The sequence below is a fragment of the Streptomyces olivaceoviridis genome (genome assembly GCF_014650115.1).
GTDB lineage: Bacteria > Actinomycetota > Actinomycetes > Streptomycetales > Streptomycetaceae > Streptomyces > Streptomyces olivaceoviridis.
The window spans coordinates 55,295-281,315 of sequence record NZ_BMUI01000006.1; the positions used below are offsets into that span (position 1 = coordinate 55,295).

Here is a 226,021-nt window from a genome sequence, read left to right on the forward strand (position 1 = left end):
GGGCGGCGGCGAGCGCGACCAGGACCTGCACGGTGCGCGGGTGACCGACGGCGCGGACCTCGTCGAGCAGCTGGGGGACGGTGGGCTGCACCGCGGACTCCAGGTGCCGGACCAGCATCGGCGCCTCGCCGTGGTCGGCGACGGCGGCGGCGGTGTCCACCCACAGCCAGGTGGCCTCGTCCCGGGTGAGCACCTCGTGGGCGTCCTCCGGGTCGACGCCGTCGTGCTCGGCCAGCCACAGCAGGGCGTACGGCCGCAGGGCCGGCTCGTCCACGACGGACCGTACGTCGGGCTCGGCGGGGGCGCCGACGACGCGCAGCGCCTCGAAGGCCAGGCCGCGCAGCAGGGCGTCGTCGCCGCGGGCGGCGGCGATCAGCTCGGTGACGGCGCTGCCGACGGGGCGGGCGGCGAGCCAGGCGCGGTACTCGGCGCGGGCCGCGTTGGGCCGAAGCTGGGCACAGCCGCGCAGCATGTCCTCGGCGGACTGCTCGATGTTGCCGGCGGGGCTCTGCGCGGCCACGCAGATCTGCTCCAGCTTGACCCAGACCGCCCAGTTGCCGAGCGGGGTGAGCGTGGCCTGGCCGTCGCCGTAGGTGAGCGCGCCGACGGAGGCAAGGGCCCGCAGCGCCCAGTCGAGCAGGGGGGCGAGCGGGGCGTCCGCGGCGGGGGCGGGGTCCGCCGGGCCCGGGGCTTCGGCGGGCTGTCCGGTGCCGGGCTCGTAGGCGACCTCGCAGCGTTCGGTGCGCAGTTCGGTGACCCGCTGCTGGAGCAGGTCGAGCAGCTGCTCGACGGGGACCGGTCCGGCGGACAGCTGGAGGAAGGAGAGCACCTGGGGCATGGCCGAGACGACCTCGGCGACGGCGGCCGGCTCGTGCCCGTCGGGTTCGGGGCAGGCGAGCGACCAGGCGTCGAAGAGGGCGACCCAGCCGCGCAGCACGGCGCTGTCGTCGCGGTCCCAGGCGCGCAGCCGCCAGCCGGGGCGCGCGCTGTCGCCGTGCACCTCGACGAGTCCGGCGAGGCGGGCGGTGTCCCACTCGGCGCGGACCTGAGCGGCGCTCAGGCCGAGGTCGGCGGCGGCGCGTTCGGCGGTGGCGGCGGAGAGGGTGGCCTTGCCGTCGGTGGTGGCACCGGCGCGGCCGGGGCCGAGTGCGGCGTCGGCCCAGCGGGCGACACGGACCGCGCCGGCCAGACCGGCGCGGGCCATTCCGGCCAGTTCGGCAGGGGCGGGGGTGCCCTCCGGCGGCCGGGGTGCGGGGCGGCGTGGGCGCCGCTGGTTCACAGCTCTGGGGGCGGCGGCCAGGGGTCGCGGTCGGACGAGTCGAAGCCTGGAGTCGCGCGGGATACGGGACGTCACGGGTGCAGTCTTCCGGTTGACGGTCCGAAAACCCAAACGGAATGTCACGGCGGGCGACGGGGCTGGCCAACGCACCGGGCGCGGAAGGGGCCGAGGAGGCACGATCACGCCAGCCCTACGCCCTTAAACGGAATGTTTCGCGCCGGTGACGGCGGGCCCGGGCGCGCGGGCGTCACGCCGGCCCGGAAGCCCGCGGAGTCACAGCGGTCCCTGCTGTCACATCAGCGGGGTCAGGAACCGCCGCAGCCGCTCCTCGTACTCCTCGGGGTCCGCGTTCCACATCGCCGCGTGCGGGGCGTGCGCGACGGTGTGCAGGGCGACCAGGTCGGTGCGGCGCCGGGCGAGCCTGCGGGAGAACTCCCAGGGGGCGACCCGGTCGTCCGGGCCGTGGATGATCAGGGTGGGGACCCGGAGCCGGTCGGGGTCGGCGGTCTCGGCCACCCGGTCGGCGTGCAGTCCGGCCCGGCCCTGCGCGGCCCGCACGGCGAGCGGCAGCAGCGGTTGCGGGGTGTGGCGGGCCCTGGCCAGGGCCCGCAGGGTGGCCTCCCAGCTGAGCACCGGCGAGTCCAGGACGAGTCCGGCGATGCGGTCCCGGACCGCGGAGTGCTCGGCGGCGCGCAGGGCCATGGTGGCGCCGGTGGACCAGCCGAGCAGGACGACCCGGCGGGCGCCGTGGCGGACGGCGTGGAGGATCGCCGCCTCGACGTCCCGCCACTCGGTGTCGCCGAGGTGGTTCAGGCCGTCGGGCGGGCGCGGGGCGCCGAGGTCGCCGCGGTAGGCGAGGGCGAGGACGGGCAGCCGGCGGCCGTGCAGGAAGCCCATCACGTTCATGGCGTGCTCCCGGGTGGTGCCGAGGCCGTGCACGGCGATCACCCAGGTGTCCCGCCGGCCGGGCACGAACCAGGCGGGCAGGGCGCCCAGCTCGCCGGGCACGGCGACGTCGGCGTGGTCCAGGCCGAGGGCGGTGCCGGGGTCGCCGACGTACAGATTCGGGGTGAGCCAGACCGCGTCGCCGGGGGCGAAGGTGCCGTGGGTGACGCGTTCCAGACGACGTACGACCGTGTCGGCGGTGTGCTGGGCCGCCTCCAGGACGGGGCCGACGACCGCGTGGGTCCCGTCGCCGGCGAGGCCGTAGGTGCCGGGGCGCAGGGCCGCCAGGTCGCGGGTGAGCGTGATCTGGCCGGCGGCCGTGCCGTGCACGGTGAGGCGGGGCTCGGTGGGCAGCGGGCGGCCCGCCGGGGCCTTCAGCGCGGCGTCGCTGGCGAGCCGGCCGGCGGCGACGGACGCCATCCCGGCGGCCAGGACCGCGGTGAGCCCGGCGACGGTGGCTTTGACGGTGCGCACGGCTCCAGTGTCGGCGGGGCCGCGGCCACCGGCCAGCGGAAGGGAGGACCGTCGGGGCACGGGCGGGCGGGGCACCACCGGGTGCGGACGTCGTGGCTGGGCGCCGTTGCGGCGCGTCGAGGACAGCAAGGGGTCACCTCCGTTGGCCGTATCCCTTCAAGCGTTCCCCGACCTCGGTCAGTTGTGCCTCCGTCAGCAGGGACGGGGTCAGGCCCGGCACGGAGGACGCCGTGAGCCACAGGCGGCACATCCACTCCAGTTGGGCGGTGCGGTCGTATGCCTGGTCGAGGGTGGCGCCGTAGGTGATCGTGCCGTGGTTCTGGAGGAGGCAGCCGGAGCGGCCGGCGAGGGCGCGGAGCATGTTCTCGGCCAGCTCGCCGGTGCCGTAGGTGGCGTAGGGGGCGACCCGGACGGGGCCGCCGAGGGCGGCGGTCATGTAGTGGACCGGCGGCAGTTCGGGCACGAGCGTGGAGACCGCGGTCGCGTGCACGGCGTGGGTGTGGACGACGGCGCGGGCGTCGGTGGTGCGGTAGACGGCGAGGTGCATGGGCAGCTCGCTGGTCGGCGCGAGCGTGCCGAGCACCTGGCGTCCGGTGAGGTCGACGCCGGTGATGTCGTCCGGGGTGAGCCGGTCGTAGGGGACTCCGGACGGGGTCACCAGGACGAGGTCCCCGACGCGGACGGAGACGTTGCCGGAGGTGCCGACCACCAGTCCGTCGGCGACGGTCCGGCGTGCCGTCACGACCAGTTCCGCCCAGAGCCGCGCCTGGTCCTGACGCGCGCCCCCTTGCCGCACGTCCCGTTGTCCGCCGTCCTGTCGCGCGTCCTGCCGCCCGCCCTGGTGCCCGTCGTCCGTGTTCCGCAGCGCTTCAGCCATGCCGTGATCCTGCCAGCCGGACCGGCAGCGGAGCGGCCGGTCCGGTGGTTCCCGTGCGGAAACGATACGGCCGAACGGGCGGACCTCACTACGAAACACCATGGATCGACACAGATGCGGTGATCGGCGGGCCTTCAATGATCCCTCTTGCCGACTGGACGTCCACTCCGGGGGAGCCGTATGGCCCGTGAACGCACCCTTGTCCGCCGCCGCGCCGGTGTCCTCACGGCGGCCACGGCGGCCCTCGCCCTCGCGACCGCCACGACCGCGTCCGCCGGACCCCTGGGGCCGACCGGCGCGCCGGAGACGGCCGCACCCCCGGCCCCGGGCGCGCTGCCGGGGCTGCCCGCGCTGCCGCTCCTGACCGGAAACCCGCCCAGGGGCCACGACGTGTCGTCCCACCAGAGGCGGGTCGACTGGACGGCCGCCCGGGCCAAGGGCGCGCGGTTCGTCTACGTCAAGGCGACCGAGTCCACGGGCTACCGCAACCCCTACTTCTCCGGGCAGTACTCCGGCGCCCGCGAGGCGGGGCTGATCCGGGGCGCGTACCACTTCGCCCGGCCGGACCGGTCCTCCGGCGCCGAGCAGGCCGCGTACTTCGTGCGGCACGGCGGCGACTGGCGGGCGGACGGCTGGACGCTGCCGCCCGCGCTGGACATCGAATACAACCCGTACGACGCGAAGCACAAGTGCTACGGAGTGGGCAAGGCCCGGATGGTCCGCTGGATCCGGTCGTTCAGCGACGAGATCAAGGAGGAGACCGGCCGCCGCCCGGTGATCTACACCACCACCCAGTGGTGGAAGCTGTGCACCGGGAACAGCCGCGCCTTCTCCTCCTCCCACGCCCTGTGGATCGCCCGCCACGGCACCTCGCGGCCGGGCGCGCTGCCGGGCGGTTGGCGCTACTGGACGTTCTGGCAGCACGACGTCAAGGGCAGGCTGCCGGGTGACCAGAATCTCTTCAACGGCTCCCTGAGCCGGCTGCGGATCTTCGCGCGCGGTCACTAGCCAAGGCGCACTTGGGCCGGCGGCACGGAAGCGGAACCCCGTACGCGCGTTACTGACACCCCGAAGCCCGCCTCAGTTCATCTTCCGTTCACCCAGGTTGCCTACGTTCATCCAGCCAATGACCTCGAACGATTGCCTGGGTAAATGGAAAGCTTCTCGCTGATCCTCGCGATTGTGGTAGTGACCGCTCTCGCGTTCGATTTCACGAACGGTTTCCACGACACCGCGAACGCGATGGCCACCACCATCTCCACAGGCGCCCTGAAGCCGAAGATCGCGGTTGCCATGTCCGCCGCCCTCAACCTCGTGGGCGCCTTCCTCTCCGTGGAGGTCGCGAACACGATCTCCAAGGGTCTCGTCGACGAGACCGGCATCCGTCCCGAGGTCATCTTCGCCGCCCTGGTCGGCGCGATCCTCTGGAACCTGCTGACCTGGCTGGTGGGCCTGCCCTCCAGTTCCTCGCACGCCCTGACGGGCGGCCTGGTCGGCGCCACCGTCGCCTCCGCCGGCTTCGGCGCCGTCCACGGTGACGCCCTGGTCACCAAGGTGCTGCTCCCGGCCGTCGCCGCGCCGGTCGTCGCGGGCCTCGCCTCGCTGCTGGCCACCCGCTTCTCCTACGGCGTCGGCACCGCCGACGGCGAGGCCACCCGCAAGGGCTACCGCGCCGGCCAGATCGCCTCCGCCGGCCTGGTCTCCCTCGCGCACGGCACCAACGACGCCCAGAAGACGATGGGCATCATCACCCTCGCCCTCGTCGCGGGCGGCTCCATCGCCCCCGGCTCCAACCCTCCCACCTGGGTGATCCTCTCGGCGGGCATGGCCATCGCGCTCGGCACCTACATCGGCGGCTGGCGCATCATCCGCACCATGGGCAAGGGCCTGACCGACCTGGAGCCGCGCCAGGGCTTCGCCGCCCAGACCAGCGCCGCGACCGCCATCCTGGCCTCCTCCCACCTCGGCTTCTCCCTCTCCACCACGCACGTCGTCTCCGGCTCGGTGATGGGCGCGGGCCTCGGCCGCAAGGGCGGCGTGGTCCGCTGGTCGACCGCGACCCGCATGTTCGTCGCCTGGGCGCTGACCCTCCCGGCCGCCGCGCTGGTCGGCGCGGGCGCCGAGTCCGTCACCGACCTGGGTGACTGGGGCACCGCCGGCGTCGCCGTCTTCCTGGTCGCCGCGAGCGCCGCGATCTGGAAGATCTCCCGCCGCGAGGTCGTCGACCACACCAACGTGGTCGCGGAGAGCGGCGAGCCGGCCGGTGTGGTCACCGCCGCCATCGCCGCCGTGACCCCGCCCCCGGCGGGCTTGGTCACCGAGGACCTGACGGCCACGATCCCCGCCCCGGTCACCGAGCCCTCCCCCGCCGCCCCGGCCGCCCCGCCGGCCGCCGCGGTCTGACCCCGCGCACACGGTTACTGAAGGAAGCATCCCCATGAAGATCGACTGGGCGGCCCTCGGCTCCGTCTTCGGCGTCAGCCTCGCGTTCACGGTGGGCCTGGTGGTCCTGTTCACCCTCGGCATCAACGGCCTGTCGCGCCGTGAGAAGGCCGCGGCCCGGGGCGGGTCCGCCGCCCTCGCCGTCACCGGCGCCTACGTGTGCTTCGCGGCCTGTGCGGCGGCGGTGGCGTACGGGATCTACCTGATCGTCGTCAAGCCCTGACGGTCCGACACCCGACACCGGCCCCGTCGGCCTCCGCTTCGGCGGGACCGGCGGGGCCGACGCATGTCGTCCGGCAGACCGGCGATGTGGGCCTCAGCACAGTCCGGCGTCCCAGGTCAAAGGCAAGTTGACGGCCGTTCCGGGCACGTGGTGGACTGCCCAGGCCATGTACGGCGGCAAGAGAGGAAGCCGGTGCGAATCCGGCGCGGTCCCGCCACTGTCACCGGGGAAGAACCCCGGGAGCCAGGAACTCTCACCGCCGATTTCACGTCGAACCAGGGCGCGGACACCCTGAGTGAGGACACATATCGCCATGCTCGGCTGCCGATCGAGGACCCGTACCAGGACCGTTCCTGTTCCCACGGCCGGCTGAGCCGATGGGTGCCGATCGCACATACGCGTACGGCGCCGCCGCCGGCGTCCTCGGTGACCTGCTCCTCGGCGATCCGCGCCGCGGGCATCCGGTCGCCGCGTTCGGCCGGGCGGCCGGGGCCGTGGAACGCGCCCTGTGGCACGACCACCGTGGCTGGGGCGCGCTGCACACCGCCGTGTGCGCCGGTGGCGCCGTCGCCCTCGGCGCGCTGACCGCACGCGCCGTACGCCCCTCCCGTACCGCTTCCGCCGCGCTGACCGCCGCCGCCACCTGGGCCGTCGTCGGCGGCACCTCGCTCGCCCGGGAGGCCCGCGCCGTCGGGCGTGCCCTCCAGGCCGGGGACGTCGAGGCCGCCCGCGCCCGGCTGCCGCACCTGTGCGGCCGGGACCCGCAGGCGCTGGACGCCGACGGCATCGCCCGCGCCGTGGTCGAGTCGGTCGCCGAGAACACCTCCGACGCCGTGGTCGGCGCGCTCGTCTGGGGCGCCGTGGCCGGGGTCCCGGGGCTGCTCGGGTTCCGGGCGGTCAACACCCTGGACGCGATGGTGGGTCACAAGTCGGTCCGCCACCGGCGCTACGGCTGGGCCTCCGCCCGCCTGGACGACGTCGCCGGCTGGCCGGGGGCCCGGCTGACCGCCGTACTCGCCGCCGTGGCCGGACCCGATCCGCGCGGCGCCGTACGCGCCTGGAGGGCGGACGCGCGGCGGCATCCGAGCCCCAACGCCGGGCCCGTGGAGGCCTCCTTCGCGGGCGCCCTCGGCGTGCGCCTGGGCGGGACGCTCTCCTACGGCGGCCGGGTCGAACACCGCCCGGTGCTGAACGGCGCCACCGGACGGCCGGTCCGCGTCACCGACATCGACCGGGCCGTACGGCTCTCGCGCCGCGTCGGCCTGCTCGCGCTCGGCACCACGCTGGCCGCGCGCGCCCTGACGAAAGGACGTGGGAAGTGAACGGTGGGCTCCTCGTCGCCGGCACCACCTCCGACGCGGGCAAGAGCGTCGTGACGGCGGGCATCTGCCGCTGGCTGGTGCGCCAGGGCGTGAAGGTCGCGCCGTTCAAGGCGCAGAACATGTCCCTGAACTCGTTCGTCACGCGCGAGGGCGCGGAGATCGGCCGGGCGCAGGCCATGCAGGCCCAGGCCTGCCGGGTGGAGCCGACCGCGCTGATGAACCCGGTGCTGCTCAAGCCCGGCGGCGAGCAGAGCAGCCAGGTGGTGCTGCTGGGCAAGCCGGTGGGCGAGCTGAGCGCGCGCGGGTACCACGGCGGGCGCCAGCAACGGCTGCTGGGCACGGTGCTGGACTGCCTGGCTGAATTGCGGGGCACGTATGACGCGGTGATCTGTGAGGGGGCGGGGAGCCCGGCCGAGATCAACCTGCGGCGGACCGACATCGTCAACATGGGGATCGCGCGGAACGCGCGGCTGCCGGTGCTCGTCGTCGGCGACATCGACCGCGGGGGCGTGTTCGCCTCCTTCTTCGGCACCGTCGCCCTGCTCTCACCGCAGGACCAGGAGCTGGTCGCCGGGTTCCTGGTGAACAAGTTCCGGGGCGATGTCAGCCTGCTGGAGCCCGGGCTGGACATGCTCCGGGACCTCACCGGGCGGCGCACGTACGGCGTGCTGCCCTTCCGGCACGGACTCGGCATCGACGAGGAGGACGGGATGGGGGTGTCCCTGCGGGGCACCGTACGGGAGTCCACGGTCGCTCCCCCGTTCGGCGAGGACGTGCTGCGGGTCGCCGTGTGCGCGATCCCGCTGATGTCCAACTTCACCGACGTGGACGCGCTGGCCGCCGAACCGGGCGTCGTGGTGCGGTTCGTGGACCGGCCGGAGGAGCTCGCGGACGCCGATCTCGTCGTCGTCCCGGGCACGCGCGGGACCGTACGGGCGCTGGAGTGGCTGCGGGAGCGGGGGCTGGCCGACGCCCTCGTCCGCCGGGCCGCACAGGGACGCCCGGTCCTCGGTGTCTGCGGCGGCTTCCAGATCCTCGGCGAACACATCGAGGACGACGTCGAGTCCCGCGCCGGAGCCGTCCCCGGGCTCGGCGTCCTGCCCGTCCGGGTGCGGTTCGCCCGCGAGAAGACCCTCACCCGGCCCAGCGGCGAAGCCCTCGGCGAGCGGGTCGACGGCTACGAGATCCACCACGGGGTGGCCTCGGTCGAGGGCGGCGAACCCTTCCTGGACGGCTGCCGGGTGGGCCAGACCTGGGGCACCCACTGGCACGGCTCGCTGGAGTCGGACGGCTTCCGGCGGGCCTTCCTGCGCGAGGTGGCCGCCGCCGCGGGCCGCCGCTTCGTGCCCGCGCCGGACACCTCCTTCGCCGCGCTGCGCGAGGAGCAGCTCGACCGGCTCGGCGACCTGATCGAACAGCACGCGGACACGGACGCGCTGTGGCGGCTCATCGAGTCCGGCGCGCCGCAAGGACTGCCTTTCATTCCACCGGGAGCGCCCGCATGAGCACAGTGTTGTTGTTGTCGACCGCCGACACGGATCTGCTGGCCGCCCGGGCGTCCGGCGCCGGCTACCGCATCGGCAACCCCACCCGCGTCGACGTCGCCGGGGAGCTGCCGGGCCTGGTCGAGGGCGCGGACCTCGCCGTCGTACGGCTGCTGGGCGGCAAGCGGGCCTGGGAGGACGGGCTGGCCGCGCTGAAGGCGTCCGGCGTCCCGACCGTGCTGCTGGGCGGCGAGGCCGTGCCGGACGCCGAGCTGATGGCGGAGTCGTCGGTGCCGGCCGGTGTGGTCGCGGAGGCGCTGAAGTACCTGGTCGAGGGCGGCCCCGCGAACCTGCTGGAGCTGTCCCGGTTCCTGTCGGACACCGTGCTGCTGACCGGCGAGGGCTTCGAGGAGCCGCGCCGGATGCCGGAGTTCGGCGTGCACGGCGCGTACGAGGTCCAAGACGGCCGGCCGACCGTGGGCGTGCTCTTCTACCGGGCGCACGAACTGAGCGGCAACACCGCCTTCGTGGACACCCTGTGCGAGGCGATCGAGGCGCGGGGCGCCAACGCCCTGCCGGTGTACTGCGGTTCGCTGCGCGGCGCGGACCCCGCCCTGTACGAGCTGCTGGGACGGGCCGACGCGCTGGTCGCCACCGTGCTCGCGGCCGGCGGCACGCACGCCTCCCAGGCGTCGGCGGGCGGTGACGAGGAGTCCTGGGACATCGGCGCGCTCGCCGACCTGGACGTCCCGGTGCTCCAAGGGCTGTGCCTCACCTCCTCGCGGGCCGCGTGGGAGGAGTCCGACGCGGCCCTGTCCCCCATGGACGCGGCGATGCAGGTCGCGATCCCGGAGTTCGACGGCCGGTTGATCACCGTGCCGTTCTCCTTCAAGGAGCAGGGCCCCGACGAGGTCCCGGTGTACGTCGCCGATCCCGAGCGGGCCGCCCGCGTGGCCGGGATCGCCGTCAGGCACGCCCGGCTGAAGCACAAGCCGAACGCGGAGAAGAAGATCGCGCTGGTCTTCACGGCGTACCCGACCAAGCACTCCCGGGTCGGCAACGCGGTCGGCCTGGACACGCCCGCGTCGGCGGTCCGGGTGCTGGACGCGCTGCGGGACGCCGGGTACGGGGTCACGGAGTACCCCTCGGGCGGCGACGAGCTGATCCACCGGCTGATCGAGGCCGGCGGGCACGACGTGGAGTGGCTGACCGAAGAGCAGCTGGCCGCCGCGCCCGCGCGGGTGCCGCTGGCCGACTACCGGGCGTGGTTCGAGAAGCTGGACCCCGGGCTGCGGGACGCGATGACCGAGGCGTGGGGCGAGCCGCCGGGCGGCCTCTACGTGGACGGCGACGACATCGTGCTGGCCAGCCTCCGGTTCGGGAACGTCGTCGTCATGATCCAGCCGCCGCGCGGCTTCGGCGAGAACCCGATCGCGATCTACCACGACCCCGACATGCCGCCCTCCCACCACTACATGGCGGCCTACCGGTGGCTGGAGGCCGCTGCGGCGGAGGGGGGCTTCGGCGCGGACGCGATCGTGCACATGGGCAAGCACGGCACGATGGAGTGGCTGCCGGGCAAGGGACTGGGCCTGTCGCGGGGGTGTGCGCCGGACGCCGTACTCGGCGAGCTGCCACTGATCTACCCGTTCATCGTCAACGACCCCGGTGAGGGCACCCAGGCCAAGCGGCGCGGGCACGCCACCGTGGTCGACCACCTGGTGCCGCCGATGGCCCGCGCGGACACCTACGGCGACCTGGCCAAGCTGGAGCAGCTGCTGGACGAGTACGCCCTCGTCTCCGACCTGGACCCGGCGAAGGCCCCGGCCGTCCGCGCCCAGATCTGGACGCTGGTCAAGGCGGCGGAGCTGCACCACGACCTGCACGTGGACGAGCAGCCGGACGACGAGGCGTTCGACGAGTTCGTCATGCACATCGACGGATACCTGTGCGAGATCAAGGACGTGCAGATCCGCGACGGCCTGCACATCCTGGGCGGCGGCCCGGTCGGCGAACCGCGCGTGAACCTCGTGCTGGCCGTGCTGCGCGCTTCCCAGGTGTGGGGCGGCCGGGCCGACGCGCTGCCCGGTCTGCGGGCCGCGCTGGCGGCGCACTTCGGCCTGGTGGAGAAGGAGCTGCTGGCCGAGCCGGGCGCCCCGGTGAAGGTGCCGGTGGAGCTGACGGACCTGGTCGACGGGCCGTCCCGGACCGCCGCCGACACCATCGACCTGCTGGAGCAGCTGTGCCGGCGGATCGCGGAGGGCATGGAGGCGCGGGCGTGGGACCGTACGGTCGTCCCCGCCGTCCTGCGGGGCGTGCTCGGCGCCGACCTCCCCGCCGCGGTCGCGGTGCTTCTGTTCGCGTGCGACGAGGTCGTACCGCGACTGGCGCGGACCACCGACGAGATCGGGCACATCCTGCGGGCGCTGGACGGCGGTTACGTCCCGGCGGGCCCGTCGGGCTCCCCGACCCGGGGCCTGGTCAACGTCCTGCCGACGGGCCGCAACTTCTACTCGGTCGACCCCAAGGCGATCCCGTCCCGGCTGAGCTGGGAGGTCGGCCAGTCGCTTGCGGACTCGCTGGTGCAGCGGTACCTGAGCGACACCGGGGAGTACCCCCGGTCGGTGGGCCTCACGGTGTGGGGCACGTCCGCGATGCGCACCCAGGGCGACGACATCGCCGAGATCCTGGCGCTGCTGGGCTGCCGCCCGGTGTGGGACGACGCCTCGCGCCGGGTCACCGGCTTCGAGGTGATCCCGCTCGCGGAGCTGGGGCGCCCGCGCATCGACGTCACCGTCCGCATCTCCGGGTTCTTCCGGGACGCGTTCCCGCACGTGGTCGGGCTGATCGACGACGCGGTGCGGGCGGTGGCCGAGCTGGCGGAGCCGGCCGAGTCCAACTACGTGCGGGCGCACGTGGAGGAGGACGCGGCCGGGCACGGCGACCGGCGCCGGGCCACGGCCCGGATCTTCGGCTCGAAGCCGGGGGCGTACGGCGCCGGTCTGCTGCCGCTGATCGACGCGCGGAACTGGCGCAGCGACGCCGACCTGGCCGAGGTGTACGCCGTCTGGGGCGGCTACGCCTACGGGCGCGGGCTCGACGGACGGGCGGCGCGCGGGGACATGGAGACGGCGTTCCGGCGGATCGCGGTGGCGGCGAAGAACGTCGACACCCGTGAGCACGACCTCGTCGACGCCGACGACTACTTCCAGTACCACGGCGGCATGGTCGCCATGGTCCGGCACCTGACGGGCGCCAACCCCGAGGCGTACGTGGGCGATTCGGCCGTACCCGACCAGGTGAGGACCCGGACGCTGGGCGAGGAGACGCACCGCGTGTTCCGGGCGCGGGTGGTGAACCCGCGCTGGATGGCGGCCATGCGCCGGCACGGCTACAAGGGCGCCTTCGAGATGGCGGCGACCGTGGACTACCTGTTCGGCTACGACGCGACGGCGGGCGTGGTCGACGACTGGATGTACGAGAAGCTCAGCGCCGAGTACGTCTTCGACCCGGAGAACCGGGACTTCATGAAGAAGTCCAACCCGTGGGCGCTGCGCGGGATCACCGAGCGGCTGCTGGAGGCGGCGGACCGGGGCCTGTGGGCGGAGCCGGACGCGGACACGCTGGAGCGGCTGCGCGCCACGTATCTGGAGCTGGAAGGCGACTTGGAGGGCGACCAGTGACCACCCCGTTCCCCTTTACGGCCGTCGTCGGCCAGGACGATCTGCGGCTCGCGCTGCTGCTGAACGCCGTGTCTCCGGCGGTCGGCGGTGTGCTGGTGCGCGGCGAGAAGGGCACCGCGAAGTCCACGGCGGTACGGGCGCTCTCGGCGCTGCTGCCGGAGGTGGCCGTCGTCCCCGGGTGCCGGTTCTCGTGTGACCCGGCCTCCCCCGATCCCGCCTGCCCGGACGGGCCGCACGAGTCCGGCGACGGCGTCGAGCGCCCCGCGCGGATGGTCGAGCTGCCCGTCGGCGCCTCCGAGGACCGGCTCGTCGGCGCCCTCGACATCGAGCGGGCGCTGGCCGAGGGCGTGAAGGCCTTCGAGCCGGGCCTGCTGGCCGACGCGCACCGGGGCATCCTCTACGTCGACGAGGTGAACCTGCTCCACGACCACCTGGTCGACCTGCTGCTGGACGCGGCGGCGATGGGTGCCTCGTACGTGGAGCGCGAGGGTGTGTCCGTGCGGCACGCGGCCCGGTTCCTGCTCGTCGGCACCATGAACCCCGAAGAGGGCGAGCTGCGCCCGCAGTTGCTGGACCGGTTCGGGCTGACCGTGGAGGTGGCCGCCTCGCGGGAGCCGGAGCAGCGGGTGGAGGTCGTGCGGCGCCGGCTGGCGTACGACGACGATCCGGCCGCCTTCGCCGCGCGCTGGGCCGGCGAGGAGGCCGCCGTACGGCAGCGGATCGTGGCGGCGCGGGAGTTGGTGCCGCGGGTGCGGCTGGGCGACGGGGCGCTGCGGCAGATCGCGGCGACCTGCGCGGCCTTCGAGGTGGACGGCATGCGCGCCGACATCGTGATGGCCCGGACGGCGACCGCGCTGGCCGCGTGGGCCGGGCGGACCGATGTGCTCGCGGAGGATGTGCGGCAGGCCGCGCTGCTGGCGCTCCCCCACCGCAGGCGGCGCAACCCGTTCGACGCGCCGGGTCTGGACGAGGACAAGCTGGACGAGACGCTGGAGCAGTTCTCCGGCGAGTCCCCCGACGACGATCCGGACCCCGACGGCCCCGGTGGGGGCGGCGGGCAGCCGGCGCCCGACAGCGGTCCGCGGGACGACGCCGGCGGCGGCGCGCGGCCCGAGGCCGGCGAGGGCGGGCAGCCGCAGGCGTCCGGCGGGCAGGAGCAGTCGGCCGTACGGGCCGCCGAACCCTTCCGTGCCAAGGCGCTGACCGTCCCGGGCGTCGGCGAGGGTGCCGCCGGGCGGCGGTCGCGGGCGCGGACCGAGCACGGGCGGACCACCGGGGCCCGGCGGCCCCGGGGTGCGCTGACCAAGCTGCACCTGGCGGCGACCGTACAGGCCGCCGCGCCGCACCAGCGGGCGCGGGGCAGGTCCGGGCCGGGGCTGGTCGTGCGGCGGGACGATCTGCGGCAGGCGGTCCGGGAGGGGCGTGAGGGGAACCTCGTGCTGTTCGTGGTGGACGCCTCGGGGTCGATGGCGGCACGGCAGCGGATGAGTGCGGTGAAGGGGGCCGTGCTGTCGCTGCTGCTGGACGCCTACCAGCGGCGGGACAAGGTGGGGCTCGTGACCTTCCGGGGGGCGGCGGCCGAGGTCGCGCTGCCGCCGACGTCCTCCGTCGACGCCGCCGCCGCGCGGCTGGAGTCGCTGCCCACCGGGGGGCGTACGCCGCTCGCCGCCGGGCTGCTGAAGGCGCACGAGGTGCTGCGGGTGGAGCGGCTGCGGGACCCGGCACGCCGGGCCCTGGTGGTCGTGGTGACCGACGGCCGGGCCACCGGCGGCCCGGAACCGGTCGTCCTCGCGGGGCGGGCGGCGCGGCTGTTCGCGGCCGAGCAGGTCGCCTCGGTGGTCGTGGACTGCGAGTCGGGGCCGGTGCGGCTCGGGCTCGCCGGGGAGCTGGCCGGTCAGCTGGGCGGTACGGCCGTCACGCTGGACGAGCTGCGGGCCGACTCGATCGCCGGGCTGGTCAGGGATGTGCAGGGGACGAAGAGGAGGGCCGCGTAGTGCCGCAGGGACAGCCGAGTGTCGTACCGGACGACGGACTGACGACCCGTCAGCGCAGGAACCGTCCGCTGGTCGTCGTGCACACGGGCGTCGGCAAGGGCAAGTCCACCGCCGCGTTCGGGCTCGCGCTGCGCGCCTGGAACCAGGGGTGGCCCATCGGGGTGTTCCAGTTCGTCAAGTCGGCGAAGTGGAAGGTCGGCGAGGAGAACGCGCTCAGGGTGCTCGGCGCCTCCGGCGAGGGCGGGACCGTCGACTGGCACAAGATGGGCGAGGGCTGGTCGTGGGTCCAGCGCGACGCACAGATGGACAACGAGGAGAAGGCCCGCGAGGGCTGGGAGCAGGTCAAGCGGGACCTGGCCGCCGAGACGTACCGGCTGTACGTGCTGGACGAGTTCGCGTACCCGATGCACTGGGGCTGGGTCGACACCGACGAGGTCGTCGACGTGCTGCGCGGCCGTCCCGGCACCCAGCACGTGGTGATCACCGGGCGGAACGCCCCGGAGAAGCTGGTGGACCTCGCCGACCTCGTCACCGACATGTCCAAGGTCAAGCACCCCATGGACGTGGGGCAGAAGGGCCAGAAGGGCATCGAGTGGTGATGTCCGTCCCCCGGCTGGTCATCGCCGCGCCCTCCTCGGGCAGCGGCAAGACCACCGTCGCCACGGGGCTGATGGCCGCGTTCGCCGCGCGGGGGCTCGCCGTGTCCCCGCACAAGGTCGGGCCGGACTACATCGACCCCGGGTACCACGCCCTGGCGACCGGGCGGGTGGGGCGCAACCTGGACGCGTACCTGTGCGGGCCGGAGCTGGTCGCTCCGCTGTTCCTGCACGGGTCGCGCGGGTGTGACCTCGCCGTGGTCGAGGGCGTGATGGGGCTGTACGACGGGGCCGCCGGCGAAGGTGAGCTGGCGTCCACCGCGCACGTCGCCAAGCTGCTCCGGGCGCCGGTGGTGCTCGTCGTGGACGCGTCGTCGCAGTCGCGGTCGGTGGCGGCCCTGGTGCACGGGTTCGCGTCCTGGGATCCGCAGGTGCGGGTCGGGGGCGTGATCCTGAACAAGGTCGGCTCGGACCGGCATGAGGAGTCGCTGCGGGAGGCGCTGGACTCGTCGGGTGTGCCGGTCCTGGGTGCCTTGCGGCGGGTCGCTCAGGTGGACACGCCCTCCCGGCACCTCGGGCTGGTGCCGGTCGCCGAGCGGCAGGCCGCGGCGGTGGACGCCGTCCAGGCCATGGCCGCGCAGGTGGCTCGGGGATGTGACCTGGACGCGCTGGAGGCACTCGCCCGTACTGCGGGTGCCCTCCCAGGGGGCCCCGCCCCGTGGACCCCCGCCTCGCCCGCCCACCACCGGACTCGGTCCGACGGCAAGCACGCCCCTGTCGTCGCCGTCGCCGGCGGGCCCGCGTTCACCTTCTCCTACGCCGAGCACACCGAACTGCTCACCGCCGCCGGAGCCGAAGTGGTCACCTTCGATCCGCTCCGTGACGAGCGACTGCCCGAAGGAACCGCCGGGCTGGTCATCGGGGGCGGCTTCCCCGAGGTGTACGCCGCCGAGCTGTCCGCCAACGAGCCGCTGCGCGAGGCCGTGGCCGAACTGGCCCTCTCCAATGCCCCCGTGGCCGCCGAGTGCGCCGGGCTGCTCTACCTCTGCCGCGAACTGGACGGGCAGCCCATGTGCGGTGTGCTCGACGCCACCGCGCGGATGACCGACCGGCTGACCCTCGGCTACCGGGACGCCGTGGCCGTCGGCGACAGTGTGCTGGCGCCGGCCGGGACGCGGATGCGGGGCCACGAGTTCCACCGCACCGTCGTCGAGCCGGGCGCCGGTGCCGCTCCCGCCTGGGGCGTACGCGCCCCGGCCCGGCGGGTCGAAGGTTTCGTACAGCAGGGCGTGCACGCGAGTTATCTGCACACGCACTGGGCGTCCGAGCCCGGTGTCGCCCGTCGGTTCGTGGAGAGGTGCCGGACGTCATGAGCAGCAGGCTGGTCGGAGTCGGGGTCGGTCCCGGTGATCCGGAGCTGGTGACCGTGAAGGGGGTCAACGCGCTGCGGGCCGCCGATGTCGTCGTCGTACCCGTCATGGCCGCGCCCGACGGAACGGATGGCGGGGAGCGCGGGCGGGCCGAGGCGACCGTGTCGCACTACGTGCCCGCGGAGAAGGTCGTCCGCGTGGTGTTCGCGCTGAACGAGCGCACCGACCGGGCCCGGCGCGAGGCGGCCTGGGACGCGGCCGGGCAGCGGGTCGCCGAGCTGCTGGAAGCGCACGGGTCGGTCGCGTTCGCCACCATCGGGGACCCGAACGTGTACTCGACGTTCACCTATCTCGCGCAGACCATCGTGGAGCTGGTGCCGGGTGTCACCGTGGAGACCGTGCCCGGGATCACCGCCATGCAGGATCTCGCGGCGCGCTCCGGGGCCGTGCTGACCGAGGGCACCGAGCCGCTGACCCTCGTGCCGGTGACGGCGGGCTCGGCGGTGCTGAAGGAGGCGCTGGCCGGGCCGGGGACGGTCGTGGCGTACAAGTTCGGGCGGCAGGCCACCGAGGTCGCGCAGGCGCTGCGGGAGACCGGGCGGCTCGGGGGCGCGGTGTGGGGCTCGGCGCTGGGGCTGCCGGAGGAGTCGGTCCGCCCGGCCGCCGAGCTGGACGGGACGCCGCTGCCGTACCTGTCGACGCTGATCGCGCCGCCGCGCCGGGACGACGGCCGGGGCGGAAAGCTGTGACCCGGCCCGGGTCACCCCGTGACGCCCACCACCAGCCAGATGAAGGCCGCGCCCGCGACCGTGCACAGCAGGGTCGAACGGGCGGGGTGCTCATGGTGGGCCTCAGGGAGGATCTCCGCCGCGGCGAGGTACAGCAGTGCGCCGCCGAACAGGCCGAGGTAGCCGCCGAGGACGCCCGCCGGGACGGTGAGGAACGTGGACGCGGCGGCTCCGGCGACGGGTGCGACGGCGTCCGCGAAGAGCATGGCGAGGGCCTTGCGGCGGGCGTTGCCGTACAGGCTGGTCAAAGTGAAGGTGTTGAAGCCGTCCGCGAAGTCGTGGGCGATGACGGCGAGCGCGACCGCGGTGCCCATGCCGCCGCCCACCTGGAAGGACGCGCCGATCGCCACGCCGTCCATCAGGCTGTGGCCCACCATCGCCCCGGCCGCCGTCAGGCCCACCTCGGGGGCTCTGTGGTGGTGTTCGTCGGCGCCGTGGGCGGCGCGGCGGGCCGCCAGCAGGCGTTCCACCAGATGGGCGAGGAGGAAGCCGGCCAGGAACAGCAGGAGCGCGGCCGGGACGCCGTGGACCTCGGTGCCCGCCGTCCGGAGCGCCTCCGGCAGCAGGTCCAGGCCGGCCACGCCGAGCATCAGCCCGCCGGCCAGGCCCAGCACCAGATGGCGACGGTCGGTCACGCGCTGTGCCGTCCAGCCGCCGGCCAGCGTCATCAGGAACGCGCCGAGCGCGACGAAGACCGCCATAGGCCCTTGCTATCGGATCGACCCGCGTTCCCGCACATCCGACAGCCACAACCGCAGTACTCGTAGGAGAGGACCGATTCCCATGGCCGATGCCCCCACCGGCAAGGTGACCTTCGTCGGTGCCGGCCCCGGCGCCGCCGATCTGCTGACGTTCCGTGCCGCGCGGGCCATCGCCGAGGCCGACGTCGTGATCTGGGCCGCGAGCCTGGTCCAGGCGGAGGTCCTCGAACACGCCGGCGAGGACGCCGAGATCCTGGACTCGGCGACCATGTCGCTGGAGGACGTCGTCGCGGTGTACCGACGCGCGTTCGAGGAGGGGCTCGCGGTGGCCCGTATCCACTCCGGCGACCCGGCCCTGTGGGGCGGCACGCAGGAGCAGCTGGACCGCTGCCAGGAGATCGGCATCGCGACCGAGGTAGTCCCGGGCGTGTCCTCCTTCTCCGCCGTGGCCGCGCTGGCGCAGCGCGAGCTGACGATTCCCGAGGTCGCGCAGTCCGTGGTGCTGACCCGGCTGGGCGGGGGCAAGACGCCGATGCCGCCCGGTGAGGAGGTGCGCGAGTTCGCCCGCCACGGCACCACCATGGCGATCTTCCTGTCGGCGGCGCGCAGTGGGCAGCTGGTGCGGGAGCTGCTGGAGGGCGGCTACCCGACGAGCACCCCGGTGGTGATCGCGTACCAGGCGACCTGGCCCGAGGAGCTGGTCGTCAGGTGCACGATCGGCACGCTGGAGGAGACGGTCAAGGAGCACAGGCTCTGGAAGCACACGCTGTTCCTGGTCGGCCCGGCGCTGGACGCGCACGGGACGCGTTCGCACCTGTACCACCCGGGTCACTTCCACGGCTACCGGAAGGCCGACCCCGAGGCGCGGCGGGCGCTGCGCGAGCAGCGGGCGAAGAGTTGATCACCGTCGTCGGTACGGGGACCGGGGCGCCGGTGCCCGTGGACGTCCTGGCCGGGGCCGCGCTGGTCGTCGGCGGGCGGCGGCACCTGGACTCCGTACGGCTGCCCGAGGGGGCGGAGCGGGTGGTGCTCGGCCCGCTGGCGCCCGCCCTGGAGAGCATCGCCGGGTACCTCGGCAAGGAACTGCCGGTGGTCGTGCTGGCGTCCGGGGACCCGGGGTTCTTCGGGATCGTGCGGGCGCTGGCCGAGCGGTTCGGGTCCGGGCTGCTGGACGTGCGTCCGGCGGTGTCCTCCGTGGCCACCGCCTTCGCCCGGATCGGGCTGCCCTGGGACGACGCGGTCGTGGTCAGCGCGCACGGCCGGGAGCTGCGGACGGCGGTGAACGTGTGCCGGGCGCGGCCGAAGGTGGCCGTGCTGACCGGACCCGGCGCCGGGCCGGCCGAGCTGGGGGCCGCGCTCCCCGGTGACCGGACCCTGGTCGTGGCGAGCGCGCTCGGCGATCCGCGGCGGGAGCGCGTGGAGCGGGTGACGGCCGCCGAGGCGGCGGCCCGGGACTGGGGTACGGCGGTGAGCGTGGTGCTGTGCCTGGACGAGGCGCGGGCGCTCGGTGCGGTGCGGACGGTGGCCGGGGTGCCCGGGGCTCCGGCCCGCTGGGCCCTGGAGGAGGACGCGTTCGCGCACCGGGACTCGATGATCACCAAGTTCGAGGTGCGGGCGCTGGCCCTGGCCCGGCTGGGGCCGCGCCTGGGCGACCTGGTGTGGGACGTGGGCGCCGGGTCGGGCTCGGTCGCGGTGGAGTGCGCGCGGCTCGGTGCCGCGGTCGTCGCCGTCGAGAAGACCCCGGACGGGGTGGCGCGCATCCGGGCCAACGCGGACGCCCACGGCGTCGACGTGGACGTGGTGCACGGCTCGGCGCCGGACGCCCTGGCGGGGCTGGCCGGCGATCCCGACGCGGTGTTCGTCGGCGGCGGGGGCCGGGAGCTGCCCGCCGTGGTGACCGCGTGCGCGCGGCGGGCCCGGCGGACGGTCGTCGTGGCCATGGCCGCGCTGGACCGGGTGCCGGCGGCCCGGCAGGCGCTGACGGACGCCGGGTTCACCTGCGACGGGGTGCTGTTGCAGTCCTCGCGCCTCGCGCCGCTGCCGGGGGACGTGACCCGGCTGGCGGCCACCAATCCTGTGTTCCTGCTGTGGGGCGTGAGAACCCCGGCGTCTAGTGAAGGAGTAGTCCAGTGATCGGCCTCATTTCCGCCACCGCGGCGGGGGCGGCGGCGCGGGACCGGCTGGCCGCGGCCTGGCCGGAGCGTACGCGCGTCTACGAGGGTCCTGTCGGTGAGGCCGTGCGGGCCGCGTTCGCGGAGTGCGAGCAGCTGGTGTGCTTCCTGGCGACCGGGGCGGTGGTACGGCTGCTCGCGCCGCTGCTCGCCGGCAAGGCGGCCGACCCGGGCGTGGTGTGCGTGGACGAGGGCGGCCGGTTCGCGGTGTCGCTGCTCGGCGGGCACGCGGGCGACGCCAACGCGCTCGCCCGCGAGGTGGGTGCGGTGCTGGGCGCCGAGCCGGTGGTGACGACCGCGACGGACGCCGCCGGGCTGCCGGGCCTGGACACGCTCGGCCTGCCGTACGAGGGGTCGGTCGCCGCGGTCTCCCGGGCGCTGCTGGACGGCGAACCGGTCGCGCTGGAGGCCGAGGTGGTCTGGCCGCTGCCACCGCTGCCGGTCGCGCCCCAGGGGACGTACACGATCCGGGTGACCGACCGGGCCGTCGCGGCGGGCGAGCGGGAGGTGCTGCTCAGGCCGCCGTCGCTGGTGGTCGGGGTCGGCGCGTCGAAGGGCGCGCCGGCCGAGGAGGTCCTCGGTCTGGTCGAGGAGGCGCTGCGGGAGGCGGGTCTCTCGCCGCGGTCGGTCGCCGAGCTGGCCACCGTGGACGCCAAGGCGGAGGAGCCGGGCATCGTGGCCGCCGCCGAACGGCTCGGGGTGCCCCTGGTGACGTACTCCGCCGGGGAACTGGCGGCGGTCGAGGTGCCCAACCCGTCCGACGCGCCCCTCGCGGCCGTCGGCACCCCGTCGGTCGCGGAGGCCGCCGCCCTGGTCCGGGGCGGGGAACTCCTCGTCCCCAAGCGGAAGTCGGCCGCGCGGCCCGCGATGGCGACCTGTGCGGTCGTACGGCGTCCGGGGCGCGGGCGGCTCGCGGTCGTCGGCCTCGGGCCGGGCGCCCGGGACCTGCTCACCCCACGCGCGGCGGCCGAGCTGCGGCGGGCGTCGGTGCTGGTCGGTCTCGACCAGTACGTGGACCAGATCCGCGATCTGCTGCGGCCCGGCACCCGGGTGCTGGAGTCGGGGCTCGGCGCGGAGGAGGAGCGGGCCCGGACGGCGGTCGCCGAGGCCCGCGCGGGGCACGCGGTGGCGCTGATCGGCAGCGGGGACGCGGGCGTGTACGCCATGGCCTCGCCGGCGCTCGCCGAGGCCTCCGACGACATCGACGTGGTCGGGGTGCCCGGGGTGACGGCCGCGCTGGCCGCCGGGGCGGTCCTGGGCGCGCCGCTGGGCCACGACCACGTGTCCATCAGCCTGTCCGACCTGCACACGCCGTGGGAGGTCATCGAGCGCCGGGTGCGCGCGGCGGCCGAGTCGGACCTCGTCGTCACCTTCTACAACCCGCGCTCCCGGGGCCGCGACTGGCAGTTGCCCAAGGCGCTCGCGATCCTCGCCGGACACCGGGAGCCGACGACGCCCGTCGGTGTCGTCCGCAACGCCTCCCGGCCGGACGAGGCCGCCCGGGTCACCACGCTCGCCGCGCTGGACCCGGCGACGGTCGACATGATGACGGTCGTCACCGTGGGCAACACGGCGACCCGTCGGATCGCGGGGCGCATGGTGACGCCGCGCGGCTACCGCTGGCAGGCGTCCCAGGAGGGGGCGGAGTGAACCGCGTCGTCCACCCGATCGAGCAGGAGTCCTACCGGCGGCTGCGCGCCCGCCTGGACACCTCGCACTTCCCGCCGCTGACCCGGGCGGTGGTGGAGCGGGTCATCCACTCCGCCGCCGACCTGGAGTACGCGAACGACCTCGTCATGGACGAGGGCGAGCTGGTGACGGCGCACGCGGCGCTGCACGCCGGGGCGCCGGTGGTCGTGGACGTCGAGATGGTGGCCGCCGGGATCACCCGGCGGGAGACCGTCTGCCGGCTGAGGGACGCGGTGGCCGGGCCGGGTCTGACCCGGTCGGCGCACGCGATCCGGCTCGCGTACGAGCAGGTAGGTCCCGGTGCCCTCTGGGTGATCGGCAACGCGCCGACCGCGCTGGAGGAGCTGCTGACCCTGGACGCCGACCCGGCGCTCGTCATCGGACTGCCCGTCGGCTTCGTCGGCGCGGTCGAGTCCAAGGCCGCGTTGCGCGAGAGCGGGCTGCCCGCCGTGAGCAACGTGTCCGAGAAGGGCGGGTCGGCGGTCGCGTCCGCCGCGCTCAACGCCCTGCTGTACCACCCCGCTTCACACTCCGAGGAGAACGCGTGACCACCCCGCCCGCCCTGCTCATCGCCGGCCACGGCACCCGTGACGACGCCGGAGCCGAGGCGTTCCGCGACTTCGTCCGGGAGCTGGGGCGCCGCCACCCCGGGCTGCCCGTCGCCGGCGGCTTCATCGAACTGTCCCCGCCGCCGCTGGGCGAGGCCGTCGCCGAGCTGGTCGAACAGGGCGTACGCCGGTTCGCCGCCGTGCCGCTGATGCTGGTGTCCGCCGGGCACGCCAAGGGCGACATCCCGGCCGCGCTGGCCCGTGAGAAGGAGCGGCACCCGGGCATCTCGTACACCTACGGCCGTCCGCTGGGCCCCCACCCGGCGCTGCTGAACGTGCTGGAGCGGCGGCTGGACGAGGCGCTCGGCTCGTCCGCCCGCACCCCGGAGGACCGGGCCGACGTCACCGTGCTGCTGGTCGGGCGCGGCTCCACCGACCCCGACGCCAACGCCGAGGTGTTCAAGGCGGCGCGGCTGCTGTGGGAGGGCCGGGGGTACGCCGGGGTCGAGACGGCGTTCGTGTCGCTCGCGGCGCCGGACGTGCCGAGCGGGCTGGACCGGTGCGCGGCGCTGGGGGCGCGGAGGATCGTCGTACTCCCCTACTTCCTCTTCACCGGCATCCTGCCGGACCGGGTGCGGCAGCAGACCGAGGGGTGGGCCGCGGCGCACCCGGAGGTCGAGGTGCGCTCGGCCGATGTCATCGGGCCCGAGCCGGAGCTGCTGGACCTGGTGATGGAGCGGTACGAGGAGGCCGTCAAGGGTGATCTGCGCATGAACTGCGACTCGTGCGTGTACCGGATCGCGCTGCCGGGCTTCGAGGACAAGGTCGGGCTGCCGCAGCAGCCGCACTTCCACCCGGACGACGACGACCACCACGGGCACGGACACGGGCATGGGCACGGGCATGGGCACGGGCATCACGGGGGGCACTCGCACAGCCATGCGCACTGAAGCGGCCGGCGGGTCCGGTGACGATCTGCGGCACCACGGGGACGCCGAGGTGCGGGACGACGGGGCCGGCCTGGTCGACCTCGCCGTCAACGTCCGCGCGGACACGCCTCCGTCGTGGCTGCGGGAGGAGATCGCCGGTTCGCTGTCGTCCCTCGCGGCCTACCCGGACGGGCGGGCCGCGCGGGCGGCGGTGGCGGCGCGGCACCAGCTGCCGGTGGAGCGGGTGCTGCTGACGGCGGGGGCGGCGGAGGCGTTCGTGCTGCTCGCCCGAGCACTGAAGGTCCGCCGGCCGGTCGTCGTGCACCCGCAGTTCACCGAGCCGGAGGCCGCGCTGCGGGACGCCGGGCACACCGTGGCCCGGGTGCTGCTGCGGGAGGAGGACGGGTTCCGGCTGGACCCGGCGGCCGTGCCGGAGGAAGCCGACCTGGTGGTGATCGGCAACCCCACGAATCCGACGTCGGTGCTGCATCCGGCGGAGACGGTCGTCCGGCTCGCCCGCCCGGGGCGGACGTTGGTGGTGGACGAGGCGTTCATGGACGCGGTGCCGGGTGAGCGGGAGGCACTGGCCGGGCGGACCGATGTGCCGGGGCTCGTCGTGCTGCGCAGCCTCACCAAGACCTGGGGGCTGGCCGGGCTGCGCATCGGGTACGTCCTGGCCGCGCCCGAGGTGATCGCCGAGTTGGAGCGGGCCCAGCCGTTGTGGCCGGTGTCGACACCCGCGCTGGCGGCGGCGGAGGCGTGTGTGGCGCCGAGGGCACTGGCGGAGGCGGGGCACGCGGCGCATCGCATCGCCGGGGACCGGGCGCACCTGGTGGCCGGGCTGGCCGCGTTCGCCGCCCGCGGAGTGCGGGTGGTGGGGCCGGCGGAAGGACCGTTCGTGCTGGTCCGTATGCCGGGGGCGGCCGGGGTACGGCGGCGGTTGCGGGAGCTCGGTCATGCGGTGCGGCGGGGTGACACGTTTCCGGGGCTCGGTCAGGAGTGGGTGCGGGTCGCCGTGCGGGACCGGGGGACGGTGAACGGGTTCTTGCGGGCGCTGTCGGCCGCACTGGATTCGTCCGGCTGACAGACTGAATCACCAACCGCCGCCCCGGCTCGCCGCGTTGAGCTGCTCCGTCAGCTCTTCCGGCGTCGAGCCACCGCCACCGCTCCTCCGCCCGCCAGCAGCAGGGTCAGTGCGCCGCCCGCGATGTACGGGGTCGCCGAGCTGCCGCCGGTCTCCGCGAGGTCCGCTTCGGCGGGGGTGCCCTGGGGGCGGGGGCCGGCGGCCGGGTCGTGGCTCGGCACCGGGGTCGTGGCGGGCGGGGCCATCGGGGACTCGCAGGTGGCCTTGGCCAGGGTGACCGTGCCCTCGACGTCGGCCACGTTGAGCTTCAACGGGTTGACGGAGACCCTGAGTTCGAGGGCGGTCGCGGCGGCCGTACGGGTCGTGGTGCTCCGCTGGGAGAGGTCGAGGCGGACCTCGCCGACGCCGGGCACCTTCACCTCGGACGGGCCGCCGGCGGTGAGGGTGACGCGCTTGCCGAGGACGGTGACGGCACCGAGGACGTTCGCGGAGGCGACCGGCGCCTTGCCGACCTCACAGGTCGCCTTGGCGGTGATCGTGTCGGCCTCGATCAGGGACAGCAGGGGCAGACCGGGGACGTGCAGCTTGGCGTGGGCGACCCGGACCGAGCCCTCGGCGCGCCGCGCGGTCACCGTGGCCCCGGCCTGGGCGACGTCCGCGCCGAGGACGGTGAACGGCTTGCCGCCGTTCACGCCGTCGAGCCGGGCGGACAGCGCGGTGCGGTCGGCGCTCCGGGGTGCCTGGACCTCGTTGAGGGAGACCGCGAGCGGGACGTCCACGGTCTTGTTGAGCAGGGACACGTCGAGCCCGGTGCGCAGGACGACGGCGGAGGCGCGACCGTGGTCACCGGTCGCGTGCGCGGCGCCCGCGCCCCCCAGGACCACGGGCGCCGAGGCGAGGGCCGTGGCCGTCGCGAGGACGGTGAGACGGCGTACGGGCATGCGGAAGTTGTTGCTGTTCAAGGCGGTGGGACCCCCCAGACGGAACCTGCTTGGGACCCGTCAACCTTGTCCCCGGTGTGGGTGAACGGTCAGCGATCCGGGGCTACTTCACTCCAACGTGGAGTTTCCGCACGCCGATTCGATTCCAGGGCGAAATCGGCGGGCTCAGGGGAACGCCTACTCGACCACGCGTCCGTTCAGCACCACCCGCCGGGGCGCCGCCAGCACCCGTACGTCCGCCCGGGGATCGGTCTCGTACACCACGAGGTCGGCCGGGGCGCCCTCCTCCAGCCCCGGTCGGCCGAGCCAGGCGCGGGCGGCCCAGCTGGTGGCGGCGAGCGCGTCGGTCGGCGGGATGCCGGCGGCGACCAGTTCGGCGACCTCCTCCGCGACCAGCCCGTGCGGCAGTGTGCCGCCGGCGTCCGTACCGACGAAGACCGGGATGCCGGCGTCGTAGGCGGCGCGTACGGTGTCGTAGCGCCGCTCGTGCAGCCGGCGCATATGGGCGGACCAGCGCGGGAACTTCTTCTCGCCGCCGTCCGCGAGCCGGGGGAAGGTGGCGATGTTGACGAGGGTCGGGACGATCGCGACGCCCCGCTCGGCGAACAGCGGGATCAGGTCCTCGGTGAGGCCGGTGGCGTGCTCGATGCAGTCGATGCCCGCCTCGACCAGGTCGCGCAGGGAGTTCTCGGCGAAGCAGTGGGCGGTGACCCGGGCGCCGAGCCGGTGGGCCTCGGCGATGGCCGCCTCCACGGCCTCGCGGGGCCAGCAGGGGGCCAGGTCGCCGAGGTCGCGGTCGATCCAGTCGCCGACGAGCTTGACCCAGCCGTCGCCGCGCCGGGCCTCCCGGGCGACGTGGGCGACGAGGTCGTCCGGTTCGATCTCCCAGGCGTAGTTGCGGAGGTAGCGGCGGGTGCGGGCGATGTGCCGGCCCGCCCGGATGATCTTCGGGAGGTCGTCACGGTCGTCGATCCAGCGGGTGTCGGAGGGCGAGCCCGCGTCACGGATCAGCAGGGTGCCCGTCTCGCGGTCGGTGAGCGCCTGCTTCTCGGCGGTGTCCGTGTCCACCGGGCCCTCGGCGCCCAGGCCCACGTGGCAGTGGGCGTCGACCAGGCCGGGCAGCGCCCAGCCCTCGACGGTGGTGATGTCGCGGGCCCCGGCGGGGCGGTCGTAGCAGACGCGGCCCCCGACCACCCACAGCTCGTCACGGACGTCGTCCGGCCCCGCCAGGACCCGGCCCTTCACGTGCAGCACCGCACCATCGCTCATGCCCGCACCCTAACGACCTACGGCTCGGACTTCCCCACCTGGTCGGAGGTCTCCTCCTCGACCTCGGCCATCGCCGGGTCGAGCAGCCGGGAGAGGAAGTGCCGGGTGCGCTCGTGCTGCGGGTCGCCGATCACCCGGTCGGGGCTGCCGTCCTCGACGATCACGCCGCCGTCCATGAAGACGACCCGGTCGGCGACCTCGCGGGCGAAGGTCATCTCGTGGGTGACGACCATCATCGTCATGCCCTCCCGCGCGAGCCTGCGCATGACGGCGAGGACGTCGCCGACCAGCTCGGGGTCGAGCGCGGAGGTCGGCTCGTCGAAGAGCATCACCTCGGGGCCCATGGCGAGCGCCCGGGCGATGGCGACGCGCTGCTGCTGGCCGCCGGAGAGGGAGGACGGGTAGGCGTCCGCCTTCTCCGAGAGGCCGACGCGGGCGAGGTTCTCGGCGGCGACGCGCGCGGCCGTCTCCTTGTCCCGCCCGAGGACGCGGCGCTGCGGCAGCGTGAGGTTCTCGGTGACGTTCAGGTGCGGGAAGAGGTTGAACTGCTGGAAGACCATGCCGATGCGGCGGCGTACGGCGTCGATGTCGACGTCTGGGTCGGTCACCTCGGTGCCGCCGACGAAGACCTGGCCCTTGGTGGGCTCCTCCAGCAGGTTCACGCAGCGCAGCAGCGTGGACTTGCCGGAGCCGGAGGGGCCGATGACGCAGACGACCTCGCCCTGGCCGATCTCCAGGTCGATGCCGCGCAGCACCTCGTTGTCGCCGAAGGACTTGTGCAGTCCTCGGACCTCGATCTCCGGGCGGCTCACCGGATCGCCTCCTGGGCCTTGGATTCCATACGGCGGACGACGAAGCTGAGCGGGATGGTGACCAGCAGGTAGCACAGGCCCGCGACCAGGATCGGCGTGGAGTTGGCGGTCGTACTGGCGAGGTCGCGGCCGAACTTGGACAGTTCCCGCTCCTCCAGGGTGACACCGAGGAACAGCACCAGCGAGGAGTCCTTGAAGAGCAGGACGAGTTCGTTGGTGAGCGGCGGCAGGATGATCCGGAAGGCCTGCGGGATGATGATGGAGACCATGGCCTTCGCGGGCGAGAAGCCGAGCGAACGGGCCGCCTCCATCTGCCCCTTGGGCACGGCCTGGATGCCGGCCCGAATGGTCTCCGCCATGTACGCGGCCGAGACCAGGCCGAGCGCGAGGGCGACCTTGCCGTACGTACCGCCCGGGATCTCCGTGCCGGGGAAGGCGAGGGGCACGGCCACGCCGACGAAGATGAAGATCAGCAGGGCGGGCAGCCCGCGGAAGATCTCGATGTAGACGCCCGCCAGCCAGCGGTAGGGGCCCACGGAGGACAGCCGCATCAGCGCGATGACCATGCCGAGGACGAGTCCGACGACGAAGCCGGACAGCGTGTAGAGCACGGTGTTCTTCAGCGCCAGCGTGATGACGTCGGGGAACATCTGCTTCGCGATGTCCGCCTGGGCGAACTGGTTCTGGAGCCGGCCCCAGTCGGCCGTGACCGCGAAGGCGATCACGGCGGCGGCGAAGACGGCGTACTGGACGCCGCGCGACAGGCCGCGCTTCTGACGCCGGGTCAGTCCCTTCCTCTTCGGCTGGAGGGCTGTGTCCGTGTCGGTCATGAGGCGGCGGGAGAGGCGACGGAGGCCTCGTACGGGCCGATCCACTGCTCGTAGATCTTCTTGTAGGTGCCGTCGGCCTTGGCGGTCTTGAGCGCCTTGTTGATGGCGTCGAGCAGCGCCTTGTTGCCCTTCTTGACGGTGAAACCGTACTGCTCACCGGTCTTGAGGTTGTCCACGACCTTGAACTTGTCCGCGTTGGCCTTGTCCTTCAGCCAGCCCTGGACGACCGGGTAGTCGATGACGACGGCCTGGACCTGGCCGGTGCGCAGGCCGTTGAGGACGGCGTCGGAGGACTCGAAGGAGATCGGGTCGTAGCCCTTGCTCTTGACGTAGTCCTCGCCGGTGGTCTGCGCCTGGGCGCCGAGCTTCTTGCCCTTGGCCTTGACGTCGGCGAGCGAGTTGATCCCGCTGTTCTTGTCGACGAGGACGGCCTGGGTGGCCTCGAAGTACGGGTCGGAGAAGTCGACGTTCTTCTTGCGCTCGGCGGTGATGGTCATGCCGGCGGCGGCCAGGTCGCACTCGCCCGAGTTCAGGAAGGCACCCGTCTTGAAGTTCTCGAAGGGCGTGTCGAGGATCTGCTGCTTGACGCCGAGGTCCTTGGCGACGAGGTCGATGAGGGAGACGTCGAAGCCCTGCACCTTGCCGTTCACCTCCGACTGGAACGGCGGGTACGGCAGGTGGGTGCAGGTGGTCAGCTGACCGGCCTTGGCCAGGTGGACACCCTTGACCGTGGTCTTGCCGCTCCCCGAGTCGCTGGAGGAGCAGCCGGCCGCGACGAGCACGAGTGCGGCGGTCGCGGTGGTGGCGGCCAGAAGGCGGGTCCGGCGCCCGACGAGCGTTTTCATGGGGAGGTCTCCTGTCGGGGAACTAAGAGTTCCGATTATAAGGAAGTGTTTGAGTCTCTCAAATCAAACCCATGGCCAGGCAGCCCCTCGACCTAAGATCGAGGGAGTCGGCCCCCGAGAGACGAAGAGAGCACCGCCGTGACCCACCCCTTCCTCGACCTGCCCCCGCTGACTGCCGAGCGTTTCGCCGCCATCGAGGACGGGGTGGCCCGGCTGCTGGACACCCGCCAGGACGTCCTGATCACCCAGGGCGAGGCACTGCTGCCGCTGGAGGGCGCGATCCGCTCGGCGGCCGGTCCGGGCACGGTGGCCCTGAACGTGATCACGGGTCCTTACGGGCAGACCTTCGGCAACTGGCTGCGCGACGCCGGCGCCACGGTGCACGACCTCTCCGTCCCCTTCCACACGGCGGTGACCGCCGGGCAGGTCCGGGAGGCGTTCGCCGAGCACCCGGAGATCGACTTCGTGTCGCTGGTGCACGCCGAGGCGGCGACCGGCAACACCAACCCGGTCGCGGAGATCGGCGAGGTGGTGCGGGAGCAGGGCGCCCTCTTCTACCTGGACGCGGTGGCCTCGGTCGGCGCGGAGCCGGTGCTGCCGGACGCGTGGGGCGTGGACCTGTGCGTGATCGGCGCGCAGAAGGCGATGGGCGGCCCGGCGGGCGTGTCGGCGATCTCGGTGAGCGCGCGGGCGTGGGCCCGGATGACCGCCAACCCGAACGCCCCGCGCCGCTCGTACCTGTCCCTGCTGGACTGGAAGGACCGCTGGATCGACGCCGGCCGCAAGGCGCTGCCGCACGCGCCGGCGCAGCTGGAGATGCTGGCGCTGGAGGCGTGCCTGGAGCGGATCGAGTCGGCGGGTCTGGAGTCGGTGATGGCCCGGCACCGGCGCGCGGCGCTGGCCTCGCGGGCCGGCGCGGTGGCACTGGGCGGGGGCCTGGAACCGTATGTGTACGAGGAGGGGGACGCGGCGCCGGTCGCCACGACCCTCCGGGTGCCGTCCGGCGTGGTGGCCTCCGACCTGGTGGCCCGCGCTCTGGCGACCGACCCCGCCCTGCCGCTGGCGGCCGGCGGCGGCGCCCTGGCCCGGGAGATGATCCGCGTCAACCACTACGGTCCCGACGCGACGCGGGGCGCGGTCCAGAACTCCCTGGCGGCACTGGGCGCGGCGCTCGCCGAGCGGGGCCTGCCGGTGGACCCGGCCGCCGCCCGCGGGGCCGTGGAGAACGCCTGGCGCTGATCCGCAAGGGGTCATCACCCCGGAACGCAACGAAAACGGCTCGCGCACACCGCGCGGGCTGTTTTCACATCTTGAATTCCAATTACTTTCACAAACTCCGCCAATTCTCCGGACGATAGCTTCCCGTCTTCTTCTGCCCGCTTTTTGCAGAGCTAAACAAGGGACTTTGCCGACAGGTTTCCCGCGCTTTCCGGGCTGTGACACACTCCACAACAGGTGAGATTTGCCCTGATTTGTAGCGGCGCATCTCGGACATTTCACCGGCCGGGCAAGAACCCTCCACACTCGCTCCCGTGCATTCTCGAATTCGCTTCGCTAAATTCCTGCCGTATGACTGCCGCACCCGCAGACCTGCTCATCGAACGGCCGGCGACGACCGACGGAGCCGCGCTCTGGCGTCTCGCCAAGGAATCGAAAACCCTCGATCTGAACTCCTCCTACAGCTATCTGCTGTGGTGCCGGGACTTCGCCGGCACCTCGGCGGTGGCACGCGGCGCGGGCGGGGAGCCGGTCGGCTTCGTCACCGGATACCTGCGGCCGGACCGCCCGCGCACGCTGCTCGTCTGGCAGGTGGCCGTCGACCCCGCCCACCGGGGCCACGGCATCGCCGCCAAGCTGCTGGACGGGCTGACCGCCCGGCTCGTCGCCGAGCGGGGGATCACCGGGATCGAGACCACCATCACGCCCGGCAACACCGCCTCCGAGCGGCTGTTCACCTCCTTCGCCGAGCGGCACGGCGCACAGGTGACCCACGAGGTGCTGTTCCCCGCCGAACTGTTCACGGACGGCCCGCACGACCCCGAAGTCCTGTACCGCATCGGCCCGTTGACCGACTCCACCGCCCACTGAGGAGCGATTCACCGTGACCATCACCCAGCCCGACCTCAGCGTCTTCGAGACCCTGGAGTCCGAGGTGCGCAGCTACTGCCGCGGCTGGCCCACCGTCTTCGACCGCGCGCGGGGCAGCCGGATGTACGACGAGGACGGGCACGCGTACCTCGACTTCTTCGCCGGTGCCGGCTCACTCAACTACGGCCACAACAACCCCGTCCTCAAACGGGCGTTGATCGACTATCTGGAACGGGACGGCGTCACCCACGGCCTGGACATGTCGACCACGGCCAAACGCACCTTCCTCCATGCCTTCCAGGACCTGGTCCTGCGCCCGCGCGACCTGCCGTACAAGGTCATGTTCCCGGGGCCGACCGGCACCAACGCCGTGGAGTCGGCGCTGAAGCTGGCGCGGAAGGTGAAGGGCCGCGAGGCGATCGTGTCGTTCACCAACGCCTTCCACGGCATGTCGCTGGGCTCCCTCGCCGTGACGGGCAACGCCTTCAAGCGGGCCGGCGCGGGCATTCCGCTGGTGCACGGCACGCCGATGCCGTTCGACAACTACTTCGACGGCACGGTCCCGGACTTCCTGTGGTTCGAGCGGCTGCTGGAGGACCAGGGCTCCGGGCTGAACAAGCCCGCCGCCGTGATCGTGGAGACCGTGCAGGGCGAGGGCGGCATCAACGTCGCCCGGCCCGAATGGCTGCGCGCGCTGAAGGAGCTGTGCGAGCGGCAGGACATGCTGCTGATCGTCGACGACATCCAGATGGGCTGCGGCCGTACCGGCGCGTTCTTCTCCTTCGAGGAGGCCGGCATCACGCCGGACATCGTCACCGTGTCGAAGTCGATCAGCGGCTACGGGCTGCCCATGTCGCTGTGCCTGTTCAAGCCCGAGCTGGACGTGTGGGAGCCGGGCGAGCACAACGGCACCTTCCGCGGCAACAACCCGGCCTTCGTGACCGCCACCGCCGCGCTGGAGACGTACTGGACCGACGGCTCGGCCATGGAGAAGCAGACCCGCGCCCGTGGCGAACAGGTCGAGCGGGCCCTCGTCTCCATCACCGAGGAGAACCTGGCCGACGTGAGGGAGTACCGCGGCCGTGGGCTCGTGTGGGGCCTGGAGTTCCACGACAAGTCCCGGGCCTCCCGGGTCGCCCGCCGCGCCTTCGAGCTCGGACTGCTGATCGAGACGTCCGGCCCGGAGGGCGAGGTCGTCAAACTGCTGCCGGCCCTGACCATCACGCGCGAGGAACTGGACGAAGGACTCAGCGTCCTCGCCCGCGCCGCCCGCGAAACCGCCTAGCCACACCCGGCAAGCCAGCAAGTCAGCAAGGAGGCAGTGCACCCCCATGATCGTCCGTTCGTTCAAGGACATCGAAGGCACCGACCGGCACATCAGGGCGAAGTCCGGCACCTGGGAGAGCAAGCGGATCGTCCTCGCCAAGGAGCGCGTCGGCTTCTCCCTGCACGAGACCATCCTGTACGCCGGGACGGAGACGTCGATGTGGTACGCCAACCACATCGAGGCCGTCGTCTGCACCAAGGGCGAGGCCGAACTCACCGACCAGGAGACCGGGAAGACGTACACCATCACCCCCGGCACCATGTACCTCCTCGACGGGCACGAGCGGCACACGCTGCGCGTCAAGGAGGACTTCCACTGCGTCTGCGTGTTCAACCCGCCGGTCACCGGCCGGGAGGACCACGACGAGAACGGTGTCTACCCCCTGCTCACCGAGCCCGAGGAGGTGTGAGAGCCCATGACCACCGCCACCGTGAGGGACCTCTACCCGACCCGCGGCACCACCGAGGTGACCGTCCCCCGCCAGGACCCCGTCGTCTGGGGCGCCCCGGACACCCCGGGCCCGATCGAGACGGCCGACCTCCAGGCGTACGAGCGGGACGGCTTCCTCGCCGTCGACCAGCTGATCGGTCCGGACGAGGTCGAGGTCTACAAGCGTGAGCTGGACCGGCTGGTCGCCGACCCGGCGATCCGCGCCGACGAGCGCTCGATCGTGGAGCCGAAGTCCAAGGAGATCCGCTCGGTCTTCGAGGTGCACCGGATCAGCGAGGTGTTCGCGAACCTGGTGCGCGATCCGCGCGTGGTCGGCCGCGCCCGGCAGATCCTCGGCTCGGACGTGTACGTCCACCAGTCCCGGATCAACGTCAAGCCGGGCTTCGGCGCGAGCGGCTTCTACTGGCACTCGGACTTCGAGACCTGGCACGCCGAGGACGGCCTGCCGAACATGCGCACGGTGTCCGTCTCGATCGCGCTGACCGAGAACCACGACACCAACGGCGGCCTGATGATCATGCCGGGTTCGCACAGGACGTTCCTGGGCTGCGCCGGTGCCACGCCGGAGGACAACTACAAGAAGTCCCTTCAGATGCAGGACGCGGGCACGCCGTCGGACGAGGCGCTGACCGCGCTGGCGGGCGAGTACGGCATCCGGCTGTTCACCGGCAAGGCCGGCTCGGCGACCTGGTTCGACTGCAACTGCATGCACGGCTCCGGCGACAACATCACGCCGTTCCCGCGCAGCAACGTCTTCATCGTGTTCAACAGCGTGGAGAACACGGCGGTGGAGCCGTTCGCGGCGCCGGTGCGGCGGCCGGAGTTCATCGGGGCGAGGGATTTCACCCCGGTGCGGTAGCCGCTCCCGATCACCGGGCCGGGACCTCCTCGTGTGGGACAGGAGGCCCCGGCCCGGTCGTGTCAGCCGGACAGCGCCTCCAGCAGCCGGTCCACGTCGGCGGTCGTGTTGTAGAGGTGGAAGGCCGCGCGCAGGTTGCCCGCGCGGTTGGATACCTCGATGCCCGCCTCGCTCAACTCGGGCTGCCGGGAGCCGAGTCCGGGGACCGAGACGATCGCCGAGCCGGGAGCGGGCACCGGCGCGTGGCCGAGGCCGGCGAGACCCGCGCGGAACCGGTCGGCGAGGGCGGTGTCATGGGCGTGCACGGCGTCCACGCCGAGTTCCTCGATCAGCTCCAGCGAGCGCCGCAGGCCCGCGAAGGTGAACAGGGCGTGGGTGAGGTCGAACCGCCGGGCGGAGCGGGCGAGCTCGGCGACCGGGCCGTAACAGCTGTCCCACGGCCGCTCGGCCGCGACCCAGCCGGCGAGCAGCGGCGTCAGCCCGCCGAAGTCCTCGGGGACGGTGAGGAAGGCGGCGCCGTGCGGGCCCAGCAGCCACTTGAAGGAGACGCTCGCGGTGAAGTCGTAGGCGTCCGCCTCCACCGGCAGCCAGCCGGCGGCCTGGGAGAAGTCGACGTAGGTGCGGGCGCCGTGGGCGCGGGCGGCCTCGCGCAGGGCGGGCAGGTCGGCGACCCGGCCGTCGGCGGACTGCGCGGCGCTGACCGCGACGAGCGCGGTCCCCGGCCGGACGGACTCGGCGATCCGCTCCAGCGGGACCGTGCGGACCTTGAGGTCGCCGCGGACGTGGAAGGGGTTGAGCACGGAGGTGAAGTCGTCCTCGGCGGTGAGGACTTCGGCGCCCGCCGGGAGCGAGGCGGCGATCACACCGGTGTGCGCGGCGACCGAGGCGCCGGCCGCGACGCGGGTGGCCGGGACGCCGGTGAGCCGGGCGAACGCGGCCCGGCTCGCCTCCACGTCCTCGTACAGGGAGGTCAGCGGCCGGCCCTCGGCCCGCAGCAGCGCCGCCTCCTGGAGGGCGGCGACGGTACGGGCCGGCAGCAGGCCGTTGCTCGCGGTGTTGAGGTAGATGCTCTTCGGGGTGAACTCGGCGCGGACGAGGCTCTCGAACGTCTCCGTGGTCTCCATGGGTCCACTCTGCGGCCCAGGCACCTACGCGTCCATCGCGAATTCCTACGCGGTTCCTCTTAGCGGCACTTGTACGAGCGCCCCGACCTGTGCTTTCAGCCCTGCTGCGGCACCGCGCACCCGTCCGGTCCGCACGCCTGGGCGTCATCCTGCTCGACGAGCTTCAGCGGCGAGCGCTCGCCCCAGGCCTGGGTGAGCGCCTGGGTGAAGACCTCGGCGGGCTGGGCACCGGAGACGCCGTACGTCCGGTCGAGGACGAAGAACGGCACACCGGTCGCGCCGAGCTGGGCGGCCTCGCGCTCGTCGGCGCGGACCTCGTCGGCGTAGCGGGACGGGTCGGCGAGCACCGCGCGGGCGGCGTCGGCGTCCAGTCCCGCCTGCGCGGCCAGCTCCACCAGACGTTCGTCGCCCTCGGTGAAGACGGACCGCTCCTCGGCGAAGTTCGCCCGGTAGAGGATCTGGATCAGCTCGTCCTGCCGGCCCTGCTCCTTGGCGAAGTGCAGCAGGCGGTGCATGTCGAAGGTGTTGCCGTGGTCGCGGTCCCGGGTGCGGTAGTCCAGGCCCTCGGCGGCGGCCTGGGCGGCCAGGTTGTCCTCGCCGGCCTGGGCCTGCGCCTCGCTCATGCCGTACTTCCTGGTCAGCATGGTGATCACCGGCTGGACGTCGCCCTTGGCGCGGCCCGGGTCCAGCTCGAAGGAGCGGTGCACCACCTCGACCTGGTCGCGGTGCGGGAAGGCAGCCAGCGCCTTCTCGAAGCGGGCCTTGCCCACGTAGCACCAGGGGCAGGCGATGTCGCTCCAGATCTCGACGCGCATGTCTTCGGCTCTCTCCAGGTCGTACGGGCTCGGGGGCTCTCCCCGGGCCGGTACATGAACGTTCAAGCAGCCGGTTTCATTCCCGGGGAGGCACGCGGAAGTGCAGGAAGAGGTGGTGGTCGCCGTCGGCGGGCGGGTGGGCGGGGTCCGGGAGCCAGCCCTGGCGGGCGTAGAAGGCGCGGGCGCGCCGGTTGTCCACGTGGACGTCGAGGACGGCCCGGCTCCTGCCCCCGGCGCGCCACCGCTCGACGCAGGCCGCGTGCAGGGCCGTACCGATGCCGCGGCGCCAGCGGTCGGGGTCGACGTGGAACTGGTACAGCTTGACCGTGCCGGCGGGGCCGTCCTGCGGGGGCCGGAAGGAGGCGACACCGGTGATCGCGCCCTCCTCCACGACGCGGAGCACCTGCCCGTCGGGGCGCTCGACGGCGCCGCGCCAGGCGGCGGCCCAGTCGATGCCGTCGTCCGGGAGGCCGTCGGGGTAGTACGTCGAACGGGCCCTGCGGTGCAGTGCGGCGATCCGCTCGGCCTCGGCGGGCAGGGCGGTGCGGATCACGCGGATGCCCCTGACACGGTCATGATCATGCAGGAGAGGACGCGGCCGGCCGCTGTCCGGTTCCGCGGCGGCTCGGCCGGAGTCCGGCAGGCGGTCTTGTCAGCCGCCGTCCCGCAGGTCGCTCGGTCCGCCGGGCCTGAACGCTATGTGGTCGTAGGTCACCGCACACCCCTCCCCCACCGGCGACTGCGCCATGAACCCGACCAGCGCGGCACCGGTCTCCTTCTCCTCACCCAGGGTGAAGAACCGGACGAAGGTCCAGCGCGCGCCGTCCCGGGAGGCGTGGAAGGCGAAGGCCCGCCCCGTCCGGCTGACCCGCAGCCACACCGAGTCCCCGTCCACCGTGAAGGAGTTGGCGTCGTCGGAGTGCCCCCGGGTGACCACCGTGCACACGGTGGGCACGTCCGGGGAGTACTCCAGACAGAGCTTGGCCCAGGCCCGCTCGCCGACATGGACGTACAGCACCCCGGCGTCGAACGCGTCACGGAACCCCACGCGGACCCGGGCGACCAGCTGGAAGTCCCCTTCGAGCGGGGCCCCCAGCAGCCGGGGCGCGTCGGAGGCGGGTTCCCGTGCGTCGCCGTCGGGCGGCACGAACCGGTCCTGACGCGGCCCGGCCCGCCCGGTGAGCACACCGTCCTCGTAGGACCAGTCACCGTCCGGCCCGTAGGCCTTCAGGGAGAAGGGCACCTCGGGAATGTCCACGTCCGTCAACCTCTCCTCACCCCCCTACGGCGCTACCGCTCCAGCACCCCGTTGAACCGCCGAGGAAGCCCCAGGGGGTTGTCGTCCTTCAACTCGTCCGGCAGCAACGCCTCGGGCGCGTTCTGATAGACGACCGGCCGCAACCACCGCTCGATGGCCGTACCGCCCACGGAGGTGGACGTGGACGTCGTGGCCGGGTAAGGCCCGCCGTGATGCTGCGCGGGCGCCACCGCGACGCCTGTCGGCCAGCCGTTGACCAGCACACGCCCGGCGAGCGGCGTCAGCTCGGCCAGCAGCTCCGGCCCCCGGCCCCGCCCGGCGGCCTCGTCCGAGGACACCTGGACGGTCGCCGTGAGGTTGCCCGGCAGCCGCGACAGCACAGCCGTGGCCTCGGCCTCGTCCGCGTAGCGGGCCACCACGGTGACCGGCCCGAAGCACTCCTCCAGCAGCAGGTCGTACGCCCCCTCCTCGGCCAGCTTCTCCGCCGGCACCGTGAGGAACCCGGCACTGACCGCGTGTTCGCCGCCCGCGCCCGGGGTGACCGGCGACTCCACGTCCGGCAGCTCCACGCGCTCGGCGACCCCGGCGACGAAGTTGTCCCGCATACGGTGGTCGAGCAGCACCCCGGCGTCGGTGTCGCTGACGGCGTCGGTCAGGGACTTCACCAGCCGGTCGCCGGACGCGCCGGACGGCACCAGCACCAGGCCGGGCTTGACACAGAACTGGCCCACGCCGAGGGTCATCGACCCGGCGAGCCCGCCGCCGATCTCCTCGGCCCGCTCGGCCGCGGCGGCCTCGGTGACCAGGACCGGGTTCAGCGAGCCGAGTTCGCCGTGGAACGGGATCGGCACCGGGCGGGCGGCGGCGGCGTCGAACAGCGCCCGTCCGCCCCGTACCGAACCGGTGAAGCCGGCCGCGGCGACCAGCGGGTGCTTGATCAGTTCGACGCCCGCCTCGAAGCCGTGCACGAGTCCGACGACGCCCTCGGGGATGCCGTGTTCGGCGGCGGCCCGGCGCAGCACCTTGGCGACCAGCTCGGACAGGGCCGGGTGGTCGGGGTGGGCCTTGACGACGACCGGGCAGCCCGCGGCCAGCGCGCTCGCGGTGTCACCGCCGGCGACGGAGAAGGCGAAGGGGAAGTTCGAGGCGGAGTAGACCGCGACGACACCCAGCGGCACCTTGTAGCGGCGCAGGTCCGGGACGGGCGGGGTGGCGGTGTCGTCGGGGTGGTTGATGATGACGTCGAGGAAGGCCCCCTCGTCGACGATGTCGGCGAAGGCCCGCAGCTGGTAGCAGGTGCGGGCGAGTTCGCCGGTCAGCCGGGCGGGGCCGAGCGCGGTCTCGGCGTCGGCGGTCTCGACGAGGCCGTCCTTGGCCGCGTCCAGGCCCGCGGCTGCCGAGCGCAGGAACGCGGCGCGGACCGTGCGGTCGGTGAGGGCGTCGCGCGCGGCGTGGGCCGCCCGGACGGCCGCGTCCACCTCCTGGGCTGTGGCCTCCACCGCAACCTGTTCACGCTGCTTCCCGGTGCGCGGGTCGACACTCCAGACTGGTGCTGCTGCCACCGCGGGTCCCTCCCAGTAAAGGCCGCATTGTCTACGACGATCAGGCTCAGCCATCAGCCGCGTTCGATATACTGAACGCTGTCTCTGATGATGAATATGCTGCTCGGAGACTATATAACTCAGTCCTCGTCGAACGAAGGGGTCAAGGGCGATGGCGGCAGGCGACACAGGGGGCGGGGCGCAGGTCAAGTCCGCGGTACGGACCGTTGAGCTGCTCGAATACTTCGCCGGCCGGCCCGGTATGCACTCCCTCGCGGCCGTCCAGGAAGCCGTGGGGTATCCCAAGTCCAGCCTGTACATGCTGCTGCGCACGCTCGTGGAGCTGGGCTGGGTGGAGACGGACGCGACGGGCACGCGGTACGGCATCGGGGTGCGGGCGCTGCTGGTCGGTACGTCGTACATCGACGGCGACGAGGTGGTGGCCGCCGCCCGCCCGACCCTGGACCGGCTCTCCGACGACACCACGGAGACCATCCACCTGGCCCGGCTCGACGGCACCAACGTGGTCTACCTGGCCACCCGTCAGTCCCAGCACTACCTGCGGCCCTTCACCCGCGTCGGCCGCCGGCTCCCGGCCCACTCCACCTCCCTCGGCAAGGCGATCCTCGCCAGCTACACCGACGAGCAGGTGCGCAAGCTGCTGCCGGAGACGCTGCCCGCGCTCACCGAGCACACCATCACCGACCGGGAGAAGCTCATCGAGGAGCTGCACCAGGTCCGGGAGCAGGGCTTCGCGGTCGACCGCGAGGAGAACACGCTGGGCCTGCGCTGCTTCGGCGTCGTGATCCCGTACCGCACGCCCGCGCGGGACGCCATCAGCTGCTCGGTGCCGGTGGCCCGGCTGACCCCCGCGCACGAGCAGATGATCAAGGACGCGCTGTTCGACGCGCGGGACCGGCTGACGCTGGCGACCCGCAGGCTCTGACCCCGGCAGCCGCGGTCCCGCGGGCGGGGGCCGTAGGCTCGGTCGCATGGAGATCGCGCTGCGGGCCGTACGGGACAGCGACCTGCCGGTGTTCTACCGGCAGATGACCGACCCGGAGGCCGTCCGGATGGCCGCGTTCGGCCCGGAGGACCCGTACGACCGGGAGGCCCTCGCGGCCTACTGGCAGCGCATACGGAACTCCTCCGACGTGCTGCGCACGGTCCTGGCCGACGGTGAGGTGGCCGGCAACACGGCCGTCTACGGCGTGGCCGGCGAGCGCGAGGTGACGTACTGGATCGACCGCGCGTACTGGGGCAGGGGCGTGGCGACGGCCGCGCTGCGAGCCCTGCTCGCCGAGGTTCCCGAACGGCCGCTGTACGCGCGCGCGGCGGCCGACAACCACGCGTCGCTGCGCGTCCTGGAGAAGTGCGGCTTCCGCGAGGCGGCCCGTGCCCGGGGGTACGCGAACGCGCGGGGCCGGGAGATCGAGGAGGTCGTGCTGATCCTGGAGGCTGCCTGAACGCGGGCCGCGGGACGCCGCACGACATGAACGCCGGATGAGAAAACCGGTCGTACGGGAACGATCGCCCCCGTCTCGAGCGTCTTCCCAGCGGGATGAACAAGACGATCAGGCGGGCGTCCGTCTTCGCGCTGCTGCTCGTGCTCGCCCTGCTGGTCAGGGCCACGTGGTTGCAGTTCTACGACGGCAAGGCCCTCGCGGACGACAACGACAACCGGCGGAACGCGATCGCGACCTACTCGCGGCCCCTCGGGAACATCATCGTGGCCGGGAACGCGATCACCGGCTCGACGCGGACGAAGGGAAGCGACCTCGCGTACAAGCGGACGTACACGGACGGCAAGCTGTACGCGGCCGTGACGGGCTACGCCTCACAGGCCTACGCCCCCACCCAGCTGGAGGGCGTCTACAAGGATCTGCTCAACGGCACGGACAACCGGCTGAAGACCGTGATGGACACCGTCACCGGCGAGCGCTCCGAACCGGGCGACGTGCTGACGACGATCGACCCGGCGGTGCAGAAGGCGGCCTACCGCGCGCTCGGCGACAAGAAGGGCGGGGCCGTCGCGATCGACCCGAAGACCGGCAAGATCCTCGCCGTGGCGTCGACGCCGTCGTACGACCCCTCCGCGCTCACCGACGCGAACACCGCCGGCCAGGCCTGGAAGTCGCTCAACGCGGACAAGGACAAGCCGCTCACCAACCGCGCGCTGCGCCAGCCGCTGCCCCCGGGCTCGACGTTCAAGCTGGTCGTCGCGGCGGCGGCGCTGGAGGACGGGCTGTACAAGAACGTGGACGAGCCGACCGACAGCCCCGATCCGTACCGGCTGCCGGGCACGGTGCGCGACCTGGCGAACGAGAACAAGTCAGCGCCCTGTGAGAACGCTTCGATCCGCGTGGCCCTGCGGTACTCGTGCAACAACGTCTTCGGTCACATGGCCGTCCAGCTCGGCCAGGACAAGGTCAGGGCCATGGCCGAGAAGTTCGGCTTCGACGACGACGCGCAGGACGTGCCGGTGCGGGCCTACACCAGCGTGTACCCGTCCGGCATGGACCAGGCGCAGACCGCCCTGTCCGGCATCGGCCAGTTCGACGTCACCGCGACCCCGCTCCAGATGGCCATGGTGTCCGCGGCCATCGCCAACGGCGGCAAGCTGGTCTCGCCGCACATGGTCTCGCAGATCACCGACAGCGGCGGTGATCTGCTGAAGGACTTCGACGACAGCGCCGGCACCGAGGAGATCATCAGCTCCACCACCGCCGAGCAGCTCCAGTCGGCGATGCAGACGGTGGTGAAGGACGGCACCGGTACGAACGCGCTGATCGACGGGGTGACCGTCGGCGGCAAGACCGGTACCGCCCAGCACGGCGAGAACAACAGCAAGACGCCGTACGCCTGGTTCACCTCCTACGGCAAGTCCGACAGCAACGGCAAGGAGGTCGCCGTCGCGGTGATGGTGGAGCAGTCGGACGCGGCCCGCTCGGAAGTGAGCGGCAACGGCCTGGCGGCGCCGGTGGCCAGGGCGATGATGCAGGCGGCCCTGAAGTAGCCCCTCACCTCACCCCGAGGATCTGCTCCACCGGGTCGATCGCGAAGTACACCAGGAACAGCGCCGAGACCGCCCACAGCAGCCAGTTGACCTCGTGTGCCTTCCCCACCACCGCCTTGATGACGACGTAGGCCAGGAACCCGGCGCCGATCCCGTCGGTGATGGAGTACGTGAACGGCATCGCGGCGATGGTGAGGAACGCCGGGACGGCGATCTCGTAGCTGTCCCAGTCGATGTGTTTGACGTGGGTCATCATCAGGAAGCCCACGGCGATCAGCGCGGGCGCCGCCGCCTGGAGCGGGACGATGGTGAGCAGCGGGGTGAGGAAGAGGGCGAGCCCGAACAGGCCGCCGGTGACCAGGTTGGCGAAGCCGGTGCGGGCGCCCTCGCCGACGCCGGCCGCCGACTCGATGTAGGCGGTGTTGGAGGAGGCGGAGCCGACACCGCCGGCGACGGCCGCGGCGCCGTCGATGAACAGCACGCGGCCGATGCCGGGCACCTGGCCCCGCTCGTCCAGCAGCCCGGCCTCCGCGGTGATGCCGACGATCGTGCCCATGGCGTCGAAGAAGTCCGACAGGATGAGGGTGAAGACCAGCAGGACGGCGGTGAGGACACCGGCCTCGGCGAAGCCGCCGAACAGGCTGAAGTGACCGACCAGCCCGAAGTCCGGGGCGGCGACGAGCTTGTCGGGGACCTCGGGCGTGGTCAGGCCCCAGCTCTTGATGTCGGCGACGGCGTTGAGGACGATCGCGACGACGGTCATCGTCACGATGCTGATGAGGATCGCGCCCTTCACCCTGCGGGCGAGCAGCGCGACGGTGAGCAGCACGCCGAGGCAGAAGACCAGCACCGGCCAGCCGGTGAGCCGGCCGACGGCGCCGAGCTGGACCGGGACCGTGGTGTGGGCGGCGTCCGGGATGCGGCTGACGAACCCGGCGTCCACGAAGCCGATGAAGGCGATGAACAGGCCGATGCCGACGCCGATGGCCTGCTTCAGCTGCTGCGGGATCGCGTTCATGATCGCTTCCCGGAGTCCGGTGAGCACCAGCACGCAGATGACGATGCCTTCCAGGACGACCAGGCCCATGGCGTCCGCCCAGCTCATCAGCGGGGCGAGCTGGAAGGCGACGACGGCGTTGAGGCCGAGTCCGGCGGCGATGGCGAGAGGCAGATTGCCGCCGACGCCCATCACGACCGTCATCACACAGGCCACCAGGGCGGTGGCGGTGACGAGTTGGCCGGTGTCCAGGGTGTGGCCGAACTTGTCCTTGGCGCTGCCCAGGACGATCGGATTCAGGACAAGGATGTAGGCCATGGTGAAGAACGTGGCGAAGCCGCCGCGTATCTCGCGCCCGAGCGTGGATCCCCGTTCGGAGATCCTGAAGTACCGGTCGACGAACATGGTCCCACTCCTCGTCACCTGAAGATCGGTCGGCGGATGCTGGCTGGATTGTTCCCCCGTCGCACCCGTTTCAGGTTTTCTCCGTGTTACGTCATCGAGTTCGGCATGCCCGACGCCGCCTCCGCGGAGTTCCACGCCTTCTTCTCACGGCGCTACGCCGAACTCGCCCGGCTGGCATACCTGTTGACCGGCGCCAGACGTCCAAGGCCATGGCCGGACTCCAGCGGCTGCTCGGCCCGCAGGGCGGCGACCCGCGGCGGGTGCACGCGGCGATGGCGGCCCGGGGCGGCGAGAGCGGAGGAACGAAGCGATGAGGCGGCAGGACGTGCACGACGAGCTGCGCGCCCGGCTGCACGAGGCGGCCGGGGCCCACGAGCCCGACCGCGCGCATCCTGGCCCGCGCGGCCCGGGTCCGGGCACCGGGCCGTACGCCCGCCGGTGTCCGGCTGGTTGCGGGTGTGCGCGGCGACGGCCACGGTGGCCGGTGTGCTCGCGCTCGGCGGGTACGCGGTGGCGTCGGCGGCGAAGGACGACCCTCCGCGTCGGCAGACGGTGGCGAGCAGGCCGGTCCCCCGGGGTCGGACGGCTCGGTGGACCCGCACAGCAACGACTTCTGGGCGCAGAGCAACCTCACGCTGAAGACGTCCGGGCGGCTTTCCTCCCTGACCGTGGAGTTGAGGATCGCGCGGACCGGCGGAGTGAGGTCGACGGGTGCGTGGCGTTCGCTGCCGGAGGGGGACTTCGGCCAGAGCGAGCGGACGGTACCGGCGGGCGAGTGGGTGTTCGCGGGGCAGTACGACCATGAGCGGGGCGGGCGCGACGCGGGCGACGACAGCTATGTCATGACCGGGGTGGCCGGGGGCCGCGCCTGCGCGGTGACCGGCGACTTCGCCCCGCACGACGGCGCATAGGCCGCTGCTCGAAGACAACCCCGCGCACTCAGCGCGGCGAGGGCCCTGCCGGCCTCCGCCACGGCACGGTGCTGCCGGTGACGGAGGCCGAGTACGAGCGGCTGCTCAGGACGTACGGATGGGCTCAGCTGACGAAGTACGTCGGGTTCGGCAGCTTGTACGTCCGGTCGGCGTGGCCGCCGTCCAGGTCCGAGTACTGGTCGCCGAAGTTGGCGATGATCTCGTAGCCCAGGTCCTCGATGTGCTCGCGCGTCCCGGACTTGTACTGCACGGTCGTGCAGTTCCAGGTGCCCGGGGTGGCGCAGTCCTTCAGGTAGGCCGGCGGGTTGGCCTTGTCCTTGAGGAACATGTGGCCGGCGTCGAGGTTCACGTCGGCGCCGACCTTCTTCAGGTTCTCCACGGCGGCGGCGCGCTGGGCCTCGCTGAGGCCGGAGTTGTAGAAGACCTCGACGCCCTCGGCCGCGGCGTAGCGCACGAGCTCCGGGCTGCCGAAGACGGCGGGCCGGTCGGCGCGGTTCACGTAGTCGTTCCAGGTGCCGGAGTTGTACGTGTAGTTGTACCGCTTCTCGTAGTCCAGGCTGAGCAGCAGCGTGTCGTCGATGTCGAAGACGACGGCCGGCTTCTCGCCCTTGTGGTGCGCCTTGCGGGCAGCCTTGTCGATGTAGCTCTTGGCGTCGGCGTCGATGCGCGCCAGGTCCTTGGCGTACGGGCTGTCCTTGGACGCCTGGTAGACGCCGTCGCTGTCGGCGGTGGTGCCGTAGTAGGTGTCGATGTCCTTCACCAGGACCCCGATGTTGTACGGCTCGTGGGTGGAGTTGGCCGTCGACTGACCGGCGCCGGCCGCGCCCGCGCCGTACAGCGCCGCACCGGCGACGACACAGGCGGCACCGGCCGCGACCGCCTTGAGGGACTTCCGCATGAATTCTCCGGATCTGGTGGATGAGAGTGACATACCAGGTCGGAGACTGTCTACGCGCATCACGCGAACAGGGCGAGCCCCGTTACCCGATCGATACGCAGCCTTGTTCCGCTCCCACCTGGAGCATTACCTTCCGATTGCCTCGATCGGGGGTTGCAGGCGACCGCCTCTGGCCGCGGAAGGTCGCGCATGAAGGACGTCACGGCCGTTTGGGACGACGGCGGGTTCCGCGTGGACCCGAGGGCCTACCTGGCCGAATTGCCGCGTCCGCGGGCCGACCTGCCCCCGGGCGCCCGGTCCTTCGCCACCGACCCCGACCACAACGACATCGCGGGCGCCACCCGATGTGTGAAGGATTTGGAACCGGCCGGGGTCCACCTCGCCACCGACAAGAGCGGCGGGCTGGTCTTGGACTTCGCGCCCGACAAGTTCAAGCACGACTCCGGCCCGCGCATCAGCTACTCGGGCGTGCGGCACTTCTCGGTCGACTACGAACACTCCATCGACTGGATGAGCGTCGACACCGTGCTCCTCGACGACATACTTCCCGCGAGAACGGCGGCTGCCTGCACGAGATCGCCACGTCGGCGCTCGAACGTCACGCTGCTCATCTCTGGCCTTCTGCTGGGCGGGGCTCGGGGAACGCCCGGCGCACGAGGCCGGAGACGGCGGCGACACGGGCGGCGCCCTCCGGCGTCAGGTGCACGTGTGCGGAGTGTTCGCTCCCGTGATGCGCGTCGGTGTCCGCCTCGCACAGGAACGGGTCGGCGCGGGCGGCGAGTCCGGTGAGCTCGGCGCGGGGCCCGCTGTCCCCTCGGTACGCGGACACGCTCCCCTGGCACGCGGCGCGCGAGCCCGTGGCCATCGGTGTCGTGCGCGACGGCGCGCGCGGTCAGCCGGAAGACGCCCTTCAGGACGTCGGCGTCCGGCCGGTCGGCGGGTGCGGCCCAGATCGCGGTGAGCCGCGCCGGATCCGTGTGCCGTCGCGACGTGGCGAACGTGCCGGACCCGGCGTCCACCCACAGCTGTCGGGAGGGGGCGCCGGCCGGCATGGCGGGAGGGCACGACGCCTGCTCCCCCGCTTCGGCTCACGGCACCGGTCAGACCTCCATCACCGCGTCGCAGTCCGGGCACACCAGGGACGCGTACGCGGCGGGGTACCACGGCTCCCCGGGGCGCCGGGAAGGGCTCCGGGGAGCCTTCGTCATGGCGAAGGTGTCCTTGCCGCACAGGGTCCGCGGGCCGGCGGCGTCGGGCCTGTCGGGAGCGACGGGCGCCGCGTGCACCCTGCGGGGGAGCCGTTCCGCGTCGGGCGGTCCGGCCGCGGGGGCGCGTGCGGCCACGGGCTGTTCGAGCTCGTACACGACGACGATCTCGCTCATGTCTCCACCGTAGGCGCGACGGCCCGGCGCGGCCCGTTCACCCGCCGGCGGCGCCGGGCAGGCCGAGTTCGCGGCCTCGGTAGAAGCCCTCGCGTTCCTCGGCGACGAAGGGGGCCATGGCCGCCCGCCGCCGGGCCTCCGCCTCGGAGGTCCGCCACGCGTCGCACGCCTCGCGGGAGTCCCAGAACGACACCCCGGTGATCTCCTGTCCGTCCTCGGACCAGTACGCGTAGGCCCGGTGCAGCCCCTGCGGTGCGGGCTCCGGGCGCCACGCCCTCTCGAAGTCGTCCAGCGTGCCCGGCTGAAGGCGGCGCGTCGTCACCCACACGTAGTGCTCCCGCATGGCGGCTCCCTCCGTACCCGTTCGGCTCGCCCCCTCTCAGGGTCACCGTAGGCCCGATGCGCCGCTTCCGCCGCCCGGCCACCGCCGGCCGGCCCGCGCCCGCTGGCGTCAGGCCCGGTGCGGCCACCCCGGGTCCCGGCCGCTGAGGCCGACGGCCCGGTCCAGCGGGGTTGCGTCCGCGGGGACCGGGACGACCGGGCCGAAGAGGCCGTCGCCGCGGTCGGGGCGGTCGGCCGCGGCGCGGAGGAAGGTGAGGGCCGAGTCCAGGGCGGCCGGGTCCGGGGCGTAGTCCTGGCCGGTGGCGCGGGCCAGGTCCCAGCCGTGGATCACCAGCTCGTCGGCGACGACGGCGCCCGCGACCGCGCCGGGCAGGTCCACCCCGCCGACGCGGGTGTCGCCGGTCCAGGCGGCCGGGTCGCGCCAGGCGTCGGCCAGCGCGTCCAGCGCCTTCGGCAGCTCCTCGCGCCAGCCGGGGCCGAGGTCCGGGAAGGCGGCGTCCGGGTGGGTGTCGGTGGTCGTGCCGAGGTCCTTGCGGGCGGCGTCCCGAAAGGCCACGGACAGCATCAGCAGGTGGCCCAGCAGGTTGCGCACCGCGTGGTCCGGGCAGGGTGTGGCGGCGGTCAGCCGCTCGTCGGTCACCGACTCGGCGAGCCGGGCCACGATCCTGGTCTGGGGGCCGAGGTCCACCATGGTCATGCTCACTCCTTCAGGGTCGCGCTCTCCGTACGAAGGGCTGACCGGCGGGCCCCCGGAAACTCATCGGTGCGGCGCAGCGGCTCCCACGGCGCGCGACCGCCGGCGAGGCACCAGACGGCGATCACCGGGTCGCACAGCGCGCAGCCGAACGACGAGTCGTGCGCGAAGGGGATGATCGGGTGGCCCTTGAGGTGGTGGACGACGTCCCACGCGGTGTGCAGCAGCCAGCCGACGCCGATGAACGCCCAGGAGTCCAGGCCCTTGTAGGCGACGCAGGTGGCGAGCGCCGTGAACGCGAACTCCCAGCCGCCAAGGCCGCCGCCGCTGAGGTAGGCGGCTCCGGCACCGGCCACGACGACCGCGTTGAGGCGGCGCCGGTGGGGTTCCGGGACGAGGGACATGAGGGTGACGTAGAGCAGGCCGATGAGAAGGGGGGCGAGGTAGCGCATGCGGCCGACGGTAGGTGCGCGGGCGCGGGTGCCCCAGGGGCTCCAGTGCCAGGTTGCGACGGATTGTCGCCGTCACGTCAGGAGGTGGCCGTTTCCGCCGTACCTAGGTCACCTGCCCGATCCGCGGCCCCCGCCTTAGGCCCACGATGACCGGGCATGACGACTTCCTGGACCGTGTCCCGCGTGCTGCGGGACCGCAACGCGGGGCTGTGTCTCACCGGCCTGGTGGTGTCCGCCTTCGGCACCTCCTCGCTGTGGCTGGCGTCGGGTGTGTGGGTGAAGGAGCTGACCGGGTCGGACGGACTGGCCGCCCTGTGCCTGCTCGCGATGTGGGCGCCCACCCTGGCCGGCCCGGCGCTCGGCACGCTCGCCGACCGGTTCCGCCGCAAGCCCCTGCTCATCACGGTGAACCTGGGCCTCGCGGCGCTGCTGCCCGCCCTGTTCGCCGTCGACTCCCGCGGCCGTCTGTGGCTGCTGTTCGCCGTCCTGGTGGTGTACGGCGCCGCCGGTGCCGTCCATGACGCCGCCGAGTCGGCGCTGATGACGGCGGCGGTCGGCCCGGACCTGCTCGGTGACGTCAACGGGCTGCGGATGACGCTCACCGAGGGCATGAAGCTCGTCGCCCCGCTGACCGGTGCGGGCCTCTACACGGCGTGGGGCGGCCCTGCCGTGGCCTGCCTGGACGCCGTCACCTTCCTGCTCGCCGCCGGGCTGTGCGGCCTGCTGCGGGTGCGCGAGGAACCGCCCGTGCGGTCCGGCGAGGGCTGGCGGAGGCAGACGGCGGAGGGGGTCCGGCACCTGTGGGGCCACCCCGGGCTGCGCCCGCTGGTCCGGGCGGGGGGTACGACGATGCTGCTGACGGCGCTGAGCGGCACCACGGTGTACGCCGTGGTCGACCGCCTCGGCCACTCCCCCGCCTACACGGGCGTGCTGTACGCCGCCCAGGGCGCCGGTTCGGTGGCGGCGGGGCTGCTCGCCGGGCCGGCGCTGCGCAGGCTGGGCGGGCGGCGGTTCGCGGCGGCCGGGATCGCGCTGACCGGGGCCGCGGTGGTGGCGCGGGCGGTGCCGTGGGACCCGGTGGCCCTGGCCACCAGCGTGGCCTGCGGGCTGGGCCTGCCCTGTGTGCTGGTCGCCGCGCTGACGGCGGTGCAGCGGGAGACCCCCGGCCCGCTGCTGGGCCGGGCGACGGCCACCGCCGGCACGCTGCTCTTCACCCCGAACGTGCTCGGCCTCGCCCTGGGCGCCGGCCTGGTCGAACTGGCCGGCCCCGGCCTGCTGCTGCCCCTCTACGGCCTGGCACTGCTCCTGACGGCGCTGCCACTGGCTCAACGCACCGCGAGTGCCCCCCGAACCGCCGCCAAGTCCCCGTCCGACGCCAACCCCGCGTGATACAACCGCAACTCCGTCGCACCGTCGCCACGCACGCGTGCAACGACTGACCAACCCCCGGGCCGCCGCTGCCGCCCACCGCCTGACACCGCTCCTGACGACGCTGCCACCGGCTCAACGCACCGCGAGTGCCCCCCGAACCGCCGCCAAGTCCCCGTCCGACGCCAACCCCGCGTGGTACAACCGCAACTCCGTCGCGCCTTCGGCACGCGCGCGTGCCGCGTCCGCCGCGAGGGTGGCGGGGCTGCCGCCCATCCCCGTGACGACCGTGAAGTTGGCGGCCAGCACGGTGCCCTCGCGGGCCTGCCCGGCGAAGGGCGCCAGCAGGGCCGTACCGCCGGTGCAGGGCACCACCACGCCGTCGGCCACGGACAGGATGTGGGCGGGGTCGACACCGACGTTGGCGCCGCAGTGGTACGGGACCGGGTCGGCGTGCAACAGGACCTGGAAGCCGTCCGGCGCGGCGGCGCGCACGGCGGTGACGGCCTCCTCCTGGAGGGTGCGGGCGGTGGTGTCGCGCCACGCGCGCGTGGCTGCCGCCGCGTCCTCGCCGAGCAGCTTCTCCACCGTCGGCCAGCCCCCGTCGTCCGCCGCGCCCCGCCACAGCGGCTCCAGCGCCTCGCGTACGGCCCCCGCCAGCGCGTCGGCGTCCAGTCCCCGCTCGCCGTAGCCGGTGCGGCAGGACGGGCAGAAGCACAGGGACATCAGGTACTGCCCGGCGTCCCCGAGGCCGACGCCGGCGGTCTTGTCGTGGGCGTGCAGGTGCTGGAGCCCGTACCAGCCGAGGGACTCCAGTTCGGTGCCGTGCGCGCCGGGGCGTACGGCGGCCTCGGCGGCCAGGTCGACCAGGTACGCGCGCGTGGCGGGCTGGGCGACGCAGGGGGCCCACGGGTAGCGGTCGCCGTAGGCGTTGACGACCGAGGTGTCCGGATGTTCGGCGCCCAGGCGGGAGTTGTGGGCGAGGACGACCCAGGTGTGCACCTCCAGGCCGGCCGCGGCCAGGGCTTCGGCGGCCTCGCCGTAGGCGTTGCCGGGGGCCCAGCGGCCGGCGGGGTAGGGCCGCAGACCGCGGCCCGCCCAGCGGTCGCCCGGCGGGTAGAGCACGGCCGCGTACTCGGCGGTGACGATGCGGTGGCGGGGGTGGCGGGGGGTGAGGGCACGCGTGGAGTGGTAGGCGGAGGCCAGGGTCACCTGCTCCACGCCGAGTCCGGCGATCCGCTCCGGGGCGGCGGGGTCCCCGTTGACGTCCCAGGGGTAGACGAACGCCGACGCCTTCACGCGTCCTCCCCCGGCAGGGCGTGGCCGTGCTCGCTCACGCGTCCTCCTCCAGCAGTTCGTAACCTCGTTCGATGAGTCGGGCGAGTTGTTTGACATGCTCCTCGGCCGGCTCGTGCAGCGGGGGCCGGACCTCGCCCACGTCCAGGCCGCGCAGCCGTACCCCGGCCTTGACGAGGGAGACGGCGTATCCGCGGCCCTGGGCGCGCAGTTCCACGAAGGGGCGGTAGAAGCCGTCCAGGAGGCGGTGGGCGGTGGCCTGGTCGCCCGTCTCCAGCGCGCGGTGGAAGGCGAGGGCGATCTCCGGCGCGAAGCAGAACACCGCCGACGAATACAGGGTGATGCCGAGGGCGCGGTAGGCGAGCTGGGTCTGCTCGGCGGTGGGCAGGCCGTTGAAGTACAGGAAGTCGCCGGGGACCTCGGTGCGGACCGCGCTGACGATCCGCTGCATGAGGTCCAGGTCGCCAAGGCCGTCCTTGAGGCCGATGACGCCGTCGGTGCGGGCCAGTTCGACCACGGTCGCCGGAGTGAAGAGGGCGTTGTCGCGCTGGTAGACGATGACGGGCAGGTCGGTGGCGGCGGCGACCTCCCGGTAGTGCCGCAGCAGACCCTCCTGGTCGGCGAGCACGAGGTACGGCGGCATGGCGAGGAGCCCGTCGGCGCCCGCACCGGCGGCGAGACCCGCGTAGCGGACGGCGAGGGCGGTACCGTAACCGGCGCCCGCGACGACCGGGACGCGTCCTTCGGCCGCCTCGACGGCCACCCGGACGCAGGCCTCGAACTCCTCCGGCAGCAGCGCGTGGAACTCCCCGGTGCCGCAGCAGGCGAAGACGGCGGCGGCACCGGCCGCGACACCGCGGCGCACATGGGTGCGGTAGGTGTCCAGGTCGAGTGAGCCGCCGGGGCCGTAGGCCGTGACGGGGAAGAACAGCGGCCCGCGCGGATCGCTGAGCCGTTCGGTCAGAGGGGCTGGCGTCACGGACTCTCCCTTGAGACACGCCGGTGCATGTTTCTGATCCATGTCCATATTTCTGAACGTGACCACGCTAAAGGGCCTTCTTGCGGCGGGTCAAGCAGGCGAACTCGCACGACGGGAGCGAATTCCCCGTCGTCACGCAAGACTTGACGGTGCCCGGTGGACTCTCTAGCGTGTCCACGTATGTGAATATCGGCCACAAGGAGAACCGAGGATGCCCGCTCCCCGCACCATCCTGCTCACCGGCGCCGCCGGCGGGCTCGGCACCCTGATGCGGTCCCTGCTGCCGGAGTACGGCTACACGCTGCGCCTGTTCGACGTGCGCCCCGTCGAGGGCGAGCCGGACGCGATCACCGCGGACCTCGGCGACAAGGAGGCGCTGCGCGAGGCGGTGCGGGGCGTGGACGCGATCCTGCACCTCGCGGGGATCTCCCTGGAGGCCCCCTTCGAGAAGATCCTCAGGTCGAACGTCGAGGGCACCTACAACCTGTACGAGGCCGCCCGCCTCGAAGGCGTGCCGCGGATCGTCTTCGCCTCCTCCAACCACGCCGTCGGCTTCACCCCGGCCCCGCGCGCGGGCGAGCCGCTGATCCCGATCGACACCCCGCGCCGCCCGGACACCTTCTACGGCCTGTCGAAGTCCTTCGGCGAGGACCTGGCCCAGCTCTACTGGGACAAGCACGGCCTGGAGACCGTCTCCGTGCGCATCGGCTCCTGCTTCCCGGAGCCCACCAGCGTCCGCATGCTCTCGGTGTGGATGAGCCCGGCCGACGGCGCCCGCCTCTTCCACGCAGCCCTGACCGCCGAGGAGGTCGGCCACACGGTCGTCTACGGCTCCTCCGCCAACACCCGCCTGTGGTGGGACCTGACCACCGCGCGGGCGCTCGGCTACGACCCCCAGGACGACTCCGAGCCGTACGCCGAGAAGCTCATCGCCGAACAGGGCGAGCTGGACCCGGAGAACCCGGCCCACGGCCACCTGGGCGGCCACTTCGTGAACGACCCGCCGATCTGGCCGTACTGACCCCCTCCGCCGGCCCCGGGTGGCTCCCGGCGGCCGGAAACGATCGTCCACGCGCGCGGGCGGGCACCGAACGGGCCCGCCCGCCGCCGTGTCCGGGCATCCGCCGTGCCCGATCCCACGCCGCTCCGGACAGCCGCGCAGGTCCGCGACGGGCACGGCCCGTGCGAAGCGGGCACAAGCGGGCAGTATCGGGCCCGCAACAGACCTGGTCAGCGCCGCGCACCGGCGGTAGAACTTCCCCCATGGGCCCGAACGGGCAGGTCCACAGGGAAGTGGGTGACGACATGACCACCAGGACGGCGGAAGAACGCCAGCGCGAGATCGTGCGGGCCGCCCGCGCCACCGGCTCGGTGGACGTCACCGCGCTCGCCGCCGACCTGGGCGTGGCCAAGGAGACCATCCGGCGCGATCTGCGCGCCCTGGAGGACCACGGCCTGGTCCGCCGCACCCACGGCGGCGCCTATCCGGTGGAGAGCGCCGGGTTCGAGACGACCCTCGCCTTCCGCGCCACCAGCCATGTGCCCGAGAAGCGCCGGATCGCCGCCGCGGCGGCCGAACTGCTCGGGGACGCCGAGACCGTCTTCGTCGACGAGGGCTTCACCCCCCAGCTCATCGCCGAGGCGCTGCCCAGGGACCGGCCGCTGACCGTGGTCACCGCGTCCCTGCCGGTCGCGGGCGCCCTCGCGGAGGCCGACCACATCTCCGTGCTGCTGCTCGGCGGCCGGGTCCGCCCGGGCACGCTGGCCACCGTCGACCACTGGACGACGAAGATGCTGGCCGGCTTCGTGCTCGACCTCGCCTACATCGGGGCCAACGGCATCTCCCGGGAACACGGCCTGACCACCCCCGACCCGGCGGTCAGCGAGGTGAAGGCGCAGGCCGTCCGGGCCGCCCGGCGCACGGTCTTCGCGGGCGTGCACGCCAAGTTCGGCGCGGTCAGTTTCTGCCGGTTCGCGGAGATCGGCGCGCTGGAGGCGGTCGTGACCAGCACCCTGCTCCCGGCCGCCGAGGCCCACCGCTACTCCCTGCTGGGCCCGCAGGTCATCCGGGTCTGATGCGGCACCTCGTCCCCCGTCCAGCGGTGTTCCGCACCACCGAACGCCCCTTATGTCCCTCTTTCCTCACTTTCCCCACTTTCAGGAGCGATCCATGCGCACCCCGAGCCGACGGAGGCCGCGAGCCACGCTCGCCCTGGCCGCCGCAGGGACGCTGCTCGCCCCGCTGCTCTCCGGCTGCTGGGCCGGTGCCGGCGGGACCGGTTCCGGCGGCGACTCCATCAACGTCCTGATGGTCAACAACCCGCAGATGACCGAGTTGCAGAAGCTGACCGCCGCCCACTTCACCAAGGACACCGGCATCAAGGTCAACTTCACGGTCCTGCCCGAGAACGACGTCCGCGACAAGATCAGCCAGGACTTCGCCAACCAGGCCGGCCAGTACGACGTGGCCACCCTGTCCAACTACGAGATACCGATCTACGCCCGCAACGGCTGGCTGCACGAGATGGACTCCTACGTCGGGAAGGACCCGTCGTACGACGAGCGGGACGTGCTCAAGCCGATGCGCCAGTCCCTCACCGGCGACGACGGCAAGCTCTACGGACAGCCCTTCTACGGCGAGTCGTCCTTCCTCATGTACCGCAAGGACGTGTTCGCGGCGAAGGGTCTGACCATGCCCGACCGTCCCACCTGGCGGCAGGTCGCCGACCTGGCCGCGAAGGCGGACGGCGCCCGGCCGGGCATGCGGGGCATCTGCCTGCGCGGGCTGCCCGGCTGGGGCGAGCTGATGGCACCGCTGACCACGGTCGTGAACACCTTCGGCGGCACCTGGTTCGACAAGGACTGGAAGGCGCGGCTGGACTCCCCTGCCTTCGAGAAGGCGACGAGGTTCTACGTCGACCTCGTCCGCGAGCACGGCGAGTCCGGCGCCGCCCAGTCCGGCTTCGCCGAATGCCTGAACAACATGACCCAGGGCAAGGTCGCCATGTGGTACGACGCCACCTCCGCGGCCGGACTGCTGGAGGCGGCCGGCTCCCCGGTCAAGGGGAAGCTCGGCTACGCCCCCGCCCCCGTCGAGCGCACCGCGTCCTCCGGCTGGCTCTACACCTGGGCCTGGGGCATCCAGCAGGCCTCCCGGAACCCCGACAAGGCCTGGAAGTTCGTCTCCTGGGCGTCGGGCAAGGGGTACGAGCGACTGGTCGGCGAGACCAGTGGCTGGTCGAACGTCCCGGCGGGCAAGCGGGCGTCGACCTACACCGACGCCGACTACCGGAAGTCAGCCGCCGCGTTCCAGGAGATGACCAAGGAGGCCATCGAGAGCGCCCGGCCGAACGACCCCGGCGTGCAGCCGCGGCCCGCGCCCGGCATCCAGTTCGTCGGCATCCCCGAGTTCACCGACCTCGGCACCAAGGTCTCCCAGGAGATCAGCGCGGCCATCGCCGGACGCCAGTCCGTCGGCGCGGCCCTGAAGAAGTCGCAAGCGCTCGCCGAGAAGATCTCCAAGGAGTACGAGGGACGATGACAGCGACGACCACGGCCCCCCTCGCGGCCACACCCGCACGGACGGTCAGGCAGCCCTCGGCCCGGCTGCGCGCCTGGGCCACCCGCGCCCCGCTCCTGCCGGCCCTCGTGTTCATGATCGTGGTGACCCAGCTGCCCTTCGTGGCCACGCTGGTGATCTCCTTCTTCGACTGGAACGCCCTCTACCCCAAGGCCCGCCGCTTCACCGGCCTGGACAACTACCGCCAGGTGCTCACCGACGCCGACCTGCGCCACTCGGTGTGGACGACCGCGCTGCTCACGGCGGCCGTGGTGCTGGCCAGCCTGGTCATCGGGCTGGCGCTGGCACTGCTGCTGGACCGGCGGTTCCGCGGCCGGGGCATCGTCCGCACCCTGCTCATCGCCCCGTTCCTGGTGGTGCCGGTGGCCGCCGCCCTGCTCTGGAAACATGTGCTCTACAACCCTGAGTACGGCTTGCTCAACGGGTTGCTGCACTATGTGGGCGGCCCACAGCCGGACTGGGTCTCCCGCACCCCGCTGCTCGCGGTCGAGGCCTCCCTGGTGTGGCAGTGGACGCCGTTCATGATGCTGATCCTGCTGGCCGGGTTGCAGAGCCGGGACCAGCAGCAGATCGAGGCCGCGCGGGTCGACGGCGCGAGCGACTGGCAGATCTTCCGCCATCTGACCCTGCCCCACCTGCGCCGCTACCTGGAACTGGGCGCGCTGCTCGGATCGATCTACATCGTCCAGAACTTCGACGCGGTCTTCACGATCACCTCCGGCGGCCTGGGCACCGCCAACCTGCCCTACACCGTCTACCAGAGCTTCTACCAGGCCCACGAGAACGGCCTGGCCTCGGCCGCCGGCGTCCTGGTGGTCATCGGCTCGATCGTCATCGCGACCTTCGCCCTGCGCGTGGTGTCGTCCCTGTTCCGCGAGGAGGTGTCCCGCGCATGACCGCCGTACTGCGCCGGGGTGGTCTCGGCCTGGTGGCCTGGCTGGCCGGTATCGTCTTCTTCCTGCCCATCGCGTGGATGGCCCTGACGTCCCTCCACTCCGAGGCGGACGCGGCGACCAACCCGCCGTCCTTCACCGCCTCGTTGACGCTCGACGGCTACCGCGAGTTCTTCGGCAGCGGCGGCGGGGCGAGCCCGTGGCCCGCGCTGGTCAACTCCACCGTGGCATCGCTCGCCTCCACGCTCCTGGTCCTGCTGCTGGCCCTCCCGGCGGCCTACGCGCTGTCGATCCGGCCGGTGAAGAAGTGGACCGACGTCCTGTTCTTCTTCCTGTCCACCAAGATGCTGCCGGCCGTGGCGGGCCTGCTGCCGATCTACCTCTTCGCCAAGAACGCCGGGATGCTCGACAACATCTGGCTCCTGGTCGTCCTGTACACCTCCATGAACCTGCCGATCGCGGTGTGGATGATGCAGTCCTTCCTCGCCGAGGTGCCGGTCGCGGTCATCGAGGCGGCGCGGGTGGACGGCGCCCGGCTTCCGGTGATCCTCGCGCGCGTGGTGGCCCCGATCGCCCTGCCCGGCATCGCCGCCACCGCCCTGATCTGCTTCATCTTCAGCTGGAACGAACTGCTCTTCGCCCGAGTCCTGACGGGCGTGGTCGCCGAGACCGCCCCCGTCTTCCTGACCGGCTTCATCACCAGCCAGGGCCTGTTCCTGGCCAAGGTGTGCGCCGCGTCGCTCGTCATCTCCCTGCCGGTGCTCGCCGCGGGGTTCGCCGCCCAGGACAAGCTGGTCCAGGGCCTGTCGTTGGGAGCCGTGAAATGAAGGCCGCCGTCATCGAGTCCGTGGGCCGCGCCGTCGTCACCGAGGTGCCCGACCCGACGCCGGGCCCCCGCGAGGTGGTCGTCGAGGTCGCGGCCTGCGGTCTGTGCGGCACCGACCTGCACATCCTCCAGGGCGAGTTCGCGCCCAAGCTGCCGATCGTCCCCGGGCACGAGTTCGCGGGCGAGGTCGTCGGCGTCGGCACCCAGGTCACCGAGGTGGCCGTCGGCGACCGGGTGGCCGTGGACCCCTCGCTGTACTGCTACGAGTGCCGGTACTGCCGCACCGGACACAACAACCTGTGCGAGCGGTGGGCGGCGATCGGCGTGACGACGGCGGGCGGCGCGGCACGGTACGCGGTGGCCCCGGTCGCCAACTGCGTGAAGCTGCCCGACCACGTCCGCACCGAGGACGCGGCCCTGGTGGAGCCCCTGTCCTGCGCGGTCCGCGGCTACGACGTCCTGCGCTCCCGGCTCGGCGCCCACGTCCTCATCTACGGCTCCGGCACCATGGGCCTGATGATGCTGGAGCTGGCCAAGCGGACCGGTGCGGCGAGCGTGGACGTGGTCGACGTCAACCCGGCCCGCCTGGAGACGGCCCGCCGGCTCGGTGTCTCGGCGTCCGCGGCGAACGCCGACGAACTGGACCGCCCGCGCGGCTGGGACGTGGTGATCGACGCGACCGGCAACGCGGCGGCGATCCAGGACGGCCTGGACCGGGTCGCCAAGGCGGGAACGTTCCTCCAGTTCGGGGTGGCGGACTACGCGACCCGCGTGACGATCGACCCGTACCGGATCTACAACCAGGAGATCACCATCACCGGCTCCATGGCGGTGCTGCACAGCTTCGAGCGGGCGGCCGAGCTGTTCGCGAACGGCGTGCTGGACCCGGAGGTCTTCATCAGCGACCGGATCCCGCTGGAGCGGTACCCGCAGGCGCTGGAGCAGTTCGCGGCGGGGGTGGGGCGGAAGATCGTGGTGGTGCCCTGAGCCGATCGGGGGGTGGGTAAGGGAACGGTAAAGCGGTGTCGTTCGTTCTCCCGGCATGACAGCTATGACCCCTGGCTCGAACATCCCCCTGACGGCCGCGCGCGTGACGGTGGACGTCTCCGCTCCGGTGCGGCTCGACGTGTCGGGCCTGCTGCTCACCGGTGACGGCAAGGTGCGCTCCGACGACGACTTCATCTTCTACAACCAGCCCACCGGGCCGGGCGTGACATACCGGTCGGGCGGCGGTACGGCGCCGGACGCGGTCGCGGTCGACACGGCCGCCGTACCGCCGGAGATCGAGAAGATCGTCGTCACGGCCAGCCCGGACGCGGCCGGCCAGACCTTCCAGGGCATCGAGCCGACGGCCACGATCCGGGACGCCGACGGCGGCGCCGTGCTGGCGACGTTCACCCCGCCGCAGCTCGGCAGCGAGACCGCGCTGGTGGTCGTGGAGATCTACCGCCGGGGCGGCCAGTGGAAGGCGCGGGCCGTCGGACAGGGGTACGCCAACGGGCTCGCGGGCATCGCGACCGACTTCGGCGTGACGGTGGAGGAGCCGGCCGCGGCTCCGGCCGCCCCGCCGCAGCCGGCCGCCGCCCCCGTGGCTCCGCCGCAGCCGGCCGCCACCCCCGCCGCTCCGCCGCAGCCGGTGGCCCCGCCGCCCGCTCCCGCTCCGGGCGCCGGGAAGATCAACCTGGACAAGGGCCGGGTCAGCCTCCAGAAGAACCAGACCGTGTCCCTCGTCAAGGGCGGTCGGCCGCTGCTCTCCCAGGTGCGGATGGGCCTCGGCTGGGAGCCGGCGTTCCGCGGCAAGGACATCGACCTGGACGCCTCGGTCATCGCCTACGGCCCGCAGCGCAACCACATCGACAGCTGCTACTTCGGGAAGCTGACGATCCTGAACGGCGCGATCCGGCACTCCGGGGACAACCTGACCGGCGAGGGCGGGGGCGACGACGAGGTCATCACGGTCGACCTGGGCCGGCTGCCCCAGGAGGTCACCGGGCTGGTCTTCACCGTCAACTCCTTCTCCGGCCAGAAGTTCACGGAGGTCGCCAAGGCGTACTGCCGTCTGGTCGACGCCTTCTCGGGCGAGGAGCTCGTCCGTTTCGACCTCACCGGCGCGGAGCCCCGGACCGGCGTCATGATGGCCAAGCTCATCCGCCAGTTCTCCGGCGAGTGGGACATGACGGCGATGGGCGAGTTCGTGAAGGCCCGCACCGTACGGAACATGGTGGAGCCGGGGGCGAGGGCCCTGTGACGCGGTGACCGCCGCTGCGGGCAAGCCGTGGGTCCCCCAGTGCCTCAGGGGCCTGGGGGACCCCCAGCGCGCTCAGCCGGCCCGCAGCCCCTCCGTCAGCAGCCCCAGGTAGCGCCGGATCTCCCGCTCCCCCACCCCCGCCAGTTCCGCCGCCGAAGCCACTCCGTGGGCCAGGCGCAGCACCTCGATCGGCTCCACGTCCCCCCGCAGCGCGCCCGCCGCCTGTGCCGCCTCCACCAGCCGGGTCGTCGCCCCCTTCACCACGGTCCCGCACGCCGTCAGCGCCGCCGCGCTGCCGGGCTCCGTCACCGCCGAGCTGAGCAGGGCCTTCATCCCCCGCACCTGAAGGGTGCGGACCGCCAGCTCGTACAGCCACTCCATGAGCGCCTCGCCCGGCGGCCGTTCCGCCGCCAGCTCGTCGGCGCGCGCGCCGAGCGCCTCGATCCGGTCGACGTACGCCGCCTCCAGCAGCGCCTGCCGGGTCGGGAAGTGCCGGTAGAGCGTGCCCGAGCCGACGCCCGCCCGCTTGGCGATGTCATCGAGTGACGCGTTCTCCCCATGCTCGGCGAAGGCCTCGGCCGCCACCTTCAGCAGCCGCTCGTAGTTGCGCCGAGCATCCGCGCGCATGGGCCTGCCCTGCGTCATCCACTCACTCCTTGCAAACCGGGGACCCTCTCCGTATCTTATCGAGCACTAAACGGAGACAGTCCCCGTTTACCGCCGCGATGCTCCGTGGGCAGCTCATCCCTGCCCGGACATCCGCGTGCCCGGGGACGCCCAGACCGGGAGACCGTCATGTCCACCCCGTCCACCCCACCGGCCTCGTCCGCACCATCCACGCCGTCGGCCTCGCCGACCACCGAACCCTCCGCCAGTCCCGCGCCACCGGCGCGGCTCGGCACCACGCTCCTCGTCATCGTCACCGCCTACCTGATGGTCGGCGTCGACTCCACCGTCGTCAACGTGGCGCTGCCGGACATCCAGCGCGGCCTGCACTTCAGCCGCACCGGCCTGTCCTGGGTCCTCAACGCCTACACCCTCGCCTTCGGCGGCCTGCTGCTGCTCGGCGGACGCGTCGGCGACCTCCTCGGCCGCCGCCGTACCCTGACCGCGGGCGTCCTGCTGTTCGCCCTGTCCTCCCTGCTCGGCGGCCTCGCCGCCGACAGCGGCCAACTGCTCGTCGCCCGCGCCTTACAGGGTCTGGGCGCCGCCCTGATCGCCCCGAGCACCCTGGCCCTGATCACCACCAGCTTCCCCGAGGGCCCGCGCCGGCACCGCGCGCTGAGCGTCTACTCCTCCATGGCCGGCGTCGGTGGCTCCGTCGGCCTGGTCCTCGGCGGCCTGCTCACCTCATGGGCCTCGTGGCGCTGGGCGCTGCTCGTCAACGTCCCCATCGGCCTCGCCCTGGCCCTCGCCCTGCCCCGCTTCGCCCCCGAGACCCCGCGCCACACGGGCCGGTTCGACCTGCCGGGCGCGCTGACCGGGACGGCCGGCACGACCTCGCTGGTGTACGCGTTCATCCGGGTCTCGGAGGGCGGCTGGGGCGACACCCGCGCGCTGCTCGGCTTCGCCGCGGCGGCCGTCCTGCTCGCCGGCTTCCTGCTGGTGGAGTCCCGCGCGGACCAACCGGTGCTGCCGCTGCGCCTGTTCGCCGACCGCGACCGGGCCGGCGGGTACGCGAGCATCCTGCTGCTGCCCGCGGGGATGTTCGGCGCCTTCTACTTCCTCACCCTGTTCGGCCAGCAGGTGCTGGGCTACAGCCCGTTGCGCGCGGGCTTCGCGTTCCTGCCGATGACCCTGGTGATGTTCACGACCGTGCGGCTGGTGCCCCGGCTGCTGGCCCGGTTCGGCACCAAGCCGGTACTGCTGACCGGCATGTCCCTGGCCGCGCTCGGCACCGGCTGGCTGGCCCGCCTGGAGCCCGGGGACGGCTACGCGGCCGGGCTGCTCGGGCCACTTCTCCTGGTGGGCCTGGGTCTCGGCCTGAGCTTCATGCCGCTCAACGCCACGATCCTGTCCGCCGTCACCCCGGCGGACGCGGGCGCGGCCTCCGGACTGCTCCAGACCTCGCAGTGGCTGGGCGGCACGGTCGGCCTGTCGGTCCTGGTCACGGTGTACGGCACGGCCACCCGGCACACCACCGGCTCCCCCGGCGCCGTCCTCACCCACGGCGCCGCCCAGGCCTTCGCCGCCGGTGCCCTGATCACCCTGGCCGGTCTGCTGCCGGCGGCGACGGTCCTGACCGGCCGACGCGAGCGGGTGAGGTGACCGCGGCCCGCGCGCCGGGAGGTGCCTGACGTCTTCCGCCGCCCTCCGCCGCCCGAAGACGCATGGCTCGTTCCCACGGCCACCCCTCCGAGGATCACTCGCGAAGGCAACTGCGTGAACGAGCCGGCGCGTCAGTCACCGAGCAGGGCTCAGTCGCTCTTCTGGCGCTTCCAGGGGCCGGTGATGGCGAGCATGATGCCGGGCGTCTGGATGTTGGCGAAGAGGGTCTTGCCGTCGGGCGAGAAGGTGACGCCGGTGAACTCGCTGTACTCCGGCGCCTCGGCGGTGCCGATGTTGAGCTCGTTGCGGGCGATCGGGTAGGTCCGGCCGCTGTCGGTGGCGCCGAACAGGTGCTGGACGCCCTCGCCGTCCTCGGCGATGACCAGGCCGCCGTACGGGGAGACGGTGATGTTGTCGGGGCCGTCGAAGGCGCCGTCCTTCGCCGGGTCCGGGTTCACGCCGAGCAGCACCTTCAGCGTCAGCGTGCGGCGCTTGGGGTCGTAGAACCAGACCTGGCCGTCGTGCTGGACCGGGCTCTCCTGGCGGGCGTAGGAGGAGACGACGTAGACGCCGCCGTCGCCCCACCACATGCCCTCCAGCTTGCGGGCGCGGGTGACCTGGCCTTCGGTGAACTGCTTGCGCACCGAGACGGTCTTGGCGTCACGGTCGGGGACGTCCACCCAGTCGACGCCGTACACGGTGCCGATCCTGGTGGCGCGGGACAGGTCGTCCACGAACTTGCCGCCGGAGTCGAAGCACTTGAACGCCTGGAGCACGCCCGCGTCGTCGGCGAGGGTGCGCAGCTTGCCGCGGCCGTGGCGGAAGCCCTCCGGCGGGGTCCAGCGGTAGAACAGGCCGTTGGGGCCGGAGGCGTCCTCGGTGAGGTAGACGTGGCCGCGCTTGGGGTCGACCACGACGGCCTCGTGGGCGTAGCGGCCCAGCGCCTTGACCGGCTTGGGGCCGCGGTTGGCCCGGCGGTCCTCCGGGTCGACCTCGAAGACGTAGCCGTGGTCCTTGGTGAAGCCGTTCTTGCCGGCCTTGTCCTCGGTCTCCTCGCAGGTCAGCCAGGTGCCCCAGGGGGTGCTGCCGCCGGCGCAGTTGGTGGCGGTGCCGGCGATGCCCACCCACTCGGCGACCTCGCCGCCGCGGCGGACCTCGACGACGGTGCAGCCACCGGCCGCCGCCGGGTCGTAGACCAGGCCCTCGGTGAGCGGCACCGGGTACGGCCACTGGGCGCGGGCACCGGCCAGCTCGTGGTTGTTGACGAGGAGGGTGGTGCCGCGGGGGCCCTCGAAGGTGGCCGTGCCGTCGTGATTGGACGGGGTGAACTCGCCGGACTCCAGCTTGGTCCTGCCGCTGTACGTGACGATCTTGTACGAGAAGCCGGCGGGCAGGGCGAGGATGCCCTTGGGGTCGGCGATCAGCGGGCCGTAGCCGACGCCGTGGTGGTGGCCCCCGTGCGCGGACTCGGCCTCGGCGCTCTCGGTGTCCGTGGCGGCGAGGGCGTTCGGCGCGGTGGCGAGGGCGCCGACGCTGCCCGCCAGGGCGACCCCGGCACCGGTGATCGCGGATGTTCTGGCGAAGTCCCTGCGGGTGAGCGACATGGTGTCTCCTGTGACGACGGTGGTAGTGCCGTGGAGGGTGGGGGCCTCGGTTCGGCGCACACGCTCCCGCCCACTTGTGAACGCGAGTTGAACGCCGGGCTACTTCACCGGTCCTTGTTCAAGAATCCGTACGCACTACCCCATCGCCAGCAAAAGGGCACGGGCCGGGCTCGCGCCCGGCCGGGCCTCAACTCCCTTGCTGGGAGCGAGCCTTGAACGCCGCCTTCCGCGCCTGCTTGGCCACCTTCTTGTCCGGGTGCAGCCGCCCCATCGCGTCCAGGACCTCGGCGGTGGCGGGGTGCTCCACCCGCCAGGCCGCCGCGAAGAACCCGCTGTGCTGGGCGGCCAGCCCCTCCACGAGGGCCTGGAGCTCCTCGGAGTTGCCCTCGGCCGCCAGCTGTGCGGCCAGCGTGTCGACGGTCAGCCAGAACACCATGTCCTCGGACGGCGCCGGCACCCCGGCGGCGCCCCGCTCGCTCAGCCACACCCGGGCGAGCCCGCCCAGCTCGGGGTCGTCCAGCACCTCGCGCAGCGCGGGTTCGGCCTCGGCGCCGACCAGCGACAGCGCCTGCTGGCAGCGGAGCCTGCGCAGCGGGGCCCCGGCGTCCGCGCCGCGCGCCGCCACGAGCAACTCCCGTGCCGCCGCGAGCGGTTCGCGGCGGGCCAGCCACTGCTCGGTCTCGGTACGGGCGGCGGACTGGCCGAACCGGGCGGTGCCGTCGAGCAGGACGTCCGCGCCCTTGTCGGCGAGGTCACCGACGGCCGGCGCCTCGAACCCGGCCTCCAGCAGCCGCGCCCGCAGCCCGTACACGCCGAGCGGGGTGAGACGGACCATGCCGTAGCGGGCGACGTCGGTGTCGTCCACGGTCGCGGCGGGTTCCTCGTCGGTGTCGGCCATCAGCGCCTCGTCCACCGGCCGGTAGTCCACGAGTCCGACCGGCTCCAGCACCCGGAACTGGTCGTCCAGCCGCATCATCGCGTCGGAGACCTGCTCCAGGACGTCGTTGGTGGGCTCGCCCATGCCGTCGGGCACGATCATGGAGGCGGCGAGGGCGGGCAGCGGGACGGTGCCGTCGCCGGGGCCGTCCTCACTGACGGTCAGCAGGTAGAGGTTGCCGAGGACGCCGTCGAGGAACTCCGCCTCGGCCTCCGGGTCCCAGTCGAGTGACGAGAAATCGACCTCGCCGCCCTGGTCCAGGGCGGCGACCAGGTCGTCCAGGTCGGGGACGGTCGCGTCGGCGACGACGGTCTCCAGCGCGGCCAGCCACACGGTGAGCACGTCGCGCGGGGAGCCGCCGGTGAGCAGCTTCAGCTCCTCCCCGGCCCGGACGGTGCCGGCCTCCTCGTCCACGATCTCGACCAGACCGGCGTCCACGGCGACCCGCCAGGCCTCGCCGACGTACGCGGCGGCGTCGTCACCGGTCAGCCCGAGCAGTTCGGCGGCGGCCGGCACCTGCTCCTCGACCAGCCCGCCGCCGGCGTCGACACGGGTGCCGGGCCCGGCCCAGCGCGCGAGGCGGGCCGCCCGGGACAGCAACGGCGTGGACAGCGCGGCGCGCGCCAGCTCCGCTTCGGGATGCAGCCGTACGGGCGGCAGGGGGGAGCTGTCTGACATCGGCTGGTTCTCCTCGGACCGTGAACGGACTCAGCCGCTCAGCCTAGACGGATTTCCACCCATGCCGCCCGGTTCATCTCACCGTAAGCAGCCGGACATGGCCGAAACCTTGACAACTCCCCGGGCCAGGCAGGAGATTGACGCGCGTAGAAGTTGGGGGGACAACTGTTCACTCGGCTCTACGCGTGTCACAGAGGGCTACGACCTCCACACGCTCCCGTTCCACCCTCGTCCCGGCGCATCGTCACGTCCCCGGAGGGATCCCCTTGCCGAGCAGGTCTTCCGCGCGCCTCGCCGCGCTCACCGTCGCCGCCGTATGCAGCGCGGCGTCCGCCGTCGTCCTCACCTCCCCCGCGCACGCCGACTCGGTGCGCGTCCACGACATCCAGGGCACGACCCGGACGTCCCCGTTCGCCGGGCAGAAGGTGACGGACGTACCCGGCATCGTCACGGCCACGCGCACGTACGGCTCCTCCAAGGGCTTCTGGATCCAGGATCCGACCCCGGACGACAACCCGGCCACCAGCGAGGGCGTGTTCGTCTTCACCAGCTCCACGCCGAAGGTCGCGGTCGGTGACGCGGTGAAGGTGACCGGCACGGTCTCCGAGTACGTCCCGGGCGGCACCTCCTCCGGCAACCAGTCGCTGACGGAGATCACCAAGCCGGTGGTCACCACCGTCTCCACGGGCAACGCGGTCCCCGCGCCGGTCGTCGTCGACGAGGACGCGGTGCCGGACGCGTACGCGCCCACCGGCGACGCCGCCGCGGCCAACTCGGTCAACGGCCTCCCCCTGGACCCGTCCGCGTACGCACTGGACTACTACGAGTCCCTGGAGGGCATGAACGTCCAGGTCGCCGACGTCCGTGTGGTCACCGCGACCGACCCGTACAGCGAGCTGTGGGTCACCGTGAAGCCGTGGGAGCACCGCAGCCGCCGCGGCGGCACGGTGTACGGCTCCTACGACTCCCAGAACACCGGCCGACTCCAGATCCAGTCGCTGGGCTCGACCGCCGACTTCCCGAAGGCGAACGTCGGCGACACCCTGGAGGGCACCACCACCGGCCCGCTGGACTTCAACCAGTACGGCGGCTACACCCTGGTCGCGAGCGAGCTCGGCACGCTGAAGAGCGCCGGCCTGGAGCGGGAGACGACGCGCGAGCAGTCGGGCCGCGAGCTGGCGGTGGCGACCTACAACGTCGAGAACCTCGACCCGTCGGACGCCACCTTCGGCCGGCACGCCTCCGCGATCGTGCACAACCTCCAGTCGCCGGACATCGTGTCCCTGGAGGAGATCCAGGACAACAACGGCGCCAAGGACGACGGCACGGTCGACGCGGACCAGACCGTGACCAAGCTGATCGACGCCATCGTCGCGGCCGGCGGCCCGCGGTACGACTGGCGGTCGGTCAACCCGGTCAACGACCAGGACGGCGGCGAGCCCGGCGGCAACATCCGCCAGGTGTTCCTGTTCAACCCGGAGCGGGTGTCCTTCGTGGACCGCGCGGGCGGCGACCCGACCACCGCCGTCGGCGTCACCAAGGTGCACGGCAAGGCGCAGCTGACGGTCTCCCCGGGCCGGATAGACCCGGCGAACGCCACCTGGAGCAACAGCCGCAAGCCGCTCGCGGGCGAGTTCGTCTTCCGCGGCAAGACCGTCTTCGTGATCGCCAACCACCTCAACTCCAAGGGCGGCGACCAGGGCCTGACCTCGCAGTACCAGCCGCCGGTGCGCAGCTCGGAGATCCAGCGGCACGCCCAGGCGACCGAGGTGAACGCGTTCGTCAAGGACATCCTGTCCGCGCAGAAGAACGCGGACGTCATCGCGCTCGGCGACATGAACGACTTCGAGTTCTCCGAGACCGCGCGGATCCTGGAGGGTGACGGCGAGCTGTGGTCGGCGATCAAGTCGCTGCCGAAGAACGAGCGTTACACCTACGACTACCAGGGCAACCAGCAGGTCCTGGACCAGATCCTGATCAGCCCGGCGATCCGCCGCGGCGGCGACTTCGAGTACGACAGCGTGCACATCAACTCGGAGTTCAACGACCAGATCAGCGACCACGACCCGCAGGTGCTGCGCTTTCGTCCGTGACACGAGGGCGGGACCGGCCCGGCTTCGCGCCCGGCCCGTCCCGCCGTCCCGTGCTCACCGACCGCCGCTCACCGGCAGCGGCTCACCACCGGCGGCGGTTCGGCGGCGGGGGCTCACCGGCAGCGGTCGACGCGGCGCCAGATCACGGCCGCGCCGACGACGGCGGCGCCCGCCGCGCCGATGATCAGCACCGGCCGGGGGTGCCGCATCGCGGCGCTCACAGCGGACCGCACCGGGCGCGGCACCCGCGCGTCGTGCTCCATGGTCTGACCGGCGTGGGTCGCCCGGTCCCGCAGGGCGTGCCGGCTGTGTCCGGCCTGTTCCTGCACCAGGTGCCCGGCCTTGGTCATCCGTTCCTGTGCGGTGTGGCCGGCCCGCGCGGCGCGGTCCTGGAACAGGTGGCCCGCCCTGGCCGCCCGGTCCTGCACGCCGTGCCCCGCCTGGGCGGCGCCGGCGCGCAGCTGGACGGTCATGGCGCCGGCCTTGTCCCTCAGGTCGGCGGCGCGCGCCCGGGCCCGGCCCTTCACATCGGCCCGGTCCACCAGCTGGGCGACGGTGTCGCCGAGCTGGCTCCGGGTGTGTTCGATCTGCCGCCGCAGCTCATCGGGGCCCTTGGCGCCCGAGCCGTGCGGGTTCCTGTGCGTCATCGGTGTGCCCTTTCCCTGATCGCGTCGACGTCCGCCCTGACACTGCCGAGGGTCTTCTCGGGCGTGGGCGGGGCGGCGCGGCGCAGCTGGGCGCGGCCGGTCGCGGCCAGCAGGCCGGCGACGGCGAAGAACGCCGCTGCCACGATCAGCGCCGCCGCCCACACGGGCAGTGCCAGGGAGAGGGCGGCGGTGGCCGCTCCGGCCAGGGTGATCAGCCCGACGTAGCCGACGGCGCCGGCGGCGCCCAGCAGGCCGCCGCCGCATCCGGCCCGGCGTCCTTTCTCGGTCAGCTCCTCCTTGGCGAGGGCGACCTCCTGCCGCAGCAGCCGGGAGAGCTGTTCGGTGGCCCGGCCGACGAGTTCGCCCGTGGAGGGGTGCCCGTCGGCCGCGGGCCGGGTGTGCGAGGTCACGGTCACGGCGTTCCGCCTCCTCTCAGTGCGGAACCTCCGGGTACCCGGGCCGAAGGTCGTTAGCCCTGCCCGGTGCCGCCGGGCCCGCGTTCGCCGAGCCGCGCGAGTTGGGACTGGAACCAGTCCAGGCGGGCCTGCAACAGAGCCGCCTCGGCGACGAGTTCGGGTACGCCCGGCTCACCGTCCGCTGTCAACCCGGCGGCTGCGGGGCCCGTACCGCCGACGGTCGCGATCACCCGGAGCCCGTGCCCGGCCAGCCGGGCGAACTCCGCGAGCGAGACCGGCGCGCGCCCGCGCACGCAGCCCCCGCAGACGGGTGCGAGGACCCGCCAGCCCGGCCGGCCCCAGCCGGCGTCGGCCAGCGCGACGGCACCGGCGCCGCAGCCACACGGCCCGGCCGTGGCCGTGCGCACCCGCTGCCGGGCGTAGCGGAAGCCTCGCTCGAAGCGGATGTAGGAGCCGAGGACGGAGACCTCCAGCAGGACGGCCGCGCGGTGGTCGGCGGTGCACAGCAGGGCCTCGGCCGCCGCCCGGTCGTGCACGCAGTGGAAACCGCAGTCGCACCGGCGTGCGGGCGGGCGGTGCCGGAAGCCGTAGACGCAGGAGGCGTCGTCCAGGACGCCGTACGGCAGGGCGCCGCCGAGCGACACACCCGTGAACCCGGCCCGGGTGCCGTCCTGGGACAGCACCGGGCGGGCGATCTTGTAGCCGGTCGGCGGCTCCGTCGGGCGTTCCGCCGGGAGCCGCAGCCTCATCGGGCGGCCGGGACCTCTTCGCGGGCCGGCCCGACCGGTTCGACCGCGTCCGTGCGGACGGTCTCCTCGGGGACCTGCGGCTTCTCCTCCCGGACGAGCGGCTGCTCCTCCGCGACTCCGGTGGCCAGTGCCTTGCCGAGCTTCATGGTGCCTCCATGACAGACGTCGGTGACCCTACGGCCATAGTGACCCATGAGGTGCCGAGTTGGACATAGGGCCTCCGTCCGCACGGGCAAGGCGTTAGCAAGTCTTACCGATATCTCGTAGGAGAATTAAGTGGAGCTTCACGAAGGTGCTGCCGACACTACTCCCATGACGAGTCCCCGTAGGCCCGCTCCCTTCGGCCGCACCCTCTGCGCCATGATCACGCCGTTCACCGAGGAGGGCGCCCTCGACCTGGACGGCGCCCAGCGGCTGGCCGCGCACCTGGTGGCGCGGGGCTGTGACGGCCTGGTCCTGGGCGGCACCACCGGCGAGTCGCCGACCACCACCGACGAGGAGAAGGCACGGCTGGTCGCGGCCGTGCGGGAGGCGGTCGGCGACCGGGCCGCGCTGGTCGCGGGCGTGGGCACGTCCGACACCCGGCACACGGTGGAGCTGGCGCTGGCGGCCGGGAAGGCGGGCGCCGACGGTGTGCTGGTGGTGACGCCGTACTACAGCCGGCCCCCGCAGGAGGCCGTGGCCGCCCACTTCCGCCAGGTCGCCGACGCGAGCGACCTTCCGGTGATGCTCTACGACATCCCGGGCCGCACGGGCACCCGGATCGAGCCGGACACGATGATCCGCCTCGCGGACCACCCGCGGATCGTGGCCGTCAAGGACTGCTCCTACGACTTCCTCGGCACCCTGAAGGTGCTCCAGCGCACGGAGTTGGCGTACTACGCCGGCTGCGACGAGCACGTACTGGCGCTGTACGCGGTCGGCGCGGCGGGGTGCGTGAGCACGGTCGCGAACGCCGTGCCGGACCGGGTCGCCGCGATCCTGGCCGCGTTCGACGCCGGCGACACCGCCCGCGCGGCCGGACTCCAGCGGGCCGTGACCCCGTTGACCGAGGCGATGATGGGCGCGGGCCTGCCCGGCACGGTCACCGCGAAGGCCCTCCTCGGCCGCCTCGGCCTGCCCGCGGGCCCGGTCCGCGCCCCCCTGCTGTCCGCCGACCCGGAGACGGCCGACGGGCTGCTGACGGCGTACCGGGCACTCACCGCGGGCTGATCCGCGCGGTGCGCCCCGAAGACGCGGGGAACCGCGCGACCAGCAGTCGGACGCGGTGCGTCAGTTGTGGCTGTGCAGGATGTCGTTCAGGCCGCCCCAGACCGCGTTGTTCGGGCGGGCCTCGACCGTGCCGGTGACCGAGTTGCGGCGGAACAAAATGTTGGAGGCGCCGTTCAGCTCCCGGGCCTTGACGATCTGGCCGTCGGGCATGGTGACGCGGGTGCCCGCGGTGATGTACAGGCCGGCCTCGACCACGCACTCGTCGCCGAGCGCGATGCCGACGCCCGCCTCGGCGCCGACCAGGCACCGCTCGCCGATGGAGATGATCACGTTGCCGCCGCCGGACAGGGTGCCCATGGTGGAGGCGCCGCCGCCGATGTCCGAGCCGTCGCCGACCACGACACCCGCGGAGATCCGGCCCTCGACCATGGAGGTGCCGAGGGTGCCGGCGTTGAAGTTGACGAAGCCCTCGTGCATGACCGTGGTGCCCGCCGCGAGGTGCGCGCCGAGGCGGACCCGGTCGGCGTCGGCGATGCGCACGCCCTTCGGGGCGACGTAGTCCGTCATGCGCGGGAACTTGTCGATCGAGGTCACCTGGAGGTGCAGGCCCTCGGCGCGGGCGTTCAGGCGCACCTTCTCGATGTCGTCCACGGCGACCGGGCCGAGCGAGGTCCAGGCGACGTTGGCGAGGTGGCCGAAGATGCCGTCCAGGTTCTGGCCGTGCGGCTTGACCAGGCGGTGCGAGAGCAGGTGCAGGCGCAGGTAGACGTCGTGGGCGTCGACCGGCTTCTCGTCCAGCGAGGCGATGACCGTGCGGACCGCGACCACCTCGACGCCCCGGCGGGCGTCCGGGCCGGTCGCCGCGGTCGCGCCGCCGCCCAGCAGCTCGGCCGCCTGCTCGGCGGTCAGCCGCTCGGTGCCGGCCGGGCCCGGCTCCTCGACCAGCTCGGGGGCCGGGAACCAGGTGTCGAGAACGGTGCCGTCGGAGGCGATCGTGGCGAGGCCGGCGGCGACGGCGCCGGTGGTGCGGGTTGCAGACTCGGTCATGGGAGAAAACCTAACGTGGGCGGGGTGGTGAGGGCGAACCGCGTCTCACGTGCCGGGCGCGGGTTCAGGGGATCAGCCGAGCCAGCGTGGCGCGCGCGTACTCCTCGTCGTAGGAGCCGCCCGTCAGCAGCACCTGGAGGCAGATGCCGTCCATCAGCGCGAGCAGGGCCCGCGCCGTGACCGGGTCGGTGCGGCGGGCCAGCAGCGCGGCCCCCTGCTCGGTCCACTCGGCGGCGACGGGACGCAGTGCGGGGCGGCGCAGCGCGGCCAGGTACAGCTCGTACTCCAGTTCCACCCCGGTGCGCCCGCCCGCCAGCCACTGGCCGAGCGCACGGGCGAGATCCGCGGCGAGGTCGCCGTCGCCGCCCTCCGGCAACAGCTCGGCCAGCACCCGGCCGAACCCCTCGTTCGCCTGCCGCAGCGCGGCCACCAGCAGCTCTTCGAGGGTGGCGAAGTGGTACGTCGTGGAGCCGAGCGGTACGTCCGCCTCGACGGCGACCGTACGGTGGCTCAGCCCCGCGATGCCGTCCCGGCCGACCACGCGGATCGCCGCGTCGATGATCCGCTGCCGGCGCTCGGGGTCGTAGCGGCGCGGCATCAGTGCGTCGCCCCGCCCAGGTTCAGCACCACCACTCCGCCGATGATCAGCACGATCCCGGCGACCTTGGTCAGGCTGAGCCCCTCGCCGAACAGCAGCAGACCGAGGACGGCGATGGTCGCGGTGCCCACGCCCGACCAGATCGCGTACGCCGTACCGATCTGGACGGTCTTCAGCGTCCGGGCGAGCAGCGCGAACGAGACGACGTACCCCACAGCGGTCACGAGCGAGGGCCAGAGCCGGCTGAATCCCTCGCTGTACTTCATCGCCGTCGTGGCGGCGACCTCGGCGGCGATGGCACCGGAGAGCAGCAGATACCCCATGTGTACGAGCGTACACAACGACGCGTACGGCCGTACCGGAGAGCCATCACCGCGCCCGTCACCCCGCCGGACGACGGCCCCGGCCTGCCCTCCTTCGCCTACTGGCACGTCAGCGGCGGCCTGGTGAAGCCCGGCCCCGTCAGCTCGGCCGCGGACCGCAGCGCCGCCACCTTCACCCGCGTCAACAGCCTCGCCGACACCCGCTGTCGGTCCTTCACCACGGCCGGCGGCGGCTACCTCCGCCACCGCGACTCCCTGCTCCGCGCCGAACCCGCCGACGGCTCGCCCCTGTTCAGGCAGGACGCCGCGTTCTGCCCGCGTTCCGCTCGGCGGACGGGCTCGCCCGAGCATGCGACAGGGGCCGTGGCGCATGGCCACGGCCCCTGTCACAGGCGGTGTGTCAGACGTTGAACCCGAGCGCCCGGAGCTGCTCGCGGCCGTCGTCCGTGATCTTGTCGGGACCCCACGGCGGCATCCAGACCCAGTTGATGCGGAGTTCGTTGACGAGGCCGTCCGTGGCGGACTTGGCCTGGTCCTCGATGACGTCCGTCAGCGGGCAGGCCGCCGAGGTCAAGGTCATGTCGATGGTGGCCACGTTGGAGTCGTCGACGTGGATGCCGTAGATCAGGCCGAGGTTGACGACGTCGATGCCCAGTTCGGGGTCGACCACGTCCATCAGGGCCTCGCGGAGTTCTTCCTCCGAGACCGGCTTCATCTCTGCGGTGTCGGTCATGCCGTCTTCCTTTCGGCGTCGGCGCCACCCAGTGCCTGGGCCGTCGCGTCCTTCCACGCCATCCAGCTCAGGAGGGCGCACTTGACCCGCGCGGGGTACTTGGAGACACCGGCGAACGCGACCGCGTCCTCCAGGACCTCCTCCATCGCGTCGTCGGGCTCGATCCTGCCCTTGGACTGCATCAGCTCCAGGAAGGTCTCCTGGATCTTCTGCGCCTCGGCCAGGTCCTTGCCGACGAGGAGCTCGTTGAGCACGGAGGCGCTCGCCTGACTGATCGAGCAGCCCTGGCCCTCGTACGAGACGTCCTCGATCTTCGTGCCGTCGTACCTCACGCGCAGGGTGATCTCGTCGCCGCAGGTCGGGTTCACATGGTGTACCTCGGCGTCGCCATCCCTCAGACCACGCCCGTGCGGGTTCTTGTAGTGGTCCAGGATGACGTCCTGGTACATCGAGTCCAGCTTCACGGTGTCAGCTCACGCCTCTCAGCCGAAGAAGTTCCGTACGTGCTCCAGGCCGTCGACCAGAGCGTCGATCTCGGCCGGCGAGGAGTACAGGTAGAACGACGCTCGCGTGGTCGCGGGAATTCCGTAGCGGAGGCAGACCGGACGGGCGCAGTGGTGGCCGACCCGGACCGCGATGCCCTGCTCGTCCAGGACCTGGCCCACGTCGTGCGGGTGGATGTCCCCGAGCGTGAAGGAGATCGCCGCCCCGCGGTCCTCGGCCGTCGTCGGGCCGATGATCCGCAGGTCGGGAACCTCCGCCAGGCGCCGCACCGCGTACTCCGTCAGCGCGTGCTCATGGGCGAGGATCTTGTCCATGCCGATCGACTGGAGGTAGTCGATCGCCGCGCCGAGGCCGACCGCCTGGGCGATCGGGGGCGTGCCCGCCTCGAACTTGTGCGGGGCGGGGGCGTACGTCGAGGAGTGCATCGAGACCGTCTCGATCATCTCGCCGCCGCCGAGGAACGGAGGCAGGTCCTCCAGCAGTTCCTGGCGGCCCCAGAGGACGCCGATGCCGGTCGGGCCGCACATCTTGTGGCCGGTGAAGGCCACGAAGTCGGCCTGGAGGGCCTGCACGTCCAGCGGCATGTGCGGGGCGGCCTGGGAGGCGTCGATGCAGACGAGCGCGCCGACCTCCTGGGCGCGGCGGATTATCGCCTCGACCGGGTTGACCGTGCCCAGGATGTTGGACACCAGCACGAAGGAGACGATCTTCGTCTTCTCGGTGATGATCTCGTCGATGTTCGACAGGTCGAGCCGGCCGTCGTCCGTGAGGCCGAACCACTTCAGCTTCGCGCCCGTGCGCTGCGCGAGCAGCTGCCACGGCACGATGTTGGAGTGGTGCTCCATCTCCGTGATGACGATCTCGGTCTCGTGGTCCACCCGGTAGGGCTCGTCGGCCCAGCCCAGCATGTTCGCCACGAGGTTCAGCGACTCGGAGGCGTTCTTGGTGAAGATCACCTCGTCGCGGCTCGGCGCGTTGATGAACGCGGCGACCTTGTCGCGCGCGCCCTCGTACAGCGCCGTGGCCTCCTCGGCGAGCACATGCACACCGCGGTGGACGTTGGCGTTGTAGCGCTCGTAGTACTCGCTCAGGGCGTCCAGTACCTGGCGCGGCTTCTGCGAGGTCGCCGCGTTGTCCAGGTACACGAGCTTCTTGCCGTCGTGGACGACTCGGTCCAGAACGGGGAAGTCCTTGCGGATCGCCTCGACGTCGAGGAGGCCCGGCAGCTGTGTCACGCGGATGCGCCACCCTTCACGTATGCCTCGTAGCCCTCGTTCTCCAGCTTGTCCGCGAGCTCCGGGCCGCCGGACTCGACGATGCGGCCGCCGGCGAACACGTGGACGTGGTCGGGCTTGATGTAGCGCAGGATGCGCGTGTAGTGCGTGATCAGCAGGGTGCCGACCTCGCCGGACTCGCGGACGCGGTTGACGCCCTCGGAGACGATGCGCAGCGCGTCGACGTCCAGGCCGGAGTCGGTCTCGTCCAGGATCGCGACCTTCGGCTTGAGCAGCTCCAGCTGGAGGATCTCGTGGCGCTTCTTCTCACCGCCGGAGAAGCCCTCGTTGACGTTGCGCTCGGCGAAGGACGGGTCCATGTTGAGGCGCTCCATGGCCTCCTTGACCTCCTTCACCCAGGTGCGCAGCTTGGGGGCCTCGCCGCGGATGGCGGTGGCGGAGGTGCGCAGGAAGTTGGAGACGGAGACGCCGGGGACCTCGACCGGGTACTGCATCGCCAGGAACAGGCCCGCGCGGGCGCGCTCGTCGACGGACATCTCCAGGACGTCCTCGCCGTCCAGGGTGACGGTGCCGCCGGTGATCGTGTACTTCGGGTGACCCGCGAGGGAGTAGGCGAGGGTCGACTTGCCGGAGCCGTTGGGGCCCATGATGGCGTGCGTCTCGCCCTGCTTCACGGTGAGGTCGACGCCCTTGAGGATCTCCTTCGTGGCGTTGTCGGCCTCGACGGTGACGTGCAGGTCTCGGATTTCAAGCGTTGCCATGGGTGCCTCAGGACTCCTGGGTGAGGGAGACGAGAACGTCGTCCCCTTCGATCTTTACGGGGTATACGGGGACGGGGCGCGTCGCGGGGAGGCCGGACGGCTTGCCGGTGCGCAGGTCGAAGGCGGAGCCGTGCAGCCAGCACTCGATCTGGCAGTCCTCCACCTCGCCCTCGGAGAGGGAGACGTTCGCGTGGGAGCAGATGTCGTAGATCGCGAACACCTCGCCCTCGGTCTTCACGACCGAGACCGGCGTGCCGTCGAGTTCCACCCGCTTCGGGGTGTCCTCCTCCAGCTCGCTCAGCCCACAGGCGCGTACGAACGACGTCATGCGACCGAAGCCTCCAGCTCTTCCTCGATCTTGGCGAGCAGGCGCTCCTCGATGTCGGCGACACCGATCTGCTGGACCAGCTCGGCGAAGAAGCCGCGGACCACCAGGCGGCGGGCCTCGTGCTCCGGGATGCCGCGGGCCATCAGGTAGAAGAGCTGCTCGTCGTCGAAGCGGCCGGTGGCGGAGGCGTGCCCGGCGCCGACGATCTCGCCGGTCTCGATCTCCAGGTTCGGCACCGAGTCGACGCGCGCGCCGTCCGTGAGGACCAGGTTGCGGTTCATCTCGTAGGTGTCCGTGCCCTCGGCCTTGGCCTCGATGAGCACGTCACCGATCCAGACCGCGTGCGCGTCGTCGCCCTGGAGGGCGCCCTTGTAGACGACGTTCGACTTGCAGTGCGGGGTGTTGTGGGTGACCAGCAGGCGGTGCTCCTGGTGCTGCCCGGCGTCGGTGAAGTACAGGCCGAACAGCTCGGCCTCGCCGCCGGGGCCGGCGTACTCCACGCGCGGGTGCAGGCGGACCACGTCACCGCCGAAGGTCACGACCACGGACTTGAAGGAGGCGTCCCGGCCGACCAGCGCGTTGTGCTGGGCGACGTGGACGGCCTTGTCGTCCCAGTCCTGGACGGAGACGACGGTCAGCTTGGCGCCGTCCCCGAGGACGTAGTCGACGTTGGCGGCGAGCACCGCGTCACCGGTGTGGTCGATGACCACGACGGCCTCGGCGAAGGCGCCCAGCTCGATCACCTGGTGGCCGAAGGCGGTGCCGCCCCGGCCGTGCACGGCGATGCGGATCGGCTCGGTGAGGACGGTCTCCTTGGGGACGGTCACGACCGAGGCCTTCTCGAAGGCGGAGTACGCCTGGGCCGCGACGCGGTCCACCGGGGTGCCCGCCTTGCCGAGGCGCGCGTCGTCGCGGCCGACGGTCTCGACGGTGACGCCCTCGGGGGCCTGGACGTCGACCTTCACGCCGTCGCCGTTCGCGACGGCGGTGCCGTCGTGCAGGCCGCGCAGGCGCTCCAGCGGGGTGAACCGCCACTCCTCCTCACGGCCGTGCGGGACCGGGAAGTCCGCGACGTCGAAGGACGGGGGCGCGCTCATGCGCGAGACGACGGTCGACTCCGCGGCGACCGCGATCGAGCCGGCGGTGGTGGAACCCACCGGGATGTTCTGGGCCTCAGCCATGGCTGTCGTAATGCTCGCTTTCTTACGTGTGGGCTTGACGGGGGTTGCGGACCGGTGGTTAACCGACCGCGCCCTCCATCTGCAGCTCGATCAGCCGGTTGAGCTCCAGCGCGTACTCCATGGGCAGTTCCTTGGCGATCGGCTCGACGAAGCCGCGCACGATCATCGCCATGGCCTCGTCCTCGGAGAGACCGCGGCTCATCAGGTAGAAGAGCTGGTCCTCGGAGACCTTGGAGACGGTGGCCTCGTGACCCATGGACACGTCGTCCTCGCGGACGTCGACGTACGGGTATGTGTCCGACCGGGAGATGGTGTCGACCAGCAGGGCGTCGCACAGCACGTTCGACTTCGACCCGGCGGCGCCCTCGCCGATCTCGATCAGACCGCGGTAGGACGTACGGCCGCCACCGCGCGCGACCGACTTCGAGACGATGTTGGACGACGTGTTCGGCGCCATGTGGACCATCTTGGCGCCCGCGTCCTGGTGCTGGCCCTCGCCCGCGAAGGCGATGGACAGGGTCTCGCCCTTGGCGTGCTCGCCCATCAGGTAGACGGCCGGGTACTTCATCGTCACCTTGGAGCCGATGTTGCCGTCGATCCACTCCATGGTCGCGCCCTCGTAGGCCACGGCGCGCTTGGTGACCAGGTTGTAGACGTTGTTCGACCAGTTCTGGATGGTCGTGTAGCGGCAGCGGGCGTTCTTCTTGACGATGATCTCGACCACCGCGGAGTGCAGCGAGTCCGACTTGTAGATCGGCGCGGTGCAGCCCTCGACGTAGTGGACGTAGGCACCCTCGTCGACGATGATCAAGGTCCGCTCGAACTGGCCCATGTTCTCCGTGTTGATACGGAAGTAGGCCTGGAGCGGGATCTCGACGTGGACGCCCTTCGGCACGTAGATGAAGGAGCCGCCGGACCACACGGCGGTGTTCAGCGCGGCGAACTTGTTGTCGCCGGCCGGGATGACCGTGCCGAAGTACTCCTTGAAGAGCTCCGGGTGCTCCTTCAGCGCGGTGTCGGTGTCGAGGAAGATGACGCCCTGCTCCTCCAGGTCCTCGCGGATCTGGTGGTAGACGACCTCCGACTCGTACTGGGCGGCGACACCGGCGACGAGGCGCTGCTTCTCGGCCTCCGGGATGCCCAGCTTGTCGTAGGTGTTCTTGATGTCCTCGGGCAGGTCCTCCCAGGACTCCGCCTGCTTCTCCGTGGAGCGCACGAAGTACTTGATGTTGTCGAAGTCGATGCCCGAGAGGTCGGAGCCCCAGTTCGGCATCGGCTTCTTCTCGAAGAGCTTCAGGCCCTTCAGGCGCAGCTTCGTCATCCACTCCGGCTCGGACTTCTTGCCCGAGATGTCGCGGACGACGTCCTCGTTGAGGCCGCGCCTGGCGGAGGCACCGGCCACGTCGGAGTCGGCCCAGCCGTATTCGTACTTGCCCAGGCCCTCCAGCTCAGGGTGGGCAGTCTCCGTGGGGAGAGTCATGCGGGGTTCCTCCCGGCCGTGCTTGCAGGTGCGTCAGTGGAAATCTTGGGGATGAACGTCGTGCAGACGCCGTCGCCGTGCGCGATGGTCGCCAGTCGTTGGACGTGGGTACCCAGCAGCTCGGCGAAGATCTCGGTCTCCGCCTCGCACAGCTGCGGGAACTGTTCCGCGGCGTGGGCGACCGGGCAGTGGTGCTGGCAGAGCTGCTCGCCGACCGGTGCGCTGCGCGCCGTAGCAGCGTACCCGTCGGCGCTCAGGGCCTTGGCCAGCGCTTCGGCGCGTTTTTCGGGGGTCACGGACTCGACCGCCTCGCGGTACGCGCCCGCCTGGGCGGCGATCCGGGCGCGGGCGAAGGCGGCGACCGCCTCGGGGCCGCCCCCCTGCTCGGCGATCCAGCGCAGCGCGTCCACGGCGAGCTTGTCGTACGACTGGTCGAAGGCGTCCCGGCCGCAGTCGGTGAGCGCGAAGACCTTCGCGGGGCGCCCGCGCGTGCGCGTGCCGTACACCCGCTGCTCGCGGGCCTCGACGACGTCGTCGGCGACCAGCGCGTCCAGGTGGCGCCGGACGGCCGCCTGGGTCAGTCCCAGCCGGCCTGCGAGTTCGGCGACGGTCGACGGCCCGTGGTCCAGGATGGAGCGCGCGACCCGGTTGCGCGTCGAGCGCTCACCGGTCGCTAGCTCCTCCTGAGGGGCCCCCGTGGGGGTTTCCCGAGCCTCGCCGACGTTTTTCACAACGCCATTGTTGCGTAATTCCGCGGAGCCTGACAAGCGGCGTCCGGATCACCCGACGGTGCCCTGCGTCACTTAGGCATACCTAATCTGACCTGCGGAAACGATCATCCGGTCGATCGCCCCGGCCGCCGGCGGGGACAATTCGGTGGCGCCCCGCGCGCCCGTCCGGGAGACTCCCGGACCATGCCCACACCCGCTCCGACCGGCCCTCTTGTCACCCGGGACGACATCGCCGCACAGCTGGGACTGCTCGGCGTCGAGACGGTGAGACCCTTCTGGCGCACTCCTCGCTCAGCTCCCTCGGCTGGGTCAACGGAGGCGCGGTCGCGGTCGTCCAAGGGCTCCTGGACGCGCTCGGCCCTTCGGGCACGCTCGTCGTCCCCACCCAGACGGGCGGCCACTCCGATCCGGCCGTCTGGGCGAACCCTCCCGTTCCCGAGGAGTGGTGGGACCGCATCCGCGCCACCATGCCGCCGTACGACCCCCTGATCACCCCCTCCCTCGGGGTCGGCGTCGTCCCGGAGACCGTGCGCACCTGGCCGGGCGCCCGCCGCAGCGCCCACCCGCAGACCTCCTTCGCCGCCGTCGGCCCCCGCGCGCGGGAGATCACCGACGGCCACGCCCCCGACTGCCGGCTCGGCGAGCACAGCCCCCTCGCCCGGCTGGAGGGGCTGGGCGCCCGGGTGCTGCTGCTGGGCGCGGGCTACGACTCCTGCACCGCCTTCCACCTCGCCGAGTACCGGATATCCGCGCCCCGCGTGCGGGTCGGCCGGCCCGCTCCCGGCGGCGGCTGGGAGACGGTGACCGAGGTCTCGATCACCTCCGACCGGTTCGACGAGCTGGGGCACGACTTCGAGCGGGACCGGCCGGTCGTCCGGGGAAGGGTGGGTGCGGCGGACGTCCGGCTGTTCCCGGTGGCGGACGCCGTGGCCTACGCCGAACGGTGGCTGCCGCTGCACCGGCCCCGTGCGGAGGACTTCGGCCACCCCCGCGCCTGAGCACCGGACGGCGTACCTAGACTCTGGACCCATGCGAAGTGAGCCGGTGGTCCAGGTCCAGGCCTTGGTGAAGCGGTACGGCACGAAGACCGCGGTGGACGGCCTCGACCTGGTGGCCCAGCCGGGCGTGACCGCCGTACTCGGCCCCAACGGGGCGGGGAAGACGACCACGGTCGAGACCTGCGAGGGCTACCGGAAACCGGATTCCGGCACGGTGCGCGTCCTGGGCCTCGACCCGGTACGGCAGTCCGCCGAGCTGCGTCCCCGCGTCGGCGTGATGCTCCAGTCCGGAGGCGTGTACTCCGGTGCCCGGGCGGAGGAGATGCTGCGCCACATGGCGAAGCTGCACGCCCACCCGCTGGACGTCGACGCCCTCGTCGAACGCCTCGGCCTGGGCTCCTGCGGCCGGACCGGCTACCGCCGGCTCTCCGGCGGCCAGCAGCAGCGGCTCGCGCTCGCCATGGCCGTCGTGGGCCGCCCGGAGCTGGTGTTCCTGGACGAGCCCACCGCCGGCCTCGACCCACAGGCCCGCCGGGCCACCTGGGACCTGGTGAGGGACCTGCGCGCCGACGGCGTCTCGGTGATCCTCACCACGCACCACATGGACGAGGCCGAGCAGCTCGCCGACGACGTCGCGATCATCGACGGCGGCCGGGTCATCGCCCAGGGCTCCCCGGAGGAGCTGTGCAAGGGCGGCGCCGAGAACACCCTGCGCTTCACCGGCCGGCCCGGCCTCGACGTCGGCTCCCTGCTCAAGGCGCTGCCGGCCGACTGCACGGCCGCCGAGCTGACCCCGGGCTCCTACCGGGTCGTCGGCAAGGTCGACCCCCAGCTGCTGGCCACGGTGACGTCCTGGTGCGCCCAGCACGGGGTGATGCCCGACCGGATCTCGGTGGAGCGGCACACGCTGGAGGACGTCTTTCTTGAGCTGACCGGCAAGGAGCTGCGCTCATGACCACGGCGGGTACGTACACCCCGAAGCCCGGAGCCGCACCGCTCCCCCGCATGATCGCGGCGCAGGCGGCGCTGGAGACGAGGATGCTGCTGCGCAACGGCGAGCAGCTGCTGCTGACGGTGGTCATCCCGACCCTGCTGCTGGTGCTCTTCAGCTCGGTCGACATCGTGGACACCGGCAGGGGCGAGGCCGTCGACTTCCTCGCCCCCGGCGTCCTGGCCCTGGCCGTGATGTCGACGGCGTTCACCGGCCAGGCCATCGCCACCGGCTTCGAGCGCCGCTACGGCGTCCTGAAGCGGCTCGCCTCCTCGCCGCTGCCCCGCTGGGCCCTGATGACCGCGAAGACGGCGTCCGTGCTGGTCACGGAGGTCCTCCAGGTCGTCCTGCTGACCGTCATCGCCTTCGCGCTGGGCTGGTCCCCGCACGGCGACCCTGCCGCCGTCCTGCTGCTGCTCGTCGTCGGCACCGCCGCCTTCTCCGGGCTCGGCCTGCTGATGGCGGGCACGCTGAAGGCGGAGGCGACGCTGGCCGCCGCCAACCTGGTCTTCCTGCTGCTGCTCGTCGGCGGCGGGGTCATCGTGCCGCTGGAGAAGTTCGGCTCGACGGGTGAACAGGTCCTCGGTCTGCTGCCGATCTCCGCCCTGTCGGACGGCCTGCGGGACGTGCTCCAGCACGGCGCCGGCATGCCCTGGGGCGACCTGGGGATTCTCGCCGTCTGGGCGGTGGCCGGCCTCGCCGCGGCCGGGAAGTTCTTCCGCTGGGAGTGACCCATGCCGCACGCGTCGGGGCGGACCCTCGTGAACGCGTGCACAAGCGGCGGCCTACGATGGTGCGCGTGCCAAAGCTGAACCGCGCCGACGTCGAAGCCGCCCTGCGCAACCCGCTCGCCTTCATCGCCGACCGCTGGACCCCGGACCCCCGGACCGTCCGGCGGGCGGCGCTCGCCGCGCTCGTGATGTCGGTGGTGATCGTCGTGACCGGCGGCGCCGTCCGCCTGACCGGCTCGGGCCTCGGCTGCCCGACCTGGCCCACCTGCACCGACGACTCCCTGACCACCACCCGGGCCATGGGCTTCCACGGGGTCATCGAGTTCGGCAACCGCATGCTGACGTACGTGCTGTGCGCGGCCGTCGGCTGGGCGATCATCGCCGCCCGGGCCCAGAAGCCGTGGCGGCGCGGCCTGACCCGGCTGGGCTGGGCCCAGTTCTGGGTGGTCATGGGCAATGCCGTGCTCGGCGGCATCGTCGTCCTGGTCGGCCTCAACCCGTACACCGTCGCCGCGCACTTCCTGCTCTCCACCGCCCTGATCGCCATCGCCACGGTGATGTGGGAGCGCGCGCGGGAGGGCGACGGGGCGCCGCGTCCGCTGGTCGGCCAGGCGGTGCGGCAGCTCGTGTGGTTCCTGGTACTGGCGTCCGTGCTGCTCATCGCGGTCGGCACGGTGGTGACCGGGGCCGGGCCGCACGCCGGCGACTCCAGCGAGGTCGCCCGCATCCCGATCGACTGGGAGACGGTCGCCAAACTGCACGCGGTGCTCGCGTGGATCGTGGTGACGCTGACGTTCGCCCTGTGGTTCGTCCTGAAGGCGGTCGACGCGCCGAAGGGCCCCCTGGCCCGGACCCGCGAGCTGTTCGTCGTGCTGCTGGCCCAGGGCGTGATCGGTTACGTGCAGTACTTCACGCACCTGCCCGAGGTCCTCGTCGCCCTGCACATGCTCGGCTCGTGCCTGATCTGGATCGCCACCCTGCGCGTCCTGCTGTCGCTGCGCGAGCGCCCGGAGGCCGCCCTGGACCTGCCGGGCCCGGCGGCCGAGGTGCCGGTCGGCACCCGCGCCTGAGTCATCCGTACGTGGTGACGAGGGCGTCGATCGCCGGCCCCAGATAGGCGCGGGTCAGCCCGGCCCGGCGGGTGGGCCAGTCGGCCGGGGCCGGGGCGGGGGCCGGGACGGCGTAGCGGCGGCGGATGACATCCTCGACGACCTCCGCCGGAGCGCCCAGCGCCGCGAGCTCCGCCAGGGCCTCCCGCTTGGAGATCAGCCGGCCCTCGCGCAGGGTCACGGTCGCCCGGGCGAAGGTCAGCAGGCCCAGGTCGACCCAGATGTCCTGCCGCCACAGCCGGGCCTTGTCCACCGCCGGCCGCCAGTAGTCGCGCTGGTCGCGTACGACGAAGTCGGCCAGCTGCCCGTCCGGCACCGGCGGGAGCAGCGCCGCCGGGGCCTCGCCGTACAGCACGCGTCCGAAGGCGTGCAGCTCGCGCCGGGTGACGGGGGTGACCGGGCGGCGCGTCACCCGTTCGTGTGCCCAGGTGAGGTGCGAGCGGTCCGCGTCGTGCAGGGTGGCCGGTGTGAGGTAGCTGCAATGGAGCTTCGCCGCGAGGGGTTCCCCGCGCCGCCCGCGGTGCAGGGCCACGAGCCGTCGTACGGTCCCCAGGGTCAGCGGGCCCGGCAGGACGGCGATCAGGTCGAGGTCGCTGCGGCCCTCCTGGTAGTCGCCGCCGGCCAGTGAGCCGTGCGCCCAGACGGCGCGGGGCCGCAGGGGCAGCAGGGCGTGCAGGAACCCGTCGAGCAGGGACGCGGTCGTCATCCGCTCAGTCTGGACGGCTCACCCCAGTCCGTACACCCGTCGCGCGTTGCCCGCCGCGATCATCTTCGCCACCCGCCGGGCGTCCTCCGGGGACCAGGCGCCTTCGGCGACCCAGTTGCCGAGCACGCGGCCCAGCGCCTCCCGGAAGAGGCGGGCGCCGACGACGTGCAGTTCCGGCAGGCCCCGCGCGCCGGTGGAGAAGAGGATCTTGCCGAAGGGGGCCAGTTCCAGGATCTCGGCGAGGACCGTGGCCGCCCGGGCGCCGGTGCGGACCAGCGCGGCGCCGGAGTCGGCGTAGACGTGCGGGAAGACACCGGCCAGGTGGGCGGCGTGGCGGTGGTACGGATAGCCGTGCAGCAGGATCAGGTCGGTGCCGAGGCCGGCGGTGGCCCGGACGAAGTCGGTGAGCAGCACCGGGTCCGTGCGGTCGATGCGGGAGCCGGGCTCGCCGAGGCCCGCGTGCAGTTGCAGGGGCAGGCCCGAGGCGACGGCGATCCACAGCAGGTGCCGGAGCAGGACGGGGTCGGTGAGCGCCCCGCCGACGCGCCGTCCGGCCAGCCAGCGGCCCGCCGCGCCCCGCACCTCCCCCGGTCCCGGCGGCTCGGGCGCGAGGGCCAGGCCGTGTCTGAGGCCCGCGACGGAGGCGAAGGCGACGGCGGTGGCCGCGGCTCCGTGCACCGACTCGGCGAGGTTGGCGAGGAAGCACTCGACGGTGCCGGAGGTGTCGGCGACCTGCTCCGCGAGCGGTTCGAGCCGGATGATCTCGCGGGCCTGGGCCGCCGCCGCGGAGGCCAGTTCGGCGGGGCCGGTGAGGTCGCCGGGCAGCCCCGTGTCGACCAGGTACGTCGTGATGCCGCTGCCGCGCAGCAGTCTGCGGCCCGACTCCAGGACGCCCAGTTCGCGGCGCCGGGCCAGGTAGCGGGCGGGCGGGCAGTGCGGTTCGAGGCCGAGCAGGGGCGGGCACCAGCGCCGTACGGCGAAGCCGGTCTGCGTGTCGAAGAGGGTGGTGCCCGGGGCCGGGGGTCCCTCGGTGCGGGACAGCTGGGCCTCGAAGGTGCCGAGGCCCAGTTCCGTCCGCAGTACGCCGTGGCAGTACTGGTCCACGAGGGACGGCGTTTCGATCATTCCGGCTCCCCGTGGGACGTGGGCGCGCTGTGCTGCCTCACACGTCCTAACGGGTGATCCGGGGTTCAGGTGGCGGCAGCCGACCCGCAGGAACGCGGCGCCGCGTCTGTGTGCGGCTCCGCCACGGGCGCCACCGGCGCTAGCTGTACAGCTAGCCGCCGATCTGGATACCGGCCATCCGCTTCCACTCGTACGGGCCCGTCCGCACCTTCGCGGCGAACTCGCCGTCGAAGGACTCGTGGACCGTGATGCCCGCCTTCTCGACGGCCTTCTCGGCGATCTCGTACGTGGGAGCCACCAGGTCGCCCCAGCCGCCGTCCTCGCCGACGAGGACGATGCGGGCGCCGCGTTCACCGATGTGGGCCACCTGGCCCTCGGCGCCGCCGTGGGCCTTGGAGAAGGCGCTGATCTCCCGGGCGAGCCTGGCCACCTTGCGCTCGGCCCTCGCGTCAACCTGCTGCGTGTCTGCCATGACCAGGATGCTACCGACGGGTAGGTCAGCTGGCGAGGTCAGGGCTCTGTGACCTGCGCCCGCCGTGTCTCAGCGCAGGAACGGGTCCACCGCGATCGCCACGAACAGCAGCGACACATAGGTGATCGACCAGTGGAACAGCCGCATCTCCTTCAGCTTCGCGCCCGTGACCTCGGCCTTGGCCCGGTTCTGGAGCGCGTGCGCCTCCCACAGCCACCAGCCGCCGGCGGCCAGCGCGACGGCCGTGTAGAACCAGCCGGTGTAGCCGAGGGGGGTGAGGAGCAGGGAGACGGCGACCATGACCCAGCTGTAGATGACGATCTGCCGGGCCACGACCTTGTTGGAGGCGACGACCGGCAGCATCGGCACGCCCACGCGGGCGTAGTCGTCCTTCACCTTCATGGACAGCGGCCAGTAGTGCGGCGGGGTCCAGAAGAAGATGACCAGGAACAGGATGACCGGCGCCCAGGAGAGCGAGTTCGTCACGGCCGACCAGCCGATGAGCACGGGCATGCAGCCCGCGATGCCGCCCCACACGATGTTCTGCGCCGTACGCCGCTTGAGGAGCATCGTGTAGACGACGACGTAGAAGAGGAGCGCCCCGAGCGAGAGCCAGGCGCTCAGCCAGTTGACGGTGAGGCCGAACAGCAGCGTCGAGACCACCGCGAGGGTGATGCCGAAGACCAGGCACTCGGGCGGGCTGACCATGCCCGTCACCAGGGGCCGCTGCGAGGTGCGGTCCATCAGGGCGTCGATGTCCCGGTCGATGTACATGTTCAGCGCGTTGGCGCCGCCCGCCGACAGATAGCCGCCGACGCAGGTGAGCAGGACCAGCTTGAGGTCGGGCACGCCCTGCTGCGCCAGGAACATCACCGGAACGGTGGTGATGAGCAGCAGCTCGATGATCCGCGGCTTGGTCAGCGCCACGAAAGCCTTGACACGGGCTCCGAACGGCCGATGAACCGGGCCTTGGCTCGCAGCCCCGAGCGCACCCTCCCCCAGCGCCTTAAGGGCCTGGGAGGTGCCCCCAGGACGGGATTCGACGGCCGTCACGCACACCCCTGACAGAGACATCCCAGCAAGCCCCCCGTATGAAGTCCCGGTAAAGGCTCGCGCGTACCACGCCACTTTAGACGTTGCCCATACCCCGCCCTTCGCGGGGGTGGGGTCGTGTTGACGCACGTCCCATAAGAGGGGTCCCCGCACTCGATTGAGCGCTCAGATGACCGGCGCCGTATTCATGTGCCAAATGCCGTTCCCGGCCGGTCGGGAGGCGGATCGCACGGACTCCCGGCAGTCTGGAAACACTCGAAAAAACGCACGTCCTTACGGGGGTAGGCTCGACAGCGGCCGGCGGGCGACAAGCCCGTCGGCGGCCGGGTGGGCGCATGCCCCGACGACCGGCGACCGACATGTGGAGAGGAGCCCTGACCCAGGGTGAGCACCAAGCCGACCACCACAGACCTTGAGTGGACCGAGCTGGACCAGCGGGCCGTGGACACCGCCCGTGTCCTGGCCGCAGACGCCGTACAGAAGGTCGGCAACGGCCATCCCGGTACGGCGATGAGCCTGGCCCCGGCCGCCTACACCCTCTTCCAGAAGGTGATGCGGCACGACCCCGCGGACCCGGAGTGGGTCGGTCGCGACCGCTTCGTGCTGTCCGCCGGACACTCGTCCCTGACCCTCTACACCCAGCTCTACCTGGCCGGCTTCGGCCTGGAGCTGGACGATCTGAAGTCGTTCAGGACGTGGGGCTCCAAGACCCCCGGCCATCCGGAGTACGGGCACACCAAGGGCGTCGAGACCACCACGGGCCCGCTGGGCCAGGGTGTCGCCAACGCGGTGGGCATGGCGATGGCCGCCCGCTACGAGCGCGGTCTGTTCGACCCGGAGGCCCCGGCCGGCGAGTCCCCCTTCGACCACTTCATCTACTGCATCGCCGGTGACGGCTGCCTCCAGGAGGGCATCTCCGCCGAGGCGTCCTCGCTGGCCGGCCACCAGAAGCTCGGCAACCTGATCCTGCTGTGGGACGACAACCACATCTCGATCGAGGGCGACACCGAGACGGCCGTCTCCGAGGACACCGTCAAGCGGTACGAGGCCTACGGCTGGCACGTGCAGCGCGTGGAGGCCAAGGAGACCGGCGACCTGGACCCGCAGGCGATCTTCGCCGCGATCCAGGAGGCGAAGCGGGTCACGGACCGGCCGTCCTTCATCGCGATGCGCTCCATCATCGCCTGGCCGGCCCCGAACGCCCAGAACACCGAGGCCGCGCACGGCTCGGCGCTGGGCGAGGACGAGGTCGCGGCCACCAAGCGCGTCCTCGGCTTCGACCCGGAGAAGTCGTTCGAGGTCACCGACGAGGTCATCGCCCACACCCGCAAGGCGCTGGAGCGCGGCGCCGAGGCGAAGTCCGGGTGGGAGAAGTCCCTCCAGGAGTGGCGCGAGGCCAACCCGGAGCGGGCCGCCGAGTTCGACCGGATCAGCAAGGGCGAGCTGCCCACCGGCTGGGAGGAGAAGCTCCCGGTCTTCGAGCCCGGCAAGGGCGTCGCGACGCGTGCCGCGTCCGGCAAGGTGCTCCAGGCGCTCGGCGCGGTGATCCCCGAGCTGTGGGGCGGCTCCGCCGACCTCGCCGGGTCGAACAACACCACCATCGACAAGGACAGCTCGTTCCTGCCCGAGGGCAACCCGCTGCCCGAGGCCAACCCGTACGGCCGCACGATCCACTTCGGCATCCGCGAGCACTCGATGGGCGCGGAGCTGAACGGCATCACGCTGCACGGCAACACCCGGGTCTACGGCGGTACCTTCCTCGTCTTCTCCGACTACATGCGCAACGCGGTGCGCCTGTCGGCCCTGATGCACCTGCCGGTGACGTTCGTGTGGACGCACGACTCCATCGGCCTCGGCGAGGACGGCCCCACCCACCAGCCGGTCGAGCACCTGGCCTCGCTGCGCGCGATCCCGGGTCTGAACATCGTGCGCCCGGCGGACGCCAACGAGACCGCCATCGCCTGGCGCGAGATCCTCAGGCGCTGGACCAAGGAGTTCGGCAAGGGCCAGCCGCACGGCCTCGCGCTCACCCGTCAGGGCGTGCCGGTGTACGAGCCGAACGAGGACGCGGCCAAGGGCGGCTACGTGCTGTTCGAGGCCGACGGCGGCGAGCCGCAGGTCATCCTGATCGCCACCGGTTCCGAGGTGCACGTGGCCGTCGAGGCACGTGAGCAGCTCCAGGCCGAGGGCGTACCCACGCGTGTCGTCTCGATGCCGTCCGTCGAGTGGTTCGAGCAGCAGGACCAGGGGTACCGGGACTCCGTGCTGCCGCCGTCCGTGAAGGCCCGGGTGTCGGTCGAGGCGGGCATCGGTCTCACCTGGCACAAGTACGTGGGGGATGCCGGCCGCATCGTTTCCCTGGAGCACTTCGGTGCTTCCGCCGACGGCAAGGTGCTCTTCCGGGAGTTCGGCTTCACCGCCGAGAACGTGGCCGCGAAGGCGCGGGAATCCCTCGCCGACGCTCAGCGCTGACGCTCATATACGACACGTAGGAGATGTAATTCCATGACAGACGCACTCAAGCGCCTCTCCGACGAAGGCGTCGCGATCTGGCTGGACGACCTGTCGCGCAAGCGGATCACCTCCGGCAATCTCGCCGAGCTGATCGACCAGCAGCACGTCGTGGGCGTCACCACCAACCCGACGATCTTCCAGAAGGCGATCTCCCAGGGCGACGGCTACGACCAGCAGCTGTCGGACCTCGCCGCCCGCAAGGTCACCGTCGAAGAGGCCATCCGCATGATCACGACGGCGGACGTCCGCGACGCCGCCGACATCCTGCGGCCGGTCTTCGACGCGACGAACGGCCAGGACGGCCGGGTCTCCATCGAGGTCGACCCGCGCCTGGCGCACAACACCAAGGCGACCGTCGCCGAGGCCAAGCAGCTGGCCTGGCTGGTGGACCGCCCCAACACCCTGATCAAGATCCCGGCCACCCAGGCGGGTCTGCCGGCGATCGCCGAGACGATCGGCCTCGGCATCAGCGTCAACGTCACGCTGATCTTCTCCCTGGAGCGCTACCGCAAGGTCATGGACGCGTACCTGACCGGCCTGGAGAAGGCGAAGGAGCGGGGTCTCGACCTGTCGAAGATCCACTCCGTGGCGTCCTTCTTCGTGTCCCGCGTGGACACCGAGATCGACAAGCGGCTGGACGGCATCGGCACCGACGAGGCCAAGGCGCTGCGCGGCAAGGCCGCCGTCGCCAACGCGCGTCTCGCCTACCAGGCGTACGAGGAGGTCTTCTCCTCGGACCGGTGGAGCGCGCTGGAGAACGCGGGCGCCAACAAGCAGCGTCCGCTGTGGGCGTCGACCGGCGTGAAGGACCCGGCGTACCAGGACACCCTGTACGTCACCGAGCTGGTCGCCCCGAACACGGTCAACACCATGCCGGAGGCCACGCTGGAGGCCACCGAGGACCACGGTGAGATCACCGGCGACGCCATCTCCGGGACCTACGAGCAGGCGCGTGCCGACCTCGACGCGCTGGAGAAGCTCGGCATCTCGTACGACGACGTCGTGCAGGTGCTGGAGGACGAGGGCGTCGAGAAGTTCGAGGCGTCCTGGACCGACCTGCTGAAGTCCACCCAGGCGGAGCTTGAGCGCCTCGCCCCTTCGGAGGACTGACTTGTCACCCGTTTCCGGTTCCGGAGCGAACCCGCTTCGTGACCCGGCCGACCGACGGCTCCCGCGTATCGCGGGGCCGTCGGGCCTGGTCATCTTCGGCGTCACCGGCGACCTGTCGCGCAAGAAGCTGATGCCCGCGGTGTACGACCTCGCCAACCGGGGTCTGCTGCCGCCGGGCTTCTCGCTGGTGGGCTTCGCCCGCCGCGACTGGGAGCACGAGGACTTCGCCGAGGTCGTCCACGACGCGGTCAAGGAGCACTCGCGTACTCCGTTCCGCGAGGAGGTCTGGCAGCAGCTCATCCAGGGGATGCGCTTCGTCCAGGGCACCTTCGACGACGACGAGGCATTCGAGCGGCTGCGCGCCACCATCGACGAGCTGGACAAGGCACAGGGCACGGGCGGCAACTTCGCCTTCTACCTGTCCGTGCCGCCGCGCTCCTTCCCGGTGGTCATCCAGCAGCTGAAGAAGCACGGTCTGGCCGACCAGACCGGCGGTTCCTGGCGGCGAGCGGTCATCGAGAAGCCGTTCGGGCACGACCTGGAGTCGGCCGAGGAGCTGAACAAGGTCGTGCACGAGGTGTTCGAGCCGGAGCAGGTCTTCCGGATCGACCACTACCTCGGCAAGGAGACCGTCCAGAACATCCTGGCCCTGCGCTTCGCCAACCAGATGTTCGAGCCGATCTGGAACCGGTCCTTCGTGGACCACGTCCAGATCACCATGGCCGAGGACATCGGCATCGGCGGCCGGGCCGGCTACTACGACGGCATCGGCGCCGCCCGGGACGTCATCCAGAACCATCTGCTCCAGCTCATGGCCCTCACGGCCATGGAGGAGCCCGCCTCCTTCGGCGCGGACGCGCTGGCCGCGGAGAAGGAGAAGGTGCTCGGCGCCGTCCGGCTGCCGAAGGACCTGGGCGCCGACACCGTGCGCGGGCAGTACGCGGCGGGCTGGCAGGGCGGTGAGAAGGTCATCGGCTACCTCGAAGAGGAGGGCATCGACCCGAAGTCGAAGACCGACACCTACGCCGCGGTCAAGCTGGAGATCGACAACCGCCGCTGGGCGGGCGTCCCCTTCTACCTGCGCACCGGCAAGCGCCTCGGCCGCCGGGTCACCGAGATCGCGGTCGTCTTCCAGCGGGCCCCGCACTCGCCGTTCGACACGACGGCGACCGAGGAGCTGGGCCAGAACGCGATCGTCATCCGCGTCCAGCCCGACGAGGGCGTCACCGTCCGCTTCGGCTCCAAGGTGCCGGGCACCTCGATGGAGATCCGGGACGTCTCCATGGACTTCGCCTACGGCGAGTCGTTCACGGAGTCCAGCCCGGAGGCGTACGAGCGGCTCATCCTGGACGTGCTGCTCGGCGACGCCAACCTCTTCCCGCGCACGGAGGAGGTCGAGCTGTCCTGGAAGATCCTCGACCCGGTCGAGGAGTACTGGGACACGCACGGCAGGCCCGCGCAGTACAAGTCGGGCACCTGGGGTCCCGTGGAGGCGGACGAGATGCTCGCACGAGACGGACGGAGCTGGCGCCGGCCATGAAGATAGACCTGACCGACACCACCGCCGGAGCGATCAACAAGGCGCTCGTGCGGGGCCGCCGCGCCATCGGCACGCCCGCCGTCGGCATGGTGCTGACCCTCGTCCTCGTCACCGACGAGGAGAACGCCTACGACGCCCTGAAGGCCGCCAACGACGCCTCGCGCGAGCACCCCTCGCGCACGCTGGTGGTCATCAAGCGGGTCTCCCGCTCCCTGCGCGACCGCACGTCCTCGCGTCTGGACGCCGAGGTGCGGGTGGGCGCGGAGGCGGGCACCGGCGAGACGGTCGTCCTGCGTCTGTACGGCGAGGCCGCGGACCACGCCGACTCGGTGGTCCTGCCGCTGCTGCTGCCGGACGCGCCCGTCGTCGTGTGGTGGCCGGTGAACGCCCCGCTCGACCCGGCGAAGGACCCGCTCGGCGCGCTCGCCCAGCGCCGGGTCACCGACACCTACACGGCCGAGGAGCCGGTGCGGGAGCTGTCGGCCCGCGCCGAGGCCTACACGCCGGGCGACACCGACCTGTCCTGGACGAGGATCACGCCGTGGCGCTCCATGCTCGCGGCGGCGCTCGACCAGGTCACCTGCGAGGTGAAGGCCGTCGAGGTGGAGGGCGAGGAGTTCAACCCGAGCTGCGAGCTGCTGGCGATGTGGCTCGCGGACCGGCTGGACGTACCGGTGAAGCGCTCGCTGTCGTCCGGTCCGGGGCTCACGGCCGTCCGCATGGACACCGACTGCGGCCCGATCGTGCTGGACCGGGCCGACGGCTCGCTGGCCACGCTGTCCATCGAGGGCCAGCCGGCCCGCGCGGTGGCGCTGAAGCGACGGGACACCGCCGAGCTGATCGCGGAGGAGCTGCGCCGGCTGGACCCGGACGACACCTACGCGTCGGCGCTGCGCTACGGCGTGGACCGGCTGAACACGGTGCCGCGGCAGGCGTCCGAGGCGCCGGCCGGGGATGCGGGCGCCGGGTCCGCCGCCGAGCCGGTCGCCGTACCGGAACCGGTCGAGGAAGCGGCCAAGGCCCCCGCGAAGAAGGCGGCGGCCAAGACCGCGAAGAAGGCACCGGCGAAGAAGGCACCGGCGAGGAAGGCGACGGCGAAGTGAGCACTCCGCAGCTGGTCGTCCACCACGACAAGGAACTGATGGCGCAGGCCGCCGCGGCCCGCCTGATCACGAAGATCGTGGACGCGCAGGCCTCCCGGGGCACCGCGTCCGTGGTCCTCACCGGCGGGCGCAACGGCAACGGTCTGCTGGCCGCGTTGGCGGCGGCTCCCGCCCGGGACGCCATCGACTGGGGCCGCCTCGACCTGTGGTGGGGCGACGAGCGCTACCTCCCCGAGGGCGACCCCGAGCGCAATGTCACGCAGGCCCGCGAGGCGCTGCTGGACTCCGTGCCGGTGGACCCGGAGCGCGTGCACGCCATGCCCGCCTCCGACGGCCCGCACGGCGCGGACGTGGAGGCGGCGGCGGAGGCGTACGCGGCGGAGCTGGCGAAGGCGGCCGGTCCGGAGAACCACGGCGCGGTGCCCACCTTCGACGTCCTGATGCTGGGCGTCGGCCCGGACACCCACGTGGCGTCGCTCTTCCCGGAGCTGCCCGCGGTCCGGGAGACCGAGCGCACGGTGGTCGGCGTCCACGGCGCCCCCAAGCCGCCGCCCACCCGGATCTCCCTCACCCTCCCGGCGATCCGCGCGGCCCGCGAGGTCTGGCTCCTCGCGGCCGGCGAGGACAAGGCGGAGGCCGTGGCCATCGCCCTGTCCGGCGCGGGCGAGATCCAGGCGCCGGCGGCGGGCGCGTACGGCCGTTCGCGCACGCTGTGGCTGCTGGACTCGGCGGCGGCTTCGCAGCTGCCGAGGTCGCTGTATCCGCCGGCGTCCGCCTGACGCACATGCCGGTGTAGCCGCGGCGGGGGTTCCGGCCCCCGCCGCCGCTATTTCACCGACCCGGCCATCACGCCCTGCACGAAGTGCCGCTGGAACGCGAAGAACACCACCACCGGCACGATCAGGGACAGGAACGCGCCCGGGGCGAGCACGTCGATGTTGCTGCCGAACTGGCGGATCTGCGACTGGAGTTCCACGGTCAGCGGCTGTGACGAGCTGTCCGCGAACAGCAGGGCGACCAGCATGTCGTTCCAGACCCACAGGAACTGGAAGATGGCGAGCGAGGCGATGGCCGGGCGGCCCACCGGCAGGACCAGACGCGTGAAGATGCGCCATTCGCCGCCGCCGTCCATCCGTGCCGCCTCCAGCATCTCCTTCGGCATCTCCGCGAAGTAGTTCCGCAGCAGGAAGACGGCGAAGGGCAGACCGTAGGCGACGTGGAAGAGGACGACGCCGGGGATCGTGCCGAACAGGCCCAGCGCGCCGAAGAGTTTGGCGACGGGCAGCAGGCCGATCTGCACCGGCACCACCAACAGGGCCACCACCAGCAGGAAGAGGGGCTCCCGCAGCGGGAAGTCCAGCCAGGCGAAGGCGTATCCGGCGAGGGCCGCGATCACGACGACCAGCGTGGTGGCCGGCACCGAGATCAGCACGGTGTTCCAGAAGGCCTGGCTGATGCCCGCGTTCTTCAGCAGCGCCGAGTAGTTGTCGAAGGACAGCTGGCCGGGGCCGGCCAGCGCCGTCCACCAGCCGCCCTTCGCCGTGTCCTGGGCCGAGCGCAGGGAGGACAGGAACAGGCCGGCCAGCGGGGTCAGCCAGACCAGGCCGATGACCACCAGGAAGGCCTGCACCAGGCCACTGCCCAGGCCGCGCCTGATCGCGTTCATCGCTGACTCCTCATCGTTGACTGTTGCGGAAGCGGCGGACGTTGAAGACCATCGCGGGGATCACCAGGAGCAGCAGGAGCACGCCGAGGGCGCTGCCGAGACCCTGGTCGTTGCCGCCACCGAAGGACACCAGCCACATCTGGGTGGCGAGGACGGTGGCGTCCTCCTGCACCGGGCCGGGCGCGATGATGTAGACGAGGTCGAAGACCTTCATCACGTTGATCACCAGGGTCACGAAGACCACGGTGAGCACGGGCGCGAGCAGCGGGACGGTGATCCGGCGGAAGATCTGCCACTCGTTGGCCCCGTCCATCCGGGCGGCCTCCAGCGCGTCCCGCGGGAGCGTGGAGAGGCCCGCGCCGATCAGGACCATCGCGAAACCGGTCCAGATCCACAGGTAGGCGCCGATGATCGCGGGGGTGACGAGGGTCGGGCCGAGCCAGGAGACGCCCTGGTAGGGCGGGGCGAAGTTCGACTCGGGGAGCTTCACCGTGTACGGGCCCGCCGTGAGCCCGGAGAAGCGGAAGGAGCCGTCGGCGGCGGTGGTCGCGCTCGCGACCGTCTCGCCGTCGCGCACCGCCTCCACCTTCATCCCGGGCAGGCCGCTCTCCTTGGCGTCGACCTTGCCCTGCCTACCTCCCCCGCCGGGGGTGAAGTCCAGGTAGACGACACCGCGCAGTTCGCCGGGCGCGGCCTTCCGCGCCGCCGCCGTACGGGCGGGCGAGGCGTCGCCGGGCAGGTCCTTGGGCAGCACGCCCACCATCGGCAGCGTCACGGTGTCGCCCGCCGAGGCGGTCGTACGGTAGGAGCCGTCCCGGTCCTGGGTGAGCACTCCGGTGCGGCCACGGGCCGTCGGGTAGGTCGACGTGCCCTGGAAGGCGTCGTGGACGGAGACGACGCCCGCGTTGAGCACGCCCTTGTCCGGGTCCTCGTCGTAGGCGAGGCGGAAGATGATGCCGGCGGCGAGGAAGGACACCGCCATCGGCATGAAGAGGAGCAGCTTGAAGGCCGTCGCCCAGCGGACCTTCTCCACCAGGACGGCGAGGATCAGGCCGAGGCCGGTGAGCAGGGCGGGGGCGACGACGACCCAGATGGTGGTGTTGCGGATGGCCTTCAGCGTGGCCGGGTCGCGGAACATCTCGGTGTAGTTGTCGCCGCCGACGAACCGGGTGCCGGAGGCGTCGAAGAAGCTGCGGCCGACGGAGAACAGCACCGGATAGACGACGAGCGCGCCGAGCAGGAGCAGCGCGGGGAGGACGAAGAGCAGGGCGATCAGCCGGGTGCGGCGCCGGCCGCGGCGCGCGGGCGCCGGGCCGGCGGCGGGACGCGGGTCCGCCTGCTGTTTCACGACGGTGGGGGCGGTCATGGTGTGCCGCTCAGCCCTGGTAGGCCTTGGCCGCGGCGGCTTCGAGCTTCGCCGCCGTGCCCTTCGGGTCCGACGGGTCGCGCAGGAAGTCCTGGAGGAGCTTCCACTCGCCGGTGCCCTTGGTGCCGCCGAAGGCCGCCGGTGCCTGGTCGGACATGTCGAAGCGGACCGAGTCCCCGGCGCCCACGAGGGACTTGGCGGTGGCGCGGGTGACGTCGTCGCCGTACGCGGAGAGGTTCAGCTTCTTGTTCGGGGACAGGAAGCCGCCCGCCTGTGCCCACACGGCCGCGGCCTCGGGGGTGGCCAGGTACTCCAGGAGCTTCATGCCGGCCTTGGCGTTCTTGCCGTCCTTGAGGACGACGGCCGCGTCACCGCCGCTGACGACGGGTGCCGTGCCGGCGCCGACCGCCGGGAAGGGGAAGAAGTCGGCCTCCTTGCCGATGGCCTTGCCGTACTGGTCGTGGGCGACGCCGGCGACGAAGTCGCCCTCGTAGACCATGCCGGCCTCGGGCTTGGGGCCGAACACCTTCTCCACCGAGCCGGGGAAGTCGGTGTTCAGGGCCCCGTTGTGGCCGCCGGCGATGAGCTGCTTGTCCTTGAAGAGCTTGCCGAGGGTGGTGAGCGCCTTGACGACGGACGCGTCCGTCCACTTCAGCTGGTGCGCGGCGAGGGCGTCGTACTTCTCGGGGCCCGCCTGGGAGAGGTAGATGTTCTCGAACCAGTCGGTGAGGGTCCAGCCGTCCTGTCCGGCGACCGCGAAGGCGGCGAGGCCGGAGTCGGATACGGTGTGCCCGGCCTTGAGCAGCTCGTCGTACGTCTTCGGCGGCTTGACCCCGGCCTGGGCGAGGGCGTCGGGGCTGTACCAGACGGTGGACTTGTGGGCGGCCTTGAAGTAGAGGCCGTAGAGGGTGCCGTCGACGCTGCCGTACTTCTTCCACACCGGCGCGTAGTCGGCGTCGATGGTCTGCTGGGCGGTCGGCGAGAGCGGCCTGAGCCAGCCCTTCTGCGCGAACTGCTTCAGGACGCCGACCTGCGGGACCATGACGACGTCGGGCGCGTTGCCGCCCTCGATCTTGCTGCCGACGACCGTGGAGACGTTGTCGCCGGTCGACACGAACTGGGTCTTCGCGCCGGTCTTCTCGGTGAAGGCGTCCAGCACCTTCTGGAAGTTCTTCTGCTCGCTGCCGGACCAGACACCGGCCACGGTGACGGTCTGGCCGCTGAGCGCCTTGTCGCCGCCGCCCGCCGAGACGGGGCCGCCGCCGCAGGCGGTGGCGCCGAGGGCGAGGGCGAGGGCGGTGCAGCCGGTGAGCAGGGTCGTGCGTCGTCGCATCATCGTTGACGGACCTTTCATCAGGGACGGGGGATCACAGGTCGTTCAGCCACCAGGCCGCCGTGGCGCCGGGCAGGACGCCGGGCGGGCAGGGGCCGCTGGAGAGCAGGGGGGTGCCGGGGGCCGGCGCGGGGGCGGGGGCCGTACCGAAGTTGACGGCGCAGACCAGGCCGTCGCCGCGGACGAAGGCGAGGACGTCCGGCGGGGTGTCCAGCCAGCGCAGCGTGCCCTCGCCCAACTGGGGCAGGGACGCGCGCAGTTGGAGACCGTCCCGGTACAGGTGCCAGAAGGATCGGGTGTCGGCGAGGGCGCGGTCGGTGGCGTACTCGGCGAAGTACGACGGCTGCGGCAGCCAGGGCTTGGCGCCCTCCACGCCGGAGGTGAAGCCGAACGGGGAGGCCTGTCCGGACCAGGGCAGCGGCACCCGGCAGCCGTCGCGGATGCGGGCGCGGCTGCCGGTGCGCCGGAAGATCGGGTCGGTGAGCACGTCGTCGGGCAGGTCGACGACCTCGGGCAGGCCCAGTTCCTCGCCCTGGTAGATGTACGCGGCTCCGGGCAGCGCCAGCATCAGCAGCGCGGCGGCGCGGGCGCGGGCGGCGCCGAGACCGCTGCCCCCGGTGGCCGGTTCTCCGTAGCGGGTGACGGTGCGGACCTGGTCGTGGTTGTTGAGGACCCAGGTGACCGTGGAGCCGGTGCCGGCGATGTCCTGCATGGCCTCGGAGATGACCTTGCGGAAGGCGTCGGCGTCCCAGGGGGCGCCGAGCAGGTCGAAGAAGAAGGCCTGGTGGAGCTCGTCCGGGCGGACGTACAGGGCGTGTTCGCGGGCGGTGGGGACGGAGACCTCGCCGACGAGCAGGCGTTCCAGGCCGTCCCGGTCGGCGTACTCCTCGCACAGGGAGCGCCAGCGGCGCCACACCTCGTGCACCTCGGGCTGGTTCCAGGCGAGCGGGTTGACCGAGTCGCGGGTGCGGGCGTCGGCCTCCGGGTCGTCGGAGTCGGGCAGTCCGGGGTGCTTGAACAGACCGGCGGCGACGTCGATGCGGAAGCCGTCGACGCCCCGGTCGAGCCAGAACCGCAGGGTCCGGTCGAACTCGTCGGCGATCTCGGGGTTGCGCCAGTTCCAGTCGGGCTGTTCGGGCGTGAACATGTGCAGGTACCACTGGCCGTCGGGGACCCGGGTCCAGGCGGGGCCGCCGAACATGGCGTGCCAGTTGTTGGGCGGCTCGCTGCCGTCGGGGCCGCGGCCGTCGGCGAAGTGGAAGCGGGCGCGGGCCGGGCTGCCGGGCTCGCCGGCCAGGGCCTCGCGGAACCACGGGTGCTCGCTGGAGCAGTGGTTGGGGACGATGTCGAGCAGCACCTTGATGCCGAGCCGCCGGGCGGCGGCCATCAGCGAGTCGAACTCGGCGAGGTCGCCGAAGAGCGGGTCGACGCCGCGGTAGTCGGCCACGTCGTAGCCGTGGTCGTGCTGCGGCGAGGGGTAGAAGGGGCTCAGCCAGATCCCGTCGACGCCGAGCTTCTTCAGGTACGGCAGCCCGGCCCGGACGCCGGCCAGATCGCCGATGCCGTCACCGGTGCTGTCCAGGAAGCTGCGGACGTACACCTGGTAGATCACGGCGTCCCGCCACCAGTGATACTTACTCAACATGCATGCATGTTAGGTAGGCGTGTCGTGGCGATGTCAACGAAAAGAACAGAGGCTACCGGGGAGTTGGGGAGGCAAATGCGGACTTACCAGGATACTTGGAAGCCAGTTGAGATGTCCGCGTTACTTAACAAGTAACTAGCGGTTGGTCCGCGACCGGCTAGCGGCTGGCGATGGCGTCGAGTTCGCGCGCCAGCCGGCGCACGGCCTGCCCGGGCGTCTGCCGCCCGGTGAGCGCGTCCTGCACGACCGCCTGCACGGCCAGGCTCACCTGGTCGTAGTGGGGGCTCTTGGGACGCGGCCGGGCGGTGAGCACGGCGGTGCGCAGGGTCGGCAGATAGGGGAAGCGCCGGATGAGCGCGGGGTCTTCGTAGAGCCCGGCGCGCACGGGCGGCAGCGCGCCCCGCGTGAGCACCTGGCGCTGCACGGGCGCGCTGGTGAGGTAGGCGATCAGGCGCGCGGCGGAGTCCGGGTGCCGGGCGTGGGTGTTGACCGCGAGGTTGGAGCCGCCGAGGACGCTCGTCCCCGGACCGTCGGGCCCGGGCAGCGGTACGGCGCCGATCTTCCCGGCGACCCGGGAACCCGGGGCGGACGCCACGGCGTAGGCGTAGGGCCAGTTGCGCAGGAAGAGCAGTCTGCCGTCCTGGAAGGCCCGTTTGGACTCCTCCTCCTTGTACGTCAGCGCCTGCCTCGGGATCCAGCCCTCGCGGATGCCGCGGGCGAGGAAGCCGATGCCCTCGCGGGCGGCGGCCGAGTCGACGGTGACGCGGGTGCCCTCGCCGCCGAGGATGGTGCCGCCCGCCGAGTACACCGCCTCGGCCGCGTTCACGGTCAGGCCCTCGTAGGGCAGGAACTGGCCCGCGTAGCCGCCGAGTCCGTACTTCGGCGCGATGGTCCTCGCGTCGTGCTCCAGCTCGGCCCAGGTGCGCGGCGGGGACACCCCCTCCTGGTCGAGGATGTCCTTGCGGTACAGCAGGAGTCCGGCGTTCGTGACGTACGGGACCGCGTACAGCCGTCCGTCGTAGGTCGCCGTGTCCACGACCGGAGGCAGGAAGCTGTCCAGCGGGAAGCGGTCGCGGGGCAGCGGGCGGATCCAGCCGGCCGCCGCGAACTCGGAGGTCCAGTCGACGTCGATGTTGAGGACGTCGAACCGGCCCCGGTCGCCGCCGCGCAGGTCGGTCGTCATCTGCGCGTGCGTCTCGTCGGCGGCGTCCGGCAGCTCGACCAGGGTGACCTTCTCGCCGGGGTGGGTGCGGTTCCAGCCCTGGAGCAGCGGGCCGAGATAGCCGGTGAGGTCACCGGCGGTGGCCAGCGTGAGCGGGCCTCGGCCGCCTCCCGCGCCCTCGTCGGCGCGGGCGCCCGAGGCCCCGTAGCCGGCCATGACCACGACGAGAACGAGAAGGCCCCTACCGGCGGCGCGTATCCACCGCATAGGTTCCTCCCTGTACACCCGGCACCACGGGCACCCTCGCCCGGGGACAGAGGCCATGTATACCTGTTAGGTATGCGCGATACTAGGGCCTGGAGCACATGAACCAGACAGGAGGACAGCACGAGTGCGCCTGCCCCTCCTGGCACTCCTCGCCCGCGGCCCGGCCCACGGCTACGAGCTGAAGCAGGACCTTGAGCAACTGCTGGGCGCCGCGTACCCTCAGCCGAACGTCGGCCAGATCTACGTCACCCTCGGCCGCCTGGAGAAGTCCGGGCTGATCGAGGGCGAGGACGTCGAGCAGTCCAGCCGACCCAACAAGAAGGTCTACCACCTCACCGACGCCGGGCGCGAGGCGCTGCACGCCTGGTTCGAGGAGACCGAGGACGAGCCGCGGGTGCGGGACGAGTTCTTCATGAAGCTCGCCCTCGCCCCGCAGACCGGTCTCGCCGACCAGATCGCCCTCATCAACCGGCAGCGGCGCCAGTACCTCAACACCATGCGCAACCTGTCGAAACTGGCCGCGGCCGAGAGCCGGGACAACCGAATCGCCCACCTGCTGATCGAGGGCGCGATGCTGCACCTCCAGGCGGACCTCGACTGGCTGGAGCGGTGCCAGGAGGAACTGGAGGATCTGGAGTGAGTGACGGCCACGCTCCGGTGCTGCGGGCCGAGGGGCTGGTGAAGACCCACTACGGCGAGGGCGCGCCCGCGCACGCCGTGCGCGGGGTCGACCTCGGCGTGGCGCGCGGCGAGTTCGTCGCGATCACCGGGCCGTCCGGCGCGGGCAAGTCCACGCTGCTGCACCTGCTCGGCGGGCTCCAGCGGCCGGACGAGGGCAGCGTCTGGCTCGACGGCCGGTGCACGGACTCCTTCAGCGAGGCCCGCTGGGCGGTGGAGCGCAGGAAGGCCATCGGGATCGTGTTCCAGTTCTTCAACCTGGTCTCGAACCTGTCGGTCGCCGACAACGTGGAGCTGCCCGCGCTGCTGGCCGGGGTCCCGCCGAAGAAGGCCCGCGCCGAACGGGAGGCGCTGCTCGCCGAGCTGGGTCTGGAGGGCAAGGAGCGCAGCATGCCGGGTGAGCTGTCCGGCGGTGAGCAGCAGCGGGTCGCGCTCGCCCGGGCGCTGGTCAACCATCCGCCGCTGCTGCTCGCGGACGAGCCGGCCGGCAGCCTGGACAGCAAGGGCACGCGCGAGGTGATGCGGCTGCTGTCCCGCTTCCACGGGCGCGGCCAGACCATCGTGCTGGTCACGCACGACGCCCGGCTGGCCAGCGCCGCCGACCGCGTGATCAGCTTCTTCGACGGCCGCATCGCCGACGACGCGACCCTGGACGGCGCGCCGCCGCCCCGGCGGAGCGGCATCACCGGCGTGCTGGAGCTGAGGGACTGACCGTGCCGGACCTGAGGGACGTGCGGGCCACCCTGCGCTGGGCCCACTCCGACCTGCGCACCCACCGCGGCGAGGCGCTGTTCCTGGTGCTGGCCACCGCGGGCATCGTCGCCTCGCTGCTGCTCGCCGCCGCCCTGTTCGGCTACGCCACGAACCCCTGGCAGCGGACCTTCGCCGAGGCGCGCGGCGCCCACGTCTGGCTGCACACCGTGCCGTCCGCCGACGCCCGCGCGCTGGCCCGGCTGGACGGCGTCACCTCCGTCGCCGGTCCCTACCGCGCCGAGTCCGCCACCGTCGCCGCCCGCGGCACCCGCGCCTCCGTCGAACTGCGCGCCACCCCGGAACCGCCCTCCGTCGGCCGGCCCCTGCTCACCGCCGGGCACTGGCTGGACCCGGCCGCGCCGGACGGCGTGGTGCTGGAGAGCAGCCTGGCCCGCGCCCTGCTGGCCGAGCCCGGCGACACCCTGACGCTGCCCGGCACGGCCCGCACCCTCACCGTCGAGGGCATCGCGGACAGCGCCGAACCCCCGTACCGCCCCGGCGAGCAGTCCGGTCTGGTGTGGGCGCTGCCGTCCGCCGTGCGGGCCCCGGCCGGCCAGGTCATCGGGCTGCGGCTCGGCGATCCGTCCGACACCGACTACGCCGTCCAGCGGGCCGTCACCGTGCTGGGCGCCGGCGCGGTCGGCGAGGTCTCCACCTGGCAGCAGGCCCGCGCCGAGGCACAGGGCGACAACCGGCTGCTCGGCCAGGTGCTCGGGCTGTTCGGTCTGGGCGCCCTCGTCGCCGCCGGGTTCGCGGTGCACGGCGCCATCGCGACCCGCATCCGCGGGCACCTGCGGGACCTGTCGGTGCTGAAGGCGATCGGCTTCACGCCCGGCCAGGTCGTACGGATCTTCCTGCTCCAGCACCTGGCGTACGCGCTGCTCGGCGCGGTGGCCGCGGCCACGCTCACCGAGGGGCTGGGCAACCGGGTCCCGGGGCGGCTCGGGGACGCGGTCGGTGTGTGGCAGGGGCTGCAAGGGCACACGCTCGCGCTGTGTGCGGTGCCGGCGGGCGCGGTGCTGTTCATCGGTCTGACCACGGGGCTCGCGGCCTGGCGGGCGGGGCGGGTGCCACCGGTCCCGGTGCCGCGTCCGGCCGCGTCGACGGGCGGGCGGCTGAGCGGGGCGGCCCGGCGGGCGCTCGGGCTGCGGCTGCCGGCTTCGCTGGTCCTCGGCTGCCACAAGGCGTTCGCGGGGCGCGGCCGGTCACTGGCGACCGTGGCCCGGCTCACTCTGCCGCTGCTGCTCATCGTGGTGGCCCTCAGCGCCTGGACCACGATCGACCGTTTGCACAGCAGCCCCGAGCGGGTGGGCCTGCCGACGGCGCTCACGGTCCGCTCGGACGGCGCCCTGGACGCGTCCGGGGTACGGGCCGTGCTGGCCCGCGACTCCCGGGTCGCCGCCGCCTACCCCGGCGTCGAGGTGGCCGCGCTGGTCCCCGGCCAGAACGCGACCATCGCCCTGCGCGGCGTCGGCACCCGCGCCGAGCCCTACCCCTACGCCCTCGCCGAGGGCCGCGCCGCACGCGGACCGGACGAGGCGGTGGCCGGGCAGGGCCTGCTCGACCTGCTGGACGCGCGGGTCGGCGACTGGGTGCGGATGACGGTGGGCGACCGGCCGCAGATCCTGCACATCGTGGGCCGCACCCTCGAACCGCGCAACGCGGGCCGGGTCGTCACCACCTCCCTGGACGCCCTCAGGGAGAACGACCCGGAGCTGTCCCCGGCCTTCTACGAGCTGCGGCTGCGGCCGGGCGCGGACCCGCACCGCGTGGCCGCCGCCCTCGCCTCGGCCGGCCACGGCCACCTGGAGGTGCATCCCGTGACGAACCCCGCCGACGGGCTGTCCCCGCTGCGCGGTGTCGTCGCCGGGCTGATCGCCGTCCTGGCGCTGATCGGGCTGGTGGAACTGCTCACCGCGATCGGCGGCAGCGTCCGCGAGGGCGAGCGGGACGTGCTGGCGCTCCGGGCGATCGGCATGTCGCCACGGCAGATCACCGCGTTCACCGTCACGGCGACAAGCTGTACGGCCCTGGTGGCGGTCGTCGCCGGTACGGCGCTGGGGCTGCCGCTGGCCCGCCGGCTGATCGACGCCCAGGGCGGCTCCAGCGGCATCGGCGCCGGAATCGCCCAGTCCCCCTCCCCCGGCCTGCTGCTCCTGCTGGGCTCGGCCGCCGTTCTGGGGGCGGCGGCCCTGGCTGCCCTGCCCGCGTCCCGCGCGGCCCGCCGACGCCTCGCGGACACGCTGAGCGCGGTGGCCTGAGCCGGCTCAGGGACGCGAACCGGTCCGGGAGCCGGCAGGCACCGAGAACGCGTACGTCTTGGATCCCGGCGGTGGGGGCACCGGGGCCCCCGCGGTCCCGCGGCCTGCCCTCCTGCTCGTACGCGTCCTCGGTGTGGGTCACGACCGTCCGCGCCGGCGTCAGCAGGCAGGCGTCGGTGAGCCCCTCCGCCCCGGACGGGGCCCGCTCCGGCCGCGGATCAGCTCCGGCCGCGCAGTTCCCGGTACGTGGCGACCAGTGCCTTCGTCGACGCGTCCAGGCCGGGTACGTCGGCGCCCTCGGTGAGCGCGGGCTCGACACGCTTGGCGAGCACCTTGCCCAGCTCCACGCCCCACTGGTCGAAGGAGTCGATGTTCCACACCGCGCCCTGCACGAACACCTTGTGCTCGTAGAGGGCGACGAGCTGGCCGAGGACGGACGGGGTCAGCTCACGGGCGAGGATCGTCGTGGTCGGCCGGTTGCCCTGGAAGGTCTTGTGCGGGACCAGTTCCTCGGGGACCCCCTCCGCGCGGACCTCCTCGGCGGTCTTGCCGAAGGCGAGCGCCTGGGTCTGGGCGAAGAAGTTGGCCATCAACAGGTCGTGCTGGGCCTTCAGTTCCTCGCTCAGCTCGGCGACCGGCCGGGCGAAGCCGATGAAGTCGGCCGGGATCAGCTTGGTGCCCTGGTGGATCAACTGGTAGTAGGCGTGCTGCCCGTTGGTGCCGGGCGTGCCCCACACGATGGGCCCGGTCTGCCAGTCCACCTGCTTGCCGTCGCGGGCGACGTACTTGCCGTTGGACTCCATGTCGAGCTGCTGGAGATAGGCGGTGAACTTGGAGAGGTAGTGGCTGTACGGCAGCACGGCGTGCGACTGGGCGTCGTGGAAGTTGTCGTACCAGATGCCCAGCAGGCCCAGCAGCAGCGGGACGTTGTCCTCGGCCGGTGCGGTGCGGAAGTGGTCGTCGACGATCCGGAAGCCGTCCAGCATCTCCCGGAAGCGGTCCGGGCCGATCGCGATCATCAAGGAGAGACCGATCGCGGAGTCGTACGAGTACCGGCCGCCGACCCAGTCCCAGAACTCGAACATGTTGGCCGTGTCGATGCCGAACTCGGCGACCTTCTCGGCGTTCGTGGACAGCGCGACGAAGTGCTTGGCCACGGCGGCCTCGTCGCCGAGCGCGGCCAGCAGCCACTTGCGCGCCGAGGTGGCGTTGGTGATGGTCTCGATGGTGGTGAAGGTCTTGGAGGCGATGACGAACAGCGTCTCCGCCGGGTCGAGGTCCCGGGTGGCCTCGTGCAGGTCCGCGCCGTCCACGTTGGAGACGAAGCGGACCGTGAGGTCGCGGTCGGTGAAGCAGCGCAGCACCTCGTAGGCCATCGCGGGCCCGAGGTCCGAGCCGCCGATGCCGATGTTGATCACGTTCCTGATGCGCTTGCCGGTGTGGCCGGTCCAGGCGCCGGAGCGGACGCGGTCGGCGAAGCCGGCCATCTTGTCGAGCACGGCGTGCACCGCCGGGACCACGTTCTCGCCGTCGACCTCGACGGCCGCGTCGCGCCGGGCGCGCAGCGCGGTGTGCAGCACGGCCCGGTTCTCGGTGACGTTGATCTTCTCGCCGCGGAACATGGCGTCCCTGAGGCCGAAGACGTCCGTCGCCGCGGCCAGCTCGCGCAGCAGGCGCAGGGTCTCGTCGGTGACCAGGTGCTTCGAGTAGTCGATGTACAGGTCGCCGACCTGGAGCGTGTACCCGGTGCCGCGCGCCGGATCGGCGTCGAACAGGTCCCTGAGATGGGTGTCCGCCAGCTCCTCCCGGTGCTTGGCCAGAGCGGTCCACTCGGGCGTCTGGTTGAGCCTGGTACGGCCGTCTGCGTTCATGTCCGACTTCCGCCTTCTTTCGTGCCTGTCCCAGCCGTTCCAACCTAATTGATCAGCGCGCGGGACGAGCGGTGGAGACGCTGTCCGCACGGGCGGCCACGGGTGCGCCGGGCTCGCGTGCCGGTATCAGCGCGATGACGGCCGAGGCGAACAGGCCGGCCGCGAGCAGGGCGGGCGCGTTGAGGTCGTACAGCCCGGCCACGGCCCCGCCGAGGAACGCGCCGAGCGGGGCACCGGAGGTGGAGGACGTACGGAAGGCCGAGGCGATGCGGCCCACCATGGACTCGGGGCTGCGCTGCTGCATCAGGGTGACCTGGTTGACGTTCCAGACCATGTTCATCGCGCCGAGCAGCAGCATCCCGGCGACCAGCGCGGGCACGTGCCGCACGGAGCCGATGAGCAGCAGCGCGCCCGTCTGGAGTGTGCCGCCGAGCAGCAGGGCCCGCACCCGACCGGTGCGGCGCGCGATCCGCTGGGCGACGAGACCGCCGGCCAGGCTGCCGGCCGAGTACGCCGTCATGGCGGCGACGTAGCCGGTGTCGCCCGCGTGCAGCCAGCGGGTGACGTGCAGCGCCAGCGTGGCGATCAGGGCGCCCATGCCGATGTTGCACAGCAGTGTGGCCACGCACACCGCGCGGAGCACCCGGTCGCGCCACAGCGCGCGCAGGCCCTCCCCGATCTCCGTGCGCAGGGTGCTGCCGACCGGGCGGGGCTCCCGCTCCGGCGGCCGTATCCGCAGGGACGCCACGAGCGCGGCGGCCAGCAGGTACGTGCCCGCGTCCGCCGCGAACGGCATGAACGCCCCGGCCGCCAGCAGCAGCGGCACGAACGGGCCCGCCAGCAGTCCGCCCGCGAGCTGCTGACCGGTCATCAGCCGGGCGTTCGCACTGCCCAGGGCCTCCTGGTCCACCAGGGACGGCAACAGGGCCGTGGAGGCGTTGTCGAAGAGCGTCTGGAGCGCGGTGAGGGAGAAGGCGAGGGCGATCAGCAGGGGTACGGAGGCGTACCCGAGGCCCACGGCGAGGGCGAAACCGGCGACGAGCAGACCCCGTGCCGTGTCCACGAGCCACATCGCCCGCCGCTGGTCGACACGGTCCGCCACAGCACCGCCGAACAGCCCGAACAGCAGCCAGGGCAGATAGCCGCAGGCGGTGACGGAGGCGACGACGAGGGGCTCGTCGGTGAGGCTCACGGCGAGCAACGGCAGCGCGGACGTGCGCAACGCGTCGCCGAACCGGGAGACCACGGCGGCCGTCCACAGCCGGCCGAATCCCCCGCGCCAGGCAGGTGTCCCGCCCCCGCTCGCCGTCCCGACCACAGCCACGCTCGCCCCCTCACGCTGCGCCGATGCACACACCGTAGAGGGCACCACTGACAACGGGCCGTCCGCAGCGGGGGGAAACGGCTCCGGCCAGGCACCCGCGGGCACCCGGCCGGTCACAACTCCTAGATCTCGCCTCGCAGTTTGGCGAGCGCCTCGGCGAGGATCGCCTCGCCGTCCGCGTCGCTGCGCCGCTCCCGTACGTACGCCAGGTGCGTCTTGTACGGCTCGGTGCGCGGCGGGTCCGGCGGGTTGTCCCGGTCCTGGCCGGCCGGGAAGCCGCAGCGCGGGCAGTCCCAGGTCTCGGGAACCTGCGCGTCGCTGGCGAAGCTGGGCTGCGTCTCGTGCCCGTTGGAGCACCAGAAGGAGATGCGCAGACGCGGCGCGGACTCGCCGCGCTCGGCCTCGCCCATCGGCCCCGCCCCGACCCGGCTTCCTCGGATCGCGTTGCCACTTGCCACGGTCGTAACTCCCTGCGTGATGGTGCCGCGAAGCGAGTCGGCGTTTCGCTTCGCCGCGAGCGCCTCAGTCTACGTAAGGCCCAACGCGCGTCCAGTGATTGGAGTTACCGGCCCCCACACCCAGACGCAAGCCCCATGATAGGCCGCGCTCAGGAGCGCGTACCGAACATGGGGCTTTACGTGTGGAATGTACTGCTCGCGTGTTCAGCTGTTCGTCTTGATCAGCATGCCGAGGACGATGATGCACGCGAACCACAGCAGGCCGACCACGATGGTGATCCGGTCGAGGTTGCGCTCGGCGACCGAGGAGCCGCCGACGGAGGACTGCATGCCGCCACCGAACATGTCGGAGAGGCCGCCGCCCTTTCCCTTGTGCATCAGCACCAGCAGCATCAGCAGCAGGCTGAAGATGATCAGGGCGATCGAGAACCCCAAAACCACGGCTGGACCAACTTCCTCGGATTCGGATGGACGACGGGGGCACAGCACCCGGCTGTGCCCCCGCAAGGGTACGACGTATCGCCGCTACCGCCTACTCACGGACATGGTCACTGATCGCGGAAGCGCACGATCTTGACGAACTCGTCGGCGTCCAGCGAAGCACCGCCGACCAGGGCGCCGTCGATGTCGGCCTTGGACATGATCTCGGCGACGTTGCCCGACTTCACGGAGCCGCCGTACTGGATGCGGACCTGGTCGGCCACGTCCTGGGAGTACAGCTCGGCGATCTTGGCGCGGATCGCGGCGCAGACCTCCTGGGCGTCCTCGGCGCCGCAGACCTTGCCGGTGCCGATGGCCCACACCGGCTCGTAGGCGATCACGATGGTCTCGGCCTGCTCGGCCGGCAGGTCCTTGAGACCGCCCTCGACCTGGGTGAGGGTGTGGCTGACGTGGTCGCCCGCCTCACGGACGTCCAGCTCCTCGCCGACGCACAGGATCGGGGTGAGGCCGTGCTTGTAGGCGGCCTTGACCTTGGCGTTGACCAGCTCGTCGGTCTCGTTGTGGTACTGGCGCCGCTCGGAATGGCCGATCACCACGTAGGTGCACTTCAGCTTGGCCAGCATCGGTCCGGAGATCTCGCCCGTGTAGGCGCCGGAGTCGTGCTGGGAGATGTCCTGGGCGCCGTACTTGATCTTGAGCTTGTCGCCGTCGACCAGGGTCTGCACGGAGCGCAGGTCGGTGAAGGGCGGCAGGACGGCGACCTCGACGGCCTCGTAGTCCTTGTCGGCCAGGGCGAACGCGAGCTTCTGGACGTGTGCGATGGCCTCCAGGTGGTTGAGGTTCATCTTCCAGTTGCCCGCCATCAGCGGCGTGCGCGTGCTCAAGGGTCAGTCCTCCAGTGCGGCGAGGCCGGGGAGCGTCTTGCCCTCAAGGTATTCGAGGGAGGCGCCGCCACCGGTCGAGATGTGGCCGAATGCCTTGTCGTCGAAGCCGAGCGTGCGCACGGCCGCGGCGGAGTCACCGCCGCCGACGACGGTGAAACCGTTCGTGTCGACGAGTGCCTGGGCGACCGCCTTGGTGCCCTCGGCGTAGTCGGGGTGCTCGAAGACGCCCATGGGACCGTTCCAGAAGACGGTCTCGGCGTCGGCGAGCTTCGAGGCGTAGAGCTCTCGGGTCCTGGGGCCGATGTCCAGGCCCTCCTGGTCGGCGGGGATCTTGTCCGCGTCGACCACGGTGTTCTCGGTGGGCGCCTTGGTCTTCAGGTCCGGGAAGGTCCGGGAGACCACGACGTCGACGGGGAGCAGCAGCTCGACGCCCTGCTTCTCGGCGCGCTCCATGTACTCCGTGACGGCCGGGACCTGGTCCTCCTGGAGGAGGGAGATGCCGACCTCGTAGCCCTTGGCCTTGAGGAAGGTGTAGGCCATGCCGCCGCCGATGAGGAGCCGGTCGGCCTTGCCGAGCAGCTGGTCGATGACGGCGAGCTTGTCGGAGACCTTGGCGCCGCCGAGCGCGACGACGTAGGGGCGCTTGACGTCCTCGGTGAGCTTCTTCAGGACGCCGACCTCGGTGGTGATCAGGTAACCGGCGTAGTGCGGCAGCCGGGCCGGGAGGTCGTAGACCGAGGCGTGCCCCCGGTGCACGGCGCCGAAGCCGTCACCGACGTAGACGTCGGCGAGAGCGGCCAGCCGGTCGGCGAACTCACCGCGCTCGGTGTCGTCCTTGGACGTCTCGCCGGGGTTGAAGCGCAGGTTCTCGATGACCGCGACCTGGCCGGGCTGGAGGCCGTCGACGGCGTCGTGGGCGGCGGGGCCGACGGTGTCCTGGGCGAAGGCGACCGGGGCGCCGAGCAGTTCACCGAGGCGCTCGGCGGCGGGCAGCAGCGAGAAGGCGAGGTCCGGGGCACCCTTGGGGCGGCCCAGGTGCGAGGCGACGACCACCTTGGCGCCCGCGTCCGCGAGGGCCTTGACGGTGGGCAGGACGGCGCGGATGCGGCCGTCGTCGGTGATCGTCCCGTCGGCCAGCGGCACGTTGAGGTCGGCGCGGACGAAGACCCGCTTGCCGCTCACGCCGTCGGCGAGAAGTTCGTCGATCGTCTTCATGGGAGTGGACTCCTACAGGAGGGCTCGTGGTGCACCTGATCGTAAAAGGACGTGGTCAGTACGTGGGACAGGGCCCGGACAGCGCGACGGTGCGCTGCACGGGCCCTGCTCCCACTTCGGGGTCCTGCTTCGGCGATCAGAGCTGGTTGCCGACGAAGACCGTGAGGTCGACGAGGCGGTTGGAGTAGCCCCACTCGTTGTCGTACCAGCCGATGACCTTCACGTTCTTGCCCTCCTGGACCATGGTCAGGGAGGAGTCGAAGGTGCAGGAGGCCGGGGCGTTGACGATGTCGGAGGAGACGATCGGGTCCTCGGTGTAGTCGAGCAGGCCCTTGAGCTCACCCTCGGCGGCCTTCTGGAAGGCGGCGTTGACCTCTTCCTTGGTGACCTCGCGGCCCAGCTCCACGACCAGGTCGGTGACGGAGCCGGTCGGGACCGGGACGCGCATGGCGATGCCGTCCAGCTTGCCCTTGAGCTGCGGCAGGACCAGGGCGGTGGCCTTGGCGGCACCGGTGGTGGTCGGGATGATGTTCTCGGCGGCGGCACGGGCGCGGCGCAGGTCCTTGTGCGGGAAGTCCAGGATGCGCTGGTCGTTCGTGTACGCGTGCACCGTGGTCATCAGACCCCTGACGATGCCGAAGTTCTCGTCGAGGACCTTCGCCATCGGCGCCACACAGTTGGTGGTGCAGGAGGCGTTGGAGATGACGTGGTGGTTCGCCGGGTCGTACTTGTCCTGGTTGACGCCCATCACGATGGTGATGTCCTCGTCCTTGGCCGGAGCCGAGATGAGGACCTTCTTCGCGCCACCGGCGATGTGCTTCGCGGCGTCTTCCTTCTTGGTGAAGATGCCGGTCGACTCGATGACGATGTCGACACCCAGCTCGCCCCACGGGATGTCGGCCGGGTTGCGCTCGGACAGCACCTTGATGGTGTGGCCGTCGACGGTGATCGTGTCGGCGGTGTGGGAGACCTCCTGCTTGAGGCGGCCCAGGATCGTGTCGTACTTGAGCAGGTGCGCGGTGGTCGCCGTGTCACCCAGGTCGTTGACAGCCACAACCTCGATGTCCGCTCCCTGCTCCAGCAGCGCGCGGAAGTAGTTACGACCGATGCGGCCGAAGCCGTTGATGCCTACGCGGATCGTCACGAACCGATCTCCTCGTTGGTACGCCGGCTATGCGGTGCCGGCGAGCTCTGTTTGGGATGTCCCCGACCACCACCGACCCTACCTCTCTGCGGGCCCCGAGGTGACATCGAGATGGCCCATACACGGGCAGGCGGTCCGTACCAGTCAGTAGAGGTACGGACCGCCTCGGATCGACAGCGGATTCACCCGTATTTAGTACGGAACGCGGGGCGCTTCCGACGTCGTTTTCACTCGTTCGTGAGCGGGTCGGCTCACTTGATGCACCCCCTCTACGCGCACCGTTGAGAGGGGGTACCGCTCACCTGTCGAGCGAGTCGAACGCCTTCCGCAGCAGAGCCGTCCGATCGGCCGCCGACGGCACCTGTTCCAGACCGAAACCGAGCAGCACGGTGTCGTCCGTGGTGACCGCTCCGTACGTCTGGAACAGCGTCCCGGTGCGCGTCCAGTCCTTCAGCACCGCCGGGCTGCCGACGGGTGGTCCGGCCGCCTTCCAGGCGCCGAGGTCCGACTCGAAGCCCTCGGTCTCCCGCGCCGTGCCGCCGACGACCAGCGAGGCGTCGTCGGCGAGGACACCGTGCCCGCCGCTGCCGGGGTCGGTGATGTAACTGATCGAGATCTCGACGGACCTCCCGGCGTACGCGCTCAGGTCGAAGCCCGCCTGCTGCCAGCCGCCGGAGCTGCCGGTGAGGCTGTGCCACGCACCGGTGGTGCCGGTCGCGGCGCAGGTGTTGCCGGTGAGCGTCAGGTAGTGCTTCAGCCACGGGTGCTCACCGATCAGGAAGCCTGCCCCGCACTCGTCCGGCACGGCCGCCTTCGTGGCCCCTCCGGCCTCCGGCAGCGTCGTCCAGTCGTCGGCGCCGACGGTGTGCGCCTCGACCACCGCGTGGTCGTAGCCGCGCTCGGTGTCCCACAGCAGCCGGGTGCTCAGGGCGGGCTGGTCGGCGGCGGCGACCCCGGTGAGGTCGATGGTGCGGGTGAGGCGCTTGTAGGCGTCGTCGGTGTGCACGGCGGCGGCCATCGAGGCACCCGTGTACGGCCCGTACGGGTTGACGGTGCCGGCGAAGGTGCCCGCGCCCGCGCTCTTGAACTGCGGGTAGGTGGCGACCGGCAGCTCGTCGGAGGTGACGCCGTAGGTGCCGGCCTTGTCGAGCGGGTTGCCGGGCGCGTCGCCGAGGGCGCCGCTGAAGCCGTCGAGCGCGCCGGAGCCGGTGAAACCGTTGGCCCCCTTGGTCGACGTACGGCTGTAGGCGCCGAGGTAGTACTGGCTGAAGTCGTCGGACAGGGTGCCGTCGCCGAGGTCGACGCTGCCACCGGCCAGCTCGCCGGCCTCGATCAGCCTGCCGCCCTCGTTGAGGTAGGCACGCAGCCGGAGCTGGGTGGCGTTGGCGGGGCCGCCCGCGCCGGAGTAGTGCACGACCGTCCGGAAGTGCTTCAGCACGCCGAGCGCGTCCGGGGCGCCCTGCGTGGCCACGTCCCACACCAGCGCCCGGTGCCCGGCGCCCTTCAGCGCGTCCACGTACGTCCGCGCCTGTGCGGCGGCCGTGCCCTCCTCGGCGACCACCAGGGTGTCGGCCGCCGGCCGCTTCGCGATCGTGTAGGTGAAGTGGGTGCTGGAGACCTTCTTCCCGCCCCTGGTCCGGCCGGTGAACCACACCTCGACCTTGTCGCCCGGCTCGCCGTCCCGCACCTTCGCGCGGTACTCGTCGAAGTAGAGGTTGTCCTCACCGCCGTACGTCCGCCCGCCCCTCCAGTGCTTCAGCGCCTGGTCGCGCGTACGGCCGCCGTTGACGCGGTACTTGAGCTCCTTGTCCCGGACCGCCCTGCGGACGACGACCGAGACCTCCTGGTCCGCGCCCCGGGAGTACGACGTCGAGAACGCGGCCGGGGTGAAGTCGGCGGCGCTCAGACCGACCGAGGAGACCGGCTTGTCGGGGTGTACGGCGGTCTCGGCGACGGAGAGCGCGAACGGGATGTTCTTGGCGAACTCCTGCTGGACCAGCTTCTCGTCGTCGGGGAAGTTGAAGACGGACTGGCAGTCCTGGCTCTTCCAGGCGTCGTCCGGGTCGAGGTCCGACGCGGTCTGACAGGTCGACATCTCCGGGGTGAACATCGCCATCCCGTTGACGTTCGACGCGTGGCCGTCCGCCTCGCCGTTGGTGGTGTACAGCTCCGAGGAGACCTGCGGGTGGTAGCCCGGGACGGCGGAGTCGCCGGGGGTGCCGGCGAGCGCCTTGTAGAGGACGTCGTCGGGGGTCGGGGTGGCCACCTGCCAGCCGACGCCGTAGAGGAGGAGTTCGGCGGCGGAGTGGTAGTTGATGCCGTACCGGAAGCCGACGCGCTTCTCGAAGGCGTCGAGGGCCTTGGTCTCGGGCTCGGAGCCGGGGCTCGCGCCGCGGTAGGTCTGGCTGGTGGGGTTGGGGGACGAACCCTCGTCGTCGTAACCCCACTTGTAGGGGAAGTTGCGGTTGAGGTCGACGCCGTCGCCCGTACTGATGACGCCGTCGCCGTTGACGTCCCGCAGGTTCTTGCGCCACAGGCGGGTGCCGGAGTCCTTGAACGTGTAGTCGTAGCCGTCCGGGTTGGCCGAGAGGACGAACCACAGCTCCGTCGAGTCGACGATCTTCTTGACGCGCCGGTCGGTCGTGTAGCGGTCCAGGTAGTAGTGCATCAGGCGCCGGGTCATCTCCGGCGTGATCCACTCGCGCGCGTGCTGGTTGGACATGTAGAGCACGGCGGGCCTGGAGCCGTCCTTCGACTTCTTCGCGTTCCTGGTCAGTTTGAGCGCGAGGATGTCCTGGCCGCCGAGGGTCTGGCCGATGGACTCGACCTTGGTGAGGCCGGGGTGGGCCCGGGCGGTCCGGAGGATCTCCTCCTTGAGCCCGCCGCTTCCGCTGTACGGGCGGAACACGCCCTGGGCGGCGTCCTCGACCCTGGCCTCCGCCTTGGCCGAGAGCGCGTGCTCGGTGAGGTCGACGCCCTGCTCGCGCAGTCGCGCGGCCTGCTTGCCGGTGAGGTAGACCTCGACCTCGGTCCTGCCGCCTGCGCCCACCCGCTCACCGAGTTCATGGCCGTCCTGACCGGCCTTGAGCAGCAGGGGTACCTGCTGCCCGGTGACCTCGGCGCGGTAGACCTTGACCTCTTCCGGCCCGGACGGCGCCGGACTTCCGTTCTGTGCCTGGGCGATGGGCGCGAGGCTCGCTCCGCCGATCAGAAACGCGCCGACAGCGAGGACCGATCTCGCTCTGTGTCTCATGAACCCCCCTAGCGGTGGTCCGCCACAGCGACGAACAGGTTGCCAGGCTCATGCCACTTGATGATCGAGTCAAGAGCACCACAAGGACACGCAAAAGCCGGTGCCGAGCACCCGAACGGCCGTCGGCACCGGCTAATTGACGCGTCGTCCGGTCAGCCGGCGAGGTTGTCCGCCAGCTCCTCGGTGAGGTTGGCCTCCGTGCCCGGGATGCCCAGGTCGGTGGCGCGCTTGTCGGCCATCGCCAGCAGCCGGCGGATACGGCCCGCGACCGCGTCCTTCGTCAGCGGCGGATCGGCGAGCGCGCCCAGCTCCTCCAGGGAGGCCTGCTTGTGCTCCATGCGCAGCCGCCCTGCCGCGGCCAGGTGCTCGGGCACCTCGTCGCCCAGGATCTCCAGGGCGCGCTGGACCCGGGCCCCGGCGGCCACGGCGGCACGGGCCGAACGGCGCAGATTGGCGTCGTCGAAGTTGGCGAGCCGGTTGGCCGTGGCCCGCACCTCGCGGCGCATCCGGCGCTCCTCCCAGGCCAGCACGGACTCATGGGCGCCCAGCCGGGTGAGCAGGGCACCGATCGCGTCACCGTCCCGGACGACCACCCGGTCCACCCCGCGCACCTCGCGGGCCTTCGCGGCGATCGACAGTCTGCGCGCGGCACCGACCAGCGCGAGCGCCGCCTCCGGGCCCGGGCAGGTCACCTCCAGCGACGAGGAACGGCCGGGCTCGGTCAGCGAGCCGTGCGCCAGGAAGGCACCGCGCCAGGCCGCCTCCGCGTCGCAGGTGGCCCCCGAGACCACCTGCGGGGGCAGACCGCGGATCGGGCGGCCCCGGCCGTCCACGAGACCCGTCTGCCGGGCCAGCTGGTCACCGCCCGCGACGACCCGTACGACATACCGCGAGCCGCGGCGCAGCCCGCCGGGCGCCATCACGATCAGCTCGGAGCTGTGCCCGAAGATCTCCAGGATGTCCCGCTTGAGCCGGCGCGCCGCCATCGCGGTGTCCAGCTCCGCCTCGATCACGATGCGCCCGCTCACCAGGTGGAGGCCTCCGGCGAACCGCAGAATGGCGGAGACCTCCGCCTTCCTGCAGCAGGTCCGGGTGACGGGTAGCCGGGAGATCTCGTCCTTCACCGCTGCCGTCATCGCCATGGGCCGATCCTTCCATGCATCCGAAAAATACGGTCGTACGCGGCGGCCAACAGCTCCGGATCGTGCCGGGGTGATCCGTCGGTCCGGGCCACCGGGGCCAGCTCGACCGCGGCTCCCAGCCGCTTGGCGGCCTCGGTGAGCGAGTCGCGGTCGGGCACGGCGGCCACGTCGGCCAGCACCACGTCCAGGGCGAGTTTAGGGGCGTGTCGCCCCAAAACCTCCAAATGACGCTGCGGGGAGAAGCCCTCGGTTTCTCCCGGCTGCGGCGCCAGGTTCAGCGAGAGCACCCGGCGCGCCTTGGTCTCGGTGAGGGCGTCCAGCAGCTCGGGGACGAGCAGGTGCGGGATGACCGAGGAGAACCAGGAACCGGGGCCGAGCACCACCCAGTCGGCGTCCAGGACCGCCGCCACGGCCTCGGGGACGGCGGGCGGGTCGTTGGGCACGAGGTGCACCGACTGCACCTCGCCGGGCGTCAGGGCCACGGTCGCCTGCCCGCGCACCGTGTCCACGTCGTCCGGGCGCTCCGGGTCGTGCCCCTTGACCAGGGCCTGGAGCTCCAGCGGCACGGCCGACATGGGCAGCACCCGCCCATGTGCGCCGAGCAGCTTGCCGACCAGGTCGAGGGCCTGCACATGGTCGCCGAGCTGCTCCCACAGGGCGACGATCAGCAGGTTGCCGACCGCGTGCTCGTGCAGCTCGCCCTGGGACTGGAAGCGGTGCTGGATGACCCGGGCCCAGGTCTGGCCCCAGTCGTCGTCCCCGCACAGCGCGGCCAGCGCCTTGCGCAGGTCGCCGGGCGGCAGCACGCCCAGCTCGTCCCGGAGTCGCCCGCTGGAGCCGCCGTCGTCGGCCACGGTGACGACGGCGGTGAGATCACCGGTGATCCGGCGCAGCGCGGCGAGCGAGGCGGACAGACCCATGCCGCCGCCGAGCGCGACCACCTTGGGCTGGGCGCCGCGCCGGCGGGGCCGCGCCCCGCGGGCCTCGGCCGAGCGGCCGGCGCGCGCCTCGGGCACCATCCGGCGCAGCCTGCTCAGCCGCGGTGTACGTTCCGTCATTCCCGTCCCATGTCCCGGTGCACGACCACCGTCTCCACGCCCTCGGCCGCGAGACGCGCGGCGAGCTTCTCCGACATCGCGACCGAGCGGTGCTTGCCGCCGGTACAGCCGATGGCGATGGTCACATACCGCTTGCCCTCGCGCCGGTAGCCGGCCGCGATGAGCCGCAGCAGTTCGGCGTACCGGTCGAGGAACTCCTTCGCACCGGGCTGGTTGAAGACATAGGCGGCGACCTCCTCGTTGAGGCCGGTGTAGGGACGCAGCTCCGGGACCCAGTGCGGGTTGGGCAGGAACCGCATGTCCGCGACCAGATCGGCGTCGACCGGAAGGCCGTACTTGAAGCCGAACGACATCACGGTGGCCCGCAGCTCGGGCTCCTCCTCGCCGGCGAACTGGGCGTCCATCTTGGCGCGCAGCTCGTGCACGTTGAGGCTGGAGGTGTCGATCACCAGGTCGGCGTCGCCGCGCAGCTCGCGCAGCAGCTCCCGCTCGGCGGCGATGCCGTCCACGATGCGTCCGTCGCCCTGGAGCGGGTGCGGGCGGCGCACCGACTCGAAGCGGCGGACCAGGGCCTCGTCGGAGGACTCCAGGAAGACGATCCGCCGGGTGACGCCCCGGGTGTCCAGGTCGGCGAGGGACTCGCGCAGGTTGTCGAAGAAGCGCCGGCCGCGCACGTCCACGACCACCGCGATCCGCGCCACGTTGCCCTGGGAGCGGGCTCCCAGCTCCACCATGGTGGGGATGAGGGCGGGCGGGAGGTTGTCGACGACGAACCAGCCGAGGTCCTCCAGACACTTCGCCGCCGTGGACCGGCCGGCCCCGGACATGCCGGAGATGATCACCAGCTCGGGGATGGCCGCCTCGGGGACCCCGGCTGTTTCGCTGCCCGTACTCACCTGTGCTCCGTTGTCCTGACCGGTGTCCTGACCGGTGTCCTGGTCGGTGCCGGGCCGGGCGGTGTCCCGGCCGGTGTCGTGCCGGGCGACATCGTCGCCCGTGCCGCTGTGCGCCTGATCTCGCTGTGCTGTGGGCTCTGCGTCGTACTCGGTCATGTCTCCTGCCCCCGTCGTTCGTCCGGGACGCCCGCGGTCACGGGCTCCCCCGAGGAACCCCCCGTCGTATCGGGTTCCTCGTCCTCAATGATCTCTCCGGTCGCCGTGTTCACGGCGGGAGCGGCCGGGGCCGCCTGGGCGAGAGCCACGGCGATGGTCTCGGCCGTCTTCCGGCCTATCCCGGGCACTTCCTGGATCTGCTCGATTGTGGCGGACCGCAGCTTCTTCACCGAGCCGAAATGCTTGATGAGCGCCTGTTTGCGGGTCTCGCCGAGGCCGGGGACGTCGTCCAGCGGGCCCGCGCGGAAACGCTTGGCACGCTTGGTCCGCTGGTAGGTGATCGCGAACCGGTGCGCCTCGTCGCGAACGCGCTGGAGCAGATAGAGACCCTCGCTGGTGCGGGGCAGCACCACCGGGTCGTCCTCGCCGGGCACCCAGACCTCCTCCAGGCGCTTGGCGAGGCCGCACACGGCGATGTCGTCGATGCCCAGCTCGTCCAGCGCGCGCCGGGCCGCCGCGACCTGCGGCTGACCACCGTCGACCACGACGAGCTGGGGCGGGTAGGCGAACTTCTTGGGACGGCCGTCGTCGTCCTTGAGGGAATCGGCGATCACCTCGGCGTCGGCGAGCACGGCACCGTCGTCGGGGAGGGAGCCGTTGGCGCCGGGGCCTCCGGCAAGGGGGGCGGGGGTGCCGGAGCCTCCGGTCAGGGGGGCGGGGGTGCCGGAGCCTCCGGTCAGGGGGGCGGGGGTGCCGGAGCCTCCGGTCAGGGGGGCGGGGGTGCCGGAGCCTGCGGCGAGGGAGCCGGGGGTGCCGGAGCCTCCGGTCAGGGGGGTGTCGGTACCGGAGCCTTGGGCTGGGGAGTCGTCGGTGCCGGAGCCTTCGGCCCACTCCCCCGTCCGCTCCTTCTCGGCGAGGTAGCGCTTGAAGCGGCGGGTGATCACCTCGTGCATGGAGCGGACGTCGTCCTGCCCGGCGAAGCCCTTGATCTGGAACCGCCGGTACTCGCTCTTGCGCTGCAAGCCGTCCTCGAAGACGACCATGGAGGCGACCACGTCGTCACCCTGGAGATGCGAGATGTCGTAGCACTCGATCCGCAGCGGGGCGCTGTCCAGGTCGAGGGCCTCGGCGATCTCCTCCAGCGCACGCGAGCGCGTGGTCAGGTCGGAGGCGCGCTTGGTCTTGTGCAGCGCGAGGGCCTGCTGGGCGTTGCGCTCCACGGTCTCCATGAGCGCCTTCTTGTCGCCGCGCTGCGGGATGCGCAGCGACACGTTCGACCCGCGACGGCCGGTCAGCCAATCCTGGACCGGCTCGACCGGCTCGGGCAGGGCCGGGACCAGCACCTCCTTGGGGACCGCGTCCCCGCTCTCCTCGCCGTACAGCTGCTGCAAGGCGTGCTCGACCAGGGCGCCGGTGGTGACCTCCTCGACCTTGTCGGTCACCCAGCCACGCTGACCGCGGACCCGGCCGCCACGCACATGGAAGATCTGCACAGCCGCCTCCAGCTCGTCCTCGGCGACGGCGATGAGGTCGGCGTCGGTCGCGTCGGCGAGTACGACCGCGTTCTTCTCCATGGCCTTCTTCAAGGCCCCGATGTCGTCCCGCAGGCGGGCCGCCCGCTCGTACTCCATCTCCTCGGCCGCCTCCATCATCTGCTTCTCCAGACGGCGGAGGTAGGTGCCGGTGCGGCCGGCCATGAAGTCGCAGAACTCCTCGGCCAGCTCCTGGTGGTCCTCGGGGGTGATCCGGCCGACACAGGGGGCGGAACACTTGCCGATGTAGCCGAGCAGGCAGGGCCGGCCGGTGCGGGCGGCGTTCTTGAAGACGCCGGCCGAGCAGGTGCGCACCGGGAAGACCCGCAGCAGCAGATCGACGGTGTCCCGGATGGCCCACGCGTGCGCGTAGGGCCCGAAGTAGCGGACGCCCTTCTTTTTGTGACCGCGCATCACCTGGACCCGCGGGAACTGCTCGTTCATCGTGACCGCGAGGTACGGGTAGCTCTTGTCGTCCCGGTACTTGACGTTGAACCGGGGGTCGTACTCCTTGATCCAGGAGTACTCCAGCTGGAGCGCCTCGACCTCCGTGGACACCACCGTCCACTCCACGGACGCTGCTGTGGTCACCATCGTCCGGGTGCGCGGGTGCAGGTTCGCCAGGTCCTGGAAGTAGTTCGCCAGGCGCTGGCGCAGGCTCTTCGCCTTTCCGACGTAGATCACCCGGCGGTGCTCGTCACGGAACCTGTACACCCCCGGAGAGTCCGGGATGTCTCCCGGCCTGGGGCGGTAGCTGGAGGGGTCGGCCATGTCTCACACCCTACTGGCGAGCACCGACACCGCGTCGGGCCTGTGGACAACGCCCACACCCGGACGGCGTCCGCGCGGCGGCCCCGCGGCACCCCTTCCGGCCTGCGGCCGGCCGGCGGTCTCTCTCGGGGGCTTGCGGGGTCTCCTGGCCATGGGGCACGCGCTGGGGTGAGCGGTACGAGGGTGGTAGGGCCGTAGGGCGGTAGGAGAGGAGACGGGGCACGGTCCGGGTCAAGAGGAGCGGACCGGAGACCGGGGCACGGACGCCCTCTCCTGACGTCCTCCACACCGCTCCTTCTGGCGACCTCCACGCCCCTCGGCCCGGCCGTCAGTCACCTTCCCGCCATGCCGGTGACGTCCCTCCCGGCGTCGTCCCTCCGGCCAAGCCCTGGATGAGGCAGGCGGCCACTCCCCCCGCCCCCGCCCACCTACCCCGCCCACCGGCAGCGGAACGACAGGAGCCGGCCAGTCGTCCGGAACGGCCGGGTCCCAGGTGTTGTCGGGTTCTGGTCAACACGCTTCAATGCGGGGGAACTCGGGGCCCTGCACACATGCGTACGGGCCGGCGCGGCATGCCCAGCCAGGCACGCCCGCGGTGCCCACGGGGGTGGCCCCGCACACCCGCACAGACGGTCTGACCAGCCGTAGCGACACCTCACAGAAAGGCCCCTCGGCATGCGGCATGCCACAGAGCACGCGGACGTCCCCACCGCGGAACTGGACACGGCCCTGCGCGGCGGCCCCTTCCATGTGGCGCTGCGCGCCGCGATCGCCGCACGCGGACTGCCGCTCCAGCGCGTCCAGCACCATCTGTCACGCCACGGGGTCAAGGTCGGCGTCACCAGCCTGAGTTACTGGCAGCAAGGTGCTCGCCGCCCGCAGCGCCCGGAGTCGCTGCGGGCCGTACGCGCGCTGGAGGAGATCCTCCAGCTACCGGACGAGTCGCTGATCCGGCTGCTCGCCGAGTCCGACGAGCGGGCGACGGCCGACCGTCCGGCGGGCCGCTCCTACCGCTCCCTGATCGAGGCCTCGGGCGTCGTGGACCGGCTCACCGCCGACCTCGGCTGGTCCCTGGACGGCGGGCTGCACACCGTGGGGCACCACGAGCGCGTCCGGATCGGCGCCCGCCGCGAGCTGGTGAGCCGCGAAGCCCACCACATCGTGCGGGCCCACCGCGACGGCGTCGACCGCTTCGTCGCCCTCCACCACGGCGACCTCGGCTGCGACCCGCGCCGTGTCACCGTGCACGCCCTGGAGAACTGCCGCACCGGTCGCCTCCGCTGGGACCAGGACACCGGCGTCCTCGTCGCCGAGTTGCTCTTCGGCACCCGGCTGCGCGCCGGCGACACCTTCCTCTTCCGGTACGGCATCGAGGACGGCACGGCCGGGACGTCCCGCGAGTATCTCCAGCGGTTCGGCTTCCCCGGCGGCCAGTACGCGCTCCAGGTGCGCTTCGACACGGCCGCGCTGCCGGTGCGCTGCCACCGCTTCGCCCAGCACTCGGCCGCGGCCCCGCGCAGCGGCCGGCAGGAGCTGCCCGTGACCAGTCCGCACCACTGTGCCCACCTGGTCGAGCCCCGGATCCGGCCGGGTGTCCTGGGGATCGCCTGGGACTGGGAGTGAGCTCACCCCCACGTCCGCACGCTGAGCCGGCCGTCCGCCCCCCGCTCCCGTCGGCCCGCGGCTCTTCGGTCAGTCCGCGGGACCGGCGACGATCCTGCCCTTCGCGGCCTTCACCGACAGCTCGGTCAGGGGCTCGGTGGCCGGCGCCTGGACCACCTTGCCCGTCACGGCATCGAACTCGCTGCCGTGACAGGGGCAGATCAGGGTCGTCCCCCGCAGCTTGTTGATGGGGCACCCGGCGTGCGTGCAGATCGTGCTGTACGCCTTCAGGGTGCCGTCCTCGGCACGGCTGACCACCACGTTGTGATCCCGGTAGAGCTTGGCCCCGCCCTTCGCGACCTCGTTCTCGGCGCCGAGGTCGACCGGTGTGGTGGGGGCGGCAGCGGCGGAACCACTGCCGTCCGGGGCCGAGCACGCGGCCAGGCCGAGCCCGGCGACCGGGGCCGCGGCGGCCCCTCGAAGGACAGTACGGCGGGTCGCGGAGGAGCGGGCGGGCATCTGGAACTCCACTGGTCAAGGGGTGTGCAGGGCGACGATACCCGGGCAGGGGGGCGGTCTGGCGGCGGGGGCCGCCCTGACAGACGGCGGTCCGGGAGCGGGGCCGCTCTGGCAGGGGGCGGGGCCGGATGTCCGCCCGAAGGGCGTCGAGGTCAGTCCAGCGGTGTGGAGGGAGGAGGCACCCAGGAACGTAAACGCTTACGTAAGCGTTTACGGGAGGCGGGCGCATGAGGTAGCGTCCGGCCGGAAGCTGAGAAGACCGGGGGCCGACGCCGACCGAACGGCAGCCTCGGGGAAGGGAGCGCGCATGGCCACCATGGCGGATGTCGCCCGTAGTGCCGGGGTCTCCGTGGCGACCGTTTCCCACGTGCTCAACGGCACGCGTCCGGTGCTCCCCCACACCCGCCAGGCCGTGCTCGACGCCGTGGACGCCCTCGGCTACACCCCGAACACCCTGGCCCGTTCCCTGGTGACCTCGCGCACCCGTTCCATCGGGCTTGCGGTGTCGGCCATCAGCAACCCGTACTTCACGGAGATCTTGCAAGGCGTCGAGACGGCTGCCCTGGAGGCGGGCTACAGCCTGCTCATCGCCGATCCGCATGACGACCCCCGGCACGAGCGCAAGGTCGTGCAGCTCCTCCATGAGCGCCGGGTGGACGGCATGATCGTCGCCCCGTCCGCCGAGCCGAGCGACCTCGTCGGCTACCTGCGCCGCCACGCCGTACCGACGGTATTCCTGGACCGGCTGGTCGACGCCCGCGCGACGGAGGACAGTTCACCGGGCGACGGTGCGGATGGTGCCGCCGCTTCGCCGAGCACCCCGTGCTTCGACCAGGTCTGTGCCGAGAGCGCCGCGCCGACGGCCCTGCTCGTGACCCATCTCGCCGGGCTGGGGCACCGCCGGATCGCCCTGGTCGCGGGCCTGCCCGGGCTCAGTACCACCAGCGAGCGCGTCTCCGGCTACCGGGAGGGCCTCATCGCGGCCGGTCTGGCATACGACGAGCGTCTCCTCGTGTCCGGCAACTCCGAGTCCGCCGGGGCCGAACGGGCCACGGCCGACCTGCTCGCCCTGCCCGATCCGCCCACCGCACTCGTCACCGCCAACAACGCGATGACCATCGGCGCGCTGCGCGCGCTGCGCCGGCACGGCCGGTCCGTTCCGGACGACCTCGCTCTGTGCTGCTTCGACGACTTCGCCTGGGCCGACCTGTTCTCGCCCCGGCTGACCGCCATCGCCCAGCCCAGCCGGGAGTTGGGCGCCCGTGCCGTCCGGGTGCTCCTGGACCGTCTGGCCGAGCCGGACCGGCCGGCCCGGACGGTCCGGCTGCCGTGTGCGTTCGTCCACCGCACGTCCTGCGGCTGCCCGGAGGAGCCGGGCAGCCGCGCTGGGGTCACCGCATCATCCACGCTTGCCGAGAAGGGAACCGCCTCGTGATCGTCGTCGCCGGTGAGGCACTGATCGACCTGGTTCCGCAGGGCCCCGGTGCCCTCGCGGACCTGAAGCCGGCGCTCGGCGGCGGCCCGTACAACACCGCCGTGGCGCTGGGCCGGCTCGGCTCCCGCACCGCCTTCCACTCCCGGACGTCGGACGACGCTTTCGGCGAGGCCCTGCTCGACGGGCTGCGGCGGGCCGGCGTCGATGTGTCCGGCGTCCAGCGGGGACCGGAACCGACGACCCTCGCCGTGGCCACGCTCGACGCCGCCGGTTCGGCCGCCTACTCCTTCTATGTCGACGGCACCGCCGACCGACTGTTCACGGCCTCGGCCGCGCTCCCCGCCGGTACGCGCGCGGTGTCCTTCGGCACCTGTTCGCTCGTCCTGGAACCGGGGGCGAGCGCCTACGAGGAGCTGATGCGGACCGCGGCCGGGCAGGGGCTGTTCACCGCCCTGGATCCCAACATCCGGGCGGGACTCATCCCGGACGCGGACGCCTACCGGGCACGCTTCAAGAGCTGGCTGCCCTCGGTGACGCTGCTGAAGCTGTCCGCGGAGGACGCGGCGTGGCTCGGCGGCACCCCGAGCGAGTGGCTGGCCGCGGGACCGGCGGCCGTGGTGGTCACGCGGGGCGGCGACGGTCTGACCGTGTTCACCCGGGACGGTGGGGAGCATTCCGTGCCGGGTGAGAAGGTCGATGTCGTGGACACCATCGGCGCCGGTGACACGGTGAACGCGGCCTTGCTGCACGGGCTGGCCGCCCGGGACGCGCTGTCCGCGGAAGCGCTCGCCGCCCTCGGGACGGAGGGCTGGACACGGCTGCTGCGCTTCGCGGCACGGGCGGCGGCGATCACCTGCTCGCGGGCGGGGGCCGAGCCGCCGTACGCGGCGGAGCTGGGCGGTTCGGCCGCGCTGTGAGCGGTCTGCTTTCCCTGTGCTGTTGACAAGGTACGGCCGGGCCTGCGGTGTGGCGGGGACCTGTCGGACCGCCGGACCGGGCTGGCTGATGGTGGAACGAACGGCGCCCCGCGGGAAGTTCCCGCGGGGCGCCGTATTTTCGATGGTGTGTCAGACGGCTCAGGCCTTACGGGCCCGCGTCGTCTTCTTCGCGGGCGTCGCCGTCTTCGTGGCCGTGGCCGCCTTCTTGGTCGCGGTGTTGTTGGCCTTGGCCGTCACCGTCTTCCTCGTCGACGACTTGGCCGCGGCCGTCTTCCGTGCCGTGCCGCCCCGCTGTGCCTTGACCGGCTCGGCGTCACTGATGCGGTCGGCGCCGAGGATCTCGCGCAGGAACTTGCCCGTGTGGCTCGCCGGAACCCCGGCGACCTCCTCCGGCGTGCCCTCGGCGACCACCAGGCCACCGCCGGCGCCGCCCTCCGGACCCATGTCCACGACCCAGTCGGCGGTCTTGATCACGTCGAGGTTGTGCTCGATGACGATGACCGTGTTGCCCTTGTCGACCAGTCCGCCGAGCACCGTCAGCAGCTTGCTGATGTCCTCGAAGTGCAGACCCGTGGTCGGCTCGTCCAGAACGTAGACCGTGCGTCCGGTGGACCGCTTCTGCAGTTCGCTGGCGAGCTTGACGCGCTGCGCCTCACCACCGGAGAGGGTGGTGGCGGACTGGCCGAGGCGGACGTAACCGAGGCCGACGTCGTTCAGCGTCCTGAGGTGACGGGAGATCGCCGGGACCGCCTCGAAGAAGTGCATGGCCTCCTCGATCGGCATGTTCAGCACCTCGGCGATGGACTTGCCCTTGTAGTGGACCTCCAGGGTCTCCCGGTTGTACCGGGCGCCGTGGCAGACCTCGCACGGGACGTAGACGTCCGGGAGGAAGTTCATCTCGATCTTGATGGTGCCGTCGCCCGCGCAGTTCTCGCAGCGGCCGCCCTTGACGTTGAAGGAGAAGCGTCCGGGCTGGTAGCCACGGACCTTCGCCTCGGTGGTCTCGGCGAACAGCTTGCGGATGTGGTCGAAGACACCGGTGTACGTCGCCGGGTTGGACCGCGGGGTGCGGCCGATCGGTGACTGGTCGACGTGCACGACCTTGTCGACCAGGTCGTCGCCGTCCACGCGCGTGTGCCGTCCGGGGACGGTCCGCGCGCCGTTCAGCTCGCGCGCCAGGTGCGTGTAGAGGATGTCGTTGACCAGGGTCGACTTGCCGGACCCGGAGACGCCGGTGACGGCCGTGAAGACACCCAGCGGGAAGGACACGTCGATGTCCTGGAGGTTGTTCTCACGGGCGCCGTGCACGGTGAGCCGCCGGGAGGGGTCGCGGGGGCGCCGTACGTCCGGGAGCGGGATCGACTTGCGGCCCGAGAGGTACGCGCCGGTCTGCGACTCGGTGTTGGCGAGCAGTTCCTTCACGGAGCCGCTGTGCACGACCTTGCCGCCGTGCTCACCGGCGCCGGGGCCGATGTCCACGATCCAGTCGGCGACCTTGATGGTGTCCTCGTCGTGCTCCACCACGATGAGCGTGTTGCCCATGTCGCGCAAGCGGACCAGGGTCTCGATCAGACGGTGGTTGTCCCGCTGGTGCAGGCCGATGGACGGCTCGTCCAGGACGTACAGCACGCCGACGAGGCCGGAGCCGATCTGGGTGGCGAGGCGGATGCGCTGGGCCTCGCCGCCGGAGAGGGTGCCGGCCGCGCGGTTGAGGGAGAGGTAGTCCAGGCCGACGTCGACCAGGAAGCGGAGCCGCTCGTTGACCTCCTTCAGAACCCGCTCGGCGATCTTCTTGTCGCGGGCGTTCAGCTTCAGCTCGCCCAGGAAGTCCGCGCAGTCGCTGATCGACATCGCGGAGACCTCGGCGATCGACTTCCCCATGATCGTGACCGCGAGGACGATCGGCTTCAGACGCGTGCCCTCGCAGGAGGGGCAGGGCACCTCGCGCATGTAGCCCTCGAAGCGCTCGCGGCTGGCGTCGCTCTCGGCCTCGCTGTGGCGGCGCTTGACGAAGGGCACCGCGCCCTCGAAGGGGGTGGTGTAGACCCGCTCACGGCCGTACCGGTTGCGGTAGCGCACCTCGATCTGGGTCTTGTGGCCGTAGAGCAGGGCCTTCTTGGCCCGCTGGGGCAGGCCCGCGAAGGGGATGTCCGTGCGGAAGCCGAGGGCGTCGGCCAGGGCGCCGATCAGGCGGCCGAAGTAGTCCTTGGTGTGGCCGTGCGACCACGGGTGGATGGCGCCCTCGTCCAGGGACTTGTCCTCGTCCGGGACGATCAGCTCCGGGTCGACCTCCATGCGCGTGCCGATGCCGGTGCACTCCGGACAGGCGCCGAAGGGCGAGTTGAAGGAGAAGGAGCGGGGCTCCAGCTCCTCGAAGGACAGGTCGTCGTACGGGCAGTACAGGTGCTCCGAGTACATGCGCTCGCGCTCGGGGTCGTCCTCGGGGAGGTCCACGAAGTCGAGCACGACCATGCCGCCGGACAGGCCGAGGGCGGTCTCCACGGAGTCGGTGAGGCGGCGCTTGGCGGAGTCCTTCACGGTGAGGCGGTCCACGACCACCTCGATGGTGTGCTTCTCCTGCTTCTTCAGGACCGGCGCCTCGGACAGCTGGACGGTCTGGCCGTCCACGCGCGCGCGGGAGTAGCCCTTGGTCTGGAGGTCTGCGAAGAGGTCGACGAACTCGCCCTTGCGCTCGCGCACCAGCGGGGACAGTACCTGGAAGCGGCTCCCCTCGGGCAGCTCCAGGACCTTGTCCACGATGGCCTGCGGCGACTGGCGCGAGATCGGGCGGCCGCACTCGGGGCAGTGCGGCTTGCCGATGCGCGCGAAGAGCAGACGCAGGTAGTCGTAGACCTCGGTGATCGTGCCGACCGTCGAGCGCGGGTTGCGCGAGGTCGACTTCTGGTCGATGGAGACCGCCGGGGAGAGGCCCTCGATGAAGTCGACGTCGGGCTTGTCCATCTGGCCGAGGAACTGCCGTGCGTACGAGGAGAGCGACTCCACGTAACGGCGCTGGCCCTCCGCGAAGATCGTGTCGAAGGCCAGGGAGGACTTGCCCGACCCGGACAGGCCCGTGAAGACGATGAGCGAGTCACGTGGCAGGTCGAGCGAGACATTCTTCAGGTTGTGCTCGCGCGCGCCACGGACGATGAGACGGTCGGCCACGCCGGTCCGCACCTTTCTTGAGAGAAGTGACAGGGGCGGGGCCCCTGTGCTTCTTCAGACTAGGGGGAGCCACTGACAACGCCGGTCGGGTTGCCCGGTTGCATAACAACCCCCGGCCATCCAGCATGCCCGACGCCGCCCCCGACCTTATAGCACGTGCATTCGATTTTCGGGCGGGGTTCGTCACCTTCACCCGAAGGAGTGGCCGGACTAGGGTCGGCGTCATGATGGATCACGCTCATGACCTGGCCTGTGTACGGGAAGCGACGGATCGGCTCCTCAGCGCGGTCACCGCCATGGACAACGCATCGCTCGCCGAGCCGTCACGGCTTCCGGGCTGGAGCCGCGGACACGTCCTGGCCCATCTCGCCCGCAACGCGGACGCGCTCGTGAACGTCCTCCAGGGCCGTCCCATGTACGCGAGCGCCGAGGCGCGGGACGCCGACATCGAGCGGGACGCCCCGCGCCCCGTGGAGGTCCAGGTCACCGACGTCCGGGAGAGCGCGGCCCGCTTCCAGACGGCCGGGGAGGCCCCTGCGGACTGGACGCGCACGGTGGAGCTGCGCAACGGAGTCACCGACTCCGCGTCCCGGGTGCCGTTCCGCCGGTGGGTGGAGGTGGAGCTGCACCACGTCGACCTCGGGACCGGGTACGAGCTGGAGGATCTTCCGGCGGAGTTCCTCGAGCGGGAGACCGGCTTCCTCACCGAGCGGTTCTCCGGGCACCCGGACGTCCCGGCGACCCGGGTCACGGACGGCACGCGCGCGTGGACGACCGGGCGCGCGGCGGACGAGCCCGGGATCACGGTCACCGGCCGGCCGGCGGACCTGGTGGGCTGGCTCGCCGGGCGCCGCGACGGGGCGGCGCTGGAGGTGCGGGGCGGGGCGCTGCCGGAACTGCCCCCGCTGTAGGGCGGACCGTGCGCGGCCCGACCCGGCCGTCCACCAGGGCTCCCGCGCTATAGGCTGACCTTCATGACGTACTCAGGAGAGGTCAGGGTCGGCGGACCGGCGGATGTGCACGAGCTGAAAGACCTGATGATCACCAAGATCGCGGTCGGCCCGATGGACAACAACGCCTATCTGCTGCGCTGCCGTGCCACCGACGAGCAGCTCCTGATCGACGCCGCCAACGAGGCGGAGACGCTCCTCGGCATGATCGGTGACGACGGCATCGCGTCCGTCGTCACCACGCACCAGCACGGCGACCACTGGCAGGCGCTGGCCGAGGTGGTCGCGGGCACGGGCGCGCGTACGTACGCCGGCCGCGACGACGCCCCCGGCATCCCGGTGCCCACCGACGTCCTCGTCGACGACGGCGACGTCATCAGGGTGGGCCGCGTGGAGCTCACCGCGCGCCATCTGGTCGGGCACACGCCCGGATCGATCGCCCTGGTCTACGACGACCCGCACGGCCACCCGCACGTCTTCACCGGCGACTGCCTCTTCCCCGGCGGTGTCGGCAACACGCGCAAGGACCCGAAGGCGTTCGCCAGCCTGATCCACGACGTGGAGACGAAGCTCTTCGACGTGCTGCCGGACGAGACGTGGGTCTACCCGGGGCACGGCAACGACACCACGCTGGGCGCGGAACGGCCGCATCTGCCGGAGTGGCACGCGCGCGGGTGGTGAGCGGGGCGCCGACCTCGCGCCCGACCAGCTCGCGCGTCCGACCGGCTCGCAGCCCGCATCCCCGATCAGCCCGCATCCCTGGTCGGCTCACGTCCCAGGGCGCGCTCCGGCGCACAGGCCGTACGCGCGCCCCACGCATGGCAGTTGTGCGTGAGCCCAGCGTGCGCCGCGCACGCACCCGGTATGCACGCCCCTCCGCGCGCCCCGTGTGAACCTTTCGCACGCACCGGGCCTCCGTGCGCACTCCCGGAAACCGGGCGACCGCAGTCAACTGGTAGCAGCCCCGCGCAGGATGACGGCTCCTGAGCGGTAGGGGCCGCCGGTCTCCAACCCCGCCCTCGGCCGGCGGCCCAGGCTCGGGCCACGCGCGCGTGGGCCGCGCGCAGCCGCGTTCACACGGCCGCAACACCCCTTCCCAGCATGCGGACAACCACCGTTGTGACCTGGACAGACGCCGCGTTCACTGCCAGTCTCCCGCCATGCATGCTGCCCCTCTCGCCGTGCGCCGCGCGGTCGCCGCCGTCACCGTAGCCCTGCTCGCCACCGCCGTCGGCTGCGCTCCGCAGCCCGAGGAGAAGGCGTCGGCCGCCCCGTCCGGGTCTGCCGCGAAGAGCTGCGCCAAGGGCGAACTCGCCACCAAGACGGCCGGAAAACTGACGATCGCGACGGACGAACCGGCGTACGAGCCCTGGTTCAAGGACGACAAGCCCGCGAACAGCAAGGGCTTCGAGTCCGCCGTCGCCTATGCCGTGGCGAAGCAACTGGGGTACGACAAGAACGCGGTCGTCTGGCAGAGCGTGCCCTTCAACAAGGCGTTCGCCCCCGGGGTGAAGACGTTCGACTTCGACATCAACCAGGTGTCGATCAGCGCCGAGCGCAAGAAGGCCGTGGACTTCTCCTCCGGTTACTACGACGTGCGTCAGGCGGTCATCGCCCTGAAGGGCGGCAAGGCCGCCGAGGCGAAGAGCATCGCGGACCTCAAGAAGCTGAAGCTGGGCGCGCAGGTCGGCACCACGAGCCTCGACTACATCACCGACGTCGTGAAGCCGGAACAGGACGCTGCCGTCTACGCCAAGAACGACCAGGCGAAGTCCGCGCTGAAGAACGGCCAGGTCGACGCCGTCATCACGGACCTGCCGACCGCGTTCTACATCACGGCCGCCGAGGTGACGAACGCCAGGATCGTCGGCCAGTTCGAGAACCAGGCCGGCACAGCCGAGCAGTTCGGGCTCGTGCTGGACAAGGGCAGTGCGCTGACCACGTGCGTGAGCGGCGCCGTCGACGCCCTCCGCAAGGACGGCACGCTGGCCGCGATCGAGAAGCAGTGGCTCTCGGACGCCGTCGACGCCCCGGTGCTCAAGTGACGGTCACCAAGGGAGAGTCGGCCCGGGAGGGGGCGGACGACAAGGGGGACATGTCCGGCGGCACCGGCGGCGGTGTCCCGGACGACGGCTACGTGCCCTCCGAGCGGCGTCTGGCGCGCGAGCGCTACCGACGCGCGCGTGCCCGCCGCGCCACCGCCGTCGCGGCCCTCTCCACGCTCGTCACGGTCGCCCTGCTCTACCTGGTCGTCGTCAGCGCACCGGGCTGGCCGCGCACCAAGGAGACGTTCTTCAGCGCGCACTACGCGCGCGAGGCGTTCCCGAAGGTCCTCGAAGGGCTGTGGCTGAACGTCCGCCTGCTGCTGATCTGCGGTGTCGCCGTCCTGGTCCTGGGCATGCTGATCGCCGTCGCGCGGACCCTGCGCGGCCCGGTCTTCTTCCCGCTGCGGGTGCTGGCGGCGGCGTACACCGACTTCTTCCGCGGACTGCCGCTGATCATCAACCTGATGATCGTGGTCCTGGGGGTGCCGGCGCTGCGGCTCCAGGGCGTGACGGTCGATCCGGTGCTGCTCGGCGGTACGGCGCTGACGCTGACGTACTCGGCGTACGTGGCGGAGGTGTTCCGGGCCGGCATCGAGTCGATCCACCCCTCGCAGCGTGCCGCGGCGCGCTCGCTGGGTCTCACCAACCGGCAGGCCCTGCGTCACGTCGTCCTGCCGCAGGCGGTGCGCCGCCAGGTGCCGCCGCTGCTCAACGACCTGGTGTCGTTGCAGAAGGACACCGGCCTGGTGTCCATCGGGGGTGCGGTGGACGCGGTACGGGCGGCCGACATCATCGTGGGCCGCAGTCTGAACTACACGCCGTACATCGTCGCGGGGCTGGTGTTCGTGGCGCTGACCATCCCGATGACCCGGTTCACCGACTGGGTGACGGCCCGGATGGACCGGCGGCGGGCCCAGGGAGGGTCCCTGTGAGCGCCTGGGGAGGAGCCCTGTGAGCACGCCCGAGAACACGCCCGTGAGCAACGCGCCGGTGCTGCGGATGGAGTCCGTCCGCAAGACCTTCGGCGGCTCGGTCGTCCTGCGGGACGTCGGTCTGGAGGTCGCCCCGCACACGGTGACCGCGCTGATCGGCGCCTCCGGCTCGGGCAAGTCCACGCTGCTGCGCTGCGCCAACCTCCTGGAGGAGATCGACGACGGCGCCATCTGGCTGGACGGCGAGGAGATCACCGACCCGCGCGTGGACCAGGACGCGGTACGGCGCCGGATCGGCGTCGTCTTCCAGGCGTACAACCTCTTCCCGCACATGACGGTGCTGGACAACATCACGCTCGCTCCGCGTCGGGTGCACGGCGTCTCCCGCACGGAGGCCGAGGAGCGGGCCAGGGGGCTGCTGGAGCGCCTCGGGCTGGGCGGCAAGGCCGATGCCTACCCGGACCGGCTCAGCGGCGGTCAGCAGCAGCGTGTGGCGATCGTCCGGGCCCTCGCGGTGCGGCCCCGGCTGTTGCTGCTGGACGAGATCACGGCCGCGCTCGACCCCGAGCTGGTGGGCGAGGTGCTGGAGGTGGTGCGTGGCCTCAAGGACGAGGGCATGACCATGGTGCTGGCCACGCACGAGATGGGCTTCGCGCGGGATGTCGCCGATCAGGTCTGCTTCCTGGACGGCGGGGTCGTGCTGGAGCGCGGCACCGCCGAGCAGGTCTTCGGTGACCCGCAGCAGGAGCGCACGCGGCGCTTCCTGCGGCGGATCGTGGAGGCGGGCCGGCTGTAGTCCCGCGCGCGGGTCACGCGTCCGCTCGCGCCGCTCCGGCCAGTGCCGCGACCCGCTCCACGCCGAACACATAGCCCTGCACTCCGCATCCCGCGATCACGCCGTCGGCGCGCAGCGAGACGTAGGAGTGGTGCCGGAACGATTCGCGCCGGTGGATGTTGGAGATGTGCACCTCCAGCACGGGCATGCCGTCACAGGTGTTGAGCGCGTCCAGGATGGCGACCGACGTGTGCGAGTAGGCGCCGGGATTGATGACGATCCCGCAGTGGCTCAGCCGCGCCTCGTGGATCCAGTCGACCAGCTCCCCCTCGTGGTTGGACTGGCGGAAGTCGACCGTGCCGCCGTGCGCGGCCGCCGCCTCGGCGCACAGCGCCTCGACGTCGGCCAGCGTCTCGTTGCCGTAGATCTCGGGCTGGCGCTGACCGAGGAGGTTCAGGTTGGGCCCGTTGAGGATCATGATCGGGGCGTTGGCCAGGGTGCGGGGCACGGTTCCTCCGGTCCGTTCGGGGCGGTCCGTCCACGACCGCTGCTCGCACCCGGTCTATCACGCCGGTCGGCGCCGGCAGCGGGCCCCGTACGCCGGTCGCCACGGCGCGCACCCACGTCCCGTGATCACCTCCGCGCGCCCCCGTAACCCTTGATCACGGTGGGTAGTTGACGCGGCATGCACGATGTACGCGCCGTAAACGCCCCGTCCATGCCGCGGCTCGCCGCCGCCTCGCTCGCCGGGACAGCGATCGAGTTCTACGACTTCTTCGTCTTCGGGACCGCGGCGGCTCTGGTCCTGGGGCCGCTGTTCTTCCCGACGTTCTCGCCGGTCGCCGGGACGCTCGCGGCGTTCGGGACGTTCGGGGTGGGGTTCGTGGCCCGGCCGCTGGGCTCAGTGATCTTCGGGCACCTCGGGGACCGGCGCGGCCGGCGTCCGGTGCTCATCATCTCGCTGCTGCTCACCGGCGCCTCGACGGTCGCGGTCGGCTGTGTGCCGTCCTACGGGACCATCGGCGTGGCCGCGCCCGTGCTGCTGCTCGTGCTGCGTTTCCTCCAGGGGCTGGGGCTCGGCGGTGAGTGGGGCGGAGCGGTGCTGCTGACCGCCGAACACGCTCCCGCCGGGCGGCGTGCCCTGTGGTCGAGCTTCCCCCAGATCGGGCCGGCGCTCGGCTTCGTCCTGGCCAACGGGGTGGTGCTCGCGCTGTCGGCAGGGCTGTCCGACGCGGAGTTCGCCCGGTGGGGCTGGCGCGTACCGTTCTGGGCGGCCGGCGTCCTCGCGCTGGCCGGTCTGTGGCTGCGCTCCTCCCTCAGGGAGAGTCCCCGCTTCCTGGAGATCGACGACCACGCGCGCGTGCCGCTCGTGGAGGTGGTACGGCACCACGGGCGGCTGGTGCTTCTGACGGCCGGAGCTCTCGCGGTCGGTTACGCGGTGTTCTACGCGGTGACGACCTGGTCGCTGGCGTACGCGACGGAACGGCTCGGCGTGAGCCGTACGGTCATGCTGATGTGCGTCATGTGCGCGGTGCTGGTGAAGGGCGCGCTCACGCCCGTCGTGGCACTGTTCGGCGACCGGTACGGACGTCGGCCGCTGTGTCTGACGGGGTGTACGGCCTGCGTCCTGTGGATGTTGCCGATGGTCGCCCTCCTCGCGACCGGCGAGCCGCTGCTGATGTTCCTGGCCATCCTGGGCGCCCTGATCGCCTTCATCACCATGTTCGCGGTGATCGCCGCGTACCTGCCGGAACTGTACGAGGCCCGGGTGCGCTGCACCGGCGCCGCCGTGGGCTACAACCTCGGCGGGGTCTTCGGCGGCGCCCTCACCCCGATCGTCGCCACGGCGCTCGCGGAGCAGGGCGGACGGGTCCCCTGGGGCGTGGGGGCGTACCTCACGGGCATCGCGCTGATCAGCCTGGTCTGTTTCGCACTACTGCCGGAGACGCGGCCGGTGCCCGTGCCGGCGGTCGAGCCGGTCACGGGCTGACCGGACGCATCGCGGGCTTCCCGCCCGCTACGGGTTGATCGCCAGTTCCAGGTAGGCGGCGAACAGCACCAGGTGGACACCCCCTTGGAGGGGCGTGGCCCGGCCCGGCACGACGGTCAGGGAACTGACCACCACGGTCAGCGCGAGCAGCAGCATGTGGGTCGCGCCGAGGCCTAGGACGAGCGGCCCGGACAGCCATACGGACGCGAGCGCCACGGCCGGGATGGTCAGGCCGATGCTGGCCATCGCGGAGCCGAGCGCCAGGTTGAGGCTGGTCTGCACCCGGTCGCGGCGAGCGGAGCGCAGGGCGGCGATGGTCTCGGGCAGCAGGACGAGCAGGGCGATGATCACGCCGACGACGGCCTGGTGCAGGCCCGCCGCCGCCACGCCCGACTCGATCGTGGGCGACACGCCCTTGGCCAGGCCGACCACGCCGATCAGCGCCAGCCCGAGCAGGCCGAGGCTGGTCCAGGCGGTACGCGCGGACGGGGGCCGGGCGTGGTCGTCGGCCGTGATGACCTCTCCCTGCCGGGTGATCGGCAGGAAGTAGTCGCGGTGGCGCACGGTCTGGGTGGCCACGAACAGCCCGTACAGGATCAGTGAGGACAGCGCCGCGAAGGTCAGCTGGATGGTGGAGAACTCGGGTCCGGGCTTGCTGGTGGTGAAGGTCGGCAGCACCAGGCTGAGCGTGGCCAGCGTCGCCACGGTCGCCAGGGCCGCGCCGGTGCCCTCGGGGTTGAAGACGGCCGTGCCGTGCCGCAGGGATGCGACGAGCAGGCAGATCCCGACGACGCCGTTGCAGGTGATCATCACCGCGGCGAAGACGGTGTCCCGGGCCAGCGTGGCACTCTTGTCGCCGCCGTCGGCCATGAGGGTGACGATCAAGGCCACCTCGATGATCGTGACGGCGATGGCGAGCACCAGGGAACCGAAGGGCTCGCCGACTCGGTGGGCGACCACCTCGGCGTGGTGCACGGCTGCCAGGACGGCACCGGCGAGAACGAGGGTCATCAGGCCGACGACCGCGCCGGGCATGCCCCGGCCCCAGGTGAAGACCAGCAGGACGACCGCGAGCACCGGCACGAGGATCGTCCATTGGCGGGTGAGCGACCGGAGCCGAGTGATCATGCGGCGATGGTCGCAGAGGCGTACAGAGTTCGCATTCCGTTCTTTCCGGATACCTCTCATCCTTTCCGGTGCGGGGCCCGGCGCCGGTGGGGCCGGGCACCCGCGTCGCTACGAGACGCCGCCGAGGGGCGATGACCTCGCTGAGGGCCCACGCACCCACGGCGAGGGCCGATACCCCCCGTTCACTGTGCGGCTACGTGGAACCGCGGGCTCCCGCTGCGCCCCGGTCAGACATCGACGCTGCTCTTGCGAGCGTCCTCGCCGTCGGCGTGCGCCTCCTCGTCGGCCGCCTGCTTCTTGGAGGCCAGCAAGCTGGTGACCGTGGTCACGGCCAGGACCGCGCAGATCACGCCGAGCGAGACCGGGATACTGATCTCGGGCACGTGGACACCGGACTCGTGCAGGGCGTGCAGCACCAGCTTGACGCCGATGAAGCCGAGGATGATCGACAGCCCGTACGACAGGTGGACCAGCTTCCTGAGCAACCCGCCGATGAGGAAGTACAGCTGACGCAGACCCATCAGGGCGAACGCGTTGGCGGTGAAGACGATGTACGGGTCCTGGGTCAGGCCGAAGATCGCGGGGATGGAGTCCAGGGCGAACAGCACGTCCGTGGTGCCGATGGCGAGCATCACGACCAGCATCGGGGTCATGACGCGCTTGCCGTTCTGCTGGATCCACAGCTTGGTGCCGTGGTACCGGTCGGCCACGCCGAACTTGCGCTCCACGGCCTTCAGCAGCTTGTTCCCCTCGTACTCCTCGTCGGCCTCGTCCGTGCGGGCCTCCTGGATGAGCTTCCAGGCGGTCCAGATCAGGAAGGCCCCGAAGAGGTAGAACACCCAGGAGAAGCTGGCGAGGATCGCGGCTCCGGCGGCTATGAAGACGGCCCGCAGGACCAGGGCTATGAGGACGCCGACGAGCAGGACGCGCTGCTGGTACTGCGCGGGCACCGCAAACTTCGCCATGATCAGGACGAAGACGAAGAGATTGTCGACGCTCAGGGACTTCTCGGTGATGAAGCCCGCGAAGAACTCACCGGCCGGCTGCCCGCCACCGAAGACGAGGAGGCCGAGACCGAAGAGACCGGCCAGGGCGATCCAGACGACCGTCCAGATGCCCGCTTCCTTGATCGACACCTCGTGCGGCTTGCGGCCGATGAAGAAGTCGACCGCGATCAGAGCGGCGAGACCCGCGATGGTGAGGACCCATAGGGTCATGGAGACTTCCACTGCACCTCCGGCATTACGTGACGGCAAACACATCAGCGTTGTCGCTGCCGGAGGTCTCTTCCACCCGTGATGGGCCGACGCCCCGGGACCGGACCGGTCCGTACTGACGGGTGCGCCGCAGTCAAGGAGTACTCCCCTCCGCACGGAAGACAGTACCCCAATCACCAAGGAAAGGTAAAGTGAGAAGTAAAGTAACTTCCAAGTTACCTGGTCAGGCGGCTTTTACTATCGCTTGGTGCGGGCTCCGGCCACCTCGGTGAGCACGTCGTGCACGATCCGGTCGGCGGCCGGGGGCAGTGAGGGTTCGTATGTCCAGGCGTGGCCGATCCACGGATCGGCGAGGTGGTCGTCGGGCAGCGGGGTGAGTCGCAGCAGCGAACGCCACAGTGGATCGAGCAGGGGGCCGTAGGCGGTGGCCTCCCCACGGTCGGCGACGAGAAGGAGGTGTACGCCGACGGCCGGACCCTCGTCGGCGAGGTAACGGAGCCGGGTCACCGACCGGTCGTCGAACCCGTGCGGGAAGTCGTTGACGATCAGAAGCTGCTGGGCGGTGTCCACATCGGCAGGCAGCGACTCGGCCGCGCCGCCGCGCACCGCCATCTGCACCAGGTCGACCCGCCGGGTGAGCCGCTCCAGCGTCTGCGAGACACCCGCCGCCCCGGTCGCGGGCGGCGACACGAGAACCCCGGCCCGCGTCAGCGGCAGCAGCGCGCGGTTCCCGGCCCCGGCAGGGTCGACCACCTGTACGGCGAACTCCCCGGCCGGGTGTACGGCGAGCAGGCGCGCCGCGAGGGCGACGGCCACGGACATGGCCAGGTGCCGCGGCTCGGTGGGGTCCGTCAGGGGAGCGGCGCCGGCCGCCGACGGACCGCTGTCGATCCACAACCCCCTCTCCAGGGGCAGCCTGACCAGCAGGGGGATGTGCAGGGGCGCGCTTTCGGGCAGGTGGACATCACCGAGCCGCAGCGCCATCGGCGGCTCGGCAGGGACGCGGTAGGCGTGCCAGACGGGGCTGTCCCAGCGGGCGTAGGCGGGCGGGAGCGCGGGCTCGACCACCTCGGCCTCGGCGATGAGCTGGGCGAGGTCGCGATCGAAGGCTGCCCGCGCTCGGCCGGCCAACTGGGTCCGGCGAGCGTGGGCAGCCTCGCGCGCGGCACCGCCCGCCGTGCCGAGCCGCGTGCGGGGGTCGGCGAGGGCCTGGTCCAGTTCCTTCTCCAGGCGGGAGTCGGCGAAGTCGATGGCGCTCCGGTAGGCCGCCGTGGTGCGGGCCAGGTCCTCGAACATGCCCCAGACCTGGTTGTACAGCCGTTCCTCCATCGACCAGCCCACGGCGTCTCCGGCAACGGGCCGAGCGGGCTGGCCGTCGGCGACCGAGGGGGGCGGGGACGGACGGCCGCGGGTGCGGCGCGGGTGTGTGTAGTCGACGGGGCCGCCCGGCTGGTGAGGATCGGGGCCGCCATCCTCGTCAGGGCTCCGCGGGCCGTACGAACGCGGCGGCTCCGCCGGCCCGGAAGCGGACGACTGGGACGCGGTGGCGGGCCGAGGAGCCGACGCCGGTGGGGAAGGTGGTGAAGTGGTGGCGGGCTGAGAAGCCGACGCGGGCGGGGACGCGGTGGCGGGTTGAGAAGTGGGCACCGCTTGATGGGTGGGCGTGGCCTGCGGTGCCGGAGCGGGGGTGGGCCGGGTATCACGATCGGTCGGCGGTACGGGTGTCGTACCGGGCAGGCCCTGGACCACCGCCTCCTGGATGGCCGTCGCGAGGTCGTCCGCGTCGGGCAGCCCCTGGTCGGCGAGGAGGGCGGGGAGGCCGTTCGCATAGCCATGGCCCATCGCGCGCACTTTCCAGGCGCCCTGTCTGCGGTACAGCTCCAGGGCGATCACGGCCGTCTCGGTGTCCAGGCCGGTGAGGGTGTAACAGGCCAGTTCGGTGCCGTCGTGGCCGCTCACCGTGGTGTGCGGGGCCGGGACGGCGCCAAAACCGAGCGGGCCTGCCGTGCCGGTGGGCAGGGCGATGAAGACGTCGACGCGGTGCACGGCCTCGGGCAGGGCGGCCAGGTCGACGGCCAGGCGGTGCTCGGCGGCCACCTGCCGGGGCACCTGGACGCCGGGCAGGTGGGAGGCGCCGGGGTGGGCCACCCACTGGCGGCCGTGCACCGTGCCGTGCTCGTCGCCGAGCGTGGCTCCGGCGAGGACCGGCACTCCGGCCGAGATCCGGATCTCCAGCCGGACCTGGGACAGCGGGTGGTTCTGCCCCCGCACCAGCTCGGTCCCCATCGCCGTCCCCCCTGTGTCGTTCGCTCGTGCGTGCCGCGCCGGGTGAGCGGGCGGTCCGGTGCCAGGGCCCTGTCGCCACATTCCCGTCGTCGCCCGCAGGACGGCCCCGCGGCGTCTGGTGCGTGCTCTGGGGTTCCCCCCCGGCCGAAGGCCGGGGAAGTGCCGGGCTCAGGCCCTCGTGCTGGACGCACTCGGGTCTGGGCCGGCGCGGCGACACCAGGTGCGCGGCGTCGCGCGGCGGACGCGCACTGTCGGACAGGCCCTAGAGGTGCGGCAGGATCGCCGGCATCAGGTCCTGGAAGGTACGGCCCCTGGCCGGGGCGCCGATGGCCGTCATCGTCCAGCCGGAGCCCGCCCGCTGCACCTTGGCCATGATCTGGGCGGTGTACTCGCCGCCGCCGGCCAGGGTGTAACGGGCGAGTTCCTGGCCGTTGGTCTCGTCCACGAGCCGGCAGAAGGCGTTCTGCACCTCCTGGAAGGTCTGGCCGGTGAAGGAGTTGACCGTGAAGACGATCTGGTCGATGTGGACCGGGACGCGTTGCAGGTCCACCAGGATGGCCTCGTCGTCGCCGCCCTGGCCGGCACCGCCGACGAGGTTGTCACCAGTGTGGCGCACGGAACCGTCGTCGCTGACCAGGTGGCGGAAGAAGACGACGTCCTTGGGCTCCGCACCGGCGAAGAGGACCGCCGAGGCGTCCAGGTCGATCTCGCGGGTGCGGGAGCCGAACAGGCCGCGCCGCTTGGCCGCCTGCCAGCCGAGGCCCATGCGGACCGCTGTCAGGGTGGCCCCGTCCTTCTTCTCCAGGCTGATGGCCTGACCCTTGGACAAGTTGACGGACACGGCTGAATCCCCTCTCGACGGTCCCCTGTTGCCGCGCCGAGCCGTTGCTGCGCACCGCGCGGTTGATCAGAACACTACGCAGGGCCGCGGACAGTGCCGACCCCCGGACCGGGCTTTGTGTCGGGGTTGCAACACTTGGCGTGCGGGCCGGGGGCCGGTACCGGGCGGACACTCAGGCGAGGCCGGCCTCCCGCATCTGGCGCAGCTCCTTCTTCATCTCGGAGACCTCGTCGCGCAGCCGGGCCGCGATCTCGAACTGCAGCTCCGCGGCGGCGGCACGCATGCGCTCGGTCATCTCCTCGATCTGCTCCGCCAGTTCGGCCGCGGGACGGTCCGTGGGCACCGCCTTGTCCTTGGCCGTCCTGGCGGCCTTTCCGGCCTTCGCGCCCTTGGCCGCCTTGTCGCCGAGCGACGGGACGGGGGCCTTCGCTCCCTTGCCGTCCTTCGTCTTGCGGTACCCGGAGCCGAGGAGCTGTTCCGTGTCGACCTCCTCGCGGGCGATCTGGGCGACGATGTCGTTGATCTTCTTGCGCAGGGGCTGCGGGTCGATGCCGTTCGCCTTGTTGTAGGCGACCTGCTTCTCCCGGCGGCGGTTGGTCTCCTCGATGGCCTTCTCCATCGCCGGGGTGATCTTGTCGGCGTACATGTGGACCTGACCGGAGACGTTGCGCGCCGCGCGGCCGATCGTCTGGATCAGCGAGGTGCCCGAGCGGAGGAAGCCCTCCTTGTCGGCGTCCAGGATCGCCACCAGGGACACCTCGGGCAGGTCGAGGCCCTCACGGAGCAGGTTGATGCCGACCAGGACGTCGTACTCACCGGAGCGCAGTTCGCGCAGCAGCTCGACGCGGCGCAGGGTGTCGACGTCACTGTGCAGGTAACGCACCTGGATGCCGAGTTCCAGGAAGTAGTCGGTGAGGTCCTCGGCCATCTTCTTGGTCAGCGTGGTGACGAGGACCCGCTCGTCCTTCTCGGTGCGCTTGCGGATCTCGTGCACCAGGTCGTCGATCTGGCCCTCGGTGGGCTTGACCACGACCTCCGGGTCGATCAGGCCGGTCGGGCGGATGATCTGCTCCACGAAGCCGTCCGAGCGCGACAGCTCGTAGGGGCCCGGGGTGGCCGACAGGTAGACGGTCTGCCCGATGCGCTCCTGGAACTCCTCCCACTTCAGCGGCCGGTTGTCGAGGGCGGAGGGCAGGCGGAAGCCGTGGTCCACGAGGGTGCGCTTGCGGGAGGCGTCGCCCTCGTACATCGCGCCGATCTGCGGGACGGTGACGTGCGACTCGTCGATGACGAGCAGGAAGTCGTCCGGGAAGTAGTCCAGCAGCGTGTTGGGCGGGGAGCCCGGCGAGCGGCCGTCGAAGTGCATCGAGTAGTTCTCCACGCCGGAGCAGGTGCCGATCTGGCGGAGCATCTCGATGTCGTAGGTGGTGCGCATCCGCAGGCGCTGGGCCTCCAGGAGCTTGCCCTGCTTCTCCAGCTCGGCCAGGCGCTCCCCCAGCTCCTTCTCGATGTCGTTGACGGCCCGCTCCATGCGCTCGGGGCCGGCGACGTAGTGGGAGGCGGGGAAGATGTAGAGCTGCTGGTCGTCGCTGATGATCTCGCCGGTGAGCGGGTGCAGCGTGGACAGTGCCTCGATCTCGTCGCCGAACATCTCGATGCGGACGGCCAGCTCCTCGTAGACCGGGAAGATCTCGATGGTGTCTCCGCGGACCCGGAAGGTGCCGCGGGTGAAGGCCATGTCGTTGCGCGTGTACTGGATGTCGACGAAGCGGCGCAGCAGCTCGTCCCGGTCGATCTCGTCGCCGACCCTGAGGGGGACCATGCGGTCCACGTACTCCTGCGGAGTACCGAGGCCGTAGATGCAGGACACCGAGGCGACCACGACGACGTCGCGGCGGGTGAGCAGCGAGTTGGTGGCCGAGTGGCGCAGGCGCTCGACCTCCTCGTTGATCGAGGAGTCCTTCTCGATGTAGGTGTCCGACTGCGGGACGTACGCCTCGGGCTGGTAGTAGTCGTAGTACGAGACGAAGTACTCGACGGCGTTGTTCGGCAGCAGCTCGCGGAACTCGTTGGCCAGCTGGGCGGCCAGCGTCTTGTTCGGCGCCATCACGAGCGTGGGGCGCTGGAGCTTCTCGATCATCCACGCGGTGGTGGCGGACTTGCCGGTGCCGGTCGCGCCCAGGAGGACGACGTCCTTCTCGCCGGTCTCGATGCGCTTGGCCAGCTCGGCGATGGCCGCCGGCTGGTCGCCGCTGGGCTGGTAGGGGCTGACGACCTCGAAGGGCGCCACCGTGCGTTCGATGTGGGAAACGGGCCGCATGACATCAACCGTACGACCCCGCACTGACAACCAGTTCCGATCAGCGGTTCTGCGGGGTGCGGGAGGCGTGGTGCTCGGTTCGGCGCGCGGGCCGGCGCCCGTCGTGATCGGTGGGGCGGCGTTCGGTGTGGGAGGCGACGGCGGTGGCCGGGACGCCCGGTTTCTGCTCGACGGGCCGCCAGTCGGGGCGGCCCACGACCATCAGTGGGTCGAAGACCACGACGGCGCCCGCGAGGAGTAGGAAGGCGAGCGGGCCGATCAGCATGGGCGCCAGCAGGGATGCGGCGGGCACACCCCCGGCGGCGTGGGAGGGGCCGTCGAGGTGGACGCTCAGGGCGGCCATGCCGGTGTAGTGCATGCCGCTGACCGCGAGCCCCATGACGAGGCTCGCGCCGACGCTCCACAGGAAGCCCCGCACCTGTCCGGCGGCCCACAGGGCGGTGGTGGCGGCCACGACCGCTATGACGACGGAGGCGGCGACGGTGAGCGTGTTGTAGGTGAACCGTCCGTGGAAGCGGACGCCCGCCATACCGAGGTAGTGCATCGAGGCGACGCCCAGACCGGTGATCGTGCCGCCGGTGAACAGGGGGATGCCGGTGGCGCCCTGGTAGCCGACGATGAAGATCCCGACACCGACCATGACGATGGCGAGGCCGAGGCTCGCATAGGTGATCGGCTTGTCGTAGTGGAGCGGTGCCTCCTTGATGCTGAAGCCCATCATGGCGACGAAGTGCATGGTCCAGATGCCGGAGCCGATCGCCGCCGAGCCGAGGGCCAGCCAGGCGGGCCGTCGTGCGTGCGTGACCAGCAGGGATCGTGTGGTGCAGCGCAGGCCGAGGGCGCCACCGAGGCACGCCATCAGGTAGGCCACCAATGGGGTGACGGCCCCGTAGCTGAATCCGTCGACCGTGCCTTGCATCCGCGGCTGCCCTTCCCGCCTTCTTCTGTCCCGGAAAAACCCGAATACGTCCCGTCCCAGGACCGCACGGGCGGTCAGGGGTGTCGCAGAGAGTATGACCCCCACCGGAAGGGTCGAACGATTTTCCGGCAAAGAAACACGGCCTTGCCGCAGTTGTGCGGCACCGGTGTGCGGACTTGGACAACTCCAGTCAATGTGTGGCCGCCGTGCGCCGAGTGGCGTTGACTCGATGCTGTCAGTCTGTTGCTGTCCGTATCCGCTCGATGCGAGGAGTACGCATGCACGCGCGCGTAGTCGCCGCCCCGGTCGCCGCGGCCCTGGGGACGGTGATCGCCCTGCTGAGCCCCACGTCCGATGCCCGGGCGGGCGAGCACGGCATGCCCATGGTGATCGCCCACCGGGGCGCCTCCACCTACGCACCCGAGAACACGCTGGCTGCCGTCGACAAGGCCGCCGAACTGGGCTTCTCCTGGGTCGAGAACGACGTCCAGCGCACCAAGGACGGCGAGCTGGTCGTCCTGCACGACGACACCTTGCAGCGCACCACCGACGTCGAGGAGGTCTTCCCCGATCGGGCGCCGTGGAAGGTTCGGGACTTCACCGCTGCCGAGATCGCCCGACTGGACGCGGGCAGCTGGTTCTCCCCCGCGTACGCGGGCGCGCGTGTGCCGACACTGAAGGAGTACATGCGCCGGATCGAACACAATCACGAGAAACTCCTCCTTGAGATCAAGAATCCGGAGCTGTATCCGGGCATCGAGCAGCAGACGCTGAAGCTCCTCGACAACGAGGGCTGGCTGGACGGCGGGCACCTGGGGCGGCTGATCGTGCAGAGCTTCAGCGCCGACAGCGTGCGGACCGTGCACGAACTGAAGCCGGCGGTCATCACCGGCTACCTCGGTACGCCCACCGTGGCGGAGCTGCACCGGTTCACGCGCTTCACCGACCTGATCAATCCCTCGTACGGGTCCCTCTCCCCGGAGTACGTCGCCTCCGTGCACGCCTTGGACGGACCGCACGGCCGGTCGCTGGAACTCTTCGCCTGGACGGTGGACGACGCGGCCACCGCCCGCGAAGTCGCCGGTTACGGGGTCGACGGGATCATCAGCAACAAGCCGGACGTGGTGCGGGCGGCGCTGGGTTCGGACTGAGCCGGGCGGGCGTTGTCAGTGGTGCGTCGTACGGTAGGCGCATGGACAGCCATGGGCAGGATGAGCAACGGGTCGTGTGGGCCGTCGTCGCGACGGACATCGGCCCGCTGATGCTGGCGGCGACCCGCGACGGCCTGGTCAACGTCGTCTTCCACGCCTCGGACGCGGTGCGCGACCGGGCGCTGGAGCGGCTGGCCGCACGGCTGGGTTCCGAGCCCGTGGAAGATCCGGACTCGCCGCTGCTGGCCGAGGCGATACGCCAGCTGCGGGCGTACTTCGCGGGGCGGCGGCACGACTTCGACCTGCCGCTGGACTGGTCGCTGATCTCCGGTTTCAACCGGCAGGTCCTGCGTGAACTGGCCTCCGGTGTGCCGTACGGCACCGTGGTGGGGTACGGCGATCTGGCGGGCCGGGTCGGCCAGCCCGGCGGGGCGCAGGCGGTCGGCGCGGCGATGGGCGCCAATCCGCTGCCGGTGGTCGTGCCCTGCCACCGGGTGGTGGAGAGCGGTGGCGGCATCGGCGGTTTCGGGGGCGGGCTGGAGACCAAGCGGAAGCTGCTCGCCCTGGAGGGTGTGCTGCCGGAGCCGCTGTTCTGACCGGTCCGGGGTGCGGCTAGTCGTCGTAGTGCCGGGCCTCGAAGATGTTGCCGTCCGGGTCGCGGAAGTAGAAGCTGCGCGTGGCATTGCCGCGGGCCCCGGACAGGCCGTGGTCGATTCCCGACACGGGGACGCCGTGTTCCTCCAGGCGGGCGCGCAGGGCGTCGAAGGCCTCAGCCGGCAGCGACAGGCAGACATGGTTGACGGGGTGGCCCGCACTGTCGGCGGAACCGGGCAGCATCCTCATCTGATCGGCGAAGCTGTGCGGGGCGAGGTCGAGGATGGTGTCCTCGTTGACGCGTACGGAGGGGAAGGCCACCTCGCCCTCCGCGAACTCGGCGACCCTGACCGGCGCCAGGCCGACGGCCGTCTCGTAGAAGGCTGCCGCGGCGACCGGGTCGGCCACCCACAGGACGACGTGGTCGAGGCGCGTGGTGTTGTTCCTCATGGGCACCAGGCTGGTGGCCTCCACGACGGGTCACAAGCGTTTATCCGGGGCCGGCGCCCGCCAGAGACTAGGAAGGACCGACGGACGGGAGGCGGGCACGTGGTGCTGGTGGTGTCGGAAGAAGTCCGGGAGGCGATCGACGCGCGGCGGCCGGTGGTGGCTCTGGAGTCCACGATCATCGCGCACGGCCTGCCTCGTCCGCGCAACATGCAGGTGGCGCTGGAGCTGGAGGAAGCGGTGCGGCGGGAGGGTGCCGTGCCGGCGACCATCGCCCTGCTCGACGGGCGGCCCCGGGTCGGCCTGGACAAGGACCAGCTGGAGCGGGTCGCGAACGAGGACGGCATCCGCAAGCTGGGCCATCGTGACCTGCCGCTCGCCGTGGCGGCGGGGGCGAGCGGGGCGACCACCGTGTCGGCGACGGCGCAGCTGGCCTCCCTCGCGGGGGTACGGGTGTTCGCCACCGGTGGGCTGGGCGGGGTGCACCGGGAGTGGACCGTGACCCAGGACGAGTCGGCCGACCTGGGGCTGCTGGCGCGGACCAGGATCACGGTGGTGTGCGCGGGCGTGAAGTCGATCCTGGACGTACCGGCGACACTGCAACGGCTGGAGACGCTGGGCGTGGCCGTCGCCGGGTACGGCACGGACCGGTTCCCCGGCTTCTATCTGTCGGACTCGGGGCATCCGGTCGACTGGACGCTGGACACCCCGGAGCAAGTCGCCGCCGTCATGCGCGCCCAGGACGCGCTGGACGCGCCGGAGTCGGCGCTGATCGTCGCCCAACCCGTCCCGGAGGCGGAACAGCTCGATCCCGAGTTGCACGCGCGTGTGCTCGCCGACGCGCTGCGCGCCTGCGCGGAGCAGGGTGTCACCGGGCAGGCGGTGACCCCGTTCCTGCTTGACTACCTGGTCCGGCACACGGAGGGTGCCTCGCTGAGCGCCAACCTGGCGGCGGTGCGCGGCAACGTCCGGCTCGCGGCGCGGATCGCCACGGCGTGGGCCAGGGAGTGACCGCGGGCCGCAGCGGCGCGCTGTTGGTCGTCGGCGACGTGGTCACGGACGTCGTCGCCCGGCATCGGGGGCCGCTCGCGGCCGGCACCGACACGGCCGCCGTGATCCGGAGGCTGCCGGGCGGCGCGGGCGCCAATGTGGCCTGCTGGGCCGCCCACACGGGCTGCGCGGACGTACGGCTGCTGGGGCGGGTGGGCGCCGACACCGCCGCGTGGCACGAGCGCGAGCTGGTCGCGGCCGGGGTGCGGCCCCGGCTCGTGGTGGACCGGGAGGCGGCGACCGGGACCGTGATCTGCCTCGTCGACACGGGTGCGGCGGCCGAGCGGACGTTCCTGACGGACAGCGGGGCATCCCTGCGGCTCGGCCCCGCAGACTGGTCGGACGCGCTGCTCGACGGGGTGGCCCGGTTGCATCTGTCGGGCTATCTGCTGTTCACGGAGTCGAGCCGGGCGCTCGCGGAAATCGCGCTCGCGGCGGCACGCGCGCGGGGTGTGCCGGTCAGCCTGGACCCTGCCTCGGCCGGCTTCCTGGTCGAGCTGGGGGTGGACCGCTTCCTGGCGTTCGCGGAGGCGCTGGACGTGCTGCTGCCCAGCCGGGACGAGGCATGTCTGCTGACGGGGCTGCCGGATCCGGCCGACGCGGCGGCGAAGCTGAGCCGTCTCGTGCCGCTGGTGGTGGCCAAGGCGGGTGCGGACGGGGCGCTCGTGGCCCGTTCCGGCGCCGCGCCGGCCCGGGTTCCGGCCGTGCCGGCGGAGCCCCGGGACACCACGGGCGCGGGTGACGCCTTCACCGGCGCGTTCCTGGCCGCCCTGCTCGCGGGCGTGGCCCCGGAGGAAGCGGCGGCACGGGCTTGCCGGACGGGTGCGGAGGCGGTAGGACGGGTGGGCGGCAGACCACCGCTTCCGGGTGACGGGGGTTAGGCGGACGGGGACATGCCGGCCGCGTCCGCCAGGTGTCGTGCGGCTTGCGAACGGTGAGCCGCGTCCGCCAGGTGTCGTGCGGCTTGCGAACGGTGGGTCGCCTCCGCCAGGTGTCGTGGGGCTTGCGAACGGTGGCCGGTCACGCCCTTTGCCAGACGTCGGGACGCTGCCGGCGGCGACTCCGGCAGGCGCGTGGAGCCACCGGACACGGACACGGTCCGGTAGGCCCGTGGAGCCGCCGGACGCTGAGACGGTCCGGCCGCCCCGAGTGCCCCGCTGCCGCCGGCTACCCCTTGCGTCCCCACGCCGAGATCATCGGCGCGGTGGTCAGGTCCATCGTGCCGGTCTCCACGTTGGCCAGGTGCTGGTCGATCTCCGCGTCGGTGGCCAGGCCGGCGGCGACGAGCCGGGCACGGATCTGACGGACCGTCGCGGTCTCCAGGGCGGTGCAGGCGGGCGAGGCCACGGGGAAGTAGGCGTCGGCCTCCACGTCGTGCACTCCGGCCTCGCGGAGCAGGCGCGGGAGTTTGCGGCCGTAGGACAGGTCGGCACCGCGATCGGCGAGCAGCTCGCGGAACCCTTGGCGCAGCCGGTTGGCGAGCCGCTGCTCGGGGCCGTACTCGTCGGGGCAGGTCAGGGGCTGGAGGGCGGGGTCGGCGTCCTCGATCAGCAGGCGTCCGCCGGGCCGCAGGGATTTGATCATGTTCCGCAGCGCCCGTTCCCGGTCGGGTACGTGCACGAGGACGAGCCGGGCGTGGACCAGGTCGAAGCCCTCCCCCGGCGGCTCTTCGGCGCCCACGTCGTGGACGCGGATCTCCACCGGCGGGCGGGCCGCGGCGGTGAGCCGGGAGGTGTCGATGTCGGTGGCGACGACCTGACCGGTCGGCCCCACCTTCTCGGCGAGCCAGGACACCACGGAGGGGCCGCCGGCCCCCACTTCCCAGCAGCGCCAGCCGGGGCCGATGCCGAGTCCTTCGAGGTGCCGGAAGGTCGTGGGATCGAAGAGGGCGGTGAAGGCGTCGAAGCGTTCGCCCGCCTCGTTCTGCCGGTTGTCCAGGAGGTATCCGTCGGAGCGCGCCATGCTCCGATCATCCCAGTCAGCCGGCCCGTCCGGCTCGGTCGCCCTCTTGTCCACAGGCGGGAACAAAGCGGAACTCCCTGTTCCCACAGGCTTGCCCGGACTTCGCCGAGGACTGGCAGACTTGCCGGGCAAGGCGCGAAAGCGTCAGGCGAGGAGATCCACACGAGGAGATCCAGATGTCCATGGCAGGGAATCTGCGGAAGGTCACGGGGCTGGGCAGGGTCGGCGGCCTGCGCAAGGTGGCGCGGTTGGCCCGGCGCCGGCCGCGCGTGGACCTGAGCCATCCCGCCAGGTCGCCGCTGGGCTCGTCGGTGGTGAAGTGCGTGACGTATCAGGACGGCGTGCGCGTGCCCGGGTGCGCCGACCTGGTGGACGCCGTACGGCTGGTGCGCAAGACCGGCGAGGGCTTCGTCTGGCTCGGGTTGCACGAGCCGACGGACCGTGAGTTCACCGGCATCGCCGAGCTGTTCGACCTGCATCCGCTGGCGGTGGAGGACGCGGTCGAGGCACACCAGCGGCCGAAGCTGGAGCGCTACGGGGACACGCTCTTCGCTGTGTTCAAGACCGTCTGTTACGTCGAGCACGAGCAGCTGACGGCGACCAGCGAGGTGGTGGACACCGGCGAGATCATGGTGTTCGTCGGCGAGGACTTCGTGATCACGGTGCGGCACGGCCGGCACGGCTCGTTGGGGCCGTTGCGCGAGGAGTTGGAGGCGGACCCGCACCAGCTGGCCAAGGGGCCGGCGGCGGTGCTGCACGCGATCGCCGACCATGTGGTCGACGACTATCTCAGCGTCACGGACGCGGTGCAGGCCGACATCGACCAGGTCGAGACGGACGTGTTCTCGGAGAACGGCGCGCGTCTGGACGCGGGCCGCATCTACCAGATGAAGCGTGAACTGCTGGAGCTGAAGCGGGCGGTGGTGCCTTTGGGCCGCCCGGTGGAGGAGCTGGCGACCCGGCCGATACGGGTCGTCGCGCCGGAGATACAGACCTACTTCCGGGATGTCCTCGACCACTTGATCCGGGCCAAGGAACAGATCGCCGCGTTCGACGAGCTGCTCAACTCCATCCTCCAGGCGCATCTCGCGCAGGTGACGGTGGCGCAGAACGAGGACATGCGGAAGATCACGGCCTGGGCTGCGGTGGTCGCCGTGCCGACGATGGTGTGCGGGGTGTACGGCATGAACTTCGAGCACATGCCGGAGCTGCACTGGCGGTTCGGCTACCCCCTGATCATGGCCGTGACGGCGGGGGCGTGTCTGGCGGTGTACCGGGGCTTCCGGCGCAACGGCTGGCTCTGAACGGCGGGGTCGCGGGGACGGGGGGCGCAGGGCCGGGCTGCGAGACCGGGCTGCGAGACCGGGCTGCGAGGTGCCGGTTCCCGATGGCCACGTGGGAACCCCGGTCGGGCCCGGTCAGGGCGAGAAGGTACGGGAGCCGCTTGTCCTCGTCCGGCAGATCTCGGCGGCGCCCCGGATCACGGCCGAGTGACAGGGGTGCGCCAGGTCGAAGACGGAGAGGCTGATACCGCGGATCGCGGCGGAGGTTGCGCACCTTCTGACGGCGGTCGACGGACGAGAAGAACACGCTGTCGCCCGCGCGTTTGATCAGACGACGGAGTTTTGCGGGACGCCGTCGGGGGTGAGGGCGGCTCACCGGACGGGTCTGCGGGCGGCGCCTCCGGTTCAGCCGCTCCAGGCGGGATGGCGCGGGTCGTCGGCTCGTACCAGGACGTCCGCCGTCCCGGCCGGGTCGGTCTCGGCCTCGTAGCGCTCGAAGGCGGGGAGGGTCCAGTGGTCGGCCTCGGGTGTACGGCGGTGGAAGGCACCCGGGGAGAGGAGGAGGTGCACGGTCAGATCGAAGGGGAACCAGTGACGCAGCAGGAGGGGGCCGTGGAGCAACAGGATCCCGCCGGGCGGGAGTTGGACGTAGGGGCTGCGGGTGGCCCGGTCCGTGGCCGGGTCCCACAGGTCGGGCAGGACCCGCCCGCTGCCTCCGGGGTCGAGCGGCCCGAAGACCTCCCTCCACAGGGCGCCCGTGTCGAACCATCCGTTGTAGTACGACTCCGCGTCCCGCCGCCCGTGCTCCAGGCGGAGCGAGGCGGGGCGCAGGAAGCCTTCGGTGCCGATCACGAGAGAGGGCCGGCCGCGCACCCGCAGTGCCTCACCGACACGCGCGGCGAGGTCTCCCGGGCGGGCGGCCGGGGCCCCGTCGAAGCCGACGCGCTGCCAGGCCGTGCCGTCGGCCGGCTCCGCACCGGCCAGCCGGTCGGCGAGCCGCTCGGCCAGCCGCTCCCAGGTGATCGCTTCGAGTCGCACAGGCCCATGATGCCGGGTGGCGGACAAGGGCGGCGCGAGTGCCGGCGGCGTCAGGCGGGCTGTCCGGCCGCGCGGCGGGCCGCGAGCAGGGCGGGGAGGTGGGTTTCGCTCCAGGCGCGGGCGGCGTCGAGAAGGGGGATCAGGGTACGGCCGAGGGGGGTGAGGGCGTACTCGACGCGGGGCGGGTTCTCGTCGTACGCGGTACGGGTCACCAGGCCGTCGCGCTCCATGGCGCGCAGGGTCTCGCTGGGGACCTTGGGTGTGACGGCCTTGAGCGGGACCCGTAGTTCACCGAAGCGGCGTGGCCCGCCCTGGAGACAGCGGATCACCATGCCGGACCACTTGTCGCCGACCCGGAAGGGCATGGCGGACGACGGGCAGAGGGGGTGGAACATGTCGGGATCGAGAGGTGCGGAACGGTCGTGGGCCGTCGCGTCGGCCATCCGTCGAGGGTAGCGCCGATTCCGTTGCGGTAACCGGGGGTCCGGTCCCTGACGTCCTGGTCCGATCGCGGGCGACCGCGCAGGACTGGGAGGTTGGGATGAGCGGGATCGTGGTCTTCGGTGCCGGGGGCCTGGCCGGACGGGCGGTGACGGCCGAGGCGCGTGCGCGTGAGTACGCGGTGACGGCCGTGGTGCGGGATCCGGCGGGGTATCCGGATCTCGGAGCGGAGGGTGTCACGGTCGTACGGGGCGATGTCACCGATCCCCGGTCGGTCGCCGGGACCGCTGCCGGCCACACCGGGGCCGTGCACGCCGTCTCGCCGTTCAGCGGGCCGGAGCAGGGGCTCGACACGCTCGACCACGGGTTCTTCGTGAAGGCGGCGGACGCTCTGCTCGACGGACTCGCCGTGGCCGGTGTGGGCCGGCTCGTCGCGGTGGGTCTGGGGGTGAACCTGCTCGGCGCGGACGGGCGGCCGGTGATGGACGACCCGGGCGCGTTCCCGCCGGAGATCCGGCCGTTCGCGCTGGCGCACACGGCCGGCCTGCACCGGCTGCGGGAGCGCGGGGACGGCCCCGTCGACTGGGTGATGCTGACGCCCGCCGAGCACCTGGAGCACGGCGGTACCCGGACGGGGCGGTACCGCATCGGCGGGGAGCGGCTGCCCGGCGACGGACCTGAGCCATGGCTGTCGTACGCGGATCTCGCGGTGGCGGTGGTCGACGAGATCGAGCGCCCGGTGCGGCACCGTACGCGGGTGTCGGTGTTCAACTCCCAGCATGAGTAGGGGTAGTTGAGGCGGACGGGAGAAGAGGGAGGAGAACGTACGGGGAAATACGGGCGGTGACACGGGAGGAGGGACGGAGCAGGGAACTGGCGGACGGGAAACGGCGTAGGCGGGCGTGGGAGGCGTGGGCGGTGACGGGGAAAGTACCGCGTATGGCGCTTCCCGCGACTCCCCACTCCCCCGGTCGGCTTGTCGTCATCCAGCCGCTGAAGCGCAAGCGGTGTGCCGGTTGCCGGCGCGGTCCGCTGTCGCTGCTGGTGCTGGAGGACGGGGCGCCACGCTGCCTGGACTGCGCCGACCTCGGCCACCTGGTGTTCCTGCCGCGCGGCGACACGGCCCTGACCCGCAGGTCGCGGGAGGAGAGCACGCTGTCGGTGGTGGTCGTGCGGTTCAACCGGCGCAAGAGCCGCTACGAACGCCAGGGCGTGCTCGTGGAGGAGGCCGCGCTGGCCCGGGCCGAGACCCGCTGTCTGGCGGACGCGGAGGCCCGGCGCCGGCGGCGGGCGCGGGAAGCGCGGCGCCGGGCGGCGGAGGACGAACGGTTCGCGGCGGCGTTCGCGGCCGAGATCCTTCGGCTGTTCCCCGGTTGCCCGGCCGAGCGGGCCCGCGCCATCGCGGCCCACGCGTCGATGCGGGGCAGTGGGCGGGTGGGTCGCAGCGCGGCCGGGCGGGCGCTGACCGAAGGGGCGGTGATTTCGGCGGTCGTGGCGGGCGTACGGCATGGGGACACGGCGTACGACCAGCTCTTGATGAGCGGGGTACCACGGTATGAGGCGCGGCGCCGGATCGCGGGGACCGTGCAGAGCGTGCTGCGGGCGTGGCAGGGCGTTGAGGAGGAGGGTGTGGGTTGAGGAATGGGATGGGGGTGCATGTGGACGGGTGGCCGGCCGGGGCGTGCGCGAGCGAGGGCTCGGGGCGTCCGCAGGAGCAGGCGCGACCGCGGGCCTCGGCTGGGGCCGGCACCACTCGCCTCGCCGGCGGGGTTCCTCGCCAGAGGGTGTGCCCCCGAGAGGGGGTACCCCCAAGCGCCCACCCATGCGGCCCCGGGGCACGCTGCCCGCGACTGCGGGCCGTGGCCGCCCGCGGCTCCGCGGGGTCGACAGCCGCCGCTCGATCGGCGCCGCCCCAGCGGCATGGTTGCCGGTTGCCGCAGCTGCGGCGGGGCGTGGGAGCGGTGCGAGCAGCCAGGACGTGGCCGCAGGTACATGGGTGCGGTGGTGCGTGAAGGTGTTGTCAGTGCCGGGCGGCGGTCCGGGTGGGACGGATTGGGGGTGTGGGGATGATCGGCGGGCCGTTCTTCGTGCTGGTCGTGCTGGGCATTCTCGGGACCGGCCTGGTGGCCGGTGTCTTCTGCGGGTTCTCGACCTTCGTGATGCGGGGGCTCGCGGCGCTGCCGCCCGCGCAGGGCGTGGCGGCGATGAACGCGATCAACGTCGCGGCGGTACGGCCGGCCTTCACGACGGTGTTCGCCGGATCGGCGGCGTTGAGCGCGCTGATCGCGGTGGTGACGTTCGTGGTGTGGCCGGAGGAGGGGAAGGTGGAGCTGCTGCTGGGCAGCACGCTGTACCTGGTCGGCTCGTTCGGGCTGACGATCGTGGCGAACGTGCCTCGCAACGAGCGGCTGGCCCGGCTCACGCCGGGGGCGCCGGAGGCCGCGGTGTACTGGCCGGCATATGTGCGCGAGTGGACGTTCTGGAACCACGTCCGGACGGTCGCCTCCGCCGCGGCGGCCTTGGTCTACATACTGGCCCTCGCCTGAGCCGCCCCCCGACGGCGCGGCCCCGGGAGAAAGCGCTGTCCGCCACTCTGCGCGGGCGTCGGCGGAGACGTATCGTGGCCGGAAGAGCGCCGCCCGATGACGCACGGCCCTTCGTACACCCGGTGCCTCCGGTGCCCGTACGCGAGGAAGACGCCATGGCCGATCCCAAGGGGTTCATGACCACGCCGCGCCAGGAGTGGCCGCGGCGGCCCGTCGAGCAGCGGGTGCGGGACTGGGACGAGGTGTACGTCCCGGGCGCGCTGCTGCCCATCATCAGCAAGCAGGCCGACCGCTGCATGGACTGCGGCATCCCGTTCTGCCACCAGGCCTGCCCGCTGGGCAATCTCATCCCCGAGTGGAACGACCTGGTCGCGCGGGAGGACTGGCGGTCGGCGAGCGACCGGCTGCACGCCACGAACAACTTCCCGGAGTTCACCGGGCGGCTGTGTCCGGCGCCGTGCGAGGCGGGGTGCGTGCTGGCGATCAACCAGCCGGCCGTGACCATCAAGAACGTCGAGTGCGCGATCGCCGACCGGGCGTGGGAGGAGGGCTTCACACCGCCCCGGCCGCCCGAGCGGCTGTCCGGGAAGACGGTCGCCGTCATCGGCTCCGGGCCCACCGGCCTGGCCGCGGCGCAGCAGCTGACCCGGGCGGGACACACGGTGGCGGTGTACGAGAAGGACGACCGGATCGGCGGGCTGATGCGGTACGGCATCCCCGAGTTCAAGATGGAGAAGCGGCATCTGGAGCGGCGGATCGAGCAGATGCGGGCCGAGGGGACGAAGTTCCGTACGTCGACGGTGGTCGGCCGGGACGTCCCGGCGGCCGAGCTGCGGTCCCGGTACGACGCGGTGGTGATCGCCACGGGCGCGACGGCGTGGCGGGAACTTCCCGTGCCGGGCCGTGCGTTGAACGGGATACACCAGGCGATGGAATACCTGCCGCTGGCCAATCGGGTGTGTGAGGGGGATCTGGAGGCATCGCCGGTGTCGGCCGCGGGCAAGCACGTCGTGATCGTCGGCGGTGGGGACACCGGGGCGGACTGCCTGGGTACCGCGGTGCGCGAGGGGGCCGCGTCCGTGACCCAGCTGGACATCTACGCACAGCCGGGTGCGGAGCGCGACGAGGACGCCGAGCCATGGCCGACGTACCCGAAGGTCTACCGGCTGTCGGCCGCGCACGAGGAGGCGCGGGAGCTGCGTACGGCACCGGCGGCGAACGCGGACGCGCGACTGTTCGCGGCGTCCACGCTCCGCTTCACGGGAGACGAGAGGGGGAATGTGCGGTCACTGCATCTGGTGGAGGTGGACGAACAGCGGCTTGCGGTGCCGGGGACCGGGCGGACGCTCCCCGCCGACCTGGTGCTGCTCGCCCTCGGGTTCTCCGGGCCGGACCAGAAGGACGGTCTGATCGAGCAGTTGGGGCTGGCGTTGCAGCCGCGTGGCACGATCGCCCGGGACGACGGTTTCGCGACCAACGCCCCAGGGGTGTTCGCCGCGGGGGACGCGGCGCGCGGGCAGTCGCTCATCGTGTGGGCGATAGCGGAGGGGCGGGCGGTCGCGGCGGCCGTGGACCACTATCTGACGGGGAGTTCCCGGCTCCCGGCCCCGATCCGGCCCACGGACCGGCCGATGGTGGTCTGATACACGGTCAGGGAGGCAGACGGCAACGGGTGCGGCCGGGGAGCGGTGGCGCCCGTCCTCAGCCGGCGGCGCGTTCGTCCGTGCCCGCGACCTTTCCGGTGGCCAGGGCCACGCGGTTCCACGTGTTGATCGTGAGGATCAGGGAGAGGACGTGGGCCAGTTGCTGGTCGTCGAAGTGGGCGGCGGCCTCGGCGTAGACGGTGTCGGGGACACCGCCGTCGGCGACCAGGGTCACCGCTTCTGTCAGGGCGAGGGCGGCCTGTTCCTTCGGGGTGAAGAAGTGCCGGGCCTCGCGCCAGACGGCGACCATGTGGAGGCGGTCCTCGTCCTCGCCGGCCTTGCGGGCGTCGTTGGTGTGCATGTGCAGGCAGTAGGCGCAGTGGTTGAGATGGGAGGCGCGGATCTGGATCAGTTCGACCAGGGCTGGGTCGAGACCCTGGCGGGCGGCGGCGTCCAGGGCGACGATCGCGCGGAACACCTTCGGGGCGGCCTTCGCGAAGTCCAGGCGGGTGCGGGCGGCCTCGGCCGTGGCGATGCCGCCCGGGAGGTCGACGGTGGAGGTGGTGGCGGCGGTCGCGGTGGTCGTGTTCATCGTCATGGCTTCAACCTAAGGGCCGGAAAGACCGACTGTAGGGTGCATTTCCATGACGGAATCGTGGGTCAATTCCGCGGAGCGGATCGGTGCGGACCTGCACCTGGAGCTGTCGGGACCGGGGGGCCGGCGGGCGGCGCTGACCAGGGCACTGCGCGAGGCCGTGCGCGGCGGACGGCTGGCGCCGGGCACCCGGTTGCCGCCGTACCGGTCGCTCGCCGCGGACCTGGGGGTGGCCCGCAACACGGTGGCCGACGCGTACGCCGAGCTGGTCGCGGAGGGCTGGCTGACCGCCCGGCAGGGTTCCGGGACGCGGGTGGCGGAGCGGGCAGAGCCGCTGCGTGACACCGTACGAACGCCCGTCGAGGCACCTTCGCGCGCGCGGGGGCCGGGGCACGACCTGCGGCAGGGGGCGCCGGACGCGTCGGCCTTTCCGCGCGCGGCGTGGGCGGCCTCGTACCGCCGGGCGCTCCAGGCGGCGCCGAACGAGGCGTTCGGGCCGGGCGATCCCGCCGGGCGCCGCGAGCTGCGCGAGATCCTGACGGAGTATCTGGCCCGCGCGCGTGGGGTGCGGACCGAGCCGGACCGGATCGTGATCTGCTCCGGTTTCGCGCACGCGCTGCGGCTCCTCTTCGGCCGGGGCGTCCGGGACGGACCGGGTGCGGGCGGGGTGCTGCGTGGTCCGCTCGGCGTGGAGGCGTACGGGCTGGGGTTCCACCGGGAACTGCTCGCGGCGGCCGGCGTGCGCACCGTACCGCTGCCGCTGGACGAGCACGGGGCGCGGGTGGACGCGCTCGGGCGCGAGCGGGCGGTGCTGCTGACGCCCGCGCACCAGTTCCCGACCGGCGGCCCGCTGCACCCGGAGCGCCGGGCGGCGGTGATCGGCTGGGCACGCGCGCGGGGGGCGGTGGTGCTGGAGGACGACTACGACGGCGAGTTCCGGTACGACCGCCGGCCCGTCGGGGCGCTCCAGGGGCTCGATCCCGAGCGGGTGATCCACATCGGGTCGGTCAGCAAGAGCCTGTCGCCGGCGCTGCGGCTGGGCTGGATGGTCCTGCCGCAGCGGTATGTGGCGCCGGTGCTGGCGGCGAAGGGCGAGCGGGAGGGGTGGGCGAGCGTGCCGGACCAGCTCGCCCTCGCGGACTTCGTCGCCTGTGGGTCGTACGACCGTCATGTGCGGCGTATGCGGCAGCGGTACCGGCGGAGGCGGGACCGGCTCCTCGCCGCGCTCGCCGCGCAGGCGCCGCACATCGAGGTGGCGGGGATCGCGGCCGGGCTGCACGCGGTGCTGCGGCTGCCGCCCGGCACGGAGCGGTCGACGGTGCGGGCCGCCGTGTGGCGGGGTGTCGCCCTCGACGGTCTCGCCGCGTTCCGGCATCCGCGGAGTCCGACGGATGCCGGCGACGGCCTGGTGGTGGGTTACGCGGCCCCGGCCGAACACGCCTACGGGTCCGCGCTGGAGGCACTGTGCGGGGTGCTGCCGCCGGGGTGAGGCCGGGATCGCCCGGGAAAGCCAGGGCGGGGCAAGGATCGCCCCGGGAAACCGGGATGAGGCAGGGATCGCCCGGGATAAGCCAGGGCGGGGCAAGGATCGCCCCGGGAGGCCGGGGCGGGGCAGGAATTGCCCGGGGAAGCCGGGGCGGGGATCCCGGCCTATGGCTTGCGTGCCACCGCCCCGTACCCCGGGATGACGCCGTCGTCCTGGCCCGGGACCGGTTCGCCCAGGTCGGGGTGCCACTTGTGGACGATCTCGACGCCGGGGTCGACCAGGTCGAGGCCCGTGAAGAAGCGGGCGAACTCCTCGCGGGAACGCAGGGCGAGGGTGACGCCGGCGGCCTTCAGTTTCTCGACGGCCGCCGCCGACTCCTCGGGCGTGAAGTCGGCCGTGGCGTGGGTCATCATCAGGTAGCTGCCGGACGGCAGGGCGGACAGCAGCCGGGAGACGAGGGCGTGCGCGCCGTCCTCGTCGGGGATGAAGTGGAGCAGGGCGACCAGGGAGAGGGCGACCGGCCGGTCCAGGTCCAGGATGCGCCGGGCGCCCTCGATGATCGCGTCCGGGTCGCGGACATCGGCCTGAAGGTACTCGGTGACGCCCTCCGGGGTGCTGCGCAGCAGGGCCGACGCGTGGGCCAGCACGATCGGGTCGTTGTCGCAGTAGACGACCCGGGCGTCGGGCGCGATCCGCTGGGCGACCTGGTGCAGGTTCGGCTCGGTGGGTATGCCGGTGCCGATGTCCAGGAACTGCCGTACGCCCTGCTGGGCCAGCCAGCGCGTGGCGCGGTGCATGAACGCGCGGTTGACGCGGGCCATCACCGGCACCCGGGGGTCGAGGGCCAGCATCTGCCGGCCCAGCGCCTCGTCGACGGGGTAGTTGTCCCTGCCGCCGAGATACCAGTCGTACATCCGGGCGGGATGCGGTTTGTTGGTGTCGATCTCGATGGCCGTCGGGTTCTGCCCTGTCATGCGGAACTCCGTAAGCGTGGGACGCGATGGCTGATCAAATCGTGGTCACAGTAAGGGAGTTGACCGATAAACAACACACGTCGGCGTCAGGACAGCAGGAAATCGGCCTCCCCCGCCTTGGCACCCTCTATGAACGCGGTCATCTCGGCCGTGGTGTAGATCAGGGCCGGCCCGTCCGGGTCGGTCGACTGGCGCACGGCGATCCGTCCGTCGGCCAGCTTCATGGCCTCCAGGCAGTTGCCGCCGTTGCCGCCGCTCCAGGGCTTGTGCCACCCCTCGCTGCCCAACTCCCGCGCGGGCATGCCGTTGTAGACGTGTCCGCGCGGCTTGATGCGATCCATTCACAGCTCCTTGCGGAGATCCCGGAGGATCTCCTTCGTGCGTTGTGCCGTGGCGGCCTGCGCCGCCATGCGGTCCATGACCTCCAGGTGGGTCGCCACCTCGGTGCGCGCGTCGAGGTAGACGGCGCCGGTCAGGTACTCGCTGTAGACCATGTCCGGCAGTTCTGACATGGCAAATCGGAACAGCACGAAGGGCCCGTACGTCCCCGGGTGCGGCCCGTTGGCGAACGGGGCGACCTGGAGCGTCACATGGGGCAGCTTCGTGGCGTCGAGCAACTTGTCGATCTGCGCACGCATCACCTCCGGGTCGCCGACCGGGCGGCGCAGGGCGGTCTCGTCCATCACCACCCAGAAGCGGGGGGCGTCGGGACGGGTGAGAAGTTGCTGGCGTTGCATGCGCAGCGCGACGTGCCGCTCGATGTCCTCCGGGCTCGTCTGGCCGACGGCACCGGATTTCAGCACCCCGCGCGCGTAGTCCTCGGTTTGCAGCAGGCCGGGGACGAAGTGCGGTTCGTAGGAGCGGATGAGGCTGGCCGCGCCCTCCAGGCTGACGTACATCGAGAACCAGCCCGGCAGGATGTCATGGAACCGCTGCCACCAGCCGGGCCTGTTCGCCTCCTCGGCCAACTGGACGAAGAGCTCGGCCTCGTCGTCGGGGACGCCGTAGGCCCTCAGCAGCAGTTGGAGGTACGGGATCTTGAGGGAGACCTCGGCCATCTCCATGCGGCGGACGGTGGCGGGGGCGACACGGAGGACGCGGGCGGCCTCCTCGCGCTTCAGTCCGGCGCGTTCCCGCAGGTCCAGCAGGCGCCGGCCGAGGACCACCTGGCCCACCGTCGGCGCGGACCGCGGTTCGCTCACGCTCCCACCTCCACCGAAAGTTCACTACAGCCCTGCGGCGCCGTTCGAAGATTCATTCGAAGACCGGGCCGGACCTCCGACGACTCCAATTGGCGCCGCGCGACGTGCTGTTGCGAGCAGTCTGCCACGAGCCCTGACCGAGTCACACAGCACTCTGCAATTTTCAGAGTGACTCTTGCCAAGTGTCCATAGCAGAGCGATAGTGGCAGGCGTGATTCCGTCCGCGCCTTTAGGAACAGACGCCGCCGCAGACCGTTCCGGTCTCGGCGCCGATGGGGGTTCCCCCGCGCGAGCCGGTTCGAACGTGGGGGAGGCGGCGACCTCCCAGGGGGGCACTGCCGAGCGCAGGTTCCGCTTCGAGCTGGCCGCACATCCCGGTTCCGTCGCCCGGGCCAGACGCCTGACGCACGCTCGGCTGTCCGGCTGGGCGGTGTGCGCGGACACCTGCGACAGCGCCGCCCTGGTCATATCCGAGCTGGTCACGAACGCGATCGTGCACACCGCGAGCGGCCGGGTCGTGTGCGAGCTGCACGAGCACGACGACATGGTGCGCATAGCCGTACGTGACGAGGGCTGTGCTCCTGGCGAACCCCACCCGTCCCCGCAGCGACCTGACGAGGAGCACGGGAGGGGGTTGCTTCTCGTCGACGCGCTGTGCCGGGCCTGGGGTGCCCAGGAGCACGGCTCGGGGCTGCTGGTCTGGGCCGAGCTGGCCCGCCAGGACGACGCCGTCGCCCCGGACGCCCCCGCCCCGGACGCCGCCGAGCCGCGCGACGACCTGGGCTGGGGCGCCCGCCCCAAGCCGGGCCGCCCGGACGACTCCGACGACGGCCGGCCGGCCGAGGCGAGTGGGCGGGTGGCGCCGGAGGAGGAGCGGGGTACGTCACCGGGGCAGCAGCACCGGAACGCCCTGCCGGAGGGACACCGGGACGCGTCCTTTGGGCAGCACGGGGACGCGGCCTCGGAACACCGCCGGGACGCCCTACCGGAGCAGCAACGGCGGACTCCTCGGCTGGACGGGCCTGGGAGGGCCGGACAGCTCGGGCCTGAGACGCGGGGGCCTGAGACGCATGGGTCTGAGACGCGGGGGCAAGTCGGGTCCGAGACGCGTGGGCAGTCCGGGCCGGATGCGCCCGGGTCGCACGGGCGGGGGGAGCCGGGGCGTCACCGGAACCTCCCCGCCGGGCAACCGCTGCGCCGGCTGCCCGAGCAGCACGGGTATGGGGCGGCGGAGCAACAGCCGCACGACGGGGCTCCGAAGCAGCACCCGCACGCCGGGCTTCCGGAACAGCACTCGCGCACTGAGGCTCCGAAGCAGCACTCGCGCACTGAGGCTCCGGAACAGCACCCGCACGACACACCGGCGCCCCGCCTTCACGGGGAGCGGCCGTGACCGGCGGGCGGCCCGGTGGCAGCAAGGAGCACGCCATCGGTCTGGACACGCTGGTACGACTGCAACGCCGGCGCCCGGCCCCTGATCCGGGCCGCCGTCTGTCCCTGCCGGACGGCATGACGGCCCCGCTCGGCTGCGACGCCGTCGCCGTGCCCGACCGCCTCGGCCCGCTCGTCGTACCCCGGCTGCCACGGCTGGGATGCGTGTACGCCGACGGCTCCCACTGGTGGTGGATCGTTCCGTCGGACTCCGACTACGCCCTGCCCTGGCCGTCCCCGGCCCACTACGCCGTCGGTGCCCTGGCCACCGGCCCCGCCCGGCTCATCCATCGCCCGGACGGCACGGTTCCGTACACCCCGCCGATCCCGCTGTACCTGGCCCTGTGCCGGGTGACGGGAACGGCTCCGGACTGGTCCCGGGCGGTCTCGGCGTAACCGTTGCCGCCCGGGCGCCGGCCGTCGCCGCCGTCCCGGCGCGCGTGCCGTCCGGCGCCACCGCCGCTGCCCCAGCCCGAACCACCGCCCTCACCGCCCAGGCCCCCGGTCCCCCAGTCCCCCAGCCCCCGTCAGGCCCCCACAGGCCACCCAGCGTCCGCCCACCGCGCAGCTCACGCGGATCGTGCTCCCTCCGCGCCCCTCGTACGTCTGCTCGCGCCCTGCCGAGCCGGTGTCCCGGCCGGAATAGTGGCCGTTCCGTCGGGGTCCGGGAGGTCACGGTGAGGAAGAAGCGGGCGGCGGCCGAGCCGGTGGTGTCGGCGTCGGAGCGGCTGCTGTTCGGCGGACCGCTGCGGTACGACATGGGCTGGAACCAGCACGCGGACGCCTTCCTCGCGCTGACCTTCCGGGCGATGCTGACCCGGCTGCCCGGCATGCTGTCGTCCAGTCTCCGGCTGGCCCGGCAGGCGGACGCGCGGGCCGCGCGGGTGGTGCTCGCCGCCGAGGCGGGCCGGGGCGTGGCCCAGGCGGTGAGCCTGCTGGCCGTGAACAACGCGCTCGGCAAGCTGCTCACCGGCCCCGACATCGAGCAACGGCTGCGCGCGGCCACCCCCGCCCTCGTGGTGATGGCCGTCGTGACCCTGGTCGCCGCGTTGCTGCGGGCCGCCTCCGTCTACGCCACCGGACGGCTGGAACCCAAGGTGGAGCGGGTGGCGACCGAGCTGTACCTGGAGCGGGCGGCGAACGTCGAGCTGGCCGCGATCGAGGACCACGCCTTCCACAAACTGCTGGACACGGCCCAGTACGGCGCCCGGTCCGCCCGGCACATGATCGGCTACAGCACCCGGGTGATCAACGCGATGATCTCGCTGGTCGCCGCGGCGGGCGTGCTCACCGTGCTGCATCCGGCGCTGCTGCCCCTGCTGGTCACCATGACCCTGCCCAGCGCCTGGAGCGCGCTGACCAACGCCCGGCGCCGCTACGAGTCCTTCCACACCTGGGTGCAGCACGCGCGGGCCGGTCAGCTGATCAGCGGCCTGCTCACCGAGCCGACCGCCGCCCCGGAGATCCGGGTGCACGGTGTGGGCCCGTTCCTGCTGCGCCACTTCCGGTCCATGTCGGAGACCGCGGAGGCGGAGCAGGCACGGCTGTCCCGGCTGGCCGCGCGGACCGGTCTGATCGCCGCGGCCTGGACGGGCCTGGCGACCCTCGCCACGTACGCGACGCTGGGCGCGCTGCTGCTCGCCGGCGCGATGGCCCTGGCGGTGGCCGGTACGGCGGTGATCGCGATCCGCACGGGTGCGGCGAGCCTGGACACGCTGGTGCTGGAGATCAACCAGCTGCACGAGGAGGCTCTGTTCGTGGGCGATCTCCAGCGGCTGTACGCCGCGGCGGCCGAGCGGGCCATCCCGGCGGGCGGCGAGCCGCTGCCGGAGGACCCCCGGGAGATCCGCTTCGAGAACGTCACCTTCAGTTACCCGCACGACGAGCCCCCGGCCGAACCCGAACAGCACCCGGCCGGTGACCACGCAGCCGCTGCGTCTGCGACCGTCCCCCACCCGACCGGAGAGGCCGGGCCTCGAGAACACCCAACCGGGGAACACGCGACCCGAGAACACCCAACCGGAGGACACGCGCTCCGAGAACACCCGACCGGAGAACACGCGACCCCGGCAAACCCGACCGGAGAACACCCGCCCGGCAGGCCCCCGAGCGGCACCACCCCCCGCCCCGCCCTCGACAACGTCACCCTCACTCTCCCCCTCGGCCGGATCATCGCGCTCGTCGGTGAGAACGGCTCGGGCAAGACCACGCTGGTCAAGCTGCTCGCGGGGCTGTACACGCCGGACCGGGGCCGGATCCTGTGGGACGGCGTCGACGCGGCGCGTGCCGACCGGCGGCTGCTCGCCGAGCGCATCGCGATGGTGGCCCAGGACTTCAAGCGCTGGCCGTTCACCGCCCGGGTCAACGTGGCCGTCGGCCGTTCCACCGCGCCGATGACCGAGGAACGGCTGGCCACGTCGATCGCCGAGGCGGGCGCCGAGGACGTGGTCGCGGACCTGCCGCGCGGCCTGGACACCCTGCTGGCCCGGAACTTCAGCGGCGGACACGAGCTGTCCGGCGGCCAGTGGCAGCGGCTCGGCATCGCCCGGGCGGCCTATCGGCGTGGGAGCATCCTGATCGTGGACGAGCCGACGGCGGCGCTGGACGCGCGGGCCGAGCTGGAGGTGTTCGAGAAGATCCGGGCGCTGGCCGGCGGCGGGCAGACGGTCGTCCTGATCACCCACCGGCTGGCCTCGGTCCGGCATGCCGACCTGGTGCACGTGCTGGAGCAGGGGCGCCTAGTGGAGTCCGGCACCCCGGAGGAACTGCTGTCCAGGGGCGGTGTCTACGCGGAGCTGTACTCCCTCCAGGCGCAGCAGTTCACGGCGCGCGTGGCGGCCCCCAAGCCGGCCTGAGTCCCCCGGACCGGCTCAGTCGACCGTCTCGCCACCGCGGACGATCACCAGGAAGGTGTCCGTCGCGAGGTCCATGACGACCTCGGCGGGCAGGCCTTCCAGTCGCCGCGCGTGCGCGAACTCCTCCGCGGGCCAGGAACCCCGGGGACCACCGGCGGGAAAGCGTTCGAGCACCGTTCGCCCGTTCACCATCTCGCACCTCCAGGAAGCGTCGTACGTGTAGGGAGTTAACGCCCTGGAGAGGGGAAACGGCTCGGTCAGTGACGGGACTGAGACATTGTCGACACCGGGTCGGCGCGGACCGTGAGGATCCGTTCACCTTGTGACACGAACCGCACGCTCCGTATCAGTGATCGAACAGTCCGTGTCGGCATCCGCGCCTCCAGCATCAGTAGTCGTACTCGTCATGCAGCCGAAGCCCCTCGCTTCCGGCCGGGCTGCGGCCGAGTGCGGTCAGGTCGAGCAGGGCCGTGGTGGTGCCCAGTCCGTCCAGCCCGTCGTCGTACACGGAGTAGGTGTGGAAGACCCGGTCGCGGTCGCGCAGGAAGCAGCTCAGGCCCGGACGCTCGACCAGCTCGCCGCCCGACTCGACGGTGGCCTCGAAGTCGCGGTTGAAGTCGCGGCCGGAGCCGCGGTCGCCGTCGTCGCCGTGCGCCGAGGAGTACCAGGGCACCGCCCACCCCATCCGGGCCTTGAACGGCAGGATCCGGGTGAACGGTGCCCGGGAGACGACCGCGAAGGAGGTGTTCCGGGCGCGCAGGTGGGCGAGGTGGCCGACCTGGTCCAGGAAGGCCGCGCAGCAGGGGCAGCCGGTCTCCCACTCCGGGGCGAACATGAAGTGGTGGACGACGAGCTGGGTCCGTCCCTCGAACAGGTCGAGCAGGGTGGCCTTGCCGTCGCCGCCCTCGAAGACGTACTCCGGGTCGACCTCGACCATGGGCAGCCGCCGGCGCTCGGCGCCCAGTATCTCGCGCACCCGTCTGACCGCCTCTTCCTTGCGCAGCAACTCCTCGCGCGCCGCGCGCCACTGCTCGCGCGAGACGATCTCCGGGTGAGACATGGGCCCTCCTGTCCGACGGTCGGTTCGGGGTGGTGACCGCCGGCGGCAGCGGAACTCATCGCGGGGGACGGAGGATTTTTCGGCCAAGTCCTGCCCGGCTTCCGGCCAGGGGCGGACTGAGCGCGCCCGCCGGCCGCTCAGGTGTCGTACCTCCTGGAGGCGTCGCCCGTGGTCGCGTGCGGTCAGCGCGGGCAGCCGGTCCGTCAGTTCGCGCACGACCGCCGGTCCGTCGCGGGTGGGCAGTTCGCGGTCCCGCATCGGCGCGCGGCCGTCGACGACCGTCGTGCGGACGTCGGCGGCGGGCGCTGTGCACGAGGGTGGCGGTGAGGTCGTGCACCGGCTGGGTGTGCGGGCCGGTGCGGTCGACGAGGGCGGTGTCGGCGCGCCGGCCGGGCGCGAGAGTGCCGACCCGGTCGCCGAGCCCGACCGCGCGGGCGCTCTGTCGCGTGGCGTGGCGCGGGGCCTGGCGGGAGGTCGGCCGGCGCGGTCGCCCTCGGTGGACTGCTGGATCAGGGACGTCAGCGCCATCGCCTCCCCCACGTCGAGGGAGTCGTCGGAGGCGGTACCGTCGGCGGCGAGGCCGACGGGGACGCCGGCCGCGCGCAGGGCCCGTACCGGAGCGGTCGTCGGCCAGGCGAACCTGAGGCAGCCGCGGGGCGCGGATACGGCTATGCGGCAGCCGCCGCGCCTGCCGGCTCCCGCATCCCCCGCCGCTCCAGCTCCCCCAGCGCGTCCCGGAGCCGGCTCAGGTGCCGGGGGGTGAGCCGGCCGGTCTCGTCGAGGTGCACGGCGCAGGCCGTGGTCGTGTCCACGAGCCGTTCCAGCACCTCGGCGACGGCGTCCGTGCCCTCCGTGTGCCGGGCGAGGGCGGGCAGTTCGGCGGCGGCGACGGCGATGGCGGTCCGGGCCTCGGCGAGGGTCCGGTAGGCCTCCCGGCGCAGCGCCCACCGCTCGGCGCGGTCGCCGGATTCGCCGAGGACGTGCAGGAGATAGGCGTCGGCGGCGCTGCCGGCCGCGGCGAGCCGGGCCCGTACCCCGCCGCCGCGTTTCCCCGGCATCGGCAGATGCCCCACGACCAGCACGAGCGCGCAGGCCAGCAGCGTCTCACCGATCCGGCTGACCGAGGCCTGCGGCTCCCCGCCGGCCATGACCAGGGCGAGGACGAGGACGGTGACGGCCGCGGTGAGCGCCGCGAAGTGCCGGGTGGCGACCGGTATGACCGCGCCGCTGACCGCCACCAGCGCGACCAGCCCGGCCGGGCGGGGCAGCAGCGCGGCGAGGCCGGCGAACACCAGGGCGCCGAGCACGGTCCCGGCGGCCCGGCACAGCACCCGTGAGGCGAGCGGGCCGAGGTCGGGCTTGACGAGGAAGACGGCGGTGGCGGGCAGCCAGTACCAGTGCTCGTGCTGTCCGTACCAGCGGGCGTGGTGCAGGGCCTGGGCGATGGCGGCGCTGGCGCCGAAGCAGAGGGCGACGCGCAGCCCGTACTCGCGCCCGCCGGTGCCCAGCGCGGCCCGCAGGGCGTGCCGGAAGCTGCGGCGGCGGCCGAGCAGCCCGCGGTGGGCGCCCTCGCCCCGGTCGAAGGCGTCGGCGGCGCGCAGCAGGGCGTCGTCCAGGGCGCGCAGGGCGGGGGCCGACCGGTGCGGCGCGGGCAGCGGGCCGGTGCCGGTGTTGCCGCGGACGGCGGCGGCGAGCCGCCGGGGGCCCTCCGCCGCCCGCGCCGGCACGGCTTCTGCCGCCCAGTACAGGGCGGTCGCGGCCTCGGCCAGGGGCAGGGCCGCCGCGAACCGGGCATGCAGCCGGCGTTCGGCGGCGCAGCCGGCGTACCGGCGCAGCCGGGGTCCGGCGAGGGCGTCCTGGGCGTGGTCGAGCGCGGCGGTCAGCGCGGCCCGCCGGGCGGTGGCGTGCTCTCCGCCCACGGCGTCGACGAGCGCGGCGATGGCGTCGTACACATCGGCGACCGCCTCCCGCTCGCCGTCGAACCGGAAGTCACCGGCGAGCGAACCGGGGGTGGGCAGGGCGAGCCGCAGTGCCAGCAGCCAGCCCGCGCCGGCCAGGAAGGCCAGGGCCCGCTGCCACCCGCTCTCGGCCGCGGGCATCCCGGCGCCGATGGCCGCGGCGACGAGCAACTGGGTGCCGACGGCGGAGGCGACGGGCCCGACCGCGCTGATGCCGCCGGCCACCAGCCCCAGCCCGGTGAGCGCGAGGGTCAGCGGTACGGCGGCCAGGCCCTGCCCGGCGTACGTGCCGAGGAACAGCCCCAGTGCCCCGGCCAGTGCGGGCACCCCGAGCCGCTTCACGGACGCGCGCCGGCTGCCGGGCCGGTCGTTGATGCCGGCGAGCATCGCACCGATGGCGGCGAGCACGCCGGCGGCCGTCCGCCCGCTGACCATCCCGGCCAGCAGCAGCGGCCCGGCGGCGAGCGCTCCCCGGCACACGGCGCTCCAGGGAACGGGACCGCGCTGGGCGCGGAGGGCATGAGCGAGCCAGAGGGGTACAGCGCGCCGCGACACGGGGCTCCTGTTCATACGAGGGCGGGGGTGGGCCTTCGGACGACGGTGGCCGGTGGAGGTACCTCCACAGTAGATCGCGTTCCCCGCGCGAACGGTGCGCTCACGTTTCAGGCAGGTGAAAGGTGCCAGGTGCGCGGTTTCTTTATGAACGCAACGCCTCGACGACGATGTCCTCGGCCGCGGTCACGGCATCGGCGAGGGCGCCGGGCTCGGCCCGCAGCGCGCCCACGACCGCGTCGATCCCCCGCAGCCCCGCCCGCTCCAGGAGGCGCTTGTCGTTGGTCACCCATGCGCCGCGGGCCGCGAGGACGGCGTGGGCGGCCTGGGTGGCGGCTGTCGCCAGGGCGCCTGCGGTTTCGGTGAGGCGGGCGTGGGGGGCGTGGTGGGCCTTGGCGTAGGAGAGGGTGGCGCGGGCGGTGCCGGACCAGCGGTCGAAGGCGGTGCGGGCAAGTGCGGGTGGGTAGCCGGCCGGGCGTGGGAGGTCGCCGCGCAGGACCTGGTTGAGCGCCAGTTCGGCGACGACCAGGTAGGTGGGGATCCCGGCCAGGTGGAACAGCAGCGGCTCCACCCGGAAGCGGCCCTCCTCCGCCTCGGCCAGCTCGTGTGCGACGACGTCCAGGTCCCGGTAGTGCACGTCGACCCGGCGCTCGTCGATGGTCAGCCAGGCTCCGCCGTTGAAGACACCGCCGCCCCAGCCGCCGATGTCGGAGACCTCGCCCGGCCAGCCGAGGGCGCGCAGGTCACCGGGGTCGAAGGGGCCTCGGTAGTAGACGGCCAGGTCCCAGTCGCTGTCCGGGCGGTGGGTGCCCTCGGCGCGGGAACCGCCGAGGGCCACCGCCCGCACGGTGGGCAGGGCGGCCAGGCGGTCGGCGGTGGTGGCGAGGAAGTCGGCGTCGGAGGACTGCGGCATGCCCTCAGCCTGGCGCAGCCGCACCGGAGTCCGCTCCTGGAATTCCGGTGAGCACCTGCGAGGGGCCTGGGCGCGCGCGTAATTCGGATGCGGGCAGACCCGAGAAGGTCCGATCATCGGAAAGTTGCCCGCCGACCGTAGTCGTCAGAGGAGCCGCTCACCGTGATCCGGCGCGTCACCGCCCCCGCCCTCTTCCCCCCGCCCGCCTACTCCCACGCCTCCGTCGTCGAGGCCGGCACGAAGCTCGCGTTCCTCGCCGGGGCCGTGCCCCTCGACGAGCGGGGAGAGATCGTCGGCCCCGGCGATCCCGTACGGCAGGCCGAGCAGGTCATCGCCAACCTGCGGGAACAACTCCGTGTCGTCGGCAGTGACTTGGCGCACGTGCTGGCGACGGACGTGTACGTCGTGAGCGGTGAGCCCTCGGTGCTGTCCGCGGTGTGGGAGGTGGTGGAGTCCTCGGGGCTGAGCACGGGCCCGCACTCCTCCACCCTGCTCGGCGTCGCCTGCCTCGGCTACACCGGTCAGCTGGTGGAGATCACGGCCACCGCCGTGGTGCCGGAGCGGGCGGGAGACGACGGATGACGGAGACGGTCGTCCTCCGTCGCGCGGTCGCGGCGGACGCCCGCGCCGCCGCCGACGTCTATCTGCGCTCCTTCGACGCCGCGCTGCCGACGGTCGTCCGGCCGCACACCGACGACGAGGTGCGGGACTACATCCGGGACGTCGTGGTGCCGCTCCGGGAGACCTGGGTGGCCGAGGCGGCCGGGGCCGGGGTGGTCGGCCTGATGGTCCTAGACGGGGAGTCGCTGTCCCAGCTGTACCTGGACCCGCGGTGGCGGGGGCGGGGCATCGGGGACCGGTTCATGGCACTGGCCAAGGGACGCGGTCCCCAGGGCCTCAGCCTGTGGACCTTCCAGGTCAACAAGCCCGCCCACCGCTTCTACGAGCGGCACGGGTTCGTCGCCGCCGAGTACACGGACGGCAGCGGGAACGAGGAGCGGGAGCCGGACGTCCGGTACGTCTGGCGTCCGTGACGGTCACGTCGGGTACGTCTGGCGACCGTAACGGTCACGTCCGGTACGTATAGCGACCGTAACGAACACGTCCGGTACGTATAGCGACCGCGACGAACACGTCCGGTACGTATAGCGACCGCGACGAACACGTCCGGTACGTATAGCGACCGCGACGAACACGTCCGGTGCCCGGGGCCGCCCGCGCCGGGAGCCGTGGCTGCCGGCTCACCCCGCCGGTCGCCCCCACGCCCTCCCCTTGGGCAGTGGCCGCGCGTAACCGCCCGCCCGGCTCGTCGTCAGTCCCAGCCCCACCAGCGACTCCGCGAGTCTGACGGCCGCCCCGACGCCGTCGACCACCGGCATCCCGAGCTTCTCCCCCACCGCCCGGTGCAGCCCCGTCATCCCGGCGCAGCCCAGGACCAGGACCTCGGCGCCGGCCTCCCGGGCGCGTTCGGCGGCGGCCAGGAACGCCGACTCCGTGCGGGCCTGGTCCCGCGCGAGGTCGAGCACACCGAGGCCGGTGCCGACGACGGCGGCGCAGTTGCGCGCCACGCCCGCCGTCTCCAGGCTGTCCTCGATCAGGCCGCAGGACCGGTCGAGGGTGGTGACGACGCCGTAGCGACGCCCGAGGAGACAGGCGAGGTGGGCCGCGGCCTCGGTGATGTCCACGACCGGTACGTCCACCAACTCCCGCACGCCCTCCCGCCCGTGCTCCCCGAACCCGGCCAGCACGACCGCGTCGTAGGCGGGACCGTCGTACGTCCGCAGCGCGTCGAGGACGGCCGCGGCGGACAGGTAGCTGTCCAGCCAGCCCTCGGCGGACTCGGGGCCCCAGGTGGGCGTGAGTCCGGCCACGGTGGTGCCCGGACCCGCCGCGGCACGGGCACCTCGGACGATCTCCTCCGTCATCTGCCCCGTGGTGTTGCAGTTGGTGACGATGATCCGCACGTCCGTCAGCCCTCCTGCCCCGCCGTCGCGCGTTCCCGTCGGCACAGCGCCGCGTACACACCCGCGGCGAGGGCCGTGCCGATGAACCAGGAGTAGGGGGAGACGTCACTGAAGCCGTGCACGAGCGCGAGGACGGCGGCGACCGCGGCGGCCGGCAGGAACGCCCACAGCGCCTTGGGGTTGACCCCCTTGCGGTAGTGGTACGCGGTGCCGGGCCGGGCGTCGAACAGCGCGTCGACGTCGATCCGGCCGCGCTTGACCCAGTAGTAGTCGACCATGATCACGCCGAACAGCGGGCCCAGGAAGGCGCCGAGTCCACCGAGGAAGTAGTTGACGACGGTCGGGTTGGAGAAGAGGTTCCAGGGGGTGACCACCAGGGCCGCCACCGTGCTGATCATGCCGCCGACCTTGAAGGTGATCTTCTGCGGCCAGACGTTGGCGAGGTCGTACGCCGGTGAGACGAAGTTGGCGACGATGTTGACGCCCATGGTGGCGATGGCGAAGGTCAGGGCGCCGAAGACGAGCACCCAGGTGTTGCCCACCTTGGCGACCAGCTCCGCCGGGTCGGTGATGGCCTGCCCGAACGCCTCCAGCGAGCCCGCCGTGACGATGACCGAGACGACCACGAACGCCGTGGAGTTGATGGGCAGGCCCCAGAAGTTGCCGCGCCGGACGGTCCGGTCGTCGGGCGCGAAGCGGGAGAAGTCGCAGAAGTTGAGCATCAGCGTGCCGTAGGTGGCGAGGATGAGCCCGATCGCGCCGAACCACTGGCGCCACTGCTCGCCCACCGAAACCGGGTGCGGGGTGGAGGTCAGCGAGATGCTCCAGTGGGCCTTGGCCAGGACCCACAGCGCCAGCGCGATCATCACCAGCCAGATCGCCGGACCGCAGAAGTCCTGGAACTTCCGCACCGACTCCATGCCCCGGCTGATGATCAGCGCCTGGAGGAGCCAGAGCGAGACGAAGGAGATCCAGCCGAGCGCGTCCAGGCCGAGGAAGGAGGGGTGCGTCAGCGACTCCAGGCCCGGCCAGGCCGCCAGCAGCATCACATTGACGGCGACGGAGGCCAAATAGGTCTGGATGCCGTACCACATGATGGCGATCACGGCCCTGATCAGCGCCGGGATGTTGGCGCCCCAGACGCCGAAGCTGATGCGGCTGACGACCGGGAACGGCACGCCGTGCCGCTGGCCGATCCGTCCCATGCGGTTCATGCCGGCGTAGATCAGCACGAAGCCGACGAGGAGCGCGGTGAAGACCTGCCAGACGTTCATGCCGAGGACCAGCAGGCCGGCGGCGAAGGTGTAGTTGCCGAGGTTGTGGACGTCGGACATCCACATGGCGAACAGGTCGAAGACCTTCCAGTTCCGCTGCTTCGCGGGAGCGAGGTCCTCGTTGACGAGGCGGGGATCGGGGACGAACGCGGGGGCGCCGGTGGCTGCGGCGCGGTCGGCCAGGGACACGGGACCTCCATGGGCGAGGGGACGGAGGACGGCGGCTCTCCTTTGAGTGCCGGACGAGCGCGTTTGGTATACCAAACTGCGGTCATGGTCCCGCCGTCAAGCGTTCGGACCGATGTCGTCGCCGTTACGGCCCCGTAAAAGTCCCCCGGTTTCGGCGAAGATGGGCCCATGACCCCCACGACGAGCCCCGGAAGGGCGAAGACCGAACCCCTGGGCGCGGTGCGCGAACGCGTCCTGGCGAGCCTGCGGGAGGACATCATCGCCGGGCGCCTCGGCCCCGGTGACCGGCTCGTCGAGCGGGAACTCGCCGAGCGGTTCGGCGTCTCGCGGGTACCGGTGCGGGAAGCGATCCGCGCCCTGGTCGCCGAGGGGTTCGTCCTCTTCGAGTCGGCCCGCCGCACGGTCGTACGCCGGCTCACCCCCGCCGACGTCCGCGAACTCTTCGAACTGCGCGAGGCCCTGGAGGTCTACGCGGCCGGGCTGGCGGCGTCCCGGGCGACCCCCGAGGCCCTGGCGGAGCTGCGGGACCTGCTCGACCAGGCGGCCCGGGCGACGAAGGAGGACGACGCCGAGGCCATCACGGACATCAACACGCGCTTCCACGACCGCGTCCTCGCCATGGCCGGCAACAGCCTGCTGATCTCCGTCATGGAACCGGTCGACGGCCGCCTGCGCTGGCTCACCCGGCGGAACGAGGAGTGGCCCCAGCTCCTCACCGAGCACCGCGAGTTGTACGACGCCATCGCCTCCGGCGACCCCGACCGCGCCCGCGCCCACGCCCTCGGCCACGTCCGCGCCAACTACCGCTCGACGGTGCGGCACCTGTTCGGACCGGACCCGGCGGACGCCCCCGGGACCGACGCAGGCTGAGGCACCCCGCGCCCGCGAGCGCTACGGCAGTCCGGCCGCCTCCGCCGCCGTGCGCAGCACCTCGCGGAGCATGTCGGCGGTGAGCCGGCCGGTGAAGGTGTTGCGCTGGCTGACGTGGAAGCAGCCGAAGAGGTCCAGGCCGTCGAGCGCGACCCGGGTGCCGTGGGCGAAGGCCGGGCGGGGGCGGGGCACGGTCCAGCCCGCCTCCGCGAACGCGGGCAGCGCGGCCTGCCAGCCGAAGGCGCCGAGCACGACCACGGCCCGCAGGGTCGGCCGGAGCAGCCTGAGCTCCTGGACCAGCCAGGGGCGGCAGGTGTCGCGCTCACCCGGCGTCGGCTTGTTGGCGGGCGGTGCGCAGTGCACGGGCGCCGTGATCCGCACGCCGTACAGCTCAAGCCCGTCGTCGGCGCTGACCGAGGTGGGCTGCGAGGCGAGTCCCACGTCGTACAGCGCCTGGTACAGCACGTCTCCCGAACGGTCCCCGGTGAACATCCGGCCGGTGCGGTTCCCGCCGTGCGCGGCCGGGGCCAACCCGATGATCGCCAGCCGCGCGTCGGCCGGCCCGAACCCCGGCACCGGCCGCCCCCAGTACGTCCAGTCGGCGAACGCGGCCCGCTTCGTACGGGCCACCTCCTCACGCCATTCGACCAGCCGGGGGCACGCCCGGCAGTCCGCGACGCGCCGGTCGAGCCGGGCGAGGGCACTGCTGTCGTCCATGCGGCCACGGTATGCCGTGCGGACGGTCCGCTGCGCAGAGGCCGCATGCGGCGGGACCCGCGACACGGCCGGTGCCCGGCGCGCCACCGCCGCCGGCCTCGAGGCACCACCCGTCGAGGTCCGGCTCCGCTGGTGAGCCGGGGCACGGGAGCTGCGAGGGCCTACCGCGGCCACCGCGAAAACGCTTCCGGGTCCGTGGGTCCGGGGCGTTAAGGTCGGTGCATGGCTACCGATGACGCGGACGAGAACGTGGACCGTGGGACCGCCGAGGGAACCGGCGAGCCGGGCGCGACCGCCTCCGCCCCCGCCGGCCGATCAGTCGATCCCAAGATCGCCGCAGCGGTGGCCGCCGCCGAGGCCGCCGGGCCCGCCGACGGCGAGACCGTCCGCATCGACAGCTGGATCTGGGCCGTCCGCCTGATCAAGACCCGCTCCCTCGGTGCCGCCGCCTGCCGTGGCGGGCATGTGCAGGTGAACGGCGAGCGGGTGAAGCCCGCCTACTCCGTGCGCGTCGGCGACGAGGTGCGGATGCGACACGAGGGCCGGGAACGGATCGTGATCGTCAAGCACCTGATCCGCAAGCGGGTGGGCGCGCCCGTGGCCGCCCAGTGCTACATCGACAACTCCCCTCCGCCTCCGCCCCGCGAGGCCATCGCCCCCGCCGGCCTCCGCGACCGCGGCACCGGCCGCCCCACCAAGCGGGACCGCCGCGAGCTGGAACGCCTCCGCGGTGTCGCCGGCCCGAGCATCCCCGCGGGCTTCCCCGGCTTGACCGAACTGGGCGGACCCGGCACATCCGGCGGGCCCGGCGGCCGTGGCGGGTCGGGCAGCCGTGGCGGGTCCGGCGGTCGTGGCGGACACGGCGGTCGTGGCGGACACGGTGGCTCCGGTTCTTCCGGCGGACGCGGTGGCTCCGGAGGACGCGGCACCTCCGGCGGCTCGGGTGGCTTCGGCGACACGGGTGGCTCCGGCGGCTCGGGAGGGCGACCGCGCGGACGCTGAGCTGCCGGGACCGGGCCCGCGCCAGGCCGTCAGCTGCCGCGTCAACCGGAGCCCCTCACCCGGCCGACGGCACCACTGTCACCGTCGGCCCAGCAGCCGCAGCAGCTTCCCGTTGTGCGCTCGGCGGGTCCAGGCGATCAGGGCGAGGGGCGCGATCAGGATCAGCGGGGTCGCCGCGTTCTGGCCGTCGAATGCGGTGACCTGGACGATGAACGCCCCCACCATGAGCGCACCGAGGGCGATCGCCGCCACGGATTGCAGCACCGGCACCAACAGCGCTGTCGCTCCGGCGAGTTCGAGCGCGCCGATGGTGTACATGGCCCCGCTGCCCCAGCCGATTCTGTCGAAGGACTCGACGGCCGTGGGGTGCGCCATGAGCTTGGGCAAGGCGCTCGCCATGCCGTAGAACAGCGCGAGCAGCACCTGCACCACGCGCAGGGCGACCCGGGCTCCGCGCGCCCGGCCGGTGAGCGCGCCGGCGGAGACCGCGGCGGACGTCGTCGTGGAGCTGACGGGAACGGTGGTCTCGGACATGACGGTCTCCAGGTGAAGCGGTCCCGATTGCTGTCACCGAGGCAGACCGGCCGGCGGTCCGGAACTCATCGGCCGACACCTCGCCGGTCGAGAACGCTCGCCCTCCCGCCCCCGGGATGAACGAACCGTGCGCGGGAGCCGGGGTGCCTACGCCGAGGGCACCGCCCGGACCCACATCCCGTCCGGGGTCAGATACGTGTCCACCTCCAGTCCCGCTTCCGCCAGCGCCGACTCGAACCGCTCCTTCGTCAGGGGTCTGGAGAGGAACGTCTGCGTCCACACCGCGTCCGGGAAGACATACTCCGCGCGGACCGAGTCCACCCCCTCCCCGGCCGGCTCCACCGAGGCGATCCGCACGGTGAAGCCACTCGGGTCGACCCGCTCCCTGGGCACGTCGGTGTGATAGTCCGCGCCCTCGCGCTGGATCAGCACGCAGCCACCGTCCGCCACATGCCGGGCGCAGGTCCTCAGGATGCCCCTGCGCACCTCCTCGTCACCGGCGTGCACCAGGAACGACGCGAGCATCACCACGTCGAACGTCTCACCCAGGTCGAGGTCCTCGATGGAGCTGCGTATCGTGCGCGCTCCACGGACCCGGGCCAGCATGTCGGCCGACTCGTCCACCGCCGTCACCGTGAAGCCGCGCTCCAGCAGCGGATGGGTCACCCGGCCCACCCCGCTGCCGAGTTCCAGGATGTGCGCCCCGGCCGGCACCGCCGCGGCGATGATGTCCGGCTCCTCGCCCACCGGCAGTCGCGCGTACAACTCGACCGCGCAGCCGTCCGGGGTGATCGCACCCGGTCCCGTGCCCTCGTAGCCCTCACGCATCTCGATCCTCATGCCCGGACAACGGCCCGCGCCCGCACGCCCGTTCCCACCCTCCCCCAGTTCACTCGTTCGAGCTATTCAGCCCGGAACGGGAACCACCCGTGCCCGATGTACCAGTGGCCACCGGCCCGCAGATGGTCCCCGACCGCCCGCTCCACGGACGTCCGGCGGGGCAGCGTGGCCACCGGCAGGTCCGGGTCCCCGAAGACGAACTGGACGGGCTCGGTGTCGGCCGGCTCGCTCTCCTCCCGGGCGATGCGGAACCGCTCCTGGAAGCGCAGGATGTTGGATTCGGCGGGCAGGTACCACCGCAACTGCGGGTCCAGCAGCCAGGAGTGGCACAGCACCGCCACCGGCCGCTCCTCGGGGAAGCACCGGGCGAAGAACTCCCGGGCCAGCACCAGGGAGCGGTCGCAGGCGGACGGGGTCAGCGGGCCGTGGAAGTCGGGGATGTGCAGGTTCAGGCAGGGCGTTCCGGGCGCCGCGTCCAGTCCGATCGGCGCCGTCACAAGCGCGTCGCGGTCCCCGAGCCGTGCGCGCTCGAACTGGAGCCGCCCGAGCTGGTACAGCTCGCCGCGGAAGTGCCGGACCAGCCAGCGCCACGACTGCACCCCGGCCCTGCCGTGCCGTCTGCGGTGCACGGCGAGGTGACGGCCCAGGTCGGCCAGGGTGCGCCGGGAGACCTCGGCCGGGACGCCTCGGGCCCGGTGGCGCGCCTGGGTACGCGGGAGCGCGGCGAGGAGGACGTGCACGGCGAAGGTGTCCCTCAGATCGGCCGGAGCCGAGGCGAGCAGATCGGGCAGCGCGGGCGTGCGGCCCGTGTCCTCCGGCTCGCGGAAGATCTCCTCGACGCATTCCGCCAGGAGCCGGATGGTGCCGGGATCACCGGTCAGCCCGCGCCACTGGGCGACGAGTTCGTTGACGTCCTCGTGCGGCACGGCCAGGTCGAGGAGCAGTGCGGGCAGGTCGTCGGCGTCCGGCAGCACGAGCGGTCCCCCTTCGGCATTCGGCGGACGGCCTCGTCACACCCCCTCATCGAGGGGTCCCGCCGCCTCGTCGCGAGTGTTGATGCACGTCGTCGTCGAAGAGTACGTTGCAGACAGGAGTGGTGATCCGATGCGTACGGGCAGTGAACCGGCGACCGCGCGCAGTGCCCTGCGGGCGCGGTTCTGGCTGAGCCTGTGGGGACTGTGCTGGGCGGTCTTCGGCACGGCGGCGTTCGCGCTGGTCGGGCGCCCGGGCTGGGCGGCGGCCTGCGGGGTGCTGTGGCTGCTGATCACCGTCGACATGATCGTGATCCTCCGGCACATCCGGCAGGGCCCGCACTACCAGCCGGGCCGGGACGTACCGCCGTACCAGCCGTCGGACGGACCGCCGTATCCGGAGCCACGCAGACACCGCCGCCCGTTGCGAGGGCCACCGAGACACCACCACCCGTAACCGGCCGACAACCGGCCCCCGCCTCCCCATGGCCGCTCGGTGTCCGGGGCAGTGAAGGGGACGGCTGGCAGCCGCCTCGACCGCCCGCCCGGTCGCCCACCGTCGCGCCGTCACTCCTCGAAGCGTGCCGCCTTCAGGTACTGCGGGTTGGGGTCCAGCGCCGCCGCCAGCCGGAAGTGGCGCTTGGCCTGGTCGGGGCGGCCCTGGCGCTCGTAGGTGCGGGCCAGCGCGAAGTGCGCGTACGCGTTGTCCGGCTCGCGCTCCAGCACGATGGTGAACTCAAGCTCGGCGGGACGCAGTTGCGCCGCGGCGAAGAAGGCGCGGGCGCGCAGCAGCCGGGCGGCGGTGTTCTCGGGGTGCGCGCCGATGACTCCGTCGAGCAGCTTCACCGCGCCCCGCGGGTCCCGCGCGTTGAGCAGTTGCTCCGCGGCACGGAAATCGATGACATGCGTTTCCGGAGTACGTCCGGTGGAACCGCTGGTCTCGGGCACGGCAGAGTCCTTCCCTCACTCCCGCCCTTCAACGCCCCGAGCCGGACCGCTATTCCGTACCGGCATGCCGTACCGGCCGTTCCACACCTTCTATCCCGTACTGTCCGCGCCGTCCGCGCCGCCCGCGTCCTTCGGGGCCGCGCCGGCCTGCCGTGCCCGGCGTGCGAGGTCGTCCCAGACCTCGGCGACGCGCCTAGTCAGCGCGTCCAGGGGTACGTCGTTGTCGATCACGATGTCCGCGATCTCCCGGCGCTGCTCACGGCTCGCCTGCGCGGCCATACGTGCGCGTGCGTCCTCCTCGGTCATCCCGCGCAGCCGTACCAGCCGGTCGAGCTGGGTCGCGGGGCTCGCGTCCACGACGATCACCACGTCGTAGAGCGGGGCGAGGCCGTTCTCGGTGAGCAGGGGCACGTCGTGGACCACCACGGCGTCCTCGGCCGCGGCTCTCTCCAGTTCGCGGGAACGGGCGCCCACCAAGGGGTGCACGATCGAGTTGAGGAGGGCGAGCTTCTCGGGGTCGGCGAAGACGATCGAACCGAGCCGGGGCCGGTCGAGGCTGCCGTCGGCGGCGAGGATGTCCGTTCCGAAGGCGTCGACCACGGCCGCGAGACCGGGCGTGCCGGGCGCCACGACCTCGCGCGCGATGCGGTCCGCGTCGATCAGTACGGCCCCGTGCCGCACGAGCAGCCGCGACACCTCGCTCTTGCCGGCGCCGATCCCGCCGGTCAGGCCCACTGTCAGCATGAGCGGAAGCTTAGGCCCTGTCCGTGCCGGCGGAACCGGCGGAGGTCAGTTGTCGCCCTCGCGCTCCGCCAGGAAGCGCTCGAACTCGCGCCCGATCTCGTCGGCCGACGGGATGTCCACGGGCTCGGCGAGCATGTTGCCCCTGGTCTCGGCACCCGCCGCGGCGTCGTACTGGTGCTCAAGGCCCTGGACGAGCGCGGTCAGTTCCTCGTCGCCCTCCTGGATCTGCCGGTCGATCTCGGTCTGCGTGCGGTGCGCGTCGTTGCGCAGCGCGTGCGCGACGCCGGGCAGGACCAAGCCGGTGGCGGCCGTGATGGCCTCCAGGACGGTCAGAGCGGCGTCGGGGTACGGCGAACGGGCGATGTAGTGCGGGACGTGCGCGGCGACGCCCAGGACGTCGTGCCCGGCCTCCATGAGGCGGTATTCGAGCAGCGACTCGGCGCTGCCGGGCACCTGCGCCTCCTCGAAGGGGCTGCGGTGGCCGGGGACGAGGTCGGTGCGGTTGCCGTGCGGGGTCAGGCCCACGGGGCGGGTGTGCGGGACGCCCATGGGGATGCCGTGGAAGTTCACGGACAGGCGGACGCCGAGCCGCTCCACTATCTGCCGCACGGCCGCCGCGAACCGCTCCCACTCCACGTCGGGCTCGGGGCCGGACAGCAGCAGGAACGGGGCACCGGTGGCGTCCTGGACGAGGCGCACCTCGATGGCCGGGGTCTCGTAGCCGGTCCAGCGGTCCTGCTTGAAGGTCAGCAGGGGCCGGCGGGCGCGGTAGTCCACGAGCCGGTCGTGGTCGAACCGGGCCACGACCTGGTGGGGCAGTGAGTCGAGCAGCCGGTCGACGATCTGGTCGCCGGTCTCGCCCGCGTCGATGTATCCGTCGAAGTGGTAGAGCATGACAAGGCCGGCCGACTCCTGGGCGAGCGCCATGTCCACCACGGCGAGGCCCTTCGGCTCCCATGCGTACAAACCCTGCGGATCAAGCACTGTGACCGCTCCTCCTCGTGTTCCCCATGACTAACGCGCCCCGGAACAGCGGAATTCCCGCGACACGCCGCTGATCAGCGATCTCTTGCGGGACACCTTGACGACCCGTCACCTGGTCCCTACCTTCACGGCAGCCGAGTTCAGCATCCCGGTCGTCGTTCACGTATGAGGAACGGCGCGACAGGAAGGCACCCCATGCGCATACGCACGCCGCTCCCCCCCCTGTTCGCCGCGGCCCTCACCGCCGGCGGACTGTTCCTGACCACCGCCGGCCCGGCCTCGGCCGCCACCACGATCGAGGTGACGACCGCGGCCCAGCTGAAGACCGCGCTCGGCGCCGCCGGGCCCGGCGACACGATCCACCTGGCGGACGGCACGTACACCGGGAACTTCAAGGCGACGACACCGGCCACGGCGTCCGCCCGCATCACCCTCACCGGCTCCCCCGGGGCCGTGCTCACCGCCGGCGGCGGCTACGGCCTGCATCTGAACGGCGCCTCCTACTGGACGGTCCAGGGCGTGACCGTCACCGGCGGCCAGAAGGGCATCATGATCGACGCGGCCAGGGGGGTCGTGGTCGACGGCGTCACGGTCCACGGCCTGGACATGGAGGGCGTGCACTTCCGCACCTCCAGCACGGACGGCGTGATCAGGAACTCCAGGATCTACGACACCGGGAACGACGGCCGCGGCATGGGCGAGGGCGTCTACGTCGGGACCGCGAACACACTGTCCGACAAGAGCGACCGCATCCAGATCCTGGGCAACACGATCGGTCCCGGCGTGGGCGGCGAGAACGTCGACATCAAGGAGGGCACGACCGGCGCACGGATCATCGGCAACACCTTCGACGGCGGCGGCCTGACCGGCGCCAACTACGACGACTCCTGGGTCGACGTGAAGGGCAACGACGTCCTCGTCCAGGACAACACCGGCACCGCGACCAGCAACGACGGCTACCAGACCCACACCCAGCAGCCCGGCTGGGGCTGCGACACGATCTTCAAGGGCAACAAGTCAAACTTGACGACCGCCACCGGGACCACCCGGCTGGCGATCAACGTCACCAACTTCGGCGCCGGCTGCACCACGACGGTCCACAGCAGCAACACGGTGACGGGCGGCAAGGGCCTGACCAACATCGCGGTGACCCCGTGAACGCCTGAGGGGCCGCACCTCGAAAGGTACGGCCCCTCAGCCGACTATCGGCTAAGCCCAGCGGCTAGCGTTCAGCTCTGCCCACCGGCCAGCTTCTCGCGCAGCGCGGCCAGCGCCTCGTCCGAGGCCAGCGCACCGGAGGTGTCCGCGCCCTCGGAGGAGTACGAACCGCCGGTCGCGGCCGGAGCCGCAGCCTCGCCACCCTCGGCCGCGGCAGCGGCGTCGGCCTCGCGGGACTTGATGACCTGCTGCTGGTGCTGCTCGAAGCGGGACTGCGCCTCGGCGTACTGGCGCTCCCACTCCTCGCGCTGCTTCTCGTAGCCCGGCAGCCAGTCGTTGGTCTCCGGGTCGAAGCCCTCGGGGTAGATGTAGTTGCCCTGGTCGTCGTAGGACGCGGCCATGCCGTACAGGGTCGGGTCGAACTCGACCGCCGTCGGGTCGGCACCGAAGGACTCGTTGGCCTGCTTCAGCGAGAGGCTGATCCGACGACGCTCCAGGTCGATGTCGATGACCTTGACGAAGATCTCGTCGTTGACCTGGACGACCTGCTCCGGGATCTCCACGTGGCGCTCGGCCAGCTCGGAGATGTGGACCAGACCCTCGATGCCCTCGTCCACGCGGACGAACGCACCGAACGGCACCAGCTTCGTGACCTTGCCGGGCACGACCTGGCCGATCTGGTGGGTGCGGGCGAACTGCTGCCACGGGTCTTCCTGGGTCGCCTTCAGCGACAGGGAGACGCGCTCGCGGTCCATGTCGACGTCGAGGACCTCGACGGTGACCTCCTGGCCGACCTCGACGACCTCGGACGGGTGGTCGATGTGCTTCCAGGACAGCTCGGAGACGTGGACCAGACCGTCGACGCCACCCAGGTCCACGAAGGCACCGAAGTTGACGATCGAGGAGACCACACCGGAGCGGACCTGACCCTTCTGGAGGGTCGTGAGGAACGTCTGGCGGACCTCGGACTGGGTCTGCTCCAGCCAGGCACGGCGGGACAGGACCACGTTGTTGCGGTTCTTGTCCAGCTCGATGATCTTGGCCTCAAGCTCCTTGCCGACGTACGGCTGGAGGTCGCGGACGCGGCGCATCTCGACCAGGGAGGCCGGCAGGAAGCCACGGAGGCCGATGTCGAGGATGAGACCACCCTTGACGACCTCGATGACGGTACCGGTGACGATGCCGTCCTCTTCCTTGATCTTCTCGATGGTGCCCCAGGCACGCTCGTACTGGGCGCGCTTCTTCGAGAGGATCAGGCGGCCTTCCTTGTCCTCCTTCTGGAGGACCAGGGCCTCGATCTCGTCACCGACGGCGACGACCTCGTTCGGGTCGACGTCGTGCTTGATCGAGAGCTCGCGGCTCGGGATGACACCTTCGGTCTTGTAACCGATGTCGAGCAGGACCTCGTCCCGGTCGACCTTCACGATGACGCCGTCGACGATGTCGCCGTCGTTGAAGTACTTGATCGTCTCGTCGATCGCTGCGAGGAAGGCTTCCTCGTTACCGATGTCGTTGACCGCTACCTGCGGAGTGGTGGCGGTGGTCTCGGTGCTGCTCGTCATGTGGGAAAGGGCTCCGGTACGGACATTGAAGTCGTAGGTACTGCTTACGCCGGGAGCCCGTTTCGCTCTGTAGAAGCCGGACAGCCAAGGAAGCGCCACATTGAGCACCGGGTGCCCGGTGGCGCCTCGACAACCGAGGGGACATACAACAGATGCGAGCGCAGCCTGCTACGTCTGAGGTGCGCAGGCCCGCAGCGCAACTTGTAGCATACGGGGGCAGCCGGACATGGTCAATGCGCGAAGGCGCACACCCGGGGCAGATCGCCGCATTTCCGGCAGAAGAAACGTCCCAACAGGCCAGTACGGGCCTGGGGACCCCTTCCGCGCGGACCCCCGGCGGGCTGGACGGAAGAGTACGACGAGGGAGCCGATCATCCAAGAGCCGGAAGTGCACGAGCCGGAGGGGTCCGACGGGTTCGAGCCGGAAGCCACACGGCGTGACGCGGACGTCACCGAGAGCACGCGGGCCAACCGGGGCTGGTGGGACCGCAACGCCGACGAGTACCAGATCGAGCACGGCACGTTCCTCGGCGACGACCGCTTCGTGTGGGGCCCGGAGGGCCTGGACGAGGTGGAGGCCGAGCTGCTCGGCCCGCCGGAGGAACTGAAGGGCAAGACGGCCCTGGAGATCGGCGCGGGCGCGGCGCAGTGCGCGCGCTGGCTGGCCGCCCAGGGCGCGCGTCCGGTGGCCCTGGACCTCTCGCACCGCCAGTTGCAGCACGCGCTGCGGATCGGCGGATCGTTCCCGCTGGTCTGCGCCGACGCCGGCGCGCTGCCGTTCGCGGACGGCTCCTTCGACCTGGCGTGCTCCGCGTACGGGGCGCTGCCGTTCGTGGCCGATCCGCGGCTGGTGCTGCGCGAGGTGCGCCGGGTGCTGCGGCCGGGCGGACGGTTCGTGTTCTCGGTGACGCATCCGATCCGCTGGGCGTTCCCGGACGAGCCGGGCCCGGAGGGTCTGTCGGTGTCCTCGTCCTATTTCGACCGCACGCCGTACGTGGAGCAGGACGAGCGGGGTCGCGCGGTCTACGTGGAGCACCACCGGACGATCGGCGACCGGGTGCGGGACATCGTGGCCTCCGGGTTCCGGCTGGTGGACCTGGTGGAGCCGGAGTGGCCGGCCTGGAACACCTCGGAGTGGGGCGGCTGGTCGCCGCTGCGCGGGAACCTGATCCCGGGCACGGCGATCTTCGTGTGCGAGCGGGACTGATCGTCCCGGGCGGCCCGAGCGCCGCCCGGGACCGGCGGTCGCACGCGCGCGTGCCGATCGTTCAGGGCCCCGTACGACACTAGGGGCGTGATCCGTTACGACGCCCTGGACGCCCTTCCCGTGCGTGGCGCCCTTCCTGCCCTGGCCGAGGCCCTCGACGGGCACGGCACCGCCGTCCTCGTGGCGCCGCCCGGCACCGGCAAGACGACGCTGGTGCCGCTGGTGCTGGCGGGGCTGGTCGGCGGCGGTCCCGCACGGCGGGTCGTGGTGGCCGAGCCGCGGCGGATCGCGGCGCGGGCGGCGGCCCGGCGCATGGCGTGGCTGCTGGGCGAGAAACCGGGCGGGAGCGTCGGCTTCACGGTGCGCGGCGAGCGGACCGTGGGACGGCACACGCGCGTGGAGGTCGTGACGACCGGTGTCCTGCTCCAGCGGCTCCAGCGTGACCAGGAGCTGACCGGGGTGGACGTCGTCGTCCTCGACGAGTGCCACGAGCGGCATCTGGACGCGGACACGGTGGCCGCGTTCCTGTGGGACGTGCGGCAGGCGCTGCGGCCGGAACTGCGGCTGGTGGCCGCGTCGGCGACCACGGACGCCGAGGGGTGGGCGCGGCTGCTCGGCGGAGCGCCGGTGGTCGAGGCGGCGGGCGCGGCGCATCCGGTGGAGGTCGTGTGGGCTCCCCCGGCGCGTCCGGTCCGGCCGCCGCACGGGATGCGGGTGGATCCGGCGCTGCTGGCCCATGTGGCGTCGGTGGTACGGCGGGCGCTGGCCGAGCGGACCGGGGACGTGCTGTGTTTCCTGCCGGGCGTGGGCGAGATCGCGCGGGTGGCGGGCCTGCTCGGGGATCTCGGTGACGTGGATGTGCTCCAGGTGCACGGCCGGGCGCCGGCCGCCGTGCAGGACGCGGTGCTGGTGCCCGGGGCGCGGCGCCGGGTGGTGCTGGCGACGTCCGTGGCCGAGTCGTCGCTGACCGTGCCGGGGGTGCGGGTGGTGGTCGACTCCGGGCTGGCGCGGGAGCCCCGGGTGGACCACGCGCGCGGGCTGAGCGGGCTGACGACCGTACGGGCGTCGCGGGCGGCCGGGCGGCAGCGGGCGGGGCGGGCCGGGCGTGAGGCGCCGGGTGCGGTGTACCGGTGCTGGGCGGAGGCCGAGGACGTCCGTCTGCCGGCCTTCCCGGCGCCGGAGATCAAGGTGGCCGACCTGACCGCGTTCGCCCTTCAGGCGGCCTGCTGGGGCGATCCGGACGCCTCCGGGCTGGCGTTGCTGGATCCGCCGCCGGGCGGGGCGATGACGGCGGCACGGGAGGTGCTGGCGGCCGTGGGAGCGGTGGACTCCGCCGGGCGGGCCACGGAGGTCGGCGTGCGGATGGCTCGGCTGGGGGTGCACCCCCGGCTGGGGCGGGCGTTGCTCGACACCGCCGGTCAGGGGGCGGAGGTTGTCGCCCTGCTTTCCGAGGAGGTGCCCCGGGACTACGGGGACGATCTCGCCGGTGCGTTGCGCCGTGTCCGGCGTGGGGGTGACGCCTACGCCGCGCGGTGGGCCGCGGAGGTACGGCGGCTGAGGGGCGTCTCGGAGGAGTTCGCGCACCCGCCCGCCCTTCACGGTCGGCACCAAGGCGCCGTCCAGGCCGGACCGGGCACCGGCGACGACAAGCTCGCCGGGCTGGTCGCCGCCCTGGCCTTTCCCGAGCGTGTCGCCGAGCTCGACGGCGGGTCGTACCTCATGGCGTCCGGGACGCGCGCGGAACCGGCCGAGGGGTCGGCGCTGCGCGGTGCTCCCTGGATCGTCGTGGCCGTCGCCGACCGGCCCGCCGGCAAGGGCCACGCGCGCGTGCTGCTCGGGACGGCCGTGGACGAGGACGTGGCGCGGGCCGCCGCCGGCGCGCTGCTGGCGGAGGGGGACGAGGTGCACTGGGCCGACGGGGACGTCGTGGCCCGGCATGTCGAACGGCTGGGGGCGATCGAGCTGGCCGTACGGCCCCTGAAGGACGCCGATCCGGCTCTCGTACGCGGCGCACTCCTCGACGGGCTCCGGCACGGCGGGCTCGGGCTGCTCCGCTGGTCGCCGGAGGCGGAGGTGTTGCGGCAGCGGCTGGCGTTCCTGCGGGCGCACCTGGGTGAGCCGTGGCCGGACGTGTCCGACGCGGCGCTCCACGCGCGCGTGGACGAGTGGCTGGAACCGGAGCTGAGCCGGGCCCGGCGGCGGGCCGATCTCGCGCGGATCGATGCCGGACAGGCACTCGCGCGGCTGCTGCCCTGGGCGGGCGGGGAGGCCGCCCGGCTGGACGAGCTCGCGCCCGAGCGGATCGCCGTACCGAGTGGGTCCAGGGTCCGCATCGACTACCGGGATCCCGGGCGGCCGGTCCTCGCCGTCAAGCTCCAGGAGATGTTCGGGCTGCGGGAGACACCGGCCGTCGCGGGTGTGCCGCTGCTCGTGCACCTGCTCTCGCCCGCCGGGCGGCCCGCCGCCGTCACCGCCGACCTCGCCTCCTTCTGGGCGGACGGTTACCGGGCCGTCCGGGCGGAGCTGCGCGGCCGGTACCCCAAGCACCCGTGGCCGGAGGACCCGGCGACCGCCGAGCCCACCCGGCACACCAACGCGCGGCTCAGGCGCTGACCGGTTCGGGTTCCTGCGTCCGCGTGCCGGCGGGGTCCTGCGGGCGGCGGGCGCGGGCCTCCAGCAAGAGGGAGAGGGCGAGGAAGGACAGGCCGAGGCCGAGGGAGCCCCAGGGGACGTACGAGGTGAGGGCCAGGACGAGGGTGCGGTTGTGGCGGACGAGGTCGACCGTGTGGTCGATGTAGTCCTCGCGCATCTTCACGTGCCCGGCGAACGCGGTGACCTTGGCGCGACCGCCGAGCAGGGTGCCGCCGCGCAGTTCCTCCTGGTGGATCTCCTCGCCGTAGACGGGTGCGCCGGTGACGGGTTCGACCCAGAACCTGCGGACCGTGGTGTACCAGCGGGTGGTGCCGGTCCGGGCGACCGATTCCGGGGTGATGCCCCGGACGGGCATGGTCTTCGGCATGGGGACCTTGGTCCAGGGGACGGTCTGCTCGAAGTAGTAGACCGTCAGGCCGCGGAAGGTCCGGGTGTCCCGGTAGTGGATGGGGTTGGTGGTGCGGGTCTGCGCGTCGAAGTACTCGTAGTCCCGTTTCTGGGTCAGGAAGGGCCACTTGAACTCGATGCCCTCGCGTTTCACCGGGTCGCCGTCGACCATCTCGCCGGTGGCGTGCACGGGGTCCTGGCTGTGGGCGTCGAAGATGTACCGTTCGGGCACCTTGGAGACCATGGTGCCGTCGGGGCCCTGGACGTAGGAGAGGCTGTCCCAGACGACGACGGGCCGTCCCGCCGTCCTCGCGATCTTCTTCGCGGCCTCCACGTCGCCCTTGAGGGTCTGCACGATGGTGACCTTGGGGACCTTCTTCGCGCGCAGGGTGCCGTAGTCGAGGAGGGTGGCGTTCCGGGCCTCCAGGACCATGTCCTGGTACTGGTTCGCGGGGATCCTGGCCAGGCGGGGGAAGGCGTACCACCGCACCAGGGGGGCCAGCGCCGCGCAGAACACGGCGCAGGCGAGCAGGACCAGGCTTGCCTTGCGGCGCATTGCGGCCTCCCTTCGGGACGGGCGCGGCTACGGGTGCGCGGGCACCGTCGTCAGCAACGGCTCGGGGGACGTCCGGCCCGACGGCGAGCCCAGCGCGCTGACCGTGAGGACCAGGGCGAGCGCGAGGGCGAGACCGGTCGCGGCGGCGATCAGGGCGCGCATGCGGGGCCTCCCGGCGGGCGGTCGGTGTCCTGACGGGTCCCCACCGGATCCTGATGGGCCGTCAGGGCAGGCACCGTAGCAACGGGCGGACGAGATGAGAACAGCGGTGCACGCACGAAGAAGGGCGCCCGCCCGCCGGAGCGGGTCGGGCGCCCTGTGCGCCGTTGTGCGTCAGGAGGCGGACGCGCTCGGGTCCGGGCTCGGCTCCGGGCTCGCCGGGGAGCCGGCGGGGGCGACCTTCAGTTCCACCGTGAGCGTGGCCCCGCCCGTGGTGGTGATGCGGAGCAGGAACGTGCCGGTGGTGCCGTCGGCGTACAGCTTCGGCAGCGTGAGCAGGCCCTTGTCGTCCGTCTGGAGGCCGGTGAGGGTGCGGACGGCCTTGCCGTCGGCGTCCTTGAAGTAGGGGCCCTTGTCGTTCTCCGTGGCGTCGTCCGCCGACTTGAGCAGTGTGGCGGTGGCCGCGACCTTGTCCGCGACGGCGCCCTTGTACGTCGCCTTCACCTGGACCTGGTCGGCGAACTCGCCGCCCGGCGTGCAGCTCAGCGGGGTGTCGCCGGTGCGGACCAGGGTGTCGGCGGCGCGCGCGGTGACGGTCGCCGCGAAATCGACGCCCTTGACCGTGCGTCCCACGACGGCGGCGGTGACCTTGAAGTCGCCGGTCTTCTCGCCGGCCTGGAGCGCCGGGGCGAGCGCGACGCCCTTGGCGTCGGTGGCGACCGTGGCCACGGTCTCGCCGCCGGCGAAGGTGGCGTCGGTGTCACCGGTGATGGTGAACCGGATCCTGATCTTGGCGACGGACTTGCCGACCTTGGTCTCGGCGCGGACGCTGACCGGCTCGGCGAAGGCGTCACCGGCCATGGCGCTGAGCTTTCCGGTGCCCACGCCCACCAGGTGGTCCACCAGGTCGGTGGGCGTCTGCGGGCCCGTCGGCGGTGTCGGCGGGGCGGGCGGGGTCGGCGGGGTGGGCGGCGTAGGCGGCGCGGGGTCGGGGCTCTCGCTCCCGCCGTGGTCGCTTCCGCCGTCGCCGCCGGGCTTGTGGGGCTTCGGGTCCGGCTTGGCCGGCGGGTCCGAGGGCTTCGGGGAGTGTGTACCGCCGGAGTCGTCGTCGCTGCGGTGCTCGGGGACGCCGCCGGTGCCGTCGGGGACGGAGTGGCTGCCCTTGCGGTAGTACTCCAGCCAGTTCAGGACCAGGTTGAGGTAGTCCTGCGAGTTGTTGTAGCTGAGGATCGCGCTGTGCAGGCCGCCCTCGGTGGACATGTCCCAGTCGTTGCGGCACAGGTAGTGGCCCGCGGCGAGGGCGGCGTCGTAGACGTTGTTGGGGTCCTTCTTGCCGTCCCCGTTGCCGTCACGGCCCGCCCAGGCCCAGGTCGACGGGATGAACTGCATGGGGCCGACGGCCTGGTCGTAGGTGCTGTTGCCGTCGTACGCGCCGCCGTCGGTGTCCGGGATGAGCGCGAAGCCGTTGCCGTCGAGCTGCGGGCCCAGGATGCGGCCCACGGTGGTGCCGTCGGCGTCGACCTGGCCGCCGCGGGCGTGCCCCGACTCCACCTTGCCGATGGCGGCGAGCAGTTGCCAGGGCAGGTTGCAGCCGGGCTTGGCGGAGCGCAGTTCCGCCTCGGCTTTCTTGTAGGCGTCGAGGACCGTCGCCGGGATGCCCGCCTCGGCTGCCCCGCGGGAGACGGGGGGGCCGGCGCTCGGCGCGGGGCTGGGGTTGGGGCTCTTCAGGGGCGGCAGGTCCGTGTAGTACGGCGAGTTGCCGGTCGCGTTGGCGGTGGCATTGCCGTCGGCGGCCCCGTCCGTGGCGGGGGCGCTGGCGCCGGCCGCCGCCGGTCTGCCGTCGTCCTCGTTGGTCACTCCCGGTGCCTGGGACGCGGACAGAGCCGCGACCGCCGCCGCGGCCACGGCGGTGGTCGCCGCTCCCTTGCGCAGCCGCCTGCCGAAATGCGCCGCCATAGAGTGAACCCCTCCCATGGACGCCCGTGCGTCCGTCTCCTTCTGTCTGCCTCGCTCTGGTGTGACGGTTGACCCGGTGCTGTGGTTGCGCCTGTTCCGCCCTTCCCTCCGTGCGACGGGTGTACGGCCGTGCGCCCGCACGGCGACGCAGGTGACCCTACGACAAGTTGCTTGGAACCTGCACCGGTTCACACCCGGATTTCACCGTTTGGCCAACTGTCGCTGCCCATGCCTGCCCCGGACGGCGGTCACGCATACTGGGGCCGGCCTGATCACCGGCGCCGCGTTCCGCGCCGCCGACCGCTCCGGGAGGCCCTGTTGCCGTTCACACTCAGCCATGCGGCGGCCGTGCTGCCCGCGGTCCGACGGGACGGGAGCGGCCGGGGCCCACTGGTGCCGACGGTGCTCGTCACGGGTTCCTTCGCGCCCGACATGCCCTACTACGCGGCCGGAGTCCTGCCCGGCGGGATGGAGTTCGGCTCGGTCACGCACGCGTTCGCCGGCGTCGTCTCGGTCGACGTGCTCATCGCCTGGGCCCTGGCGGGGATGTGGCTGCTGGTCCGGGAGCCGTTGCTCGCGCTGCTGCCACGGGCGCGACAGGGCCGGCCGGCCGCCCTGCTGCGCTGCGGTGCGCCCCGCGCGCGGGTGCGGACCGCGTCGGTGGGGCGGTGGTACGCCTCCGCGGTGCTCGGCGCGCTCACCCATGTGGTGGGGGACGCGTTCACGCATCACGACCGGTGGGGCACGCGGCTGGTTCCGGCCATCGGGCGGGACCGTCCGGCCGGTGTACCGCTGTTCACCTGGCTTCAGTACGGCTCGTCGGCGGCGGGTGCCGTGGTGATCGCCGTGTTCGTGGTACGCGCGCTGCGGCGGGCGCCGGACGGGGTGCCGGCGGGGGTGCCGGTGCTGTCCGTGCGGGACCGGTGCCGGGCGCTCGCGGTGATCGGCGGCTGCGCGCTGGCCGCGGCGGTGCAGCGAACGGCGCGGTGGCGGGAGCGGCGGGGTACGGCCGCGGGGCCGTGGGAGTTGGTGCCCACCCTGTGCTTCGGGGTGGGCGCCGGGCTGCTCCTGGGGCTGCTGCTGTACGCCGTCGGGGTCAGGGTCTGGCGTCCGGCCGCCGGTCCCGGGGGTCCAGGGGATCCGGGTGGGGTGGTCGGTGCGGGCCGGGGGCGGCCGGTCGCTCGGTGACGGACGCGACGAAGACCGTGAGCGTGGGCCGGGGGCGTGATCTCGGGATCAGGGTGAGGACGAGGGCGGCGTAGCCGCGGGCCAGGTCGGCCCACTGGCGCCAGTCGGGGGTGCGGGCCGCGCGGTCGGCGACCCTGCGCCGGAGGTCCTTGGGGACATTGCGGACGGTCGTGGCCAGATCGGCCGGGATGCGGGCGGTGCTTGCGTCGGCCGCGAGGGCCGGCACCGGCGCGGCGGGCACGGCCTGCGTCGAGGCGGTGTCCACCCAGACCCCGGCTGATGCCTCGGGCGTCCGGCGGTGAAGCATGCGTATACCCATGCCCGCAGTGTTGCGGCTGCGAGGGGTGGGGGGCGTTTTGGCGGGGTCCGTTCGGGTTGTGACGAATCCCTCCGGGGGACCGACCGGGCGTTCGAGCTCGGGTGGGTCGTGGCGAGGAGGGAGCGAGGCGGTCGGGGGGCACGGCGTCCCGCACCGCTGGGCCGCGCCGTGGGGGGGGGAGGTGATCGGCGGTCGGGGCGCGCTGCCCCGCACCGCCGGGCTGCGTCGGGGGGAGATGACCGGCGGTCGGGGTCGGCGTGCCCCGCACCGCTGGGCTGGGCTGGGCTGGGGGAGGCGATCGGCGATCGGGGGCGCGCTGCCCCGCACCGCCGGGCCGCATCGTGGGGAGATGCCCGGCGGTCGGGGGCGGCGTGCCCCGCACCGCCGGGCCGCATCGTGGGGGGGAGGGGTGATCGGCGTTCCGGCGGCGAAGCCGATCACCCTTGGCCGCAATGCCCGCGCCTCCGCTCGGTCACCCCCCCCATGCGCCGCATGGCTAGTGGGCCGCCGATTCCCAGTCCGGGCCCACGCCCACCGAGACGTCCAGCGGGGCCCTGAGCTGCACGGCGCCCGCCATTTCGCGGCGGACGATCTCCTCCGCCGCCGCCCGCTCGCCGGGGGCGATCTCCAGCACGATCTCGTCGTGGACCTGGAGGAGCATGCGGGACCTGAGGTCCGCCTCCCGCAGCGCGCTGTCCACCTTGAGCATGGCGATCTTCACGATGTCCGCCGCCGTGCCCTGGATGGGCGCGTTGAGGGCCATGCGCTCGGCCGCCTCGCGGCGCTGGCGGTTGTCGCTGTTGAGGTCGGGCAGGTAGCGGCGGCGCCCGAAGAGCGTCGCGGTGTAGCCCGTCGCCCGGGCCTCGTCGACCGCCCGGCGCAGATAGTCCCGCACCCCGCCGAAGCGCTCGAAGTAGGCGTCCATCAGGGCGCGGGCCTCGGCCGCCTCGATGTTCAGCTGCTGGGAGAGGCCGAACGCGGACAGGCCGTACGCGAGGCCGTACGACATCGCCTTGATCTTGCGGCGCATCTCGGCGTCGACCGCGCCGGGCTCGACGCCGAACACCTGGGACGCGGCGGTGGTGTGCAGGTCCTCACCGGAGGTGAACGCCTGGATCAGCCCCGCGTCCTCGGAGAGGTGGGCCATGACACGCAGTTCGATCTGGCTGTAGTCCGCGGTCATCAGGGACTCGAAGCCCTCGCCGACCACGAATCCCCGGCGGATCGCCCGGCCCTCGTCCGTGCGGACGGGGATGTTCTGGAGGTTGGGGTCGGTGGAGGACAGACGCCCGGTCGCGGCCACCGTCTGGTTGAAGGTGGTGTGGATCCGGCCGTCCCCCGCGATGGTCTTGATCAGGCCCTCGACGGTCACCCGCAGCTTGGCCTGCTCGCGGTGCCGGAGCATGATCACGGGCAGTTCGTTGTCGGTCTGGGTGGCGAGCCAGGCCAGGGCGTCGGCGTCCGTGGTGTAGCCGGTCTTGGTCTTCTTCGTCTTCGGCAGGGCCAGCTCGCCGAAGAGGACCTCCTGGAGCTGCTTGGGCGAGCCCAGGTTGAACTCGTGGCCGGCCGCCGCGTGCGCCTCCTTCACGGCCTGTTGCACGGCGCCCGCGAACATCTGCTCCATCGCTTCGAGGTGGGGCCGGTCCGCCGCGATGCCGTGGCGCTCCATGCGGGCGAGCAGCGCGGAGGTGGGCAGCTCCATGTCGCGGAGCAGGTCGGCGGCGCCGACCTCCGCCAGGCGGCCCTCGAAGGCCGTGCCGAGGTCCAGGACGGCGCGGGCCTGGACCATCAGGGACTCGGCCTCGGCGCCGTCGTCCGCGCCGAAGGCCAGCTGGCCGTCGGCCGCCGCGGCGGGGGCCAGCTCGCGGTGCAGGTACTCCATCGACAGCGCGTCCAGGTCGAAGGAGCGGCGGCCGGGCTTGACCAGGTAGGCGGCGAGCGCGGTGTCCATGCGCACGCCCTCGACGCTCCAGCCGTGCTCGGCGAAGACCCGCATGGCGCCCTTGGCGTTGTGGAACACCTTGGGGCGGGCCGCGTCGGCCAGCCAGGCGGCGAAGGCGTTCTCGTCGGCCTCGTCCAGCTCCGACGGGTCGAACCAGGCCGCCGCTCCCCCGGCCGCGGCGAGGGCGACCTCGGCGACCGAGCCGGCGCCCAGCGCCCAGGTGTCGACGGTGGCGACGCCCAGGGGTCCGGCGCCGTGCTCGGCGAGCCAGGGGGCCAGCTCGCCGGTGCGCAGGATCGCGCCGTCGATCTCGACGCCGTCGGTGGCGACCGGGGTGGCCTCGGCCTCCTCCGTGCCGGGGTCGACGGCGAAGAGCCGCTCGCGCAGCGACGGGTTGCGGATCTCCAGGGTGTCCAGGACCATCGCGACGGCCTTGCGGTCGTACGGGGCCCGCTCCAGGTCGGCGACCGCCTTCGGCAGCTCCACCTGGCGTTCCAGCTCGGTGAGGAGGCGGTTGAGCTTGACGGACTCCAGGTGGTCGCGGAGGTTCTGCCCGGCCTTGCCCTTGACCTCCTCGACCCGCTCGACCAGCTCGGCGAAGGAGCCGAACTGGTTGATCCACTTCGCGGCGGTCTTCTCGCCGACGCCGGGGATGCCGGGGAGGTTGTCGGACGGGTCGCCGCGCAGGGCCGCGAAGTCCGGGTACTGGGCGGGCGTCAATCCGTACTTCTCGAAAACCTTCTCCGGGGTGAAGCGGGTCAGCTCCGAGACGCCCTTGGTCGGGTAGAGCACGGTGGTGTTCTCGCTGACCAGCTGGAAGGAGTCGCGGTCGCCGGTGACGATCAGCACCTCGAAGCCCGCGGCCTCGGCCTGGGTGGCGAGGGTGGCGATGATGTCGTCCGCCTCGTAGCCCTCGACGGCGAAGCGGTGCGCGTGCATCGCGTCGAGCAGCTCGCCGATCAGCTCGACCTGGCCCTTGAACTCGTCCGGGGTCTTGGAGCGGTTCGCCTTGTACTCGGTGAACCGCTCGGAGCGCCAGGTCTTGCGGGAGACGTCGAAGGCCACCGCGAAGTGCGTGGGCGCCTCGTCACGCAGGGTGTTGGCCAGCATCGACGCGAAGCCGTAGATCGCGTTCGTCGGCTGACCGGTCGCGGTCGTGAAGTTCTCCGCGGGCAGCGCGAAGAACGCGCGGTACGCCAGCGAGTGCCCGTCCATGAGCATCAGCCGGGGACGGGAGCCGCCGGGGGTCTTGTCGGTCTGCTTCGATGCTGTCTCTGCCACGTCCCCGATCCTGCCACGAGCCACTGACAGCGCGGGCCGGGCGGTTCCGGCGGGGGCACGGCCGGTTGCCTCCCGGTCGCTCACGGCGACGAGGATCCCGCGCGTCCCACGGCGACGAGCGTCCCGCGCGTCACGGCGACGAGCGTCGGACGAACGCCGTGGAACCGGCGCAAGCAATGCTGCCGCCCCCGCCCTGCCCGCCCGGCACCGTTGTCGGCGGGCCGTGGGAGGATCGTCGGCGTACTTCTCACACGCAGTCGAAGGGGATCGTGCGATGGCGACGAAGCCGCCCAAGGGTGATCCGGTCCAGGACGCGCCGCAGGTCGCGGAGCCCCGGCACGCGGCGGCGGGGCTGCCGGCCATCGGGCACACGCTGCGCATCGCCCAGCAGCAGATGGGCGTGAGGCGCACCGCGCTGACGCTGCTGCGCGTGAACCAGAAGGACGGCTTCGACTGCCCGGGCTGCGCCTGGCCGGAGCCGGACCACCGGCACACGGCGGAGTTCTGCGAGAACGGCGCCAAGGCGGTGGCCGAGGAGGCCACCCTGCGCCGGGTCACGCCCGAGTTCTTCGCCGCGCACTCCGTCGCGGACCTGTCCGGCCGCAGCGGCTACTGGCTGGGACAGCAGGGCCGGCTCACCCACCCCATGTACCTCCCCGAGGGCGGCACGCACTACGAGCCGGTCTCCTGGGAGCGGGCCTTCGACATCGTCGCCGAGGAGATCGCCGCCCTCGGCTCCCCGGACGAGGCCGTCTTCTACACCTCGGGCCGCACCAGCAACGAGGCCGCGTTCCTGTACCAGCTCTTCGCGCGCGAGCTGGGCACGAACAACCTGCCGGACTGCTCGAACATGTGCCACGAGTCGTCCGGGTCGGCGCTCAGCGAGACCATCGGGATCGGCAAGGGCAGCGTCCTGCTGGAGGACCTGTACAAGGCCGACCTGATCATCGTCGCGGGCCAGAACCCGGGCACGAACCACCCGCGGATGCTCTCCGCGCTGGAGAAGGCCAAGGCGAACGGCGCGAAGGTCATCAGCGTCAACCCGCTGCCCGAGGCGGGCCTGGAGCGCTTCAAGAACCCCCAGACCCCGCAGGGCCTCCTCAAGGGCGCCGCCCTCACCGACCTGTTCCTCCAGATCCGCATCGGCGGCGACCAGGCCCTCTTCCGGCTCCTCAACAAGCTGATCCTGGAGACCGAGGGTGCGGTCGACGAGGAGTTCGTCCGCGAACACACCCACGGCTTCGAGGAGTTCGCGAAGGCCGCGCGTGCCGCCGACTGGGACGAGACGCTGACCGCGACCGGCCTCACGCGCGCGGAGATCGAGCAGGCCCTCGGCATGGTCCTCGCCTCGCGGCGGACCATCGTCTGCTGGGCCATGGGCCTCACCCAGCACAAGCACGCCGTCCCGACCATCCGCGAGGTGGTCAACTTCCTGCTGCTGCGCGGTGACATCGGCCGCCCGGGGGCGGGCGTGTGCCCGGTGCGCGGGCACAGCAACGTCCAGGGCGACCGCACCATGGGCATCTTCGAGCGGCCCGCGCCGGCCTTCCTGGACGCCCTGGAGAAGGAGTTCGGGTTCGCGCCGCCGCGCGAGCACGGATTCGACGTCGTACGGGCCATCCGCGCGCTGCGCGACGGCGAGGCGAAGGTCTTCTTCGCCATGGGCGGCAACTTCGTCTCCGCCTCGCCCGACACGGAGGTCACCGAGGCCGCGATGCGCCGCGCGCGGCTGACCGTGCACGTGTCGACCAAGCTGAACCGCTCGCATGTGGTCACGGGCGCGCGGGCGCTGATCCTGCCCACGCTGGGCCGGACCGAACGCGACGTACAGGACAGCGGCGAGCAGTTCGTGACGGTCGAGGACTCCATGGGCATGGTGCACGCCTCGCGCGGGCGCCTGAGGCCCGCGAGCCCCCACCTGCGGTCCGAGCCGGCCATCGTCTGCGGTCTCGCCCGGCGGGTGCTCGGCGAGCGCAGCGTCGTGCCGTGGGAGGAGTTCGCGAAGGACTACGGGACCGTCCGTGACCGCATCGCGCGCGTGATCCCCGGTTTCGAGGACTTCGACGCGCGCGTGTCCCGGCCCGGCGGCTTCGCGCTTCCGCACGCCCCGCGCGACGAGCGGCGCTTCCCGACAGCCACGGGCAAGGCGAACTTCACTGCCGCGCCGGTGGAGTACCCGGCGCTGCCCGAGGGCCGGCTGCTGTTGCAGACCCTGCGCTCGCACGACCAGTACAACACCACGATCTACGGCCTGGACGACCGGTACCGGGGCATCACGGGCGGGCGCCGGGTGGTCCTGGTGCACCCCGAGGACGCCCGGTCGCTCGGGATCGCCGAGGGGTCGTACGTCGACCTGGTGAGCGAGTGGCGGGACGGGGTGGAGCGGCGGGCGCCCGGTTTCCGGGTCGTGCTGTATCCGACGGCCCGGGGATGCGCGGCGGCGTACTACCCCGAGACGAACGTGCTGGTGCCGTTGGACGCCACCGCCGACACCAGCAACACCCCGGCCAGCAAGTCCGTCGTCGTGCGGCTGGAGGACCACAGCGGCACCGCCGGGAGCCGTCTGGAACAATCGGCGACCGACTGAGCGTTTGCTCAGCGAGCAGACAGGTGGACGACGAACGGAGCCGGCCCATGGGCGAGCAGCAGCACGTGAAGTTCCCGCAGGAGGTCCTCGACGAGTACACGGCGCTCGGTGTGGACCTGCCCGCCCTGTTCTCGGCCGGGCATCTGGGCACGCGCATGGGCGTGCAGATCCTGGAGGCCTCGGCGGACAAGGTCGTCGGGACCATGCCGGTGGAGGGCAACACCCAGCCGTACGGCCTGCTGCACGGCGGCGCCTCCGCGGTGCTGGCGGAGACCCTGGGCTCGGTCGGCTCCATGCTGCACGGCGGCAGCACGAAGGTCGCGGTCGGCGTGGACCTGAACTGCACGCACCACCGCGGCGTTCGCTCCGGCCTGGTGACGGGCGTGGCCACGCCGGTGCACCGGGGGCGGTCGACGGCGACGTACGAGATCGTGATCAGCGACGAGGAGGGCCGCCGCGTCTGCACCGCCCGGCTGACCTGCCTGCTGCGCGACGTCCGGCCGGGCGACGGAGCGCCCGCGGAGTCCGCCGCGAGCTGAGCGCCGCCTCCACCGGCCTCGGCCGGACCGTTGCCCCTCGCCCTCCCTCCCTCTAGCTTCGGCACATGGGACGGCGAGGAGGCCCCCGGCCGGGGGTGAGGTTCCTGATACCGGGGCCGGCGTTGCCGGCGCTGCCGTGTACGACGGGCTGCACCGGACCGGACGGCTCCACTCCCTCTCCCTCTCCCACCCCCACCTCGGCCTCGGCCTCGGCCTCGGCCTCACCGCAGCCGGTCTCGGACGCCGACCTGTGCACCAGGCTCGTCACCTACTGGGCCCGCAGGACGCTCGCCGATGACACCTACGGCGACTACCAGTCGATGGGCCTGCCCCACGGGCAGTACCGGATCCTCCTGGACGTCGTGGCCGCGGGACGCTCCGTGCGGCAGCGCCAAGGCGCGGACGTCGCCCGGCGGTTGATGGACCGTCAGGCCCGCACGGCGTGTGCCGCGCGCTACCGCCACGGGACCCCGAGCACAGGTCCCTGGACATGAGCGGCATCGGTCCGCTGGAGCCCGGCGAGGGCACGCGCGCGTGGGACGGCCGGCGGCCGGAGGACACGCGTCCGCCCGGCCGGACACGCGCGGCCCTGACCGCCTGGTACGCCCGCCATCGGCGGGTCACCATCGCCCTCGCCGCCGCGGCCGTCGCCCTGGCGGGCGGCGGCTATCTGTACGCCACCCGGCCGCACCGGCCACCCCCGCGCGAGGACCGGGCGCACGCGCAAGTCCCCTACCCCGCCCAGGTGGTGGACATGACCTACCTGGACGGCCGGACCACTCCCGCGGGCGCCCCGCCGCGCAGCTTCAGCTTCGCCGTGCTGCTGAGCGTGACCTCGGGGCCGCCGGTCACCGTGACCCGGGTGACCCAGCCGTACGCGGGCCTGTCCCTGAATTCGGAGCCACCTGTTCCGTTTCGAACAAGGTCGGGTTCCGCCCGCAAGGTCACGATCACGATGCACGTGACGGAATGCGAAAAAGCCCCCAAGAACGCCGGACTCCCTTTCCTGGACGTAACTCTGCGTAATACGCGCGCAATACAGGTCCAGAGCTACATCCTGGGCCCCCGTTACGCACAGGACCTCTCACACGCCCTGCAAGTCGCCTGCAGCAACAAAGTTCGGTAATCACCAAAACCGCTGAGACACCTGGATGGATCAAGGCGAGTCCTGCGGGTTCTCACAATGCGGACGGTGCGAATCCACCTGAATTCCACCTTCCACCCCACCAAGTACCGCTCTGCATTACGTCGTGTCATAACAAGAGCGTCACAGCCTTGGCCAGACACTCCTCCACGTTCCCCACACACGCTTAGAGTCACGGCCAGTCACCGCGCCTTCGGATTGTCCAGTTCAGCGCGGCGCGCGACTCGGCCGCTTCCACGGGGAGGCGGTTGTGCCTGGGGAAAGGACTGATCGTGCGTCAACGTTCGCTTATCGCCATCACCGCCGCGCTGGCGGCGGGAGCGCTCACCCTCACCGCCTGCGGCTCGCGCGACAGCGGCGACAAGGGCTCCGACTCCGACAACGGTGGCAGCACCGTCGTCATCGGCGTCGACGCCCCCCTGACCGGCGACCTGTCCGCCATGGGCCTCGGCATCAAGAACTCCGCGGACCTCGCCGTCCGCAACGCCAACAAGCAGAAGCTCGTCAAGGGCGTCACCTTCAAGATCGAGGCCCTCGACGACCAGAAACAGCCGTCCCAGGGCCAGCAGAACGCCACCAAGCTCGTCGCCGACAGCAACGTCCTCGGCGTCGTCGGCCCGCTGAACTCCTCCGTCGCCGAGTCGATGCAGAAGGTCTTCGACGACGCCAAGCTCGTCGAGGTCTCCCCGGCCAACACCGGCCCGGCCCTCACCCAGGGCGCGAACTGGCAGACCAAGAAGGTGCGCCCCTACAAGTCGTACTTCCGCACCGCGACCACGGACGCCATCCAGGGCCCGTTCGCCGCCCAGTACGTCTTCAACACCGCCAAGAAGAAGAAGGTCTTCGTCATCGACGACAAGAAGACCTACGGCGCGGGCCTCGCCGGCACCTTCACCGAGGAGTTCAAGAAGCTCGGCGGCAAGGTCGTCGGCACCGAGCACATCAACCCCGACACCACGGACTTCTCCGCCGTCGCCACCAAGGTGAAGAACTCGGGTGCGGACGTCGTCTACTACGGCGGCGAATACCCGCAGGCGGGCCCGCTCAGCAAGCAGATCAAGGCCGCCGGAGCCAAGATCCCGCTCGTCGGCGGCGACGGCATCAACGACGCCACCTACGGCAAGCTGGCCGGTCCCGAGGCCACCGGCGACCTCGCCACCTCGGTCGGCGCCCCCGTCGAGTCTCTGCCCTCCGCCAAGCAGTTCGTCTCCGACTACAAGGCCGCAGGCTACAAGGACGAGTTCTCCGCCTACGGCGGCTACTCCTACGACTCCGCCTGGGCGATCATCGAGGCCGTGAAGAAGGTCGTCGAGGACAACGGCGGCAAGCTGCCCTCCGACGCCCGCGCCAAGGTCACGGCCGCCATGCAGAACGTCTCCTTCGACGGTGTGACCGGCAAGGTCTCCTTCGACGAGTTCGGTGACGCCACGAACAAGCAGCTCACCGTGTACGCCGTCAAGAACGGTGCCTTCACGGCCGTCAAGTCCGGTACCTTCACCGGCTGACCACGCCCGCACCATCCTCACGAGCCGCGCGGGGCGCTGTTCCACTGGCGCCCCGCGCGGACTCGCATCCGGACACATCCGTCGAGCTTTTCCGAACGTCTCGGAGGACATGCGGTGAACGAACTGCCGCAGCAGCTGGTCAACGGCCTGCTACTCGGATCCATGTACGGGCTGGTCGCCATCGGCTACACGATGGTCTATGGCATCGTCCAGCTCATCAACTTCGCCCACGGCGAGATATTCATGACCGGGGCGTTCGGCGCCCTCACGGTCTACGCGTACATCCTGCCCGACGGCACCTCCATGTGGGTCGCCCTGCCACTGATGCTCATCGGCGCCGTCCTGGTCGCCGTCCTTGTGGCCGTGGGAGCGGAGCGGTTCGCCTACCGGCCTCTGCGCACCGCCCCCCGCCTGGCCCCTCTCATCACGGCCATCGGCCTCTCCCTCGCCCTCCAGCAGGCCGTCTGGGCCTGGTACCCCGAGGCCAAATCCGCCCGCACCTTCCCGCAGATCAACGGAGGCCCCTTCCACCTCGGCAGTGTCACCATCCAGACCGGCGACGTCTTCCTCATCATCGCGGCCCCCATCAGCATGGCCGTCCTCGCCTACTTCGTCATGAAGACCCGCACCGGACGCGGCATGCAGGCCACCGCCCAGGACCCCGACACCGCCAAGCTCATGGGCATCGACACCGACCGCATCATCGTGGTCGCCTTCGCCCTCGGCGCCGCCTTCGCCGCCATCGGCGGCGTCGCCTACGGCCTCAAGTACGGCCAGATCGACTTCCGCATGGGCTTCATCCTCGGCCTCAAGGCCTTCACCGCGGCCGTCCTCGGCGGCATCGGCAACATCTACGGAGCCATGATCGGCGGCGTGGTCCTCGGCGTCGCCGAGACCCTGGCCACCGCCTACATCGCCGACATCCCGGGCATGGACAAGTTCGGCAGCCAGTCCTGGGCCGACGTCTGGGCCTTCGTACTCCTCATCCTCGTACTGCTGTTCAGGCCACAGGGCCTGCTCGGCGAGCGCGTCGCGGACAGGGCGTGAGACCGATGACCACACAGACCACCGCACCCGAGACACCCAGCGCCCGCAAGGCCGACACCGCGGCCGGCCTGCTGCCCCTGCCCGAGAAGGCCGCCCGCGCCCTCGCCCTCGGCGGCAGCGCGCTGACGATCGTCTCCACCTTCCTCGCCTGGACCTGGACCGCCGACTTCCCCGGCGACCTCACCGTCTACGGCTACCCGGGCGGCCTCCAGGTCCTCGTCCTCATCGGCGCACTCCTCGCCACCCTCTTCGCCCTCGCCTCCTACGGCGTCCGCGGCCTCGGATGGCTCGTACCCGGCGGCCCCGACGCGGCCCTGCGCTTCGCCACCCTCGCCACCTTCGCCACCAGCTGGTACACGGTCCTCGCGATCAGCACCGACCTCGGCGGACTCGTCAACCTGGAACCCGGCGGCTTCCTCGTCGCCCTCGGCAGCCTCGCCGCCCTGGCCGGCGCCCTCGCCCTGCCCTTCCAGCGACCCGAACCCGAGCCCATCGACCCCGACGACACCGGCTGGGAGAAGTTCAAGCACGGTGCCGCATACAAGTGGGAGACCACCAAGGCGGTCTTCGCCGCCGACGCCCCCCGGCCCGCGGCCACCCTGCCCTCGTACGCCGAAATCCTGATCATCGTCGCGATGCTCGCCCTCGGCCTCGTCGTCTTCACCTACGGCATCGGCACCGAGTACGACGAACAGTTCATCGGCTTCCTGATCACCGCGGGCTTCGGCTTCGCCGCCCTCAACAAGGCCGGCCTCATCGCCCACGCCTCGCAGATCGCCTCCCGGCACACCAACATCACCATCTGCGGCGCCTTCGTCGCGGCGGCACTGTTCCCCTTCACCCAGACCAACGACCAGTACGCGACCCTCGGCGTCTACATCCTCATCTTCGCCACCGTCGCCCTCGGCCTGAACATCGTCGTCGGCCTCGCCGGCCTCCTCGACCTCGGATACGTCGCCTTCCTCGGCGTCGGCGCCTACGCCGCGGCCCTGGTCTCCGGCTCCCCCAGCTCCCCCTTCGACGTCCACTTCCCGTTCTGGGCCGCCGTCCTCATCGGCGCCGCCGCCTCCCTCGTCTTCGGCGTGCTCATCGGCGCCCCCACCCTCCGACTGCGCGGCGACTACCTCGCCATCGTCACCCTCGGCTTCGGTGAGATCTTCCGCATCACCGCGAACAACCTCGACGGCACCTCCGGACCCGACCTCACCAACGGCTCCAACGGCGTCTCCTCGATCCCCAACCTCGACGTCCTCGGCTTCGACTTCGGCGCCCAGCACGACATGGGCGGCTTCACCATCGGCCGGTTCGCCAACTACTTCTTCCTGATGCTGATCATCACCGCGGTCGTGGTGCTGGTCTTCCGCCGCAGCGGCAACTCCCGCATCGGACGCGCCTGGGTCGCCATCCGCGAGGACGAGACCGCCGCCCTCGCCATGGGCATCAACGGCTTCCGCGTCAAGCTCATCGCCTTCGCCGTCGGCGCCTCCCTCGCCGGACTCGCCGGCACCGTCCAGGCCCACGTCACCTACACCGTGACCCCCGAGCAGTACCTCTTCGCCGGGCCCATCCCGCCCAACTCCGCCTTCCTGCTCGCCGCGGTCGTCCTCGGCGGCATGGGCACCATCAGCGGCCCCCTCATCGGCGCCGCCCTGCTCTTCCTCATCCCGAACAAACTCCAGTTCCTCGGTGACTACCAGCTCTTCGCCTTCGGCCTCGCACTCATCCTGCTGATGCGGTTCCGCCCCGAGGGCCTCATTCCCAACCGGCGCCGCCAGCTCGAATTCCACGAAGAGGCGGAAGCACCCACCCTCCTGACGAAGGCGGGGGCCTGACCACCATGACCACCCACACCACCACCCAGGACACCGCCCCCGGCGCCCCCGCGCCCGGCGAGACCGTCCTCGACGCCCGCGGCGTCACCATGCGCTTCGGCGGCCTGACCGCCGTACGCGGCGTCGACCTCACCGTCGGTGCCGGCGAGATCGTCGGCCTCATCGGCCCCAACGGCGCCGGAAAGACCACCTTCTTCAACTGCCTCACCGGCCTGTACGTCCCCACCGAGGGCGAGGTCCGCTACAAGGGCGACGTCCTGCCGCCCAAGTCCTTCAAGGTCACCGCGGCCGGCATCGCACGCACCTTCCAGAACATCCGCCTGTTCGCCAACATGACGGTCCTGGAGAACGTGCTCGTCGGCCGACACACCCGCACCAAGGAGGGCTTCTGGTCGGCCGTCCTGCGCGGCCCCGGCTTCCACAAGGCCGAGAAGGCATCCAAGGACCGGGCCATGGAACTGCTCCGGTTCGTCGGCCTCGACCACAAGGCCGAACACCTCGCCCGCAACCTCCCCTACGGCGAACAGCGCAAACTGGAGATCGCCCGCGCCCTGGCCAGCGAGCCCGGCCTCCTCCTCCTCGACGAACCGACCGCCGGCATGAACCCGCAGGAGACCCGGACCACCGAGGAACTGGTCTTCGCCATCCGCGACATGGGCATCGCCGTCCTCGTCATCGAGCACGACATGCGCTTCATCTTCAACCTGTGCGACCGCGTCGCCGTCCTCGTCCAGGGCGAGAAACTCATCGAGGGCGACAGCGCCACCGTCCAGGGCGACGAACGCGTCGTCGCGGCCTACCTCGGCGAACCCTTCGAGGACGCACCCGGCGCCGAGGAAGTGGCCGAGGTCGAGGCCGCCGAGGCACACGCCGGGACCACGGCCGAGGCCACCGGCGCACGCGCCGACACCACGACCGACGCCGCGCCCGGCAAGGAGAACGACCGATGACCGCACTGCTCGAAGTCGAGGACCTGAGGGTCGCCTACGGCAAGATCGAAGCCGTCAAGGGCATCTCCTTCAAGGTCGAGGCCGGTCAGGTCGTCACCCTCATCGGCACCAACGGCGCCGGCAAGACCACCACCCTGCGCACCCTGTCCGGACTGCTCAAGCCGGTCGGCGGACAGATCAGGTTCAACGGCAGATCGCTGAAGAAGATCCCCGCCCACGAGGTGGTCTCCCTGGGCCTCGCCCACTCCCCCGAGGGCCGGCACATCTTCCCGCGCATGAGCATCGAGGACAACCTGCGCCTCGGCGCGTTCCTGCGCAACGACAAACCCGGCATCGAGAAGGACATCCAGCGCGCCTACGACCTCTTCCCCATCCTCGGGGAACGGCGCAAGCAGGCCGCGGGCACCCTCTCCGGCGGCGAGCAGCAGATGCTCGCCATGGGCAGGGCACTGATGTCCCAGCCGAAGCTGCTCATGCTGGACGAGCCGTCGATGGGCCTGTCGCCGATCATGATGCAGAAGATCATGGCGACGATCGCCGAGCTGAAGGCCCAGGGCACGACGATCCTGCTCGTCGAGCAGAACGCCCAGGCCGCCCTCTCGCTCGCCGACCAGGGACACGTCATGGAAGTCGGCAACATCGTCCTGTCCGGCACGGGACAGGACCTGCTGCACGACGAGTCGGTCCGGAAGGCCTACCTCGGCGAGGACTGACCGCCCGGGTACGACGCAGGCCCGCGCCCCCTTCTCCGGGGCGCGGGCCTTGGTCGTACGAGACGGGCTCAGTCCTTCTTGGCCGCCTTCTTCTCCTCGTTGTCCGCGATGACCGCCTCCGCGACCTGCTGCATCGACATACGACGGTCCATGGACGTCTTCTGGATCCAGCGGAACGCGGCCGGCTCGGTCAGGCCGTACTCGGTCTGGAGGATGGACTTCGCGCGGTCGACCAGCTTGCGGGTCTCCAGCCGCTGGGTGAGGTCGGCGACCTCCTGCTCCAGCTGCTTCAGCTCGGTGAACCGGGAGACGGCCATCTCGATCGCCGGGACGACGTCGCTCTTGCTGAACGGCTTGACCAGATAGGCCATGGCACCGGCGTCCCGGGCGCGCTCGACGAGGTCGCGCTGCGAGAAGGCGGTGAGCATCAGCACCGGCGCGATGGACTCACCGGCGATCTTCTCGGCCGCGGAGATGCCGTCCAGCTTGGGCATCTTCACGTCCAGGATGACCAGGTCCGGCTTGTGCTCGCGGGCCAGCTCGACGGCCTGCTCACCGTCCCCGGCCTCGCCGACGACGGTGTACCCCTCCTCCTCCAGCATCTCCTTCAGGTCGAGCCGGATCAGGGCCTCGTCCTCGGCGATGACGACACGGGTCGTCAGCGGAGGCACGTGCGACTTGTCGTCGTCGGGCACGTCTACGGGCTGGGGCGACTCGGGGGTCACGGGGGCTCCTCGTTCAGGGCAGGGGTACTGCTGACAAGAGCCTACCTAGCTACGGTATGGTGGACGCGCGGAGGGTCAAGGGAAACCTTTGATTCTGTGAGCCCCGGTAGCCCAATTGGCAGCAGGCAATGGATTCAAAACCCATACAGTGTCGGTTCGAGTCCGACCCGGGGCACTTTTCCTTCGATCGCAAGGTCGGCTGACGAAGCGGATGCTCTCGTTCTCGTGAACATCCGCTTTTTGCTGCGTGTCCCGGTTATCGCTCACGCAGAGTGTGCACATGTACGACACCAGCACACGCAAGCGAGCGGTTGCGTTGGTGGCGCAGGGGCGCAGCCTTCACTCCGTGAGCAGGGAGCTGGGGATCTCCCGCTACGCGATTCGCTCCTGGCAGACTCGCATCGAGCCGATTCAACGCGTGAGCAAGCCCTGCCCCCGCTGCCAGGACGTCCCCGGTCCGCCTGAGAATCCGGCCGCCTATGCCTACCTTCTCGGCCTCTACCTCGGCGACGGCTGCATCAACGCTCACCGCAGAGGCGTCTACACCATGCGCGTGGTGCTGGACAATGCCTGGCCAGGCATCATCGACGCGTGCGAGGCGGCACTCCGCGCCGTGCGCCCGGACAACAGCGTCTTCCGTGTGCGGAAACAAGGCTGTGCAGCGGTCACCAGCACCAGTAAGCACTGGCCCTGCCTCTTCCCCCAGCACGGCCCCGGTAAGAAGCACGAGCCCCATCGTCCTGGAACCCTGGCAGCGGGCCATCGTCGACACCCACCCGTGGGAGTTCGTCCGCGGCCTCATCCACTCCGACGGGTGGAAGACGCTCAACCAGAGCCGCGCGGCCGTGACCGTCTCCATAGCCCGCAAGGCCTCCGTCGCCCTCATGGACGCCCACGTCGGCCCCAAGCACTGAAAAGGGCCCCGCAAGAGGGGCCCCCTGTCACTTCGGGCTGTCGTCCTCGCCGATGTGGTGGACGCGGACCATGTTGGTCGAGCCGGAGACGCCGGGCGGGGAGCCGGCCGTGATCACCACGACGTCGCCCTTCCGGCAGCGGCCGTACTTCAGGAGCAGTTCGTCCACCTGGTCGACCATGGCGTCCGTGGAGTCCACGTGCGGGCCGAGGAAGGTCTCCGCGCCCCAGGTGAGGCTGAGCTGGGAGCGGGTGGCCGGCTCCGGCGTGAAGGCCAGGAGGGGGATCGGAGAGCGGTAGCGGGAGAGGCGACGGGCGGTGTCCCCGGACTGGGTGAACGCGACCAGGAACTTCGCGCCGAGGAAGTCGCCCATCTCGGCGGCGGCCCGGGCGACCGCGCCGCCCTGGGTGCGCGGTTTGTTCCGCTCGGTCAGCGGCGGCAGTCCCGCCGCCAGCATGTCCTCCTCGGCCGCCTCGACGATCTTCGCCATGGTGCGTACGGTCTCGACCGGGTACTTGCCGACGCTGGTCTCGCCGGAGAGCATGACCGCGTCCGTGCCGTCGAGGACCGCGTTGGCGACGTCGGAGGCCTCGGCGCGGGTGGGCCGGGAGTTCTCGATCATCGAGTCGAGCATCTGGGTGGCGACGATCACCGGCTTGGCGTTGCGCTTGGCGAGCTTGACGGCGCGCTTCTGGACGATCGGCACCTGCTCCAGCGGCATCTCCACGCCCAGGTCGCCGCGTGCGACCATCAGCCCGTCGAAGGCGGCCACGATGCCGTCGAGGTCGGCCACGGCCTGCGGCTTCTCGATCTTGGCGATCACGGGGAGGCGGCGGCCCTCCTCGGCCATGATCCGGTGCACGTCCACGACGTCGTCGCCGCTGCGGACGAAGGAGAGGGCGATGACGTCGAAGCCGGTGCGCAGCGCCCAGCGCAGGTCGTCCTCGTCCTTCTTGGAGAGGGCGGGGACGGAGACGGCCACGCCCGGGAGGTTCAGGCCCTTGTGGTCGGAGATGACGCCGCCCTCGACCACCCGGGTGCGTACGCGGGGGCCGTCGACGTCGGTGACCTCCAGGCAGACCTTGCCGTCGTCCACGAGGATGCGCTCGCCGGGGGTGACGTCGGTGGCGAGGCCGGCGTGGGTGGTGCCGCACCGGTGGCGGTCGCCGTCGACGCCTTCCTCCACGGTGATGGTGAAGGTGTCGTCGCGTTCAAGGAGTACGGGGCCTTCGGCGAAGCGGCCGAGCCGGATCTTCGGGCCCTGAAGGTCGGCGAGGATTCCGACGCTGCGCCCGGTCTCGTCGGCCGCCTTTCGCACGCGCTGGTACCGCTCCTCGTGATCGGCGTGGGTGCCGTGGCTGAGGTTGAAGCGGGCGACGTCCATTCCGGCCTCGACCAGTGCCTTGATCTGGTCGTACGAGTCGGTGGCGGGCCCCAGTGTACAAACGATCTTTGCTCGGCGCATGAGTCGAGCCTATGACTTACCGACGGGTAGAGAATTGGCGCCGTATGACCACTCAACAGACTTTCGGCAAAGGGTTATTGACAAGTGTTGAATTGTGCGGCGCTCCGCTCCTATGAGCGATGGTCACCAGATCGCAACCTTCCGGGCCTGTTGCCGTAAGTCACGCCCAGGTCAGAATCTACGCGCGTTGTTGTACTCGCGCGCTGTTGTGCCACCGCCAAGGAGACCGAGACATGCCGTTGAACCGCCGGAAGTTCCTGAAGAAGTCCGCCGCCACCGGAGCGGGAGTGGCGATCGCCGGCGCGGCGGCGGCTCCGGCGGCCGAGGCGGCTGAGGCCCAGAAGCCCGCGCACCCCGTGAAGCGGTACTCCCTGACCGTCATGGGCACCACCGACCTGCACGGGCACGTCTTCAACTGGGACTACTTCAAGGACGCCGAGTACGCCGACAACGCGGGCAACGCGACGGGCCTGGCTCGTATCTCCACCCTGGTCGAGCAGGTGCGCGAGGAGAAGGGCCGCTGCAACACGCTGCTCCTGGACGCCGGTGACACCATCCAGGGCACCCCGCTCACCTACTACTACGCCAAGGTCGACCCGATCACCGCCAAGGGCGGCCCGGTGCACCCGATGGCGCAGGCGATGAACGCGATCGGGTACGACGCGGCGGCCCTCGGCAACCACGAGTTCAACTACGGCATCGAGACGCTGCGGAAGTTCGAGGACCAGCTCGACTTCCCGCTGCTCGGTGCCAACGCGGTGGACGCGAAGACGCTGAAGCCCGCCTTCCCGCCGTACTTCATGAAGACGTTCCACGTGCCGGGCGCCAAGCCGGTCAAGGTCGCCGTGCTCGGTCTGACCAACCCGGGCATCGCGATCTGGGACAAGGCCTACGTCCAGGGCAAGCTGGCGTTCCCGGGGCTGGAGGAGCAGGCCGCGAAGTGGGTGCCGAAGCTGAGGTCGATGGGCGCGGACGTGGTCGTCGTCTCGGCGCACTCGGGCACCTCGGGCACGTCGTCGTACGGCGACCAGGTGCCGTACGTGGAGAACGCGGCGGCCAACGTGGCCAAGCAGGTGCCGGGCATCGACGCGATCCTGGTGGGCCACGCGCACCTGGAGATCCCGGAGCTGAAGGTCGTCAACGAGGAGACCGGCAAGACGGTCGTCCTGTCCGAGCCGCTGTGCTTCGCCGAGCGGCTGACCCTCTTCGACATCGAGCTGGTGTTCAGCAAGGGCCGCTGGGAGGTCGAGTCGGTCTCCGCCTCGCTGCGCAACTCCAACGGCGTCGCCGACGACCCGAAGATCAGCAGGCTGCTCACCGACGAGCACAAGAAGGTCGTCGCGTACGTCAACCAGGTCGTGGGTCGGGCGACCGAGACCCTGACGACCGTCGAGGCCCGCTACAAGGACGCCCCGATCATCGACCTGATCACCAAGGTCCAGGAGGACGTGGTCAAGGCCGCGCTCGCGGGTACGGCGTACGCCTCGCTGCCGGTGATCGCCCAGGCCTCGCCGTTCTCCCGGACCTCCGAGATCCCGGCCGGCGACGTCACCATCCGGGACCTGTCGAGCCTGTACGTGTACGACAACACGCTGGTCGCCAAGCTGCTGACGGGCGCCCAGGTCCGCGCCTACCTGGAGTACTCGGCGGCGTACTACGTCCAGACGGCCGCCGACGCCACGGTGGACGTGGAGAAGCTGACCAACGCCGGTGGCCGCCCGGACTACAACTACGACTACGTCTCGGGCCTGTCGTACGACATCGACATCGCCCGGCCGGCCGGGTCGCGGATCAGGAACCTGACCTTCGGCGGGGCCGCGCTGGACGACGCCCAGGAGTTCGTGTTCGCCGTGAACAACTACCGGGCCAACGGCGGCGGTGCCTTCCCGCACGTCGCCACGGCCAAGGAGCTGTGGTCGGAGTCGACGGAGATCCGCACCCGGATCGCCGAGTGGGTGACCGCGAAGGGTGTCCTGGACCCGAAGGACTTCGCGTCGGCGGACTGGAAGCTGGTGCGCGACGGCAAGCCGGTGTTCTAGGGGTCACCGGGGTCACCCTCCCGCGGCGGCGGTCACCTGTCCTCGACGAGTGGGGTGAGCCGCTGGGGTTGTCTGCCCTGCGGGACCCGGGCCGCCGGCTCCTGAAGTCCGAAGGAGGTGAAGGCGGTCCGGGACGGGAGCGGGTACGGCTCCTTGCCGGTGAGCGAGTTGAGGATGGTGGCGCTGCGCCAGGCGGCGAGGCCGAGGTCGGGGGCGCCGACGCCGTGTGTGTGCAGTTCGGCGTTCTGGACGTAGACCGAGCCGGTGACCGAGGGGTCCAGCACGAGGCGGTACTCCTCGTCGACGCGCGGGCGTTCGCTGTTGTCGCGGCGGATGTAGGGGTCGAGTCCGGCGAGGATGCGATCGAGGGGGCGGTCGCGGTAGCCGGTGGCGAGGACGACGGCGTCGGTGGTGAGCCGGGAGCGGCTGTCCTGCTGGAGGTGCTCCAGGTGCAGCTCGATCTTGCTGGTGGCGATCCGGCCGGCGGTGCGGACGCGGACGCCGGGGGTGAGGACGGCGTCGGGCCAGCCGCCGTGCAGGGTGCGCCGGTACAGCTCGTCGTGGATGGCGGCGAGGGTGCCGGCGTCGATGCCCTTGTACAGCTGCCACTGGGCGGCGACCAGTCGGTCGCGGACGGGCTCGGCGAGGGCGTGGAAGTAGCGCGTGTAGTCGGGTGTGAAGTGTTCCAGGCCGATCTTGGAGTACTCCATGGGCGCGAACGCCTCGGTACGGCCGATCCAGTGCAGTTTCTCCCGGCCGGCCGGGCGGTGCCGGAGCAGGTCCAGGAAGACCTCGGCGCCGGACTGTCCGGAGCCTACGACGGTGACATGCCCGGCGGCGAGGATGCTGTCGCGGTGGTCGAGGTAGTCGGCGGCGTGGACGACGGGCACGCCGGGCGCGTCCACGAGGGGCCTGAGGGGGTCGGGCACGTAGGGGGCGGTGCCGATGCCGAGGACGACGTTGCGGGCGTGGGTACGGCCGAGGGCCTCGGTCTCGCCGTCGGCGTCGAGCTGGGTGAAGTCGACTTCGAACACGTCCTGTTCGGGGTTCCAGCGGACACCGTCGACCTGGTGGCGAAAGCGCAGTCCGGGCAGTTGCCCGGCGACCCAGCGGCCGTAGGCGTCGTACTCGGCGCGCTGGATGTGGAGGTGCTCGGAGAAGTAGAAGGGGAAGAGCCGCTCGCCGGTCTTGAGGTAGTTGAGGAAGCTCCAGGGGCTGGTGGGGTCGGCGAGGGTCACCAGGTCGGCGAGGAACGGCACTTGGACGGTGGCGCCGTCGACGAGCAGGCCGGGGTGCCAGTCGAAGTCGGGGCGCTGTTCGTAGAAGACGGCGTCGAGTTCGGCGAGCGGCTGGGCGAGCGCGGCGAGGGAGAGGTTGCAGGGGCCGATGCCGACGCCGACCAGGTCGCGTGGGGAGGCCGGTTCGTGGCGTGGGGGGTGGGTCATCCGGGGAGGCTTCTTTCGGCGAGTTCTACGAGTTTCAGCAGGTGGGTCAGGTCGTCCGGCCGGGTGTGGGGGTTGAGGACGGTGGCCTTGAGCCAGAGCCTGCCGTCGAGTCGGGCGCGGCCGAGGACGGCCCGGCCCTCGTGCAGCAGTCGTCGGCGGACGGTGGCCACGGCGTCGTCGTCGGCTTCGGCCGGCCGGAACAGGACGGTGCTGATGACGGGGCGGTCGTACAGCTCGAAGCCGGGGTGCTCGCGGATCTGTGCGGCGAACTCGCGGGCCCGGGCGCAGACCTGGTCGACCAGGGTGCCGAGTCCACTGCGGCCCAGTGCCTTCAGGGTGACGGCGATCTTCAGGATGTCGGGGCGGCGGCTGGTGCGCGGGGAGCGGCCGAGCAGGTCGGGGAGTCCGGCATCGGTGTCGTCGTCGGCGTTCAGGTAGTCGGCGCGCTGGTGGAGTGCGGTGAGTTCGTGGGGGCGGGCGACGGCGAGGAGTCCGGCGGCGACCGGTTGCCAGCCGAGTTTGTGCAGGTCGAGGGTGACGGTGTGGGCGGTTTCGAGGCCGGCGAGTTTGTCGCGGTGCCGGTCGCTGAACAGCAGGCCGCCGCCGTAGGCCGCGTCGATGTGCAGCCGGGCGCCGTGGGCGGTGCACAGGCCGGCGATCTCGGGCAGTGGGTCGATGAGGCCGGCGTCGGTGGTGCCGGCGGTGGCGGTGACGAGCAGCGGGCCGGGGAGCGCGGTGAGGGCCTCGTGGAGGGCGGCCGGGTCGAGGGTGCCGCCCGGTGCCGGGATGACGACCGGGTCGGGCAGGCCGAGCAGCCAGGCGGCGCGTGGCAGCGAGTGGTGGGCGTTCGCGCCGCAGACGAGGCGCACGCCGCCGTGTGCCTCGCGGGCGAGCAGCAGGGCGAGTTGGTTGGACTCGGTGCCGCCGGTGGTGACGAGGGCGTCGGCGAGCCCGGTCGTGCGGGCGAGGGTGCGGGTGACGGCGGCCTCCAGGGCGGAGGCGGCCGGGGCCTGGTCCCAGGAGTCCAGGGAGGGGTTGAGGGCGCTGGCGGCGAGGTCGGCGGCGGTGGCCACGGCGAGCGGCGGGCAGTGCAGGTGGGCCGCGCACAGCGGGTCGGCGGGGTCGGCGGAGCCCGCGGCGAGCGCGTGCACGAGGGTGCGCAGGGCGTCCGGGTCGCCGGTGTCGGGCAGGACGTCCTCGAGGGCGTCGGCGACGCGCGCGGCGACGGCGTCCGGTCCGCCGGCGGGCAGTGGTCCGCCGCGCTCGTCGCGGCCGGCCGCGAGGGCGTCGAGCACGGTGTCGAGGAGGGGCCGCAGGGCGTCGGGGCCGGCGGGGCCGGAGGCGAGGGGCGGCAGGCTCATGGGCTCTCCTGCGCTCATGGGCTCTCCTCCGGGCAGGGGAACGTCCGGCGGGCGTCCAGGGCCCGGGGCTTCCGGCGTGTGGGTGGAGTTCCAGCTTGTACCGGAAGGGGGCCCTGTGTCCCGCAAGCCGGGCGAACGGAACCCGAAAGTGTGTACTGCCGTACCCCTGCGAGGTGTTGGGCCGGGCGGGCTCCCCGGGGCCGGCCCGGAGATCGGCGGCGTGGTCCCGGGCCCGTCGGGCGGGGGTGCGGGCCCGGGTTCCGGTGAGCCGGCACATGCGGCGGCACGCGCGGGAAGGGCTCCGGGGCCGCCTCGGCCGGGGCGGTCTCCACGGACGTCGGCCGGGGCGACGAAGCCGTTCCTGTGCGCGCGGGCGACCGCCTGGGGCGGTGCCCTCACGGACTCCGCCCCGGCGAGGTGACCGTGGACGGGGCTCGGCCGGTGTCGCCGGTCGCGCCGGTCACCACGATCACGGCGCCGGCTTCCGTGGCTTCGCCGTCCCCGGCCGTCCGGGCCCGGGGACGGCGGCCGGTCCGCCGCGTCGTCGGCAGGGACCGGCCGCGTCCTGCGTCGGCGGACCTGTGCCGGTGCACGCCGGCGTCGGACGTGTGCCGCCCACGCCGGCGTCGGAGCTGTGCGGCCCGCGCCCGCCCGCTCCTACTCCGTCATACTCCGTCCTACTCCGCCCGCTTCTCGCCGCGTACCTTCAGGGCGCGGGAGAGGTCGTCCAGTCGGTCGGCGAGGGTGCGGCGCAGGGCCGGGGTGAGGTCCGCGTCGCGCAGGCAGGCCTCGCCGAGGCGGAGGTTCTCGGCGTCGACGGCGTGGGCCGGGAAGCACCAGCGGCCGGCGGCGACGGCGATGGCGGGGCCGCGGCGGGCGGCCACGGCGACCGCGTCCGTGTAGAAGCGCGGCACGTACTCCCGTACCAGGTCGGCCTGTTCGGGCTGCCAGAAGCCCCGGGCGGTGGCCGTGAAGAGGTAGTTGGACAGGTCGTCGCCGGCGAACATCGCCTCCCAGGCGGCGCGCTTGGCCTCCGGGTCGGGCAGGGCGGCACGGCAGCGGGCGGCGCCCTCCTGGCCGGTGGCGCTCGGGTCGCGCGCCAGCTCGGCGGCGATGGCGTCCTCGTCGGTGGCGCCGAGCACGGCGAGCCGGGCGAGGATGCGCCAGCGCAGTTCGGGGTCGAGTTCCGGTCCGCCGGGCACCGTGCCGTCGGCGAGCCAGGCGGCGATGGTCTCCGGGTGGGCGGCGACGTCGATCAGGTGCCGTACGGCGATCAGCCGCAGGCCGGGGTGGTCTCCGTCCTCGGTGCGGCGCAGCAGGTCGCGGCAGAGCGAGGTGAGGGTGGCCAGGGCGGCCGGGCGGTCCTCCGGTGTCAGGTACTGGTCGGCGAGCTGGCCGGCGGCGAAGGCGAGGACGCCCTCGGTGACGGCGAGGTCGGTCTCGCGCGGCAGGTGGGCGCGGGCCGTCTCCAGGTAGGCGGCGGGCGCGAGTTCGCCGTCGCGGACGGCGTCCCTGAGGGCGTTCCAGACGACCGCGCGGGTGAGCGGGTCGGGCAGGCCGGACAGGCTGGTGCGGAGCGTGTCGAAGGAGGCGGTGTCGAAGCGGATCTTGGCGTAGGTGAGGTCGCCGTCGTTGAGGAGGACGAGTGCGGGGCGCTTGCCGATGGGCTGCGGGGCGGTCTGCGGCACGTCGAGGGCGATGCGCTCGCGCAGCAGCAGCCGGCCCTCCTCGGCGACGTCGTGGTCGTACAGTCCGGCGCTGAGGCGGTGCGGGCGGCTGCCCGCGCGGTCGGCGGTCAGCGCGCAGGTGCCGCCGGTGGGGGCGACCCGCGGGGTGAGCGTGTCGACGCCGGTGGTGCGCAGCCAGCTGTCGGCCCAGGCGTGTACGTCGCGGTCGGTGGCGGAGGCGAGGGAGTCGATGAAGTCGGCGAGGGTGGCGTTGCCGAACTTGTGCCGCGTGAAGTGGGCGTTGATGCCGGCGAGGAAGTCCTTCTCGCCGAGCCAGACGGCCAACTGGCGCAGTGCGGAGGCGCCCTTGGCGTAGGAGATGCCGTCGAAGTTGAGCAGGGCGGAGGCCGTGTCGTCGACGTTCTCGGGGGCGACCGGGTGGGTGGTGGGCCGCTGGTCGGCGTCGTAGCCCCAGGACTTGCGGGTGACGGCGAACTCGGTCCAGGGGTCGGTGAAGCGGGTGGCCTCGGCGGTGGTCTGGTAGCCCATGTACTCGGCGAAGGACTCGTTCAGCCAGATGTCGTCCCACCACTTGAGGGTGACGAGGTCGCCGAACCACATGTGGGCCATCTCGTGGGCGATGACCATGGCGCGGGTCTGCCGCTCGGTGTCGGTGACGGCGGAGCGGTAGACGAATTCGTCGCGGAAGGTGACCAGGCCCGGGTTCTCCATGGCGCCCGCGTTGAACTCGGGGACGAACGCCTGGTCGTAGGAGTCGAAGGGGTAGGGCTCCTCGAACTTCTCGTGGTAGCGGTCGAAGCACGCGCGCGTGATGTCGAGGATCTCGTCGGCGTCGGTGTCGAGGTGGGGTGCGAGGGAGCGGCGGCAGTGGATGGCGAAGGGCAGTCCGCGGTGCTCGGTGCGCACGGAGTGCCAGGGGCCGGCGGCGACGGCGACGAGGTAGGTGGAGACGGGCGGGGTGGGCGCGGCCTGCCAGAGGCCGTCGCCGCGGTGCTCGGTGACGCCGTTGGCGAGGACGCTCCAGCCCTCGGGTGCCTTGACGGAGACCTCGAAGGCGGCCTTCAGGTCGGGCTGGTCGAAGGCGGCGAAGACGCGCTGGACGTCGTCCAGGAACATCTGGGTGTAGACGTACGTCTCGCCGTCGCTGGGGTCGGTGAAGCGGTGCATGCCCTCGCCGGTGCGGGAGTAGCGCATGACCGCGTCGACGCGCAGTTCGTGCTCGCCGGCGGTGAGGTTCTTCAGCGGCAGCCGGTCCTCGCACAGGGACTCCGGGTCGAGCGGCTGTCCGTCGAGCGTGACACCGCGCAGCTCGGCGGGCTTCAGCTCGACGAACGTGTCCCCGTCGGACCGCGCCGTGAACCGGATCGCGGTACGGGAGTCGAAGGTCTCGTCACCGGTCGTGAGGTCCAGTTCGACCGTGTACCGGTGGACGTCGAGGAACTGTGCTCGGAGCTGCGCTTCGTCGCGCGTGAGTACGGACATGCAGGCCATGCTGCCTGATGGGGCCGACAGCGCACAGGGGCGGATCGGTACATGGCTTTTGTCCCCTGCGCGCCCCCTCGCCCACGCGCCTGGCCGGGCGCCTCCGGACCCCGGTCAGGGCCGTGCCGGGTCCTCGTGCGCCGACTGTGCGTTGTGGGTGTCCTCGGCGATGCGTTCGTGGTGCCGGATCACCTCGGCGATGATGAAATTGAGGAATGTCTCGGCGAACGCGGGGTCGAGCTTGGCGTTCTCGGCGAGGCGGCGCAGGCGTTCGATCTGCCGGGCCTCGCGGGCCGGGTCGGCGGGCGGCAGCTGGTGCAGCGCCTTGAGCCGGCCGACCTGCTGGGTGCACTTGAAGCGCTCGGCGAGCATGTGGACGACGGCCGCGTCGATGTTGTCGATGCTGTCGCGCAGCCGCTCCAGTTCCTGGCGGACCTCGGGGTCGTCGGCACCGGTGCCGGTGTTGCTGGTGGTCATGGGGGCTCACCCTATGCGCTTCACGGGCCGGGCCCTATGGGGTGTCCGGGGAGTGGATCACCGGCGGATCGCCGGGGTCGGGGACGCGGTCGCTCCAGCCGCCGGGGACGGTGAGGCCCTGCTGGGCGCGGAACCGGACGGGGGCGAGGCCCACGCGCCGGGTGAACAGCCGGGAGAAGTAGGCGGGGTCGTCGTAGCCGACGCGGCGGGCGACGGCCGCGACGGGCAGCTCGGTGCCGGCGAGGAGGTCCTTGGCCCGGCCGAGCCGGATGCCGATCAGGTAGTCCCTCGGGGTGCAGCCGGCCGCCCGGCGGACCGCGTCGCGCAGCTCGGCGGTGGTCATCCCGTGCCGGGCGGCGTGGTCGGCGACGCTCAGCGGTGCGCAGGCGTCCCGGGCCAGGGCCGCCAGCACCTGGTCGCCGCCGGGGGCGAGGTCGGCGCGGGCGCGGCGCAGCGCGACGAGGAGCTCGTGGACGGCGGCGCCGGTCTCCACCTCCAGCAGGGGGTTGTCGCGGCGGGCGGCCCGGGCGACGCGGGTGATGACCGCGCGGGGTCCGGCGGCGTCGGAGAGCGGGACGACGGGCCGGTCGGGTTCGATGTAGCCGAGGTCGCGGTAGGCGGTCGTGGCGGGTCCGGTGAAGTCGACGAAGCCCTCGTCCCAGCCGGTGTCCGGGTCGGGCGCGTAGTGGTGGGGGACGCCGGGGGTGAGCCACAGCAGCGCGGGCGCGGTGACGGTCGTACGGCGGCCGTCGGCGCCGCGGTACCAGCCGCCGCCCGCGCTGATCACCACGGCGACGTGGTGGTCGAGGGTGCGCGGGCCGACGGTGGGCAGCGCGCCGTGCTGGAGGCCGACGCCGAGGCAGACCAGGCCGAGGCGGTGGTGGGCGGGGCCGGGGGTGAGGAACCGCATCCAGGTCCGGTACATCGGCGTTCCTCCCGCCGTGCCGCGCGGCGCGTGGTCGTACGGGCGGCGCCGCTCTTCCTTTTGTCCAAGCAGTGGCGATCTTCGTCCATGGCGCCGGTCGCCGACAGGGGTGAGGCTGAAACCCATGGACGGGATCAGGGTGGGGGGCGGCGCATGAGCGCGTTCGCGGTCGGGCAGTCCGGGTTCCTGCTGGACGGGCGGCCGGTGCGGCTGCTGTCCGGGGCGCTGCACTACTTCCGGGTGCACGAGGACCAGTGGGGTCACCGGCTGGCGATGCTGCGGGCGATGGGCCTGAACTGCGTGGAGACGTACGTCCCGTGGAACCTGCACGAGCCGCGTCCGGGCGCCTTCCGGGACGTGGGGGCGGTCGGCCGGTTCCTGGACGCGGTCCGCGGGGCGGGCCTGTGGGCGATCGTGCGGCCGGGGCCCTACATCTGCGCCGAGTGGGAGAACGGCGGGCTGCCGGCGTGGCTGACGGGCGAGCCGGGCACGCGCGCGCGTACGCGTGACGAGCGGTACATGCGCCATGTCCGGAACTGGTTCCAGCGGCTGCTGCCCGAGATCGTGCCCCGCCAGATCGACCGCGGCGGTCCGGTGGTCATGGTCCAGGTGGAGAACGAGTACGGCAGCTACGGCAGTGACACCGGCCATCTGGAGGAGCTGGCCGGCGTGCTGCGCGCCGAGGGGGTCACCGCCGCGCTGTGCACCTCGGACGGCCCCGAGGACCACATGCTGACCGGGGGTTCGCTGCCCGGGGTGCTCGCCACGGTGAACTTCGGCTCCCACGCGCGCGTGGCCTTCGAGACGCTGCGCCGCCATCGCCCCGCGGGCCCGCTGATGTGCATGGAGTTCTGGTGCGGCTGGTTCGACCACTGGTCCGGTGAGCACGCCGTACGGGATCCGGCCGAGGCCGCCGAGGCACTGCGGGAGATCCTGGAGTGCGGGGCGTCGGTGAACCTGTACCTGGCCCACGGCGGCACGAGCTTCGGAGGCTGGGCGGGCGCCAACCGGGGCGGCGGCGAGCTGCACGAGGGCCCGCTGGAGCCGGACGTGACCTCGTACGACTACGACGCGCCGGTGGACGAGTACGGCCGCCCCACGGAGAAGTTCTGGCGCTTCCGCGAGGTGCTGGCCGCGTACCGGCCCGGCCCGCTGCCCGACCCGCCCGCGCGGCCTGCCGCGCTGGCGGCCCCGGCCGGGGTGGCGCTCACCGGCTGGGCGTCGCCGGCCGACGTCCTGGAGGCGCTGGGCGGTCCGGAGACGGCCGGCCCCGTGCCGCCCACGTTCGAGGAGCTGGGGATCACCCGGGGCCTCGTGCGCTACACGGTGGACGTGCCCGGCCCCCGGCAGCCGTACCCGCTGACCGTGCGCGGGCTGCGCGATCTCGCGGTGGTGTACGTCGACGGGGAGCGGGCCGGGGTGCTGACGGAGGCGGAGCCGCGGCTGGAGGGGCCGGTCGCGGGCCCCGCGCGCGTGGAGCTGTGGGTGGAGTCCCTGGGGCGGGTGAACTACGGGCCCCGGCTCGGTGAGGCGAAGGGCGTCACGGGCGGCGTCCTGCACGAGCGGCAGTATCTGCACGGGGTACGCGCGCGTGGGCTGGACCTGGACGCGTTCGCCGACGGGGTGGACGCGGTGCCCTTCGGCCCGGTGCCCGGGGAGGGGGCGCCGGGTCTGTACCGGGGCACGGTCACGGTCCGCGGGGCCGGGGACGCGCGGCTGGAGCTGCCGGGCGGGACGCGGGGCTTCGTCTGGGTCAACGGTTTCAACCTGGGGCGCTACTGGGCGGTGGGCCCGCAGCGGTCGCTGTACGTGCCCGGACCGGTGCTGCGGGAGGGCGAGAACGAGGTGTGGCTGCTGGAACTGGACAGCGGCACACCGGACGGACCGGCACCGCGGCTGGTGCCGGTGTGACGGACGGTGGGGGGTGTGACGGGCGGTGGGGGGGGTGTGACCGGCGGTCGGGGTGTGACCGGCGGTCGGGGTGTGACGGGCGGTCGGGGGCCCTTCCCGCCTGGGACCCGGGTGCCGGCTGTCTTGGGGCCCTCCCCGACCACTGCCCGACCGCTGCCCGGGTGCTGCCCGACCGCTGCCCAGGTGCTGCACGGGTGCTGCCCGGAGGCCGGACACCACCGGGGCCCCTTCCCGACCGCTGTCCGGGTGACTGCCGCCCGAAGGGCCCTTCCCGTGCTGCCGTCCCGCCTACAGTGGTAGGGAGTTCCGGCGGCTTCAGGGGGTGCCGACGTGGGGAACGGCGGACCGGTCCAGCACGGCTACCCGCACCTGGAGACGGTGCGGGCCGCCATCACCGCGCTGTACCGGCGCCTGTCCCGCGACACCATCGAGACGTTCTCGGTCAGCGTGGCCCCGGCCGACGTGGCCTTCTGCGACACCGACGACCTGCATCTGGGCGCGCAGCGGGTGGCCCGGGAGATCGTGCGGCACTTCCGGCTGCCGGACGCGCGGCTGATCGTCGGCTTCCGGGAGATGACCCACGCGGCGAACGTCGAACTCGCGGCGGGACCCGAGTACTTCGTCGAGCTGAACGACCGGTTCCGCACCCATCGCAGGGACATCGGCGCCGCGCTCGCCCACGAGGTGGCGCACGTCTACCTGCACCGCCTGGATCTCGCCTTCCCCACCACGGCGGAGAACGAGATCCTCACGGACACGGCGACGACCTACCTGGGCGCGGGCTGGCTGCTGCTGGACGCCTACCGGGAGGACGGGGTCTCGTCGCAGAAACTCGGCTATCTCACCCCGGAGGAGTTCGGTTACGTCCTGGCCAAGCGGGCCCTGCTCCTCCAGGAGGACCCCTCGGTGTGGTTCACCAGCCCGCAGGCCTACACCGCCTACGTCAAGGGGATGGCCCGGGCCCGCCAGGACGAGCAGCAGCCGCCGCTGACGGCGGCCGGCTGGGCGGGCCGCCGCCGCTACGCCCACGACCGCCGGCACGCCTCAGGCGCCCCGCCGGCCGCCCCGTACACCTTCGCCCCCGACAGCGGCGGCCACCTCGGGGTGACCTTCCCGTGCCCCACCTGCCACCAGCGGATCAGGGTGCCGGTGCGGGGGCGGGTACGGGCGCGGTGCGGGTTGTGCCGGACGGTGCTGGAGTGCGACACGTAGCGTTCGCCGCAAGGGGCGCAGGCACTCCCCTCGCCCAGTGCGCCCCCGAACCGCTGAGCCGTGGAGAAGATCCCGGACGCTCCCCCGGCCGGCTTCCCCGGCACCGCTGTCGGCACCACGTTCACCAACGGCACGCTGACCGGGATCTACACCCCGTACACCCTCCCCGGCGGCTCCGCCTGCCCCAGCAGCTTCCGGGCCGCCTCCCCCGCCTCCGCCGGTGTCCACCGCGCCCCCTTGTCGGCGGTGGGGCCGGGGCGCCAGCCCTCCATGACGGTGATCCGGCCACCTTCCGTCTCGAACACGCGGCCGGTCACACCCGCGCTCCCGGCCGAGCCGAGCCAGACGACGAGCGGGGAGACGTTCTCGGGTGCCATGGCGTCGAAACCGGCGGCCGGGGCCGCCATGGTCGTGGCGAAGGTACGTTCCGTCATGCGGGTGCGGGCGGCCGGCGCCACGGCGTTGACCTGGACGCCGTAGCGGGCCAGTTCGGCCGCCGCGACCAGGGTGAGCCCGACGATCCCGGCCTTGGCGGCGCTGTAGTTGCCCTGCCCGACCGAGCCGAGCAGGCCGGCTCCGCTGCTGGTGTGCACGACCCGGGCCACTGGGGTCCGCCCGGCCCTGGCCTCGGCCCGCCAGTGCGCGGCGGCGTGCCGCAGCGGCAGGAAGTGGCCCCTGAGGTGGACGCGGATCACGGCGTCCCAGTCGTCCTCGCCGAGGTTGACCAGCATGCGGTCGCGCAGGAACCCGGCGTTGCTGACGAGCGTGTCGAGCCGGCCGTACGTCTCGACGGCCGTGCGGATCAGGTCGGCCGCCCCCTCGCCGGTGGCGATGTCGGCGCCGTGGGCGACCGCGTCACCGCCCGCCGCCCGGATCTCGGCCGCGACGGCCTCCGCCGGCCGCTCGGCGTCCGGGGCGCCGTCGAGGGCGACGCCCAGGTCGTTGACGACGACCCTGGCGCCCTCGGCGGCGAAGGCCAGGGCGTGCGCACGGCCGAGCCCCCGGCCGGCACCGGTGACGACGACGACCCGGTCCGCACAGATTCCGTTCATCTCAGCTCTCTTTCCCTGGGGGCGACGCGTCGGGGACGTGGGATTCGGCGGTACGGGGTTCGGCGGCACGACGTTCGGCGCCGTGGGGTTCGACGGCGGTACGGGGTTCGGCGGTACGGGGTTCAGCGGCACGACGTTCGGCGCCGTGGGGTTCGACGGCGATGCGGGGGTCGGCGGCGGTGCGGGGTCGGCGGCACGAGGCTCGGCGGCACGACGTTCGGCGGCGCGAGGCTCGGCGGCGTCCAGGAAGGCCGGCCGTTCCCCGCCGCCGTGCACGTGCAGGCTCGCCCCGCTGATGTAGGCGGCGGCGTCGGAGGCGAGGAACACGGCGGCGGCGCCGACGTCGGCGGGGAGGGCCAGCCGGCCCAGCGGGACGGTGCGGGAGACGGCGGCGATGCCGTCGGGGCCGCCGTAGTGCAGCGGCGCCAGGTCGGTGTGGACCATGCCGACGACGAGGGTGTTGACGCGGATCTCCGGCGCCCACTCCACGGCCATGGAGGCCGCCAGGTTCGCGAGCCCGGCCTTGGCCGCGCCGTAGGCGGCGGAGCCGGGCGACGGGCGGCTTCCGCTGACGCTGCCCACCATCACGATGGAGCCCCTGGCGCGCCTGAGGTGGTCGTAGGCCGCGAGGGACGCGGTCAGCGGGGTGACCAGGTTCAACTCGATGACCTTGGCGTGCCGTTCGGCGTCGGCGTCGGCCAGGTGCCGGTACGGGGTGCCGCCGGCGTTGTTGACCAGCACGTCCAGCCGGGGCAGTGCGGCGAAGAAGGCCCGGACGGCGGGCGGGTCGCGCAGGTCGAGGGGCGCGAACTCGACGCCTTCACAGGGCTGTTCGGGCGGTCTGCGGGCGCAGGTCAGGACTCGGGCGCCCGCCTCGGCGAAGGCCCGGGCGATCCCCGCGCCCACCCCCCGGGTGCCGCCGGTGACGACCACCGTGCTGCCGCGCAGCGAGTTGTCCACAGGGCCGCTGCCCGCGGGGCCGTTGCCCACAGGGTGGTTGTCCACAGGGCCGTTGTCCACAGGGCCTCCCGCTTGTCCGCGCCGACTGCTAGCTTCGAAGCCTCGCACCTAACAAATGTTTGGTGGAAAGGTAGCTGATGCGCCCATGGGTGTCTCCCGTTCGTCCCCGGAAACGGGGATTTCCGTAGTCACCGTCGACTACCCGCCGGTCAACGCGCTGCCGGTCCGTGGCTGGTTCGACCTGGCCGACGCCGTGCGCGCGGCCGGCCGGGACCCGGAGATCCGCTGCGTGGTCCTGGCCGCCGAGGGACGCGGGTTCAACGCGGGCGTGGACATCAAGGAGATACAGGCGGCGGGGCAGGAGGCGCTGATCGGCGCGAACCAGGGCTGTGCGGAGGCCTTCGCGGCGGTCTACGAGTGCGAGACCCCGGTCGTCGCGGCGGTGCAGGGCTTCTGTCTGGGGGGCGGGATCGGCCTGGTGGGCACAGCGGACGCGGTGGTGGCGAGCGAGGACGCCGTCTTCGGGCTGCCCGAGCTGGACCGGGGTGCGCTGGGCGCGGCGACCCATCTGGCCCGGCTGGTCCCGCAGCACCTGATGCGCGCGCTGTACTACACCGGGCGCACGGCGAGCGCGGCCGAGTTGCACGGGCACGGCTCGGTCTGGCGGGTGGTGCCGCGCGCGGAGCTGGCGGGGGCGGCGCTGGAACTGGCCCGGGAGATCGCCGCCAAGGACGGACGGCTGCTGCGCATGGCCAAGTCGGCCATCAACGGCATCGATCCGGTCGACGTGCGCCGCAGCTACCGCTTCGAGCAGGGCTTCACGTTCGAGGCCAACCTCAGCGGCCTGGCCGACCGGGTCCGCGCCACGTTCGGGACGTCCGGGGGCTCGGGCACGCGCCACGACGCCCGGGACTCCGTGGAGAAGGGGGCGTAGATGGGCGACAAGACGATGACCGCCGAGGAGGTGGTCTCCCGGCTGGCGAGCGGCATGACCCTCGGCATCGGCGGCTGGGGCTCCCGTCGCAAGCCGATGGCGCTGGTCCGAACGCTGCTGCGGTCGGACATCGGCGATCTGACGGTCGTCTCGTACGGCGGCCCGGACGTCGGCATGCTGGCCGCCGCCGGCCGGATCCGCAGGCTGGTCACCGCTTTCGTCACCCTGGACTCCATCCCGCTGGAACCGCACTACCGGGCGGCGCGTGAGCGCGGCGGCTTCGCGCTGACGGAGGTCGACGAGGGGATGTTCCAGTGCGGGCTGCGGGCCGCGGCGCAGCGCCTGCCCTTCCTTCCGGTGCGGGCGGGGCTCGGCTCGGACGTGATGCGGGTCAACCCGGACCTCAGGACGGTGACGTCGCCGTACGCGGACGGGGAGACGCTGGTGGCCATGCCCGCGCTGCGGCTGGACGCGGCCCTGGTGCACGTCAACCGCGCCGACCGGCTGGGCAACGGACAGTACCTCGGCCCGGACCCGTACTTCGACGACCTGTTCTGCGAGGCGGCGGACGCGGCCTACGTCTCCTGTGAACAGATCGTGGACACGGCCGGGTTGACCAAGGGGGCCGCCCCGCAGTCGCTGCTGCTCAAGCGGCTCTCGGTGACGGGTGTGGTGGAGGCGCCGAACGGCGCGCACTTCACGTCCTGCGCGCCGGAGTACGGCAGGGACGAGGAGTTCCAGCGGCGGTACGCGACCACGCCCTGGCCGGAGTTCGCCGCACGGTTCCTCGGCGCGGACGAGGCCGCCTACCGGGCGGCGGTCCGGGACTGGCGGAAAGAGGAGGAGCGGAAGGAGGAGGAGCGGTGAGGTTCACCCGCGCCGAGTACTGCGTGATCGCGTGTGCCGAGGCCTGGCGGGGCGCCGGGGAGGTCCTGGCCAGTCCGATGGGGCTGATCCCGTCGCTGGGCGCGCGGCTGGCCCGGCTCACGTTCGCGCCGGACCTGCTGCTGACCGACGGCGAGGCCCTGCTGGTCCGCCCGGACGGCACACCGGAGGGCTGGCTGCCCTACCGGCAGCACCTGGAGCTGGTGGCGGGCGGCCGGCGGCACGTGATGATGGGCGCGAGCCAGCTCGACCGGTACGGCAACCAGAACATCTCCTGCGTAGGCGACTGGGCGCTGCCCCGCAGACAGTTGCTCGGAGTGCGTGGCGCGCCGCTCAACACGCTGAACAATCCGACGAGTTACTGGGTCCCCAGGCACTCCCGGCGGGTGTTCGTGGAGCGGGTGGACATGGTGTGCGGGGTGGGGTACGACCGGGCGGCGGGACTGGGCGGCGCGGCCCGCTTCCATCGTCTGGCGCGGGTCGTCACCGACCTCGGCGTCTTCGACTTCGCCACGGCCGACCACTCGATGCGGCTGGTCTCGGTGCATCCGGGGGTGAGCGTGGAGCGGGTGCGGGAGGCGACGGGGTTCCCGCTGGCCGTGCCGGACGACGTGCCGTTCACCCGGGAGCCCGGGGCGCAGGAGGTGCGGCTGATCCGTGAGGTGCTGGACCCGGCGGGGGCACGGGCGCGCGAGGTGCCGGAAGGGGCGGGGAGCTGATGGAGACCGCGCTCACCCGGCTGGTCGGGGTCCGTCATCCGATCGTGCAGACCGGGATGGGGTGGGTGGCCGGGCCGCGCCTGGTCTCGGCGGCGGCGAACGCCGGCGCCCTCGGCATCCTGGCCTCCGCCACGATGCCCCTCGACCGGCTGCGGGAGGCGATACGGGAGGTGCGGTCCCGTACGGACGCGCCGTTCGGGGTGAACCTCCGGGCCGACGCGGGCGACGCGCCGGACCGGGTGCGGGTCCTGTTGGAGGAGGGCGTCCGGGTGGCCTCCTTCGCGCTGGCCCCGTCCGCCGAGCTGATCGCCGAGCTGAAGGCGGCGGGTGTGCTGGTGATCCCGTCCGTCGGCGCCCGGCGGCACGCCGAGAAGGTGGCGGCCTGGGGCGCGGACGCGGTGCTCGTCCAGGGCGGCGAGGGCGGCGGGCACACCGGGGAGGTGGCGACGAGCGTGCTGCTGCCGCAGGTGGTGGACGCGGTGCGGATACCGGTCGTGGCGGCGGGCGGCTTCTTCGACGGGCGGGGGCTGGTGGCGGCGCTGGCGTACGGGGCGGCCGGGGTGGCGATGGGCACGCGGTTCCTGCTGACCTCCGACTCGACGGTGCCGGACGCGGTGAAGGCCAGGTACCTGGCGGCGACGGTCCGGGACGTCACGGTGACCCGGGCGGTGGACGGACTGCCGCACCGGATGCTGCGCACCGACCTGGTGGCGGCGCTGGAGCGGTCGGGCCGGATACGCGGCTTCGCGCACGCGGCGCGGCGGGCGGCGGGTTTCCGGCGGCTGTCGGGGCTCACCTGGCGGCAGCTGGTCCGCGACGGCCTCGCCCTCCGGCACGGCAAGGAGCTGTCCTGGAGTCAGGTGCTGCTGGCCGCGAACACGCCGATGCTGCTGAAGTCGGCGATGGTGGACGGCCGTACGGATCTGGGGGTGATGGCGGCGGGGCAGGTCGCCGGGGTGATCGACGACCTGCCGTCGTGCGCGGAGCTGGTGGAGCGGATCACGCAGGAGGCGGAGGAGGTGCTCGCCGGACTGACGGGGCTGAGAGCGGGCCGGTGACGGTCACCAGGAGGCGGAGGAGGTGCTCGCCGGACGGAGGGCGCTGAGAGCGGGCCGGGTGACGGTCATGCGACCATGCGGTGCGCCGTCGTCCCACCGCACGGTCGCAGCGGTTCGGCGATCGTCAGCCGGCCGCAGTCGCGCCGCCGTCCCGGCACTCGGTCACGGCCGTTCGCCGGGCGTCACCGGCCGGCCGACCCACCGTGGCGTCACAGCCGTTCGATGATCGTCACATTGGCCTGGCCGCCGCCCTCGCACATGGTCTGGAGGCCGTAGCGGCCACCGGTGCGCTCCAGTTCGTGCAGGAGGGTCGTCATCAGCCGGGCGCCGGTCGCGCCGAGGGGGTGGCCGAGGGCGATGGCGCCGCCGTTGACGTTGACCTTGCCGGGGTCGGCGCCGGTCTCCTTCAGCCAGGCGAGGACGACCGGCGCGAAGGCCTCGTTGATCTCCACGAGGTCGATGGCGTCGAGGGTCAGGCCGGTCTTCTTCAGGGCGTGCGCGGTGGCCGGGATGGGCGCGGTGAGCATGCGGATGGGGTCCTCGCCGCGCGCGGAGAGGTGGTGGACGCGGGCGCGCGGGCGCAACCCGTGGTCGTGTACGGCCCGTTCGGAGGCGAGCAGCAGGGCCGCGGCCCCGTCGGAGACCTGGGAGGAGCAGGCCGCGGTGACGGTGCCGCCGTCGAGGACCGGGCGCAGGGCGGCCATCTTCTCCAGGGAGGTGTCCCGGCGCGGGCCCTCGTCCACGGTGACCTGGCCGCACGGGACGGTCTCGCGGGAGAAGCGCCCGGTGTCGATCGCCCAGATCGCGCGCCGGTGCGAACGCAGGGCGAACTCCTCCTGTTCCTCGCGGCCGATCCCCCACTGGGCGGCGATCGTCTCGGCGCCGGCGAACTGGTTGACGGGCCGGTCGCCGTAGCGGGCGCGCCAGCCGGTGCTGCCGAGGAAGGGGCCCTCGGTCAGGCCGAGGGGGACGGCGGCCTGCCGGGAGGCGAAGGCGATGGGGACCTGGGACATGTTCTGCACCCCGCCGGCGACCACCAGGTCCTGGGTGCCGGAGAGCACGGCCTGCGCGGCGAAGTGCACGGCCTGCTGGGAGGAGCCGCACTGCCGGTCGACGGTGACGCCGGGCACCTCCTCGGGGAGGCCCGCGGCCAGCCAGCAGGTGCGGGCGATGTCACCGGCCTGCGGTCCGACCGTGTCCAGGCAGCCGAAGACCACGTCGTCCACGGCGGCCGGGTCGATCCCGGAGCGCTCCACCAGCGCGGTGAGCACCCGCGCACCCAGGTCGGCCGGGTGGACCGCGGCGAGTCCTCCCCCGCGCCGCCCGACCGGTGTGCGGACCGCTTCGACGATGTAGGCCTCGGCCATGGCAACTCCCACTGTAGGAAGGGGGCTATTCGCGTACGGCGATCCCGTCCAGGACCATCGACAGGTACTGGCGAGCGATCTCCTCGGGGCTGTGCTTGCCGCCGGGCCGGTACCAGGAGG

The 226,021-nt window shown here is 72.2% G+C and carries 202 protein-coding genes, 1 tRNA gene, 6 pseudogenes and 1 riboswitch (2 of these 210 cut by a window edge); of the genes and pseudogenes, 99 read left to right on the top strand and 110 right to left on the bottom strand.

Features of this window, described 5'->3' with window-relative positions; translation table 11 throughout:
- The 3 genes from IE273_RS13570 to IE273_RS13580 all read right to left on the bottom strand — a co-directional run.
- On the bottom strand, positions 1–1,204 hold the 5' portion of the coding sequence (locus IE273_RS13570) for a hypothetical protein (RefSeq protein WP_229887223.1). Its footprint begins 65 nt before the window's first position; the window shows 1,204 of its 1,269 coding nt (coding positions 1–1,204); its start codon is at positions 1,202–1,204; the stop codon falls past the left edge of the window.
- A gap of 366 nt (positions 1,205–1,570) precedes the next feature.
- Positions 1,571–2,698 (bottom strand): alpha/beta hydrolase, encoded by a 1,128-nt coding sequence (locus tag IE273_RS13575; RefSeq protein WP_189815417.1) that lies wholly within the window; start codon positions 2,696–2,698, stop codon positions 1,571–1,573.
- A gap of 133 nt (positions 2,699–2,831) precedes the next feature.
- Complete coding sequence (locus IE273_RS13580) at positions 2,832–3,575, bottom strand: class II aldolase/adducin family protein (RefSeq protein WP_189815418.1); 744 nt, start codon at positions 3,573–3,575, stop codon at positions 2,832–2,834.
- Between the two features lie 180 nt (positions 3,576–3,755).
- Here IE273_RS13580 and IE273_RS13585 point away from each other — a divergent pair, with 180 nt between their 5' ends.
- The 10 genes from IE273_RS13585 to cobI all read left to right on the top strand — a co-directional run bounded on the left by IE273_RS13585 (position 3,756) and on the right by cobI (position 17,438).
- Positions 3,756–4,583 carry a lysozyme gene (locus tag IE273_RS13585; protein ID WP_189815419.1) on the top strand — a complete coding sequence of 276 codons (828 nt, stop codon included), beginning with the start codon at positions 3,756–3,758 and terminating at the stop codon, positions 4,581–4,583.
- A 144-nt stretch (positions 4,584–4,727) separates the two neighbouring features.
- Positions 4,728–5,978 carry an inorganic phosphate transporter gene (locus tag IE273_RS13590; RefSeq protein ID WP_189815420.1) on the top strand — a complete coding sequence of 417 codons (1,251 nt, stop codon included), beginning with the start codon at positions 4,728–4,730 and terminating at the stop codon, positions 5,976–5,978.
- 34 nt (positions 5,979–6,012) lie between these two features.
- The gene (locus tag IE273_RS13595) at positions 6,013–6,240 is read left to right on the top strand and encodes a hypothetical protein (protein WP_189815421.1); all 228 of its coding nucleotides are present in this window, start codon (positions 6,013–6,015) and stop codon (positions 6,238–6,240) included.
- A 134-nt stretch (positions 6,241–6,374) separates the two neighbouring features.
- Positions 6,375–6,512: riboswitch (cobalamin riboswitch) on the top strand.
- Between the two features lie 105 nt (positions 6,513–6,617).
- Positions 6,618–7,562, top strand: a complete 945-nt coding sequence (locus IE273_RS13600; RefSeq protein WP_189815422.1) for a cobalamin biosynthesis protein — start codon at positions 6,618–6,620, stop codon at positions 7,560–7,562.
- Positions 7,559–9,067 carry a cobyric acid synthase gene (locus IE273_RS13605; RefSeq protein ID WP_189815423.1) on the top strand — a complete coding sequence of 503 codons (1,509 nt, stop codon included), beginning with the start codon at positions 7,559–7,561 and terminating at the stop codon, positions 9,065–9,067. The genes IE273_RS13600 and IE273_RS13605 overlap by 4 nt, the downstream gene beginning before the upstream one ends.
- Positions 9,064–12,729, top strand: coding sequence for a cobaltochelatase subunit CobN (gene cobN / locus IE273_RS13610; protein WP_189815424.1), 3,666 nt, complete (start codon positions 9,064–9,066; stop codon positions 12,727–12,729). The genes IE273_RS13605 and cobN overlap by 4 nt, the downstream gene beginning before the upstream one ends.
- Positions 12,726–14,723, top strand: coding sequence for a putative cobaltochelatase (locus IE273_RS13615; RefSeq protein ID WP_189815425.1), 1,998 nt, complete (start codon positions 12,726–12,728; stop codon positions 14,721–14,723). The genes cobN and IE273_RS13615 overlap by 4 nt, the downstream gene beginning before the upstream one ends.
- The gene (gene cobO / locus IE273_RS13620) at positions 14,723–15,322 is read left to right on the top strand and encodes a cob(I)yrinic acid a,c-diamide adenosyltransferase (protein WP_189815426.1); all 600 of its coding nucleotides are present in this window, start codon (positions 14,723–14,725) and stop codon (positions 15,320–15,322) included. The genes IE273_RS13615 and cobO overlap by 1 nt, the downstream gene beginning before the upstream one ends.
- Complete coding sequence (locus IE273_RS13625; protein ID WP_189815427.1) at positions 15,322–16,692, top strand: cobyrinic acid a,c-diamide synthase CobB; 1,371 nt, start codon at positions 15,322–15,324, stop codon at positions 16,690–16,692. The genes cobO and IE273_RS13625 overlap by 1 nt, the downstream gene beginning before the upstream one ends.
- Entirely contained in the window at positions 16,689–17,438 is a 750-nt protein-coding gene (gene cobI, locus IE273_RS13630; protein WP_189815428.1) for a precorrin-2 C(20)-methyltransferase, read from the top strand. The genes IE273_RS13625 and cobI overlap by 4 nt, the downstream gene beginning before the upstream one ends.
- Positions 17,439–17,449: 11 nt before the next feature.
- Here the strand turns inward: cobI and IE273_RS13635 are convergent, their stop codons facing one another.
- Positions 17,450–18,178, bottom strand: coding sequence for a ZIP family metal transporter (locus tag IE273_RS13635; RefSeq protein ID WP_189815429.1), 729 nt, complete (start codon positions 18,176–18,178; stop codon positions 17,450–17,452).
- A gap of 82 nt (positions 18,179–18,260) precedes the next feature.
- Between IE273_RS13635 and cobM the strand changes: the two genes are divergently transcribed.
- Genes cobM through cobC form a run of 6 tightly spaced genes read left to right on the top strand, consistent with a single transcriptional unit; the run spans position 18,261 to position 24,599 of the window.
- A complete protein-coding gene (cobM, locus tag IE273_RS13640) occupies positions 18,261–19,079 on the top strand; it encodes a precorrin-4 C(11)-methyltransferase (protein ID WP_189815430.1) in 819 nt (272 codons plus the stop codon).
- A complete protein-coding gene (gene cbiE, locus IE273_RS13645) occupies positions 19,076–20,311 on the top strand; it encodes a precorrin-6y C5,15-methyltransferase (decarboxylating) subunit CbiE (RefSeq protein ID WP_189815431.1) in 1,236 nt (411 codons plus the stop codon). The genes cobM and cbiE overlap by 4 nt, the downstream gene beginning before the upstream one ends.
- Complete coding sequence (cobJ, locus tag IE273_RS13650; RefSeq protein WP_189815432.1) at positions 20,308–21,999, top strand: precorrin-3B C(17)-methyltransferase; 1,692 nt, start codon at positions 20,308–20,310, stop codon at positions 21,997–21,999. Before cbiE ends, cobJ begins: the two co-directional genes overlap by 4 nt.
- The gene (locus IE273_RS13655; protein WP_189815433.1) at positions 21,996–22,586 is read left to right on the top strand and encodes a precorrin-8X methylmutase; all 591 of its coding nucleotides are present in this window, start codon (positions 21,996–21,998) and stop codon (positions 22,584–22,586) included. The genes cobJ and IE273_RS13655 overlap by 4 nt, the downstream gene beginning before the upstream one ends.
- Entirely contained in the window at positions 22,583–23,536 is a 954-nt protein-coding gene (locus IE273_RS13660) for a sirohydrochlorin chelatase (RefSeq protein WP_189815434.1), read from the top strand. Before IE273_RS13655 ends, IE273_RS13660 begins: the two co-directional genes overlap by 4 nt.
- Positions 23,526–24,599, top strand: coding sequence for an Rv2231c family histidinol phosphate aminotransferase CobC (cobC, locus tag IE273_RS13665; protein ID WP_189815435.1), 1,074 nt, complete (start codon positions 23,526–23,528; stop codon positions 24,597–24,599). The genes IE273_RS13660 and cobC overlap by 11 nt, the downstream gene beginning before the upstream one ends.
- A 50-nt stretch (positions 24,600–24,649) precedes the next feature.
- On the opposite strand, the gene IE273_RS13670 is transcribed toward cobC, so the two are convergent.
- The 5 genes from IE273_RS13670 to IE273_RS13690 form a co-directional block, all read right to left on the bottom strand.
- Entirely contained in the window at positions 24,650–25,561 is a 912-nt protein-coding gene (locus tag IE273_RS13670) for an SCO1860 family LAETG-anchored protein (RefSeq protein WP_189815436.1), read from the bottom strand.
- A 156-nt stretch (positions 25,562–25,717) separates the two neighbouring features.
- Positions 25,718–26,809 (bottom strand): amidohydrolase family protein, encoded by a 1,092-nt coding sequence (locus IE273_RS13675; RefSeq protein WP_189815437.1) that lies wholly within the window; start codon positions 26,807–26,809, stop codon positions 25,718–25,720.
- Between the two features lie 17 nt (positions 26,810–26,826).
- Complete coding sequence (locus IE273_RS13680; RefSeq protein WP_103813021.1) at positions 26,827–27,621, bottom strand: amino acid ABC transporter ATP-binding protein; 795 nt, start codon at positions 27,619–27,621, stop codon at positions 26,827–26,829.
- Positions 27,618–28,451: an amino acid ABC transporter permease gene (locus IE273_RS13685; RefSeq protein ID WP_189815438.1), complete on the bottom strand. Its 834-nt coding sequence runs from the start codon at positions 28,449–28,451 to the stop codon at positions 27,618–27,620. The genes IE273_RS13680 and IE273_RS13685 overlap by 4 nt, the downstream gene beginning before the upstream one ends.
- Entirely contained in the window at positions 28,448–29,296 is an 849-nt protein-coding gene (locus IE273_RS13690; protein ID WP_189815439.1) for a transporter substrate-binding domain-containing protein, read from the bottom strand. The genes IE273_RS13685 and IE273_RS13690 overlap by 4 nt, the downstream gene beginning before the upstream one ends.
- Before the next feature lie 138 nt (positions 29,297–29,434).
- On the opposite strand from IE273_RS13690, the gene IE273_RS13695 reads away from it, so the two are divergent.
- From IE273_RS13695 to thpD, 5 genes are all read left to right on the top strand, one after another.
- A complete protein-coding gene (locus IE273_RS13695; protein WP_189815440.1) occupies positions 29,435–30,535 on the top strand; it encodes a pyridoxal-phosphate-dependent aminotransferase family protein in 1,101 nt (366 codons plus the stop codon).
- A gap of 330 nt (positions 30,536–30,865) precedes the next feature.
- The gene (ectA, locus tag IE273_RS13700; protein WP_189815441.1) at positions 30,866–31,384 is read left to right on the top strand and encodes a diaminobutyrate acetyltransferase; all 519 of its coding nucleotides are present in this window, start codon (positions 30,866–30,868) and stop codon (positions 31,382–31,384) included.
- A gap of 13 nt (positions 31,385–31,397) precedes the next feature.
- Entirely contained in the window at positions 31,398–32,669 is a 1,272-nt protein-coding gene (gene ectB, locus IE273_RS13705; protein ID WP_189815442.1) for a diaminobutyrate--2-oxoglutarate transaminase, read from the top strand.
- A gap of 46 nt (positions 32,670–32,715) precedes the next feature.
- A complete protein-coding gene (locus tag IE273_RS13710; protein ID WP_189815443.1) occupies positions 32,716–33,120 on the top strand; it encodes an ectoine synthase in 405 nt (134 codons plus the stop codon).
- A gap of 6 nt (positions 33,121–33,126) precedes the next feature.
- Positions 33,127–34,020 carry an ectoine hydroxylase gene (thpD, locus tag IE273_RS13715; RefSeq protein WP_189815444.1) on the top strand — a complete coding sequence of 298 codons (894 nt, stop codon included), beginning with the start codon at positions 33,127–33,129 and terminating at the stop codon, positions 34,018–34,020.
- Between the two features lie 62 nt (positions 34,021–34,082).
- Here the strand turns inward: thpD and IE273_RS13720 are convergent, their stop codons facing one another.
- From IE273_RS13720 to IE273_RS13740, 5 genes are all read right to left on the bottom strand, one after another.
- Positions 34,083–35,144: an aminotransferase class V-fold PLP-dependent enzyme gene (locus tag IE273_RS13720; protein WP_189815445.1), complete on the bottom strand. Its 1,062-nt coding sequence runs from the start codon at positions 35,142–35,144 to the stop codon at positions 34,083–34,085.
- A 95-nt stretch (positions 35,145–35,239) separates the two neighbouring features.
- Positions 35,240–35,959, bottom strand: coding sequence for a DsbA family oxidoreductase (locus IE273_RS13725; RefSeq protein WP_189815446.1), 720 nt, complete (start codon positions 35,957–35,959; stop codon positions 35,240–35,242).
- 76 nt (positions 35,960–36,035) lie between these two features.
- Entirely contained in the window at positions 36,036–36,512 is a 477-nt protein-coding gene (locus IE273_RS13730) for a GNAT family N-acetyltransferase (protein ID WP_189815447.1), read from the bottom strand.
- Between the two features lie 99 nt (positions 36,513–36,611).
- Positions 36,612–37,226 carry a DUF1349 domain-containing protein gene (locus IE273_RS13735; protein ID WP_189815448.1) on the bottom strand — a complete coding sequence of 205 codons (615 nt, stop codon included), beginning with the start codon at positions 37,224–37,226 and terminating at the stop codon, positions 36,612–36,614.
- Positions 37,227–37,249: 23 nt separating this feature from the next.
- Complete coding sequence (locus tag IE273_RS13740) at positions 37,250–38,779, bottom strand: aldehyde dehydrogenase (NADP(+)) (protein ID WP_189815449.1); 1,530 nt, start codon at positions 38,777–38,779, stop codon at positions 37,250–37,252.
- A 151-nt stretch (positions 38,780–38,930) separates the two neighbouring features.
- On the opposite strand from IE273_RS13740, the gene IE273_RS13745 reads away from it, so the two are divergent.
- The 3 genes from IE273_RS13745 to IE273_RS13755 all read left to right on the top strand — a co-directional run bounded on the left by IE273_RS13745 (position 38,931) and on the right by IE273_RS13755 (position 41,774).
- A complete protein-coding gene (locus IE273_RS13745) occupies positions 38,931–39,704 on the top strand; it encodes an IclR family transcriptional regulator (RefSeq protein WP_189815450.1) in 774 nt (257 codons plus the stop codon).
- Positions 39,705–39,750: 46 nt separating this feature from the next.
- Positions 39,751–40,224: a GNAT family N-acetyltransferase gene (locus IE273_RS13750; protein ID WP_189815451.1), complete on the top strand. Its 474-nt coding sequence runs from the start codon at positions 39,751–39,753 to the stop codon at positions 40,222–40,224.
- Positions 40,225–40,319: 95 nt separating this feature from the next.
- Positions 40,320–41,774 carry a peptidoglycan D,D-transpeptidase FtsI family protein gene (locus IE273_RS13755; RefSeq protein WP_189815452.1) on the top strand — a complete coding sequence of 485 codons (1,455 nt, stop codon included), beginning with the start codon at positions 40,320–40,322 and terminating at the stop codon, positions 41,772–41,774.
- 4 nt (positions 41,775–41,778) lie between these two features.
- On the opposite strand, the gene IE273_RS13760 is transcribed toward IE273_RS13755, so the two are convergent.
- Positions 41,779–43,176: an NCS2 family permease gene (locus IE273_RS13760; protein WP_189815453.1), complete on the bottom strand. Its 1,398-nt coding sequence runs from the start codon at positions 43,174–43,176 to the stop codon at positions 41,779–41,781.
- Between the two features lie 105 nt (positions 43,177–43,281).
- On the opposite strand from IE273_RS13760, the pseudogene IE273_RS45110 reads away from it, so the two are divergent.
- Positions 43,282–43,368 (top strand): annotated as a pseudogene (locus IE273_RS45110) (SigE family RNA polymerase sigma factor); the annotation flags it as partial.
- Between the two features lie 398 nt (positions 43,369–43,766).
- Positions 43,767–44,087 (top strand): hypothetical protein, encoded by a 321-nt coding sequence (locus tag IE273_RS44945; protein WP_308437035.1) that lies wholly within the window; start codon positions 43,767–43,769, stop codon positions 44,085–44,087.
- Between the two features lie 124 nt (positions 44,088–44,211).
- Here the strand turns inward: IE273_RS44945 and IE273_RS13770 are convergent, their stop codons facing one another.
- The 6 genes from IE273_RS13770 to IE273_RS13795 form a co-directional block, all read right to left on the bottom strand.
- Positions 44,212–45,006, bottom strand: a complete 795-nt coding sequence (locus IE273_RS13770) for an HAD family acid phosphatase (protein ID WP_189815454.1) — start codon at positions 45,004–45,006, stop codon at positions 44,212–44,214.
- A 607-nt stretch (positions 45,007–45,613) separates the two neighbouring features.
- Positions 45,614–45,835 carry an MBL fold metallo-hydrolase gene (locus IE273_RS45115; protein ID WP_189815455.1) on the bottom strand — a complete coding sequence of 74 codons (222 nt, stop codon included), beginning with the start codon at positions 45,833–45,835 and terminating at the stop codon, positions 45,614–45,616.
- A 271-nt stretch (positions 45,836–46,106) separates the two neighbouring features.
- Positions 46,107–46,388, bottom strand: coding sequence for a hypothetical protein (locus IE273_RS13780; RefSeq protein WP_189815456.1), 282 nt, complete (start codon positions 46,386–46,388; stop codon positions 46,107–46,109).
- Between the two features lie 37 nt (positions 46,389–46,425).
- Positions 46,426–46,731, bottom strand: coding sequence for a hypothetical protein (locus tag IE273_RS13785; protein ID WP_189815457.1), 306 nt, complete (start codon positions 46,729–46,731; stop codon positions 46,426–46,428).
- Between the two features lie 108 nt (positions 46,732–46,839).
- Complete coding sequence (locus tag IE273_RS13790) at positions 46,840–47,427, bottom strand: TIGR03086 family metal-binding protein (RefSeq protein ID WP_189815458.1); 588 nt, start codon at positions 47,425–47,427, stop codon at positions 46,840–46,842.
- Positions 47,428–47,429: 2 nt separating this feature from the next.
- Positions 47,430–47,876, bottom strand: coding sequence for a DUF6010 family protein (locus IE273_RS13795; RefSeq protein ID WP_189815459.1), 447 nt, complete (start codon positions 47,874–47,876; stop codon positions 47,430–47,432).
- A 156-nt stretch (positions 47,877–48,032) separates the two neighbouring features.
- Between IE273_RS13795 and IE273_RS13800 the strand changes: the two genes are divergently transcribed.
- Complete coding sequence (locus tag IE273_RS13800; protein WP_189815460.1) at positions 48,033–49,265, top strand: MFS transporter; 1,233 nt, start codon at positions 48,033–48,035, stop codon at positions 49,263–49,265.
- A gap of 114 nt (positions 49,266–49,379) precedes the next feature.
- On the opposite strand, the gene IE273_RS13805 is transcribed toward IE273_RS13800, so the two are convergent.
- Both IE273_RS13805 and IE273_RS13810 read right to left on the bottom strand, forming a co-directional pair.
- Positions 49,380–50,543, bottom strand: coding sequence for a hypothetical protein (locus tag IE273_RS13805; protein WP_189815461.1), 1,164 nt, complete (start codon positions 50,541–50,543; stop codon positions 49,380–49,382).
- A gap of 34 nt (positions 50,544–50,577) precedes the next feature.
- A complete protein-coding gene (locus tag IE273_RS13810; RefSeq protein WP_189815462.1) occupies positions 50,578–51,519 on the bottom strand; it encodes a 5-dehydro-4-deoxyglucarate dehydratase in 942 nt (313 codons plus the stop codon).
- 211 nt (positions 51,520–51,730) lie between these two features.
- Between IE273_RS13810 and IE273_RS13815 the strand changes: the two genes are divergently transcribed.
- The 7 genes from IE273_RS13815 to IE273_RS13845 all read left to right on the top strand — a co-directional run bounded on the left by IE273_RS13815 (position 51,731) and on the right by IE273_RS13845 (position 59,066).
- Positions 51,731–52,540 (top strand): NAD-dependent epimerase/dehydratase family protein, encoded by an 810-nt coding sequence (locus IE273_RS13815; protein WP_189815463.1) that lies wholly within the window; start codon positions 51,731–51,733, stop codon positions 52,538–52,540.
- Between the two features lie 284 nt (positions 52,541–52,824).
- Positions 52,825–53,595: a DeoR/GlpR family DNA-binding transcription regulator gene (locus IE273_RS13820; RefSeq protein WP_189815464.1), complete on the top strand. Its 771-nt coding sequence runs from the start codon at positions 52,825–52,827 to the stop codon at positions 53,593–53,595.
- Between the two features lie 94 nt (positions 53,596–53,689).
- The gene (locus IE273_RS13825; protein WP_189815465.1) at positions 53,690–55,060 is read left to right on the top strand and encodes an ABC transporter substrate-binding protein; all 1,371 of its coding nucleotides are present in this window, start codon (positions 53,690–53,692) and stop codon (positions 55,058–55,060) included.
- Positions 55,057–55,995: a carbohydrate ABC transporter permease gene (locus IE273_RS13830; protein WP_189815466.1), complete on the top strand. Its 939-nt coding sequence runs from the start codon at positions 55,057–55,059 to the stop codon at positions 55,993–55,995. The genes IE273_RS13825 and IE273_RS13830 overlap by 4 nt, the downstream gene beginning before the upstream one ends.
- Positions 55,992–56,819, top strand: coding sequence for a carbohydrate ABC transporter permease (locus tag IE273_RS13835; RefSeq protein ID WP_189815467.1), 828 nt, complete (start codon positions 55,992–55,994; stop codon positions 56,817–56,819). The genes IE273_RS13830 and IE273_RS13835 overlap by 4 nt, the downstream gene beginning before the upstream one ends.
- Positions 56,816–57,805, top strand: coding sequence for a zinc-dependent alcohol dehydrogenase family protein (locus tag IE273_RS13840; RefSeq protein WP_189815468.1), 990 nt, complete (start codon positions 56,816–56,818; stop codon positions 57,803–57,805). Before IE273_RS13835 ends, IE273_RS13840 begins: the two co-directional genes overlap by 4 nt.
- Before the next feature lie 64 nt (positions 57,806–57,869).
- The gene (locus IE273_RS13845) at positions 57,870–59,066 is read left to right on the top strand and encodes a TerD family protein (RefSeq protein ID WP_189815469.1); all 1,197 of its coding nucleotides are present in this window, start codon (positions 57,870–57,872) and stop codon (positions 59,064–59,066) included.
- Between the two features lie 72 nt (positions 59,067–59,138).
- Here the strand turns inward: IE273_RS13845 and IE273_RS13850 are convergent, their stop codons facing one another.
- Positions 59,139–59,711, bottom strand: coding sequence for a TetR/AcrR family transcriptional regulator (locus tag IE273_RS13850; RefSeq protein WP_189815470.1), 573 nt, complete (start codon positions 59,709–59,711; stop codon positions 59,139–59,141).
- A gap of 150 nt (positions 59,712–59,861) precedes the next feature.
- Here IE273_RS13850 and IE273_RS13855 point away from each other — a divergent pair, with 150 nt between their 5' ends.
- Entirely contained in the window at positions 59,862–61,334 is a 1,473-nt protein-coding gene (locus IE273_RS13855) for an MFS transporter (RefSeq protein WP_189815471.1), read from the top strand.
- Between the two features lie 149 nt (positions 61,335–61,483).
- Here the strand turns inward: IE273_RS13855 and IE273_RS13860 are convergent, their stop codons facing one another.
- A complete protein-coding gene (locus IE273_RS13860; RefSeq protein WP_189815472.1) occupies positions 61,484–62,938 on the bottom strand; it encodes an alkaline phosphatase PhoX in 1,455 nt (484 codons plus the stop codon).
- A 187-nt stretch (positions 62,939–63,125) separates the two neighbouring features.
- A complete protein-coding gene (locus IE273_RS13865; protein WP_189815473.1) occupies positions 63,126–64,553 on the bottom strand; it encodes an amino acid adenylation domain-containing protein in 1,428 nt (475 codons plus the stop codon).
- Positions 64,554–64,819: 266 nt separating this feature from the next.
- On the opposite strand from IE273_RS13865, the gene IE273_RS13870 reads away from it, so the two are divergent.
- Positions 64,820–66,646, top strand: coding sequence for a DUF8508 domain-containing protein (locus IE273_RS13870; protein ID WP_189815474.1), 1,827 nt, complete (start codon positions 64,820–64,822; stop codon positions 66,644–66,646).
- A gap of 113 nt (positions 66,647–66,759) precedes the next feature.
- Here the strand turns inward: IE273_RS13870 and IE273_RS13875 are convergent, their stop codons facing one another.
- From IE273_RS13875 to IE273_RS13890, 4 genes are read right to left on the bottom strand one after another with little or no spacing between them, the layout of a single operon-like run.
- Entirely contained in the window at positions 66,760–67,293 is a 534-nt protein-coding gene (locus tag IE273_RS13875) for a DUF3618 domain-containing protein (RefSeq protein ID WP_189815475.1), read from the bottom strand.
- Positions 67,290–67,709: a phage holin family protein gene (locus tag IE273_RS13880; protein ID WP_189815476.1), complete on the bottom strand. Its 420-nt coding sequence runs from the start codon at positions 67,707–67,709 to the stop codon at positions 67,290–67,292. The genes IE273_RS13875 and IE273_RS13880 overlap by 4 nt, the downstream gene beginning before the upstream one ends.
- 53 nt (positions 67,710–67,762) lie before the next feature.
- Positions 67,763–68,458, bottom strand: a complete 696-nt coding sequence (locus IE273_RS13885) for a hypothetical protein (RefSeq protein WP_189815477.1) — start codon at positions 68,456–68,458, stop codon at positions 67,763–67,765.
- Positions 68,455–68,604, bottom strand: coding sequence for a hypothetical protein (locus tag IE273_RS13890; protein ID WP_189815478.1), 150 nt, complete (start codon positions 68,602–68,604; stop codon positions 68,455–68,457). Before IE273_RS13890 ends, IE273_RS13885 begins: the two co-directional genes overlap by 4 nt.
- A gap of 166 nt (positions 68,605–68,770) precedes the next feature.
- Here IE273_RS13890 and dapA point away from each other — a divergent pair, with 166 nt between their 5' ends.
- Positions 68,771–69,670: a 4-hydroxy-tetrahydrodipicolinate synthase gene (dapA, locus tag IE273_RS13895; RefSeq protein WP_189815479.1), complete on the top strand. Its 900-nt coding sequence runs from the start codon at positions 68,771–68,773 to the stop codon at positions 69,668–69,670.
- 60 nt (positions 69,671–69,730) lie between these two features.
- Here dapA and dapD read toward each other — a convergent pair whose 3' ends face one another.
- From dapD to IE273_RS13910, 3 genes are all read right to left on the bottom strand, one after another.
- The gene (dapD, locus tag IE273_RS13900) at positions 69,731–70,717 is read right to left on the bottom strand and encodes a 2,3,4,5-tetrahydropyridine-2,6-dicarboxylate N-succinyltransferase (RefSeq protein WP_189815480.1); all 987 of its coding nucleotides are present in this window, start codon (positions 70,715–70,717) and stop codon (positions 69,731–69,733) included.
- Between the two features lie 64 nt (positions 70,718–70,781).
- On the bottom strand, positions 70,782–71,315 hold the full coding sequence (locus IE273_RS13905; protein WP_189815481.1) for a TetR/AcrR family transcriptional regulator: 534 nt from the start codon (positions 71,313–71,315) through the stop codon (positions 70,782–70,784).
- On the bottom strand, positions 71,315–71,638 hold the full coding sequence (locus IE273_RS13910; RefSeq protein WP_189815482.1) for a DMT family transporter: 324 nt from the start codon (positions 71,636–71,638) through the stop codon (positions 71,315–71,317). The genes IE273_RS13905 and IE273_RS13910 overlap by 1 nt, the downstream gene beginning before the upstream one ends.
- Here IE273_RS13910 and IE273_RS13915 point away from each other — a divergent pair, their 5' ends adjacent.
- Positions 71,639–72,049: an AbfB domain-containing protein gene (locus IE273_RS13915; RefSeq protein ID WP_229887224.1), complete on the top strand. Its 411-nt coding sequence runs from the start codon at positions 71,639–71,641 to the stop codon at positions 72,047–72,049. It begins immediately after the preceding gene.
- Here the strand turns inward: IE273_RS13915 and IE273_RS13920 are convergent.
- From IE273_RS13920 to IE273_RS13955, 8 genes are read right to left on the bottom strand one after another with little or no spacing between them, the layout of a single operon-like run.
- A complete protein-coding gene (locus IE273_RS13920) occupies positions 72,039–72,371 on the bottom strand; it encodes a metal-sulfur cluster assembly factor (protein WP_189815483.1) in 333 nt (110 codons plus the stop codon). The genes IE273_RS13915 and IE273_RS13920 overlap by 11 nt on opposite strands.
- On the bottom strand, positions 72,368–72,835 hold the full coding sequence (sufU, locus tag IE273_RS13925) for a Fe-S cluster assembly sulfur transfer protein SufU (RefSeq protein WP_058080087.1): 468 nt from the start codon (positions 72,833–72,835) through the stop codon (positions 72,368–72,370). Before sufU ends, IE273_RS13920 begins: the two co-directional genes overlap by 4 nt.
- Before the next feature lie 18 nt (positions 72,836–72,853).
- Positions 72,854–74,110 carry a cysteine desulfurase gene (locus IE273_RS13930; protein ID WP_189815484.1) on the bottom strand — a complete coding sequence of 419 codons (1,257 nt, stop codon included), beginning with the start codon at positions 74,108–74,110 and terminating at the stop codon, positions 72,854–72,856.
- Positions 74,107–74,871 carry a Fe-S cluster assembly ATPase SufC gene (gene sufC, locus IE273_RS13935; protein WP_014671977.1) on the bottom strand — a complete coding sequence of 255 codons (765 nt, stop codon included), beginning with the start codon at positions 74,869–74,871 and terminating at the stop codon, positions 74,107–74,109. Before sufC ends, IE273_RS13930 begins: the two co-directional genes overlap by 4 nt.
- A gap of 7 nt (positions 74,872–74,878) precedes the next feature.
- Positions 74,879–75,199 (bottom strand): non-heme iron oxygenase ferredoxin subunit, encoded by a 321-nt coding sequence (locus IE273_RS13940; protein WP_014671978.1) that lies wholly within the window; start codon positions 75,197–75,199, stop codon positions 74,879–74,881.
- On the bottom strand, positions 75,196–76,380 hold the full coding sequence (sufD, locus tag IE273_RS13945; protein WP_189815485.1) for a Fe-S cluster assembly protein SufD: 1,185 nt from the start codon (positions 76,378–76,380) through the stop codon (positions 75,196–75,198). The genes IE273_RS13940 and sufD overlap by 4 nt, the downstream gene beginning before the upstream one ends.
- Before the next feature lie 58 nt (positions 76,381–76,438).
- Entirely contained in the window at positions 76,439–77,860 is a 1,422-nt protein-coding gene (sufB, locus tag IE273_RS13950; RefSeq protein ID WP_014671980.1) for a Fe-S cluster assembly protein SufB, read from the bottom strand.
- Positions 77,857–78,591, bottom strand: coding sequence for a helix-turn-helix transcriptional regulator (locus tag IE273_RS13955; RefSeq protein ID WP_189815486.1), 735 nt, complete (start codon positions 78,589–78,591; stop codon positions 77,857–77,859). Before IE273_RS13955 ends, sufB begins: the two co-directional genes overlap by 4 nt.
- Positions 78,592–78,774: 183 nt before the next feature.
- Between IE273_RS13955 and IE273_RS13960 the strand changes: the two are divergent.
- The 4 genes and pseudogenes from IE273_RS13960 (at position 78,775) to IE273_RS13975 (ending at position 82,381) form a co-directional block, all read left to right on the top strand.
- Positions 78,775–79,589 (top strand): annotated as a pseudogene (locus IE273_RS13960) (AAC(3) family N-acetyltransferase).
- A 31-nt stretch (positions 79,590–79,620) separates the two neighbouring features.
- Positions 79,621–80,544: an ABC transporter ATP-binding protein gene (locus IE273_RS13965; protein ID WP_189815487.1), complete on the top strand. Its 924-nt coding sequence runs from the start codon at positions 79,621–79,623 to the stop codon at positions 80,542–80,544.
- Positions 80,541–81,311, top strand: a complete 771-nt coding sequence (locus IE273_RS13970) for an ABC transporter permease (protein WP_189815488.1) — start codon at positions 80,541–80,543, stop codon at positions 81,309–81,311. The genes IE273_RS13965 and IE273_RS13970 overlap by 4 nt, the downstream gene beginning before the upstream one ends.
- Before the next feature lie 59 nt (positions 81,312–81,370).
- Positions 81,371–82,381 carry a COX15/CtaA family protein gene (locus IE273_RS13975; protein ID WP_189815489.1) on the top strand — a complete coding sequence of 337 codons (1,011 nt, stop codon included), beginning with the start codon at positions 81,371–81,373 and terminating at the stop codon, positions 82,379–82,381.
- A gap of 1 nt (position 82,382) precedes the next feature.
- Here IE273_RS13975 and IE273_RS13980 read toward each other — a convergent pair whose 3' ends face one another.
- From IE273_RS13980 to IE273_RS13995, 4 genes are all read right to left on the bottom strand, one after another.
- The gene (locus IE273_RS13980) at positions 82,383–83,126 is read right to left on the bottom strand and encodes a nucleotidyltransferase domain-containing protein (RefSeq protein ID WP_189815490.1); all 744 of its coding nucleotides are present in this window, start codon (positions 83,124–83,126) and stop codon (positions 82,383–82,385) included.
- A gap of 18 nt (positions 83,127–83,144) precedes the next feature.
- Positions 83,145–84,251, bottom strand: a complete 1,107-nt coding sequence (locus IE273_RS13985) for an amidohydrolase family protein (protein ID WP_189815491.1) — start codon at positions 84,249–84,251, stop codon at positions 83,145–83,147.
- A gap of 151 nt (positions 84,252–84,402) precedes the next feature.
- A complete protein-coding gene (locus IE273_RS13990) occupies positions 84,403–84,723 on the bottom strand; it encodes a hypothetical protein (protein ID WP_014671988.1) in 321 nt (106 codons plus the stop codon).
- 69 nt (positions 84,724–84,792) lie between these two features.
- The gene (locus IE273_RS13995; protein WP_229887225.1) at positions 84,793–85,797 is read right to left on the bottom strand and encodes a heme o synthase; all 1,005 of its coding nucleotides are present in this window, start codon (positions 85,795–85,797) and stop codon (positions 84,793–84,795) included.
- 363 nt (positions 85,798–86,160) lie between these two features.
- On the opposite strand from IE273_RS13995, the gene tkt reads away from it, so the two are divergent.
- From tkt to pgl, 5 genes are read left to right on the top strand one after another with little or no spacing between them, the layout of a single operon-like run.
- A complete protein-coding gene (gene tkt, locus IE273_RS14000; RefSeq protein WP_189815492.1) occupies positions 86,161–88,248 on the top strand; it encodes a transketolase in 2,088 nt (695 codons plus the stop codon).
- Between the two features lie 33 nt (positions 88,249–88,281).
- A complete protein-coding gene (gene tal, locus IE273_RS14005) occupies positions 88,282–89,400 on the top strand; it encodes a transaldolase (RefSeq protein WP_189815493.1) in 1,119 nt (372 codons plus the stop codon).
- A gap of 1 nt (position 89,401) precedes the next feature.
- Entirely contained in the window at positions 89,402–90,940 is a 1,539-nt protein-coding gene (zwf, locus tag IE273_RS14010; RefSeq protein ID WP_189815494.1) for a glucose-6-phosphate dehydrogenase, read from the top strand.
- Positions 90,937–92,043 carry a glucose-6-phosphate dehydrogenase assembly protein OpcA gene (gene opcA / locus IE273_RS14015; RefSeq protein ID WP_189815495.1) on the top strand — a complete coding sequence of 369 codons (1,107 nt, stop codon included), beginning with the start codon at positions 90,937–90,939 and terminating at the stop codon, positions 92,041–92,043. The genes zwf and opcA overlap by 4 nt, the downstream gene beginning before the upstream one ends.
- Entirely contained in the window at positions 92,040–92,822 is a 783-nt protein-coding gene (pgl, locus tag IE273_RS14020) for a 6-phosphogluconolactonase (protein ID WP_189815496.1), read from the top strand. The genes opcA and pgl overlap by 4 nt, the downstream gene beginning before the upstream one ends.
- Before the next feature lie 47 nt (positions 92,823–92,869).
- On the opposite strand, the gene IE273_RS14025 is transcribed toward pgl, so the two are convergent.
- The 5 genes from IE273_RS14025 to IE273_RS14045 form a co-directional block, all read right to left on the bottom strand.
- Positions 92,870–93,709, bottom strand: a complete 840-nt coding sequence (locus IE273_RS14025) for a carbohydrate ABC transporter permease (RefSeq protein ID WP_189815497.1) — start codon at positions 93,707–93,709, stop codon at positions 92,870–92,872.
- Between the two features lie 10 nt (positions 93,710–93,719).
- Entirely contained in the window at positions 93,720–95,075 is a 1,356-nt protein-coding gene (locus tag IE273_RS14030; RefSeq protein ID WP_189815498.1) for an ABC transporter permease, read from the bottom strand.
- 10 nt (positions 95,076–95,085) lie between these two features.
- On the bottom strand, positions 95,086–96,411 hold the full coding sequence (locus IE273_RS14035) for an ABC transporter substrate-binding protein (RefSeq protein ID WP_189815499.1): 1,326 nt from the start codon (positions 96,409–96,411) through the stop codon (positions 95,086–95,088).
- A 31-nt stretch (positions 96,412–96,442) separates the two neighbouring features.
- Entirely contained in the window at positions 96,443–98,053 is a 1,611-nt protein-coding gene (locus tag IE273_RS14040) for a glycoside hydrolase family 13 protein (RefSeq protein ID WP_189815500.1), read from the bottom strand.
- A gap of 157 nt (positions 98,054–98,210) precedes the next feature.
- Complete coding sequence (locus tag IE273_RS14045; RefSeq protein ID WP_189815501.1) at positions 98,211–99,482, bottom strand: ABC transporter substrate-binding protein; 1,272 nt, start codon at positions 99,480–99,482, stop codon at positions 98,211–98,213.
- A gap of 124 nt (positions 99,483–99,606) precedes the next feature.
- Here IE273_RS14045 and IE273_RS14050 point away from each other — a divergent pair, with 124 nt between their 5' ends.
- From IE273_RS14050 to IE273_RS14060, 3 genes are read left to right on the top strand one after another with little or no spacing between them, the layout of a single operon-like run.
- Positions 99,607–100,122, top strand: a complete 516-nt coding sequence (locus IE273_RS14050; protein ID WP_189815502.1) for a PadR family transcriptional regulator — start codon at positions 99,607–99,609, stop codon at positions 100,120–100,122.
- A complete protein-coding gene (locus IE273_RS14055; protein ID WP_189815503.1) occupies positions 100,119–100,871 on the top strand; it encodes an ABC transporter ATP-binding protein in 753 nt (250 codons plus the stop codon). The genes IE273_RS14050 and IE273_RS14055 overlap by 4 nt, the downstream gene beginning before the upstream one ends.
- 20 nt (positions 100,872–100,891) lie before the next feature.
- Positions 100,892–103,174 carry an ABC transporter permease gene (locus IE273_RS14060; RefSeq protein ID WP_189815703.1) on the top strand — a complete coding sequence of 761 codons (2,283 nt, stop codon included), beginning with the start codon at positions 100,892–100,894 and terminating at the stop codon, positions 103,172–103,174.
- Positions 103,175–103,392: 218 nt separating this feature from the next.
- On the opposite strand, the gene pgi is transcribed toward IE273_RS14060, so the two are convergent.
- From pgi to uvrC, 12 genes are all read right to left on the bottom strand, one after another.
- Positions 103,393–105,045, bottom strand: coding sequence for a glucose-6-phosphate isomerase (pgi, locus tag IE273_RS14065; protein ID WP_189815504.1), 1,653 nt, complete (start codon positions 105,043–105,045; stop codon positions 103,393–103,395).
- 52 nt (positions 105,046–105,097) lie between these two features.
- Positions 105,098–106,291, bottom strand: a complete 1,194-nt coding sequence (locus tag IE273_RS14070; protein WP_229887234.1) for an MFS transporter — start codon at positions 106,289–106,291, stop codon at positions 105,098–105,100.
- Between the two features lie 200 nt (positions 106,292–106,491).
- On the bottom strand, positions 106,492–106,827 hold the full coding sequence (locus IE273_RS14075; protein ID WP_003976875.1) for an RNA polymerase-binding protein RbpA: 336 nt from the start codon (positions 106,825–106,827) through the stop codon (positions 106,492–106,494).
- 204 nt (positions 106,828–107,031) lie between these two features.
- Entirely contained in the window at positions 107,032–107,262 is a 231-nt protein-coding gene (gene secG / locus IE273_RS14080) for a preprotein translocase subunit SecG (RefSeq protein WP_041665101.1), read from the bottom strand.
- A 113-nt stretch (positions 107,263–107,375) separates the two neighbouring features.
- Positions 107,376–108,152, bottom strand: coding sequence for a triose-phosphate isomerase (tpiA, locus tag IE273_RS43480; RefSeq protein WP_229887226.1), 777 nt, complete (start codon positions 108,150–108,152; stop codon positions 107,376–107,378).
- A 3-nt stretch (positions 108,153–108,155) separates the two neighbouring features.
- Positions 108,156–109,367 carry a phosphoglycerate kinase gene (locus IE273_RS43485; protein WP_229887227.1) on the bottom strand — a complete coding sequence of 404 codons (1,212 nt, stop codon included), beginning with the start codon at positions 109,365–109,367 and terminating at the stop codon, positions 108,156–108,158.
- A gap of 136 nt (positions 109,368–109,503) precedes the next feature.
- Positions 109,504–110,511: a type I glyceraldehyde-3-phosphate dehydrogenase gene (gap, locus tag IE273_RS14090; protein WP_189815505.1), complete on the bottom strand. Its 1,008-nt coding sequence runs from the start codon at positions 110,509–110,511 to the stop codon at positions 109,504–109,506.
- Positions 110,512–110,809: 298 nt separating this feature from the next.
- Positions 110,810–113,764: a M14 family metallopeptidase gene (locus IE273_RS14095; protein WP_189815506.1), complete on the bottom strand. Its 2,955-nt coding sequence runs from the start codon at positions 113,762–113,764 to the stop codon at positions 110,810–110,812.
- Positions 113,765–113,916: 152 nt separating this feature from the next.
- Positions 113,917–114,906: a DNA-binding protein WhiA gene (gene whiA, locus IE273_RS14100; RefSeq protein ID WP_189815507.1), complete on the bottom strand. Its 990-nt coding sequence runs from the start codon at positions 114,904–114,906 to the stop codon at positions 113,917–113,919.
- Positions 114,897–115,964, bottom strand: a complete 1,068-nt coding sequence (locus IE273_RS14105) for a gluconeogenesis factor YvcK family protein (RefSeq protein ID WP_189815508.1) — start codon at positions 115,962–115,964, stop codon at positions 114,897–114,899. The genes whiA and IE273_RS14105 overlap by 10 nt, the downstream gene beginning before the upstream one ends.
- Positions 115,961–117,016 (bottom strand): RNase adapter RapZ, encoded by a 1,056-nt coding sequence (gene rapZ / locus IE273_RS14110; protein WP_189815509.1) that lies wholly within the window; start codon positions 117,014–117,016, stop codon positions 115,961–115,963. The genes IE273_RS14105 and rapZ overlap by 4 nt, the downstream gene beginning before the upstream one ends.
- A complete protein-coding gene (uvrC, locus tag IE273_RS14115; RefSeq protein ID WP_189815510.1) occupies positions 117,013–119,319 on the bottom strand; it encodes an excinuclease ABC subunit UvrC in 2,307 nt (768 codons plus the stop codon). Before uvrC ends, rapZ begins: the two co-directional genes overlap by 4 nt.
- A 675-nt stretch (positions 119,320–119,994) precedes the next feature.
- Between uvrC and IE273_RS14120 the strand changes: the two genes are divergently transcribed.
- Complete coding sequence (locus IE273_RS14120; RefSeq protein WP_189815511.1) at positions 119,995–120,942, top strand: hypothetical protein; 948 nt, start codon at positions 119,995–119,997, stop codon at positions 120,940–120,942.
- Between the two features lie 69 nt (positions 120,943–121,011).
- Here the strand turns inward: IE273_RS14120 and IE273_RS14125 are convergent, their stop codons facing one another.
- Positions 121,012–121,440, bottom strand: coding sequence for a Rieske (2Fe-2S) protein (locus tag IE273_RS14125; RefSeq protein WP_189815512.1), 429 nt, complete (start codon positions 121,438–121,440; stop codon positions 121,012–121,014).
- A gap of 307 nt (positions 121,441–121,747) precedes the next feature.
- Here IE273_RS14125 and IE273_RS14130 point away from each other — a divergent pair, with 307 nt between their 5' ends.
- Together IE273_RS14130 and IE273_RS14135 are read left to right on the top strand one after the other, a co-directional pair.
- Positions 121,748–122,875, top strand: coding sequence for a LacI family DNA-binding transcriptional regulator (locus tag IE273_RS14130; RefSeq protein ID WP_189815513.1), 1,128 nt, complete (start codon positions 121,748–121,750; stop codon positions 122,873–122,875).
- Entirely contained in the window at positions 122,872–123,792 is a 921-nt protein-coding gene (locus IE273_RS14135) for a carbohydrate kinase family protein (protein WP_189815514.1), read from the top strand. Before IE273_RS14130 ends, IE273_RS14135 begins: the two co-directional genes overlap by 4 nt.
- Before the next feature lie 159 nt (positions 123,793–123,951).
- On the opposite strand, the gene uvrA is transcribed toward IE273_RS14135, so the two are convergent.
- Complete coding sequence (gene uvrA / locus IE273_RS14140; protein WP_189815515.1) at positions 123,952–126,978, bottom strand: excinuclease ABC subunit UvrA; 3,027 nt, start codon at positions 126,976–126,978, stop codon at positions 123,952–123,954.
- Positions 126,979–127,202: 224 nt separating this feature from the next.
- Here uvrA and IE273_RS14145 point away from each other — a divergent pair, with 224 nt between their 5' ends.
- The 5 genes from IE273_RS14145 (at position 127,203) to IE273_RS14165 (ending at position 131,701) form a co-directional block, all read left to right on the top strand.
- On the top strand, positions 127,203–127,889 hold the full coding sequence (locus IE273_RS14145; RefSeq protein WP_189815516.1) for a maleylpyruvate isomerase family mycothiol-dependent enzyme: 687 nt from the start codon (positions 127,203–127,205) through the stop codon (positions 127,887–127,889).
- Between the two features lie 63 nt (positions 127,890–127,952).
- On the top strand, positions 127,953–128,609 hold the full coding sequence (locus IE273_RS14150) for an MBL fold metallo-hydrolase (RefSeq protein WP_189815517.1): 657 nt from the start codon (positions 127,953–127,955) through the stop codon (positions 128,607–128,609).
- Between the two features lie 479 nt (positions 128,610–129,088).
- Positions 129,089–129,973, top strand: a complete 885-nt coding sequence (locus IE273_RS14155; RefSeq protein WP_189815518.1) for an ABC transporter substrate-binding protein — start codon at positions 129,089–129,091, stop codon at positions 129,971–129,973.
- Positions 129,970–130,905: an amino acid ABC transporter permease gene (locus IE273_RS14160; RefSeq protein WP_189815519.1), complete on the top strand. Its 936-nt coding sequence runs from the start codon at positions 129,970–129,972 to the stop codon at positions 130,903–130,905. The genes IE273_RS14155 and IE273_RS14160 overlap by 4 nt, the downstream gene beginning before the upstream one ends.
- A gap of 67 nt (positions 130,906–130,972) precedes the next feature.
- The gene (locus tag IE273_RS14165) at positions 130,973–131,701 is read left to right on the top strand and encodes an amino acid ABC transporter ATP-binding protein (RefSeq protein ID WP_308437038.1); all 729 of its coding nucleotides are present in this window, start codon (positions 130,973–130,975) and stop codon (positions 131,699–131,701) included.
- A gap of 13 nt (positions 131,702–131,714) precedes the next feature.
- On the opposite strand, the gene aroQ is transcribed toward IE273_RS14165, so the two are convergent.
- The gene (gene aroQ / locus IE273_RS14170) at positions 131,715–132,188 is read right to left on the bottom strand and encodes a type II 3-dehydroquinate dehydratase (protein ID WP_189815520.1); all 474 of its coding nucleotides are present in this window, start codon (positions 132,186–132,188) and stop codon (positions 131,715–131,717) included.
- 210 nt (positions 132,189–132,398) lie between these two features.
- Here aroQ and IE273_RS14175 point away from each other — a divergent pair, with 210 nt between their 5' ends.
- Entirely contained in the window at positions 132,399–133,670 is a 1,272-nt protein-coding gene (locus tag IE273_RS14175) for an MFS transporter (RefSeq protein ID WP_189815706.1), read from the top strand.
- A 27-nt stretch (positions 133,671–133,697) separates the two neighbouring features.
- On the opposite strand, the gene IE273_RS14180 is transcribed toward IE273_RS14175, so the two are convergent.
- The 6 genes from IE273_RS14180 to IE273_RS14205 all read right to left on the bottom strand — a co-directional run bounded on the left by IE273_RS14180 (position 133,698) and on the right by IE273_RS14205 (position 142,381).
- Positions 133,698–134,798: a calcium:cation antiporter gene (locus IE273_RS14180; protein WP_189815521.1), complete on the bottom strand. Its 1,101-nt coding sequence runs from the start codon at positions 134,796–134,798 to the stop codon at positions 133,698–133,700.
- Positions 134,799–135,025: 227 nt separating this feature from the next.
- Positions 135,026–136,027, bottom strand: coding sequence for a TerC family protein (locus IE273_RS14185; RefSeq protein WP_189815522.1), 1,002 nt, complete (start codon positions 136,025–136,027; stop codon positions 135,026–135,028).
- A 225-nt stretch (positions 136,028–136,252) separates the two neighbouring features.
- Positions 136,253–138,301 carry a TerD family protein gene (locus IE273_RS14190; RefSeq protein WP_189815523.1) on the bottom strand — a complete coding sequence of 683 codons (2,049 nt, stop codon included), beginning with the start codon at positions 138,299–138,301 and terminating at the stop codon, positions 136,253–136,255.
- Positions 138,302–138,563: 262 nt separating this feature from the next.
- Positions 138,564–139,142 carry a TerD family protein gene (locus IE273_RS14195; RefSeq protein ID WP_014672031.1) on the bottom strand — a complete coding sequence of 193 codons (579 nt, stop codon included), beginning with the start codon at positions 139,140–139,142 and terminating at the stop codon, positions 138,564–138,566.
- A gap of 172 nt (positions 139,143–139,314) precedes the next feature.
- Entirely contained in the window at positions 139,315–141,462 is a 2,148-nt protein-coding gene (gene uvrB / locus IE273_RS14200) for an excinuclease ABC subunit UvrB (protein ID WP_189815524.1), read from the bottom strand.
- A gap of 40 nt (positions 141,463–141,502) precedes the next feature.
- Entirely contained in the window at positions 141,503–142,381 is an 879-nt protein-coding gene (locus IE273_RS14205; protein ID WP_189815525.1) for an MHYT domain-containing protein, read from the bottom strand.
- Between the two features lie 278 nt (positions 142,382–142,659).
- Between IE273_RS14205 and IE273_RS14210 the strand changes: the two genes are divergently transcribed.
- Positions 142,660–143,532 (top strand): glycerophosphodiester phosphodiesterase, encoded by an 873-nt coding sequence (locus IE273_RS14210; RefSeq protein ID WP_189815526.1) that lies wholly within the window; start codon positions 142,660–142,662, stop codon positions 143,530–143,532.
- A gap of 41 nt (positions 143,533–143,573) precedes the next feature.
- A complete protein-coding gene (locus IE273_RS14215; protein WP_189815527.1) occupies positions 143,574–144,128 on the top strand; it encodes a methylated-DNA--[protein]-cysteine S-methyltransferase in 555 nt (184 codons plus the stop codon).
- A 16-nt stretch (positions 144,129–144,144) separates the two neighbouring features.
- Here the strand turns inward: IE273_RS14215 and IE273_RS14220 are convergent, their stop codons facing one another.
- Positions 144,145–144,576 carry a VOC family protein gene (locus tag IE273_RS14220; protein WP_189815528.1) on the bottom strand — a complete coding sequence of 144 codons (432 nt, stop codon included), beginning with the start codon at positions 144,574–144,576 and terminating at the stop codon, positions 144,145–144,147.
- A gap of 99 nt (positions 144,577–144,675) precedes the next feature.
- On the opposite strand from IE273_RS14220, the gene IE273_RS14225 reads away from it, so the two are divergent.
- Together IE273_RS14225 and IE273_RS14230 are read left to right on the top strand one after the other, a co-directional pair.
- On the top strand, positions 144,676–145,584 hold the full coding sequence (locus tag IE273_RS14225; RefSeq protein ID WP_189815529.1) for a pseudouridine-5'-phosphate glycosidase: 909 nt from the start codon (positions 144,676–144,678) through the stop codon (positions 145,582–145,584).
- Complete coding sequence (locus IE273_RS14230; protein ID WP_229887228.1) at positions 145,569–146,504, top strand: carbohydrate kinase family protein; 936 nt, start codon at positions 145,569–145,571, stop codon at positions 146,502–146,504. Before IE273_RS14225 ends, IE273_RS14230 begins: the two co-directional genes overlap by 16 nt.
- Before the next feature lie 286 nt (positions 146,505–146,790).
- Here IE273_RS14230 and IE273_RS14235 read toward each other — a convergent pair whose 3' ends face one another.
- Positions 146,791–147,585 (bottom strand): methyltransferase, encoded by a 795-nt coding sequence (locus tag IE273_RS14235; protein ID WP_189815530.1) that lies wholly within the window; start codon positions 147,583–147,585, stop codon positions 146,791–146,793.
- Positions 147,586–147,761: 176 nt separating this feature from the next.
- On the opposite strand from IE273_RS14235, the gene IE273_RS14240 reads away from it, so the two are divergent.
- A complete protein-coding gene (locus IE273_RS14240) occupies positions 147,762–148,889 on the top strand; it encodes a magnesium and cobalt transport protein CorA (RefSeq protein ID WP_189815531.1) in 1,128 nt (375 codons plus the stop codon).
- Between the two features lie 384 nt (positions 148,890–149,273).
- On the opposite strand, the gene IE273_RS14245 is transcribed toward IE273_RS14240, so the two are convergent.
- On the bottom strand, positions 149,274–149,906 hold the full coding sequence (locus IE273_RS14245; protein WP_189815532.1) for a nucleoside/nucleotide kinase family protein: 633 nt from the start codon (positions 149,904–149,906) through the stop codon (positions 149,274–149,276).
- Between the two features lie 50 nt (positions 149,907–149,956).
- Complete coding sequence (locus tag IE273_RS14250) at positions 149,957–150,349, bottom strand: winged helix-turn-helix transcriptional regulator (RefSeq protein WP_229887229.1); 393 nt, start codon at positions 150,347–150,349, stop codon at positions 149,957–149,959.
- 98 nt (positions 150,350–150,447) lie between these two features.
- Here IE273_RS14250 and IE273_RS14255 point away from each other — a divergent pair, with 98 nt between their 5' ends.
- The 4 genes from IE273_RS14255 (at position 150,448) to IE273_RS14270 (ending at position 154,536) form a co-directional block, all read left to right on the top strand.
- Complete coding sequence (locus tag IE273_RS14255) at positions 150,448–151,134, top strand: NAD(P)-dependent oxidoreductase (protein ID WP_189815533.1); 687 nt, start codon at positions 150,448–150,450, stop codon at positions 151,132–151,134.
- 152 nt (positions 151,135–151,286) lie between these two features.
- The gene (locus IE273_RS14260) at positions 151,287–151,985 is read left to right on the top strand and encodes a DUF2293 domain-containing protein (protein WP_189815534.1); all 699 of its coding nucleotides are present in this window, start codon (positions 151,287–151,289) and stop codon (positions 151,983–151,985) included.
- Between the two features lie 428 nt (positions 151,986–152,413).
- Positions 152,414–152,893, top strand: coding sequence for an anthrone oxygenase family protein (locus IE273_RS14265; RefSeq protein ID WP_189815535.1), 480 nt, complete (start codon positions 152,414–152,416; stop codon positions 152,891–152,893).
- 155 nt (positions 152,894–153,048) lie between these two features.
- A complete protein-coding gene (locus IE273_RS14270; protein WP_189815536.1) occupies positions 153,049–154,536 on the top strand; it encodes a glutamate synthase subunit beta in 1,488 nt (495 codons plus the stop codon).
- 58 nt (positions 154,537–154,594) lie between these two features.
- On the opposite strand, the gene IE273_RS14275 is transcribed toward IE273_RS14270, so the two are convergent.
- Positions 154,595–155,134 carry a carboxymuconolactone decarboxylase family protein gene (locus tag IE273_RS14275; protein WP_189815537.1) on the bottom strand — a complete coding sequence of 180 codons (540 nt, stop codon included), beginning with the start codon at positions 155,132–155,134 and terminating at the stop codon, positions 154,595–154,597.
- A gap of 46 nt (positions 155,135–155,180) precedes the next feature.
- Between IE273_RS14275 and pdxR the strand changes: the two genes are divergently transcribed.
- Entirely contained in the window at positions 155,181–156,620 is a 1,440-nt protein-coding gene (gene pdxR, locus IE273_RS14280) for a MocR-like pyridoxine biosynthesis transcription factor PdxR (RefSeq protein ID WP_189815538.1), read from the top strand.
- Positions 156,621–156,781: 161 nt separating this feature from the next.
- Here pdxR and IE273_RS14285 read toward each other — a convergent pair whose 3' ends face one another.
- From IE273_RS14285 to IE273_RS14295, 3 genes are all read right to left on the bottom strand, one after another.
- A complete protein-coding gene (locus IE273_RS14285) occupies positions 156,782–157,591 on the bottom strand; it encodes an SAM-dependent methyltransferase (protein WP_189815539.1) in 810 nt (269 codons plus the stop codon).
- A gap of 86 nt (positions 157,592–157,677) precedes the next feature.
- Positions 157,678–157,932 (bottom strand): DUF397 domain-containing protein, encoded by a 255-nt coding sequence (locus IE273_RS14290; protein WP_171157330.1) that lies wholly within the window; start codon positions 157,930–157,932, stop codon positions 157,678–157,680.
- Positions 157,933–158,793: a Sco1979 family transcriptional regulator gene (locus IE273_RS14295; RefSeq protein ID WP_189815540.1), complete on the bottom strand. Its 861-nt coding sequence runs from the start codon at positions 158,791–158,793 to the stop codon at positions 157,933–157,935. It lies immediately after the preceding gene.
- Positions 158,794–158,995: 202 nt separating this feature from the next.
- Between IE273_RS14295 and IE273_RS14300 the strand changes: the two are divergent.
- The 3 genes and pseudogenes from IE273_RS14300 to IE273_RS14310 form a co-directional block, all read left to right on the top strand.
- Positions 158,996–159,670 (top strand): annotated as a pseudogene (locus IE273_RS14300) (ATP-binding protein); the annotation flags it as partial.
- 512 nt (positions 159,671–160,182) lie between these two features.
- On the top strand, positions 160,183–160,620 hold the full coding sequence (locus IE273_RS14305; RefSeq protein ID WP_189815541.1) for a hypothetical protein: 438 nt from the start codon (positions 160,183–160,185) through the stop codon (positions 160,618–160,620).
- 281 nt (positions 160,621–160,901) lie between these two features.
- The gene (locus IE273_RS14310; RefSeq protein ID WP_189815542.1) at positions 160,902–163,079 is read left to right on the top strand and encodes an ABC transporter ATP-binding protein; all 2,178 of its coding nucleotides are present in this window, start codon (positions 160,902–160,904) and stop codon (positions 163,077–163,079) included.
- Between the two features lie 15 nt (positions 163,080–163,094).
- Here the strand turns inward: IE273_RS14310 and IE273_RS14315 are convergent, their stop codons facing one another.
- The 5 genes and pseudogenes from IE273_RS14315 to IE273_RS14335 form a co-directional block, all read right to left on the bottom strand.
- A complete protein-coding gene (locus IE273_RS14315) occupies positions 163,095–163,271 on the bottom strand; it encodes a DUF8839 family protein (protein ID WP_014672054.1) in 177 nt (58 codons plus the stop codon).
- A 196-nt stretch (positions 163,272–163,467) separates the two neighbouring features.
- A complete protein-coding gene (locus IE273_RS14320) occupies positions 163,468–164,139 on the bottom strand; it encodes a DUF899 domain-containing protein (protein ID WP_189815709.1) in 672 nt (223 codons plus the stop codon).
- Positions 164,140–164,289: 150 nt separating this feature from the next.
- Positions 164,290–164,802 (bottom strand): annotated as a pseudogene (locus IE273_RS14325) (amidohydrolase family protein); the annotation flags it as partial.
- Between the two features lie 5 nt (positions 164,803–164,807).
- On the bottom strand, positions 164,808–166,667 hold the full coding sequence (locus tag IE273_RS14330) for an FUSC family protein (protein WP_189815543.1): 1,860 nt from the start codon (positions 166,665–166,667) through the stop codon (positions 164,808–164,810).
- 127 nt (positions 166,668–166,794) lie between these two features.
- Positions 166,795–167,562 carry a nucleotidyltransferase family protein gene (locus IE273_RS14335; RefSeq protein WP_189815544.1) on the bottom strand — a complete coding sequence of 256 codons (768 nt, stop codon included), beginning with the start codon at positions 167,560–167,562 and terminating at the stop codon, positions 166,795–166,797.
- Between the two features lie 162 nt (positions 167,563–167,724).
- Between IE273_RS14335 and IE273_RS14340 the strand changes: the two genes are divergently transcribed.
- Entirely contained in the window at positions 167,725–168,144 is a 420-nt protein-coding gene (locus IE273_RS14340; RefSeq protein WP_189815545.1) for a RidA family protein, read from the top strand.
- Positions 168,141–168,596, top strand: coding sequence for a GNAT family N-acetyltransferase (locus tag IE273_RS14345; protein ID WP_189815546.1), 456 nt, complete (start codon positions 168,141–168,143; stop codon positions 168,594–168,596). Before IE273_RS14340 ends, IE273_RS14345 begins: the two co-directional genes overlap by 4 nt.
- 207 nt (positions 168,597–168,803) lie before the next feature.
- On the opposite strand, the gene IE273_RS14350 is transcribed toward IE273_RS14345, so the two are convergent.
- On the bottom strand, positions 168,804–169,526 hold the full coding sequence (locus IE273_RS14350) for an aspartate/glutamate racemase family protein (RefSeq protein WP_189815547.1): 723 nt from the start codon (positions 169,524–169,526) through the stop codon (positions 168,804–168,806).
- A 5-nt stretch (positions 169,527–169,531) separates the two neighbouring features.
- A complete protein-coding gene (locus tag IE273_RS14355; protein WP_189815548.1) occupies positions 169,532–170,989 on the bottom strand; it encodes an NCS1 family nucleobase:cation symporter-1 in 1,458 nt (485 codons plus the stop codon).
- Positions 170,990–171,157: 168 nt separating this feature from the next.
- Between IE273_RS14355 and IE273_RS14360 the strand changes: the two genes are divergently transcribed.
- Positions 171,158–171,859, top strand: a complete 702-nt coding sequence (locus tag IE273_RS14360) for a GntR family transcriptional regulator (protein ID WP_189815549.1) — start codon at positions 171,158–171,160, stop codon at positions 171,857–171,859.
- A gap of 21 nt (positions 171,860–171,880) precedes the next feature.
- On the opposite strand, the gene IE273_RS14365 is transcribed toward IE273_RS14360, so the two are convergent.
- Positions 171,881–172,576, bottom strand: a complete 696-nt coding sequence (locus IE273_RS14365; protein ID WP_189815550.1) for a uracil-DNA glycosylase — start codon at positions 172,574–172,576, stop codon at positions 171,881–171,883.
- 222 nt (positions 172,577–172,798) lie between these two features.
- Here IE273_RS14365 and IE273_RS14370 point away from each other — a divergent pair, with 222 nt between their 5' ends.
- Entirely contained in the window at positions 172,799–173,578 is a 780-nt protein-coding gene (locus IE273_RS14370; RefSeq protein WP_189815551.1) for an RNA-binding S4 domain-containing protein, read from the top strand.
- Between the two features lie 78 nt (positions 173,579–173,656).
- Here IE273_RS14370 and IE273_RS14375 read toward each other — a convergent pair whose 3' ends face one another.
- The 3 genes from IE273_RS14375 to IE273_RS14385 form a co-directional block, all read right to left on the bottom strand.
- A complete protein-coding gene (locus tag IE273_RS14375; protein WP_189815552.1) occupies positions 173,657–174,112 on the bottom strand; it encodes a DoxX family protein in 456 nt (151 codons plus the stop codon).
- Positions 174,113–174,259: 147 nt separating this feature from the next.
- On the bottom strand, positions 174,260–174,940 hold the full coding sequence (locus IE273_RS14380) for a class I SAM-dependent methyltransferase (protein WP_189815710.1): 681 nt from the start codon (positions 174,938–174,940) through the stop codon (positions 174,260–174,262).
- Positions 174,941–175,014: 74 nt separating this feature from the next.
- Entirely contained in the window at positions 175,015–175,926 is a 912-nt protein-coding gene (locus tag IE273_RS14385; protein WP_189815553.1) for an acyltransferase domain-containing protein, read from the bottom strand.
- A 130-nt stretch (positions 175,927–176,056) separates the two neighbouring features.
- On the opposite strand from IE273_RS14385, the gene IE273_RS14390 reads away from it, so the two are divergent.
- Positions 176,057–176,380, top strand: coding sequence for a DUF6343 family protein (locus tag IE273_RS14390; protein ID WP_189815554.1), 324 nt, complete (start codon positions 176,057–176,059; stop codon positions 176,378–176,380).
- Between the two features lie 110 nt (positions 176,381–176,490).
- Here IE273_RS14390 and IE273_RS14395 read toward each other — a convergent pair whose 3' ends face one another.
- The 3 genes from IE273_RS14395 to IE273_RS14405 all read right to left on the bottom strand — a co-directional run bounded on the left by IE273_RS14395 (position 176,491) and on the right by IE273_RS14405 (position 178,599).
- A complete protein-coding gene (locus IE273_RS14395; protein ID WP_189815555.1) occupies positions 176,491–176,871 on the bottom strand; it encodes a tetratricopeptide repeat protein in 381 nt (126 codons plus the stop codon).
- 90 nt (positions 176,872–176,961) lie between these two features.
- On the bottom strand, positions 176,962–177,615 hold the full coding sequence (gene coaE, locus IE273_RS14400) for a dephospho-CoA kinase (protein ID WP_189815556.1): 654 nt from the start codon (positions 177,613–177,615) through the stop codon (positions 176,962–176,964).
- Positions 177,616–177,660: 45 nt separating this feature from the next.
- Entirely contained in the window at positions 177,661–178,599 is a 939-nt protein-coding gene (locus IE273_RS14405; protein ID WP_189815557.1) for a PAC2 family protein, read from the bottom strand.
- Positions 178,600–178,794: 195 nt separating this feature from the next.
- Between IE273_RS14405 and IE273_RS14410 the strand changes: the two genes are divergently transcribed.
- Entirely contained in the window at positions 178,795–179,757 is a 963-nt protein-coding gene (locus tag IE273_RS14410) for a right-handed parallel beta-helix repeat-containing protein (protein ID WP_189815558.1), read from the top strand.
- A gap of 71 nt (positions 179,758–179,828) precedes the next feature.
- Here IE273_RS14410 and rpsA read toward each other — a convergent pair whose 3' ends face one another.
- Positions 179,829–181,319, bottom strand: coding sequence for a 30S ribosomal protein S1 (rpsA, locus tag IE273_RS14415; RefSeq protein ID WP_014672073.1), 1,491 nt, complete (start codon positions 181,317–181,319; stop codon positions 179,829–179,831).
- A 388-nt stretch (positions 181,320–181,707) separates the two neighbouring features.
- Between rpsA and IE273_RS14420 the strand changes: the two genes are divergently transcribed.
- Together IE273_RS14420 and hrpB are read left to right on the top strand one after the other, a co-directional pair.
- Positions 181,708–182,526, top strand: a complete 819-nt coding sequence (locus IE273_RS14420; RefSeq protein WP_229887230.1) for a class I SAM-dependent methyltransferase — start codon at positions 181,708–181,710, stop codon at positions 182,524–182,526.
- 87 nt (positions 182,527–182,613) lie between these two features.
- Positions 182,614–185,139 (top strand): ATP-dependent helicase HrpB, encoded by a 2,526-nt coding sequence (gene hrpB, locus IE273_RS14425; protein WP_189815559.1) that lies wholly within the window; start codon positions 182,614–182,616, stop codon positions 185,137–185,139.
- On the opposite strand, the gene pgfA is transcribed toward hrpB, so the two are convergent.
- The 3 genes from pgfA to IE273_RS14440 all read right to left on the bottom strand — a co-directional run bounded on the left by pgfA (position 185,129) and on the right by IE273_RS14440 (position 188,236).
- Positions 185,129–186,121, bottom strand: a complete 993-nt coding sequence (pgfA, locus tag IE273_RS14430) for a cell envelope lipid trafficking protein PgfA (protein WP_189815560.1) — start codon at positions 186,119–186,121, stop codon at positions 185,129–185,131. The two genes, hrpB and pgfA, sit on opposite strands and share 11 nt — an antisense overlap.
- Before the next feature lie 27 nt (positions 186,122–186,148).
- On the bottom strand, positions 186,149–186,283 hold the full coding sequence (locus tag IE273_RS14435; RefSeq protein ID WP_189815561.1) for an SPW_0924 family protein: 135 nt from the start codon (positions 186,281–186,283) through the stop codon (positions 186,149–186,151).
- Positions 186,284–186,454: 171 nt separating this feature from the next.
- Positions 186,455–188,236: a lytic transglycosylase domain-containing protein gene (locus IE273_RS14440; RefSeq protein WP_189815562.1), complete on the bottom strand. Its 1,782-nt coding sequence runs from the start codon at positions 188,234–188,236 to the stop codon at positions 186,455–186,457.
- Positions 188,237–188,554: 318 nt separating this feature from the next.
- Between IE273_RS14440 and IE273_RS14445 the strand changes: the two genes are divergently transcribed.
- Positions 188,555–189,424: a DUF4184 family protein gene (locus IE273_RS14445; RefSeq protein ID WP_189815563.1), complete on the top strand. Its 870-nt coding sequence runs from the start codon at positions 188,555–188,557 to the stop codon at positions 189,422–189,424.
- Here IE273_RS14445 and IE273_RS14450 read toward each other — a convergent pair.
- The gene (locus IE273_RS14450) at positions 189,333–189,743 is read right to left on the bottom strand and encodes a hypothetical protein (protein WP_189815564.1); all 411 of its coding nucleotides are present in this window, start codon (positions 189,741–189,743) and stop codon (positions 189,333–189,335) included. The genes IE273_RS14445 and IE273_RS14450 overlap by 92 nt on opposite strands.
- A gap of 496 nt (positions 189,744–190,239) precedes the next feature.
- The gene (gene polA, locus IE273_RS14455) at positions 190,240–192,966 is read right to left on the bottom strand and encodes a DNA polymerase I (protein ID WP_189815565.1); all 2,727 of its coding nucleotides are present in this window, start codon (positions 192,964–192,966) and stop codon (positions 190,240–190,242) included.
- 274 nt (positions 192,967–193,240) lie between these two features.
- Between polA and IE273_RS14460 the strand changes: the two genes are divergently transcribed.
- From IE273_RS14460 to IE273_RS14500, 9 genes are all read left to right on the top strand, one after another.
- Entirely contained in the window at positions 193,241–195,553 is a 2,313-nt protein-coding gene (locus tag IE273_RS14460) for an FdhF/YdeP family oxidoreductase (protein ID WP_189815566.1), read from the top strand.
- Between the two features lie 47 nt (positions 195,554–195,600).
- Positions 195,601–196,092, top strand: a complete 492-nt coding sequence (locus IE273_RS14465) for a hotdog fold thioesterase (RefSeq protein ID WP_189815567.1) — start codon at positions 195,601–195,603, stop codon at positions 196,090–196,092.
- Positions 196,093–196,187: 95 nt separating this feature from the next.
- Entirely contained in the window at positions 196,188–196,586 is a 399-nt protein-coding gene (locus tag IE273_RS14470) for a hypothetical protein (protein ID WP_229887231.1), read from the top strand.
- Complete coding sequence (locus tag IE273_RS14475; RefSeq protein ID WP_189815568.1) at positions 196,583–197,218, top strand: Tat pathway signal sequence domain protein; 636 nt, start codon at positions 196,583–196,585, stop codon at positions 197,216–197,218. The genes IE273_RS14470 and IE273_RS14475 overlap by 4 nt, the downstream gene beginning before the upstream one ends.
- 290 nt (positions 197,219–197,508) lie before the next feature.
- Entirely contained in the window at positions 197,509–198,741 is a 1,233-nt protein-coding gene (locus IE273_RS14480; protein ID WP_189815569.1) for a branched-chain amino acid ABC transporter substrate-binding protein, read from the top strand.
- Between the two features lie 114 nt (positions 198,742–198,855).
- Complete coding sequence (locus IE273_RS14485; protein ID WP_189815570.1) at positions 198,856–199,788, top strand: branched-chain amino acid ABC transporter permease; 933 nt, start codon at positions 198,856–198,858, stop codon at positions 199,786–199,788.
- Between the two features lie 5 nt (positions 199,789–199,793).
- The gene (locus IE273_RS14490; protein WP_189815571.1) at positions 199,794–201,620 is read left to right on the top strand and encodes a branched-chain amino acid ABC transporter permease; all 1,827 of its coding nucleotides are present in this window, start codon (positions 199,794–199,796) and stop codon (positions 201,618–201,620) included.
- A gap of 5 nt (positions 201,621–201,625) precedes the next feature.
- A complete protein-coding gene (locus IE273_RS14495; protein ID WP_189815572.1) occupies positions 201,626–202,570 on the top strand; it encodes an ABC transporter ATP-binding protein in 945 nt (314 codons plus the stop codon).
- Positions 202,567–203,283: an ABC transporter ATP-binding protein gene (locus IE273_RS14500; protein ID WP_189815573.1), complete on the top strand. Its 717-nt coding sequence runs from the start codon at positions 202,567–202,569 to the stop codon at positions 203,281–203,283. The genes IE273_RS14495 and IE273_RS14500 overlap by 4 nt, the downstream gene beginning before the upstream one ends.
- A gap of 68 nt (positions 203,284–203,351) precedes the next feature.
- On the opposite strand, the gene IE273_RS14505 is transcribed toward IE273_RS14500, so the two are convergent.
- Positions 203,352–204,008, bottom strand: coding sequence for an ANTAR domain-containing response regulator (locus tag IE273_RS14505; RefSeq protein ID WP_189815574.1), 657 nt, complete (start codon positions 204,006–204,008; stop codon positions 203,352–203,354).
- A gap of 100 nt (positions 204,009–204,108) precedes the next feature.
- Between IE273_RS14505 and IE273_RS14510 the strand changes: the two genes are divergently transcribed.
- Positions 204,109–204,183 (top strand) — tRNA-Leu (locus IE273_RS14510).
- Positions 204,184–204,288: 105 nt separating this feature from the next.
- Positions 204,289–204,922 (top strand): annotated as a pseudogene (locus IE273_RS43490) (helix-turn-helix domain-containing protein).
- 27 nt (positions 204,923–204,949) lie between these two features.
- On the opposite strand, the gene pyk reads toward IE273_RS43490, so the two are convergent.
- Positions 204,950–206,386, bottom strand: coding sequence for a pyruvate kinase (gene pyk / locus IE273_RS14515; RefSeq protein ID WP_189815575.1), 1,437 nt, complete (start codon positions 206,384–206,386; stop codon positions 204,950–204,952).
- 233 nt (positions 206,387–206,619) lie between these two features.
- Between pyk and IE273_RS14520 the strand changes: the two genes are divergently transcribed.
- A complete protein-coding gene (locus IE273_RS14520) occupies positions 206,620–208,425 on the top strand; it encodes a bifunctional metallophosphatase/5'-nucleotidase (RefSeq protein WP_189815576.1) in 1,806 nt (601 codons plus the stop codon).
- Positions 208,426–208,457: 32 nt separating this feature from the next.
- On the opposite strand, the gene IE273_RS14525 is transcribed toward IE273_RS14520, so the two are convergent.
- The 5 genes from IE273_RS14525 to IE273_RS14545 all read right to left on the bottom strand — a co-directional run bounded on the left by IE273_RS14525 (position 208,458) and on the right by IE273_RS14545 (position 215,803).
- On the bottom strand, positions 208,458–209,870 hold the full coding sequence (locus tag IE273_RS14525) for a lysine N(6)-hydroxylase/L-ornithine N(5)-oxygenase family protein (RefSeq protein WP_189815577.1): 1,413 nt from the start codon (positions 209,868–209,870) through the stop codon (positions 208,458–208,460).
- Positions 209,867–211,231, bottom strand: a complete 1,365-nt coding sequence (locus tag IE273_RS14530) for a pyridoxal phosphate-dependent decarboxylase family protein (RefSeq protein ID WP_189815713.1) — start codon at positions 211,229–211,231, stop codon at positions 209,867–209,869. The genes IE273_RS14525 and IE273_RS14530 overlap by 4 nt, the downstream gene beginning before the upstream one ends.
- A 677-nt stretch (positions 211,232–211,908) precedes the next feature.
- A complete protein-coding gene (gene pepN / locus IE273_RS14535) occupies positions 211,909–214,401 on the bottom strand; it encodes an aminopeptidase N (protein ID WP_189815578.1) in 2,493 nt (830 codons plus the stop codon).
- Between the two features lie 114 nt (positions 214,402–214,515).
- On the bottom strand, positions 214,516–214,878 hold the full coding sequence (locus IE273_RS14540) for a chorismate mutase (protein ID WP_189815579.1): 363 nt from the start codon (positions 214,876–214,878) through the stop codon (positions 214,516–214,518).
- Between the two features lie 34 nt (positions 214,879–214,912).
- A complete protein-coding gene (locus IE273_RS14545) occupies positions 214,913–215,803 on the bottom strand; it encodes a helix-turn-helix domain-containing protein (protein WP_189815580.1) in 891 nt (296 codons plus the stop codon).
- Positions 215,804–215,956: 153 nt separating this feature from the next.
- On the opposite strand from IE273_RS14545, the gene IE273_RS14550 reads away from it, so the two are divergent.
- Complete coding sequence (locus IE273_RS14550; RefSeq protein WP_189815581.1) at positions 215,957–217,714, top strand: glycoside hydrolase family 35 protein; 1,758 nt, start codon at positions 215,957–215,959, stop codon at positions 217,712–217,714.
- A 330-nt stretch (positions 217,715–218,044) separates the two neighbouring features.
- Entirely contained in the window at positions 218,045–218,926 is an 882-nt protein-coding gene (locus IE273_RS14555) for a hypothetical protein (protein WP_189815582.1), read from the top strand.
- 146 nt (positions 218,927–219,072) lie between these two features.
- Here the strand turns inward: IE273_RS14555 and IE273_RS43495 are convergent, their stop codons facing one another.
- A complete protein-coding gene (locus tag IE273_RS43495) occupies positions 219,073–219,978 on the bottom strand; it encodes an SDR family oxidoreductase (protein ID WP_229887235.1) in 906 nt (301 codons plus the stop codon).
- Between the two features lie 234 nt (positions 219,979–220,212).
- A pseudogene (locus IE273_RS43500) lies at positions 220,213–220,926 on the bottom strand (SDR family oxidoreductase); the annotation flags it as partial.
- A gap of 157 nt (positions 220,927–221,083) precedes the next feature.
- On the opposite strand from IE273_RS43500, the gene IE273_RS14565 reads away from it, so the two are divergent.
- From IE273_RS14565 to IE273_RS14580, 4 genes are read left to right on the top strand one after another with little or no spacing between them, the layout of a single operon-like run.
- A complete protein-coding gene (locus IE273_RS14565) occupies positions 221,084–221,872 on the top strand; it encodes an enoyl-CoA hydratase family protein (RefSeq protein WP_189815584.1) in 789 nt (262 codons plus the stop codon).
- Positions 221,873–222,739 (top strand): CoA transferase subunit A, encoded by an 867-nt coding sequence (locus IE273_RS14570; RefSeq protein WP_189815585.1) that lies wholly within the window; start codon positions 221,873–221,875, stop codon positions 222,737–222,739.
- Entirely contained in the window at positions 222,736–223,476 is a 741-nt protein-coding gene (locus IE273_RS14575; protein WP_189815586.1) for a CoA-transferase subunit beta, read from the top strand. The genes IE273_RS14570 and IE273_RS14575 overlap by 4 nt, the downstream gene beginning before the upstream one ends.
- Positions 223,476–224,534 carry an NAD(P)H-dependent flavin oxidoreductase gene (locus IE273_RS14580; protein ID WP_189815587.1) on the top strand — a complete coding sequence of 353 codons (1,059 nt, stop codon included), beginning with the start codon at positions 223,476–223,478 and terminating at the stop codon, positions 224,532–224,534. Before IE273_RS14575 ends, IE273_RS14580 begins: the two co-directional genes overlap by 1 nt.
- A gap of 209 nt (positions 224,535–224,743) precedes the next feature.
- On the opposite strand, the gene IE273_RS14585 is transcribed toward IE273_RS14580, so the two are convergent.
- Together IE273_RS14585 and IE273_RS14590 are read right to left on the bottom strand one after the other, a co-directional pair.
- Positions 224,744–225,901 carry an acetyl-CoA C-acetyltransferase gene (locus tag IE273_RS14585; RefSeq protein WP_189815588.1) on the bottom strand — a complete coding sequence of 386 codons (1,158 nt, stop codon included), beginning with the start codon at positions 225,899–225,901 and terminating at the stop codon, positions 224,744–224,746.
- Positions 225,902–225,926: 25 nt separating this feature from the next.
- Positions 225,927–226,021: the 3' portion of a TetR/AcrR family transcriptional regulator gene (locus IE273_RS14590; RefSeq protein WP_189815589.1), read on the bottom strand. Its footprint extends 517 nt past the window's final position; the window shows 95 of its 612 coding nt (coding positions 518–612); its start codon lies off the right edge, out of view; its stop codon occupies positions 225,927–225,929.

What these genes read in the sequence shown, in the direction of transcription:
- IE273_RS13580 (WP_189815418.1), bottom strand. Translation starts at nt 3,575, where the DNA reads ATGGCTGAAGCGCTGCGGAACACGGACGACGGGCACCAGGGCGGGCGG.
- IE273_RS13585 (WP_189815419.1), top strand. Translation starts at nt 3,756, where the DNA reads ATGGCCCGTGAACGCACCCTTGTCCGCCGCCGCGCCGGTGTCCTCACG.
- IE273_RS13590 (WP_189815420.1), top strand. Translation starts at nt 4,728, where the DNA reads ATGGAAAGCTTCTCGCTGATCCTCGCGATTGTGGTAGTGACCGCTCTC.
- IE273_RS13595 (WP_189815421.1), top strand. Translation starts at nt 6,013, where the DNA reads ATGAAGATCGACTGGGCGGCCCTCGGCTCCGTCTTCGGCGTCAGCCTC.
- IE273_RS13600 (WP_189815422.1), top strand. Translation starts at nt 6,618, where the DNA reads ATGGGTGCCGATCGCACATACGCGTACGGCGCCGCCGCCGGCGTCCTC.
- cobN (WP_189815424.1), top strand. Translation starts at nt 9,064, where the DNA reads ATGAGCACAGTGTTGTTGTTGTCGACCGCCGACACGGATCTGCTGGCC.
- IE273_RS13625 (WP_189815427.1), top strand. Translation starts at nt 15,322, where the DNA reads ATGTCCGTCCCCCGGCTGGTCATCGCCGCGCCCTCCTCGGGCAGCGGC.
- cobI (WP_189815428.1), top strand. Translation starts at nt 16,689, where the DNA reads ATGAGCAGCAGGCTGGTCGGAGTCGGGGTCGGTCCCGGTGATCCGGAG.
- IE273_RS13635 (WP_189815429.1), bottom strand. Translation starts at nt 18,178, where the DNA reads ATGGCGGTCTTCGTCGCGCTCGGCGCGTTCCTGATGACGCTGGCCGGC.
- cobM (WP_189815430.1), top strand. Translation starts at nt 18,261, where the DNA reads ATGGCCGATGCCCCCACCGGCAAGGTGACCTTCGTCGGTGCCGGCCCC.
- cobC (WP_189815435.1), top strand. Translation starts at nt 23,526, where the DNA reads ATGCGCACTGAAGCGGCCGGCGGGTCCGGTGACGATCTGCGGCACCAC.
- IE273_RS13675 (WP_189815437.1), bottom strand. Translation starts at nt 26,809, where the DNA reads ATGAGCGATGGTGCGGTGCTGCACGTGAAGGGCCGGGTCCTGGCGGGG.
- IE273_RS13685 (WP_189815438.1), bottom strand. Translation starts at nt 28,451, where the DNA reads ATGACCGACACGGACACAGCCCTCCAGCCGAAGAGGAAGGGACTGACC.
- IE273_RS13690 (WP_189815439.1), bottom strand. Translation starts at nt 29,296, where the DNA reads ATGAAAACGCTCGTCGGGCGCCGGACCCGCCTTCTGGCCGCCACCACC.
- ectA (WP_189815441.1), top strand. Translation starts at nt 30,866, where the DNA reads ATGACTGCCGCACCCGCAGACCTGCTCATCGAACGGCCGGCGACGACC.
- IE273_RS13710 (WP_189815443.1), top strand. Translation starts at nt 32,716, where the DNA reads ATGATCGTCCGTTCGTTCAAGGACATCGAAGGCACCGACCGGCACATC.
- thpD (WP_189815444.1), top strand. Translation starts at nt 33,127, where the DNA reads ATGACCACCGCCACCGTGAGGGACCTCTACCCGACCCGCGGCACCACC.
- IE273_RS13720 (WP_189815445.1), bottom strand. Translation starts at nt 35,144, where the DNA reads ATGGAGACCACGGAGACGTTCGAGAGCCTCGTCCGCGCCGAGTTCACC.
- IE273_RS13725 (WP_189815446.1), bottom strand. Translation starts at nt 35,959, where the DNA reads ATGCGCGTCGAGATCTGGAGCGACATCGCCTGCCCCTGGTGCTACGTG.
- IE273_RS13745 (WP_189815450.1), top strand. Translation starts at nt 38,931, where the DNA reads ATGGCGGCAGGCGACACAGGGGGCGGGGCGCAGGTCAAGTCCGCGGTA.
- IE273_RS13750 (WP_189815451.1), top strand. Translation starts at nt 39,751, where the DNA reads ATGGAGATCGCGCTGCGGGCCGTACGGGACAGCGACCTGCCGGTGTTC.
- IE273_RS13755 (WP_189815452.1), top strand. Translation starts at nt 40,320, where the DNA reads ATGAACAAGACGATCAGGCGGGCGTCCGTCTTCGCGCTGCTGCTCGTG.
- IE273_RS13760 (WP_189815453.1), bottom strand. Translation starts at nt 43,176, where the DNA reads ATGTTCGTCGACCGGTACTTCAGGATCTCCGAACGGGGATCCACGCTC.
- IE273_RS13770 (WP_189815454.1), bottom strand. Translation starts at nt 45,006, where the DNA reads ATGCGGAAGTCCCTCAAGGCGGTCGCGGCCGGTGCCGCCTGTGTCGTC.
- IE273_RS13780 (WP_189815456.1), bottom strand. Translation starts at nt 46,388, where the DNA reads ATGAGCGAGATCGTCGTCGTGTACGAGCTCGAACAGCCCGTGGCCGCA.
- IE273_RS13785 (WP_189815457.1), bottom strand. Translation starts at nt 46,731, where the DNA reads ATGCGGGAGCACTACGTGTGGGTGACGACGCGCCGCCTTCAGCCGGGC.
- IE273_RS13790 (WP_189815458.1), bottom strand. Translation starts at nt 47,427, where the DNA reads ATGACCATGGTGGACCTCGGCCCCCAGACCAGGATCGTGGCCCGGCTC.
- IE273_RS13795 (WP_189815459.1), bottom strand. Translation starts at nt 47,876, where the DNA reads ATGCGCTACCTCGCCCCCCTTCTCATCGGCCTGCTCTACGTCACCCTC.
- IE273_RS13800 (WP_189815460.1), top strand. Translation starts at nt 48,033, where the DNA reads ATGACGACTTCCTGGACCGTGTCCCGCGTGCTGCGGGACCGCAACGCG.
- IE273_RS13815 (WP_189815463.1), top strand. Translation starts at nt 51,731, where the DNA reads ATGCCCGCTCCCCGCACCATCCTGCTCACCGGCGCCGCCGGCGGGCTC.
- IE273_RS13820 (WP_189815464.1), top strand. Translation starts at nt 52,825, where the DNA reads ATGACCACCAGGACGGCGGAAGAACGCCAGCGCGAGATCGTGCGGGCC.
- IE273_RS13825 (WP_189815465.1), top strand. Translation starts at nt 53,690, where the DNA reads ATGCGCACCCCGAGCCGACGGAGGCCGCGAGCCACGCTCGCCCTGGCC.
- IE273_RS13830 (WP_189815466.1), top strand. Translation starts at nt 55,057, where the DNA reads ATGACAGCGACGACCACGGCCCCCCTCGCGGCCACACCCGCACGGACG.
- IE273_RS13835 (WP_189815467.1), top strand. Translation starts at nt 55,992, where the DNA reads ATGACCGCCGTACTGCGCCGGGGTGGTCTCGGCCTGGTGGCCTGGCTG.
- IE273_RS13840 (WP_189815468.1), top strand. Translation starts at nt 56,816, where the DNA reads ATGAAGGCCGCCGTCATCGAGTCCGTGGGCCGCGCCGTCGTCACCGAG.
- IE273_RS13845 (WP_189815469.1), top strand. Translation starts at nt 57,870, where the DNA reads ATGACCCCTGGCTCGAACATCCCCCTGACGGCCGCGCGCGTGACGGTG.
- IE273_RS13850 (WP_189815470.1), bottom strand. Translation starts at nt 59,711, where the DNA reads ATGACGCAGGGCAGGCCCATGCGCGCGGATGCTCGGCGCAACTACGAG.
- IE273_RS13855 (WP_189815471.1), top strand. Translation starts at nt 59,862, where the DNA reads ATGTCCACCCCGTCCACCCCACCGGCCTCGTCCGCACCATCCACGCCG.
- IE273_RS13860 (WP_189815472.1), bottom strand. Translation starts at nt 62,938, where the DNA reads ATGTCGCTCACCCGCAGGGACTTCGCCAGAACATCCGCGATCACCGGT.
- IE273_RS13865 (WP_189815473.1), bottom strand. Translation starts at nt 64,553, where the DNA reads ATGTCAGACAGCTCCCCCCTGCCGCCCGTACGGCTGCATCCCGAAGCG.
- IE273_RS13875 (WP_189815475.1), bottom strand. Translation starts at nt 67,293, where the DNA reads ATGACGCACAGGAACCCGCACGGCTCGGGCGCCAAGGGCCCCGATGAG.
- IE273_RS13885 (WP_189815477.1), bottom strand. Translation starts at nt 68,458, where the DNA reads ATGAGGCTGCGGCTCCCGGCGGAACGCCCGACGGAGCCGCCGACCGGC.
- IE273_RS13890 (WP_189815478.1), bottom strand. Translation starts at nt 68,604, where the DNA reads ATGAAGCTCGGCAAGGCACTGGCCACCGGAGTCGCGGAGGAGCAGCCG.
- dapA (WP_189815479.1), top strand. Translation starts at nt 68,771, where the DNA reads ATGACGAGTCCCCGTAGGCCCGCTCCCTTCGGCCGCACCCTCTGCGCC.
- dapD (WP_189815480.1), bottom strand. Translation starts at nt 70,717, where the DNA reads ATGACCGAGTCTGCAACCCGCACCACCGGCGCCGTCGCCGCCGGCCTC.
- IE273_RS13905 (WP_189815481.1), bottom strand. Translation starts at nt 71,315, where the DNA reads ATGCCGCGCCGCTACGACCCCGAGCGCCGGCAGCGGATCATCGACGCG.
- IE273_RS13910 (WP_189815482.1), bottom strand. Translation starts at nt 71,638, where the DNA reads ATGGGGTATCTGCTGCTCTCCGGTGCCATCGCCGCCGAGGTCGCCGCC.
- IE273_RS13920 (WP_189815483.1), bottom strand. Translation starts at nt 72,371, where the DNA reads ATGACCGACACCGCAGAGATGAAGCCGGTCTCGGAGGAAGAACTCCGC.
- sufC (WP_014671977.1), bottom strand. Translation starts at nt 74,871, where the DNA reads ATGGCAACGCTTGAAATCCGAGACCTGCACGTCACCGTCGAGGCCGAC.
- IE273_RS13940 (WP_014671978.1), bottom strand. Translation starts at nt 75,199, where the DNA reads ATGACGTCGTTCGTACGCGCCTGTGGGCTGAGCGAGCTGGAGGAGGAC.
- sufD (WP_189815485.1), bottom strand. Translation starts at nt 76,380, where the DNA reads ATGGCTGAGGCCCAGAACATCCCGGTGGGTTCCACCACCGCCGGCTCG.
- sufB (WP_014671980.1), bottom strand. Translation starts at nt 77,860, where the DNA reads ATGACTCTCCCCACGGAGACTGCCCACCCTGAGCTGGAGGGCCTGGGC.
- IE273_RS13965 (WP_189815487.1), top strand. Translation starts at nt 79,621, where the DNA reads ATGCGAAGTGAGCCGGTGGTCCAGGTCCAGGCCTTGGTGAAGCGGTAC.
- IE273_RS13970 (WP_189815488.1), top strand. Translation starts at nt 80,541, where the DNA reads ATGACCACGGCGGGTACGTACACCCCGAAGCCCGGAGCCGCACCGCTC.
- IE273_RS13975 (WP_189815489.1), top strand. Translation starts at nt 81,371, where the DNA reads ATGGTGCGCGTGCCAAAGCTGAACCGCGCCGACGTCGAAGCCGCCCTG.
- IE273_RS13980 (WP_189815490.1), bottom strand. Translation starts at nt 83,126, where the DNA reads ATGACGACCGCGTCCCTGCTCGACGGGTTCCTGCACGCCCTGCTGCCC.
- IE273_RS13985 (WP_189815491.1), bottom strand. Translation starts at nt 84,251, where the DNA reads ATGATCGAAACGCCGTCCCTCGTGGACCAGTACTGCCACGGCGTACTG.
- IE273_RS13990 (WP_014671988.1), bottom strand. Translation starts at nt 84,723, where the DNA reads ATGGCAGACACGCAGCAGGTTGACGCGAGGGCCGAGCGCAAGGTGGCC.
- IE273_RS13995 (WP_229887225.1), bottom strand. Translation starts at nt 85,797, where the DNA reads ATGTCTCTGTCAGGGGTGTGCGTGACGGCCGTCGAATCCCGTCCTGGG.
- tal (WP_189815493.1), top strand. Translation starts at nt 88,282, where the DNA reads ATGACAGACGCACTCAAGCGCCTCTCCGACGAAGGCGTCGCGATCTGG.
- opcA (WP_189815495.1), top strand. Translation starts at nt 90,937, where the DNA reads ATGAAGATAGACCTGACCGACACCACCGCCGGAGCGATCAACAAGGCG.
- IE273_RS14025 (WP_189815497.1), bottom strand. Translation starts at nt 93,709, where the DNA reads ATGAACGCGATCAGGCGCGGCCTGGGCAGTGGCCTGGTGCAGGCCTTC.
- IE273_RS14030 (WP_189815498.1), bottom strand. Translation starts at nt 95,075, where the DNA reads ATGACCGCCCCCACCGTCGTGAAACAGCAGGCGGACCCGCGTCCCGCC.
- IE273_RS14035 (WP_189815499.1), bottom strand. Translation starts at nt 96,411, where the DNA reads ATGATGCGACGACGCACGACCCTGCTCACCGGCTGCACCGCCCTCGCC.
- IE273_RS14040 (WP_189815500.1), bottom strand. Translation starts at nt 98,053, where the DNA reads ATGTTGAGTAAGTATCACTGGTGGCGGGACGCCGTGATCTACCAGGTG.
- IE273_RS14045 (WP_189815501.1), bottom strand. Translation starts at nt 99,482, where the DNA reads ATGCGGTGGATACGCGCCGCCGGTAGGGGCCTTCTCGTTCTCGTCGTG.
- pgi (WP_189815504.1), bottom strand. Translation starts at nt 105,045, where the DNA reads ATGAACGCAGACGGCCGTACCAGGCTCAACCAGACGCCCGAGTGGACC.
- IE273_RS43485 (WP_229887227.1), bottom strand. Translation starts at nt 109,367, where the DNA reads ATGAAGACGATCGACGAACTTCTCGCCGACGGCGTGAGCGGCAAGCGG.
- IE273_RS14095 (WP_189815506.1), bottom strand. Translation starts at nt 113,764, where the DNA reads ATGAGACACAGAGCGAGATCGGTCCTCGCTGTCGGCGCGTTTCTGATC.
- whiA (WP_189815507.1), bottom strand. Translation starts at nt 114,906, where the DNA reads ATGGCGATGACGGCAGCGGTGAAGGACGAGATCTCCCGGCTACCCGTC.
- IE273_RS14105 (WP_189815508.1), bottom strand. Translation starts at nt 115,964, where the DNA reads ATGACGGAACGTACACCGCGGCTGAGCAGGCTGCGCCGGATGGTGCCC.
- rapZ (WP_189815509.1), bottom strand. Translation starts at nt 117,016, where the DNA reads ATGACCGAGTACGACGCAGAGCCCACAGCACAGCGAGATCAGGCGCAC.
- uvrC (WP_189815510.1), bottom strand. Translation starts at nt 119,319, where the DNA reads ATGGCCGACCCCTCCAGCTACCGCCCCAGGCCGGGAGACATCCCGGAC.
- IE273_RS14120 (WP_189815511.1), top strand. Translation starts at nt 119,995, where the DNA reads ATGCGGCATGCCACAGAGCACGCGGACGTCCCCACCGCGGAACTGGAC.
- IE273_RS14125 (WP_189815512.1), bottom strand. Translation starts at nt 121,440, where the DNA reads ATGCCCGCCCGCTCCTCCGCGACCCGCCGTACTGTCCTTCGAGGGGCC.
- IE273_RS14130 (WP_189815513.1), top strand. Translation starts at nt 121,748, where the DNA reads ATGGCCACCATGGCGGATGTCGCCCGTAGTGCCGGGGTCTCCGTGGCG.
- IE273_RS14145 (WP_189815516.1), top strand. Translation starts at nt 127,203, where the DNA reads ATGATGGATCACGCTCATGACCTGGCCTGTGTACGGGAAGCGACGGAT.
- IE273_RS14150 (WP_189815517.1), top strand. Translation starts at nt 127,953, where the DNA reads ATGACGTACTCAGGAGAGGTCAGGGTCGGCGGACCGGCGGATGTGCAC.
- IE273_RS14155 (WP_189815518.1), top strand. Translation starts at nt 129,089, where the DNA reads ATGCATGCTGCCCCTCTCGCCGTGCGCCGCGCGGTCGCCGCCGTCACC.
- IE273_RS14165 (WP_308437038.1), top strand. Translation starts at nt 130,973, where the DNA reads ATGGAGTCCGTCCGCAAGACCTTCGGCGGCTCGGTCGTCCTGCGGGAC.
- IE273_RS14175 (WP_189815706.1), top strand. Translation starts at nt 132,399, where the DNA reads ATGCCGCGGCTCGCCGCCGCCTCGCTCGCCGGGACAGCGATCGAGTTC.
- IE273_RS14180 (WP_189815521.1), bottom strand. Translation starts at nt 134,798, where the DNA reads ATGATCACTCGGCTCCGGTCGCTCACCCGCCAATGGACGATCCTCGTG.
- IE273_RS14190 (WP_189815523.1), bottom strand. Translation starts at nt 138,301, where the DNA reads ATGGGGACCGAGCTGGTGCGGGGGCAGAACCACCCGCTGTCCCAGGTC.
- uvrB (WP_189815524.1), bottom strand. Translation starts at nt 141,462, where the DNA reads ATGCGGCCCGTTTCCCACATCGAACGCACGGTGGCGCCCTTCGAGGTC.
- IE273_RS14205 (WP_189815525.1), bottom strand. Translation starts at nt 142,381, where the DNA reads ATGCAAGGCACGGTCGACGGATTCAGCTACGGGGCCGTCACCCCATTG.
- IE273_RS14210 (WP_189815526.1), top strand. Translation starts at nt 142,660, where the DNA reads ATGCACGCGCGCGTAGTCGCCGCCCCGGTCGCCGCGGCCCTGGGGACG.
- IE273_RS14215 (WP_189815527.1), top strand. Translation starts at nt 143,574, where the DNA reads ATGGACAGCCATGGGCAGGATGAGCAACGGGTCGTGTGGGCCGTCGTC.
- IE273_RS14220 (WP_189815528.1), bottom strand. Translation starts at nt 144,576, where the DNA reads ATGAGGAACAACACCACGCGCCTCGACCACGTCGTCCTGTGGGTGGCC.
- IE273_RS14235 (WP_189815530.1), bottom strand. Translation starts at nt 147,585, where the DNA reads ATGGCGCGCTCCGACGGATACCTCCTGGACAACCGGCAGAACGAGGCG.
- IE273_RS14240 (WP_189815531.1), top strand. Translation starts at nt 147,762, where the DNA reads ATGTCCATGGCAGGGAATCTGCGGAAGGTCACGGGGCTGGGCAGGGTC.
- IE273_RS14250 (WP_229887229.1), bottom strand. Translation starts at nt 150,349, where the DNA reads ATGGCCGACGCGACGGCCCACGACCGTTCCGCACCTCTCGATCCCGAC.
- IE273_RS14255 (WP_189815533.1), top strand. Translation starts at nt 150,448, where the DNA reads ATGAGCGGGATCGTGGTCTTCGGTGCCGGGGGCCTGGCCGGACGGGCG.
- IE273_RS14260 (WP_189815534.1), top strand. Translation starts at nt 151,287, where the DNA reads ATGGCGCTTCCCGCGACTCCCCACTCCCCCGGTCGGCTTGTCGTCATC.
- IE273_RS14265 (WP_189815535.1), top strand. Translation starts at nt 152,414, where the DNA reads ATGATCGGCGGGCCGTTCTTCGTGCTGGTCGTGCTGGGCATTCTCGGG.
- IE273_RS14270 (WP_189815536.1), top strand. Translation starts at nt 153,049, where the DNA reads ATGGCCGATCCCAAGGGGTTCATGACCACGCCGCGCCAGGAGTGGCCG.
- IE273_RS14275 (WP_189815537.1), bottom strand. Translation starts at nt 155,134, where the DNA reads ATGACGATGAACACGACCACCGCGACCGCCGCCACCACCTCCACCGTC.
- pdxR (WP_189815538.1), top strand. Translation starts at nt 155,181, where the DNA reads ATGACGGAATCGTGGGTCAATTCCGCGGAGCGGATCGGTGCGGACCTG.
- IE273_RS14285 (WP_189815539.1), bottom strand. Translation starts at nt 157,591, where the DNA reads ATGACAGGGCAGAACCCGACGGCCATCGAGATCGACACCAACAAACCG.
- IE273_RS14290 (WP_171157330.1), bottom strand. Translation starts at nt 157,932, where the DNA reads ATGGATCGCATCAAGCCGCGCGGACACGTCTACAACGGCATGCCCGCG.
- IE273_RS14315 (WP_014672054.1), bottom strand. Translation starts at nt 163,271, where the DNA reads ATGGTGAACGGGCGAACGGTGCTCGAACGCTTTCCCGCCGGTGGTCCC.
- IE273_RS14320 (WP_189815709.1), bottom strand. Translation starts at nt 164,139, where the DNA reads ATGTCTCACCCGGAGATCGTCTCGCGCGAGCAGTGGCGCGCGGCGCGC.
- IE273_RS14330 (WP_189815543.1), bottom strand. Translation starts at nt 166,667, where the DNA reads ATGAACAGGAGCCCCGTGTCGCGGCGCGCTGTACCCCTCTGGCTCGCT.
- IE273_RS14335 (WP_189815544.1), bottom strand. Translation starts at nt 167,562, where the DNA reads ATGCCGCAGTCCTCCGACGCCGACTTCCTCGCCACCACCGCCGACCGC.
- IE273_RS14345 (WP_189815546.1), top strand. Translation starts at nt 168,141, where the DNA reads ATGACGGAGACGGTCGTCCTCCGTCGCGCGGTCGCGGCGGACGCCCGC.
- IE273_RS14360 (WP_189815549.1), top strand. Translation starts at nt 171,158, where the DNA reads ATGACCCCCACGACGAGCCCCGGAAGGGCGAAGACCGAACCCCTGGGC.
- IE273_RS14365 (WP_189815550.1), bottom strand. Translation starts at nt 172,576, where the DNA reads ATGGACGACAGCAGTGCCCTCGCCCGGCTCGACCGGCGCGTCGCGGAC.
- IE273_RS14370 (WP_189815551.1), top strand. Translation starts at nt 172,799, where the DNA reads ATGGCTACCGATGACGCGGACGAGAACGTGGACCGTGGGACCGCCGAG.
- IE273_RS14375 (WP_189815552.1), bottom strand. Translation starts at nt 174,112, where the DNA reads ATGTCCGAGACCACCGTTCCCGTCAGCTCCACGACGACGTCCGCCGCG.
- IE273_RS14380 (WP_189815710.1), bottom strand. Translation starts at nt 174,940, where the DNA reads ATGCGTGAGGGCTACGAGGGCACGGGACCGGGTGCGATCACCCCGGAC.
- IE273_RS14390 (WP_189815554.1), top strand. Translation starts at nt 176,057, where the DNA reads ATGCGTACGGGCAGTGAACCGGCGACCGCGCGCAGTGCCCTGCGGGCG.
- coaE (WP_189815556.1), bottom strand. Translation starts at nt 177,615, where the DNA reads ATGCTGACAGTGGGCCTGACCGGCGGGATCGGCGCCGGCAAGAGCGAG.
- IE273_RS14410 (WP_189815558.1), top strand. Translation starts at nt 178,795, where the DNA reads ATGCGCATACGCACGCCGCTCCCCCCCCTGTTCGCCGCGGCCCTCACC.
- rpsA (WP_014672073.1), bottom strand. Translation starts at nt 181,319, where the DNA reads ATGACGAGCAGCACCGAGACCACCGCCACCACTCCGCAGGTAGCGGTC.
- pgfA (WP_189815560.1), bottom strand. Translation starts at nt 186,121, where the DNA reads ATGCGCCGCAAGGCAAGCCTGGTCCTGCTCGCCTGCGCCGTGTTCTGC.
- IE273_RS14435 (WP_189815561.1), bottom strand. Translation starts at nt 186,283, where the DNA reads ATGCGCGCCCTGATCGCCGCCGCGACCGGTCTCGCCCTCGCGCTCGCC.
- IE273_RS14440 (WP_189815562.1), bottom strand. Translation starts at nt 188,236, where the DNA reads ATGGCGGCGCATTTCGGCAGGCGGCTGCGCAAGGGAGCGGCGACCACC.
- IE273_RS14450 (WP_189815564.1), bottom strand. Translation starts at nt 189,743, where the DNA reads ATGGGTATACGCATGCTTCACCGCCGGACGCCCGAGGCATCAGCCGGG.
- IE273_RS14460 (WP_189815566.1), top strand. Translation starts at nt 193,241, where the DNA reads ATGGCGACGAAGCCGCCCAAGGGTGATCCGGTCCAGGACGCGCCGCAG.
- IE273_RS14465 (WP_189815567.1), top strand. Translation starts at nt 195,601, where the DNA reads ATGGGCGAGCAGCAGCACGTGAAGTTCCCGCAGGAGGTCCTCGACGAG.
- IE273_RS14475 (WP_189815568.1), top strand. Translation starts at nt 196,583, where the DNA reads ATGAGCGGCATCGGTCCGCTGGAGCCCGGCGAGGGCACGCGCGCGTGG.
- IE273_RS14490 (WP_189815571.1), top strand. Translation starts at nt 199,794, where the DNA reads ATGACCACACAGACCACCGCACCCGAGACACCCAGCGCCCGCAAGGCC.
- IE273_RS14495 (WP_189815572.1), top strand. Translation starts at nt 201,626, where the DNA reads ATGACCACCCACACCACCACCCAGGACACCGCCCCCGGCGCCCCCGCG.
- IE273_RS14500 (WP_189815573.1), top strand. Translation starts at nt 202,567, where the DNA reads ATGACCGCACTGCTCGAAGTCGAGGACCTGAGGGTCGCCTACGGCAAG.
- pyk (WP_189815575.1), bottom strand. Translation starts at nt 206,386, where the DNA reads ATGCGCCGAGCAAAGATCGTTTGTACACTGGGGCCCGCCACCGACTCG.
- IE273_RS14520 (WP_189815576.1), top strand. Translation starts at nt 206,620, where the DNA reads ATGCCGTTGAACCGCCGGAAGTTCCTGAAGAAGTCCGCCGCCACCGGA.
- IE273_RS14525 (WP_189815577.1), bottom strand. Translation starts at nt 209,870, where the DNA reads ATGACCCACCCCCCACGCCACGAACCGGCCTCCCCACGCGACCTGGTC.
- IE273_RS14530 (WP_189815713.1), bottom strand. Translation starts at nt 211,231, where the DNA reads ATGAGCCTGCCGCCCCTCGCCTCCGGCCCCGCCGGCCCCGACGCCCTG.
- pepN (WP_189815578.1), bottom strand. Translation starts at nt 214,401, where the DNA reads ATGTCCGTACTCACGCGCGACGAAGCGCAGCTCCGAGCACAGTTCCTC.
- IE273_RS14540 (WP_189815579.1), bottom strand. Translation starts at nt 214,878, where the DNA reads ATGACCACCAGCAACACCGGCACCGGTGCCGACGACCCCGAGGTCCGC.
- IE273_RS14545 (WP_189815580.1), bottom strand. Translation starts at nt 215,803, where the DNA reads ATGTACCGGACCTGGATGCGGTTCCTCACCCCCGGCCCCGCCCACCAC.
- IE273_RS14550 (WP_189815581.1), top strand. Translation starts at nt 215,957, where the DNA reads ATGAGCGCGTTCGCGGTCGGGCAGTCCGGGTTCCTGCTGGACGGGCGG.
- IE273_RS43495 (WP_229887235.1), bottom strand. Translation starts at nt 219,978, where the DNA reads ATGAACGGAATCTGTGCGGACCGGGTCGTCGTCGTCACCGGTGCCGGC.
- IE273_RS14565 (WP_189815584.1), top strand. Translation starts at nt 221,084, where the DNA reads ATGGGTGTCTCCCGTTCGTCCCCGGAAACGGGGATTTCCGTAGTCACC.
- IE273_RS14570 (WP_189815585.1), top strand. Translation starts at nt 221,873, where the DNA reads ATGGGCGACAAGACGATGACCGCCGAGGAGGTGGTCTCCCGGCTGGCG.
- IE273_RS14580 (WP_189815587.1), top strand. Translation starts at nt 223,476, where the DNA reads ATGGAGACCGCGCTCACCCGGCTGGTCGGGGTCCGTCATCCGATCGTG.
- IE273_RS14585 (WP_189815588.1), bottom strand. Translation starts at nt 225,901, where the DNA reads ATGGCCGAGGCCTACATCGTCGAAGCGGTCCGCACACCGGTCGGGCGG.